This window comes from Streptomyces sp. WAC00040, from assembly GCF_056835925.1.
In genome coordinates this window covers 115,344-346,029 of the sequence record NZ_JAKQZE010000005.1, presented here as the reverse complement: position 1 = coordinate 346,029, position 230,686 = coordinate 115,344, and the positions used below count along the sequence as shown (strand labels likewise).

Here is a 230,686-nt window from a genome sequence, read left to right as displayed (position 1 = left end):
CATGTTCAGCGACACCCCTCAGTGGGTGATTGCCCTCGTCGCTCTCGCGGTCGTAGTGGCAGTGAACCTGATCTCGGTGAAGATTTTCGGTGAACTAGAGTTCTGGTTCGCGATCATCAAGGTCGGCTCGCTCGTAGTCTTCATGGGCATCGGCATCTTTCTGCTGGTGACCCGACACCCGGTCGCCGGTCATGTCCCCGGTCCGGATCTGATGATGGACAACGGCGGCATCTTCCCCGCTGGGATGTTCCCGATGCTGCTGGTCATCCAGGGTGTCGTCTTCGCCTACGCAGGAATCGAACTGGTCGGCGTCACCGCAGGCGAGACCAGCAACCCCGAAAAGATCGTCCCCAAGGCGATCAACTCCATCATGTGGCGCGTGGCGCTCTTCTATGTGGGGTCTGTGGTTCTGCTCGCGATGCTGCTGCCCTGGAACGCGTACTCGGCGGCGGAGAGCCCGTTTGTCACGGTGCTGTCCAAGATCGGCGTACCCGCGGCAGCCGGCGTCATGAACCTCGTCGTGCTGACCGCTGCGATGTCCAGTCTGAACTCGGGGCTCTACTCCACAGGCCGCATCCTGCGCTCGATGGCGATGTCCGGCTCTGCGCCGAAGTTCACCGGAGTCATGAGTAGGACCCACGTCCCGTACGGCGGGATCCTCCTCACATCCTCCATCTGCGTACTCGGAGTGGGGCTCAACTACCTGGTCCCGAGCCAGGCGTTCGAGATAGTCCTCAACTTCGCAGCCATCGGCATTCTCAGCACCTGGGCGATGATCATGATCTGCCACCTGCTCTTCTGGCGGAAGGCGCGAGCGGGCCTGATCGACCGCCCCAGTTACCGGCTGCCCGGATCGCCGTACACCGAGATCGTCACCCTGGGGTTCCTTGCTTTCGTTCTGATCCTCATGTGGGTCGACGAAGGGCCTGGCCGCATCACTGTCATGTCGCTGCCTCTGATCGTGATGGCACTGGTTGCCGGCTGGTTCGCCGTGCGAGGCCGAGTGAACGCCGTCCGGGATGCCGCTGAAGTGAGCGACTCCCAGTTGGCCGCCGAGAACCGACCCGCGTCCGAGCCGACCGGGAACTGACCCCCAACACCGGGAGCGACATCATGAGGAATCCACCTGTCGTCCGCGAGCCCGGCCACGTCGCGTTGGCTCATATAACGCGCGGAGGCGTCATCGAAGGTGTCCATTACGGCTCTGTCGTGGTACTGGCCGCTGACGGCAGTGTGGAATTCCAGGCTGGGGACATCGAGGCGGCCTTCTACCCTCGATCCGCGCTCAAACCGCTCCAGGCTGTAGGAATGCTCCGGGCCGGTCTCGACCTGGAGGGTGAGCTTCTCGCCCTCGGTGCGGCCAGTCACTCCGGTGAGGAACGGCACTTGGCCGGAGCGCTGCGGATCCTCGCCGCGGGAGGGCTAGGCGAAGTCGACTTGTGCAACTCGCCGGACCTGCCCTATGACCAACTGGTCCGGGAGGAGTGGCTCCGTTCAGGACGCAGCGCCTCCCGGATCGCCCAAAACTGCTCCGGTAAGCATGCGGCGATGCTGCTGACCACCCGCATACGAAACTGGCGGGCGGCCGACTACCTTGATCCTCTGCACCCCCTCCAGCAGTTGATCATGGAAACGGTGGAGGACCTGACCGGCCAGCCCATCGCCCGATTGACGCTCGACGGGTGCGGTGCACCGCTGGCCTCCGTGTCACTGCACGGGCTGACCCGGGCGCTGTCCCTGATCGGATTGGCCGCGCGGAACAGCCCAGGAGGCCGGGTAGCGGCGGCGATGCGCGAGCATCCGGAAATGGTTGCCGGCTCTCGGCGTGACGTCACCCGGCTCATGGGCCTCGTACCCGGGCTCGTCGCCAAGGACGGATTCGAAGCGGTGCAAGTGGCGGCTCTTCCCGACGGTAGAGCCGTAGGCGTGAAGATCGCTGACGGCTCGAACCGTGCCCGGATGCCTGTGACGGCAGCGGCGCTCGCAGTAGCCGGAGTGGATCCCGCGCTCCTCGCGGAGTTCGCCGACGCCCCCGTACGGGTCGGTGGCACGAAGATCGGAAGCTTGCAGGTCATCGGCGAACTCGCGGGCCGTGCGGCTGCCCAGGCGGCTTCGTGATGAGTCACGCCGATTCGGCGCAGCGAGAACCCACTCTTCAGCAGGACTCATGGAAGTAGCACACCGATGACTGAGACACACCGCCTCGAGCACGACTTGCTTGGCGACCGACAGGTCCCCGCCGACGCGTACTGGGGGATCCACACGCTCCGCGCGGTGGAGAACTTCCCCATCACCGGTACTCCGATTCAGACATACCCCCACCTCATCAAGGCTTTCGCGGCGGTCAAGGAGGCGGCTGCCTGTACAAACCAGGGCCTCGGGTTGATCACTGCTGAGAAAGCCGACGCGATAGCCCTTGCCTGCCGGGAGATTCGTAACGGTCACTTCCACGACCAGTTCGTGGTCGACGTCATCCAAGGCGGTGCCGGCACGTCGACGAACATGAACGCCAACGAGGTCATCGCGAACCGTGCGCTGGAGATCCTCGGTCATGCCAAGGGGGACCATGATCACCTGCATCCGAACGAGGATGTCAACCTCAGCCAGTCCACGAATGACGTCTACCCGACAGCCGTCAACGTAGCCACGATCATCGCGGTCGGCGAACTGCTCGACGCGATGTCGGTGTTGCGAGAGGCGTTCGCAGCGAAAGCGGTCGAGTTCCGCGGACTGCTCAAGATGGGGCGCACTCAACTCCAGGATGCGGTCCCCATGACCTTGGGCCAGGAGTTCGCTACGTACGCGGTGATGCTGGAGGAGGACCAGAGCCGCCTTGGTGAAGCCGTCCTGCTCGTCCACGAGATCAATCTCGGGGCGACCGCGATCGGCACCGGGCTCAATGCCCCGGCGGGCTACGCGGAGGCGGCGCGACAGCATCTCGTCTCCATCACCGGCTTGCCGCTGGTGACTGCCACCAATCTGGTCGAGGCCACTCAGGACTGCGGGGCCTTCGTGCACCTGTCCGGCGTGCTCAAACGCATCGCCGTCAAGCTGTCCAAGATCTGCAATGATCTTCGTCTGCTGTCCTCGGGCCCCCGAGCCGGCCTCGGAGAGATCAACTTGCCGCCGGTGCAGGCAGGGTCCAGCATCATGCCCGGCAAGATCAACCCGGTCATCCCTGAAGTCGTCAACCAGGTGGCCTTTGAGGTCATCGGCAACGACATGACCGTCACCATGGCCGCCGAAGCAGGTCAGCTCCAGCTCAACGCCTTCGAGCCGATCATTTATCACTCCCTGTCGAAGAGCATCACGCACCTGAGATCCGCCTGCATTGTTCTTGCCGAACGCTGCATATCGGGCATCACAGCCAACGAAGAGGACATGCGGGCAATGGTGCAGAACTCCATAGGTCTCGTGACTGCTCTCAACCCGCACATCGGCTACACGGCGGCCACCAGCATCGCCAAGGAGGCCCTGGCGACGGGGCGGGGGGTGGCCGACCTCGTGCTCGAGAGAAACCTGCTCCCCGCCGGGAGGCTCGCCGAGCTGCTCCGCCCGGAGGAAGTTGCGGGTGAGGCTGTGGTCACGTCGCCTCCGCGGGGCGCAACAACGGATCTCGGCTGAGATCAACGGATAGACCGTCGTGTGTGTGGTTCGTCGGCAGTGCTGAAGTACGAGGCCCCGGTACCCGTGTGGACAGACGGGTACCGGGGCGTCGCTGCCGCCCGGCTGGGGGGCAGGGGGCGGCAGCCGGGACTGGGTGCTCAACGGCACACCGTCATCGCAACAGTCCTATGGAACAGCCGCGAATCGGCCTCAGCAGGGCTTGCCGAGCCCGTCCCACGCCCCACGATGGCCTACGAGAGCAGTGCAGACATCCGCCAGGTGGCCGGGCCTGGGGCGCCCGGGGCAACCTCGTCGCTGCCGGCGAAGGATCGGCCACGCTTCCTCCGGCACCCTGTACCAGCTCGGTGTGCACGCAGGCGCGTGCACGCGGAGCGGCCACGGGCACCGATGCCACGCGGGCCCAGAGCCGCTGTCTCTCCTTATACGAGTCGAACCACCTTCGCAGGCTCCGGGCTAAGCGGAGGGGACGACGGAGCCTCTCATCGCGTTATGTCGCTACACATGGGTTGCCTCGCAGGCACGGAGGATGGCAGCGTGCCGCTGATGGGCGATTCCGCGCTACATGGCAGCATGGTGACCATGGCCGAACAGATTTCTGACACCGTGCCGCTGGTGCGGCGGCGAAAGCCTGTCCAGGCCAGGGCGCAGCGCACCATCAAGAAGATCTTGCTGGCCGCATCCGAGATTCTTGTGGAGTCCGGCCTACCCGCGCTCAACACCAACGCCGTAGCTTCCCGCGCGGGCGTGAACGTTGCCACGGTCTACTCCTACTTCCCCGACAAGATCGCCATCGTCCAGGAGTTGTTCGCGCACCTTGAAGAGGAGCGTGGCGACTTCTTCGCCGCTCAGATCGGGGAGCTGGCCACCGTCGAGGACTGGCAGGGGTACATCGACGGGATCATCAACGGATTCGTGCGCATGCGGAGCGAAGCGCCGGGTGGCGTGGCCCTGCGCACCGCGATGCAGGCGATTCCGGAGCTGCGCCGTCTGGACGACGAGTCCACCCAGCGCTCCGCCTCGTACCTCGGCGAAGCACTTTGCGCGCGCAACCCCGGGTTGAGCGCTGACCATGCCTTCGTGGTGGCCCTGGTGATTAGCGAAACCGTGACGCGGCTGCTCGACCTGGCCTTCCGAAACGGCCGGCCGTATGACGAGAACGTAATCGATGAAGCACGTGCGATTACCAAGCGTTACTTGGAGCCGTATTTCACCGGGGCCCACAGCGGGTCTGCCTGATCCTGGAGCTGCTTCGGCGGCTGAGGGCTCTGCAGTCGGATCACGCAAATCGGTGTATTCGGCACCCACTTTTCTGTCAGAGCTACCCTTTGCCGCACTCGAAACCATTGCATTTCGGGCATATCAAGATCAATATAGACAGAGTGAGGGTAGTGATTCCGGTTGACCGGCCGGTCTGGACCGGAGTAGCCTCCAAACATAAGTAATAACTTGGTTTACGCGAGGGATCACGTACCCGGGTGCTTGCCTTGCCGGTGTCGCGGCGACTTGCCTCCTCGTATTGCCCCTGCTCCTGGGCCGGAGACGCACCCGTCCGGTCGTTCCCGCTGATCCTTCCTGCAAGGAAGTGCCCTCTTGACTGCTCAGGATCCCGGCCGGTCCACGCTCTCCATACCCGCCTCCGGTACCGTCCCGGACGCAGGGCTGCGAGGCAACCTCTCCACCGGCAGGCTCGTTGTCCTTGTTTCAGCCGCCGCGGCGCCGCTTGTCGCGATGGCTGGCACCGTCCCCCTCTCGTTGGGCATCGGAAACGGCGCAGGAGTGCCGGGTGCCTATCTCGTCGCCACGCTGACGTTGCTCTGCTTCGCCGTCGGATATGCCGCGATCAGCCGCCGTATTACCTCGGGCGGAGGCTTCTACACCTACGTCGTCCGATCGCTGGGCCGCCCTTCCGGCGCGGCGGTCGGTGTATTCGCGCTGGTCGCCTACAACGCGCTGGCCATCGCACTCGCCGGCGGCGTCGGGTACTTCACCGACATTGTTGCGAAGGCGTTGCTCGGCGCCTCTGTCCCCTGGTGGATCTACAGCCTGGTGTTCATCGGGGTAATGGCCGTCCTCGGCTACCGGCGGATCGACATCTCCGCCCGGGTGCTGGCTGTCCTATTGGCCCTCGAAGTCCTCATGCTGGTTGTTCTCGACATAGCCATCATTGTCCAGAACGGCGCTGCCGCGTTCCCCACGGTTTCGTTCGAGCCCGGCACCGTCTTCTCCGGCGCGCCAGGCGTGGCGTTCATGTTCGCATTCGGCTCGTTCGTAGGCTTCGAGGCCGCCGCGATCTACGCCCGCGAGGCCAAGCATCCGGCACGGAGCATCCCTCGGGCCACGTACATCGCCGTCTCAATCATCGGCGTCTTCTACTGCCTCACCTCCTGGCTTGTCGTGGGAGCCCTTGGGCCCGGCAACGTCCGCGAAGCTGCGGGGGAGGAGGCAGGAGCCCTCTTCCTGGGGCTGACCCATCAGTTCCTGGGACAGGTCATGCTCTACGTCTTCGAACTGCTGGTCATCACCTCGGCGTTTGCCTGCCTGATGGCGGGTCATAACGTCGCGTCCCGGTACCTGTACACCATGGGCAGGGCGGGCCTCCTGCCCAGGTTCCTTGGCCGCGCGCATCCCCGCCATGGCTCTCCGCACCTGGCCAGCCTCACGCAGTCCGGCCTGATCGTCGCGGTCGTGTTGGCGTATGCCGCAGCCGGGCTTCACCCCTACCGCAACCTGACGACCACGATGAGCGGCCTCTCCACGCTGGCCATCGTGCTGCTCCAGGCCGTTGTCGCGATCGCGGTGGTCGTCTACTTCCGCAGTCACGAAGGCCGGCACTGGTGGCGAACGGTGATCGCTCCCTTGATCGGTTTCACCGGTCTGATCGCCACAACCATGCTGCTGATGCAGAACTTCGACACGCTCGCCGGTTCGGATTCACTCCTCATCAACAGCCTGCCGTGGCTGGTCGTCGCTGTGGCGCTGCTCGTGTCTTGGCGCGCCGTTTGGCTGCGCTCGCACCGTCCTGATGCCTACGAACTCCTAGACAGCGACCACGGCGTGCCCGGCTCCCGGGACTAGCTGTCAGCGAGCCCATCGCCACTGGCCCAGCCGCCCAGCAAACAGCGGGCCCCATGACGGGCGTGCTCGTCCAATCAATTATCCCGAGAGGATCGCCCCCATCATGGCACCTGCGCTCACGCTCCCCGCGCTGCGCGATTCGGTCGGCCAGGAACTGTTCGTCAGCGACTGGGTGCCCGTTACCCGCCAGTCCGAGCGAGCCTTCCAGCGCTCGGCCCTACTGCACGAGGACTACTTGGGCTTTGTGCCGGACAACGGCGACCCCTGGGGCGACGATCTAGTCTCCGGGTTTCTTCTGCTCTCGATGGTCGTGGCCTTCCACAAGAAGTATCTCGGCCTGGACCTCGGCAACGGGTACGGCCTCAACTACGGAGTCGACCGGGTCCGTTTTCTCCGGCCGGTGCTCGTCGGCCAGCGGGTACGCCTGCGCGCCGAGCTCCTGGAGCTCGTGGAGAAGGGACCTGGTCGGGTGCGCTGCCTGACCCGCAACACGCTGGAGGTGGAGGGGGAGAGCGGTCCCGCGATGGTCGCTGACTGGGTATCGCTGTTCGTGACGAGTGACGGCGGAAGCAGCACCGTCTTCGGACAGGCGGACGCTGGCCAGGTGTACGTCCCCGAGGTGACCCGTGCCGTAGATTTCCTGCATCACTGGGCGAGCCTTCGCCCGAAGGCGGAATTGGACGTACTCGACGGTCGTCGCAGGACGTACGCCGACGGAGAGCGCGATGTGCGACGATGCGCCGCAGCGTTGCTGCGTGCCGGCGTGCGGCGGGGAGACCGCGTCGCCGCCCTGACGACGCCGCGCCCCGAGTTCCTGACGCTGTTCCTTGCCCTGTCCGAGATCGGCGCCGTGTGGGTGGGACTCAACCCTCGGCATACCCTCCGTGAGCTTGAGCACGTGGTTGCGGACAGCGGGCCCGTCCTGCTTTTCGCCCTGAGTGGATTCGAGGGACACGACTATCGGGCGGACATGGACGAACTCGCCGACCGAGTGAGTAGTGTGCGACGGATCATCACCATCGGTGGTGCCTGGCGCAGTCACGAGGCCGTGTCGTTCGAGGCGTTCCTCGCCGAAGGCGACGCACTGCCCGACGAGGTGATCACCGACGCGGCAGCCGCGTGCGGCGGGGATGACACCGCCCTGATCGTGTACACCTCGGGAACCACGGGCCGGCCCAAGGGCGCGATGATCTCGGCAGCGGCGCTGAGCCACGCCTGTTGGCTGCAGAGCGCTTATCAGGGATATCCGTCCATGCGCACGCTGTCCTACCTCCCTGTGAACCACGTCGGCGGGGTGATGGACCTCGGTGTACTGCCTGTGTCGATGGGCGGCTGCCTCGTCTACCAGGAGCGGTTCGACCCCGATGAGGCACTCAGGCTGCTGCAAAGCGAGCGAATCACGCACTGGGGTGGGGTCCCCACGATGTTTTACCTCACCGTGGAGCGGCCCGGCTTCGACAGGGCCGATTTCAGCGCACTGAGGTACATCACCTGGGGCGGGGCCGCCATGCCGATCTCACTGATCAGAGCACTACGGCGGACGGGCGCCAGGCTGGGCTCCATCTACGGGCTCACCGAGTCCTGCGTCGCTGTCTCCTGCACTGGCGGCGACGAGGAGAGTGACGAAGTGCTCGCGCTGACCGTGGGCCACCCTGATCCACGGCTCAGCTTCCGCATCGTCGACGAGGATGGCCACCCCGTGGCGCCAGGAGAGCCGGGCGAGATCCAGGTCCGGAACACTTGCATGATGCAGGGGTACCACGGTCAGCCGGAGGCCACCGCCGCGGCGTTCACGGAGGACGGCTTCCTGCGCACGGGGGACCTGGGGGTGGAGCGCATCGACGGCCGGGTCAAGCTAGTCGGGCGAATCTCCGACATGTTCAAGTCGGGTGGCTACAACGTATACCCCCGTGAAGTAGAGATGGTGCTCGAACTCCATCCTGAAGTGTCACATGCGGCCGTGGTGGCGATACCTGATCCGGTCTACCAGGAGGCTGGGGTCGCGTACGTCTGCACAAAGGCGGACAGCGCAGTATCCACGGCCGATCTCCGGGACCTGTGCCGGCGCTGGTTGGCGAACTACAAGCGGCCCAAGCGCTTTGAGATCGTCTCCGAACTCCCGTTGCTGGCCAATGGGAAGATCGATCGGAGGTCGCTCGCGGAGCTGGCACACCCGGGCAGCGGCTTGGAGGGGCCGACGTGATCCCTGACGGTTTGGGGCCAGTCGAAACCGCCAAGCCTCCGGTAGGACGGGCCCGGGAACTGGCAACACTGAGCGATCTGGTTGCGCGTGCCGTGTCCGGCCACGGTACGACGGTCGTCATCGAGGGCGAGCACGGCATCGGTAAGACTGCGCTACTCAACGCCCTTGCCGCCGAATGCGCGCGCGCGGGGCTCCGCGTACTGCGCGGAACGGGCTCTGAGCTGGAAAGCAAGGCGCCGTTCGCGGCGATTCACTCCTGCCTGCGCACCCGTGAAGGCCCGCCGCCGACCGGATTGGACCGAGTCCTCGCCCTGTTGCGGGGTGAGTGCGTGCCTTCGGCCAGCGACCGGGAGTTCAGGGTTACCGAGGCCATTCTCGACGTGGTCAACGAATGGTGCGCTCTGGGACCCGGGGCGCTGCTGCTCGACGATCTGCACTGGGCCGACGCAGCCAGCCTGCAGGTTCTAGCTCGTCTTCAGCAGGCGCTCGCACACACCCCGCTCCTCGTGGCTGTGGCCGTGCGGCCGCTACCGCGCTCGGGGGACCTGCCAGGGTTGTTGCGGGTTTTGGAAGGAAGAGGGGCCGAGTGGCTGCGGATTGGCCCCATGGGTAGTCCGGAGGTTGCCGAGCTGGTCGAGCGCCTGGTAGGCGCGCGCCCGCACGGGACACTGCTCGATCTGGTGGCTCCAGCAGCCGGGAATCCCTTGTATGTGTCCGAGCTGGTGGCGGCTCACGAGAGGCACGGCAGCATCCGGATCGGCGGTGGATACGCCGAAGCCGCCACCGGCGTGGACGCCACGCCACTTCCTGGATCACTGGCGCAAATGGTCGTCAGGCGGCTCGACTTCCTTCCGCAACATACGCAGGACGTCTTGGAGGTGGCTGCGGTACTCGGCCCCAAGGTCGACCCCGGAGAACTGTCGACCGTGCTGGGAATTTCCGTCATCCAACTCTGGGGTGCGATCAGCGAGGCGCTCGCGTCGGGACTGATCGTTGACGCCAGAGAACATCTTGTCTTCCGGCACGAAATTATTCGAAAGGCACTGGCCGAAGGCATGCCTGCCGCCGTTCGATCCGCTCTGCAGCTGCAGGCCGGGCAGGCACTCGCGCAGGGGGGTGCCCCTGTGGAGCGCGTCGCAGAGTACCTCCTGCTCGCGGGCGTGCACCTGGACGTGCGCACAGTGGACTGGCTCATGGGTACGATCGACGTCCTCGTGATGCGTGCTCCCGCGACGGCTGCAGTCATGCTCGAGCGGGCTCTCGCCGTCGTCGGCCAAGACGACAGGCGCAGCGGGACGCTTCGTCATCAATTGGCGCGGGCGCTGCTTGGCGCTGGCAAACCCGCGGCGGCGGAACGAGTGGCCGCCCATGCCATGGCCGCTTTCCCCGAGCCTGGCACGGAAGCCGGGTATCGCCGGCTGGTGTCGCTAGCGCTCTTCCAACAGGGAAAACTAGAACGAGCCATTGAGGAGACCGCAGCAGCCCTGGAGTCCCCGGACACGGGACCTGCCGAGGCCGCGCTGCTTCAGGGGTTCGCCGCCCAGTGCCACGCCTTGTCGGGACGGCACGACAGAGCCGTGGACTGCGCAGAGCGCGCCGTGGCCGGCGGTCGCGCCTGCACAGATGCCCGCGCGATCGCACTAGGCCTTTATGTGCTTGCGATGACCAAGATGAACGCATCGCGCAGCAGCCACGCTCTCGAGCTGATCGACGAGTCGATAGCCATTCTCGGATCCCTTGATGTGCGGCCCGACGTTCCGATGGTCCCCCACTTCGTACGCGCCTTCATCCTTCTGGACCTGGACCGCCGTTCCGAGGCGCACGAGGAGTTCACTGAGGGGCTGCGAGATTGCGAACACGACGGCGCCATCTTTGCGGTCTGGTATCACCTCGGCATGGCCCGCCTAGGCATCGACTCGGGACGCTGGGACGACGCCCTTGCGGAGATCGCAGCCGGTCTGCAGATTCCCGACTGTCTTGGTCTCGGCCAGACGCTGCGCAGTCAGCGGACCGTCATTCGCATTCATCGGGGAGAGCGGCAGGAGGTCCCTGACCTCATTGCAGATCCCGAGACCGAGGACCAAACAGGTCTCTTCGCATTCGTGCGGCGAGAAGCCGGTGCGCTCGGTCGGGAGGCCGCCGGTGAGCCGGAGCAGGCGCTCAGCCTGTTGCTCGACCCTTGGCAACAGGGAGTCGACGACGAGATGGCGAACATCGGCGCGTACCGCCTCGTCCACGACATAGCGCGCCTGTGTTTCCAGCTGGACGACATGGCCCAGTTGCGATGGTTCGCCGACGCGCTGGAAGCGCTGGCGACGCGTGAGCCTACGGAGACTTTTCGAGCGGCAGCCGCGTACGGCAGGGGCCTCGCCGCCGGCGACGCTGCGGCGCTTCACGAAGCGGCACATGCGTACCGCCGTGCACGTCAGCCGCTGTTCGAGGCCTATGCCAGGGAGGGCGCGTCGGTAGTCCTCGCACGAGAGGGCCGCATGGACGAGGCCCGTCCGGAGCTTCATACGGCGCTGAAGCTTTACGAGGACCTCGGCGCGAGGGGGGACGCGCAACGCGCGGCGCGTCTTCTCGCTGCTGCGGGCGTGCGACGCGGAGGCCGAGCTCGTAGCGAGCCGAAGACTGGATGGGACGCTCTGACCAGCACTGAGCTCAAGATCGTGGCACTGGTTGCAGAGGGTCGCTCAAACCCGGACATCGGGGCGCTTATCTTCCTCTCGCCGCGCACGGTTCAGGCCCATCTGTCCAGCATCTTCGCCAAGTTGCGTCTCTCCTCACGCGTCGAGGTGGCCGTGGTAGCGCTTCAACACGGCCTCGGCCCTGAGCTGGCTAGCCGCCCGCCTGAGGGCACCACCTCCGGAGCGATTCTGCCCCGGACTTACGGCCGGGCTGGGGCGGGGTAGCGAGGGGGTGTACCCCCGATCCCCGCCCTTAATGCTGCCGGTGACATGCCGTCACAACGGGAGTGGGGGCCAAGCGGACGGGCGAGATGGCGGATGTCTCGGCGAGGGTGCGCTGACAGTGTTGGGCCCGCACCATTGGGCCCCTGACCTCGGGGTCAGGGGCCCAATGGCGGGCCCAAGGCCTACAGTGCCCGCGCACACCGGGCGTATGTGCCTGCAGGCGCCCCTGCCCAGGCAGCGCCGAGAAAGGTAACCCCGCGCATGCTTCAGATCGTGCTACCAGTGGACCTTCCACCCGTCCAGCTCTACGAGCCTGCCGCACCCACGCCGCTCCTTCTGACGGAGGCCACGGCCCCTGGTGTGGAGCAGTTGTTCGAGCGACTCGATGATCTATGCACCGAAGCGCAGCACACCCTGCTCCTGGTGCCCTTGTGGCTGGGTTGGGCAGCGCGGGCACGACTGCGTTCGGTACGCCGCATGCTAGATCCGGCGGCGATTACTCTCATGGACACCGGCCTCCCACCGCTCGCTTTGGCCGTGGTGGCCCATCAGCTGGCTTCAATCGCCCGGACAGTTCATGAGTCGTCCCAAGTGGTGTCCACCGTGACTCTGCTGGCGCGACAGCTGACGATCGGTGCGTGGACGCCGAGCGTGGCCCGGTTCGAGCACGCGCCCGTACGGCTGGGCGCCCACTTGAAGTCGTACATGCCCGGGACTGCGTTCGTTGTGCTCCTGGACGGGAGTGCAGCGGTCATCCCGGCCCGCAACTGGCACCCTCCACAGGATCCGGCGGCGCCCTCATGCAAGGTCGTGCTGTCCTCCCGCGGCGGTAACGCCGGACGGGCAGGGACATTCGTGGCCACGCGGCTGGACGCCGCAACAGTCCTGGAATTGCCTCAAGCGTCGCAGGCCGCCGCGTGGTGGGGGACGTCCCGAGCGGTGGAGTTCGTCGCCGCCCCCGCTCGCCTCGAGTACCCCGCCGGCACGGCGCTTGGCGCTCCTGCCGTCGCATGCCAGTTGTGTGGCGCCACGTCGCATCCGGGACGGACTTGCGCGGCCTCCTCCGCGACAGCCGCAGGACGCGTGACAACTCACCGTGAACCGTCCCGCGAGACCCCGCAACCCATGCCCGGCTTCTTCGAGGGAGGTGCTGAGTGAACCCCCGCCAGCGTTTCGGTCTACTCCTCGTCCTGCTCGCGACCGTCGGTGCCCTCGCTGTGTTCGTCGCCACTTCCCGGTTCATCGGAGAGGTCAAGAGCCAGGTCGGCCCCCTCGTACCCGTACTCGCGCTGAAGAAAAATGTTGCTGCTCAAGGGCCGCTTGGTCCCTCTCTTGTAGAGACTGTCCTCCTGCCGGAGCGCTGGGTCTCCCCGACGACGCTCAGCGACACCTCGGAACTCGAGGGCAAGGTTGCGGTCTCCGACCTGTCCGCCGGCTCGTATCTCCAGGGCGACATGGTCACTGACCCGCCCGAACTGCAGCCGGGCGAACGTGAGATCGCGATCCTCATCAACGCGGAGACCGGCGTTGCCGGCAAGATCAACTCGGGTTCGACCGTGGACATCTTCGCGACCTTTCCCGGCACGGAGCGGGAGCCCGCCAAGTCACGGATCATCGTGCCCGCCGCACGCGTGATCGACGTCGGGAGGATGACGACGATAGACGACGTCGCTCACGACGCGGCGTCCAGCCAGGTCGTCCCCATCACTTTTGCCCTGACGCCGTTGGATGCCCAGCGCGTCGCCTACGCGGAGAGCTTCGCGACGAAGGTGCGCCTCGCCATTGTCGCCCCCGGCTCCAACACCGTCATCAATCCGGACCACCGGACCTATGAACTGGAGCCTGACAGCACGGGGTCCGCCCAGGGAGGCAATCGATGACACACATCCTGCTCGGTATCAAGGACGTTGCACTGCTGCGGCTGGTCCGCACCCTACTTTCTGAGATCGGCGACTGCTCCGTCGACGAAAGCCTGAGTTCTTCCGAGGACCTGCTCGATGCGATGGCCACTCTGCACACGACTGTGGATGTGGTTCTGCTCCACGAGGACCTCGGACCGACGCCGGCCCTCCAACTCGTACGGGAGATCATCCTGCGTCACCCCGGTACCGGGGTGGTTCTCCTGGCGCGAGAGGGCACTCCCGAGATCCTGGGCGCGGCCATGGAGGCCGGCGCCCGCGGGGTACTGACGCTCCCGCTGTCGCTAGAGGCGCTGGACACGAGGCTGCACGCCACCGCCGGTTGGTCCCGGGCGGTACGGGGCCAGAGCTCCGCAGCCGGCACGGAACTCGACGGCGGCCGTGGCCAGGTCATCGCCGTAGCGGGCGCCAAAGGCGGCGTCGGCACGACGCTGCTCGCCGTGCACCTGGCGCTCGCCGCGAGCCGGTCACAGCAGGCGGTGTGCCTCGTGGACTTGGACTTGCAGACCGGCGACATCGGCGCCTATTTCGACGTGCAATTCCGCCGCTCGGTCGTCGACCTGGCCGAGGTCGCGGACGACATCACGGGCCGCGTGCTGCACGAGGCCGTGTACACCCATGAGTCGTCGCTGCGCCTGCTGCTCGCGCCGACCGAGGGAGAGCTGGGCGAGGGGGTATCTCCTCGGGCCGCACGCCAGCTTGTCAGTGCGTTGCGCACTCACTTCGATGTCGTCATCGCTGATGTCGGGGCATCCATGGACCAGGCCAATACCGCGGCGATCGAGGTTGCCGACCGCGTCCTCCTCGTGACCACGCCCGATGTGCTCGCTTTGCGGGCGGCCAAACGGTTGATCCAGTTCTGGCAACGCCTGCAGGTGCGCAAGGAGGACGAGATCCTGTTGGTCGTCAACCGGGCAAGCCGCCGCAGGGAGATCCAGCCGTCGTTGGTCGGCCGCGCGGTCGGTGCGCCGCTCGCCGCGACCTCGCTGCCCGCCCGTTTCCAGGACATCGAAATGTCCCTGAACACCGGTCGCCCGCACGAACTGACGTCGGGCCCGTATATCCAGGGCATCGCCTCGCTCGCTGCTGAGCTGGGCCTTACCGGCCCTGGACGAGGTGCTTCTACCGAAGGTCGAGGGGCCGTCAAGCGGCGCTCGGAGCGGCGCAGTCGTTCCGCACGGCACGGGAAGAACGTCGGGGGAGCCCAAGAGGACGAAGTGCATGGCGCGGCGCGCTCGCGCGACACGGGCCAGACCACCATCGAGTTCCTCGGCCTCTTTCCGGTGCTGTTCGCCGTCATCGTCGCGGCCTGGGAGGGCGTCTTGCTCGCTCTGACCCTGATGTTCGCCGGACATGCTGCGGCTGAGGGCGCGCGCGCCGCCGCACTTGGCCAGGACATAAACGCGGCCGTCCTGAGGGATCTGCCAGGTGGCTGGCATGGAGAAGCCCACGTGGAGGTCGAACGCCGCCCGCTCGGGGGCCACGTGGACTCCGTGCCGCACGCGGTGAGCGTGGACCTGTCGGTGCCGTTGATCTTCCCCGGCATCTGGCGGGTGCCACTGCACATCTCGGGGCGCGCAGAAGTCGTCGCTGAGGCGGGCTCGTGAACGGCCGGACCGTCTCCCGCGCACTCCTGGCACTGCGGGAGGGACAGCGTGGACAGGTGTCTCTTGAACTGCTCGGCCTGCTCCCGCTCCTGCTGCTCGTCGTCTCTGTCGTGCTCCAGCTCGGTGTCGCGGTCTACGTGGCCCAGCAGGCGGAAGGCGCCGCACGTGCCGCCGCGCGTGCCGACGTCCTCGGCGGCAACGGCTCCGCCGTCGGTGTGGACGCGCTCGACTCGTGGCTGCGGGCAAGCGCGACCGTCAATGTAGCCGACGGCCATGCCTCCGTATCGGTCCCCGTCCCAGGCGTTGTCAGCCTTTTCCGCCCCGTGCACATCACGCGCACCGCCGACATGCCGACAGAGAGGTGACCCGCCATGGGACTGCGTGAACGTATGGCCCCCGAGGCGGAGAACGAGGAGCCAGGAGGAACCTCCGCCCTTGTCGGCGTCTACGGGCGCAGGCTGCTGGAGGAGGTCGACCTCGCCGAGCTGTCCACGTTCGGCGAGGCCCAGCGCAGGGCCCGGCTGGAGCGCGTTCTGGGCCGGATGCTGTCGCGTGAGGGCCCGGTGCTCAGCACGTACGAGCGCTCCCAGCTGATCAGGCGCGTTGTCGACGAGGCGCTGGGCCTCGGAGTCCTGGAACCGCTGCTCGAAGACCCGTCAATCACCGAGATCATGGTCAACGGGCCGGATGCGATCTTCGTCGAGCGCGCCGGTCGCCTGGAGCGCGTCGACACCCGTTTCCCCAGTGCCGACCAGCTCTATCAGACCATCGACCGCATCGTGTCGGCAGTAAACCGCCGGGTGGACGAATCGAGTCCGATGGTCGATGCCCGGCTGCCGACCGGCGAGCGGGTCAATGTCATCGTTCCGCCCCTCTCACTGAACGGACCGGCGCTGACGATACGCCGCTTCCCGACCCCTTACACCGTCGGCGAGTTGGTGGCCATGGGCAGCCTCGACGGGGAGACCGCGGAACTGCTGGCCGCACTCGTCAGGGCCAGGCTCAACATCATCGTCTCCGGCGGCACCGGGAGCGGGAAGACGACCATGCTCAACGCACTGTCCGCGTTCATCCCTGAACGCGAACGCATTGTCACGATCGAGGACGCGGCCGAGCTGTCGCTTCAGCAGGAGCACGTGATCCGCCTGGAGAGCCGGCCACCCAACATCGAGGGCCGCGGTCAGGTCACCATTCGCGACCTGATGCGCAACAGCCTGCGGATGCGCCCCGACCGCATCATCGTCGGCGAGGTGCGCGGCGGCGAGACCCTGGACATGCTCCAGGCGATGAGTACGGGCCACGAGGGCTCGCTCGCCACTGTGCACGCCAACTCGGCCGTGGACGCGGTGATGCGTCTCGAGACCTTGGCGAGCATGAGCGAACTGTCCATCCCGTTCGAGGCGCTGCGCGATCAGATCAACAGCGCCGTCGACGTGATCCTTTTCCTGGCGCGGGGCGCCGACGGCCTGCGCCGGGTCACGGAGATCGCCGCGATCGCCTCCGAACGCCGGGAGGAGTTCCGGCTCGACACCATCGCCGACTTTCATCAGGAACCGGTGGGTCCCGAGCGGTTCGTGCGTGGCCGCTTCCGCCACCTGACACTGCCGCATGTGATCGGCAACCGGCTCATGCTCGCTGGCGAACGGGTCCCCAAGGGCTTCGCTGTGGCCCCTGCGTCCGGCCCGCCGGTCACTGGGGTTGGAGGGCAGGAGGTGTTTCTGCCGTGAACACTGTAGGGATCGCCATGTCCGCATCTGCCGTGTACCTGCTGGCATGCTGCGGTGCCCTCGTCAATTGGGGGGGACACCGTCGCAGAAGCAGGCTCCTGGACCGTGTGCGGCCACGCGAAGACGGCGCGCGCCTGCCACTCCTACGACAGTTGGACGCCTGGCTGCGGCGTACCCGTTTCGGTCGCCTGCTCGGCCGACGTATCGCGGGTGCCGGTCTGCACATCCCTGTGGCCACGTTCTGTCTGCTGGCGCTTGGCGGAGCCGCCCTCGCCAGCGTGGCCGTGGCCAGCCTGCTCGCTCCGTTCTTCGGCCCGCCTGCTGCCGGCACTGTCCTCTATACCGCCTATGTGGTCCTCGAGCGGCGCAGGAAACAGCGCGGCGAGCGGTTCGTCAATCAGTTGCCGGAGATCGCCCGGGTCCTGTCCAACGCGGCGTCGGCAGGTCTCGCCCTTCGCACCGCCATGACCATGGCGGCTGACGAAATGGACGACCCGGCTGGGGAGGAACTACGGCAGGTGTGCGAGGGCATGCGGCTCGGGCAACCGGTGACAGATGCCCTCGAGCTGCTCCATGCCCGCCTTCCCTCCCGTGAGTTGAACGTCCTCGTCACAACGCTTGTTCTGTCGGCGCGAGCGGGCGGTTCGCTCGTGACCGCCCTGCAGAACATCTCGGGGACGCTGGAGGCGCGCAAGGAACTGCGCCGTGAGGTCCGCACGCAGCTCGCCCAGGTCATCGCCACGACGTACATGGTTCCGGCGATGGGCGTGGGCAGCCTGCTCCTCATCAACGCCATTCAGCCCGGGTCGCTTCGGCTGATGACCAGTTCCCCCGTGGGGCAGGCCGTGCTCGTCGTCTCCGCCGCGCTCTACGTTGTCGGGACGGTCTTGATCCGCCGACTCACCCGGATCGAGAGCTGAGGAGGAGGGATGGAGCACATGTGGTTGGGCACGGCGGCAGCCGCCTGTTTCGTCGTCCTGTGCTGGGGCTACGGCCTGTTCCGCGCCGAAGTACGGCTGCCCGGCGACCTGGCCGCGGCCTCCGGACTGTCGCGCCGCAGGCCTCCCTCGACGCACCGGGTGCTGGAGATGATCGGCCGAAGGTTCGCCCAGCAGCTGCTCGGGGCCCTCGGACCGAAGCGTGTGACGCGTCTTCGGGCACGTCTGGACAGGGCGGGGAACCCCAATGGCCTGACCGTCGAGCGGTTCGCCGCAAGGCGCGCGGGCATGGTGATCGCCGGATCCCTGTTTGCCACGGTGCTCTTTGCCGACGGGATGCTCCTGGTGGCAGGGCTCATTCTCGCGTTGAGCTGGTTCTGGCCCGACATCTCGCTCAATTCGGCAATCCGTCGGCGCCAGGAGGAGATTGAGAGTGCTCTGCCCGACTTCCTCGACGTGCTCACGGTCACCGTAAGCGCGGGCCTCGGGTTCCGGCAGGCGCTCGAGCGCGTCGCCACTCACCAGGCGGGATCGTTCGGCGAGGAGATCACCACATCGCTACGCCAGATGGACCTCGGCATGAGCCGCCGCTCAGCCTTCGAGCAGTTGCGCGAGCGTAACCCCGGAGGGGAACTGGGGAAGTTCGTGACCGCTTTGCTCCAGGCCGAAGAGCTGGGCTCTCCACTCAGCGAGGCACTGATCATGATCGCTGGCGACATCCGCAGGGAAGCCGCCCAGAACGCGCGCCGCCGGGCAGCCCGAGCCGTGCCCAAGGTGAGCGCCATCGTGACGCTCGTGCTGCTGCCCGCGACCGTCCTTTTGCTCGGCGGGGCGCTGTTCATCGGCTCCGGAATCGACCTTTCCCAATTCATAGGAGGACCGGGATGACCGCGGAGCGCACCGCGCGGAGTGGTTCCGATCTGTGCCGGATGATCTTTGCCTTCCGGTTCGCAGTCACTGTGTTGACCATCGCATACGCGGGAGTCGCTGGTCTGTCGCTACTGCTTGTCGCGGCACTTGCCCTGTCCATGGTGGCGTCCTGCCTGCTCATGAGGTACTGGCCCAGGCTGGGCCCCACGTTGACCCGGTACCCCGCTCTCCTCGTGACCGACGTGATCGTCGCCACGTTCCTGCTCGCGGCTGCCGGGCTCGGTAGCCCCTTCGCGTATTTCGGGATGAGCACAGTCACCCTTGCCGGGATCCTGTACAGGAGCCGTGGCGCAGTCCTGTTCACCATCCTTGACCTGGGCACGTATATCTGCGTGGTGCTGCTGCTCGTCCGGATCCAGGCGGAGCCCGTGAGCTTTGGCACCGTTGCCACGGTGCCAGCACTGCACGTCATCGCTGCTGCCGTTGGTGTCTCCCTGCGCCACATCCTGGACCAGTTGACCTTGGTGGGCTGGCAGGTGACCGAGGAAGGCCGGCGCCTCGGTGCGGCGCGGGAACGTGCCCGACTCGCCCGCGACATGCACGACTCCCTCGGCAAGACGATCGAGGGCATCGTCCTTGCCGCCGAGGCGCTTCGACGGGGGGCTGGACGTGATCATCCCGGACTTGCTGCGGGCGCATCGAACGTATCGGGGGCCGGACGTCAGGCCGCACGCGAAGCCCGTGAGTTGATCCATGCACTCCGCCGGGACTCGCCGGACGAACCGCTGCGGGAATCCATTCAGGGGATTGTCGGTGCATGGGCCGAACGTGCGGCTGTCGCCTGGACGGTGCAGGTCGCTGACGACGCCGGCAGTGATCTCGATATCGAAGTTCGCTACCAGTTGCTCGCGATTCTTGACGAGGCCTTGGCCAACGTGGCCAGACATGCCGGTGCCACCTATGTCTCCGTGACAGTAAGCACTGACGGCGGCCTGCTCCGCCTGCGTGTCTGTGACGACGGACGCGGTCTCGGTGCCTCGGCTACCGACCTTGTGGCAGGCCGCCGTCGGGGCCACTACGGGTTGCTCGGCATGCATGAGCGCGCAGTGCAGGTCGGCGGTTCACTGAGCGTACGTGGCGGGCTACATGGGGGCACCGAAGTACACGCGCAGGTCCCGCGCAGAGGTCCCAACGACGGCGCCGCTTCCACTGGGATCCCGGGGCCTCGGGGACAGCCCCACGTACCTGTCCCCGTACCCGGTCAACGACTTCGCCACCGGACCGGCGCACGCAAGTAGCCCTATCCGGCCGAGTGTCAGCCTGCAGCGGTGTGCCCACGAATAGGAGTGACATATGAATGACACCCGCATAGCGAAACCTCTCCGCGTGCTTGTCGTGGATGACAACGCCGTGATCCGTGCAGGACTCCGGGCGCTGCTGGCGACGGACCCGCGCCTCGAGGTCATCGGCGAGGCCGACAATGGCCTGTCCGCCGTCGAACTCGCGAAGAGCCGGTGCCCCGATGTCGTTCTGCTCGACATCCGCATGCCGCACGCGAACGGCCTCAGCGTCTTGCCCGCGCTCGCAGGTAGGGCCCGAGTGCTCATACTGACCTACGCCCAGGACGTGGCAGCTATCGCTACCGCGATTCGGCTCGGTGCCTCGGGTTATCTCGTCTACGGAGACTTCACCCCGGACGAACTGCTGCGCGCTGTACAGCGGGATGGCCAGCAGTCCGCACATCTGTCTCCAATTGCCACTGCACTGATGATGCGTCAGGTGCGTGATGAAGGTAGGGGTGCCTCTCGGCCCCGTACCGCCAGGGTCGCAGGCCTCCTGTCGCGGCGGGAGAGCGAAATCATGGATCTCGTCGCCCGCGGACTCACCAATGGGGGAATAGCGGAGGAGCTCTTCCTGAGCGAGAAGACCGTGAAGAATCATGTCAACCACATCTTCAGCAAGCTCGATGTCCGCAACCGTGCGGAGGCCATGGCCCGCTGGCTCGGCACGTCGCAGAACGACAATTTCTCCGGGGATGGTTCTGGTGTGAGTCAATCTAACTGCGCGATGACCGTCGAAGGCACCGCCGAACGGACCCACGAGCGAGTACGGAAATAGGCCCTCAAGCCCTGTCGCCGATAATTCAATCCTTTCTATTCTCTCTGCTATCGACGGAGGTACGAGAGCGCAGGAAGGTATAACTATGATTGACAGGATTGTCGCCGCACTGCAAGTGTTCCTGTTCCAGGCCCAGGAAAGACTGGTGGAGGCGGCCCGGTCGAAGGATCGGGGCCAGACATCGCTCGAATACCTTGGCATCGCCGTCTTCGTTGTGGCAGTGATTGTTGCGCTGCTCAATACGAAGCTCGGCGACTCGATCGGATCCGCGCTCGGTGAGTTCGTCGACAAGCTGAAGGGCAAGGCAGGCTGAATCGTCGGCTGCAGCTTCGAGCAATCGCGAATGGCACCGCCGAGAAGCAGGACCCCGAATCAAAACCTCGCGACCAGGACCGAGGAAATCTGCGCCCATGAAGACACCATCCCAGTTCCGCGGTGAGGAGGGGCAGGTATCCCTGCTCCTCCTCGCTGCGTGTATCGCCCTTCTGGCGTTGGGCCTCGCCTTCTTCCAGGTCGGCTTCGCAAGCGAGCTGCACAGCCGGGCCAGGACAGCCGCAGACGCCGCCGCACTCGCTGGAGCCTCGGCTGTCGACCGGGCATGGTCGCGGCAGGTGCACGACGCGGCGGAAGCCGACGATTGGGCACGTGTCATACAGCTCGTGAGTGCCGCCGGCGTCGTACCGGAGAGCAGTGCGCTAGCGGCTGCAACTGCCTACGCCGGACGTAATGACGCCCTCCTGGTCTCCTTCTCCGCCGGGGCGAGCGAGGTGCGGGCGGGTGTACGCACCAGGGCCACCTTCGACGGAAGCATGGTCAAACGGGGCGAGGTCAGGGGCGAGGCCACGGCAAGCGCCCGTGTCACTCCGCGCTGTGCTGCCGTACGCGCCCCGGTCCCCGGCTGGGAACCACCAGCTCCGAGTAGGCCTGTTGAACTGCGCTGTCCCGGGGCAGCCGCCATTCGCCTCACTAAGGGAGCTCTGCCGCACCTGCGTGCCGTGGACCTGTTCAACGTGCGCCTGGTGAGTTGACGCCAGTGAGCCGGAAAACGTCTGACAATGAAAAGGCAACCATGCGCCCGATAATGACCGACGGCACCATCGCCTTTCTGTGTGTGGACGGTCGGCGCGTAGGAGTGGTCCGTGTGGCCACTTCCCTGCGCTCCCGGCTTCGAGGGTTGCTCGGCACGCAAACGGTGACCGGGGCGCTGCTGCTGGCCCCGGCGTCCTCGGTGCACGCTGTGGGCATGAGGTACGCCATCGACGTTGCTTACCTCAATCGAGACCTCTGCGTCCTCGAAACTTCCACGATGCGGCCCGGCAGCGTTGCGCTGCCGCGATCGGGTGCGCGGTGCGTGCTCGAGGCCCGGGCCGGCACCTGGGAGGCGTGGAGACTGGTCCCTGGCTCGGTCATCCGTCTCCTCCCGGCTTGACTTCCGCTCCCGGGGCTAAAGTCCGGGGATTCCTATCACGGTCGGCTGACCGTCTCGGTGGGTTCCTGCGTCACCGCGCTGGGCCGGTACGCGTACCGGTCTTACCTGCGCTCGACAGGCTGGCACCGCCAGTCCGGCGGCATTGGCGACGTTGACCGCCGCGTTGATGTCCCGGTCGAGGACGGCCCCGCAAGCCCCGCATTCCTACACGCGGATGTGCAGGGGCTTGGGACCGTCCTTGACGCCGCAGGCCGAGCAGACCTGGGAGGTCGGCTCGAACCGTCCGATGCGGTGGAAGCTGCGACCGAACTTCGCGGCCTTGCAACGGCGAGAACAACCACGTCCACCTGCTCGTAAACTTCCCGCCGAAAGTTGCCCTGTCCAAGCTGGTCAACAGCGTTAAGGGCGTCAGTTCCCGCAGGCTCCGCCGGGAGTATCCGGAACTGGTCCGGCACTACTGGCGGGCACGGCGGCTGTGGTCCGGCTCGTACTTCGCCGGGTCAGTCGTCTGGGCTCCTGTCGATCGTGAAGCAGTACATCGAGCAGCAGAACCGGCCCGTCTGAGCTGAGGTCGACAGTGCGGACCCGTGCGCACAGCGCGGGTCAGAGCACTTCTCAGAATCGCTTCACCACCGGGCTAAAGCCCGGTGCACTGCGATTAGACCAGGTAGCGGCGGAATCAGCGGTCCAACGACTGCCGGTTCCCGGTCAGGAGTGCCACCCAGCCACCGGCGGAGGCGGAGCCGACCCACAGCGGGAGATCGGTGTAGAGCGCTCTAATGGTGTGAGTGACACCCTCGGCGTCGGCAGCCAGTGGCAGCCCAGGGAACAGCAGCCAGCCCACTGCGGCTCCCAGCGAGGCCGTTCCCATGATGACGCGCCTTCGCTCGCCGTCCTGCAACAGCGGAACGGCGGCCACGTACCCGGCGGTCATGGCGATGAGAACGCCCAGCAGGACCACGATGACGGTGAAGGGCTTCAGCCCCACCATGTCGACCAGTGTGGTCGCTCGTGCCCGCAGGATCCAGGAGAGCAGCAGACTCGTGGGCGCCGACACGAGGGCGGCGCGGAGCACCGCACGCCGGAGGGGTTTCCGCATCGTTATGGACAGCTTCACGGTGACCTCCTGGAGGTCGGCTCGGGGGACGGCTTGGCAGTGGCGGGTGCCGTGATGCGCAGCGTGCGGACGAGGCGGTCGGCTGTCTCGCGCCGGAGATACGAGGCAGGACCGCCGAACCGGATGCCGTAGAGCGGGCCGCCCTTCGGTGTCTGCACGTAGATCTCGAACTGCCTGCTGGGCACGCCCCGTGGATGCTGTCCGTCCTTGTGCAGGAACGCGAACTCCAGGAGCAATGCGGCCTCGGCCCCCGGCACGTCCAGCCACTCGGCCGGCCTCACCGGTTCAACTCCCAGCTGCGCCTTGTAGTTCTGGACGAGCGTCATGGCCTGGACGCGCGCGTCCCCGTAGGAGTCCCTCTGCTCGAACACGAAGAGACCGGGCGAGACTGGGATCCTCTCGTTCACGGGACCTCCCAACTCCATCTCGGCGCCCGGCTGTGCCCGGTCTTCCGCCGACCTGGGCGTCAGTTCACCAGGGTGCGCGAAGGTGAGGCCTTCCACATGGCCGCGGGACCAGCCCTCAGGGACGTGGGCTGCATAGCTGGGGCTCACCGCAGGGATGGGCCTTGCGGAGCGCGTCGGGTGCCTGCCGTCAGGCAGGCTGCAGCCGGCGACTGCTGCCGCGACCGCTAGAAACGTCACCGCAATCCGCGGTATCCGCTGGTCCATGTTCGCCCTTCTCTCAGGCATTCGAGCGGTCGTGCATCACCAAATCTGGTTCCACTCTTCTTCGGTCGGCCCCTCGTCCTCTTTCCGCCCGGTTTCATCGGGGCATTTGCCGTGCTGTCGCTCGCAGTACTCGGGGTACTTCTGCTTGCCGCACTTGCCGGCGCTGCTCAGAGGTTTCCAAATGGCCTTCGCGCCGTCCTGGTGGTCGAGATACATGGTCTCGCTGCCTTCGAGCTGCGAGGTGCCCTCCGCACGCTGGCTCTGGATGCCGAAACTGAATATTCCGGCGCCGATGGTCCCGCCCCATTTTCCGGGGTCGTCCGGCTTGGCACCCACCTCGGCGCCGTCACCGTGACTGGTGTATTTTGACACGGTCTCGATGGCACTCTCCTCGATGCGCTCCCTCAGCTCGCCCATTGCGCCAATGTCGTTGCCTGGCAAGGCGAACCAGTCGGCTCTCGAGAACGCCCTGTCGAAGACGTCACGGTTCCTCGGATCACGCAGATCGAGAGTCCACTGGCGGTTCCACTTCGTGCCCTTGGAGGAGTTAATCTTGGCGCCGCCTGAAACTCCCTTGTGTGCGCCGGAAAAGCTGAGTCCGGCTCCGCCCTTGGCCTCGGCCTCCCCCTCGATGGTGAGGCGTACGGGTTCGCCTTTGGTGTTGTAGAAGACGGTGTACGCGATGTCGCCTGTGACCTGACCGTGCAGGCCGAGGACATCACTCTTCGCACCCAGGAGGCTCAAGCCGAGTGAGGCCTTCGCCGTCGCGGAGAGGTAGCCGGAATAGGCGGATCCGAGCGATCTGTACAGCTCGCGGTTGTCGAAGACTGTGTACTTGCCACCGGCCCCGACCTTGACCTCCGCCGACCCCGCCCCGTACGAGAGTCCCGCTCCCGCCTGGATCCCCACGTTGAAGGTGCGTGAGTCGGGAGGATGCGCGTGGTCGCCGTCGTGGAAGAACGCCTCGGCCTGGGACCATTCGTCGAACCTGCGGTTCTCCGTGTATGAGCCCGAAAGCGTGGCCTGGAAACCGGCGCCGAAGCCGACGGAACCGGCGGCCCCGCGACCACCGAAGACGATGTCTAGTCCGAATTCGCCCCCGCCCTTCTTATGCACCCACGCGCTGCCGTCCCCCCGGAGCAACAGCTTCTTCTCGACGCCCCCTCCGGCATGGATCCCGAAGAAGGTGAACCCGCCGCCGGCAGACTCGTAAACGGCACGGTCGACGCAGGCCTGAATTATGTCCAACCGGTTCTCCTGCGGGGTCGGCGGTTCGAACCTCGGGGGAGGAGAGGGCGGCCGGAAACGCAGAGGGGCGGGGGGCGTCCATCCAGGCTTCCCGGTCGATGAGGAACCGTTGGGCGGATGCTGCGGCGGCAAGGGGCCCTGCGGCGCGTTCGGAGACGTCTGCGGGGGCGGCAGCGGGTTCTGTGGTGTACCCGGAATGTCCGGAGGAGAGAAGGGTGTTTGTTCGTCGGCCCAGGAGGAGTCCCAGACGGATGCCGGGTCCTGCGACGACGGTGCACTGACCTGTCCCGAGTTGGACTCATCGCAGGTATCCGGCCCGTCAAGGCCAACCACCCGGGAGGCGGCCTGGGTGAGCTTGCAGAGAGACTGTTCAAGTCCCCCCGCTATCCCAAAGCCCGGGCCGTTGGCGGTCAGCAGGCTCAGCACCAGGACGATCACCAGTACGGCGACGCCCAGGTAATCCAGGCTCATCACACCGCGATCTTGCCGCGCCCGACTCCTCATGTATGGACGGTAGATTTGCCGGGCCTGTGCGCATCAGAGCCCTGGGTCCCATCTCTCGGTGACGGATACTCCTGGCTGGAAGCCATCCGGTCGACAGGGCGGTGGTCGGCGAATGGCGAACGGCGAATTCGTAAACACTCCTTGAACATCGATGCGGCCTACCCTGAAATGCTGCTGACCGGTGCACTTCGTAGCGCATGCTGCTGACCATGAGTGCCGCCAGAACCTCCTTGAGGGCATCCCGCCCCGTTTCCGTCGCTGCTTTGGGCTGCCGCCGGTGACCGCTTCGGCCCCGGCCGACGGGACACTGCAATCCGTGGGTCTTCCGGATCCCGGAGGTGACCCGGAAACCCTGCGGGCACATGCGGAGGCGCACTATCAGCTTGCTGTCCACCTGAAGGAGCAGGCGCTGCTGCTCGATGACCTGATGGCGCGATCGCAGCGGGCTTGGCATGGCCCGGCCTCCGACACCTTTCGCATTGATAGCGCAGCGGTGGCGCGCGGTCTGCTCGACACGGCGGCCGTCAGTTCGGCGATCGCCAGGGAACAGGAGCAGCACGCCGAGCAGCATTCGATCGCCCTGGAAATTCTCAGGGAGCTGGGGATCCAGATCGCGGCATCGCTCGCCTTCGCCGCTGCGGCGGCGCTGTTCCCGCCCTTCCTCGCCGCTGCCGAGGCGTATGTCGCAATGCTGGTCATGCAGGCCGGCCGGTTCATCCAGTGGCTGGCCAGGCTGCTGGCGTCCTTGGTGCGATTCTTCGTACAAGCCAGGACGTGGATTGCCCAGTTCTCCAAACTCGCCTGGCGTACCGAGGCGTTCAGCTTCGGTTACGGGCGGATGATCTTCGATGCCGTTCGCGACATGACGATCGACGTGCTAGCAAATCTGAGCTCGCGTGCGATCGCCGGGAAGGCGAACGACATTTCGATGCTCTGGAGCGCACTCGGAAGCGGACTATCTGCAGGCATCTTCGGAGGAATCGAGACGAGCGGTCTGAAGAAGTTGCGGACAAGTAGCGGTGAGATCAAACGCACGGCAGACGGGCTGCCGCAATTCGTTGCGTTCGCGGACCAGACCAAGGCGTGGGTGACATCCGTCGGCAAGTCCAAGGCGCCATCGCAGACCGTGTCGCCGCCAGCCGTAACGACCGCTGCTGCGTCAGCGCCGCCGAGCGGTGTCCGGCCGCAGGATTTCCTGGACAGCTCTCCCACCGTCCCCACCCGGGACGAGATCGCCCTGGCGCTCGGCGCTGACGCATCAGCCGCTCGGACCCCAGCCTCGGCTTCCCTGGCGGACTCGCCAGTGGCTGCGGTACTCGGCCCTACCAGCTCCGACCCGCTTGTCGCTTGGCGGGCAGCCCGGGCGGAGGCGCGCGACCACGGAGTGAGCGGCCTGCCTTCCGAGCATGCGTCGCTTGCGGGCGCGGCTGCGGAAGCCAGGCTCGTGCACGACGGCGCACGAGCCGTGCAGTCCGAGTCTCGAAATGCGGCCAGCTCCGCGCGTGAGGCGCTGCAGCGCGCCGAACGCGAAATCCACGCACACGCCGAGCGCCTGCAAGCGTCCGGGGCACGCATATGGCAGTCCGAGACACGGCACGAGCTGGCCCGTACGTCCGGAGACCGACAGTGGATCGCGGAGACGGCCAAGGAACTGCGCCAGCGGCGGGACCAGCACGCCCTAGCACATCAGGCATGGGAGCAGGCCTCGTCCGCCCGAGAGACGATAGCCCGAGACCTGCGCAAGGCCCAGCAGGTTGCGGACAGCTCCACGTCGGCAATGAAGGCCGCCGATCAACAGCTCGATGCCGCGCTCGGCAAGCTCTCGGCATGGGACAACCTCGCTAGCGTTGGCGAGTCCGTCCGCAACGAGGTCTCGGTCGGAAGGCAGCTCGCAGACGCTTGGCATCACAATCCCTGGAAGGAGGGGTATGTGACCCGCTACGAGCACGTTGTCCACGGAGTGGGCAGCTCACTCGAGACATCCCTCAAGCCCAAGGCATGGTTGGAGTCTGGTGGCGCCGGGCTGCCGTCGCAGCCGATGAAGGCCATCAGCGACGCCAAGAACTGGCGCGAGGTGATCCTCTACGATGCGCCCAAGGGGTTCCTCAAGAGTGTCACAGGCAGCACGCTTGCAACAGCCGTGGTCTACCGGCCCGGCGAGACCAACCCATTGGTTTGGGCCAGCGTCCCCATGGCGGGTGCGGGCGGCGCCGCCCGCGACCTGCTCAGGGGCTTCAACGTCAACCGCTTCTTCCCCGACCGGAGCATCGAGGACATACTCTTCCGGCTCGGATCCAGGGGCGTTGGCCTGCAGATTCACTGGGCGGTCATCCAACAGACCGTTCCTCCACAGGAACCCGCCCCCAGCAGGTGACGAGCACGGGCGTGGACATGAAGAGAACGGATCGTCGAGCAGGTCGAGGATCGTCGTCAGCTGCTCCTCGCACAAGGCGCCCACTTCAAGCATCTCCCTGGCCAAGGTAGATCATGCTGTTCCGGTAGGCGGCTGCATCCTACGAACAGCAACCGAGGTCCTTGATATTCGCGGAGGAGGGCTTGGGTGTGGGTTTTGCCGCGGGCTCGGCATCTGTCGTAGTAGACGCCTCACGGTGTCAAGCCATCACGCGGCAACGGCAAGTGGGGTGGGGAAGGCGGTTTGCTCGTCGAACAGCTTGCGATGCTGTAGGCAGTGGTAGAGCTGGCCGATCATGCGGTTAAAGCAATGCCACGAAGTTAGCGCCGCAGTCGCCACGTCAAGGGCTGCCGTCGGTGGGCGAAGCCTGAGGCGGTAGGCATTCGGGGGCGAGCTGGTAGGTCGCGTTCGCGATCTTTTTGAGGAGACCCTCGCGTGTCCAGCGGCCCAGTTGGACGCAGAAGCTGTCGTAATGGTTCAAGTTGAGGGCTGTGGCCAGCTCGCGCGCGTGCCAGGACCGATGAGGTGAGGTTCGCATGTGCTGGAGGACTTGGTTGCGTTGACCGCTGCGGCCGTGTGCTGCGGATGATGGGGTCTGGGCGTGGATCTCGATGGCGAGGCTGGTGACACTCTGGCTGGTCAGGGGATGCTCGCTGGTCGGGTTCGCCGGATAGCGCGATGTCGGGCACTTGACCTTGCGAGCGCTGGTGCGTGAGCGCCTGGGCGGCAATAGAGCGGACAGGACCGCAGTGGAAATGCCGTTGGCGGTGCAGTTCGACGGGAGCGGCAGGATATGGTCTGCGCGAATTACCTGGTCGCGGGCGGCTTGAAGGGCGACGGTGAAGCTTGCCTGGTCCGGGTCGGCTCCGGTGACGGACTCGATGGCCTCGGCCATTGCCATGCGCAGCGCCTGGTAGAGAGTGAGCAGAGCCCACACCTCCTGCTCGAGTCCGCGCGGGTCTTGGGAACGCAGGACCCGTCCGGTCAGCAAGGTGTGTCGCAGTGAGTAGAAGGCGGACTCGATCTCCCAGCGTTCGTGGTAGAGGCGGACCAGGACCTCGGCGGGGTCGCAGCGATGATCCGTGAGAGTGGTCGCGAGCCGGTAGCGGCCCGTGATGCGCTGTCCGCTGCTGGTGGTGAGGGTGATGTCGGCTTCGATGACACGGACGCGCAGACCATGGAAGCGCGTGAGTAGGAGCCGTCCGGGAGTACTGCCAGCACCGCGGGGCGCCGGTGGGCACACAGCCGCACCAGGAACTGAGAGCCGGTGCCGGCGACGGCGCGAAGGAAAACGTCGCCGTCGAAGGCCCGGTCTGCCAGCAGGAGCATCTGCGGTGTCAACCGCGGCAGCAGCCCGGCCGCCTGGACGGTCTCGCCGTTCTCGGACGGGCCGAAGACCGCGCCGAGCAGGCCCCGGGACCCGGTCTCGCATAGCACGGTCAGCCTCAAGGACGGATAGCCGGACATGCCCCAGTGGTGCCGGACTTTGCCCAGCAGGGCCCGGATGCGTGGCAGGTCAGGAGCTTTGAGGGAACTACAGCCGTCGAACGCCACGGTCCGCCAGCGCCGGTAGCAAACGCCAGGCGTCGAGGGCCGCGCCAGCGGCACCGCCAAAACGTCGAACAGAACTCTCAGCGGCTCCGGCCCCAGACGTCGGCGCAACTGCCGCAGGGCGGCTTCCGAGGGAGTGCACAACTCGATGCCCGACAAGCCGGCCACAAGCTTGTCCCACACACGTCGGTAGCCCAGGTTCGGAAACAGGCCCAGGGCCAGGACGAAGTAGATGCCGACCCGGGACGGGAGCGTACGCACGCGGTCCTGAACGATCCTGGTCTCTTCGAGGACATCATCGACGAGCTTGAACGGTATGTGCTGCGTCAGCCCGCCGAGGTGGCCCGGCGCGAAGGCGCCCGCGGCGACGGTGGTAGTGCGCGTCATGGTGCAGGTGGGAAGCTGGCTCGACAACGGATCCCCTGGTCAGGAACGTCTTGGTCGGCTTCCTCCTACCAGGCGATCCGCCCCGTCAGAGACCGAACCAGCAATTTGGGACCCACCCTTGACACCGTGGCCGCGGCGTAACTTCGTGGCATTGGCGGTTTAAGAGGTTGCGCTGTGCGGCGGCGTGCCAGTCGCCCTGCTCGCGTCGTCGCCGGTAGTGGTCGTTGGCTCCGCCGGATGCTCTGAGTGAGGCGAAGGCCCACAGGTATCCGGCATGGTTGAGCCGGTCGTTCTTGACCTAGCGCCGGGTGATGGACGATCTCTTGCCGGAGGCCCTGGTGATGGGCGAGGAGCCGGCGTATGCCTTGAGGCCGCGGGCGTCGGCGAAGCGGGTGTGGTCGTCCCCGATCTCAGCCAGGATCCGGGCGCCGAGTTGGATGCCGAGCCCGGGGAAGCTCAGCAGGATCTCAGCGTCCGGGTGCTGAGGGAACGCCTCTTCCACCGCCTCGGCCAGCTGGTCGGCGGCGATGCAGGCAGCTTCCAGATGGATCAGCAGGGCCAGCGTCTGCTTGCCGAGTGCGTCTTCGATGAGCGGAGCCTGGTGGGCCCAGCGGCGCGGAGGACGTCGCGCAGCCGGTCGGCCTCCACCTCGATGGAGCGCTTGCGGCCGGCCCGTCTGAGGGCGGCCTGGAGCTGGGTGCGCGACAAGCGCGCCGCCCGCGACGGAGTCGGTGCGGTGAGTCCCAGAACCCTGCAGATAGGAGGTCGCGATCACCGACAGCAGTGCTTGCTCGGCTTTGCCGCGCCGTTCGAGCAACCACAAGGGGAGGTCGCCGCGGTCAGGCGCGCTCAACTGGCAGCACTTGGCTCCGCATACCGCGGTGCCGGAGGCCTGCGCCCGTGCCAGTGCACGCGACAGCGTCCTGACCATGACTCGCAACGTCTCCGGGCTGGCCGAAGCGACATCATGCTCCACGAAGGCGGTCGGCGGTATGCCTTCGGACCTGGTCATCGTGGTGCTCCCTCTGCATTCCCCGAAAGCCCCCGGTGTCCCTTCCGTTCTAGTGGTCGTCGCAACACCCCAGCTCAGGGGGTGCGATGGACTTCGAGATCCGGAAGAACCGAGGACCGGAGGGCGGTAGTCGCCTGCTGCGTGAGCTGGAGATATCTCCAGCTCACGCAGCAGGGCTACAGCAATCGAGACGCCTGCCGGATCGTTGGCATCAACCCGCGGACCGGCAAGCGGTGGCGCAACGGCTGGCACTCTCCGCCGACGGGGAAGCCGAAGCGACCTATCACTGTGGAAGCTCCGCCGACAGAGCCGTCGCGGTACCTGCGCGAGGCCGACCGCGTCCACATCGCCGACCGTCTGCGGGAAGAGGCGTCCATCCGGCAGATAGCCGCCGAGCTGGGCCGCAGCCCTTCCACCATCAGCCGCGAGATACGGCGCAACGGAGCGTTGTGGCGGGGCAGGGACTGGACCTACCGGCCTCATGCCGCCCAACTGCGTGCCGAGCAACGCCGCCCGCGCCCGAAGCTGGGGAAGATCGGGCAGAACTCTGAGCTGCGGGACTTCATCCAGGACCGTCTCGAACGCCGCTGGAGCCCCGAACAGATCTGTCAGGCTCTACGGGCCCGCTTCCCCGACCGGCCGGAGATGCGCGTGGCCCACGAGACGATCTACCAGGTCCTCTACGTCCAGGGCCGCGGAGAACTCCGCCGCGAACTGACCAAGGCCCTACGGACCGGCCGCACGATGCGCCGGCCCCACCGCCAGTCCTACAAGCGCCAGCCCCGCATGGCGAAGGACATGGTGATGATCAGCGAGCGGCCCGCCGAGGTCGCCGACCGCGCGATCCCCGGCCACTGGGGAAGGCGACCTCATCATCGGCAAGGCCCACAAGTCCGCGATCGGCACGCTCGTCGAACGCACCAGCCGCTTCGTCGCCCTGGTCCATCTGCCCGCCAGCCGCCAGCCCGCCCAGGTCCGTGATGCCCTCGTCCAGACCGTCTCCGCCCTGCCTGCCCAGCTCAGACGCTCCCTCACCTGGGACCAGGGCTCCGAGATGGCGCTGCACAAGCAGTTCAGCACTGCCACCGACATGCCGGTCTTCTTCTGCGACCCCGGCAGCCCATGGCAGCGGGGCTCGAACGAGAACACCAACGGCCTGCTGCGGCAGTACTTCCCGAAGGGCACCGACCTGGCCTGCTACAACCGCGACGAGCTGGACGCCCTGGCCGCCGAGCTGAACAGCCGACCACGCAAAACGCTCGGCGGGGAAACCCCAGCCGAGCGTCTCGCTAAGCTCCTGGCCACAGCCAGTTGATCACTGTGTTGCTGCGACCCCTGGAATTCGCCTCCGGCCGGGGGCTTTCGGGGATGCTAGCGGCACATCCAGGCAGGCGGTTGGGCCCACAAGCCCAATTCTCGTACGGCCGGGTCGGTCACTCCGCAGGCTCTCGAGAAGGCGCCGGCTCCTCGACGTAGGCGGTCTGAACAAGCGATATCCCACGTCGTGTGACGAGCTGTGCCCGGCCTGGTGGCAGCTGCCGCGGTCGGGCATCCCCGAGGAACACGCCCTCCTCCTTGGCACAGGAGAGCAGCACTCCTGGACTTCCGAGGTCCCACAGTCGCCTGACGACCGGGTCCATCATCGCCCTTGCCGCTCCGGAACTGGACCGGGCAATGATCAGATGCAGGCCGATCTCGGCGCCTTGCGGGAGCAGGTCGAGCAGCGGCGCGAGCGGTCCCTGCATCCCGCCGCCCACCAATTCGTAGTCGTCGATCAAGATGAACAGCCGCGGACCTGTCCACCAATCGCGCAGCTTCAGACGCTCGGGGGTGATTTCCGGGCCCGGCAGCCGATTACGCATCGTCTCTGCCGTGCTCGCCATCAGCTCGGCGAGCGCGGAGCCCGAGACGGCGTAGCCGAGCCGGGTTGCTTCCGGAATCCATTCGAACAGGTCACGCCGATAGTCGGCGATCATGATGCGTGCCTCGGCGGGGTCGTGGCGCCGTACGACTGCGTGCGCGATCAGCCGAAGCAAGTTCGTCTTGCCGGTCTCCGAGTCGCCGAACACCAGGAGATGGGGATGCTGCTCAAAATCGTGGCTCACGGGCTGCAGATACCGCTCGTCCCAGCCAAGCGGTACCAGCAGGTCGCCGCCGGCCTCGGGCAGATCCTGCACCGATGCCTGAGCGGGGAGCATCCGTACGGATGGCGCGGGCTGTCCCTTCCAGGCCTTGGAAACCTCATCCACCAGGGAGCGGGTCGCCTCAGCCAGATGATCACCTGTGGCGCGGCCGTCGATACGGGGCACGGCCGACAGGAAGTGATGCCCGTCGGCGGTGAGGCCTCGGCCCGGCACCGCAGGGACCAGTGCGGCGATCTTGCTGCCGACCTCTGATTCAATGGCGTCACCGAGGTGTAGCTCGAATCGCGTGCCCAACAGGTCACGCATCCAGGGCCGGATCTCGGACCAGCGTGACGCCGTGATTACGACATGGATGCCGTAGGTCAGCCCCCGATTGGCGAGCTCGGTGACGGCGGGCTCCAGCGTCTCGAACTCCTGCCGCAACGTGAACCAGCCGTCGATGACGATGAACACATCACCGAACGGATCGTCCTCGAATTGCCCCTCCCGGCGCATCCGCCGGTATGCAGCCATGGACTCGATACCTCGTTCGCTGAAAATTCGCTCCCGCTGAATCAGCAGCTCGCTCGCCTCCGCCATGATCCGACCCGCGCGGTCGGGGTTCAACCGCGAGGCCACACCACCGACATGTGGGAGCCCGGCTATGGCCGCGAGCCCCCCGCCGCCGAAGTCCAAGCAGTAAAACTGCACTTCCAGAGGGGTGTGCGCCAGCGCGAGTGCCGCGATCAGCGTGCGCAAGAGTGTGCTTTTTCCGGACTGCGGTCCTCCCACAATGCCGACGTGGCCAGCGCCATGAGCGAGATCCGCGACAAGCAGTTCGCGTACGCCGTCGAACGGCCGGTCCACGAAGCCCACCGGCACGCTCAGTTCTCCGCGTGCCGCCCAGTCGGCGGGGGTGAGCCCCAGCTCCGGGTCGGGTGACAGCGGGGGGACCACCTGATCGAGGCTCGGCGGCGCGGCGAGCGGCGGTAGCCACACCTGCCGGGCAGGCGGCCCTGGCCGACGCAGTCGCTCCAGCAGTACGTCGAAAAGAGTCTCCCCGTTCTGGTCCTCATTCGGGCCCGGACCTTGCTCGTCCGGAGCGTTCAGCGGTGCCAGCGGGGCGAGGTAGCCGGAGGAGAACCCTACGACCTGCCGCTCCACTACTGCCTGCGGCCGCCTGCGCTCGCTGCCCTGGTAGGAGGCAGAGACGTAGGCCGCTTTGAAGCGGATCAGATTCATGTCCGATTTGATGTAGCCGTTACCCGGCGCGGAGGGCAGCTCGTGGGCGTCCGCCACCCCCAGCACACTGCGGCTCTCCGATGCGGAGAACGTCCGTAGGGCGATCCGGTACGACAGATGTGACTCCAACTGGTGCACGCGGCCCTCGTCGAGCCGTTGCGACGCCAGCAGTAGGTGCACGCCCAAGCTGCGGCCGAGCCTGCCGATCATGACAAAAAGGTCCATGAACTCGCGCTTGGTGCTCAGCAGTTCGCTGAACTCGTCCACCACCACCAGCAGAGTCGGCAAAGCATCCAGCACCGCCCCCTGCGACCTGGCCTTCTCATGGTCGTACAGGGAGCTGTACCCCGCCTTGCGCAGGTACTCCTGGCGCCGCATCAGTTCACCATGCAGCGCGTCCTGCATTCGGTCGACCAGCGGCAGTTCATCGGCGAGGTTGGTGATCACTGCTGAGGTGTGCGGCAGTTGCTCGAGCCCTGCGAACGTCGCCCCTCCCTTGAAGTCCACCAGGACGAAGTTCAGCTCTCCGGACGAGTGAGTCGCAGCCAGAGCCAGCACCAAGGTGCGCAGCAGCTCGCTCTTGCCGGATCCCGTGGCACCTATGAGCATGCCGTGCGGGCCCATTCCACCCTGCGCCGACTCCTTGATGTCCAGTTCGACAGGCGTTCCGTCCTCTGCGACTCCGATCGGTACGGACAGCCGCTCACGCGGCGAACGCGAGCCCCAGAACGACTCGGCGTCGAGCGACCGCGCATCCGTGATGCCCAGCAGGGTGGTGAGCTCCAGATCAGAGGTGAGCGGGTCCGAGGATTCGCTGGAGGTGCCCATGCGGAATGGGGCGACGATACGGGCAAGTGTGCTGCACCGCTGTACGCTCAGCGTGTCGGGACGTCCGGCCGGAGTGGTTGTCTCCTTGCCGGTACGGTCGGTCGCCACCGTCTCGATGGCGTCCGTCGTGACGCGCAGCCGCAACGTCACGCGGTCACCTCGCCAGCGCAGCGTGTCCGACACGTCCAGTACGGTCACATTCCGGAAGCCGGACTCATCGAGCCGCGCGCCCTGCGGCACCGCTGCCCCGTCGAGAACGATCACCACATATGGTTCGTTCTTCTGCGGCGAGGCGGTCGGATCGAACTTTGGCCGCTCGGTGAATTCCCCGCCCAGCAGGCGTTCCAGCTCCCCGTAGCTGTCGGCGATGAGCCGTGCCTGCCCAGCCGCGTCGTGTTCGACGGAGTGCAGTGCGTGCGGCAGCCACTTCACCCACTCCCAGTCGGACCTATGCTCGTCGTCGGTCAGGACCGCGATCCGCAGATTGTCAGGTGAGTGGAACGCCGCGAGTTGGGCGAGAACTGCCCGCACCATCCCGCGCCTCACTTCCTCATCGCCGCGCACCAGAACCCTGGCGAACGCCCGCAGGTAGATAGCCCTTGGAAGGTTGTGCACGAGGGCGTAAGCACGGATGAAGCGGCGCAGCGCCGATGCGCACAGCGGCTCCAGGTCCTCGATCGGCTTGGTCTGCGGCGCCTGGAGCCGAGTTGCCAGCTGCTGCTCGCCCGAGCCGATGCGCACCTCGCCGAAGTCGTCGTGAGTGATGCGCCGTTCCCACAGCCGGGAACTCATCGCGACTGACCACAGGCTCTGCGGGTTGGGATGCAGCCATGACAACGAGGCGTGCTGCTGCCTGGCCGCCTTTCGCGCCTGCCGGCGGGACTGCGTCAGGTAGCGCAGGTAGTCGCGGCGGGCGTCCTTGAGTCTGCGTTTGCGCTCTGAGGAGGCATTCGTCAGCTGACCGAGCAGCATGACGACCATCGACACCACCATGAGGCCCGAGGCCAGGTAGCTGATTACGCGGGCGCCCGGCTGCACGAACATCAAGACCATCGCGCCGGAAGAGGCCGCCATGGGTAGGTACATCAGCGCCATCGACATGCCGCCGCCCTGCTTCTCAGGCAGCGTCGGTGGCTCTTGAAGGGCTATCTCGGCCTCCGGCAGCTCCGGGCCCGTCCTGCGCAGTGGACGGCGGAACACCACTGTGGTCACCGCGTGTGCCTCCTTGAACCTTTCCTGTGGTGCCGGACGTACCAGGAAACAGGGGGCGCGTCGCCCCCGTGTGGACCGGTCACCTGTTCTTGGTACGTGCCAGAAGGCGCCAAAGGTTCGGAAGCGAGTCGAGCGAGCATGAGCGGGAACGCTGCGGAAGAGATGTGCAGGCTGGTGGTCGTCGCACCGTCAGGACAGGCGGAGGTGGCAATACCGGCCGGGGTCACCGTCTCTGATCTGTTGCCCACGCTGCTCAGACACGCGGGCAGCGAGCTGGCCGATGCGGGACTCGAGCATGGCGGCTGGGTGCTCCAGAGGCTTGGCGGGGCACCGCTCGATGAGGACCGCACCCCGCTGGCGCTCGGGCTCCGCGACGGCGACACCGTTACGCTGCGACCGCGGGACGATGTGCTGCCCGAGATGGACTTCGATGATCTCGTGGACGGCATCTCCAGCGGTATCCGTGGCCGGCCGGACCGCTGGCGCGACACGATGACCAGGCAGCTCCTGCTCGGTCTTATGGCCGTCGCGCTCGCGACCGGCCTTGCTGTGCTGCTGCCGGCAGGCGCCGAGAATCCGCGGGCCCTGGCCACGGGCATCGTCGCGGTAGTACTGCTGCTTGGTGGCGGCGCGGCCTCCCGTGCACTCGGTGACGCCGTTGCGGGCACGCTGCTCGGTGCTGCGGCCCTGCCGTACGCGGCCTTGTGCGGGCTTCTTGTCATCGCGGGTGAATCGTCGCTCCTCCCGCTGACTGAAGCCCATCTGCTTGCCGCGGGAGGCGCCGTCGTCACGGCGTCCGCCGTGTGCGTACCGCTGATTGCCGCGAACCAGCAGCTGTTCACGGCCGGTGCACTCGCCGGGGCCGCGCTTGTGGTCGGGGCCACGGTCGGCAGAGCGTCCGGGTTCGACGGGACTCAGACAGCGGCGGTTCTGGTGGTACTTGCTCTCGTCCTCGGTGCCGCTGTGCCCATATGGTCGTTCCGGCTCGCACGCATGCGCACAACAAGTCTCCCGACGGGGGCGGACGACCTTCAGGAGGACATCGATCCCGTGCCGGCGGCGCCGCTGCTGGACCAAGTGGTTGTTACCGACCGGTATATGACCGCGCTTTTCGCCGCGCTCGGTGGCGTTGCGGCCGGATGTCTCACTCTGATGGCGACGGCCGACAGCTGGGCAACGCTCTCTCTTGTCGTCGTGGTGTGTGCCCTGTTGCTGCTGCGTAGCCGGGTATTGATCGGCGGATGGCAGCGGCTGGCGGCGGTGGTCCCGGCCACCTGGGGACTTGGTCTGCTCGCGGCGAGTCTCGCTGGGGCGTTGCCCGTCGGCGTGCGACTCGCCGTGGAGCTGGGCGGCATTGTCGTCATCGCAGGTCTGCTGCTCGCCGGTGCGCGCAGGCTGCCCGGCCGTCGGCTCCTTCCCTACTGGGGCCGGGCCGCCGATATCGGTGAGACTCTGCTCGCGCTGAGCGTGATTCCGCTGTTGTTCCAAGTGCTCGGGCTTTACGGATATATGCGCGCACTCGGCGGCTGACGGAGGCATTGATGCAGACCAAGCAGGATCAGCTCCAAGCTCATCTGTTCGTCATCGGACGGCTTGTGTCGGCCCTGACCCGTGCGGAGCCCGACGCGCCAGAGACCCCTATGCGCCGCTTCACAGTGGGCAGCTTTTGGGGGGTGCTCGTCGCCGGACTCGCCCTGGCGGGCTTCTGGGTGTTCGGGTTGATGTTCCCCGGCGGCTCTACGGCTTGGCGCGCCCCTGGAACCGTGATCGTCGAGAAGGAGACCGGCAGCAGGTACCTGTACATCGACGGGACATTGCACCCAGTCCTCAACTATGCCTCTGCCCGCCTGGTCACCGGCGAGACCGGCAAGGTCACGTCGGTATCGGCCAAGTCGCTGGCTGGTGTGCCGCACGGCGCCCCCATCGGCATACCAGGCGCGCCGGACTCGCTGCCTGACCCGAAAAGTGCGGGGGGCCGTGTCTGGCTCGTCTGCTCCCCGATGCCGGCGGACGCAGCCGGGGCGAACGGTCCGGCGCGCACAACTTTGGAGGTGGACCCCGCCCGCAACCCCACGCTTGTGCCGAGCGACCAGGCTATGCTGGTCCGCGCCCCCGACCGCACTCTCTACCTGGCCTGGCAGAACCGTCGCCTGCGGTTGCAAGATGCGAATGTACTGGTCGCCCTCGGATACGGCAGCGTTCAGCCTTGGCCTGTGTCGGCACAGTGGCTAGACACCCTTACCGCCGGCAAGGACCTCGGCGCCCCCAAGGTGCCGGGCCGTGGCGATCCGGGGCCGCGGGTCGGTAGTACACGGTCCAGGGTCGGGCAAGTCTTCTCGGTGCATACGGTTGGTTCGACCGTGGACGCCTCGGCTGCGGCCGGCCAGGGAACGAACTACTTCTTGATGCTCAGAGACGGCCTCACGCCGCTCTCGCGCACGCACGCTGCGCTGCTGCTTGGCGACCCGGCGAGCGCGAGCGCCTACCCTGGCGGAGACGTCAGAGCCATCCCGGCGGCGGCGGCGGATGCGGCGTCCGCTCAGGTGTCGAAGACGAAGATGTATTCGGCCGGCCATCCTTCTTCCCCGCCCCTACTGGTTGAGGCCCCTATCGGTCGCACCGACGCCCCGTGCGTCCGAATCGGCCTTCACTCCGACGGTGAGTCCACGGTGCAACTCGCCCTAGACGCGCGACGGAACGGCACCAGCAGGTCCTCCGAGCCAGCGGTCGCCAAGGGCGCACAAGCTGAAGAGGTGACTGTGGCTCCTGGAAGCGGCCTTGTGGCCCGTGCCCAGCCGGCCCCCGGTGTTTCCGGTGGTACGTGGTACCTGGTGACCGATCTGGGAGTCAGGTTCCCGCTGGCTTCCGAAGACGTGGCCGCGGCCCTGGGCTATGGCGGGGCCCCTCCCATTGCTGTCCCAGCGAGGGTTCTGACGCTGTTGCCGACGGGCCCAGTACTCGCCGTTGAGGCTGCACTGTTCCGTCAGCCCGTGGCTTCAAGCGCACACCGTCCATGACTCTTTGGCCGATTGACGGAGAAGCCGATGTGTCGATCCCTTCGAATTGAGCCTGTGGGCCCTGGTTGTGGGTCTCGCTCCGGCCATAGCTTCGGCACTGAGACAAACGGGTGACTCGCGCTGCGCGGCCCCATGACCCGAGGCGGTATCTGTGTCGCAGAACAACAACGTCGTCCATTCCGCTGCAATGCGCAAGGGCGAGGCAGCTCTTGTGCAGACAGCGTCTGATCTGAGCCTCGTCAGGAACCGCGTCGACGGCCATGCCGGTGCGCTCTCCGCGAGCTGGACGGGAGACGCTGCGGCTCAATTTCAGAACGTGCTCCAGGAGTGGAACGGACAGTTCCTTCGCATCGTCCGCGCGCTGGACGGTATGGCGGAAACCCTCGGCGGCAACATCCTCCAGTACGAGGCCAACTCGGACGTCGTCCGCGACCAGGTCAAGTCGCTGTCCTCCGAGATGCTTTCGTCCGCGCTGAACCCCCAGCGGTAGGTCCGTCTCGCAGGCAAAACCGATAAGAAGGGCAGTCATGTCGACGCAATACAGCGTGAGGTTCAGCGAGGTCGCAGTGGTCATCCAGGGGCTGCGGCAGGCAACCGTGGAGATCCAGGGACACCTGGACACCATGAATGGGCAGATGCAGCAGCTGAAAGGCCAGTGGGAGGGATCGGCGCAGGAGCAGTACGGCATCAAGCGCGCCGAGTGGAATGGAGCATGCGAGGCAATGCGTGCACTGCTGACCAGGTCGGAAGCCACGCTGGAGAACATCGTAGGTGACTACATGTTCGTGGAGCGGCACAACGCCGCCATGTGGGGGAAGTAGCCCTCCCCGGGCGGTCGGCTTCTCGTCCCCTGTGTCATTGCTGACGCAGGGGACGAGGCAGTTGCGGACCAACAGAGACAGCGACCTTTTTTCGATGACGATTTGGGGGAGAGCCCATGGCGGAATCCGAGCAGTCCTTCCAGCACGAGAACAAGGACTCTGAGTCCGATAAGGAAGAGTCCGGCAAATCTGATCGCGACAAGCCTGAAACGGACCAGACCGATGGGCCGTTGCCGGGAGGCTGGTTCGCGCCGGCGGTAGGGAGCAAGAAGGGTGAGGACGCCGTCAAGGTATCCCCTGCCGACCTGCGGAAGCTCGCCGAACGCATGCGCATGGCGGTGCAGCCCCTGGAAAACGTCCAGGGCGAACTCGCGTCCGTTCCTCAGATCAGGGCCGGTCGCTTTCCGGACGGGGAAGATCTCAAGAAGCTCGTGGGCTCGGGCAGAGAGGGACGAGTCAGGGACGTACTCGAGCACACTGTGACGATCCGGAAGGAAATCCTCAAGGTTGCCGACAGGATCGATGACCTCGCCAAGGAATACAGCAGCGTGGAAGAACTCAACAAGCACATAGCCGGACGCCTTCAGAGCCTCTTCGCGCAGGCGGGGGCTGCGTTGAATCTCCAGCCCCCCGCAGGCGGCGGTGCGTAGGCCAAGCCCGAACGACAGGCAGGAAACACCGTGGGCGACCAGGACAACGAGTACACCGTCCCGAGCAACACCGACTACTCCACGTGGGACTTTCGAGCCATCTTGAATGTGTTCACGGGGCAGTCGGAGGCGTACGGGGGGACCGACCTCACTGCGGTGGACTCGACATCGCTGTTCCGGACCGCGGCCGCAATCGGCGACGCTGGGCAAGCGCTTGCCCAGACCCGCTACGCCATGGACAAGCTTGTCCATGAGGTGATGGTGGGGGAATGGTGGTCGGGAAGGGCAGCCGACGCCTTCTCCACGATGCTGCGTAGCGCCAATTCCACGTTGGGCGACCGGGCGGAGCTGCTCAACTCACACCGGTTGTCCTTGCAAAGCAGTGCGTTGGCCTTGGATGTAACGCGGGACAACATCCTGCGTATCTGGGACCACGCGTGCCGCCAGCTTGAAATCTGGTGGAACCAGCTCCACCCCGTGGAGCGGAATATCTGGACGTCGTCGCACGACGGTGCTCCGGCGGTGCAGGAAATGGGGGGCGGTGTAAAGGCGTATCGCGTCGGTTCCTTTCCTGACCTTCAGGGGCCGATGGAGAACCTGATGCGGCAGCAGCTGCAAAATCTAGCCTCGACATACCGCGTGCACCAGGCCAATATGCCGGCACCCGAGCCTGTGAAATTTGCTCCAAGTCAGTCCGCAACGGGGGGATCACTCAAACCACCCGGCGGCAACCTTGACAGTGACCTCACAAATGAGCTGAAGGATCTCTTCGGCAAGGGCGGGAACGAGGCTTTGAAGCGCCTTGGCGAGGGTGAGAGGGGCACGGGCAATCCGATGGAGTTCGGTGACTGGAAGCCGGACGGCGACAAGGACATCTCGGGCCCAAGTGGTTCACGTGGTGAGTCGAACTACAGCCTTCCGCCCCCGCCTTCATTGGGCGACCTCGGAGACCTAGGCGGTCCCGGCGGCACATCCGGTCCGGGCGGGTCCGGCGGAACCACGGACTACGATACTCCCGACTTCAGCGAGTTCGGCGGCACCGATGGGGCTGGTGGTGGCGAGTTCGGAGCGTTCGGCGGCGGTCCTGCCGGATCCGGTTCCGGGGGGGCCGGCGGCCCCTCCGTCGACTTCGGAGGGTTTGAAGGGGCTGACGAGGCTGTCGGTGCTGGCGGCGATGCTGCGGCGGCCCGCTCGGCGGCAGTGAACTTCGGAATGCCCGGCTTCGATTCCCATGGTGGCCTCGGCAGCCCAGCGTTCACAGACCCGTTCGCCTCGACGACGGCCGGTGGCTCAGGGGTCGGTGGCTCAGGTTCTCTGGGCAGGTACGACGGCGGTACCCCGGAGGGCGGGAGTCACGGCATGATCCCGCCGCTTCCGATGTTCGGCACCGGGCCGGGCGGAAACGCCACGCGGACGATGGCCGGCGCCAACCTTTCCGGTCCCTCCTTCTCCACCGCGAACCTTCCCAGGGCCGGGACCGGAACGGGCCGGGGGGTCGACGCGGGTGCCGTGCGGCTGCAGCCCCTCGGCCCGGAGTTCCGCTCCGTGGCTGGGACAAGTCCTCTCGCGTCCTCGGTGCGTCGTCCGGGGACCACCGGTGTCGACCGGCTGGCGCCCGAGTTCACCAACCTGGGGCGCTCGGGTGTCGCGGGCGTGGGACCGCACGCTTCAGCCGTTGAAGGAGGTAATAGGCCGGGTTTGCCAGGTGCCGTGCGTGGATCGGCAGGCGCCATGGGCACTCCGTCGTTCCGTGGCGCGGGGCTGGAGCCGGGTATGCCCGGCAGCCACGGCGCCGGAGGGGGATCCGGTGCGGCAATCGGTACGGGTGCAGGCTCGGGTGGCCGGCCAGGCGCGGCGGGCATGGGGCCCGGGGGCACAGGTCCGGGGGGAATGCCTTACGGAGGCATGCCCTATATGCCCCCTATGGGTGCTGGCGCCGGAACCGGTCAACGCCCCGGTGGCGGTGAACGCGAGCGCACCACCTGGCTCATGGAGGACGAGGACGTCTGGGGAGCCGATCAGGACGTGCAGGGTGGTGTCATCGGCCGCGACTCGCGCCGCTGACCGCGACAAGCAGAGGAGACAAGGACGTGGAGCGCTTTCCACACGTCGACCTGGACGAGATCCGGGCGCAGCATCAGAAGCAGATGGAGGAGTTCGCCTCCCTCCATGAGCGCATGCGTGCGGTGTCCGCCACCGCCATGTCGGCCAAGCGGATGCTGACCGTCACGGTCGGCGCGCAGGGCGAGGTGAGGCAGGTGAAGTTCAATTCGGACGAGTACCGCGACATGGCGCCGTCCGAGCTGGCATTCGCCGTACTGGACACGATCCAGCGTGCGCGCGAGGACAGTGTCCGACAGATGCAGGAGCTCCTTACTCCCATGGTGCCCGAGGGTATTCCTCTGGACGACCTCATGGGGGGTAACTTCGACGTGGCCGAGCTTGTCTCGGGCGACTTCCTTTTCGGAACCGCGAAGAGCCGGGACGCCGAGGAGGATGACGAGGGCTGAATCGGAATCACCCCTTGCCCCGCAGGCGATCCGCTCCCGCGCGTGACCAATGTCATGTGCCGGGGCGGAATTGGGCCCAAGGGCTCTATTGGCTGCCCGCGTGAAGGCCATTTAATGGCGTCTGGCGATCGTACCCTTCGTGAAAGGCGCGCCCGTGGGATCTGAGTACCTCGAGGTCGAGAGCGGCCAGATGAAGAACCACGCGCGGCATCTGGGCCAGAACGCCGAACTGGCGGAGTCTCTCTATCGGAAGCTGCAGAGCGAGCTGGCTGCGCAGGGCAGCCCCTGGGGCAATGGCGATCTGTATGCCGAGGGATTCGAGGAGTGGTATGGCCCCATGAGCGGAGACATCTTCCAGAAACTGCAGTCCATGGCCGGCCAGTTGCGAGGGGCGAGCAACGCTGTGAAGCACTCGGCGGCCAACTATGAGGCCTCCGAATCAAGGGCAATGGGGTAGTGCGTGTCGCTTCAACTGCCCGACTGGCTGCGGTCCGTGGCGAACTACACGGTCGGGGTCTGGCCGTCCGCCGACGAGGACGGGCTGCGGGGTCTTGCCGAGACGTACGAGCGGCTGGCGGCTGATGCGCGGGGGCTGGACGGTGTGGTGGAGCAGCAGTCCGTTCATGTTCCGGGCTGGCAGGGTTCCGCGTCCGAAGCGCATCGCGATGCGCTGCACAGGCTTCGAGGTGATCAGGGACTGGCGCAGCTCGCCGAGTCGGCCCTGCAGATCGCCGAGAACTGTCGCCGGACAGCAGGCGAGGTAGAGAAGGCCAAATACCAGGTCATCATGATCACGGCCTGGATGCTGTACGTGATCGCGAAGCTGATCTTCCTGGCACCGTTCACCGCAGGAACGTCCACGGCGGGCATCCCCTTGGTGCAGGCGGCGGCGAGAAAGGCACTGGAGCGGGTGCGGGACTGGCTGCTGGGGGCACTCAAGGCGTCGCTGATGGGCGCAGCGTTCGTCGGCGGTACGGACCTGGCTGCACAGCTTGTCGTCAAGGAGAAGGAGGGCGACGGCTACGACGTCAACCTCCAATCGACCTTTCAGGGAGCCGGTGTCGGAGCATTGGCGGGTTTCCTCGGGTATGTTGTAGTTGGTCGTGCTGCAGCTGCCGAGGTGAAACTGCGAGGGATTCTCGGTGCGGGCGAGGGCGGGGCGACGCAAGCTGTTGTCCTACGCGGCACGAGTGCCGCCGCAGCAGCCGCTGTCAAGGCGAAGCCGCCGATCCTTCCCACATGGACGCTGAGTCCGCTCGGCCAGGTCCCGATCCAGGCGGCAACGGGTACGGCAGCGGCCTACATCGCCAGTGTGGCGAGCGGGAGGCCGGTCTTCGACCTGGCGAACCTCATCTCGAACGGCTTTGGCGGGCTGGTCGGGCCCCGGGCGCCGAAGGTGCCGGACATGCCGACACTTCGCGACCTCCTCCCAGACATGGTCCACGGGCCGGAGTCGGTGCGGTTCGCGGAGCCTGTGCCGATGCCGGATTCGGGTGGTGGGTTCGATCTCCCGGCCGGCGGTGGCCGGGTCGAGATGATGGAGAACGGTACATGGTGGGTGCGTCCCCACGATGCTGGAGACTCTGCATTCGCCTCCGCAGTGCGGGATCTGGGCCAGGCGAGCGAAGGCAGCAGCGGGATCACGGTGGTGGTGGGCACGCCGGACGATGCCCCCGGCTCGGGAGTCGCTCAGATGACCTCGCTCTGGGAGGGCTACAGCTCTGTCCGTGAGGATCTGTCGGGGGAGGTGGTGACGCGGATCATTCTTGCGTCAGGCTTGGGTTCTGCCGACATCCCGATGCTACGCAAGTTCGTGGCAGACACGGGCGTAGAAGTGTGGGCGCATCCCGGCAGACTGGAAGTCGGCCCAGCCAATTCGTTGTTCGTGACGGGCGACGGCGATGGCATGGCTGCCGGCAACTTCGCTCAGATGATGCGATTCTCGCCGCCCGACACAGGTGAGAGGCACAGTTCCTTCTCGCCGTTCTCCGCGGCCTCGTCGGACACGCCGCGGCACGCGAGCACCGGCACGGCGGATACGACGGCGAGCGCCGCCGGACACTCCTTCGGGGAAGTACACTCCACCGACGGGCCACGCGGTTCGGGCGGCGTCCCCGCCCACGAAGGGCCCTCCACAGTCGCATCTGCCGCCGCTCCCATGCACATGCCTGACGTCTCCGGAACCGCGGGGCACGCCGAGTTGCTCCACATGGCGGCCCCCGAGACTTCTCGACCCGACTCCTTCCACACGGCCCCGGAGTCTTCTCGCCCGGAGTCGTTTTACACAGCCCCTAGCTTCGACGACACCCCGCGCACCAAGTCCATAAGCCCGGAGGACGTGGAGATCCGACCCCTCGGGGCCTCCATCAACGCGCCGGCATGGGAACAGGTGTTGAGCGCGGCTCCTCCCCTCCCGGACCGTGTCGGCCAGGTCCAGGTGCAGCGCATTCCGGCTGGCTACGTGCTCAGTTCCGCTCCCCTTCCGGAGGCGGCGATGTCGTCGATGCGGCTGATGGCTCCCGACCCGTCGCGCATCACGCTCGTGGTGACCGACGGAGGCGCGAGCCAGACACTGCGGACCGTGGTCCAGCTCGTTCCGGAGGCGGCCCGTACGAGCGTGCGTGTCATCGCACCCGAGGCGACGACGGGCCTCGCCATGCAGATGCTCGCTCTGAAGACCGGCACGGAGACAGTGAGTGGGCCACCGGGCTCGCAGGCCCGGTCGGTTCTGCTCCATGACGCCGATGTCGCACGCGTGCCCGGGCTGCGCGAGGTGGTGGCGACGACGAGCCCGGTGGTGATCTCCGAGTCCGGTTCGGCACATGCGCGTCCGCAGCGGGACAGCGTCCATCGCGCCGGAGAGTATTTGAGCCTCAGCCGTGAGTTCGAGGACACGGCCGCCGGCGCCCCCTCGGTGGAGATCGCTCCGATGGGCACGGTCTTCCCTCCCCGGCAATGGGACCAGGTGCTGACCGAGGCCTTCACCAAGGGGGCGCTGCCGGACATGGAGCGCGTGGCGCCCGGCGTTCTGCTCACCCCAGACGGTGTCGACCGGCCGTTCGTCGCCGAGGACCTGTTGCCCGGGGACCGCGTCACGGTGGTCGAGTACGGTGCAGTCGGCAGCCCCGAGGCACGGGCGCGGGTCGAGGATGCGATACGCAGGATCTCCCCGGCACCCGGCATGGATGTCATGCGGCTGGCTTGGAACCAGGCTGCGAGTGCCGAGCGGCTCGACCACGTACAGCAGCTCGCCAACAGCAATCGCGTCACCTTGGACGTTCCCACCGGTGATCTCATTGTGCTGCCGGACGGGACTACAAGGGTCGAGGGTGGCACCAACCTGCGAGTCTCACCCGACGCCGAACCACTGGACCTCGGCGCGGTGTACCCGCCCCCGTCGTGGCGGGCGGATGTGGACTCGGCAGCCCGGGTCGCAGACGACCCCGACAGCATGGTGGCCTTCAGCCCCACTTCTTCCGGAGTGAAGATCGGCTCTCGCGTCGATCAGGCCTTGAGCGCCGCCCTGCCATGGCTGCCTGACGGGCAGTCGGCCGACGCCGCACCACTCAGCGATAAGGCCCCACTCGCACTGCTCACCGCCGATCCCACAGGGATGGCCACTCATCAGGCCATTGACGCCTGGCTCGGGCACCTGTCTGGCAAAGTCGCCACCGTCGATGTCGTGATGGCGCACCCGGCGGCCAACGAACTCACCCGGCCTGCGTCCGACTCCCGTCCCAACCCCGCGGCCGACCGCTTCCAGCGTCTCGCCAACACCCATGACATACGCCTCCGGATAGCGGACGGCGCCTGGACGCCGAACCGGGACGGCAGCTTCCGGCCCAGCGAGCCGGCCACCCACACGGGCTCGCTCACCGACCTCACGTACACGGAGTACGTACCGCACCGCCCAATCCTGGAGAATCCCGACACCTCGCGCTCTTTCGAGACGGCTGACCCCGCCCGCGAGGGACTGCCGGTGGCTCCACCGATCCCCACTGTGGTGATCCATGAAGCCGATGTCGCACCGCCGGCCCTGGCTGCTGACCACCCGCTCCACAATGCAGTACCGTCCGCCAGCAGTGGGGAGCTCCAACCCCTTCCTTGGCGTAGCAGCTTCCCCGATCTGGGGGAGGACGCACAGTCCATACGAAGTGAAGGGATTCAGGGGCAGCCACTTCAGCCGGTGTTCCGCGACCTTGGTCCAGTGGATGCCTCCAGCTCCTCGGACTCCTCCTTGGCCATCTCAGGCCCTTTGAGCAACCTCGTCCGGCTCCGGCCGCCGATGTCATTCACGGACGGCTTCCAGTTTGGGCCTGGCGGCCGGATCGAGAACTTGCATGACATCAAAGAGACGATTTACGCGAAGATCCGTAAGGAGTTCCTCCCCGAAGACTTCACGCCAGAGGTTGCGGCCGCCTTCGAGAAGGCGATGATCCTCGATCAGGCATCGCTCGGTGAGCAGGAGTGGGGCCGCTGGCTGGTGCACGGCGGCGTCGAGTTCACGGTGCCGGTTCCGGACGGCCGCGAGTTTGCCGTGGGCGTCGCTCTGGAGCTCCAGGACAGCGGCGAGGCGCACCACATTCCCGCCAAGCCAGGCCACCGTGGGATGCAGGAGACGAACACACAGCCGTTTGACCCGGCCTCCAATTCTGAAGCCGGCTGGGTCACGAGTCGTTCTGCCGGCTGGGACGGAGCGATCACGCTCCAGACCTCGGCAGGCATGGGGCTCGAGACAGCGGCCGGGGTGTCGCTGGGCTCGACGTTCAGTGGTTCACGCAGGCATACCGAGACGGAGGCGGGGGTCTCTGTAACCCAGGTCCTGCGCTCGGTCGCGAGCGGTGATCAGGTCCATTTCCTCTTTCCCCACGGGCTCATCAGTGTGACCGTGCACGAGGTGGGGCGGCCCATGCCGGTTCTCCTTCACGAGCGCACCGCCGTCGAATTCAGCTTCCCGGCCGACGCAGTGCTCGTCGAAAGGCTCGGCCCGGACGACACCGTGCTGCCACGTGAGGTCGCAGACCGGCTGGGCCTGATCGGGACGGAGACGGCAGAGGAGCGGAGCAGGCTTCTGCCCCTGCTCCGTGATGCTTGGTGGTCCGGCAATACCGACCCGATGTCCATCGGAGGCCTCGAGGATCTCCAGGGGCCGGTTCTCGACGTGCTGTCCCAAGCATCCGCAGGCCTCACCCCCGGTGAACGCCGCGGGATCAGACTCTTCCTCACAGAACGCACCCATATGCGGGAGTTCTTCCAGCTCGTGGGCGGCGGCCACACCTCGGATCAATTCCGGGCGGGCGAGGGGCAGGTGTCCCTCGTCGCCCGTTTCGCCGCACATTCCTTCCAGAGACTCGGCCCTGCAGACCTCACCAAACTCTGGTTCGAGCTCCGTAACTACCTCTTCGAAGGCAACAAGAACGAAAGCGGCAACGCAGTAGGCCTCGGTGCCGGGCTCGGCTTCTCGCCACCCGCAGTCGGCAAGCCCAACGGAGCGCACAGCGTCAACCTCCACATCGGTGCCAAGGGAACGCTCGGCGTGAGCCACACGGACGGGCAGAGCAGCGAGGTCGCTCAAGGCCTAACCCGCTGGCAGAACCTGACCTACGAGGGCGATACCGATCTCTTCGTGGTGAAAGGCGAGCACTCGGCCGAGCTGCTGACAGACCTGAAGCTGGACCGCACCATGGTCTCCACAGACGGCACGGTATACGTGTGGGTGCCCACGGACAGCGCGGACCGCTTCGAACACCTCCTGAAGACTGTGACTGGCCAAGACATGCCAGCGCCCTCGCCGGTGACCGACGAGGAGAAGGCACACATCCCAGCAGTGATCCGGAAGAACCTCGGCGTGGGCGCGGGCCTCCTCCAATTGACCGGCGACGCCACGCCGGAGGTCGGCGAGCGCATCCTCAGACTTCTTGACGACGCGGTCGGCGGCTTCTCCAAGACCGACGAAGCGGAGGTCCGCCGCAGGCTCGTTCCCGATTTCTCCCCAAAGGGCCTCGGCTCGCACGCCGACCTCTTTCTCGACGGCCAAGGCCTTCACAAGAAGGTAAACCTGCCGAACGGATCAACAGCCCACATCACTGTGCTGCCGGAACGCGCCGCTGACCCTTCACGGGCGGGTTCCGACGACAACAGGCAGGCGAACCTTGTGTACGCCCAAATGCACGGGCTGGAGCACAAGGACATGTCTGGGTGGGCTTTCACCGCGGGCGTTGAAGGCTCCGCCAGCGTCGGGATAGGGAAGTCGTTCAGCCTCGGTCTGTCCGGAAGGTACGAGTACACCAACAGGGCGGAACTGACTCTGGTCGACGGTGAGTTCGTTTTCACGACCAACAACGGTGTGCTGCTTCCCAAGAGAATGCGCTGGTACGAGTACCGCGTCGAGTACCGGGTGCGTGTGGAGGTTGATTCACCGCCCAGAATCTTGGGACCGGTCGCGGAGGCCTACCATACGGTGATCAACAAGTTGACCAGCTTTCGGCCGGTCAAGGACAGCACCACCATCCCCCTGCCCTCCCAAGCCCTGCCGCCGATGGCCGGAGTGGAGAGCGCCTCCCAACATGCCTCGCCGCGCGAACTGCCGACGATCGACCATGATCCCACGCGCGTGGGCGCCGGCATCTCCGACCGAACCGCCTTGCCTGATGGCGGAGGTTCCACCGGGGACACCTCGTCCGACTTTGGATCCCTGACCCGGCAGGAAACCGTCGTCGCTCCGGTATTGGAGGAGACCAGGACGAGTCCCCGCTCTGTTGTCCGGGAAAGTGTTGTCGGCGGCGGCCGATGGAAGTACTGGGTGCCCGAAGAACTGACACAGCCCCACTTCGAGGACGAAGCAGCAAGGGCGAGTGCCGATCGAATCGGCGAGACCTCGGTGTTCACCGGCGAGCGCTGGTCACCGGAGTGGCGGCATTGGCGGGGCGAGGACGCCGTTCGGGAACCGGTGGGCCCCAACGACATGCTCATCAGTCTGATCACCCCCCGGGAGCTGGCACCCAGGCTCAGGGAAGCGCTGCGCAAGATCAGCTGGCTCACCGAGGAGGACATCAGGCTCATGGTCGCCAAAGCGGCCAACTCGCGAAAACTCCTCTCACTCTTCCTGCACGGGAGTGACACCGGCATCTCCCTGCCCATGCCGAGGCGCAAGAACGGGGCGCTCGTCGACCAGCTCATGACCGTCCGCATCACCGCGGAACTACTGAAGTCCGCCAGCGTCACCCCTGACACCGCGCGGGCCGGACGGCTGAGCCTCGCGGAGATCACGGACAAGGTGATCAGTGGAGTGTCGACCGGGTCGTCTCACAAGGTCGGGGGCTCTGTCGGCTTCGGAAAGCAATTGAACGCGGCGGACAACAGCAGCCTCCTTCACCGGATCACTCCCGGCGTCAGCGGCAATAGGCAGTGGGGGAAGGGGAACAGGGGAGCGGAACACCTGGACCGGGTCACCACCGGTGGGCTCCTGGTGGACGACCCCAGGCCCCATCAGCGCCGTTTCGCGCACGCCGCCATCACGATCGAGGTAGAGAGCTGGGCCGAAGGGCCCCGCAACCCCGGCAAGGTGGTCAGGGAGCCGATCCATTTCCTCGTGCACGACGGCGCTGAATTCCTGCGACGTATCGAGAATCTGCCTGAATACGGGCCCCTGCGGGTGCCGGACTCCTTCGACGCGCGTGATATGCCGATGTTCAGCCCTCCACAGCGGCTGGCCTTCCAGCCTTCCGCCTGGCCGGAGCCCACCCCGGGACGGAATCCGCTCATCGACCTCGTCATGGCCAGGTTGCCCCAGCACCTTCCCGAACTCGGGGAGGTGCTGGAGAAGACCGGAGAGAAGGGGCTGACCTGGGCGCGTGACGGCCATGTGTCCCAGCCCCTTGAGGTCATCCTCAGCGAGGAGTCACTGCGGGGCGCGTATGACCAACTGCGCAGCTCCGGCCTAATGCTGCGACTGCTGCGGCCCGGTACGGGGCTCTACCTGCTGATCGAGGCGCAACGGGTCGGGACGTTCACGCACGAGAAGCTCGATGCCGGACTACTCGTCGGCAAATATGCGAACCGCGACAACTGGTTGTCGATCGTGGACTCCAATCCCCGTGCACGTGGCATCGGTGCCGATGGGCCTTACCAGCAGAGTCCCTCTGGAGGCCGCGTTGCCAATGGCGAGGAGAGCGCGGGAGGCGGCAGGACCGTCAGCCACAATGACATCGTCATCCGCACGAAGAGGCGGAGCGAGCATGACGCGTTCAAGTTCAAGGGGGGCCACATCTATGTCGGGGACCTTCAACTCAAGGTCTCCTTCTACCGGATGCCAGGCCCCTTCCATCCGGCGGTCAACAGTCTGCTCGCCGGGCTCCCCGAGCGTGCACTTGCCAGCTACTACCGAGCAGACGACCCGCGTAGCGCCTCCCAGGACATCATCACCCTGACCGAGCACGCCGCCGTCCCAGACGCTCTCATCAGATCCGCGGGCGACTATGAGGGGCGCCGGGTCAGCGTCACACTCCTCGACCGGCCGAGCGACAAGCCGACGGTAGCAGTCACTCGACGCGATGTGCTCGACGGTGATGTCATGGTCATGGACTTCGACCACGACGCTGCCAGGGACCTGCACCATCAATTCATCACCGCGCTCGCTCAAGAGGACACTCGGCGCTGGCTGCGCCTCAGCGGCCCGGAGCTCTTGGCGGAACTTGGCACCGTATCCGAGGACGCGATACGCAGCATCGTCTCGTACTCGCAGCTCAAGGGCTTCCTCGACCGGGCGCTGATGGCCGGCGAATACAGATCCCCCTTGCTGTTCCGCAACGGTGTGACCGACGAGGTGCGCGGCTGGCTCACCATCAAGGCGCGGCTGGTCGACCCTGAGGTGAAGAGGTGGTCGGTCCAGCTGGAGGAGCACAACAAGGAGCGCAACACCCGCACCCAACAACGGACCATCACGACAGCCGGGACGTCCAACCGCGTAGGCATGGGTGGCGGAGCCGTTGCTCAGACCGGCGACCTGCGGACCAGACCGGGGGACCCCGCCGGGAGCCAGACGGCCGTGGCCCCGTCGCTGGGCTGGAGCTGGGGCCGGGACGAGGCGGGCTTCGCCGTCTCGCAGATGCTTCGAGGCTCAGGCGGAAGTTTCATTTCGCGGCCCCACCCCACATACGTATACACGGGCATGGGGATCGAGTACACGATCAGCCTGGAGCTGGCGAAGTCGTCCGACTCTGACTACTCCGCACCGGATGGAAAGGTGACAGGCAGCAGCAGGTCGAGGACGTTCCACTTTGCGGCTGATGACACCGTGGAACTGCTCATGGTGCCCGAGCGAGCTGTGGAACTCGGCCTGGGTGAGCCGAAGGCATCGACGCGTCGGAGAACGGCAGAGGATGCCCCACCGGTGGGAACGGAGACACCGCCGAACGTGGTGGCGGAGTCGGCACCGGAGCTGGCACGCGTACCCCACACGATGCCGACGCCTGAGAGCATGATGGCCGTCCCCGATGTCGTAGTCGCGATGCCCGATGACCTCAAAGACGCCGACGCCGGCCGGGCGGGCCCGGTAGGTCCGCGTGTGGGTGACATTGCGGACGCGTCGCCGGTTCTGGAACGACGTGTGCGGTGGGTGGACGAGGTCGAGGACGGCAACAGCGCCGCGGACGGCGCTGCCCAGGGTTCTGTGCGAGCGAAGCTGCCATCAGACACGGATGCGGTCGCCGCGACGCGACTCGCCGACGACGCAGCAGTCGTGCGGGCAAGCCGTGAGGGCGACAGCGGGGAGGCAGCAGCGGTCGGTGTGACTCCGAATCGGCCTGTCGGCGATAACGTCAGCGGCTCATCGTCGCCCGCACGGCGCCTCCACGTCGCCTTCGATCCGGATGGCGGGAAGGTTCCCGCACGGCGCGAGCTGCCGGTCTGGTTCACGCAGCGTACGCAATTCGGGCTCGACGCCGGGATTCACAACCTCGACCAGGTCGTGGAGCGCCTGCACGAAGTCGTACACCGCTCGGTGGACAGGTGGCACCTGCCGCCCGAGATCACGGACGCGCTGCGCGATTCCGTGGCGCGCCACCAGGCCGCGCTGGGCGGGCGCCAGGAGTGGGGTCGCGCACTGGTGCGCGACGGCGTCGACTTCACCGTGACCCTTCCGAACGGCCAAGCCTTCCTGGTATCCGCCAACCTGGATCTCAGGAAGGGCCGCGGTGTGCACCACCTGCCGCCGGTGCCCACCGCTGCTCAGCCGACAATCAGCGAGACGCCAGGGCAGTCCTGGGATCCGAAGGTCAACGCCTATTCCGTCGATGCCAAGGCCAAGGAACGAGGTGTGTCGGTCTCGGTGCCGCTCAAGTTCTCGTTGGGAACAGGCATAGGGCTCCTTGATCTGTCCCTCGGCCCCACCATTGGTGGCGGGCGCACTCGTACCACGGGCGAGTCCGCAGTGGTCATGTCGCAGAACGTCAGGTCCGGGCCCAACGGAGAGCACGTCTACTTCAACTCCCGCGCCAGCAGGCTGCGCGTGACCGTGCACCCGCTCGGTGAGCCGGCCCCCAAGGCGCTGGCTGCACACATGGACGTTGTGCTCGCATTCCCCAGCAGCGCGGCGCCGCTGACCGCCGTTGGCCCGGACGATCGCGTGGTCGTGACGGAGCACGGCCCGGAAATCGGTCTCACCAATATCCTGGCTAGTGACCGGCCGGGGGACCCACTCGTGGTCGCTCATGTGAACCGCGACGTGCTTGCGAAGCTGGACAACGCCTTGTTGTCCCATGAGATCCATCCGGTTTCCCTCGACGGCATGCAGGTGATCCAGCGCCGTGTGCTGGCCGACCTGCCACCCGATCTCGTCCCGCCTGGCTCGGAGGTGCGTGACTCGATCAAGGTCTTCCTCAGCGAGCAGACCCAGCTCTGGATGTTCTCCCACCTGATCGGCGGAGGCCACATATCGGAGTCGTTCCAATTGGGTGAGGGGGCGCTCTCGCTCCTCGCGCACAGCCACCTGCTGTCGATCGAGAACGTGGAACCCAGCAGACCCGCCACATTTTCCGACCAGCAGCGCACGTTCTGGATGCGGGGCGTCACTGCCGGCTCGTCCGACTCCGGCGCACTTGGCTTCAGCCTTTCCCTCGGAATGGTGCTCGGAGATGTGAACGCCTCTTACGGCGGCAACCACGGTCTCGGCATCACGCCCAAGGTCCAGGTCGGCGCCTCGGCCGGGCGGAGCATGGACGCGACCGGGGGTCTCAGCCGGTGGCAGACGTTCGCGTATGACGGCCCGGCTTTCACCTACCGGCTCAAGATGCGGCACGTCACCGAAGTCCTCTCCGACCTGCACGGAGTGAGCGGGGAAGTAGTAGTCGACGGCTATGCGTATGTCCGGGTGCCGCTGGAAAGTGCGGGCCAGTTCGAAGAGGACGTCCGGCAGGCGATCGGCTCCCACCCCACGGCGGAGCCCCGCGCTGTCACGGACGAGGAGAAGGCCCTCGTTCCGCCCGTAGTCAGAAAGGGGCTAGGGACGGGCTCCGCGTTCGTGCAGATGCCGGGTGACTCTGCAGCGCGCATACAGGGGAAGGCACTTGAGCTGATCAACGAGGCACGCCTGGATCACCAGCTGCCTGCTCTCTCTGCCGCCGACACGGCGGAAGTCCGCCGCAGGCTCGTCCCGCACCTGGGACCTGACGGGCTCCCCGCCAGCGCCGACCTGCTCTTCGGCGGCCGAGGTCTGCGGCAGGACATACCGCTGCCCGACGGGACCACAGCGACGGTGACGGTCAGGCCGGTGAACCGATCAACGGACCCGGTGTGGACCGGGCGCAGCGACAACCGCCAGATGAAGTTGGTGCGTGCAACCATGCATGAGCTCGCACACAAGGACACACTCGGCCGTTCGTTTTCCTTGGGCGTAGGCGGCGCGGCCGCCGTCGGACTGAGCAAGCTGACCGGCGGCCTGGTCGGAAAGCTCGGGCTGAGCTTGGGATACGGCTACTCGCGGAATTTCGGGCACAGTCTGCTCACTGAGGACTTCGTCTTCTCCGTGCCCTCGTTCATCACCTTGAGCGGTTCTGCGCGCGGGTTCGGCTACGGCGTCGACTACGCCGTTTCGGTGGAGCTCTCGCGGCAGCCGCGCCACAAGAGCGCGCTCATCATCGCGGCGACCGCAGCGAAGGACGCCTTCCGTCGTGGGACATCCCGGCCTCCTGACATCCCCCCGATGATCGGCAGGCCGGAAACGCCGGTCGGCCCCGACGTGCCGAGGCCCGCGCCACGCAGCCAGGAAAGTCCGGACAGCGAAGGCGACCGCTCCGTCATCAGCCGGACAGGGGCCCAAGTGACCCCCGGTTCTGCCGGCCCCCTACCGGAGCCCACCTCAGGCCAGCCCCCCCTGTCGCGAAACGCCACGGTCAAGAACGCGACGGTCGAGAGCGGCCATGTGCGGTACTGGTTCCTGGAGCAGATGCTCGCACCCGCCTCGATGGATGAGGCCGCGCGGGCGAGCGCGGACGCCGTGGGCCAGACGATGACGACCTACGGCGAACGCTGGGAGCCCTTGCCAGGCGACACCCCGCTGCCGCTGACGACTGCCGATGTGCCGGTGGGTGCCGTGAGCCCGCCGAAACTGGCCGACGCGCTGACGAGGATGCTGAGCAAGGCAGCGTGGCTCCCGGACCGTGACGTCGCCTCGATCGTCGATGAGCTGACGAATCCACGGCAGCTCATCGGGCTGTTCCTGCACGGTATGGAGACGGGCATCTCGATGCCCGTCGTTCGACGCCACGTCGGTGCCCTGATCGACCAGGTCGTCTCCGTGCGGCTGACCGCACATCTCGTGGAATCCACAACACTTCACCCCGATGCGGTCCAAGTGGCGCGGACGGACCTGGCGGAGGTCACACCCAAGGTGGAAAGCGGTGCTTCCCACGGCTCCTCGCACCGTGGCCACGTCAGTGCCGGCCTGGGAAGGCAAGTTGACTCGCCCACCCCAGGCGGGACCTCCAACCGCTTTCTGCCGGGCTTCGACGTGAACGCCTCGCACTCGCACACCACGGGCACCGCGACGATGCACAAATCGACCACGGGCGCAATGCGCAGCGACGACTCCACCGACTATGACCACAGGTACGCCCATGTCATCTACGAGCCGGTGGTGGTGACGTGGTCCGAAGGTAAACTGGGGCGGAGCAACAAGGTCCGCCAAGTCGCCCATGTCCGTGTACACGACGGCTTTGAATTTCTACGCCAAGTTGCCGCGCCGCCGCAGCCTCAGCCGGTGGGCGTCCCGGCGACGATCGCCGCCGGCAAGTTGCCCCTGACCAGCGTCACGTTCGACCTCGTCTTCCCGCGGCCGGGCGGTCCTGATGGCGAGCCGGGCCGCAACCACCTCGTAGACACGTTCATGAGCCTGCTCAGCTCGGAGGTACCCGATCTCATTGGGCGCTCGGACAAGGCGGAGGGCGCCGGGCTCCAGATGGCCGTCGACGGCGCTATGGCCATGCCGGTCGATGCGCTGCTTAGCCCGAAGATGATCCAGGCCCGGCTCCCGCAACTGCTCGACACCGGAGTCACGCTGCGTCCGGTAGGCCCACGCGGCGGGTACTACGTGAACATCCAGGCCAACCGCCTGGGTGAGTACGGGTATGTGAAGCCGCGGTCGACGACGACGATGGCCTCCTACCTCAACTCTTTCACTTGGAGCGGGCATAGCGAGACCCGCTCGGGCTCGGCAGGCGGAGGCCTCGACTTCACGGCCTCCCAGCATCCGTCGGGCGGGAGAGTGGCCAGCGGACAGGAGAGCGCCGGCGGCGCCTTGGGCGCTGGCCGCAGCAGCACTGCTGCCCACCAGGGCGGTAGGAGCGGATTTGACCTGGTTACCTTCAAGGGCGGGCACGAATACGAAGGACCCGTCGAACTCGTCATGGTGGTCAAACGAGTTGCCGCGCCCAACCCGCTGGTCGTCAACCGCCTGCTCGGAGGCCTGCCCGATCGGGCCATGGCAGGCTATTACCGCGCCGATGACCTTCATCACGACGCCGCACGCTACGCCGTCACAGTGACGGAGCGGCTGGGTATCCCATCGACGGTTCTCAAGTCCCGCACGCCCCTCGAGGCCCTGGACACCAACGTCACCTTTCTCGACTCCCCGCACACGCAGATGCCAGGGCTCTTCGAGCAGCCCGATGGGGCACCGGCCCGGATCCCACCAGGAGTCGAGACCATCACCCGATTCCCGCTCACCGGGGACGACTTGCGCGAGCGCCGCGCGGTAGTGGTGGGCTTCTCGCCCAAGGCGGCGCGTGATCTCCACGCGATGTTCCTCGAAAAGCTGATGGAGCCGGCCAACCGGCCGCGGCTGCGCTACAGCGGTCCCGAGCTCCTGGCCGAGGTCGGCACGATCGCCGAGGACGTCGTACGCAAGCTCGGCTCCCGGGCGTTCCTTGCCGGGTACCTGGACGAGGCGCTGGACCGATCCGGATACCAGGCGCCGCCGCTTGTGCGCGCCGGGGGCCCGCTCACCGATACCCACGGCTGGCTCAACATGCGAGTCAAGCTGTTCAACCCCAAGGTGCTCGACTGGATCGATGTCGCTGGGCACGACCTGGAGACGAACCGGCGCGAGCAGCGTAAGTCGGTCACCACTGTCACCACGTCCACCACAGTGACGGTCACCCCCGGCCTGGTCACCCAGACAGGCGACCCGAGTGCGGCAGCAGGTTCCCCAGACAGCCGCCAGATGCCCGTGGTGCCGTCGCTGAGCGTGACCCGCGCAGCGGAGGACAGCGGTGTCTCGATGTACCGGAAGCTGGCGGGCGGGACCTTCGTCTCTCGCGGTGCGGGAGAACAGTTGCACGTACGCGCGGGTGTCGCGCTCGTCGTTACTCTGGAGTCTGCGAGCATCCGCGGGCGCGACGCGCACCTGAAGGAGGTGGGCGACGCCGCGCCCGTCGAGGTGGCGTTCAGACTCGACGACGCGATCGAGTTCGCAATCCACCCGGACCACGTAGAGGCCCTCGGCTTCCAGGATCCGGACGGGTGGGGGGAGACGGCCGCCCGGCTCGGCATGACCGAGCAGGAGTATCGGCGGTCGAGGACCCTGGAGGCCAGCGCGATCGCGCAGACCGTGGGACTGACGCCGGGCAGCGGCAGCTGGCACGGCCAGATGGCCGAGATCGCGCGGACGCTACACCGTACCGGTGACATGGACGACGCCCGAGCGCTCGCCCGCAACCTCGCGGCAGCGGAGGAAACCGCGTCGGTTCAAGAGAAGGTCGTGCCAGCTCCGACAACCGTCGTGCCCGGCCCGGAGGCCGTTGTACCGGACACGGAGCGGGCAGTAACACCAGTCATCACGCCGAACATGACACCGGATGCCGAGCCAGCCGCGTCCCCTGTCCCCTCGCCTGCCCCGGTTCCCGGACCGGGTGAAGGGCCTCTGCGCCAGATCGAATCGCGGCTCCTGGCCCTCCCCGACGAGCGGTTCCTGTCGCTGACCCTCGACGCGAGTGCCATCCTTGCCGAACGCGGCATCCTGCGGCCCCCAGTGGTACTCGGAGATGGCGCCTACCGGTACGCGAGCGATGTCTACTGGGACCTGCAGCTCCGGATCGCCGATGTGCTGGAAGCGGAGGGCGACCGGGCCGCAGCGGTGGCGTTCGCTCAGCGCTACCCGGCCGATCCGGCCCCTGTCGCGGTCGAGAACCAGGAGCAGGGCCAAAGCCAAGGGCCTGGGAACCGGGCCACCCTGGATCCCGCGTCCGCCGGACCTCACGACATCACGGTCTTCATGATGCGTGCCGATCCGCACTCCTGGCCTGGGGAGGGGTCCACCAGCGGCTCCGGGAGCAGCAGGTCCCTCTCCGATGCCGGTTCCGACTCCATCCTCCGCGAGCTCCGGGAAGTCCTCGACCCCTCAGGTGCCAGCGCGGCCGGCCCCCGGCCGAACCAAGACGATGGCCAGGCCCTGAGCCTCGCCCACCTTGCCGCCGCGGTGTTCCAGCGCCCGATCGACACGGTCTCCAGCATGTCCCGGGACGAGCTCCTCGCCCTCGAACATGCCGCCACGCTCGCCTGGCACGAGCTGGCACCGGACAGTCCTGTACCCGACGCCGCGATGGCCGTGTACGCCATGGTCGAGTTCGCGGGAGGCATGGCGGGCGAGAGTGGGTTCGGCCTCACCGGCAAGCCTTTTTCCGAGAGCACCGAGGACGCGGTCACTCTGGTGGGCACGGTCGCCCTGGCCCGAGCGCTTGGGCACCGACGCCCCGACCCCATGGACCTGATCCTCGTCAACTGGATGGCCCGGGCCAGCCGCGGAGAGGATGCCGGGCCCGCCTTGGCGCCCGGTGAGGTGGTCACGGCGGAGCGGGTCGAACTCATCTCCCTGCGCGCGCTGGGGCGCAGAGCGGATGAGCTGGCACACGTCTTCCTGCGGGCTGACGAGTTGGGTCTCGAGCCGGACCGCATCACCACTGTCGACAGCATCCGCAGGGCCGCCGTGGCAAGCCTGCTGGACCTCCAAGTCACAGTCAGCCACCCCATCTGGGAAGGTGTCGGTCGCCTGGTCGCCGAGACCGTCGGCCCGAACGGGCATGCCCCCGACGACCTGTTTGCCTTCGACCTTGCCCTCTCACTCGGACGCACCGTGGAGCGGCTGACCTCTGAGCTGCGACCGCCAGGCGTAGACGACCTCAGCGGCCCGGAGCTTGAGACACTACTGACGGTGCTTGAGCTTCACCCGGTCGGGCTGGGGATTTCGGTCACTCCGCAGTCCATCGGTGCCGTCGTCGCCGACCTGGTCGGTCGGCACCAGCCAGAGCAGGCGGACCTGGAAGACCTGCTGTTCGTCGTTGACACGGCGCGTACGCAGGCAGGCGGCGCCATGCATCCGTTCACGCTGGATTCGTTTACGCGGGCTGCCGGAGCGCTGCTCCCGGGGCCGGACTTCGGGGCGACCGGCAGGACGAAGACGGGGCTGCCGAGCGATGTGGCCCAGGTGATTGCCACGGTGCGGCTCACCGATGGTCTACATATAGATCCCCTCCCCGAGAACATCCGCCTGGTGGACCGGATGGCCAAGGTGAGCCGCGGCGAGGGACCAGGTCCCACGCTGCCGTTCGGCGCCCTCGTCACGCCCGATCGGGTGTCCGCCGCAGCACTTCACATCCTCGGAAAGGACCGCGACCAGGACACACTTGCGCAAGTCCTCGCCGACGTCTCTGTGCTCGGTCTCGATCTGCAGCAGGTCACCAGCGGGCATGATGTCCAGCGGCTGGCGGTGGCCCGCGCGCTCCGCTTGACCAGTCCCCTCAGCGATGGGGAGTGGCGCAGCCTCGGCTTGCTGGTCGATGAGGTGACCGGGCCGTTCGGGCACTACACACCGGGCACCGAGTCCTTCGACACCGCTGCCGGCCGCACCATCACGAAGCTGGGTGTCGAGCTGCCGAAGGACCTGGACCCGGCGGCCTGGACACGGCTGCTGCCATCTCTGCTGGAGCTGCACGGCTCGGAGCACCCCGTCTCGGCCGAATCGATTCGTGACACGGTTGCCCGGCTTCTGGACTTCCCCGACGACCTCACCGCAGTCCCGGACGGGCTGGCGCGAGTGCTGGAAGCGGCCCGCGCCCACACGGGTCGCGGCCCGGGCCCGCTCACCGTCGAGCAGGTCCGCTCCTACAGTGCCTCGCTCTTCAACCGGCCTTTCGGGGACGAGCGGCCCATCGGAGCACCGGTTGGGTCCGCCGCGGGCTGGCATGTGCTGTACGACGTGGTCTTCGGTGCGGCTGGCCCGGCGCACACCGAACGCCTACGTGCACTCGTCCACGCCGCTGAGCTGGCAGGCACGTCCCGGGACGCGGCAGCCGTGGCCGACAATCTCTTGCGGCTTGCGCGTGCCGTACCGGCCTTCAATGATTTCGGTATCAGCGGCGAGCGGGTGATGAAGGCGTCGCAGGACATCGCCGAGGTGGTTGACACGGTCGCCGTCGCCCAACACATTTTCCGTTCCCCGACTCTCACCGATATCCGTGTCACCGACCGGCTTCTCGCGCTCAGCCGGGCGGATCTGGACGGGCTGACGGGGGCGGCCGACAAGGCGTTGGGTCCACTCGCTGCCCTGGCCAAGGGCGTGCGAGCAGATCTTGGGCGGCTCGAGGTCGTGTCGGACCTCCTCGGCATGAGCGGCCCTGCGGAGCTGGCGCGTACCTACACCCGGGTGCGATCGCTGGACCCGGGCCGGTTGACAGCCAAGAGGCTTGACGCTTTCGTCCATTTGGAAGCCGCGGCCCGTGAGCGGCTTGCCCGGCCCGCCCATCTGGCCGTGACCGATGCGGAACTGCACGAATTCGCGCGCAGCAGGCTTATCCCGCACGAGCGTCGCGCGCCGTCCCTGCCCGGGATCATGGGTTTCCTCGACTGGGCATATCCCGTCATGGCTCATGCGCTGTCCGGCGAGAACGCGCGGCCGCGCGTGGTCGACATCGAAAGCCTCACCGCGGAGGCGGATGTGCGCCGCGCCGGTGTGGCGAGGCACCTGCGCGTGCACGACAGGATCACCGACTCGCTGTGGCGGAGCCTCGGCATCCTTGTCGAAAAGGCGACCGGGCAGCCGGATGGACGCTTCGACGGTGATGCCCGGGATCTTCACGCTGTGGTGGACCGGACGGTGGACCGACTCACGCGGGGCCTTCTGCTGACGCGGCGCAGAGACCAAAGGAGCCTGCTGCTGAGCCTGCTGGAGATGCAAGCTCCCGGTGACCGGCTGACACCCGAGTTGCTGCGCGACCGTATGTCCAAGCTGCTCGACCTACCCCCAGGCCACCCGATTCCGAGTGTGAACTGGATCGGTGACGTCATCGACTCCACTCGCGCGTACTACGGCGGGACAGATGCGATCACCGAGCGGCAGGTGCGGGAGGTCAGCGCGCACCTGCTACAGGAGCGCGCCGGCCTCAACCAGGTGCGCCGTGTGACGGCTCTCCACGGGCTGTACCAGTGGACGTACGGCACCCCGGTGGCGGATGTCATCGCCTCCTCAGCACAGGGCCGCGATATCGGTGTGACCCGGTTGCAGGCCCTTGCTCTCGCTCTCCACCTGGTCGATGCACCGAGGACCGAGCAGCAGTGGATGGCACGTGGCGTGCTTGATGAGCAGACGATTGACCGGCTTGTCCGTCTTGCCGAGGTGATTCCCACAGCGCACGGCCCGCGAACGGAAGCTTTGGCGGCGCATGACGGGCCCGAGCATGTTCTGGAGCAGCTTGTCGTGGCGGACGTGGTCGACTCCCTGCGGCTGGCTTCGGTGCTCGGTCTCGCCCCTGACATGTTGCGGGATCTGCCCAGACTCTACGCACGGGCGCTTACTACCGACCCGGACCCGGAGTCCGGCTGGTCCATGGAGCGGCTGGCCGCCTTTGCGGAGGTCGAGGTTGCTGCCTCCGATCCGATGGCTACGCAGCCGCCGACGCCTGCCCAGGTGCGGGCGCACGCGGCTTCACTGCTCGGTGAACCGAACCACAGCCGGGCGCTGGCTCAGCTGCTGAACCTGATGGTGGCCGCCGGTACCGAGAATGTGGTAGAGGCATTCTCGCTGGCAGGATTCGGAAGTGTGGAGACCGCAGGAGACGTTGGCGGGGCGGACAGCGCTGTGACAGACGGGCTCGTCGGCCTCGCGTCAGCGCGTCATCTGGCCGACCAACTGGGCTTTGTTGTCCGGGACGTAGAACAACTGCGGGAGATCGCCCGGTTCTCCGGCCTTGCTGCCCCGCATGTCGTGACGCGGCTGGCGCAGGACGAACCACTTACCGCGGACCACCCCTTGCGTCTTCCGGACGGGACGTCGCTCGAGATGCGGGAGTTGTGGCCGACTTACCAGGCCCTGCGCGCGCTGGAACCGGACAGCGTGCCCGACGGCCGGCGGCTCATGGCCTTCCGAGTGCTCCCAGAGCTGGCCGCGGAGTTTCCGGGAGCCTCAGTGGAGTCGCTGGCCGCCGGGATGCTGACACAAGAGGAAACGCGTGATCGGCCTGCGCTGACAGTGCTGCTGGACGTGGTGAAGATGCTGCCGGCCACCGAGAGCTCCACGGCACTCTTGGACATGGTTTTCGGTACCCGGTACCCGACGCTCACCGACGAAGTCATGGCCCGTTACGCGGGCCGCTCGGTAACCGTCGCCCGGGCCCGTGCCTTCGCCGCCGAGGTGCTTGGCCGGCCTGCCGGGCCGGGACGATTGCGAGAGCTGGTCGAGGCGCGGGATCTCCACCGCGAGGTGTACGGGGCCCAGGCATGGCGGCAGCACTCGCCACCGGACAGGCCCGCCCGCGGACTCGACCGGGTCATCGCACCCGCCCACCGCGTCGTCCTACGTGACCTGGCCGACCTCGCAGATGTGGCGCGAGGCTACGGCAGCGACGGCCATGCTCCGGTCGCATTGGCAGATCTGGTCGCATTGGGGAAGCGGGTGAGGACCGGAGAGCGGTTCGAGGTCTCCGGCCGCGCTGCGAACGGCGGTCCCGAGGATGTCCGTGCCCTGCTCGAGATGCTGCCGCTTGCCCGTGAGGTGAAAGTGCCGCTGGACGCGTCACCGTCCGTTGTGGAAGGGCTGAGGGAGCTCGAGCGCGCGGCGGCCCTGACCCGCGATATCTACTCCCGCAGCCTGGCCGGCGGGAAGCCGGATCCGGCGTCGGTACTCGCGGTCCATGCCCTGGTGCGACTGGCGCGGGACGCGGACGGGGGTACGGGGCCGGACTCAAGGGATATGGCGCGGCTGAGCCGTCTGGCCAATGGCGTTGTCGGCAGCTATAAGCCCGGCCGCCTGGTGGACCTTTACCGGGGGTTGCGTGCGGCCCACCCGGGACTTGAGTCCGTGACGGCGGAGCGGCTGGGGGACTACCACCTGCTGTCGCGCATCGCGCGGATCCGGGCGGGGACGGGCGCGCAGGCACTGCGCGGTTTCGCTGCCGCAGTGCCCGGTCTGCCCGCTGGTCGCCACGGTGAGGTGGCGAGGCTGCTCGACGCGATGGCGGAGCAGGATCCCCGATACCGGGAGGCTCTCGTTAGCACCGCGGGGGAGCCGGCGATCAGCGAGGTGCGGGAACGGTTGCGGCAACTGCCGGAAACCGAGGCGGAAGAGTACAGGAGGCAGGCGCGCGCAATCGCCTACCTGCCCCCGCTGAATGGTGAACGCTCCCGTGTCCTCCATGCCGAACTGCTGGATCGTGTCGCGGATGCTGTGCGGGCTTGGGGGGCCCCATTCGCCGAGCACCTGGCCCGGCATTTGCGCCTGGTACGGCGGTCGGGTGTCGCGGGCGGGGCCCATGACGCCGCGGTGGTCGCCGACCATGCGGTTACGCCCAGCGCGGCCAGCAACTTCGGGGCGGTCGCCGAAGGCGATATGGCGTGGAACGACATCACGCTGAGTATTGACCTTGGACAGGAGCGATCTCAAAATTCCGCCGTGCAGACGGCGGACCAAAGCCGTGGCAGGCTCAGTTGGCTCGGTTCCCGAGGGCGCTCGCACGCCATAGTCGAAACCGTCAGCTGGTTGCGCGACATCGCGGGCCTCGTGCCCCGCCTCGACGCAACCGATGCCGTGCCCTCGGTCTCCCGCCTCACCGACGCTCGCCGACTCGCCCAGCTGCTGCAATGGGCCGTCGGTCACAGCGGTGAGCTGCGGCCCGAGCACCTGGATCCGGTGGTTCGAGAGGTGCTCCGCCTCAAGAGCGGCACTCCGATCGTGGACGGTATGCGCCGCCACCTTCTGGACCTCGTTCGGGGCGCCGATCCCCAGGGCCGGATCATCACGATCCACGGACTGCGGGGCGCCGCGGACTCGCACCGCTTCGCTGCCCAGGTGACCCAAGATCAGCGCCCGGCGTGGGAGCGCCACGGCGTCTGGACCACGGAGGGCCACTTCATACCCGATGACTTGCTGGATCTGCAGCCGATCGTGGACAGGCAGGGGACGTTCCGTGGCCGCGGCTCTTTCGCCGACTGGGAGCGACGCGAAAGGCTGGAAAGCTGGCTCGTGGACATCACCACCTTCGAGCGCCGCGAGCGCTTGGACATTCCCACGTCCCGGCCCCATCCGGTGCCATGGGACCCGGAGAACGCGTACTTCTTCTCCGCGCACTCCGGGGGCGGCGTCATGCGTCTCCAGATCAAGGGCCTTGCAGCGCCCGTGCACGTCGACGGTACGCAGGTGGGCCGCCTGCTCAAGCGCAGAAGGAGCCTCATCGCCCTCCAACAGGCAGCCGAGGCTGAGGGACGCCAACCGCCCTCGGTAGTGCTTCTTGCCTGTTACTCCGATCTGGTGGCGATGGGTGCAGTGAAGGAAATGCCCTTCGTGATACATGCCCCCAACGTGAAAGCGGCTGTCGTCGGAAGCGCTCCGGGGAAGATGTGGGACGCTTCGAGCCTTCCCTCGCTTGTCCTAGCCAAGGAGCGCGGAGGGCGGCGCAGCGATTTTCTTACCTTCGGCGGCGAGGCCGACGCCCGCGACCCGCACGTCGACCCTCTGACACAGCTTGCCCGTGACGCCGGGGTGCACCGACGGACCGGGCTCGAGAAGCTCCACCTCGGTACCTGGCCGGTCACCCCGGGCGAGTTGGCGCGCACGCGTGAGCTCCTCCGCCTGGTCGGCGAGCTGGGAGTCGACGAGATGCCGGCCGTCGCCGCGGTCCGCGGCGTCCGCAAGTTGGCCAGTCTTCTGGCACGGGAGTACGGCCACCTCGGTGAGCTGCACAGTCCCGGCCTGGACCCGCTGGTCAGGGATACGTTTGGTCTGCCGGAGGGCGCCGAGGTGGGGCACGAGTCACGTGCGGACCTGCTGCGCCTGGTGCCTCAGACAAAAGCCGACGGCAGACCACTCACGGTCAACGATCTCCGCCAGGCGCACGTCGGTCAACAGCACGTCCACGCTGCGGAAACCCCGTCAGTGAGCGATGGGGCAGCGCTGCCCCTGAGGGACGGGGAGGTCACCACGCCGGAGCGCGAGGCTCAGGCGCCCCAAGGGCAGCCGGTGGCACATGAAAGTAATGACGCTGAGGTTGGTGCGGGGCCGGACCGCGCTTCGGATGGTGCGCCGGTCGATGTGGGCGGCCTGGCGGCGAGTCTGGGTATCGCCGATCTCGACCACCGGACCACCGAGCGGGCCGCGCCCGACCTCCTTGCCGATGGGGACCACGAGTTCCCTGCCTGGCTGGATGGTCTTGCAGGTGTGTCGGCTGCCGACGGTGCTTCGAGGCCCGGGGAGCCTCTGTCGCCCCTCCATCATGAAGGTGACGGGGCTGTCGATGCCGCAGTAGGGAGGGCAGGGGACGCTCTGGCAGCTTTGCTCGGGTTGGACACGCACCATGACCAGCGTGATGACGAACCGTCCCTGAGATCCCACGCTGACGCGCGAGAGCTGTCACAGCGCGGCGCCCTCGCTCCGAGTTCGCCACCGCCACGCGAGGAGACACCCACGGGGGGTGGCGTGGTGCGGAGACAGCGCCGTGCCAACCGGACGCAGACTGCGAGATATCTGCAGACCAGGGCCCTTCCCCCCGATGTACGACGGGCTCTGCACAGTCGTGTCATGGAGCTTTCCGTCAGCCTCGGGAGTGAGGCGCCCTCGGCAACCATCGGCCGCTTGGCGGTGATGGAGCTCCGCGAAGAGGGACTCATTCCCCCTGACATGGCCGGCGCCATTGTTCACCACACGCTGATGCAGCGGTGGACCGGCGTCCCAGTCCGCTTGGAGGAGCTGCCGACAGGAGTGGTGGCCATGCTGCGGCAACGGGTGACCTCCCTCCACGCCGCTGGGAGGATGGCCGACTTGGCGGCCGTCGGCCGACAGGCCGTGGCTGAACTTCGGTCGGAGGGACACATTCCACCGACGGTCTCGGGCACAGTCCTCAACAGACGGACGATGCTGATATGGCGCGAGGCACCCGTGCTCCGCATGGGAAGCCTGCCCAAGGATGTCCGCGGCATGGTCAGGCACAAGCTGAGGTCCCTGGCCTCGGGGGTCGGGGACCTCAGTCATTCGGAACTAGGCAGACGGGCCGTGGCGGCACTGCGTGCGGAAGGAGTGATCCCTGCTGCGGTCCAGGGAGACCAGCTCCCGGCCAAGACCGTATCCCAGCTACTCGAAGAACGTCTCCGAGTGGAGGACCTACCCATAGGGGTCGAGAGGGTCACGGTCCGGGCAGTCGAACCGGCCGCAGAACCCGAATCGGAGTCTCCTCCAGCGCAAGTTACGGCCTCGGTGCCCGGCCACGTCAGAGCGCCGATTGTGCCGCCTTCCTGGTTCCTCACGGCGCAGGCCTTGGCCGCAGGAGCGTTGGACAACGAGCTGGTGGCTGCCGCACTGGTCAACGATCACGTATACGCCGTGCTTTCACTGCCTGCCTCCGCCGGACTTGCCGCGGCCGGGACCGGTAAGGCGGTCGATGACTGGATGGCCTCTCAGTCGCTGGTCTTCGGGCACGCTGTGCCGCCCGACTCTCTCGTGCCGGGGCAGATTGTCGTGATGTTCCCGCCCGGCGCCGGGTACGACCTCGGACTGCTGGAGAGCGGTTCGGCGAACGGGGCGCTGGGCGTGCCCTGGCTCAGCAGTTTCCAGGTGGCAAGCGTGCTCAGCGACTTCCCTGAGCCCGGCGTCTCGTATGTCGTACTCGCTCTGCGTGACGACGGCCGGTTCGAGGAGTCTCAATGACGCAGTCAAGCCGCTCGCGCGACCGGCAGCTCGGGGGTAAAAACCGGATTGTCGCGCAGGAGAGCCCACAGGGCGCTGGCCCGACGCCGTGCCAGAGCGATGACAGCTTGAACGTGTTTGCAGCCGTCACCTCGCGTCTTGAGGTAGAAGTCCCGGTTCGGCCCCTCACGCATCATGCTGGTCTGGGCCGACATGTAGAACACCCTGCGCAGGCAGCGGCTATAACGCTTGGGCCGGTTCAGGTTGGCGGTACGGCTGCCGGAATCGCGCGGGATGGGCACCAGGCCGGCCGCCGAGGCCAGGTGACCGGCGTCGGCGGAGGCCGTGAGGTCGCCGGCGGCAACGACGAACTCGGCACCGAGTATCGGGCCCATGCCGGGCAGGGACTCGATGATCTCGGCCTGCGGATGGCTGCGGAACGTCTCGCGGATCTGCTTGTCGATCCGCTTCAGCAGGTCGTCCAAGGCCAGGATCTGCACGGCCAGGTCAGCCACGATCTGGGCAGCGATATCCTCACCGGGCAGCGCTGTCTGCTGGGCCTGGGCGGCCTCCGGCGCCGCCGCGGCGACGCTGTCGGCACAACGAACACCGCGATTGGCCAGCCAGGCTCGCTCGTTCACTCGCCCCTCCTCGCCCCGAACAGCATGCCGTCGGCCCGAGGAGCACCCCGCTGTCATCTCCGTGCAAAGCGACTGAAACGCACATCTCAATCAGCAGCCAGGGCGCCCCGGAGAGCCGGGCGGCCACTCCTCGCAAGCACTGAAGGCAGAGAACCATAAGCCACACCCAGCGCTCCCGGGCCGCCTGACAACTTACGGAGAACCATGGCTGACCAAACACAGCCCGAACACTCGACGCATACGCCGCCCGCTCCCGACCACGGGCGTCCCACATGGGCAGCTGAATGCCACGATCTGCTGCTACGGATCGCCGGGGCCGCACCCGACGACGCGGTCACGCGGGCCAGGGCAGCGCTGGCGGACGGTAAGGGGAGTACGGTCGCGCGAGAGGTGACGCATGCCCTGCTCCAGGCCGGAACGTCATTGGCCGAGCCCGACGCCGACTTGTTGGCGGAGCTGTTGGAGACAGCGGGACACGATTCGTCCCCGCTCGACGACGTACCGATCGCGACGCCGGGCGAGCCCGGGAGGCTGCCGTTGTACACGTTTACACCCGAGCCTCCCCACACACCCGCTCGCAGCACTTCGTCTGCCGGTGCCGGTGCCAGTACCGGACAGGACAACGGCTGGGGCAAGGACGAGGCGGCTGTCAGTGCCGTCGCCGAAGTACCAGGCGCGGTCGGTCTGTGGCGCGCCTGGCGCTCGCCGGGACTCCGCAGGGTTTACGTGGCCGAGGCGGAGCCCGGCTGTGACCTGCCAGCTCTCACCGGCCTGCTTCAGCGGAGCCTCCAGAATGCGGGTGAGCCGGAGCCGCAAGTGGAGGCGTACTCGACCGGCGCGCGGCTGCCCACGTATCAGTGGTTGGCGCGCTCCTACGGCACACTGCTGTGGGCTGCGGCCGAGGAGCGGCGGATCGAGCTCGCTGGCACTTTCGACGACGTGGATCCCATTACCGGTTGTGTCGGCTTCCGAAGGGACCACCCCCGGGTGCTGGACGAGCAGGAGCTGCTGCTCATCGCCACGTATTTGCGTTCAGGCGCGCTGCTGCTCGCAACGCCCGAGCGTGCCGACGACATTCTGGACCCTGCACGCACAGGAGTGGTCCCCGTAGACATTCGTACCGACGGGGAGTGGATCTGGTCCGACGCAGTCACCTACTACCTGGAAGAGCACCGCCTGGAGCCTTCCGAGGGTCTGATCGCCCATATCCGCGCTGCCAGGTACCAGGACCCTGCCTTGGACGGCGTTGCTCTGCACCGAGCCATGGCGGTGCTGATGGATCCTCTACCCGATCGGCAGGACGGGCCGCAGGGTGAGCCAATGCCGGTTCTCTGAGCCACGTCCCACCCCAAACCCCAGCGCACGCCCCGCACCGGCAAGACGGCCGGAGCACCCAAGTTGGAGCACCAGTGAAGACATCCGCAGAAACCGTAGTCCGTCCAGCGAGCGCGAGGGAGGCCGGCTGATGAACCGCCGTGTTCTCAACGTCTCCCGGGACGAGCCCGGTTGCTACTCGACGATCACAGCCGCGCTGGCCGATGCCGGCTCCGGAGCGATCATCAATGTCCTTCCGGGCGAGTACTGCGAGAGCGTCGTCGTCAGTATCCCTGTCAGCATCACGGCTGAGGACGGCCGAGGCAGCGTCACGATCGATGCGGCCGAGGGCAGCGCCATCGTGCTCGCTACTGAGGCTGTGACGTTGCGGGGATTGGTGCTCCGCAACCGGCACTCCGAACTGCCCGCCGTCGACGCCGCGATGGGCAGACTCATCCTGGAGGACTGCACCGTCTCCGCCGACTCCTCGGCGGGAGTCGTCGCACGGGGCCGTGCCTCGCTGCGCATGCGTGACTGCCTCGTCCGCAACCCCGGCGGGTCCGGAGTGGTGGGCATGGAGGACGCCGAAGGCCTCGTGGAGCGCTGCGTCATCGAGCAGATCGGCTACTCCGGGATCGTTATCGCTGCGGGCGGTGACCTGGTCGTGCGCGAGTGCACCATCCGCGACGTGACGGGTAACGCCGTCTGCGGGACCGGTCGAGCCCGGGGCAGGATAGAGAATTGTGACATATCGCAGATCCGCGGACCGGCGCTCGGCCTGGAGAAGGAGTGCGCCACCGTCGTCTCGCGCACCCGCATCCACGACACCGCCGATGTGGCAGTTCACATCACCGACAACGCTCGCCCGACCCTGGAAGACTGCGAGATCGTGAACTCTGCTGGCCACGGCATCTCAGTCATGGGAGGCGCCGATCCGACCGTGCGCCGCTGCCGTGTCATGCGGCCAGGGGGCCATGGCATCCACGTTGCGGACCGTTCGCGCGGCACGTTCGAAGAGTGCGAGGTCGTCGATGCCCCCCACACTGCGGCCTGGGTAACCGGTGAGAGTGACCCGGTCTTCTCCTCATGCCGGGTCCAGGACAGCGGTGACGTGGCCGTCGTGGTCAGGAAAGAGTCGGCGGGCACCTTCACAGCTCTGCACATACGCGGCGCCAGGTCTCACGGGGTGGGAATCAGCACAGGCGCCAACCCGCTCTTCCGTAAGGCCACACTCATCGACTGCGAGGGACATGGTGTACTCGTCGCCGAGAACGGGCGCGGGCGTATCGAGGACTCGGAGATCGTCGGCACCCGCCTTGCGGGCCTCGCCGCCTCTGGCGGCGGAAATCCCCACGTGACCGGAACGCAGTTCCGCGGCAGTGCTGACGCCGGGGTGCTTGTCGGCGCCGGGGGCCGCGCTGTTCTACGCGACTGCGAGATATCGGGGGCTGCGGCCCAAGGCGTCATCGCCGAGGCTGACGGCCATGTGTCCCTGGTTCGCTCCCGCGTACACGATTGCCAGCAGGGAGGTATCCGGTTCGCCGAATCGGCAGGCGGGTCGGTCACGTCGTGCGAAATGTTCGACAACGGCGGAGACGGCCTGCTGGTTGCTGCTGATGAGCCGATCACGGTCAGGGACTGCGAGGTCCGGGACAACGAGGGCGCGGGCCTGCGCCAGATCGGGCCCGAAGCCCACGTGACTGTCTCCGGCCTGCTGAGCCGAGGCAACCGTTTGCCTGACGCATACGGGACACTCACCGCGAGCCACGTTGCGGAGACAGGGGCAGTAGTGCCGGCGAAAGAGGCCGCCGACGCCCCGGCCGCAGTCGCCGACCGACTGTCCGCCGCCCTTGAAGAACTGGACGCCTTGGTCGGCCTCGCCGCTGTCAAACGTGAGGTCAGCACGCTGGTCAGCCTCAACCAACTGGCCCAGCGCAGGCAGCAGGCGGGGCTGCCTGCTCCGCCCATGAGCCGTCACCTTGTCTTCGCGGGCCCTCCAGGCACCGGGAAGACCACCGTAGCCCGCCTGTACGCGCGGATACTCGCCGCCCTCGGCACGCTTCGCAAGGGCCACCTTGTGGAGGTGTCACGCCTCGACCTCGTCGCCCAGATCGTCGGCGGAACGGCAATCAAGACCGCGGAGAAGTTCAAAGAGGCCGAGGGCGGTGTCCTGTTCATCGACGAGGCGTACACGTTGGTGTCAGGCGATGGAGGTAGCGGACCCGACTTCGGTCGCGAAGCCATTGACACGCTCGTCAAACTCATGGAGGACCACCGTGACGATGTGGTGGTCGTGGCCGCGGGCTACCCCCATGAGATGCGGAAGCTCCTCGTTTCGAACCCCGGCCTTTCGTCGCGTTTCACACGAACCGTCGAGTTCGACGATTACGACACAGGCGAGTTGGTGACAATCGTTGAGCAGATGTGCTCGGCGCACCGGTACGTACTGGAATACGACGCGCGGCACACGCTCACGGAGTACTTCGAGAGAGTCCCTCGGGACGACACGTTCGGCAACGGGCGGACCGCGCGCAAGGTTTTCGAGGTCATGGTCGACAGGCAGGCGCAGCGGTTGGCCGCGATGCCAGCGGCAACGCCGAGAGAGCTCACTCAACTGCTGCCTGAGGACGTTGGTGCCACATTGAATCTGCCGGGCATGGGCCGGGGCGGCGATGAGGCCGACCTCTCCGCGCTTCTTGACCAGTTGCATGGCATGGTCGGCCTCGCCCAGGTCAAACACGAAGTGACCAACATGGTCAATCTACTGACCTCGGTACAGAGGCGTCGCGAAGCGGGACTGCCTGAGCCCTCCCTCAGCCGCCATCTTGTCTTCTCCGGCGCCCCGGGGACGGGTAAGACAACGGTCGCGCGGCTTTACGGCAAGGTGTTGAACGCACTTGGCATGCTCGTCCAGGGGCAGGTTGTGGAGGTCTCGAGAGCCGACCTGGTGGGAGAGTGGGTCGGGCACACCGCTCAGCGCACCCGCGAGGCGTTCGAGCGGGCGCGTGGTGGAGTGCTCTTTATCGACGAGGCGTACACCCTTGCCCCGAAGGGGAGTTCGGGTGCCGACTTCGGCCGCGAGGCCATCGACACTCTGGTGAAACTGATGGAGGACCACCGTGACGACGTCGTCGTCATCGCGGCGGGCTACTCGGCGGAGATGGAAGACTTCATCGCGTCCAATCCGGGGCTTGCCTCACGTTTCTCACTTCGCGTGGAGTTCGAGAATTACAGTCCGGCCGAGTTGGTGACCATTACCGAGCACCATGCTGCTGAGGCCGGATACCTGTGCTCGGCACCGGTACGGGCAGCCCTGCTCCGGCACTTCGAGGCCGTACAGCGCGGCCGCGCTTTCGGAAACGGGCGCTATGCGCGGCAGATGCTCGATGCCATGGTGACCCGTCAGGCGGGGAGACTCAGCAGTATCCTCCGGCCCACGCCTGACGACCTGCGAACCCTTCTCGCGGAGGATGTCCTCGCCCCGCCCGGAAGCGGTTCCACGACTTCCGCCCCGGACCCGGAAGGCGTGGCATTGTGAGGCGCCAAAGGATCAGGCTGTCAGCCGGCCCCTTGAGCGCTGTCCTGTGCCTCACGGCTATGGGAGGCGCTTCCCCGGCTGCAGCCGCGGACAGTGAGTGTGTCGACCCTCCAACATCGGTTGCGCGAGAGGTGTCATGGGCGCAGGAGCGGCTCTCGCCGTACCGGGCATGGGAGCTCACGCTCGGCGAGGGGGTGACCGTAGCCGTCCTCGATTCAGGTGTGGACGGATCGGTGCCGCAACTCGCCGGGCGTGTCCTGCCGGGTGTGAGCGCCGTGGGCGGTGGCCGAGCAGACACGGACTGCACAGGTCAGGGCACGTTTGTCGCCGGTGTGATAGCCGCCAGTAGGGCCAAGGACGTGGGCTTCGCAGGCATGGCGCCAGCGGCCCGTGTGCTGCCCGTACGCGTTGCCATGCCTGGTTCGGAGCCGACGGCCGCAGGCCTCGCTCGTGGCATCAGGTCTGCAGTGGCCGGCGGCGCCCAGGTCATCGCCGTACCCACCGCCGTTCAAGGTGGCAGCGCTACGCTGCGCCAGGCTGTTGCCTATGCGGTGCAGCGGGACGTACTTGTCGTCGCTGCAGCAGTCACCTTCCTCGACGACGGTGCCCTCGGCTATCCGGCGGCATACCCCGGGGTCATCGCGGTTGCTGCCGTCGGCCCTGATGGGCGCGTTAGTGACGGCTCGGAGCGTGGCGGCGTCGTCGACCTGCTGGCCCCTGGGGAGGGTGTCATCAGTCTCGGCGCGGGCGGCCACGGTCACGTCGTCGGTCGCGGCCCGCGGGCTGCCGTGCCCTTTGTGGCTGGCACGGCCGCACTCGTCCGCTCGTACCGCCCGGAGTTGACATCCTCCCAGGTCAAGCGGCGCATGGAGCTGACAGCCGATCACCCGGCCGCTGCACTGCCCGATCCGAAACATGGATGGGGAGTGGTCAACCCGTATGCGGCTGTGGCCACCGTCACGCTCGCAAGCGTCTCCTCGTTGCCCGGGAGCAAGCTCGACGGGCCGGTGCATGCCCCCGCAGAGAGCGGGCGGCCCTGGCAGGTCGCACTTGCCTTCGCCGGAGGACTGTTGGCGCTCGCAGGCACGGCCGCCTTCATGGCGACGGTCCTCGCCAGAGGGCGCTTGCGCCGCTGGCGGCCGGGACACGCTGGGTGAGCCGGCAGGCCCCCGTACAGCGTTCACGGGGGCCTGCCTCGCCTGAGAGTCGCTCCGGTCAACTGCTCTGGAGACGAGCAGTCTGCTGGATGTTGGCATCCTCGGCGCGACGGTAGTTCCCGGCCGCAGACAGCAGGCCCGCCGCACAGGTATCGAGCTTCGCTCTCAGCTGTTCGAGCTGAGAGACCATGTCCCTTGTGATCGCCACTTGCTGCGCGGCCGCTTCCTGGCCCTCGGGCAGCGAACCGTATTCGTCTTGGACGAGCCCGCAGCGCTGCGCGTAGCGCTCAATGTGGCGCTCCAGCTCACGGCTTGCGCCGGCATACTCGCGCGCCAGGTGGTCAATGAGGGCGGAATCCACTCTCGTGACATCCACTACGTCATCTCCGATATTTGCATTGTGGTGCATCACCCTCTGTAGGCAAGCTGGACGTCCTGATACTCGCCAGTATTTTTCAGGGATCTGCACGCAGGCCAGTTGCCAACTTAGGACCGGCGGTCACGGCGATGAAGGCCTAAACGGGGCCCACGTCTTTGGGCCCCTGGCTTCAACCGTTCTTCACTCTGTCGTATATGCCCTGATAGGTCGCTTGACAATGGAACTCAGCTGACACGAGAGTTCGGTGCCGGTAGCGCCGGCGGAACTGGGAATCGAAGGAGCGGCAGCCGATTTGCCTGCGCCCGGCCTTTCTCTGTTCCGGCTGATGTCCGGTCGAGTCCTCCGAGTGAAATCGGTGTGCCGGCCTGATCGGAGGCCCTCACCCGTTGCTCGCATGCCAGAGGAAAGAAAGTTCCGTTGGGAGACTTGAGAGCTCTTGATATGAAGGCGGATGGTTCGGATCCCCCCGTCCGGGCCTTGGTCGTCGACGACGATCTGGTGGTCCGACTCGGCCTAGTCACCCTTCTGCAGTCCAGTGGCCGAGTCATCGTTGCGGGGGAGGCTCGGGACGGTTCGCATGCTCTGGAGCTCGCTCAGCGGCTTCGCCCCGATGTGGTGCTGCTCGATCTGGACATGCCGCTCTGCGACAGCTTGTCCGCCCTGCCGATGCTCTCCAGGATCTGCAAGGTCCTCATGCTGACCAGCATCGACGAGGCCGGCCTGGTCGAACAGGCGCTGCGCGTGGGTGCCACAGGCTATTTGGTGCACCGCCAGTTCAACGCCAGGGAACTGGTCGCCGCAGTCACCTCCACCGCCCAAGGGCGTGCCCATCTCTCGCCCGGTGCGATCACGGCGCTGGCCGAGAATCTGCGGTCGAGGCGGTCGGTGCACGTAGGTCACGCCGCGGCTGGTAGGGGCGGGCAACTGTCGAAGCGTGAGCTCGAGATCATGGACCACATCGCCCGCGGGCGGAGTAATCCGGACATTGCGCGACTACTCTTCCTCAGCGAGAAGACGGTCAAAAATCATGTTAACCGCATCTACGCCAAGCTGAAGGTCCGCAGTCGCGCCGAGGCCGTGTCCCTGTGGCTGGGGGCGCGAGTCGGCGCGGACTGAGCAAGGGCTTCCCTAGTAAAAGTGAAGAGCATTCTTGGCGGACCGGTCGAATAGGAGTGACGTACTTCTCTATCGTTGATCGGAATTGGGCTTACGGTCTCATTTTCTCGCAAGAAATTAGAGATTCGCCGCCTCGTGGCCGACAATCGATGCGCGATGGCCGGAACGCTGATAGCGCCCGAACGGGCATGGGTCTAGGGGCCCACTGCTTTTCCGGACCGCCCGCCCAAGACCGTCACACCAGCTGCCGCGGCATGCCCCGCGGCGTTCCAGTCCCCCAGCCCACAAGGAGTGCATTGCGATGGGTAGCCAGTGAACGGAACCCCAATTCACCATGAGGGTGAGAGCAGAGGTGAGCACATTCCGGTCACTCCGGAGAAACTGCGCTCCATGAGCTTCGCCCGGGCGCCTCTCACACGGCGTGGTTTCGATGAAGTAGAGGTGCGCCAGGCGCTCCAGGAGGCCGCCGACGAGATATCCCGCCTCACCGTCGAAAACGCCGGGCTTCAGGCGGAGGTCCAGCGCCACAAGGACTGGTTGCGCGCGCGCAACATCGCGATGGCTGACATGGTCCCGACGGGCGTTCCCGGAGTAGACGCCATCGTGAACTGCTCGCGTACGCAGGAGGTGGCTGATCGGACGATCACGGACGCCATCTATGAGGCATTGAGCGACTTGGAAGGCGCTCACGCACACGCCAAGATGATCCTCGTCGAGGGCCGCGTGCGGGCTGCAGTTGCCTCCGAGGAGGCAGCTCGCACGTACCGGGGCCAAGTCTCCCGGTACGACCCGCAACTGGAAGAACTCGAGAGGCTCAAGGCGTACCTGCACACCATGGCCGACATGCTGATCGTTGCCGCCGCCTCGTTCGAGGCGGGATGGCCTACATCGGCGTCGGGGCCGCTGGCCGAGTGACCTGAGTCGGAGATTCGTCGTTGAGTGGGTATGAGTCGTCCGGGTCGGAAGATTCCCCCGTTGTCGGTCACTGATGCCCAGCTGGCCGTGCTGGAGGGCTGGGTGCGTCGTCGCTCGACGGCCCAGTCTCTGGCTCAGCGTTCAAGGATCGTTCTGAGAGGGAATTTTGAGCTGGTATGACGGTCTCGTGGTCGCCTGATCGTGTGGGTTTGGGCGGTTCGGGCCGGTCGGCCTGCTTGGTCCTGTTGGGCTGTCTGGGTGAGCGACCGCAAGCCTTACAAGAGCGACTTATCCGATGAGCGGTGGGCGCTGATCGAGCCGGTGATCTCGGCATGGAAGGCCGACCATCCGTCCCCGACGAGACATCAGGGCCGATACGAGATGCGGGAGATCGTCAACGCGATCCTGTACCAGGGCAGGACGGGCTGCCAGTGGGACTACCTACCCCATGACCTGCCGCCGAAGTCGGCCGTCTACTACTACTTCGCGGCCTGGCGCGACGACGGCACGGACGTGAAGGTCAACGACCTGCTGCGCTGGCAGGTCCGGGAGAAGGCCGGGCGGCCGGAGGATCCGAGCCTGGTCGTGATCGACACGCAGAGCGTCCACGCCGCGGTGAACGTCCCTGCGGCCACGACCGGGAAGGACGTGGCCAAGAAGGTGCCCGGACGCAAGCGCGGGCTGGCGGTCGACGTCCTCGGCCTGGTCATCGCCGTCACCGTGCTGGCCGCAAGCGCCCACGACAACGCGTTCGGCATCGCGCTGCTCGGCCAGGTCGCCCCCATCGGCACCATCAAGAAGGCTCTGGTCGACCAGGGTTTCAAGAAGACGGTCGTCGAGCACGGCGCAAGGGCCGGCATCGACGTCGAGATCGTCGAACGCAACCCTGCGGACAAGGGCGCTGGCTTCGTCCCGCAGGCCAAGAGGTGGATCGTGGAGCAGACGCTCGGCATCCTCATGCTGTTCCGGCGGCTCGTGCGGGACTACGAGAGCAGGCCGAAGTCCTCGGAGTCCAGGGTGCGCTGGGCCATGATCGACGTGATAACACGCCGGCTCACCGGCCAGACCACGCCCACCTGGCGCGGGTGACCGCATGGATGACCAGGTCACGCCGCTTCTGGAGCGGATCGACGCACGCGAACGCGAGCTCGTCGGCGATGCAGCGCAGATCCGTGCGCAGATGGACGAGCTCACCGCGCGCCTGCGTGAACTCGATGAGGAGATCGAGAGCCTGGCGGTGACCCGTAAGACGCTCCTCGCCCTCCCGCCAGCGACTCCGGAGCCAGCCGAGGAGCCACCTGTCCTGCCGGCCCACCCGGCCTACCAGCAGATCCTCGACGTCTTCGCCGACGCTGCTGGACCGATGCGTGCCCGCGACCTGTGCCAGGCCCTGGACCTCCCGCTAAAGCCGAAGAACATCGAGAGTACCCGGCACAAGCTCAAGCGCCTGGTCAGCCTGGGCGTCCTCGCCGAGACCGAACCGGGCCTGTTCATCCAGCGCCGCCCGTAGCAGCTCTCCGTTTCATGCCACCCGTCCGTCACGGCTGCCGCACTCGCCATCCGGCTCACGACGCGATCGCTAGTGACCCGTCATGCGGAGCCACTGCATCGTTGTGACGAGCTCTTCGCCGAAGTCCTCGCAGAGCGCGAGCAACTCGCGACCCGTGGACGAGTCGGGCAGCCCTGCGGAATCGGGGAGAACCCCGAGAGCACCGTGGCAGGCGGTCTCGACAGCGAAGTGGCGCGACGCGAAATAGCCCTCGCTCGCCCGGTCCGCCAGGTCGGCGAGGTACTGGTGGTGGGCTTCCTCCGAGGGGTGGGAGTAGAAGGAGCCCTCGACGAGACCGTCGAGGTAGTTCGCCAGACCGGCCGAGGCTTCGACCACTCGCTCGACTTCGTCCACGCCAGGCTTGTCCAGCAGTTCGCCGAAGGTCAGCAGGTTGCTGATGGTCTCCAACTGGAAGAGCTGGACCGTGTCCGGGTCGACTTCAGACGTGAAGAGCGGGGCCGTGCACAGCTCGGCGATTGCTCGCCGGTATGCGCGATCCGACTGTTCACCAGGGGGTGATGCTGCCAGTCGGAACAGCGACTCCAGCACGGACTGGTCGACGCCCCACTCTGCATCCAATTCGAACGCAAGTATCGGCGCGCGCCACCGCCACAGGGCCAGGACGGCCGCCTGACGCTGGTGAACGGGCTTCAGGTCCGCCAATCGCTCGATCCGCACCACGTTCTTGAGTCAGCCCTTCTGATCTATCGTCCCCGCCCGCCCCCTTTACCTCGGGACACTGTAGAAGCCGCCGAAGGACCACGTGACCGCCAGGACAGCGCCTGGCACAAGCCAACTACGGGAATCGGTCATACCGGTTCAGAATGCCCTCTGAAGTGCGCGGGGGACACTCAATCATGAGGTGTCACACCGGCTCGGTGTCACTGCGGACACGGTCCGCACCTGGCGGCGGCGATTCCTCGAACGGGGCCTGGACGGCCCCTCCGACGAGCGGCAGTCGGGCGGCCCGCGAAAGATCACCGACGCGGACCTGAGCTTGTCATCGTCAAGACGCTCGAGGAGCAGCCGAAGAACGCCACCCAGTGGTCGACCAGGTCGACGGCGGCAGCCACAGGCATGTCGCAGCCCGCCATCTCCAGGATATGGCGGGCGTTCGCGCTGGCCCCCACCGGTCACAGACCTTCAAGTTGTCCGCGGATCCGCTGTTCATCGACAAGGCCGCGAGAGGGTGGGGCTCTACTGGACCCGCCGGAGAAGGCCCTGGTCCTCTGCGTGGACGAGAAGTCGCAGATCCAGGCAGAGGACCGGTCCCAGCCGGTGCTGCCGAAGATGCCGGGGCGCCCGAGCGCCGCAGCCACGACTACGTCCGGGCCGGCACCACCACCACCCTGTTCGCCGCCCTGGAGGTTGCCACGGGAAAGGTCATCGGCTCCCTCCACCGGCGCACCGGTGTCGAGTTCAAAAAGTGCCTCACTGAACAAGGAGGTGCCCCCGGCCTCGACGTGCACCTCATGCTCGACAGCTACGTCCCCAACAAGACGCCCGCCATGAAGAAGTGGCTGCTGGCCCACCCACGCTTCCCCCTGCACTTCACACCCACGAGTTCGTCCTGGCTGAACCTGGTGGAGCGGTGGATCGCCGAACGCAGAAAAACGCAAGCGTGGCCTCCACCGCTCCGTCCAGGCCCTCGAGGCGACATCCGTGGCTGGCTCACCGACTGGAACGAGCACCCGAGACCCCCTCGCCTGGACAAAGACCGCCGACAAAGTCCTCGACAAACTCGCCAGCTACTGCCGACGAATCTCCGACTCAGGTCACGAGCCTGGATCGGGCGCCGGCCCACCGTAGGCGCCCCGGCGCCTTGTGCATGACGCATGGTCGGTCCTGTCGCACACCCGCAGGTGTGCGACAGGACCGACCACTTTCGCATGATCCGTCAGATGGCGCCCGCCGCCGTTGACTCGATCAACCGCTGTCGGATGGCGAGGTCCTGCTCGTCCAATGCCCCGTCCGCTGTAGCGCCGGAGGCCTGTTGGCGCTCCGTCACTTCGCTGAGCATGATCCGGATTTGGCCTATGCCCTCCGGCTGGTCCACCGACAGCACCTTGAATCTCGTATTGCCGGGGAAGACGACCGCTTCAGTCGGGCCGCCCGCGGTCAGCGTGCCGGTACGCCGCCCAGTCACGGACCAAATGACGAAAAGGACGTCTCCCGCGGGAGACGCGGCGGAAGCTACTGCAGTCTTGAGGACGGTCGGCTCCTGGATGATCTGGCCGGGGAGGTACGCCTTGGCATGTGCCTTCGTAGCGGCGCACGCCAGCAGCACGGCTCCGCGGTACGAGGGCAGACGACGCAGACCAGAGGCAAGGCAGGCAGCCCATGCTTCTGCCACGTCCGTGGCTGGACCCGACCCGTCCGGACGAGGCTCGGGCCAGTCATCGCAGACAAAGGCCCGCACGGCGACTAGGTCGCATACGGTGTCTTCCTCGGCGCCGTCACGGGTGGTTGAACGCAGGCCTGGATGAGAGGCCAGAGTCCGCACGACCGCCCGTGCGTGGGCGTCGTAACGGCGTTGGAAGGCTGCACGGAGCCTGGCGCGCTCCTTCGGGGTGCTCCTATGCCCAGGCAGCAACGATGCTGTCGCGGTCAGCTTGCGCCGGTTGTTTTTTCCATGAGTACTTCCGCGGTACGCCGCCGAATTCATGGTCTCCTGCTTTTCTCCTGTAGTGCTCGTGGAGTCACCCTGTGCAGACGACGGAGCCTCGCCTCCAGCAGTCGCCCGTGCCTTGGTGGCGGCGCTCTGCGACTTCGAGCCGGACGGCGAATTCGGCTGCCCGGAGACGCTTCCCTCGGCTTCGCTCACACCGCCGTGGGCTAGCGGCAGAGCCCCAGCAGGGGATGCTCCAGGAGCCACTGCTGTGTTCTTATCTGCGCTATTCGCGGCGCTCGAGCGCGGCGAAGATTCGGTGTCGCCGGTGGGAGACGTTGTTCGCCGTGCAGCGACCTGGGTCGTGCCCAGTGCAGAAGCGGGCCCTGCTTCGCTGCCCGGTACCTCGGCCAGGTCCACGCCGAGGACAGCGGTCTGCAGGTAACTGCCCAACAATTTGAGCTGCAACTCGTGGTCAGCAGCAGGAGGATTCGCGAGAACGACCAGCGTCTTGTCCTTGTCCTGCCAGCGCGACCGCTCGGTCCAGAACACCTGGGCCAGGTCCCAGGCAGTACACGAAGTGTTGCCCACCCGGTACGGTGCGCCGGGCTGCCGGGTATCGGGCTGCACGGCCGCGCCGAACAATCCCGGTCGTCGGGGAGTCGACCGCCATGCGGTGAAGGCGCTGAGAAGGCTGTCGGCTTGGGGCTGGTCGCGTTCGATCAGCGCGAATCCGTGCTCGTCGAGGTCGACCGGCGTGAAGGAACCAGTGGACGGCCGCGTGGCAGAGGGCTGCGGGGCTTGACGAAGCTGTTCCTTTTTCGCGCGGCTGAATGGGTACGAAGAGCCGATGTCCATGACCGGAGCCGGACCGCGGTCGGCCCGCCTGGGCGGGAGCGCCAGCCATCTGCCCTCAGCACCCCGGATCGCTACGGTTACCTGGAGATAGTCGGCTATCAGCTGAACGATCCATCCGCTGGCGTTGCCGGCCGTGACCAGCAGCACGGGCCGCCCCTGCCACGCAGGGTGAAGGCGGATGGATTCGCTGAGCTGGAGTGCGTCGAACGCGCAGGGACCCGACCGGAAGCCCGCGCTTGCCGCGTCATGCCGGGCGAAGACGGTGAACAGTTGCGCATCCGGCTTCCACCAGGGCGCAAATTCTGCGGGCTCGAGCGGGCTGTGTGGCGAATCGAAGACAACCCCGCCTTCGATGGTACGGCTGTCGTCATGCGCAGCGGGTGCACGCGTGGGCAGCGCAGCGCACTCGGCCGCGCCGCTGCCCCAGAGTCGGCCCAGATCCAGATCCAGATTTCCGAGCCGCGCGAAGAGCCTGGGGTATCGCTGAGCCCACCGACCGGACTCATCGGTACTTGGCGGCGCGGTCCCTTCAGTGCTGGCCGGGTTTCCGAGGTCACTTGCCGACTCGAGGTCGCCCCGGGCCGGTGGGCCAGTCGCCGGGACTCTCCCGGACACAGGCGGTTCCACGGGGGGTGCCGCTTCTACCCTGGGTCGCTGCCGACGACGCCGACCAGTACCTCTGAGCACCGCAGCGCTCCTTGGCGCGCTGGCGGTGGAGCGCGGAGTGTCCTGTGGCGGGCCGGAAACTGCAGCCACGCGTAGTCGTAGCGAGGCGCCGAACTTCGGAAACAGCGACGTCAACCGCCAAAGGATGATGAAGAACGCAACAGCGAGCAGCACTGAAGTCAGAGGCAGGTACTGCGCCGCCGGCCGCGTTCCCAGAGTTGTTGGGGGAGCTGTTGCAGTAGGTGATGCTTTGGCTGCTGGGGCTGCGACAGCCTGGGACGGGGGAGCGGAGAGCTGCGGTGACGGTGCTCGGGAAGGCGACGCCTCTTGGGGCGTGCCCGGCGTTGCGGCCGGCGCCGGGCGGCGTACCGGCTCGCGTGCCGGCACCGGCACCGGCGTCTTGCGCTGCTCCGGCGAAGGAGCCGCTACGACGGGCGTGCGCAAAGATGCCGGAACTGTGCCGGCATTGCCGTCGCAGTCCCACAGCTGGATGCGGGTACCGTTCTCCGTGCTGGAGTTAGTGTCGTCCAGGCACTTGCCTGGGCTGTCCACGCTCTGGAGCTGGCCTTCTTGACCGATGATCCACTTCTGGGCTCTGCCGCCAGTGCAGTCGAAGAATCCGACAATTGTGCCGTTGTAATGCTGACCCGTCTTGGAATCCAGACAGTAGCGATTGCCCGAGCCGGTCTCCACCACGGAGTACGTCCAGGTGAGATCCCCGTTGCCTTGCTGGGTGAAGGTTTGTACGGAGTGGCCGTCACAGTCCCAGAGGATCGCAGGCGTCCCCTGCTTGGCGGGCAGGCCCATCCCTAGGCACTTACCGGCCCCTGCAGTGACCACATGGATGCGGAGGCGGGCGCCGTCTCCGCCGCTCGTTCCGCCCAGAAAGCGTCCCGAGTCGTTCACCCACTGCTGGCTTGCGTTCGGTTCGCCCGCCGACGCTTGGCTGGCGTCGACCGATGCACAGAGAAGGGCGAGACCGATTACCGACAGCAGGGCTGGCCAATGTCTGAGCCTTCTCAACTGAAGCCTTCCTTCTGGGGACTATGTGGCGAGCCACCCGGACACCGGCCGACTCAAAGCGCGCGGCGCACTGTTCTCAGCTCATTAAGCCGCCGACCCTCCCCTTCCGGAAGGGTCCTATGGTTCAAAGCAGGTTTGGGCCCCGCCCTCGTGCATGTTCCGAAGAAGGCGGGGCCACTCTGTGTGCAGGTTGACCGTGCTGGATGTCAGCTGGGCTTCAACTGGTTGAGCGGGATGGCCGCGAGCGCGCTCGCCACTGTGAATGAGAAATCGACGCCGCGGTTCCACTGCGCCCGGTCGACTTCGGTTTCGACAACATCACCTCGGTCGAACTGGACCAGTCGATGTGGCGAGGAGATCGTCTGAATAGTCGGCACGCCGGCCCTGTGCAGCAAGGTGCCTTCCCCGTACAGCTCTCCCTCTTCCCCGGGGAGCATGACCATGGTCCGTCGGAAGTCGGCGCTGCGAGACGCGCTCGAGCACAGTTCCTGGAGTGCGGGCGTGGGTGTCGCGATGTGGAAATGCGGATCCGTCAGGCCAGTGCTGACGTAGGAGTTCCCTTGCTCCACCCATTGGCGGGGGCCGATGTTCTCGACGGCGAAAGCGGCCACAGCGCGCGAGACGAGGTCCGGCCTTGTCCGTACGAAGAGCGCTGTACTCTCCAGGCCGGCCTCGCCGAGCATGAAGTGTCCGGTCGTGAAGACCAGCGCGAATGTGCGACCGCGCTGGGCGATCGGGACCTTGGTCAGGGCGCGGGCGATTTCCCGCATGATGACTCCACCCGACTCCTGGAGTGCGTTGGGCCCGTCCGTGTGTGTGTTGAGGATGACGACCTCATCGCTCGGCCCCGGCACTACGGACACGAGCATGTCCGTCGTCTCCTGCATGAGTTGGGCGGTGAGGGTAAGGGTGGCAAGTGTGTTCCCCGCGAGAGCGGCGGCCCGCACCGGTGCTCCAGCGAGGCGGTCGAGGATGAGTGTCGGGGTGTTCTGCCGCTTGCGGCTGTCCGGGATCCACTGGTTTGCTACGAAGTCGGGCCCAGAGTCCACGAGCATGACCGCGCCGACTGCTCCTGCCTCCTTGACGCCGTCCAGCATGGGGAAGGGCGTTGCCCATGCGAAGCTGATCGGCTCGGTCGGCTGCAGAGTTCCACCGGGGTCGTACGTACTGACCACCTGTGGCAGGAAGGCCGCGAGAGGGTATACGGAGAGCGGCCCTACATCGAACACCGCGATGTTGCCGCGGAGTTCCACGGCGGCGATCTCCTGCGGACTGCCACTGCCCACGTGGACGAGCTTTCCTGCGACGCCCCCCCTAGATGTCTGCCCGGAGTAGGGGTAGAAGGCCCCAACTTTGACCGGCCCAGCCATGGCGCCGGAGTCGATGTTCAGGGACGTCCCGGTCGGCTGCCAGCGGGTGAACGATTGTGTGGTGCGTTCGACCTGCAGCCCGAGGGACTGCAGATCCGATGCGAGCCAGTCGATGTACGCGTGGTGGGCTGGCGTACCGGTCATACGGGGACCGAGTTCTACAAGCTTGTGGAGGTCGGCCCAGAGGTCCGGGCGGCGGACGCCGGCGAGAGGGCCGCCCGGCAGTGTTGTGGTGACGGCACGAACATTGGCCCGGGCGGAGCTACTGCCGTCGAAGCCGAGTGCTGCGGTCGAGCCGACTGCACCCGCGGCCAGCAACGAGCGGCGTGAGAGTGTCATGGTGGCCTTTCTGAAATCATCAGAGGTTTCTCCGGATAACGGCGGGAGGATAAAGGGAATGATATAGGGGTGTCGGATCAAGTGAAAGGAGCAGCGAAGAAATAAGGGCCCATTCCTATGGGTCCTTTTGTGTTTTTCTGCATTCGAATCTTGGGCATGCCTTTCGGGGGCAATTGGACTTTAGGTGGCGTCACCTTCTGTCGGTTCAACGAGGCGGTGGCGGAATGCGGATCCAGATGGTCTTACCGCCGTCCGGGAGGCGCTGGCTGGTGAGGCAGCCGCGCAGTTCCAGCAGGATGCTTCGGACCAGGGCGAGACCTCTGCCGTGGGTGGCATCCGGGGACGCCTGTTCGAAGTGTGGACGGTCCGGGTGGTGGTCCGTGACGCCGATGGCCAGGTGTCCACCCCTGTCCGTGCGGACGGCGATGGCAATCTCTGGAGTCATGTCGGCCGTGTGCTGAATGGCATTGGTGACGAGCTCCGAGACGGCCAGCCGAATGCCGTCGGCGAGATCGCTGTCGGTGGGCATCCCCCAGGACACGAGAGTGTTGAGGACGGTGCGTCGGGCCATGGAAACCGACGATGGTTCGGTAGGGACGGTGAAGTGAAAATCCCTTGCGCCTGTACGGGTCGGCGGCCGGCCCGGTGTCAGTGCCGCGGAGAGTCTGGGGGGCACGTACGTGAGGTCGGCGACCCCTGTGGCGGCGGAGGTGGCAACGGGGTTCATGTACATGATGCGTCCAGTCCAATCAATGCGGCGGCTGCCGGTTCGACGGGATTCGCAAGAGGGGGTGAGAGGGGGGATTGCATCCCCGTTGCCGCTGAGGCCGTGTCCCGGAGGGAGGGGGCGGAAGCAGCCCGTTCCAATACGTAAGTATTTACTTGGTTTCCACTCTAGCACCTGCCCCCGCAGGGTCAACCCTCCACCGGGGAGCAGGGAGCCAAGAGCTGGCCTGGGCGGGCTCGATACAGCGCAATTGGGCCCGCCCAATTGCTAGTTGGGGGCCCTCTCCCCTGCTGATCAGGGCATACAGTGATCCATGTCGGCCCGTGGCGGCTCAGTCCCCCCGGCGCGCCACGGGCCGCGCTTCGCGTTCGCAGCAGCCACGAAGGGCAGCGGATGCCTCTGGGGTCGACTCCTCCGGCCCCGGTCCGCGACTCGAACGATCAGTGAGCTGGCTGCGGCCCCTCGATCGCCCTGCGCAATTGCCTCAGGGCGTAGTGATTGCGGGACTTCACCGTGCCGACGGGTACACCTATGGCTTGAGCCGTGTCCCCGATGCTGTGGTCGAGGCAGTGCAGGCGCACCACCACCTCGCGGTGCGCCGGCGAAAGGCGGGCCAACGTGCTGGTGAGGTCGTGGGTCGCGAGAATGTCCTCCAAAGGATCCGAGCCCGTCAGTACCTCGGGAACGGACTGCTCGCTCTCCAGTGGCCTCGAGTTGCGCGCGCGCATCGTGTCGATAGTGATGTTCCGGGCGACAGTGAACAGCCAGGGACGCATACTCCTGACCGGAGAGTTCAGGTTCCGGGCGTGTCGCCAGGCGCGCAGGAAGGTCTCCTGGACGATGTCCTCGGCGCAGCCCCGGTCCAGGCCCGATATCCTCATCACGTAATGCAGGAGCGGTGCGGTATGGCAAGCGTAGAGCTCGCTCATGTAGGAATCGTCGTCCACTGAAGAATTGCCTGATCCGCCGCGGTCCGATGGGGCTGGCGGTCACCTTTGCGATACGCGTGACCGCGTTTGGGGAGGCCCGCCGGATGGATGGAATATCGGACCCTTCGGAGTGTCAAGGCGGAATGGGGCCGCGCCTCGTATCCCCGGCAGAAAATGAATCCGAGGACCCAGGAAACCATAGGCCCCTCGTGGGGGAGGCGCGCTTGCGGACGGGGAGGGGTGACCTGCGCGAGGGACGGTGTCGTTGTGCTCGGAATGGGCCTGGTTCTGCCGCAGCCACGTGGCAGCGGTATGGCGGATGTCTCGCCGCCATGGGCGCTGCAGTGTGGTGCCCCCTTCAGAACTGCACCTCCTGCCGGAAGTGATCGCCATGCCTCAGCCCGCCGACTCTGCATACGCCACGCCTGCGCCTCTGGGCAGCAAGGACTACTTGCTCACCGTCCCCGCAACGGCTGCCGCGGTTCCTGTCGCGCGCCACACCATTGCCGACATACTCACCGTTTGGGGCCTGCCGCCCGGTACTCAGGTGGCTGAAGCTCTTTATCAGGTCGTGTCCGAACTGGTCACAAACGCTGTGGCCCACGCCAGCCTCGTCACTCCCTACATCGCTGTGAGAGTACGGGCGGACAGACATGTCCTTAGGATCGGCGTCACCGACCAGCATGGTGACCGCCCCCGCATTAGGCAGGCGCCGCTCTGGGCTTCTCACGGTCGAGGCCTCGCTCTGGTCCGTACCCTGCTGCTGGAAATGCGAGGCTGCATCACCACCCAGCGCCATCCCAATGGCGCCAAGACGGTTTGGATCCAGGTCCCCGCAGCCCTCGGCTGAGCGCTGGCGGAGCCAGCTGGGCAGGCGGCAGCTCTGTGCCGCAGCCTCACGGCCCTCGGGGCAGTGGTTCGGTCCGCCGCTCATTAGGCTTCAGGCATGGGACAGTACGGTCTGCCCGACGCCTTCGTAGGCCGCGCCGCGGAGGTCCACCGGTTGCGCGAGCTGGTGCGGAACGTGGCTACGGGCCGGGGGCGGGCGGTCTGGGTGGAAGGCGAGCCAGGGATCGGCAAGACCTCATTGGTAGCCGCTGGACTTGCCGATGCCGCCTCGCTCGGCTGCGAGACAGCGTGGGCGGCGGCGGACGAACTGAGCCAGCGCTCGCCCCTAAATGTCGTGCTCGACTGTCTTCGGATCCACCCCCGCGCTTCGTCCGAGGGCCGCAAGGGCCGCATCGCCAGGCTGCTGCGCAGCGGCTCGGAGGCGGCGATGATGGGCGTCACCGACCCACTATGGCCTGCCATGGAAGAGCTTCTGGCGCTGGTGGACGAACTGTGCGCCGGTGCACCTTTGATCATGGTCGTCGACGACATGCAGTGGGCCGACGAAGCGAGCCTTCTCGTCTGGCATCGGCTGGCCCGGACGGTAGAGCAGCTGCCCCTGTTGTTGATTGCCCTATGCCGTCCGGTGCCGCAGCGAGAGCAGGTGGACCAGCTCAGGCGCAGCGTCCTCACCGGGGACGCCCTTCTGGTGTCCCTGGGACCGTTGGCCGATGCGGAGGTGTCCGAGCTAGTCAGCAGCCTCGTGGGAGACTGGCCGGTGGCACGGGTGCGAGATCTCGCTAGCCAAGCGGCAGGGAACCCGTTGTATGTACGCGAGATGGTCGACGTCGTCATGCACGAGCGGGAGGCTGGCGCCGTCCGTACCAAGTGGCCGGCACCGTTCCCCGACCGAGCGCCAGCCTCCCTCGCCGCAGTCATCACCCGTCGCCTCGAGTTCCTGCCTCCGGACGTACTGGAGATGCTGCAGCGGGCGACGCTTCTAGGCCACGAGTTCACCGTCGCCGACCTGTCCGTCGTGCTCGGGGGGCCTCCGTCTTCCCTGCTTGCTGGCCTGCGATATGCCAGGGCCGCTGGCGTGCTGACCGACGTCGGGTCGCTCCTGCGGTTCCGGCACCCCCTCATCCAGCAGGCGCTGAGTGACGGCATGCCGTCCTCGTTGCGGGCGGCGCTGCACCGGCAGGCTGCAGAGGCGCTTGCCTCCAACGGTGCTCCCACCGAGCGTGTCGCCGAGCAGTTGCTCGCTGCATCCGCCACGGTCGACCGATGGGTTCTCGAGTGGGTCACCCAACATGCGGTGGCGCTGACGCGCCGGGCCCCGGAGACTGCCGTGCAGTTGCTGCGGCGCATTCTTGAACACCAAGCGGGTGCTAGCCCCGATCAGTTGGATGTCATCGCTGCAGCGCTGGTGAAAGCTCTGTTCGGACTCGGTCGTGACGTAGAGGCCGAAGGCGAGGCACGGCGGATGCTTGCCCACGCCAGGAGCCCGGGGCTGGCGGCAGAGGTGCGCTGGATCCTTGCCCGCGCACTTTTCGGCGCTGGCAGCAGGGCGCAGGCGCTGGCAATCACCGAGCAGGCACTTCGGGCGGAGCCGCCGACCGTGTGGCGGGCGAGACTGCAGTCACTGCTGGCCATGTTCATGTGGGCCGACACGGGCAACGTCGAGGCCGCAGTGGCGCTGGCGGACACAGCCCTCGCACTCGCCGAATCGGGGAGGGACCGGTTCGGCACCGGCTATGCGCTGTGTGTGCTGTCTGTCATGGATTCGGTGCGGCGCGCTCACACCAAAGCACTGGAGCGTGTGGACCTGGCTTTGGAGATCATGGGTGGCGATGCTGACCACAGGGACCTACGGGCATGGGCCTTGGACCGCCGAATCTTCATCCTGCACAACCTCGACAGACTCGCCGACGCCGAAGCCACCCTGCATGACGCCGCCACCGAGCCCGAACACGGTGCGCAACCTTCGCCGCCGATGCTGTATGTATCCACGGCGGTCCACTTCTTCTGGGTCGGCCGTTGGGACGACGCCCTCGCCGCATTCGACGCACTCGTCGACGGGCCGGAGTTGGCCCGACACGGCCTTCGGGAGTACGGCTCGCTCCTGCTCGGTCGTGGTGTCGCCGCGTTGATCGCCGGACACCGTGACGACCGAGATGTGGCACGCGGCCACCTCGAGGCGGGCCTGGCAAGAGCCGCGGTCACACTGGCTGACCGGGACAATCGTGACTTCCTCACCGCAGCCCTGGCTCTGGAAGCCGAGCGTGATGGCGACACGCGACGAGCCTTCGACCTGCTCGTACCTCTCCTGGTTGACAGCCATGGTCGGCAGACGCTCATCCACCAGTGGATGCCCGACCTGGTCCGTCTCGCCGTCGGGCTAGGGGACGACACGACTGCGCAAGCCGCCGTGCGGGCCTGCGAGACCGAGGCCGCCCACGAGGCCGTTCCAGGTGCCGCGGCAGCGGCAAATCGCTGCCGCGGCATGATCGCATGGGATCCAGATCCACTTCTGGAGGCCGCTGACCACTACCAGGCCGTGGGCAGGCCCTTCGAGCGTGCGCAAAGTCTTGAGGACGCCGCCTGTCTCCTCGCGTTCCAGAGAAGGACACATGAAGCACGTGTCGCCCTCAATGCGGCCGCAGAGCTCTACACGGTGCTCGGCTGCGGCTGGGACCTTCGCCGCGCCGACACCAGGCTGCGCCCGTACGGCATCCGCCGGGGCGTACGTGGCTCGCGCAAGCGGCCAACTTTCGGCTGGGAAGCGTTGTCCCCGACGGAGTTGCAGGTCGCACGGATGGTCGCCGCGGGGAAGTCGAACCCGGACATTGCCCTGGATCTGTTTCTCTCCCGGCGGACAGTCCAGACGCACGTTTCCCACATCCTGCGCAAACTCGGTGTGCGCTCTCGTGTGGAGATCGCCACCAAGGCGCTCAGCGAGGATGGTGAGCCGGGGGCAGGGGCATCCGGTCCAAGCCCGATGCCGCATACCTGACATAGAGGCGGCCCGGCCCTACGGCGTACAACATCCGGACGACGTCCTCACAACGCTGCCGCAGTGCTGTCGTGCATACGTTCGATAGACGGTTGACACCCGTGAGGGTGAGTGCTAAACACGAAGAGTCAAGTAATTACTTACATATGGCCTCGGGAAGCGTGACCGGAGTACATCGCAGCTGGCCGGGCTGCTAATAGCCCGCATGAGGCCACCAACACACGCAACCTCGCCGGAAAGCGGTGTGATCTCCATGTCGTCACCATCAATTGCCGCTCGTGGGACCGACGCTGAGCCGCTCCCAGTCGCACTTGATCAGATGATCGAGCGCTATCACCGTGCGGCCGCGGAAACGCTCGCCGCCCATAAGTCGGCCGAAACCGACTGCATCCGCTGCGGCGAGCCTTGGCCCTGCGCGGCCACCCGCGCCGCCGCCTTCGTCCTGGACCTTTGACCCCTTCTGGCGCAAGTAACGCCCACCCACTCCTCGGATCTGCGGCCCCTAAGCCGGCAGCTCCCCTTCTTGCAGGGCCTGATCATGCCCATCGCCACCACTGCGCAATCCGACGCCGCGCCGGTCACCGGTACCCGATCGATATCCGCCCCGTCAACAGCGGCGCAGTCCGCAGTAGCCGTCCAGGGAGCCGGGGCCAAGGAGACGAGGGAGCACCGTTTCACCATGCCCTCCGCGGCTAAAGCCGTCCCCTCCGCTCGTCGCGCCGTGCTTGAGGTCCTGTGCACATGGGGCTCTCGCCCGCCAGGGACCTTGCATTCACGGTCCCGGTGGTGGCCTCAGGACTCATCACCAACGCCGTTCACCACGCCAGTCAATCGACCCACAGCATCGGCGTTATGGTTCAGAGCGACCCCAGTGGCCTGCTGAAAGTCGGAATTCGAGACAACGACCCAGACTGCCCCCATGCCCCGAGCGCGCCGCCCGACGCCACGCATGGCCGCGGGATGGCCATCGTCCGGAGCCTGCTGCTCGAAGTAGGCGGGCGGACAACGACCGAACGCCGAGCAGATGGCACGAAGGCCGTCTGGGCGCACCTACCTGCAGCGCTCACGAAGCGCACGCTTTGGCCGGTCACCGCAGAGCCGGGCCGACGAAGCCCGGAGCTCCGCAACAGTTTGAACCCTGGGACAGGCACCGTTCGTCATAACCAGTGAAGGGCCTCTGCCGGCCGGAGGCCCGGGCGCGTGCTCCGCCGCATGCGTGGCGCATGTCATGCCCTGAGGACTCTTACCCATTCCTACTTCGAGGACCTGATGGCGCAATATCTTCCTTCGTTGGTCTCCTGGTGCCTGGTCCTTTGCACATTGGCCACAGCCGTTCTGGCGGTTCGATTCCGGCGCAGAGCCAACTCCGAGTTTGCACGGAGGTCAGCGCTTCAGCGAGAACTCGCCACGCACTCCGAGGCTCTGTGGCACCTGGCTGCTGTGCGACTCCCCGCGCAGGCACGGTCCGTCTACGACCCGGCGGTTCAGGTGCCGGGATTCGTCGACGATCGGCTGTCGGCGTCGGACCTAGCCAAGTGCCATGTCATGGTGATGTCAGAGTTTGCAAATTCCCTGGACACGGCGCGGGCCCGTGCCGAACAGGCAGCACGAGCTTCGTTGATGGCCACCGTGAAGAGCCTCCAAGGGCTGGCCAGTGAGCAGCAGTTGGCGATCTCAGCGATGCAGGACCAGCATCACGCCCCCGAAGTGCTTGCCGGGCTGCTGCGGATCGACCATACAAACGCGCAGTTCGGTCGTCGAGCGCAAGTGATTGCCGTCTTGTGCGGGTCGTGGCCGGGACGGCAGCGGGACGCCTCTCCCGTCCTGCAGGTGGTGCGCGGAGCGACGTCCCGGATCCGCGACTACGGGCGCATCCGGGTCAATTGCCGGACCGATGTCGCCGTGGCTAGCGAGGCCGTCGAGCCGGTGGTTTTGGCGGTCGCCGAACTCATGGACAACGCGGCGCGCCACTCACAACCAGGCACCGAGGTGGAAGTGGAAATCCGCCCCGCCCACCAGGGCGTTTCGATTGTCATCGATGATGCCGGGATCGGCATGCACGAAGAAGAGATCCGTTCGGCGACCCAACTACTCATGGGGCGACGGCGTCTGGACGTTACGTGCCTGGGCGACCCTCCGCAGTTCGGTTTCGCGGCGGTCGGAGTGTTGGCCGCGCGATACGGATTCCGCGTGGATGTGGGCCAACACTCACCGTATGGAGGTGTGAGGGCAGTGGTGCATCTTCCAGCCGCTCTGCTCGGCCGACCGGACGATCAGGCCGGCATCCCCGTCGCTCCTGCCGGGGAGCAGGATATGGCTGTACGCCAATTCCTTCCGCCGCAGTCTCCGCACCAGCCGGCACAGCCGCCGGCCTCGACGACGCTGCCTCAGCGCCAACGCCGGCAGCCGACTGCCGACCTTCCTTCCACCCCAGATGCCCCGTCGTCCGCACCGCGCAGGTCTGAGCACGACGCGGCCGCCGACCTGGGTGCGTTCCAGCGTGGGAGCCGGACAGGTCGGGACTCCGCTCCGCCCCACCCCGAAGGGAAGTCCCAGCCATGACCTTGACGATGTACTACGACGGCTCGCTCGACTGGATGTTGGACGAGGCGCTGCAGATGCCAGGGGCTCTTCACGCCGTCCTGCTCAGCCGGGATGGGTTTCTCCGGGCCCGCTCCGCGGGAATCGGCAGGGATCAGGCAGAACGACAGGCAGCCGCATTGTCCGCAGTGGTGGCGATCAGCCGGAGCACGGCCGGGTTCTACGGCCGCGACGAGGGCGATCCGGCCCTGCCGTGGCGGCAAACACTGATCGAGTTCGATGACGCATACGTTCTCGTCATCACTGCTGCCGAGGGCTCCTACCTGGCGGTCTCGGCCACTGATACGACGGACCTGGAACTGCTTGCTGGACGCATGCACAAGTTGGTCGACCGCCTCGGGCGCACGATGACCAGTCCGGTAAGACGTGATCTGGGCAGCCGGACATGACTGGGCGCGCACGGGATGGCCTGGTGCGCCCGTATGTAGTGACCGGGGGGCGCGCCTTTCCCAGCCGCAACACCCTGGACCTTGTCACGCTGGTGCGTGCCACCGTGGAGCAGTCGTTGGGCATGCTCGCTCCAGAACAGCGTGACGTGGTGGTTCTCTGCCGTGGTGGTGCGCTGACGGTCGCAGACATCGCTGTGTACGTGGGGTTGCCGGTCAGTGTTGCCAAGGTAGTGATCGCCGATCTGGTCGATACAGGTCATCTGACGACCCGTGCCCCGATCCCCAAGGCCGAGGCTCCCGACATCAACATTCTGCAGGAGGTGCTCAGTGGGCTCCGCGCGCTTCGACGGTGAGGCCGTCTATCTGCCCGACAGTGTGCAGCAGGTTGTCAAGATTGTTGTTGCAGGCCCGTTCGGAGTCGGCAAGACCACCATGGTGGGCACTCTTTCCGAGATCAAGCCACTGCGCACCGAGGCGGTCATGACCCAGGCAGGCGTCGCGGTCGACGACCTCGCCGGCATGGGGGACAAAACCACCACAACCGTTGCCATGGACTTTGGCCGTCTCACGCTGAGCGAGCACCTGGCGATGTACCTGTTCGGGGCGCCGGGGCAGGAACGCTTCCAGAACCTGTGGCGTGACCTCACTTACGGCGCCCTCGGCGCGATAGTTCTGGCCGACACCCGTCGTCTGGAGCAGTCCTTCGACGTGATGGGGCGTCTGGAGGAAGCCGCGGTTCCCTACGCTGTCGCAGTCAACTGCTTCCCCGACTCGACCGTCGTCGACGATGCGGCGCTACGCAAGGCATTAGACCTTCTCCCAGGAACCCCCATGGTCCGCTGCGACGCACGGGACAAGCAGTCCTCTCTCGAAGCCCTGATAGCCCTTGTCGAACACCTCCAAATCCCCCAAGAGGAGCCTGCGTGACCGCCCTTCCTCCCGGCCGTGTGCCTCCACCGGGCTGCCCAGTACGTCCCGCCGGCGTTCCGCTGCACGGACCGGACTTCGCCGCCAATCCCGGCAGGATCTACACCCAGCTCCGCCGCTTCGGTCACGGGGCACCTGTCGAGCTTGCTCCGTCCGTTCACGCCACCCTGATCACCAGTTACAACGCCGCTCTGAATGTGCTGCGCAACCCGCAACTGTTCGCCAAGGACGCGCGGCGCTGGAGGGCACTGGCCAACGGAGAAGTACCTTCGGACAGCCCTGTGGTGCCAATGCTGCGATGGAAGCCCAACAGCCTCTCCTCCGACGGCGCGGAGCACAGGCGGCTCCGCGGTGCGGTGGGCGACAGCCTGGGCCGTGTGGATTCCTATGAGTTGCGTGCCTACACCCAGCGATCCGCCGACATACTCATCGATGGTTTCGCCGACTCCGGATATTCCGATCTGATCGCTGATTACGCCCGCCCGCTGCCCCTGCTCGTCCTGAATCACCTCTTCGGTTGCCCCGCAGAGGTGGGTGGCCGACTGGTCGTCGGAATGTCGGCGCTGTTCGACGGCAGGGAAGTCGACGAGGCCTACGGGGAAGTCGTCCAGTGCATGAGCGAGCTGATCAGCTTGCGGCGCAGCCAACCCGGTCAGGACGTCCCGTCCTGGCTCATGGCCCACCCAGCGGGTCTGACTGATGAGGAGCTGTTGCACGAGCTCGTCGTCGTCATGGGAGCGGGTACCGAGCCGCAGACGAATCTCATTGCCAACGCCCTGCGACTCCTGCTGATCGACGACCGATTTGCCGGCGATCTTGGGGGCGGCAGCCTGCCCGTCCACGATGCCTTGGACGAGGTTCTGTGGACCGAGGACACGCCCCTCGCCAACTACGCTCCCGTGTATCCCGTCCACGACGTCGACCTCGAAGGGACACTGCTGAGGGAAGGAGAGCCGGTACTCATCTCTTTCGCCGCCGCCAACACCGATCCGGCCCTGGCGTCATTCGGCCAGCGCGGAGGCAACCGGGCGCACCTGGCCTGGGGAGCCGGCCCTCACGCATGCCCCGCTCGGTCGCTGGCGCGGATGATCGCGGAGGCTGCTATCGAACGCCTTCTTGACCGCCTGCCGAATGCGCGGCTGGCTGTACCGGGCGACGAACTCGAGTGGCGGCCAGGCCCTTTCCACCGGGCGCTGACCGCATTGCCCGTCGGCTTTCCGCCCCCTGCGCGCCTTCGGCCCGAGGCGACGTGAGCGTGTACCTGCTCCTCGCGGCCGTATTGCCCTGCGCGGGCCTGATCGCTGATGTGCTGCCCCGGGCCGCGTATCGGCTCTCCGTGGAGCCAGAACATCCATGGCGCAGTGCATGTCCTCGCGGGCACCCGCTGCGACGAGGAGTGTTGGGCTGGCTCGGGCCCGGTCGCTGCCGCGTCTGCAGGACACCGTACGGACCAGGACCTCGCGTCGTCCGAACGGCGACCGTCGTCTCCAGCGCCCTCCTCGTCTTCGCAGTAGGCCCGCGGCCCGAACTGGCGGTGTGGCTCTTGCTCGTTCCATGCGGAGTGCTGATGGCAGCAACGGATTTGGCGGTGCGGCGGCTGCCGGATGTGGTGACCCTTCCGACGCTGGTCGGGGCGGCGGTGCTCCTCGGCCTGGCCGGCCTGTTGCCTAACAGCGGAGGTTCGTGGGCCGGTGCGCTTCTCGGCGCGGGCGGCCTGGGTGCGTTCTACTTCATGATGTTTCTACTCAATCCGACCGGGATGGGCTTCGGTGACGTGAAGCTCGCGGCAACGCTCGGGCTTGCTCTGGGCTGGTACGGATGGGACGTGCTGTTTCTTGGTGCGTTCGCAGGGTTTCTACTGGGGGCGGTGGCGGGCTTGGCTCTGGTTGCCCTGGGCAGGGTTGAGCGCCGCACCACCTTGGCCTTCGGCCCCTTCATGTTGCTGGGCGCGCTGTTGGGAGTATCCATCGGCGCCCTGTGAGCGCCGGCGCCAGATACTTGCCACAGGCACTCATGGCGCATGGTAGCGAGCGCTGCCCACAGCCGTAATGCAGGTCTTGATCTCTGACCGCGGCGAGGCGGAGTCCGTTGCTTGGGGCATCTGTCCGCAATTCTTGAGAAGGCAGGTCACCGACTCGGTTTCTCGGAGCGAAACTGGCGTTGCCGGGAGACGCCCATGACCGCTTCGAAGACGGTGGAGTCGTTGACGTTGCCGGGCGTGACGACGACAACCAGGGGCAGGCCCCGGCCGTCGCAGGCGAGATGGACCTGCTGGTCAGCCCGCCCCGGGACGACTCGAGCGCCTGGCCAGCCGTCGTGCGTACCGGACCTTCCAGTTCGTCCCCCGTCGCCGCCCCTTTTGCGGGCGCCGACGGCGTGCTGGTGGGCGCGGTTGATCGTGGAGTCGACCGACACCGTCCACTCCACCGCCCCAACGGAGTCGTCCCGAACCTGGATCTGCTCCAGCAGGCGGACCCAGGTCCCGGCCGCCTCCCAGCGAGCGAACCGCTCATAGACCGTCTGCCACGGCCCGTAGCGTTCCGGCAGGCCACGCCACGGAGCACCGGTCCGCAACCGCCACGCACCTCGTTGATGACCTCCCGGTGATCCCGCCACGGCCGACCCCGCCCATCAGCACCCGGCAGCAGAGGCGCTATCCGCTTCCATGCGCATCAATCAGCTCACCACGACCCACCACAAGATCAATTATCAGACAGATTGACTAACGAGCTCGTGCATGGTTGGCGGTGAGACGTCGAGCCTGGATGGTTGATCATGGTCAGGTGGTGGGGAACGCGACGCGTGCGGTGATCATCAGCAATCGGCGGATCACGGGTCTGACTGCCAAAGTGATTGCTGAACTCGTCGAGGAAATCGGCCCGTTGTGGCAGGAGCGTCACCAAGCGAGGCTTGCCGCTCGCCCGCGGAAGCGGGCCGTGGGCGCGGGCGCGAAGCACCGGCTGGTGTTCATCGACCGTCTCTTGGCCACCCTCGTCCATCTCCGCCACGGGGTCACCCATGACGTGCTGGCCTGCTGGTTCGGCGTGGACCGATCCACCATCACCCGTGCCGTCGGTGAGGTGCGGCCCCTGCTCGCCGAGCGAGGGTGCACCGTCAGCCCCGACGTGCGGCTGCGGACCCTGGCCGAGGTCGTCGACCATCTCGGCTCGAGCGGGACGACCGGCATCGTCGACGGCACCGAGATCCGGGTTCGCCGCCCGGCCGCCGGACACAAGGACCGCGACAAGTTCATCTCCGGCAAGAACAAGCAGAACGCCGTCAAGTCCATGGTGGTCACGGACGGCGAAGGCCGCGTGCTGTGGTGCAGCCCAGCACGGCCCGCGAGCTGCGCAGACATCACCCAAGCCCGCCAGTTAGGGCTGGTCAGGCTCCTGGCCGACGGGCCGGCGGTGGAGATCCTCGCCGACGCCGGATACCAGGGGCTGGGCGCTCAGACCGGCGGACGGGTGGTGACACCACCGCACCGCAAGTTCAAGAAGAACGCCCCGGACTGGTACGAGGAGATGCACGAACACCAGCGCAAGGCACACTCCTCACGCCGTATCCGTGTCGAGCACGGCATCGCCCATCTGAAGAACTGGCGGGCCCTGGCCCGCCACCTCGGCCGCCGCGAGCATATGAGCGACACCATCCAAGCAATCGCCAGCCTGCTGTCCCACCAGCAGACCGTGGACCTGAAGCCGACACGGCAGACGTGAACCCAGGCCACGCCGAAGTTCGCGACGTCTCACCGCCTACCGTGCACGAGCTCGTTAGCTAGTAGGACTCCGTTAGGTTGCTCTGGCTCTTGGGTTCGGGCTGGTGGGGGATGTTCTGGGCAGGGGGCGGTGGCAGGTGGTGCAGGTTCCGGTCCAGCAGTTCAGCAGGTCCTGGATGGTGTCGAGGATCTGGTAGAGGGTGAGTCCGCTGTATCGGCTTTTGGGGCCAGGCGCTGTTCGGTGAGGAACGCGTGGGCGGCGGTGACCAGGGTGACGTGGTGGTGCCATCCCGTCCAGGAACGTCCTTCGAAGTGGTCCAGGCCGAGGCCGTGCTTGAGTTCGCGGTAGTCGTGCTCGATGCGCCAGCGGATCTTGGCCAGACGGACCAGTTCGGCCACCGGGGTGCCGGCGAGCAGGTTCGACAGCCAGTAGTCGGTGGGTGCTTCGGCGCCTTCGGGCCATTCGGCCAGCAGCGTCACTTCGGGCAGGACACCGTCCCACAAGGCCTCCTGCTTGGTGGCGGCGGCCTGGGCCGGATCTTGGCCAGACGGACCAGGTCGACGACCGGGGTGTCGGCCGGCAGGTTGGAAAGCCAGTAGTCGGTGGGAGCCTGGGCCTCTTCTGGCCACTCGGCCAGCAGCCAGCAGCCAGCAGCCAGCAGCCAGCAGCCAGCAGTCGGGCAGGATGCCGTCCCACCAGCCCTGCTCGGCTGAGGCGGCGGCCCGGATCGGCCGCTCGACGGACCTTGCATTCCTGCTTCCGACGAACGGGCTGCCTTTCCAGGGCACCGGCCGACGCCCCAATCCGCCGCATGCACGGCTGGCTGTGGCAGCGCCCCCCAGCAGCCAAGCGGGTCCGGCCCTCGAGGCCGCACTCGACTGTGGCCGTCCGACAGCCCGGTGCCCACGAACCACTGCATCGGACGTACCCTGCATAACAACAACCACACCATTCAGCAACAGCCCCACCCCACAGGGAGCGAACCATGACCAGCAACCACAGCATCGCCGCCACCACAGCCATGCTCCAGGCCGAACTCCCTCAACTGGAAGAGCACCAACAGGCGCTGCAGAAGGAACTGGAGCAGGTGACCGAGCGGCTGGAGTCAGTGCGCGGTGCCCTGACCGCGCTCAATGCCTTGGCCGGCACCATGCTCCCCCAGCCGCGAACCGAAGTCCCGGCGCCCACAGAAGCAGATGTGGAAGAAGCACCCACCGAACCGGCCGACGACCCGACACCTGACCAGGTGCCAGCACTGGCCGCCGAAGCTCTGCAGCCGAACAACACTGCTGTGCCTGCACAGAAGAAGGCAGCGAGCCCGCGCCGCTCCCCGCGCAAGGCTGCCACAACTCCGCACAGGAAGGCCGCGCCCAAGGTGGCCGACGAGCCGGCGTCCAAGCGCCGCCGGACGAACAGGGCCGCCAGCGGCGAGGCGCCCCAGGCCGCGACGGCTCAGCGGACGGCTGCCGCCGGAGCCGTGGCCCAGGACGCCGGCGGGCTCACCGATCAGGTCATCGCCGTGCTGGCCGGCCGACCCGACACCCCGCTGCGTGCCCGCGACGTCGCGCAAGCCCTCGGTCGTGACAACACCACGGGCAGCATCAACACCGTACGCAGCACACTCGACCGCCTCGTCGCCACCTCCCGCGCCCACCGCGCCGGCCGCGGCCTCTACCAAGCCCCCGCCAACTGACGGAGAAGGTTAAGAGAGCACCTGATCCATATTCAGACCGCTAAGCATGGAGCATCGAATTCTCCGGTCAGCTCGCGGGACATCTGTTAGCCATCGCAGTCGATCATCCTCCGGGATCTCTGAGGTAGGGCTTCGTAGTCCCGCCCCAGGCGGCGGTGCTGCATCAGCCCGCCGAAGGTCAGCTATGCGGGTCCATTCCGCAGGACGGGAGAACAGGAGCGCCACCATCCGGCCGGAGAACGAGCAGTGCCCTTGATCCGGACCGGCAGAGCTCCGGTGCGACAAACCACAGACAAGCGAGAGCCCCCGAGGCCCAACGTCACCTCGGGGCTCTCACTCAGCAACTCCAACGAGGCGCTCGGAGTTAACCCAGCCACTGTCCCATTCCCCTCGCGCCGTCGGCCGGCCGCCACGGCACAAGTCACCTGGACGGACCGGTACACAGGTACACGCGTACACAGAGGGCGGTTCCACCAGGGACGACGAGGGCAGCGGTACACACCTACCCACCCGCGCGGTTGGTCTTCCATGGCAAACACGGGGCGCAGGACCCTCAGTCGAGGACGGCGAGGTGGTCGCATCCCCGCGCCATTCGATCAGGAGGAGGGTCGCGTCGTCGCTCGTGCGCCCGCCGCGTTCCTCCTTCAACGTGTCGGAGAGTCGGGCGCACAGCTGCCCGCGCCCCTTCGCGCATCAGCCGCACACGAATGACTCACTCGACAAGACAGTCCTCGCCGAACACTCGCCCGTGCTCGTCGCGCTCCGGTTCAATACAGCATCCGGTCGCCGGGCTGGAGCATGTGTTCGTTGGCCCGGGGGCGTTCACCGCCGAAGCCGACCGGCAGGGTGGACGGGCTGTGCAGTGGCTGCTCGACCCGGGCATCACGGATCAGCAGGGGTTCGGGGTGGCCGACGTTGACCCACGCCAGGGGGCCGGTGGCGATGTTGAGGTGCATGAGCTGTGCGTGACGAAGTGGTCCGGCCTAAACTCCGGGCGACGGCCCGGTCCATGAACGTGGACTTCTCCGACAGAGCCACCTCGCCGCGACGGCGTGGCGGTAGGCGCCGACGGCGACGGTGGCCGTCTTCGCGGCGTCAAGGGTCGTGGCTCATCGCATCGATCACGGCCACGCGCAGGAAGTTGCCGTTCTGGGCGTAGTCGAAGCTGTCCCGGGACACGCTGTAAGCGGGCTGCAGCCCAGCGATCTGTACCTGCGGCACGGTCATCGTCAGCGGTGGCAGGACGGACCACTGCATCTCCGCGGCCACGCTCATCGGTTCACGGCGCCGGGCCTGGATGAACTGGTCGGTGTAGGCATGCTTGGCAACCACCATGTCGGCGACCAGGCTGGACAGCTTGCGCAGGCGGCACCGGTCGTTGTCATCGACATGTCCAGAGTCAGCGCCTTTCGCCCACCTGGTCACGGCCGTCCAGCAGTGGCAGGTACATCCGCGTGCCGTCGGCAATTGGCGTTTCAACGGGCGCCGCCGTCAGAAAGGCACATCCTGTAGGTATTCACCGACGAGTTCGGGGTCGTCGACGATGAGTTTCTGCCCGGAAGCGGCACCAGCAGGTCCTGCGCATAGACCTGCAGCATGATGAAGACATCGCGGCCGCCGATCCAGGTCACCTCCTCCGCGATCAGCGGAGCGAAGAGCTGCGGCGGCATCTGCTGAGCCGGTCCAGTGCAAGCCCAGCAGCCGTTCACCAAAGCTTTCCGACCGGTCAACGGCGCCCTCTGCCATGGCTCCCCTTCGCTCCCGCCGGCTTACCGGGCCACGGTGCAAGCCTGGCAACGATCAACGGGACAAGGGGCCGCAGCCCACCAGCCGGAGGACTCATTACGCCGGTCGCGTCATGCCACCTCTGGGCTCGGCTGTACGGCGATCCGTTCGGGGCAAATGACAGAGCTCGTCCGCCCTGCCCGGGAGGGGGTCCAGCACCACACCGTCTACCGCGCTGGGAACGCGCCAGATGGCGGATGTCCTCACTCGCGAAGAAGCGCAGGTTGGGAAGTGGGCGGACCCTTCCCAAGGGCTCGCCGTCCCAACCCGGTCGGCCCTTCCAAGGTAGGTGACACCATGACCGACATCCGACACACGGCGGGCCTCCTGCACAGCCTCCAACACAATGCCAACTCGGCCGAGACGGCGGAGCGGACCACACCTCTCCGAACCGATGAGATTGACAGGCAGACCGTCTGCCAACGCCGTCACCTCTGGTACGGCGACCTCAAGCCTTCGCTCGCGGGCGTCCAGGTCCACGACTGGTGTGTCTGCTGCGGACGTCCTCGCGGCGCCTAGGCGGTGATGGTCGTCCCGCAGCACATTTGCGGGTGTCTCGGGAAGGATTGATTGACCCTGTGGCACTAGCGCCGATCCAAGACCGGCTCGCTGCGAAGCTCGGCGACATTCCGGCGCAAGTACGCAGCGAGGCCGAGCACGTCCCCAAGCAGCTGACTCCCCCAGCCGCACGGCCGTTCACGACAGGATCAGCGGTAGACATCCGTGCCGCTGGGTGTGCCGGCTGGGACGGGCGGCGGTGAGGTAATGCAGGAGGGCGCCGTAGGTTCGGAGGTGGGACTTGTAGCAGGAGCCGTTGTCGGTCAGCACGCGCTCGACGGTGATTCCGCAGCTGATGAAGGTCGACGGGATCTTGCACCGGGTGCGGACCGGTGTGCAGTGGCGGGATCGCCGGAGCGGTTCGGGCCGTGAAAGACGGTCTATGAACGCCACCGCCTGTGGTCGGCCGACGGCACATGGGAGCGTCTGCTGCAGCAGGTCCAGGCCGCTGCCGACGCCACGGGCGAGATCAACTGGGACATCTCGGTGGACTCCACCATCGTGCGGGCGCATCAGCATGCAGCAGGTGCCGGGACCGACCCACCGCCGGCCAGGGCCTCAAAGGGGGCGAACCAGCAGAACACCAGGGCGAAATGCCATGGCAGATCCTGCTCACCCGCCTGATGGAGGTGGTGCTGGAAGTGAGGGCCTGGGCCGCTCGCGGGGCGGGTTCACCAGCAAGCTCCACCTGAGTGCTGACGGCCGCTGCCGCCCACTGTCCCTCGTCATCACCGGCGGGCAGCGGGCGGACTGCACCCCGTTCCAGGCGGTAGTGGCCAAGATCCGCGTCCCGCGGCGCGGTCCAGGCAGGCCGCGCACAAACCCGGCCTCGCAGCCGACAAGGCCTACCAGGGCACCGGGCACCGGCCGGGTGGGCGAGCGCTGGTCGAGGCGGTCCTGTAGGTCTTGATCACCCAGGAAGATTCATCGACGGGGGACCCGCACCCGCGTGATCCAGCAAGCCGAGAAACTCGTCGCCGAATGGCATGGGAAAGGCGCGGTCACGCTGCCGTCGCGGGCAACGTACTTCCGGCTGCTCAAGTCGCTTTCCGAAGGGCGCCACAGCTTCGGTGCGGCTACGACCCGGCGCTCTCTGGCCGGGCGGCCGGAGGCACCGTTTACCGCGACGCTGGCCGCCTGGGCCGGCGAGGTGGTGCAGATCGACACCACTCCGCTGGACGTGCTGGCCGGCATGGACGACGGCGTCATGGGACGCGTCGAGCTGACCATTGCGGTGGATGTCGCCTCCCGCATCATCTGCACAGCGATCCTGCGGCCGGCCGGAACGAAGGCCGTGGCTGCCGCGCTGCTGCTGGCTCGGATGCTGGTGCCCGAACCGATGCGGGCCGGATGGTCGGACGCCGTACGGATGTCGGCCTTGCTGCTTTCTGCTGTTTGGCGCTCTGCGACCGGTGCGGGGCCAGGGCGAACGCCCGCCAGATCCTGGAGATCGCCGACTGCGACATGCCGGTGGCCGCGGCCATCGACCGGGTCGACCAGTGGGAGGCGTTCTTCGGCTTCTCCTCGAGCGTCTTCACGATGACGCGCTCGACGTCCGCGTCGGTGATCTTCCGCGGGACACCGGGCCGCGGCTCATCGGACAAGCCGTCCAGGCCCCGTTCGAGGAAACGCCGCCGCCAAGTGCGGACCGTGTCCGCAGTGACACCCAGCCGACGAGACACCTCCATGATCGAGTGCCCCTCCACGAACTCAAGCACGATCCTGGAGCGCAGGGCCAGAGCCTGGGCCGTCGTGCGGCGACGCACCCAACCCTCCAGCACAGCACGCTGGGCATCAGTGACCGACAACGGCGGAATCTTCGGACCCGGACGACTCATACCGAACCAACGACGAATCTCCGGCCCAGGTCACTAGATGATCCGCAGCCTCGCAAGACGTGCCGGGGCAATATCGCGAGGCATGCAAGTAGCGAACCGCTTACACGGCGTCTCCGTCAAGCACGTGCTACTCGACACTATTGACGCTCCCCGCTATGCCACCTGGCGCTGACACGGGCCTTAAAAGGCTCCTGGAGGGGAACGAGCCGAATTTATTATCCGACTAATGGGTCCCCGTGCTCATGCGTGCCAAATGACCTGGCGCTTTACTTCGAGTACCTACTCGCCCGTCACGGGTGAAAGTGCCAGCACATCGGTAAATGCTCTCCGGAACAAGCCTCTACGGCAAGCCTCCGCTTCGACGAGTCTTCCGGTTCCTGCACGCATTGACACCTCTCTCGGGACTTCCTGGCACCGTCATCAAAGGATGGCGAACAGACCAATCCCTCCGCCTCCTTCGGGAGAAGCACATGCACATCCTCACCATCCGAAGAAGGATCACAGTCGTCCTTCTCACCATCGGAACCCTTCTCCTGATGCCGCTTGCCCAGGCGACTCCCGAGCCCAGCCCACCTTCGCAGGCGTCCAGGCCTGCCGAGCCCAAGATCGCCCCGGCTCCCCAACCTGAAAAGGCACACCAGAAACAGATCTGCCGCGCCCCATCAAAGAACATGCCGACGTGTGACGTCCGGGGACGCACAGACGCCAGCGGGAGGCTACTGGCGACACCGTCCTTCGAGGGGAGCGGGCTTACGCCGCTCCAACTCCGTAGCGCCTATAGGCTCCCGTACAACGCCGGAAGCGGCCAGACGGTCCACATCATCACGTGGGGCCACGTGCCAGATGCTGAGTCCGATCTCGCGGTCTACCGCAAGCAATTCGGGCTCCCGCCCTGCACCACGGCCAACGGCTGCTTCAAGAGGGTCAACAAGTTCTACGACAGCAGCGCGCTGCCCGCGCCGACCGCTAGCATCGGAACAGCCATCGAAGTGGCCCTCGATACTCAGGCCGTCTCCGCGGCCTGCGCACAATGCAAGATCGTGCTCGTCGAGGCAGACATTGAGGTCTCGGATGTAGGGTCGCTCTTCGACGCCAATTACCACGCGATCCAACATGGCGCTAAGTACGTCAGCAACAGCTGGGGTATGTGTGAGGTCGACGGAGAGTGGAACGCCGACCCGGCGTTTCACAACCCTGGAGGTGTGGTGACCGCAGGCACCGGCGACTGGGGGTACGCGAACCACCCCAACTGCGGGGCTCCCGGACCGCTCTACCCTGCCGCCTCGGCCGAGGTCGTCGCCGTAGGCTCGACCAGCCTTTTCCCGGCGGACAACAAACGCGGCTGGACCGAGACAGCTGCGTGGAACGGAGGCAGCGGCTGCTCCCGCTTCTTGGCGGCCCCGGCCTGGCAGCAAACCCAGTCCCTGGCTGCCGGCTGCAACGGCAAGCGTGTGACAGCGGACATCGCGGTGGTTGGCGACCCCAACCATGGCGGTCTGGCCGTCTACTCCACCTCACCCCTGCTGAGTACTCCTGGGTGGTATGTAGTTGGAGGCACCAGCCTCGGTGCACCTGTTGTCGCCTCAATGTTTGCAATGGGAGGCGCCCCGGACCCTGCGGGAGCCGCCAAGCGCCTCTATGAGCGGCCATGGGCGGTCAACGACCTCACTACCGGCAGCAACGGCACCTGCACCCCCGCCATCCTCTGCAACGCAGGACCTGGGTGGGACGGCCCTAGCGGTGTTGGCTCACCCACGAGCCTCGCTCTGTTCAATGAGGACCGATCCTGACTGCAGGCTCACGCCCATCGCCGTCCCCAGCCTGTCGGAGACGGCGATGCTGCGCTTCCCGCCATCGAACTGATGGCGCATGCCACAGTTCGATTGACGCAAATTGAGGCCTTCCAGATCTGGATGGCTGGGCAGGTCGGGTTTCCCACCGCGGGAGACACTTGCACATCGGGGCGTCGTCGTCGACGAGTTAGGGCTCGCAGAGAATCAATGTGTTGCTTCCCGCGATGCGGCTCGTTGTTGTGATATGAGCGTCTCCGACGAGGTTCGCGGTCAACTCGCTGTGCGGTTTCAGGTGTTGTTCCCACACCTCGACGAACGGCAGCGGCGGCTTATGATGGGGGCCGAAGCCCGGATCACGGGTCGCGGCGGTATCCGGGCGGTCGCGCGGGTGGCACGCCCACGTCAGCGAGACGACGGTCCGCAAGGGCGCGGACGAGCTGGAGGCCGGCGAGGAACCCCTGGGCCGGAGGCGATGGTTGTCTGTCGTACGTCGTCCACGGGCGCGGAGCCTACAGGTCCGCGCCCGGCCCGCCAGGGCGTGACCCTCTACCAGGCCTAGGGTCTCCTCCAACACCTGCTGGCCGCCTTAACTGGTACCTGACCTACCTGCCGACACCCCACCCCATGGCAGCCCTACGACACCACCTAACAGAGCCCTGCTAAGACCGTGTCCTACATGGTCAGTTGGCCGTTGTGCTGGGCATGGGGAGTGGACGGTGGGGTTGGATTGTTCCGGAGGGTCTGTGGGAGATCGCCAGGCCGTTGTTGCCGCCGGCTCGCGTGCGGCCGCAGGGCGGCGGGGTCGCCAACATCGATGATGAGGCGGTCTTCGCCGCGATCATCTACGTGCTGGTCAGCGGCTGCGCCTGGCGGGCGTTGCCCCCGTGCTTCGGGGCATCGAAGTCGACCGTGCACCGCCGCTTCGTCATCTGGTCCCGTGCGGGGGTCTGGGGCCGGGCTGCATCAGAGGGTTCTCCAACTTCTGGACGAACAGGGCCTGGTCGACCTTTCCCGCGCGGTCCTCGACTGGGCCCATGTCCGCGCTAAAAAGGGGGCGAACTTGCAGGTCCGAGCCCCGTGGACCGGGGTAAGCCCGGTTCCAAGATGTGTGTCCTGTCCGACGCGGACGGACTGCCCCTACGCGTCGGACTCTCCGCAGCCAACACCCACGACAGTCAGGCGCTGAAGCCGATGGTGTCCCATTTCCACATGGGACACGAATCCCACGCCACTGATTCCAAGCCTCAACGCCTGCATGCGGACAAGGCATACGTCCCTCACCTGCGGAAATGGCTGTGGGGCAAGCGCATCGGCGTCCGGATCGCCCGCAAGGGCATCGAGTCCAGCGAACGGCTCGGTCGCCGCAGGTGGGTCATCGAGCGGACGATGTCGTGGCTGACCGGCTACCGCCGCCTCAACCACCGCTACGAACGACACCCGGGCAACTACCTGGCCTTTCTCGGGCTCGCCGCTGCCATCTGCTGCTACGAACGCTTCCGCAATCTCACCATGTAGGACACGGTCTACTGATCTTTTCGTGAGTTCGGTGGGGTTGGTGGGTGGAGGGTGAGGCCGGTGTGGGTGAGAAAGGACCAGGGCAGTTGCAGGTTGTGGTTGATGCGGTGGATGCCTTGTTCGGTGGCGTCGGCGACATCGGCGAGGTGATCGCCGGCGAGGTTGGCGAGTTCACGCTTCTTCAGCGAGGACCACAGCAGTTCTACCGGGTTCAGCTCGGGCGCGTAGGCGGGTAATCGTTCCAGGGTCAGCCAGTCCTGTTCGGCGACCCAAGCTCGCATGGCCCGGCTCCAGTGGGCGGACAGCCCGTCCCAGACCAGGATCACCCGCTCTCCGCGGTAGAACAGCTTCACCTGCTCCAGGACCTTGATGAGTGCGGCGGTGTCGTAGCTGCCGGGCTTGAGGTGGAAGCACAACCTTGGTCCACGCTCGGGGTCGGTGGCGTGGTAGCCGAGAGCCGCGGCCATCGAGGCACGTTTCCAGTTCAGACGGTGCCGCAGGAGCGGAGTGCGGCCGCGGGGCGAGTAGGTGCGGCGGATCTGAGGGAGCAGGGAGACGCCTGATTCGTCGAGGAAGACGATCCAGGCACGTGTGTTCACGGCCCCTCTTTGATGCGCGGCCACTCGTGCGCGATCCAACGGGCGATCTCCGACTCGTCCCGCTCAACCGCCCGCCGCTCGGGCCGCTGCAGACTCCATCCGAGCCTACCGGTCAGCAGCCGCCACACAGACGCCCTCGACAACACCACCCCTGTCACCCTGGCAACGACCTCGCCGACTCGCTCCAGGGTCCACGGATCGGCTTCGAAGCCATGGGCTTGAGCGCCTTGCTCCAGAGCGGCCCGGACCATCTCGACCTGGGCGTCGTCGAGCTTGGGCGGGCGACCGGTGGCCGCACGCCGCCGCAGGGCCGAAGCACCCCCTTCCTCCCACACCCGACGCCAACTGTCGGCGTACATGTGAACGTGGCCCTGGCAAGATTTCCGTGATCCTGGGGTGTGCCACCGTGCGCCGGTGACGCTCCGTCACTGGTAGCGGCGTCGGAGCAGGGCCATGAGGATGACACGGTGGCGGAGCAGCGGGACACCTGCGCGGCCGGCCATGATGCGTTTCTGGAGTTTCAAATCGGTGATGCGGCCCTCGTTGACGCCGGAGTTGAACGGGGTGGTGATGCCCTGCACGACTGCGGGCTGGTCCTCGCGGATGGCGTTGGCGAGGCTGGCCAGGGCCGGGAGGTGGGCGCCGGATAGTTGCTCGAGCCAGTGCGCCAGCGGGCGGGCGTCGCGGGTGTCGAGCATGGCGGCGAACTGACGCACCAGGTCGTGGGTTCGTGCCAGTTCCGGGCAGTGGTCGAGCAGTCGTAGGAGGGCCTCGGTGGTGTGGAGATCGCGTCGGGATGGTGCGGTGGTGATCCAGCGGGTGACCTGGCGGGGTGAGGGCGGTCGCTCGCGTGGGGTGTCGATCGGAAGGCCGCGGCGTAATGATGCGATGGCCATCTTGACCCGTTGGTAGTGGCCGCGGTAGCCCTTGGCGGAGATCTCCTGGTGCAGCACCGTCGCGGTGTGCTCGCCCTCCTCCCAGCGCTGCCTCAGGTACTCCAAGTACGGATCAAGACTGGTAGGCCGACGAGGTGGGATCCGGCGTACGCATTCCTGCCAGGTGGCTGCCCGGGCGTACTTGCTCACGGTGCGGCGGTTCAGGCCCAACTCGCGGGCTGCCGAGTTGAGCGAGCGGCCAGTGTCGGTCACCGCGTGCACCGCCTCGAACAGCCGCTTCGCGTGGCGGCGGGCGGGGGTGTCGGCCTCGTCGGACGGTGCCGCTGGGCTCGCCTGCGGCGATGCCGTTTCGGGCTCGGGGATCGCAGCGGACAAGCATCCTCGGTGGGCCGCGGCAACATCGCCGACCCGCTTCGACAGTCCCTGCCACAGGTGGAAGCGGTCGCTGACCTGCACCGCGTCCGGGGCGCCGTCGGCGATCCCTTGGCGGTGGACCAGCGAGCCGTCCCGGCAGACCACGTCAACACCGGAGTGTGTCCGCAGCCAGGTGGCCAATTGCTCGGCGTCGCGGCCGGCCCACAGGTCGATCGGCAGCCGGGTCTCGGCATCCACCAGCAGGGTGCCGTAGACGTCCGAGTACAGCGCGAAGTCGTCCACGCCCAATACCCGCGGGGTCGCTGGTGACGGAAGGGGCAAGCGCATCAAGTGGAACAGCACGCTGGTCCGCGACAGCGGTACCTGCAGGATCTGCAGAAGCCGGGCGCCGCCACGGCCGGCGAGGAGCACTCCGGCCATCTCCACCAGGTGCTGCAGCAGCGGGCTGCGGCGCTGGTAGCGCACCGTCAGCCCCTCGACCTGCTCGGCGAACGTCCGCCGACCGCAGCTCAGGCCGTCACAGAACAACCGTCGCACCGACAGCTCGATCACCACCGGTCGGCCACCCACAGCGACATCGGCCAGCGCGCGGCCGTAGCGGCTGTTCACCCGCGCGGAAACGCGACCGCAGTCCGGACACGCCACCGTCAACTCGCGGGTGCGGGCCGCGATGCGAACTACGCCTCCCGCCACCCATACTCGTTCCACCCGCACCACATCAAGGTGCGGACACATGATCCATATGAGGTCATCACACTCGCCGACAGTGCCGCTACCAGTGACGGAGCGTCACCGGCGCACGGTGGCACACCCCAGGATCACGGAAATCTTGCCAGGGCCGTGAACGTGCCCAGTCACGTACGGATGAACGTGCCCACTTCCTGCCGTACTGAGGATTGTTGATGGGCAGCCTGCTGCCGGCCTGTGAAGGGTGGCGGAGGGCGGCTGACCGTGGTCTTGGACCCGCAACGATGGATGGAGCTTCGACGTTTCCGCAGGCTGTTCGAGTCCGGGGCTATGAGCCTGTCTGAGATCGCGAAGGACACGGGGCTCAACCGCCGCACGGTCCGCAAGTACCTGTCCTCTGAGGCCCCCATCGCCCCGCTCCGTCGGGCCGCGCCCGGACATGGCCGCCGGCGGAAAGTCGATGAGGTCGCGCCGCTGATCGACGCGATGCTGCGGTCCGAGATCCTGATCAAAGGTGCCGTGGTGCACGAGCGGCTGGTGGCTGAGTACGGCTTCACCGGCACCTACCAGCGGGTGAAGCTCTACTTGCAGGAGGCCCGGCCCCGCATCGCCGAGGAACTTGGCATCAGCCCAGGCGAGTTGACCGGCCTGCACCACCGGTTCGAAGTCGTGCCTGGAGCACAGGCCCAGGTCGACTGGGGAGACGAAGGTCAGATCCTCGCCCACGTCGGGATCCCGAAGGTCTACTCGTTCCACATGACCTTGTCCTATTCACGAGACCCGTTCTGCTGCTTCACCACCAGCCAGGACCTGGCAACCTTCTTCGACTGCCACCGACAGGCTTTCGCCCACTTCGGCGGTTATGTGGGTGACAACTCTTCCGCGATCTCATGTTGCCGGTCAGGATGGTCGCTCCCGTCGAGGAGCTCGGATGGCCTGGCAGCCGCAGTTGGTACGACGCGTCGATGCCGCGGGGAACCCCGCGGCATCGCTCGGACATGCCCTGGTTGACGACTATCTGGAGTTCGTGGCGGCCCGCTGCCGGCCGAACACTTTGCTGGCCACCGCCTACGACCTGAAGGTCTTCTTCTCGGTGGTGCCCAAGGAGCCGGCCGACGTCGTCACCGCGGACGTCTTCGCTTTCATCACCGCACAGAAGAAGCCGCGGCGAGGATCGAAGGTCGTCCGGCTCGAAGACGGTGAAGCAGGGCTCTCGGCCCGCACCATCAAGCGCCGGCTCGCCAGTATCTCGGGCTGTTCGGCTACCTGATGACTCGCGACGACCTCGCCATCGACCGCAACCCGGTGCCGACGGGGCTGGCCAACCGCCGCCGCAGCGGCAACCGCGGAACCCCTCTCCTGCGCACACCCCGCACTCTCCCGTGGGTCCTCTGCCCGGGTGAGGTCGAGGCGGTGCTCGGTGCGGTGAACACCGCACGGGACCGGGCCATGGTCCTTGCGATGCTGCTGGGCGGACTGCGTCGCTGCGAGGTCCTCGGCCTGAAGCTGGGGGACCTCTCACCGGGCGAGCGTCGGGTCTTCATCAGCGAGGGCAAGGGCGGGCACCAGCGCCTGATACCGGTCTCCGCCCAGTTCTTCGCCGCGGTCGGCGAGTATCTGGACCGTGAGCGTCCACCGGTCGACCACGGCCAGCTGTTCGTCGTCCTGCGTGGGCCGACCCGCGGTCGGCCGCTCTCGGCCGACGGCCTGGACGAGATCCTCGACGGTGTCCGGAAGCGGACCGGCCTGCCGAAGTTGACCTGCCATCAGCTCCGGCACACCTGCCTGACCCGGCTGCGCGAAGCGGGCATGGCCCTGGAAGCGGTACAGGCCCAGGCCGGACACCGCTCCATCGAATCCACCCGCATCTACATCCACCTGGCGAACAGCTGGCTCGTCGAGCAGTACCTGCAGGCGAGTGCCGCCATCGACGCTGACCAGGCGGGCAGCTGATGCGCCGGGCCCGCGCTGCGGCGCTGCGGCGCTGCCGATCGTGCGCCTGGACCTCGTCGAGTCCTACCTCGCCCACCGGGCCGCGCAGGGCATGAACACCGACCACAAGGTCCGCTGGGGCGCCCGGGCTCTGCTTGCCACTGTGCCCGACCTCAGCGATTTCTGCCGCCTGCCGCTGGAGCGGCAGCTCGCCTTCAACCACGAGACCCACCGGTTCATCAGCTGGCTCTCGGTGACCGGTCGTATGCAGCCGGGTGCGGATTACCTGGTTGCTCGCCGTCCGCGGCTGGGCATCGTGCTGGCGCGAACGGAGCCGGAACTGCATCTGCGGTTCATGGAGACCGCCCGCACGCTCGGCTTTCGCGACGCGGTGGCGATGACCCAGTTCAACCTGCTGGGCCACTTTGTCGCGCTGTTCGGTAAACGGCCGGACCAGCTGCAGCAGAGCGACTGGGACGAGGGACGCCGCCTGCTGCTGGAGGCGGCCCGCCGCATCCCCAACCGCGGCGTCAAGGCCCTGTCCACCGCGCTGTTCAACCTGGAAGCGACGCTGTTCCACTGTGAGTTGACGGACCAGCTTCCCCGTCGCCGTTCCCCGGACCGGGCCGACGTCCGGGCCCGGGAGTGGGCCCGGGTCCCGGTGGGGATGGCGGAGACGATGCAGCACTACTTGCGGCAGATTGCCGGCACCCTGCGGCCGGGCACCGTGAAGAACGCCGAGCTGACGCTGCGGGAGTTCGCTCTGCTGGTCGCTACCGAAGACACCGCCGTGACCTGCGTCGCCCAGCTCAAGCGGCGGCACGTCGAACGCTACCGACAATGGCTGCTCGAGCGGCCGGCCGCCCGCGGCGGACCACTGCACCGGCACACCGTCCGCGACCGCCTCAGTAAACTCCGTGGCTTCTTCCGCCGGCTGGATGAGTGGGATGCCGCCGACCGGCAGCCCCGCCAGCTGGTGTTCGACAGCGACTTCCCGATCGCGGACGAGCCGCTGCCTCGCTTCCTCGACGACGCCGCGGCGGCCAAACTGCTGGCCGCCGCCCGCAAGGATCCCGATCCGTTCGCCCGCCTGGCCATCGAGATCCTCGCCCGCACCGGCATGCGCCGCAGCGAGATGCTCGGCCTCACCGTCGACGCGGTCGTGCAGATCGGCTCCGCCTACTGGCTCCGCGTCCCGGTCGGCAAGATGCACACCGACCGCTACGTTCCCCTGCACCCGCAGCTGAAGACGCTGCTGGACGACTGGCTGCTGCACCGGCCCGAGGGACTGCGCTCCAACCTGCTGTTCACCGACCACGGCCGCCCGGTCAACGCCTCCCGCATCGAGGCCGCGGTCCACAAAGCCGCCGAGCAGGCCGGCCTGGGCAGGGTCACCCCGCACCAGCTCAGACACACTCTGGCCACCCAGGCCATCAACCGGGGCATGTCCCTGGAGGCCATCGCCGCACTCCTCGGCCACCGGTCGTTGTCCATGACACGTGTTTACGCGCGGATAGCCGACCGAACCGTCGCCGACGAGTACTTTGCCGTCTCGGAGAAGGCGAAGGCCCTCTACGACGCCCCGCGCCAGCTGCCGGCGGACGCCGAGGGCTCGGAGATGGCCAAGCTCCGCCGGGAGATGCACCGCCGGATGCTCGGCAACGGCTACTGCGCTCGCCCCGTCGAGATGGACTGCCACTTCGAGTCGATCTGCGAGTCCTGCACGTTCTTCGTCACCACGATCGAGTTCCGGCCCACGCTCGAACGCCAGCGGGACGACGCGGCCGCCAAGGGCCAGGTGGCTCGCGAGCAGATCTTCGACGGACTACTCAGCCGCCTCGACGGAGAAGCATCCTGACGTCGGCTTCCCGGCGATGGGGCCAGGTCATCGGCTCTGTGACCAGGGCAGAAGTTGAACCAGACCGACCGAGGTTTCCTCGTTCGCCGAGGTGTGGACGGCGCGGACTGTCCAGCGGCCGGGCGGTATCGGGACGGGCGCCTGCTCCGGCAGTCCGCCGCCGTTGGGGTACTCGACGCCCAGTTCGTTCCCGTCGGTGACAGAGTCCATGAGCATCGCTGGACCGTCCGTCTCCCAGACACCGCATTCCTCCCACTCGGTCGTGGGGTCGGTGAGCACAGCCTTGGCTGCGGCGATCAAATCGGTCTCCGAGTTGGCTCCGAGCCAACGGACGAAGACCTGGTGTTCCGGCAGATAGCAGGTGGTGGCGGGTTCGTCCGCCAGGACAAGTCCTTGCGGTCCGTCGTCACCGACAGCAATCGCTCCCGCCAGACCGTCCACCTCGCAGGCGCGGTCGTAGTCGTCCGGGACGTCCCCGTCGCCGATGACCAGCCCCGACTCCGTGCAACCACGCCATCCGTCCAATACGGAAACCGGTATGGCGATCAGCGGGCCGCCCATCGACTCGACCCAGGTGAAGGAAGGCTCGGATGAACTGGCTGCGGTGGATGAGGAAGTCTCCATGGCGCCAGTGTCTCCCTGGCCACTGACAACGCTTCGTCAGGCTGCGAAGCAACGTCCCTGATGCCTCGCCGCGGGCCAGCTCAACACTGATCGCATCGGAGCGGACCGCGTGAGACGGGCCCGGGCCCCGGGCTCAACACGACCATTGGCTTGACATCGAGACCCGCATATCAGAGGGGTGCCGATGTCGATCGTCTACGACCGAACCAAGACCGTCGTCCGGCGCCACGTCGCCCCAGGCGAGGCGGTGCCACTGTATCCGGAGGCGGTCGGGTTCGCCGGGCACTACGACTTCGACATCGACGTGCTGGCCGCCTACCGCCCCACAGGGAAAGGCCGGGTCGAACGTCAGGTCCTCATCGTCCGCGACCACGTCCTTGCCGGACGCTCCTTCTCCTCCATCGAGGAACTGGACTCCGCCTTCAACGCCTGGGTGCCCTTGCGCCGGGCGAAGTCCCACGGCACCCACGGCGAGGTGATCGGGCATCGCGCGATCCGCGACCACATGGCCCTGCGGCCGTTGCCGGCGACACCCTACGTCGTCACACAGCGGCACCTCCGCTACGTAGGCAAGGACTGCCTGGTCGCCTTCGACGCGAACCTCTACTCGGTGCCGGCCCGCAAGGTCCGCCCGCGTCAGCTGGTGGAAGTCAGGGCCACAAAGTCCCAGATCACCCTGCATTCCACCGTCCCAGACGCCAACGGCGACACCCTGCTGGCCATCCACCGCAGGGCTGTCGGCCGCGGAGCCTGCATCGTCGACGAGAAGCACTGGGACGGACTTCCCGACGGCCGGAACCGGCGGACCACCACAGGCGACGTCCCGCAGCGGCCCCGTCATCAAGACGCCCTCGGCGAGGAGACAGCCGGCGCGTTGATGGGTCTCCTGAACCGGGCCGCGGCCGTCCGCGTCGAAGTCGGCCGCAGACCGCTGTCGGTCTATGACGAACTGACCGGGACCCGTCCCTTCACCACCCACCCCACGCAGGAGGAGCCCAGTTGAGCGAGCTGGTCAGCACCCGAATCCGCACCACAGCCGCCAAGCTCGGCCTGCCCCACCTGGCCGAGAGCCTGAACCAGTACGCCAGCCGGGCGGACGAGGCCAAAATGGGCTACCTCGACTTCCTCGACCTGGTCCTGGCCGAGGAACTCGCCATTCGTGACGACCGGCGCTTCCGGCAGGGCCTGCGGCTGTCCAAGCTGCCACACCACAAGACACTCGACGAATACGATTTCGCCTTCCAGCCTGAACTCGACCCCCGCAAGATCAAGGACCTCGCCACCCTCGCCTTCGTCGAGGCCAAGGCCAACGCGGCTCTGCTGGGCCCGCCCGGGGTCGGCAAGACACACATCGCGGTCGCTCTCTCGGTCGCCGCCTGCCGGGCCGGCTTCTCCGTCTACTTCACGACCCTCGACGACATGGTCCGCCAACTCAAGGTCGCCGAAGCAGCCGGACGCCTCAACAGCAAGCTCCGCACCTACCTCCGCCCCGGCGTCCTCGTAGTTGACGAGGTCGGCTACCAGCCGCTGGAACGAGCCGAGGCGAACCTGGTGTTCCAGGTGATCTCGAAGCGCTACGAGAAGGGCTCGATCATCCTGACTTCGAACAAGACCTTCAGCGAATGGGGGCAGGTGTTCGGAGATGAGGTCCTCGCCACGGCCATCCTCGACCGGCTCTTGCACCACTGCGACGTCGTCTCGATCAACGGTCCGAGCTACCGGCTGAAGAATCGGCTCGCCGCCATCGAACGCGACACAAGCGCCGCTTGATCAACCTCACCGACGTGGAGGTCAGGCCACTGCCCACGGCTCAGCACGCCAGCCGGGCAGTTCCTTGTCCAGCCATTCCTCGACGGTCCGCCGCCAGGGGTCGGTGGAGTCGCTCTCGTTGACGTCGGCCCAGGTGTCGGCCGCCAGGTCCGGGTCGACGACGAGCATGTCGAGGTAGGTGTCGAAGTCGTCAGCGACTTTGGTGAAGACCCCCGTCGACAAGTATCCGGGGTGAGGGATGCCCTGGACGAAGGCGTGGAGCTGTCCATGGGTGGCCGGGTTCAGGTCCAGGAACAAAGTGTCGCTGCCGCCGTTGCGGGCAATCGGGAGAAGGCCAGCCAGCGAGACCTCTTCAGCAAGCTGCCCATCACGGTTTCGGCGGTACTCGCCGAGCAAGGTGACCCAGTCGTATTCGCCGTTGTCGTCAGGGCCGAGCCGATAGAGGTCGTCAAAACTCTGGAACGGCTCCGGTTCACAAGCCAGCAGACGGACTGAGTACGGGAAGCTCGCCCCGCCCGCTGCCTCGAGGAAAGAGCGGTACGAGGCTGGCAGAGGCAGCCCGACCTCCCGTTCGAGACATTCAAGCTCACTGGTCTCGAACGGGCTGAACGGCCCCGCGACCAGGCGGCCCCGATACCAGCGCGACAACTCCTCAGACACGGCCAGATTGTCGCACCCTGCGGTGACCCGAGACTCTCCAGGCCCTCATTTTTCTGGACGTCGGGCTGAGCACGTTCATCCGTACCTGGCTGAGCACTTCAATGAGTACGCGGACACCAACGCCGCACACTCTCCGCACACACACCCACCACCCGCGCGATCTCCGCATTCGAGACACCCTCCTCGAACAACTCGACCGCACGAACACGCCGAGCCTCCGCCAACTGAGGCCGTGACAACGGAGGAAGCGAGGAACCAGCCACAGAGGCAGAAGGTCGATAAGCCACCCCGACAGCCTCCCACTCACACGGCCACCACACCCACCGAACTTACGAAAAGATCAGTACAAGACCTGTCCCGTAACTGCTGGTGGTGGACGTGAACTGGCTATGCGGGTGGCCTCGTGAACTTCGCTCACCGACCGCCAGCGTTGTCAGTGGCTCGGGATACGGTGCGGAGTGATAGGCCGGACGGAGATCGTGAGGGACTCGCGGCCATGGGGGGGTGGGTAGGAAGGTCCCCGGCATCCAGCCCGGGATTGGATTGGTATCCGTGTCCCCACCCCCCAGCTCCGCCCGCCAGAGTCTGGACTGTGCGGTGAGCGGTGCAGTTGACCAACCGTGCCATCTGAAGCGCCGACATGGGCGGGATGATCTTGGTGGCTGGTGTGATCACGGCGTCGGAGCCATCCTGAATAGCCCCGTTCACCGGGTTGAGCCCGCGGCAGTTCGGGAAGCTGGTGACGGTTCTGCGGCGCGAGGGCGCGGATGCGGTCCGCAAGGGCCGGCCGTGGAGCCTTCCGCTGAAGGACTGGGCCCTGCTGGTCGCGGCGTACTGGCGCACGAACCTCACGATGCGGCAGCTCGCCCCACTGTTCGGGGTGTCCAAGTCGGCGGCAGACCGGATCATCGACCACCTCGGGCCGATGCTCGCGCTCCAGCCCCGCAAGCGTTTCGCGAAGGACGCCGTCCTGATCGTCGACGGCACCCGGGTGCGCACCCGCGACCACACCATCGCCGAGCGGTCGAAGAACTATCGATAATCCACCAACCACCAACCACCAAGTCGTCATCGACGCCGACACGCGGCTGGTCGTCGTGGTCGGCCGGCCACTGCCCGGCAACGGCAACGACTGCAAGGCGTGGGAAGAGTCCGGAGCGAAAGCCGCCGTCAGCACAACCATGACCATCGCCGACGGCGGTTATCCGGACACCGGACTCGTGATGCCCCACCGGCAACGCAAAGACGAGGAACTGCCCGACTGGAAACTGGCCCACAATAAATCCCACAAGCAGGTCCGCGCCCGCGTCGAGCACGTCTTCGCCGGTGTGGCATACGCCCGACTGCCCGCTTTCAGTTGCCGGTTGCCGCCGCGAGGTGCGTGTTTCGCCGTGGATCTCGGTCCCCGACGACTTGGTCGCCGGGACCAGGCCGGCGTAGGAGGCCAGGTGGGCAGCGGTGGGGAAGCTGGTGCCGTCGCCAACGGTGACCAGCAGCGTGGCGGCGGTCCTGACCGCGACCCCTGGGATCGAGGTCAGGACCGCGGAAAGAGGGTGAGCCTCCAGCAGCTGTCCGATCTGCGCTTCTAGGGCTCGTCGCTGTTCGTGGACGGCCGCGAGCGAACGGGCCAGGGACGGGATCACGAGGTCGAGGGTGCCGGTGCCCGGGACCACGACGGTCTGCTCGTCGAGCGGTCGAACACCTCGTCGATCAGCCGCTGGGCCATGCGCGGAGCCTTGGGCCGGATCACCTCAACCAGCTTGCGGTGTCCGGCTTTCCGCAGGGCGGCTGGGGATCCGTAGCGTTCCAGCAGCCAGGTCACGGCGGGGTGGTCCAGGCGCGGGCCGAGGACGCGTTCCAGGCTGGGGTACCCGCACGGCACCACGACCCGCACGCTCGCCGAATCCTAGATCGCCCAGCGCTACCGTGACCGTTTCCAGGCCGCCTCCGACGACGTCGACCGCCTGCACCAGGTCGCCCACGCAGGCTTCGGCTACCTGTCGGCCTACCTGACCGGCATCGCGCACGGCGGCAGCCCCACGCTGGCCTACCTCCCGGGCTGGGTCAGCTTGGTCGCAGTTCCGGCCGCGCCACCTATCCCTGACTACTCATGCTGACCGGGAGCGGCGTTCGACCGCTTTGCCAAGCTCGCCACCGAGGGAGTTACCACCCGCGCATGCGAGGGAAGTCGACCGCGCGGGAGTGGTCGACGGGAAATCGCGGAGCGCCACTGCCCGTGGCGGCGATGCATGACGGGGTGGTCCTCACATAGCGGGGTAGGCGAGGGTGAGGCGGTCTCGACGGTCTTGGAGAAGCCCAGGTACCGGCGCTTGTGGTGCCGCGTGTCTGTGGTCTTGATGACGGTCAGGCCGGTGTTTCCAGTGCTAGAGGACCTTGGTGGTGAACGCGGCGTCGGCGCCTTCCCACGCCGTGTGCTCCCGGCTCTGGACGAGGGCCTCGTGTCAGTAGCGCTCGACCACCGGGGCACCGCCGTACTTTGAGCCGGAAAGGCCCAGCGTCGCCGCGAACGCCTTCTGGTGGTCGCCGTTCTCGTCGTGCGCCTTGAGCGCGTCCGCCACCGCTTTACGCAGGGCATTGTCGTTCTTGTTCATGCCGATGCCGTAGGGCTCTTCGGTGAACGGGTTGCCGACGACCTTGAGCTTGTCCGGGCGCTGAGCGGCGTAACTCATCAGGATGGCGTCGTCTGTGGTGACGGCGTCGACCTTCTTGTCGAGCAGTCTCTGGACGCACTCCGCATCCTTGGTCGTCACGACCGTCGTGGTGTTGTACTCGGGCTTCTGGATCTCCCGGAGGGCGGTCGATCCCTTGACCGCGCACACCTTCTTGCCCTCCAGGGAGTACGGGCCCCCGATCGTGCTGTCGTTGTTGCGGACCAAGAGGTCGGCGCCGGCCATGTAGTACGGGCCGGTGAAGCCAACCTTCTTCTTGCGCTCGTTGTTAATCGTGTACGTGCCGACGTACAGGTCGACCTCGCCGCTGGAGATGGCGGCCTCACGGTTCTTCGTGTCGACCGTCCTGAACTCGATCTTGTCGGGCGAGAACCCGAGATCCGCCGCGACCATCTTGGCGATCTCGATGTCGAAACCGGACCGCCTGCCGTCCTTGTCCTCGAAGCCGAGAAACGGCTGGTCGTTATGGGCGCCGATGACTAGCTTGCCTGCCTTACGGGCCTTGCGCAGGGTTGGGGAGTCGATCTTGACGTCCTTGGCGACCGGGTACGTGGGTAGCCGCGGGTGGTTTCCGTTCGAGTTGCTGGTGGGCTCGTCTCCGGAGGCATTGCCGGACTCTCCCCTGCAGCCGGTGGCGGTGAGGGCGATCGCTAGCACAGTGATCGTCGTGAAGGCGGCGGACTTGGAAAGTTTCATAATGCAACGTCCTTTATCTTTTTCCTACACGTTGAGCAGCCTGCGTCCCGGGACCCATCCCGCCGCGCAGGGCCCGCGCCGCGGTTCTGCCCCGATTGGTGCCTGACAGTTAGGTCACGAGCTCCTTGTCGGCAAGCCGGACGGGCCTTCTTAATGGAAAGTTGAGTCCAGGGGTTCATGTGTTGCCCCTCTTGGTGTCGTTCTTGGTGCTCTAGCGCCCCTTCCCTTCACCTGGTACCACTGGTACCATGGAAACCATGGCTGAACCCAGAGCGATGAATCTGCGCTTCCCCGACCCTGAGCAGCGCGCTGCGATCGCGGCCGCCGCACAGCAGGAGGGGGTCAGCATGCAGGAGTACATCCTTTCCGCTGCCTACGCCCGTGCCACCGCCGTCGAGCAGCGGTTCCTGGAGGGCTTCAAGGCATCCGTGGCTCGCAGCGGCGCCGCGTTCGCCGCTGAGTCCAGCATTGATGCGGGGCACCGGGCGGCCGAGCAGCAGGCCCGGGCCGAGCTGGAGGATCTGGAGCCACGTCAGGGGCAGGGGCACGCGGCGTGACGCAGTCCGAACCGCTGCATCCGATCGAGGTCGCCTTTCTTCTCCATGCTGCGGAACTGCTCGAGGGCGATCCGCAGGTGGACGACCTGGGTCCTCTCTACTCTGCCGTTGCCCGGGTCAATGCACGGGCCATGGAACGCGACGTGTACGGCTCCCTCCACCTCAAGGCCGCAGCGCTGCTGCAGACGCTGGCGAAACTCCCTTGCCTCGAGCACTCGAATGAAGCCTTCGCCTGGCACGCCACCGAGGCGTACCTCGCCCTGAATGGTCAGCGGCTTGACTACCCGCCCAAGGCAGCCGTCGTGCTGGTCCGCGACGCCGTGGTCGGCGAAGTCGGTGTCGCTCGCATTGCCCGCCAGATCCGCAGTTGGTCAACCCCGTAGTGCGTTTGGGCTGTCGGATAGGTTCCGGCTGCAGTTGTTCACCGCGGCCGGGGCAATTCCGGTCGCGGTTGCGACGCAGAAGATGTGGTCTCGCTACCGCAAGCTGTGGACGCTCATCCACCAGGACACCCAGACCTTGATCCGGCACTTGAGCAATACCCGCACCGACGAGGGCGGCCGTTCAAAGCATGGGGACGTGGGGGAGGGGAGTGTGAGCACCCGACGGACGCGGGCTTCGCGTTCTGCGTGCGGCTGGCCCCGAGAACTTGTCCGCCGCGTTCGCCGACGCCCTCGACACGATCGTCCGCGCCCTGCCGGGCGCCCAGAAGGCACGAGCACGGGCACTGATCGACCTCGAGCCGTCCGCGACGTGTGTGCCGCGCGCATCGATGTCACCGCCTGACACCCGCGAGGCATACCGCCAGGCGTCGCCGTCCGGGGTCGTGATCGCGGAGCTCTTCCGCCGCCCTCCGTGCCGTGCACGTTCGCGCCCGGGGTTCGCCCTGTGGTCGTCCCTCGGTCGCATTCCGGCTGCTCCTGGGCTTCCGGCCGCTCGCCGGTTGCGGAAGGGCTGGCTGGTTGTGGTTGTTTGGGGTGCTGGGCTGTGCGGGTGGTCAGGGTGGAGACGGCGCGTGAACACCGGCCCCGTACCGGGCTGGCAGGCGTGGGCATCGTGCCATGTCTGGAGGAGGGGACTGTGGAGATGTTCGGGCTGTGCTGTCCATCGTCTGACCGTGATGGTCGGAGCCTGGTGCGCGCGAATGGGCTGGTAGCCGCATGAGCGGCGCCGTGTGGATCGGTGCCGTCGCGGGGATCGCCGGAACGGCGACGGGTGGTGCGCTGTCCATGTGGTCTGCGCGCCTGACTCAGCGGGCCCAGGAACGCACCGCGCACGCAGTGCAGCAGCATGCGCGCGCTGCTGCAGCTGCGGAGGCGGCTCTGACCGAGTTGCTGGAGATCCGGCGCGACTTCCGCAGGGCCCGGACGGCGGATGCGGACGAGTGGCAGCTGCGTCTTCGCGCGCTGCACGACCGCATCGCGAAGGTCCAGGTGCTGCTCCACAGCATCCCGGACATCGGGCTGCGCACCAGGGTCAGGGAGGACACCCTCTCATGCCTCTGCCGCCGCCTGATGACCGGCGGTCGGGAAGCGAGCGACGGGTCGCCGTCATCGAGCTGTGCGCCGACGCCATTGACTGCCTTGGCGCCTATCTCCGGGACGAACAACGGCCCGCACGCAGTGTCAGAGTCGAAGCCACGCGCAACCTCTGGCCTGTGGAAGCACGAGGACGACAGTCACTTCTACATGTGGGAACTTGACGACGAAGACACCTTCAACTGAAACGCACGCGCTGGTTCCGACACCTACGCCCTGCTCCGGTGGCCGGCCGGGCCCGACGGCACTCCAGCAGGCCCTGTCGGCTCGTGGGCGGGTGTCGACCATGTCCGGTTGTGGTGGTTCGCGGGTGCGGGGCTGCGGGGCCGGGCAGGGTGGAGTGCGGTGCGCGATCCTGGCCGGCGCCCCGGCCGGGTGGGCAACGTGCCGGCGAGGTGGGGGAGGGACGGCGGGCGGCATGGAGGTTCTCCCAGAGGGCTTGGTAGGCCTGCGGGCTACGGCCTGAACGGCACTGCTCCTGACGTCATTCTTGGCTTCTGGAGGAGCGTTCGTCCTACGGGACCGGACTGAGCGCGGCTGCTTCTTCGAGTCCGCTCTCGTGGCTGCCCCGGCCACGGTGACTGAGCCCAGGAGGGGTTCGGCCCGAACTCGGCACGCAACAGCGCAAGTCGGGTCATCATGGGTGCGTCAACGGATCGAGGCGTGTGTGGGCGTGGGCCGGAGCTGCTCTCGGGATTTCTGTCGCTGTGGCGCTGGTGCTGGTCGCCGTTCTCCTGGATCTCGACACCGGTGACCGGGTGGCGAGCGTCGTGGGGGCAGTGGCGGGCCTCGTCGGATGCGCGGTGGCCCTGGTCGCGCTCCTCCGGGACTTCCCGGCCGCACCGGCGCCCGGCGTCGGCGCGTCGGGTGAACGGGCCATCGGCGTCGGTGGCGGGGTGCGGGGAGCCCTGTCCACTGGGGACGGCGCCGCGCTGCGGGCTCCGGCTGCCGGCCCGCCGGCCGGCACCCCGAGAGCGGGTTTACCGGGCCGGTCACCGCGGCCGGCAACCAGCGGGATCGCGATCGGGTGTGACCTGGACGGCATCGCATCGACAGGTGACGACGCCACGACGCCCCCATGAGCGAGGCCCCGCTGCCCGTACCGGAGTGCGACAAAGCCCCAGACGCCGAAGCCCGCCGTCCCACGCCCGCCGCAGCGACGACGGCGTCACGGCCCCTGGCTTCGTAACTGACGGGCGACACCGCTTATCACCGAGTTTGGACAGCACTTGGTGATCACAGGGCAAGAAACTGTCGATGAGAACTGACACCGGTCATGGGCGCACTGCGGCGCGACGCTGAGGAGGATCTCCGAAACCTCGCCGCAGCTCGGTTGATCCACCAGACTTGCTCCTGTTTCCCAACGGAGAAGGGACGGCAGGCATGGCGAACAGCGCATTTTTGGTGATGGACGTCCAACGGGACGTCGTGGCCATCGCCGATGACGGTTCCGGATATCTGCCGCGCTTGCGCAGGGCGATAGACGGTGCCCGGGCTGCCGGTATCACCGTGATCTACGTGGTGCTCGGGTTACGGCCGGGCGATCCAGAAGTCAGCCCCCGCAACAGGGTGGTGACAAACGCCGTGCGGGCCGGATCGTTCACCGAGGGGGCCCCTGGCACCGAGATCCATCACGACGTCGCGCCCCAGCAGGGCGACGTCGTGGTTACCAAGAGGCGGGGGAGCGCGTTCTCGGGCAGCGACCTCGACTTGGTGCTCAGGGCTCGCGATATCGACAGCCTTGTTCTCAGCGGCATCGCCACCAGCGCCGTGGTGCTGTCCACCCTGTGGCACGCCATTGACCTGGACTTCGGCCTCACCGTCCTGGCGGATGCCTGCCTCGACACCGACCCCGAGGTGCACCGGATGCTCACCGAAAAACTGTTCCTGCAGTGGGCAGATGTCGTCGCCGTCGAGGACTGGCTCAAGGCCATCGCACCGCAATAGCGGGAGGCCGTCCCTCACCTGCGGGGCAAAACGGCATCGCCTCCCGTAGGCGGGGCGAGATCAGCCGGCGGAGTTCTGTGCTGCTGCCCGGGCCTGGGTGAGGGCCAGGCAGTAGGAGTCGGTGCCGGTCTGGATCAGATTGCTGCCGAAGGTCAGCCGGTCCACGATGGCCGGGCAAAGCCGGGGATCGGTGAAGGTCTTGGTCCAGCCGCTGAAACTCTCGTTCGAGGCGATGGCGACACTGTTCTTCTCCTCACGCTCCGTCAAAACCTGGAACAGCAGCTCAGCGCCCCGCCGGTCCAGCTCCATATAGCCCAGCTCATCGATGCACAAAAGATCGACTCGGCCGTAGCGGGCGATGGTCTTGGTCAGCACCTTCTCGTCGGCGGCCTCGACCAGTTCGTTGACGAGTTTGGTGGCGAGCGTGTAGCGGACCCGGTACCCGGCCATGGCGGCCTCGGTGCCCAGTGCGATCAGCGGGTGCGACTTGCCGGTGCCCGAGTCGCCGATCAGGCAGACCCTGCTTGACCCACTCGCAGGTCGCCAGCGTATGGATGACCGCCGGGTCCACGCTGGGGTTCGCGTCGAAATCGAAGGCCCGCAGTGACTTCTCGCGAGGGAAGGCGGCGGCCTTGATGCGTCGTTCCGAACGGCGGCGAGCCCTGTCGTTGCACTCGGCCATCAGCAGCTCGGCGAGGAACCCGCGGAGGAGATCAGCGAGCTGGACGACACCAGCATCCGGCTCGTAGCCGATGGCCTGGAGGTCCACGTCTCCCCTCTTCCAGGCGCGGGTGCGGTAGCAGTTGGAGCCGCCGGCGTCCGCGGTGATCAGCAGACGGGTGGCGGCCGGGTAGTCGTGCCGGCCCCGAGCCTGCCACCAGCGGCGGATGGATTCCACGGCGAAGGCAGCGGTGTCGTGATCGGTGCCGACGCTGACCCAGCCGGTGTTTGCGGCCATGGCGTAGTGCTGAGTCGGAGCCGGTCGACCGCGTAGGCTCTGGCATTGCGTTCGCGGGTGGTGTTGGAGTGCGCCGAGGGGCACTCGACTATGGAGGTGTCACGGCGGCTGCGGATCGCCCCGGACACCGTCCGCACCTGGCGAAGGCGCTTCCTCGACCGCGGTCTGGACGGTTTGTGCGACGAGCCGAGGCCGGGTGTCCCGCGGAAGATCACCCATGCCGATGTCGAGCGGGTGATCGTCAAGACACTGGAAGATCGTCCGGCGCGCAACGCACTGGTCGACCATGTCGATGGTCCAGGCCACCGGGATGTCACAGTCGGCGATCTCGCGAATCTGGCGGGCATTCGCCCTGGCCCTGCACCATTCGCAGACGTTCAAGCTGTCGACCGACCCGTTCTTCATCGACAAGGTCCGTGACGTCATTGGGTTGTATCTCGACCCGCCGGAGAAGGCTCTGGTGTTGTGCGTGGATGAGAAGTCACAGATCCAGGCCCTGGACCGGTCACAACCCGTGCTGCCGATGATGCCCGGGGTGCCCGGACGCCGCAGCCACGACTACATCCGCGCCGGCACCACCACGCTCTTCGCCGCACCGCCACCGGCAGGTCAACGGCTCGCTGCACCGGCGACACCGGGCTGCCGAGTTCAAGAAGTTTGCTGGTCAAGGTCGACAAGGAGGTTCCATCGGAGCTGGAGGTGCATCTGATCCTGGACAACTACGCCACCCACAAAACACCAGCGATCAAGCAATGGCTCCTGGCCCACCCTCGCTTCTCGCGGTCCTCTCGAAGCGGGTCGCATCACATGGTGGTCGGCGTCGGTCATGGAGAACGTCGCTGTTCCAGTCCACGCGCCGAAGCCCACGAGGCTTCCCCACCGAGCTTTGCCGCCGGCCTGTTCAGCCGGTTCGGCCCGGAGATCAGCGAGTTGCGGCGCTACCTGTCGCCCGAACCCAGCGAGTCAGGGGGACGTCGCGCCCCAGGGCGCTGATGACGTCACGGGGGCGAGGAAACCCCGGCGCACCATGAAACACCGCTGCGGCCGTTAGGAGTGAGGCACTCTGGTTGCCGACTCTCCGCCACATGGCGGATGTTTGCAGGTGCTGCAGGGTGCCACCGTGACGTGGCGGGAGAAGGATCAGCAAGTCCGCGTGAGACCGATTCGCACTGTTTGACCACCCAGTGGCGATGACGGTGGGCCGCGGCAAGCACTCCGCCCCGCTGCACCGCCCCCGCTCCCCCGAGGGTGGTGCAGGCCCCGGTACCCGAGCTGCCCCCGCACGGGTACCGGGGCACCGCAGCACCTCCGCGATCCAGAGGGCTGCACTGCTGCTTGGACACGAGCCACTGAAACGCACATGGGAGCGCCTTCAGCGTCGGCTGGTACTTGCGCATCGAGTTCCGCACAGCCCTTCGACTCAGGGATAGCCCCGCACAGGCCCACGTCGTGAAGGTCCTCGGGTTCCTCAACGAGGAGCGCCGCAGCCTTGACCACGTCGAGCCGTGTCTTCCAACGCTGTCCGTTGGTGCCCAGCCCGGACACGAGGGCAATGTCGCTGTCGGAGACGGCGGCGACGCAGGCTGGTGCACCATTGCTAGTCGTCGTCCCAGAGCCTTTGATCCGACTGCAGGGGTCGCCAGCTCGCCCCCTACTCGACATCGAGGCCACCGTCGGCTTCCCCTTGCATCACCGTGGACGGGGCAAGGGCGGTCAGGGTTTCGGCGGCCACCCGGCCGCTGGCCGATGCGGAGACGACCGGGTGACGAAATGGGCGATGCGCGTGGCGCTCAAGCGGGAGCTACCGGAGGAGTGATGGAGGGTGGCAACAGAACCTGCCGTGCGGTAGGGGTGCGCGGCGCAACGTCCTGCCACCTGGAGCAGCCTCCGACTGCGTGCCGCCGGCGAGCGAGTCAACCCCGCTCTCAATTGCTGATGGGGCGAATATTGGAACGGGTCGGATTCCTAATCTTGGGTTCCAGGGCCCACCATGAAATTTGGGCCTGCCTAGCGACTGGACAGCTTGCTATATTTCGGCATACGGGTGAGAAAGCGCCATGGTAAGGCAGGTCCTGGCACCTCGGATGGTGCACCGCCCCCAGGTCTAGGGGGTGCCTGATGACTGTGCTTGTGGCTTTGCTTGTTGGGATACTGCTGGGTTACCTGGTAGGTGGGCGGCTGGGCAATCTGGGCGAGGCTGACTTCGGACACCTCTGGCTGTTGGGTGCAGCAGGAGCCGTGAACGCGCTGAACGGCTACGTGCCAAATGCCAGCGACTGGGCTCAGTCGCGAGGCATCCCGCTGCTGGTTGTCTCGTATGTGAGTATTGCGGTGTGGGCGGCACGCAATATCGGCTCCGGCTCGTGGCGGATCCGCATGCCGCTCGCCCTGGGATTTACAGGGACCGTGTGCAACGCCGCCGTGGTCACCGCCAATGGGCTGATGCCTGTACTTCTGCCGTCACAGTGGGCCCCTCCTGTCGGCGCCAGTGGGGTCCTGGATGCCAAGCACGAGGTCATGACGCCCGATACAGTACTGCCCTGGCTCGGTGATATCTTTTCCTTCTTGAACGGGCGAGTGATGTTCAGCTTCGGTGACGTCTTGCTCGCCATCGGTTTCGCCGAACTGATCGCCGTGTTGATGACTGGTAACCGGCCCGGACGTCACGCCGCTCCAGCCGAACGTCTCTGAGGGTGAGAGCGGGTCAGGAAACGGTCAGAGAGCGGACACTGCGTCGGCAACGGCGGTTTGAGGGAGCGCACGATTGCACTGGTGCCGTCCAATCAAACAACGACGCGCCACTGCCACCCCGGTCTTCCAGTCATCGCACCACCTCCGACGCTGCAGGCAGTACGCGCTGTCGCTGAATGGTTCCTGGGCTGACGCTCTTGTGCCTGGCGTTGAGGCCGGAACACGTTTCCCTCCTGCACGTCGACGGCACAGCTCACGAGTTCGCCGGCACGACCACATGTCCTCGTTACCCTTCTGGACGAAGCTCGCCATGACGGTCAGAAGATCGTTCGGCACCTGGAGCGCCTCGGCCCGACGTACCTGCATGACGTCGGGCCGCCAGGACAGGCTCGAGACGTACACGATTCAGACGCGTTATCGGCTCGCCGAGCCTCGCAGTCTCATCCCGTCCAACCACCTGCCCAGCACCGCGGTGGGGCATGACGCGTGAGAGGCGCCCCGAGAAATGAGCGGCGCGACGGCGAGCATTCCGACTCCAGTGACCGACAGATCACGCTCGGCAGGTACTGATACGGCACGAAGAGCACCGCACCCTGATCGAGGACTCGCAAGCAAGGTTGTCGGCGACGACCATACTCGGTCGGCATACTCAAGTACGGCGCCAGCGGCCTGGCCATCGCAGCGACGGAGACCCAACACCCGAAAGTTGGCAAGGGTGCGTGACACCGGGTTGACCACCCAGCCACAGCGTTGCGGCCACTAGCTGACATCCGCTCGCGGGCCCCGCTCTGGAAGTCAAACAGCCACTTGATGTAATCCCGGGCGAAAGCTCCCTCCCTGCCCACCTCCGAGGAGGGGTAGCGGGCGGAGCCCGCCTGGACGCAGCCTCGGCAGCCTCATCGGCCTCCGCCCGCAGGTACTCGAGCAAGTCTTGCACCGTACCTACAAGGTGCAGCTCAGCTCACACCTCAACTGGGGTGGTGGGCAAGTGCCGTCCTCAACGCTGGCTCGTCGTTCGGCCTTTCGCCAACAGGCTCCACGGCCCTCTTGGGCATCCCCCGTGATCATCGCAGGGCCATTACTGATCGTTTCAGAATGAGGTTCGGAGTCGTCTCAAGCAGATGATGCTGCAGGCGAGTTGGAGCAGTGCGAGGTGGAGGTCGGCGCGTATCTCGTAGCGGATATCGGAGGCGCTTGAACTGGTGGAGCCAGGCGGTTGGGTCGGCCGCGCGGCGAGGTGCCTGCCGTGGCAGGTCCTGTTCCGCGCGGCCTCCCGCCGAACCGGACATGACGGTTTCCCGGTCATCCGGCTCTCCAGTGATTACTGCGTGAGTGGTCTGGCTGGCCGTTCTGAGTGGATACGGTCGTGGCAGGTGTCGCAGGCCACGACGGTTTTGCGTCGTCGGTGGAGCATGACGCGTGCCCAGTCGGAAGGCTGCCATCCGGCATGCGCGAGGTCGGCGAGAGCGCGGACGTGGTGCACTTGCACGTTGCCCTTGCTTCCGCAGATCTCGCAGGTGTCCGCCAGGAGTCTCGCGATGAGTTCCTTTTGCGGATAGTCCACCCGGACCGGCTCATGGTCGGCGAGTTCCGCCGCCCGCTGCCGTTGGAGGGGAATTCCACCGAACCGTGCCACCAGCGGTTTCCTGTTCTTCCGCTCGATACGGGCCTCGAAGCACACCCGGGGCCCATTGGGCGTGTCGATTCTGGCCTTGTGCTTGGCAGCCATCTTCGAAACTGACGAGCGGTGCTTGGCCGCAAGAGTCTTGAGCAAGGAAGTTTCCATGACCCATTGCAGCCGGTGCAGCCGGAAGACATCCCCGGCAAGCAGGTAGTACTGGACGACGCCCCGATAAACGGTCCCGAACGTCGCCACGATCGCATGATCGCTGCTATTGGTCAGGGCCGTCCTCTTCGCGGGTTCTCCGCGGGCGAGATAGGGGGCGCACTTGGCTTTGATCACGTCCCGCGGGACACGGAGAGCGATCTGACCGTTGACCCGACGGTAACGGCCGGTCTTCTTCGTGTCGTTGTGCTGGGTCGTGATCTCATATCCGAGAAACCTCGCTGCCCCGGTGCGGGCATGAGTGATCAGCGTCTTGTCTTGGGACAGTTCCAGCTTGAGTTCGTCACGCAGGAACTGCGCCAGGCGCTGCTTGATCTGCTCGGCCTCAGCCTTCGGTCCGGTGAAACCGAGGAGGTGATCATCCGCATAACGTATGTAGCGCAGCCTGCGATATCCCGGATCGTTCGGATCCGCGCTCGGCAGACTGACCATCCGCTGACGCAGCGCACGGGCCTGGACCCGGTCACCGCGCCGGCGGGCTTTCGCCAGCAGATTCTGCAACTCCAGATAGGCCGGGTTGCGGGCCCGGCGCTTCCCTCGGGTGTACTCCGGAATCAGAACTGTCGCGACGAACTCGTCCAGTTTGTGCAGGTAGATGTTGGACAGGACCGGGGAGGCCACTCCGCCCTGTGGCGCTCCGGAGAGCGTGGCACCCCACTTCCAGTCCTCCAGGTATCCGGCTGTCAGCATGTTGCGCACCAGCCGCAGAAACCGCTGGTCATGGATCTTCTCGCCGAGGATCGACAGCAGGACCTCGTGGTCCAGGCTGCCGAAGCAGTCGGCGATGTCCCCTTCGATGAACCAGGACGTCCCGGTCCACGTGTGGTCCACCTCCCGCAAAGCGGTATGGCAGCCCCGGCGGGGACGGAACCCATGAGAGCGGTCGGAGAACGTCGGCTCGTAATACGCCTCCAATAACAGGCGGACCACTTCACCGACGAGCTTGTCCGACCAGGCCGGCAGCCCCAGTGGACGCGTCTTCCCGTTCTTCTTCGGGATATGGAAACGCCGGACCGGACGGAAGCGGTAACGCTCGTGGCGCATCGCCTCGATGATCCGGTCGATCTTCCGCTGTGACATGCCGTCCACGGTTTCCGATGTGACCCCAGGCGTCATCGCACCATGGTTGGCGTAGATGCGACCGTAGGCCAGCAGATACAACTGCGGGTTGAACAGCTGCCGATACAGTTCATCACACGGCAGACCGCGTCTGCCGCGTTCACGCAGGACACCCAGCACCGTTTTGGCGCTCTGCATTACGCATACCTCCCGGGTTTGAGTGTCCGAATCACCTGGCCCCCTTCGCCCGATGCGGACGGCTTTCCCGTCCTCGCCGCGGTCGGCGAACAGCCGGTCCGGCCGGTGCCTCGGGCGCCCGCGGACCCCACGGATGCGCGGTATCGCGTCCAGCAATGGCATCAGCTGAGTGACGTCATGACGGTTTCCGCTGGTCAGCGAGACGGCGAGCGGTATGCCGTGGCGGTCGGTGATCAGGTGGTGCTTGCTGCCCGGACGTGCCCGGTCGACCGGCGAAGGTCCGGTGTGAGCCCCCCTAATCCGATATGTAGGCGGTTCGAACTCGCTCGTGCAAGAGGCTCGAGTCGCTTCATGCCGGTGACGGATGTCTTGAGTCCCCCTGGCCCGCGAGGCCTCCTCAAAGAGCGGCACCGTCAGCGGCGAGTTTCGCGGGGTGACGCGGACCCCGGGCTGACGCCTCCCTTTCCCTGGCCGTTGAGGCCTCTGTCAAGAGCGGCACGGCCCGGGGTCTCCGTGACCACCGCGAAACTTGCGAGCCGCAGCCGAGCGTTGATCGTCACGGCGCGAGCCCGCCCCAGGGTCGACCTCTTGTTACACCCGCGAGCCTTCGAGCTCTGCAGAAAGATCGAGCCCCTGGGGTGCGCTGGTGTCGCGAACGGCTTCTGAGATGGCGGACCACGAGTCCTGGGATTAGGGCGCCGCGTGACCCGCATGTGCTCGTGACCTGCATAAATGAACTGATCTGGGAGGACAGCTTGACTATCTTCTGCGGGATCGACTGGGCGGAGCGGCATCACGACGTCGCCTTTGTCGACGACACTGGCTCCCTGCTCGCCAAGGCCCGCATCACCGACGACGCGGCCGGCTACAACAAGCTCTTGGAACTCCTGGCCGAACACGGCGACGGCCCCGACACGCCTATACCTGTCGCCGTCGAGACCAGCCATGGTCTGCTCGTGGCAACCTTGCGCTCTGGCAACCGCAAGGTCTTCGCGATCAACCCACTCGCGGCTTCCCGCTACCGCGACCGCCACGGTGTCAGCCGCAAGAAGTCCGACCCCGGCGACGCTCTGGTCCTGGCGAACATCCTCTGCACCGACATGGCCATGCACCGCCCTCTGCCGGCCGACTCCGAACTCGCTCAGGCCATCACCGTGCTGGCCCGCGCGCAGCAAGACGCGGTCTGGAGCCGGCAGCAGATCGCCAACCAGGTCCGCTCGCTGCTGCGCGAGTACTATCCCGCTGCTCTTCTCGCCTTCCAGAGCAAGAAGGGTGGCCTGACCCGGGCCGATGCCCGGGTCGTTCTTGCCCTGGCACCCACCCCGGCCAAGGCCGCCCGGCTCACCCTCGCCCAGTTGCGGGCCGCCCTCAAACGCAGCGGTCGCACGCGCTCCTTCGACGCGGAAGCCGAGCGCCTGCAGGCCGTTTTCCGCGCCGAGTACGCTCGCCAGATTCCAGCGGTCGAAGACGCCTTCGGCCAGCAGCTGCAGGCCCTCCTCATGCAACTGGCCGCGGCCTGCCAGGCCGCGGACGACCTCGCCGCCGCCGCTGAAGAGTGCTTCCACCAGCACGCGGACAGCGAGATCCTGCTCAGCTTCCCTGGCCTCGGCTCCCTGCTTGGTGCCAGGGTGCTCGCCGAGATCGGCGATGACCGGGCTCGTTTCACCGACGCGAGAGCCCTCAAGTCCTATGCCGGCTCCGCACCGATCACGCGTGCTTCCGGCAAGAAGCGCTTCGTCGGACGCCGCTTCGTCAAGAACAACCGGCTCATGAACGCTGGTTTCCTCTGGGCTTTCGCTGCCCTCCAGGCCTCACCGGGGGCCGACGCCCACTACCGGCGCCGGCGTGAACACGGAGACTGGCACAACGCCGCTCAACGCAACCTGCTCAACCGCTTCCTCGGCCAGCTCCACCACTGCCTCCAGACCCGGAAGCGCTACGACGAACAACACGCCTTCAGCCCACTACTCGCGCACTCCGCCAGGCAGCCAGCTTGACTTCTTGGCTCCCTGAGATGTCTTTGAGCGCCCGGACATGAGAGCCGTCGATGGCCGCGTCGTCCATGTCCAGCAGGCCCGCGGCCCGCAGCTCGGCCAACAGCACCTCGTGCAGCTGCGGCCAGACACCAGCCTCGGTCCAGTCCCGCAGACGTCTCCAGGCCGTCACACCACTGCAGCCAACCTGTTCAGCCGGAACATCCCGCCAGCTCACGCTCTTGCACAGCACGTAAACGATGCCCCGCAGCGCGGCCCGGTCATCCGCCGGCAACCGCCCGGGATACCGGTGCCGCCGAGGCGGACGGGCAGGCAACAGCGGGGCCACACGTTCCCACAGGTCATCAGGCACGAGATCAGCAGACACCCAACAGATCCTGCCGACACAACACCCAACCGCCAAGCCCCACAACGAACTTCATTCTGAAACGATCAGTTACTGATCTTTTCGTTAGTTCCGTGGGTGCGATGGTCTTGTTGGTGGGATCCTGATGCGGTGTCTTTCAAGCCTTCGTGTGTTGTTCCTCCTTTGACGCGGCCGCAGTTGGCCGAGGCGCGGCGTGTGCGGGCGGCTGAGTTGTTCGGTCAGGGACGTTCGGGTTCCGAGATCGCGCGGATGCTGGGAGTCAGCGAGGAGAGTGTGCGGCGGTGGAAACGGGTGTGGGAGGAGGGCGGCGCCGATGCTTTGCGCCGGCGTCCGGCTACCGGTCGTCCGCCCAAGCTCGACGACGCCCAGGTCGAGATGGTCCGGGCCGCTCTGGAGCAAGGCGCTCAAGCCCATGACTTCGAGGCCGATCTGTGGACCCTGGAACGAGTCGGCCTGGTGGTAGAGCGGGTGACCGGAGTGGTCTTGTCGCGGGCGTCGGTGTGGCGGTTGCTGACCGGCCGGCTCGGATGGAGTCTGCAGCGGCCCGAGCGGCGGGCGGTTGAGCGGGACGAGTCGGAGATCGCCCGTTGGATCGCGCACGAGTGGCCGCGCATCAAAAAGGGGCCGTGAACACACGTGCCTGGATCGTCTTCCTCGACGAATCAGGCGTCTCCCTGCTCCCTCAGATCCGCCGCACCTACTCGCCCCGCGGCCGCACTCCGCTCCTGCGGCACCGTCTGAACTGGAAACGTGCCTCGATGGCCGCGGCTCTCGGCTACCACGCCACCGACCCCGAGCGTGGACCAAGGTTGTGCTTCCACCTCAAGCCCGGCAGCTACGACACCGCCGCACTCATCAAGGTCCTGGAGCAGGTGAAGCTGTTCTACCGCGGAGAGCGGGTGATCCTGGTCTGGGACGGGCTGTCCGCCCACTGGAGCCGGGCCATGCGAGCTTGGGTCGCCGAACAGGACTGGCTGACCCTGGAACGATTACCCGCCTACGCGCCCGAGCTGAACCCGGTAGAACTGCTGTGGTCCTCGCTGAAGAAGCGTGAACTCGCCAACCTCGCCGGCGATCACCTCGCCGATGTCGCCGACGCCACCGAACAAGGCATCCACCGCATCAACCACAACCCGCAACTGCCCTGGTCCTTTCTCACCCACACCGGCCTCACCCTCCACCCACCAACCCCACCGAACTAACGAAAAGATCAGTAGTACTGGCGCATCGGGTCGACCGATGAGGACGTCACGTCTGTCTGCCATGCGACGGGAGAGGACCTCGCCCCTGAGGTGAGGTATCAGTCCGAGGAGAGCGCGTGGAGAAAGGCCCCCGCAGCACCCTTGACGCACGGTCGAGAGGGTGGTAAACCGGAACCCGAAAGCAAGTAATTGCTTAGTTTTGATCTCGACCGAGGAGCGGTTGGCCAGAGCTGGAGACCGCACCAACGTCCCCGGCAGGCTCCGCGGCCAAGCGCTCCGGAGGGGAGCATCCGATGCTCTCCGTGTTCACCGGTTCCCAGTCCAGCGATCCCCCTGTCCCCGACAGCGCCCCCACCGGCTGTGCCATCGGCTTCCCGGCCCCATATCGGGAGTGCGCCATGCAGCAGACCAGGATCAAGGTCGGCGCCCCCAGGCGCCCGACTTCCTCCACCCCGCCGCTAGACCTGCGCACCCCCTCAGGCCGGCGCCTCCCTTACTGATCGCGACTGGACACCCCATGTTCCTCGCAACCGACAACCCCTGGACCTCATCCTCGTCCGAAGCCGAAGTCTTCACGCTTCTGCCACGAGCCAGGGCCGACCGCGCCGGATGCGCCGGTGGCCACGCCGTGTGTCAGCACACTCTCACCGTGACACCCACCGAAGCCGCCGCCCCCACCGCCCGTCACGACATCACCCAGACCCTGCGGGTATGGGGCCTGGCCCTGGACGGCGACCTCATCTACGTCGTGGAGCTGATCGTCACCGAACTGGTCACCAACTCCGTCCAACACGCCGGCCGTGTGACACCGCAGATCGCGGTGACCCTGCAGGCCGACGCCGACGGCACCCTTAACCTCGGCGTCGAAGACAACAGCCCCGACACCCCGACCCGCCACGAAGCCGCAACCGATGCCACCGACGGCCGCGGCATCTCCATCATCCACATCCTCCTGGCGGAGTACGGCGGCACCATCGACACCGAACACCACACCGCCGGCGGCAAGACGATCTGGGCACACCTCCCCACACACCCCCAAGAAGCACACGCCGCATAACCCACGCGACTGCCTCTCAGCCCCGGGCACTGGCCGCAGCCCACTGCCACCACGGGGCAAGGCCATGCCCTCGGTTGCGTTCCGTCAGCTTTGGGAGTGTAAGACAGTTTTTTGGTCACCTAGCGAGCTCGTGCATGGTTGGGTGGCACGTCGAGGGCCGCGAACTGGCCAGAGTTCACGCTCGTGCACCGGGAGCGAAGGCGCCCGCTTGTTGGTGAGAGAGCAGTGCGGCGACGGCCTGGATGGTGTCACTCACGTGCTCACGTCAACCGTGGCGGTGGGCGAGGGCTCTCCAATTCTTCAGGTAGGCAATGCCGTGCTCGACACAGATGCGGCGTGAGGACGTTTCGCGATGCGGACGAGGTTTCGGGCGGGGATGTTGGCGGGCAGGTTGGATATCCAGTACTTGACCGGCTCGTCCTGGCCTTCGGGCCACTGGTCTATGAGCCAGGTCAGCGGGATCGTGCCGTCGCTGGCGGGTTGGGCCGCCGCCCCGCGAGACGGACCCGTAGCAGGACGAAGTGCGAGCTCATCGCGGCTTTGGAGCCCTTGCGCCAGGTCAGGGTTCGTCCCTGGCGTCGTCCGGCGGCCAGCACGTGATTCCGCAGGGACGGGCCTTGACCCCGGATCTTGGACACTCGAGACACTTGGATCTTGAGTCCAGGAGAACGGATGTCCCGTGGTCATGAAGCACTATCCGCCGGAGTTCAAGGCGGACGCGGTCGCGTTGTACGAGTCGCGGCCTGGAGCGACGATCAGGTCGGTCGCCGCTGATCTGGGGGTCACCCCGGAGACGCTGCGGAACTGGGTCCGGGCGGCCGGGGCGAGCCGGCCACGGGGACGCCGGGCGGAGGTGCCGGCCGAGCCGCCCACAGCGCTGGAGGCGGAGAACGCCGCTCTGCGCAAGAAGGTCCGCGAACTGGAGGAGGAACGCGAGATCCTGCGGAAGACGGCCAAGTATTTCGCCGGGGAGACGCGCTGGTGAACCGCTTCCAGTTCGTCGCCGACCACCAGCGCCGCCACGGCGTGAAGCGGCTGTGCACCATCCTCGGCATCGCCCGCTCGAGCTTCTACTACTGGCGCCGAACCGCTGCGGACCGGGCCGCACGGCAGGCGGCCGACGCCCGGCTCACTGTCCGGATACAGGCGGTACACCGGGAATCCGACGGGACCTACGGTGTCCCGAGGATCACCGCCGAGCTCCGCGATGAGGGCGAGCGGGTCAACCACAAGCGGGTCGCCCGCGTGATGCGCCAGGCCAGCCTGGCGGGTCTGCGCCTGCGCCGCAGGCACCGCACCACGGTGGCGGACCCGACCGCGGCCCGGATGTGGGCCATGTCGAGAAGTGGCAACTGGCTCTGGACATGATCGACGAGACCCGGTCCTGGGGCGTCGATGTCCCCCTGGCAGTGGCCGACGGCGGCTACGGAGACACCGCAGCTTTCCGGCTCGGCCTGGAGACACGCGGGCTGCACTACGTGGTGGGCAGTTCGATCACCGTGACGGCCCACCCGCACGACGCGAGACCGCACACCCCGCCCCACAGCGGCCGCGGGCGCCCGCCCCAGCCGGCTTATCCAGCGGCGCCGAGGAGCGTGAAGGAGTTGGTCATCGCTGCGGGGAGGCGGGAGGCCCGGCCGGTGCAATGGCGGGAGGGTTCCCGCCCGGGCAGCGGCCGCAGCGGGTTCAAACGCATGTACTCGCGGTTCGTGGGGCTGCGGATCCGGCCTGCGGGACGCGAGATCCGCAAGGCCGTCGAGGGGGTGGAGCTGCCCGCGTGCTGGCTGCTGGCGGAGTGGCCCGCCACCGAGCCGGAGCCGGTGCAGTTCTGGCTCTCCAACCTGCCCGAGGACACTCCGCTCACCACGCTGGTGCGGCTGGCCAAGCTCCGCTGGCGGATCGAGCACGACTACCGCGAGATGAAACAGGCCCTGGGCCTGGCCCACTTCGAGGGCCGCACCTGGAACGGGTGGCACCACCATGTCACCCTCGTCTCCGCCGCCCACGCCTTCTGCACGCTCCAGCGACTGGCCCGGAATCCCAAAGAGACGGCGCTAGCCTGAGCCTCTACCAGGTCGTCCGCGAGATGCAGCTCCTCCTCGCGGTCTGGACCGGCGCCTGCCCCACCTGTCACCGCGACATACCCACGGCGATACCAACCTGACCAAGCCCTACTAGCTATGGGTGGGGAAAAGCCAGGGTTCGCTGGAGCAGGGGTAGGGGTCGCTCCAGTACCAGACTATGGGGCCCTCCGAGTATCCGCAGTGCCACAGTGCGTACTCCGGTGAGTTCCAACCCCAGTCGGCGGCTCCGGCGCCAACTGCCAGTGCGAGTCCGGCCACAGCGACGGCGGCGCGGATGCGCTTCCGCTTGGCGGGTGTCTGGGTGTTCTTCTCGGTCATCTGTGGTCCTTGTTTTGTGCTCGCTCTGGGCGAGGCAAGAGGTGCCTGAGGAGAGAGCCTCCTACAACGGGCTGAAATCTAGCCCAGCCTGTCCGCTCGTCTACATGCCTAGCGCACAGCTCTGGGCCCTCGTCCTGCGCTGCGGACGCCAACCCGGCCCTGGCTTCTGGCCTTGATGACCAGGACCGCAGACATTGCTGCACAAAAATGTACGCACCCCGGCGGTGACGCAGGACGACACAGAGAAATGAGCCTGCTGACTCAACCTGTCGGGCCCAGCCGCCAGCTAAGACCGTGTCCTACATGGTCAGTTGGCCGTTGTGCTGGGCATGGGGAGTGGACGGTGGGGTTGGATTGTTCCGGAGGGTCTGTGGGAGATCGCCAGGCCGTTGTTGCCGCCGGCTCGCGTGCGGCCGCAGGGCGGCGGGGTCGCCAACATCGATGATGAGGCGGTCTTCGCCGCGATCATCTACGTGCTGGTCAGCGGCTGCGCCTGGCGGGCGTTGCCCCCGTGCTTCGGGGCATCGAAGTCGACCGTGCACCGCCGCTTCGTCATCTGGTCCCGTGCGGGGGTCTGGGGCCGGCTGCACCAGAGGGTTCTCCAACTTCTGGACGAACAGGGCCTGGTCGACCTTTCCCGCGCGGTCCTCGACTCGGCCCATGTCCGCGCCAAAAAGGGGGCGAACTTGCAGGTCCGAGCCCGGTGGACCGGGGTAAGCCCGGTTCCAAGATGCATGTCCTGTCCGACGCGGACGGACTGCCCCTACGCGTCGGACTCTCCGCGGCCAACACCCACGACAGTCAGGCGCTGAAGCCGATGGTGTCCCATTTCCACATGGGACACGAATCCCACGCCACTGATTCCAAGCCTCAACGCCTGCATGCGGACAAGGCATACGACGTTCCTCACCTGCGGAAGTGGCTGTGGGGCAAGCGCATCGGCGTCCGGATCGCCCGCAAGGGCATCGAGTCCAGCGAACGACTCGGCCGCCACAGATGGGTCATCGAGCGGACGATGTCGTGGCTGACCGGCTACCGCCGCCTCAACCACCGCTACGAACGACACCCGGGCAACTACCTGGCCTTTCTCGGGCTCGCCGCTGCCATCTGCTGCTACAAACGCTTCCGCAATCTCACCATGTAGGACACGGTCTAAATGGGCGTTTTCAGCGGAGCCGCTCCAGGGTGAGGACGGCTGCGGCGATTGACGACATTTGATTCGGGCTGCATCGTGCCCTGCGGAAGATCCGCCAGTACTTCAGTCGTGCGACGCCGCGCTCGACCGGCGCCCGGGCTGCGGACAGCGCGCGGTTGACGGTTTGCTGGGTGGGCGTGAGGCCGCGGCCGGGCGGGCGTTTGAGGGGCGTCGTCACCCACGGGCCGGCTCCCATGTAGGCGCGGTCGGCGAGGACCGGGATGCCCTGGCGTTCGCAGATCCGGATGATCCGGTGGGTGCGGGGCGCGGTCAAGTCGTGCGCGCGGCCGGGCAGTGCGGGTGAGATCCACAGCAGCCGGCCCCACGGATCGGTTCCAGCGGCGGCAACCCGGCGGCCTCGCTCGCATGCCACATCACCTCAACCATGATCCCTGCCGCCTCGTACCACTCCTCATCTCCATGGAACGGGACGGCTGCCGCAGCGGCCATCGCACGGGCGGCCCCCCTGCGCCCCGCACCCGCGCTGCCGGGCAGGTCCATGCAGTGGGCTGGGTAGTTGTGTCGCCCCCGCTCCGGAGCGCCACCGGTTGGGCGCGAGAAAGCATTGTGGCGTGCGGCGGCCGATCAGTTACGGCCGGAGACAGTTTGTCTTCCGCCGAAACTTCGGCGTCTTCCTACACGGCCATGCGCGCGACGGCCACGAGTTCTCGGACGCCCGTGACGCGGGCGTGGTTGGAGCGCAGGTCGGCGACGATCTTCCGGATCGCTGGGCGGTCGCGGACCTCGCTCGGGGATACGCGTGCGGCGCTCAGGAGCTCGGCCGCAGCTTGCTCGGGTTTGCCCCACTGCCACCAGGCACGGCCAAGGTCGGTGTGCATTCGCCCCTTTCGCTCGGCCGTCTTGAACTGGCTCGCGTGGAGCCTGCGGCCGGCCTCGAGCGCTGAGCCGGCGTCGCCGAGCGCCCAGTGGACCCCCACCGCGTACAGGTCGACTGCGGCAGGCGTGATGGGGAAGAGGCGTCCTTCGGGTGCCTCGGGGGGCAGGTCGCGGGCTGCGCGCGTCGCTTCGCGAATCATGGCCAGGGCGTCGTCGCGATGGCCGGCCCTCGCAGCTGTGTAAGAAGTGGTGCACAGCATCTGTGCGTAGGCCGATGCCTGGGCGTCGGTCTGCAGTCCGGTCCCCTCGACCTTGGCGACCGCTTCAAGGATGTGGCGTTGGGCTGCGACGGGCTGGTCCTGGTGCCGCAGCACGATGCTCAGTTCGCGTGCGGCCGTTGCTGCGGCGAGCGGGGAGCCGGACCACTCGGCGTAGAGCGTCGCCCTGTCAGCTGTCAGTCGCGACTGCTCGTAGCGGCCGATCTTCGTCAGCACCTTTGAGGCGAGGCTGTAGGTGGCCGAGAGTCGGGCGAGCGCGATGTCTTGTCGCCCACGGGCCGCCTCATGGCCATCGGCCAGGAGGCCGGGTAGAGCTCGGAGAAGGGAGGCGTTCTTTCCGGCGTCGAAGTAACCGCGGGCTGCAGTGAGGCGGGCGTCCAGTGCCACAGGTGATCCGGTGGGAGCAGGCATGCTGGCGAGTGCATCGCCTACTGAGGTTTTCAGGGTGGGGTCGGTGGGTTGATAGCCAGACCTGTGGCGGCGAGGCAGCCGTCGATCAGACGGGGCCGGAGTTGGATTCTGCGTAACTCACGGCGGAGTGTGTGGTCGAGGTCGTCGGGTGTGTCGAAGGCGGTGTTGGCCATCGCTCCGCGCACGAGCGACCAGACGGCCTCGACGGGGTTCAGGTCGGGTGCGTATGCCGGGAGGCGGATGGTGGTGAGCGCCCACCTGCGGGCCGGCCTCGAAGAGCGGGGGATTGACTATGTGCTGGCCATCCGTGGCGACGTGAGTGCCCATCCGTTCGACGTGAAGCCGGTGGCTCCGGAGCGCAAGGGCCCGGTCGGCTGCTGGCCACAGCCCCCGCTGCCGCCACCGGGCGCCCTCGGTTGCGGCCCTGGCGGCCGGGCTCGGGCAGGAGGCGTTCGCCTCCCTCACCTGGCGGCAGAGCTCGCGAGGAGAGTTACGTTCCCGTTTCGCTGCCGTGCGCGTCCGCCCGGCCGGCAAGGCCGTCGAGCGGCCGATCCGGGCTGCCGCCTCGGCCGAACAGGGCTGGTGGGACGGGGTGCTGCCCGACCGCTGGCTGCTGATCGAGTGGCCCGAGGACGCCGAGGCGCCCACCGACTACTGGCTGTCCAGCCTGCCGGCCGACACCCCGATCGCCCACCTGGTCCGCCTGGCCAAGGTCCGCTGGCGCATCGAGCACGACTACCGCGAACTCAAACACGGCCTGGGCCTGGACCACTTCGAAGGCCGCTCCTGGCCCGGCTGGCACCACCACGTCACCCTCGTGACCGCCGCCCACGCATTTCTCACCGAACAACGGCTGGCCCCAAAAGCAGCCACACCGGACTCACTCTCTACCAGACCCTCGACGCCCTCCAAGACGTTCTGAGGTGCTGGACTGGCATCTGCACCACCTGCCAACAACCCCTGCCCAGTGGAATATGCCGAACATCAAGATCCAGAAAGACCTAACGAATCCTACTAGGGGGCCTTTGGCCGGCGGCCGGGGGCCTCTGGCGTATACGCAGGGGGGTTGTTCATGCAGGCGACTTCGTGTTCAGCCCCGCACGCAGGGCGGGCACCGCTGCGTCCGGCTGCGCGGCGGCGAGCGCCTGGTCGACGAAGGCTTGTACGAGCGCCGCGGTCTCAGGCACCGTGACGTCTTTCGACCACGTCTCGCTGTGCCACCAGCACTCCAGCTCAAAGCGGTGCACGCCGTGGGTCAGTTGCACGTGGCGGACCGACGTCTGGCGTCGGCAGCGGCGGCCGCGGTGACGCAGCGGTCTGCCGTACAGCCGTCCGAAGACACGCCGCCTGCGAGCTTGTCCGCTTGTCCGCCATGCCCGGGAGGCGGACCCAGCGATGCTGGCTCGCTCCCGTGCCACGACCCAGTAGCGCGATGGCTTGCCCGCCATGCTCGGGCTCTCTGGGTCCTGCACCCTACGTTTGCCCAGGAAGACCCAGTCCGCGCCGCACAGGGTCGTGACCTGTGCTCGGCTGTCCTGGTCGTCCCTGGTCGAAGCGGCCACTTGGGTACGTGTGGTGTCTGTGTACCGGTCCGTCCGGGTGACTTGTGTCGTGGCGGCCGGTCGGCGGTGCGAGGGGCAGTGGGACAGTGGCTGCGTTAACTCCAAGCGCCTCTTTGGGTTGCTGGGCGGAAGCCCCCGTAGTGGCCATCACATCCCGCCTCGGGGGCTTGCGCTTGTCTGCGGTGTTGTGCAGCGGAGCTCTGCCGGCCCGGCGCGTGGGCACCGGCTGTGCGTCGGCCAGGTGGGCGCCTGGTGTGCGGCTGCGGGGCGGCCGTCGCTCCTGGCCGTGCTACTCGCTGGTGATGTGCAGAGAGATGTCGTTCGGTGGGTGCCGGTAGGTGGTGGCCGTCGTAGCGGTGTTCGTGGTCCTGGTGGTGGTCGTCGGGTTGCAGCAGGGTGGTGTCGCGGGTGCACAGGTCGGCCCCGGCCCGGCGGTTGCATAACATCGGCAGATCTGTGATGTTCCGGCGAGAACTATGTGCACGGCTGCTGCATAAAGCGTCGTAGGTCAGAGCCTGCTGACCTACGACGCTGTCCGTAGCGCTGCTGCCACGCGGGCGCCGGACCTTCGCAGTTGTTCAAGCTCAGTTGACAGATTTGTACACGCTGGCGTGGCGCTTTGGTGTCGACGCCGAGATACAAACGACGACGGCGCCGTCCCGGTCGGGAGGCGCCGTGGTGGTGGGGCAATGGTTCAGCCGGCTAGCCGGAGGGTGGGCGGGGCCTCGGGGGCTGGGGTGTCTTCGCCGCCGTCCAGGATGCCCTTGTCCTTGAGCTGGCCGATCGCTCGGGAGACCGCCGCCTGGCTGATGTCGAGGCGCTTGGCGAGGTCCCCCTGCCGGATGCGCACGAGGCCGCCGGCCTCCTGGCGGGCCGTGAGGACGTCGAACACGTCGCGGGCCGTGGGGGGACAAACGCGCGTTCGGCAGCGCTTCCCAGATCTCCGGGTTGTGGAAGCCTGGGACGTGGCTCATCGCGATGCCTCATTCCTGACCTTCGGGATGACGATCTCGTACTTGGTAAGTGTCTCTTGCCGAGCTGCAGAAGCAGCCGACGCTGCTTCACGCCGCCCCACCGGTTTCGAGTAGAACATGCGCCCGGTTTTGCTGTCTCGTCGCGGCGGCAGAGGTGGTGAGCTGCGATGCCCGGCGTTACCTGCTGGGGCCGATCCACACCTGCGCCCCGGTGCTGAAGGTCACGTGGATCCCGCGCAGGTGCTCGGCCCCGCGGTCCCAGGGTGCGGCGGCCTGCACGTCGGGGCCTGCGCTAGGGCGTCGAGGGCGAACCTGTGGAACGTGTCGAGTCGCATTTGTGATCATTCCTTCCGTGGCGGCCGAGCCAGTCTAGGCGGGGTAGCGCCCGCTCCGGTCCGCCGATGGGAACCCGCCCTAGCCACAGTCCTGCCGGGGTCTCAGACCAGGGCGGGAGCTGGGTCACGCCGGTGGGATCATGCACCGCTGCGGCCGGCCTTCATGAGTGCGGCCGGAGCGGGTCAGTGGGCTTTGGGCGGGCAGCGATCCTGGTGTATGTGCAGGGAAGCGCCGGCGGCGGAGGCGGAGAACTTGTCGAGTTCCTCGTATGCCTCGTCGGGGCGGATGGCCTGGTGACAGCGGGCGCAAATCACTGCCCCTCCTGCGCGTATGGGTTGCCAGGGGAGGGGGTGGTGCGCCAGAAGCTGGTGGTGGTGGCGCGGAAGCTGCGGTGCCCAGGCTGCTCGCCTGTGTGTTTCAGCGACCACAGCTCGGCCGGGAGGCGCTGGCCCTCAGTCGCACCCGAGCTGGCGCCGCACGTGGTGCAGTGGGCCTCGTGCAACAACTGCTGCGGTGCGCCTTCTTCGATATCCAGTCCCAGGTTCCATTCGGCAGCCACGATGATCGTGCGCCTCATGACGTCCTGACTGTTCCGGTAGCTGGGTTCAAAGCGTCCTCGATGGCAGCCCGCAGGGCATCGGCGGAAGTGTTCCATGAGCCGTCGCCGGGGCAGATGAGCCAGTGCGGGCCAGGCCCCTGGATGCGGCGGGGTGGGGGAATGACGACGTACGATCCGCGGCCCAAAGCCGTGGTGTTGGTGACGTCCCAGCTTTCCGCTGTACCCAGGGCGACGAACCAGTACAAGCGAGACCCGTGGGGTCTTCAGCGACGGCGCCCGAGCGAGGGTCGAGGATGCTTAGCGTCGTGAGCCCGACACCCCTCGGGACGCGTACGGCGTCCCAAGCTCGGCCTGCCGCCACGGGCGCGGAGGTCGTACGTAACTCGGCTGGGTGATTTTGAGGCATCGCTATGGCTCCTCGTCGGCCGTCAGATCGGCTGGAGGGACCAAGAGTGTTCCCACAAGAGACGCATAGCGAGGACTTGCAGAGGACTTATCAAGGCGTGAAAGCGGACCTTTTGGCGGCCAGGAGTGTGAATACTGGCCGTGGGCGGGACTTCCTGTGAGTCTGTCAGTAGCCCCAACAAGCAAGGAGGTTGACGTGGAACGGCCGGCAGGCAACACCCGTCTCAAGGCAGCCCGCTTGGCGGCCGGCTACCACTCTCAGCAGGCCCTCGCCACGGCGCTGAGCGAGCGCGGGCTCGCCGTCGGTGTCCGGCAGGTTAGGCGCTGGGAGTCGCCCAACCCGCCGTGGCCGCATCCCGACTGCCAGCAGGCTCTCACGCAGATACTCGGCCAGGACATCGAAGCGCTTGGCTTCACCCCACCGGGCGGCCGGGACGCCCACCAGCCCCCGGGACGGCGCAGCATCATGTTCCCCCCGACATCCCCTGTGACCCTCGGTACTGTGCCGAGCCAGGCGCCAAGGAACTTGCAGCCAGCGACCGTTGCCCGCGACTTCGCCGCCGTCACCAGAGCGCACCGCCGCCTCTACTGGACCGTGGCGCCAGCCACGCTGCATCCGGCAGCGAGCGCCCATGCAGCACTTGGATGCGCGCTCCTCAGCGAGGCCGCAGGCGCAACCCGGCAGACCCTGGCCGCCGCACTGGCCGAGACCTACCTCCTGTGCGGACGGATAGAGTTCTTCGACCTCCGGCAGCCTGACACCGCTGGCGACATGCTGCTCCGCGCTCTTCAAGCGGCCGGAGAGGCGGACGACACGTTGCTCGGTGCCGCGATCCTCGCCCACGCGGCGTTCATCCCCGGCTGGGCCGGGCGGCGCGACGATGCCGCCGAGCGCATGATCGCGGCCCGTACGTACGCGCGCCGAGGAGCGGCCTCGGCAGAGCTCTGGGCGTGGCTCGACGCTGTCGAGGCAGAGTGCGAGACACGGTGCGGCAACACCCGCACAGCCCTGCACCTGATCGGTCACGCCGAGGACGTCCTGGCTGCCGGCAGCGACCAGCCCAACCCGGAGTGGCTTGACTGGTTCAGCCCCGTCCGGCTCGCAGCGTTCAAGGGAAACACCCAGCTCAAGGCGGGCCACCTGCCCCAGGCCTTCGCCACGCTGCAGACCGTCCTCGAGGAGCTGCCCGCCGACCATTGCAAGCAGCGCACCGTGATCCTCGGAGACCTGGCCGCGGTGGAAGCGTCGGCAGGACGGCCGGAGGGGGCGTGTGCCTACGCGATCCAGGCCCTCGAGCAACTGGCCACAACCTGGTACGCGACCGGGATGGAGCGAGTTCGGGAGGTGCGGCGCATGCTCGTGCCGTGGCAGCACGAGCGGTGCGTCCGAGACCTCGATGAGCAGCTGTACGCGTGGGGAACGACGCTTAGTGCGCTGACTGGTTGAAGTCCCGGATCCGAGAGGGCAGCTCCAAGAGGCTCTCTACCCGGAACGTCGGAAGCTTCTTGGCTTCCTCGGTCTCCCACTGGATCGCGGCCCAGGGCCCCCGGCGGATCAACGCCGTTTGCATGCCGGCGGCTGCGCCCGGTCGGAGGTCATTGTCGACGCGGTCGCCCACGTACAGGATCGCGCCGGGCTCGAAGGGCACCACCTCAGCGACCCTGTGGAAGAACTCGGGGTCCGGCTTGGCCGCGCCCCAGTCGTCCGAGGTGCCGATGAGGTCCACGTCGTCGGTGAAGAGCTGCCGCAGGATGCCACCGGCCCGGACGGTCTGGTTGCCCGCAATGCCGAGCCAGAGTCCGTCCGTGCGCAGCTGGGCGAGCGCGGGTCGGACGTCGGCGTAGAGGTCTTCCTCGTCGAAGTGCTCCGGCTGACCCGCGGCCGCGCGGGCCTCGCGCTGCTCGTACAGATCGAAGCCGGGCTGGAACTCTTGGAAAGTCTCGCGGTAGTCCCGGCCCTGGGCGATTACGGCACCGAACATGGCTGCGAACGTGTGCCGTGGCACCCGCAACCAGTCTGCCCAGGTTCCGTACTCCCGGGTTTCGTCTACGAGGCACTCACCGACGTCGAACACCACAGCGCGAATCATGAGCTGATCGTAGGACCGAGAGTCGAACGCAAGAAAGAGCCCCCTCCCGCCCGAGGTGAGAGGGGGCTTCGTCTATCCGAGGTCCGGCTCAGTCTTCGACGCGCAGACGTAGGAAGGCGCGCAGCTGGTCGGTGTACGGCATGACGCCTCGCCTGGTCTCGATGAGGAGTTGCCACTTAATCAGCGCGTTGACGTCACGCGGAACGGTACGCGCCCCCTTGCCCGCGTAGTCCCGAGCGAGCCGGGGGGCAATATGGGGATCTTCGATGTGGGTGTGAAAACTCCCCATGGCAGGTCCAGGACGAGACGACGCTGCCGCAGGCACGCGGGGGTTTCCGCACCTTCGAACTCTGCGTGGACGAAGTTCTCCCAGGTGACGACCATCTGCGCTGCTTGCGGATCTCTTCGATCTGTTCCCGCAACCCGTCGACGAAGCCTTGCATCCCGTAGCGGATGAAGGCAGAGATGTCGTACGGGTGCCGACTCGTCATTGCCAGCTGGCGGTAGTACTCGCTCCGCGTCCGGTTGTAGTGGTCCGACAGAACGTGCGCTGCAACAGTCGGGGCCTTGGCCGCCATGTGGACGGCGTGATGGTGGGGGTATGGCGTTGACCGTGGTGGACAAGCCGTCGGAGACGGGCGGCCGGGGGGTGAGTGTGATGTGCCGGGGCGTGGAGGAGAGTGCCTGGGCATGGCGTTCTCGGATCACGATGTGATCGTGTTTCTTCAGGCGGCGGGGCTGAGCGATCCGGATGAGATGCTGGACGACCCGCGCTGGGTCCAGTGGCGTGGCGGCCGCGCCTGGAATCTGTCCCGCGACGGCGGCTGAGGATGGGGGGCCGGGGGCGGGGGCTCTGGCCGGGGCGTGGTTCCAGAGCCCCCGCACGGGGCCGCGTCTCTGCGTGTGACAGGGGTGCATTTCACGCGTCCACAACTCTCAACGAGCAGCACTGTTCGGCGTCACGGCCGTAGTCGCATCCCCGTCGGACAGCTGTGCTGTGGGCTGTTTGCACCAATTCCGTCACCCGTGCTTGCCCGGGAGCATGGTGCCTGTGACCTGTACTTTCACCTATTCCGGAGGCCCGGATAGGGGGTGGGTGGGTGGGCCGTTGTCCGGGGTTGTGCTGAGGGTGGTGTACGGGAGGCGCGATCCCGAAACCCGCGCTTGCCGGGTGCGTGTCTTCCATGGGAGGAGTGTCATGCGCAGGTTGTCACGGGCCCGGATCGTCCTGGCCGGAGTCGCTGTGGGGCTGCTGTGGTCGCCGTCGGCAGCGTGGGCGGATGGCACGCCGGCAGCGGGTGCGGGGCCCTCGAATGTGAGCGTGAGCCCCTCGCAGGTCCATCAGGGCGGGATGCTGCAGGTCACCGCCTCGGGCTGCACCAGCGGCGGCACGGTCACCTCCGCGGCGTTCCCCACCGTGCAATTGCCCGCCGGGGCGACCACGAGTGCCACCGCACGGGTGATCAACACCGCCACGCCCGGCTCCCACAGTCTGACGGTGCGGTGCGGCAGCCGGAGGGAGAACGCCTCGTTCACCGTGCTGGCCGGCGCCGCGGCCCGGGGCGGTCTCGGCGGCAGTCAGACCCCCGGCACGGCCGCGATCGCCGCGGGCGTTGCCTTGGCGGCACTGGGTGCCTGCACCGGAGCGTTCCTGATCACCCGGCGCCATCGTGTCCAGCGCAGCCGGTGACGCACACCAGGCGAGGCCCCGCAGGAACCGGAAGCGGCCGACCGGCCAAGGGCGCATGCCACCCCATCCCTATTGAGGTGTGGTTCCGGGCCGGCGAGGCGAGCACCGGCCCGGAACCACACCCTCCGATCCGGGGTGTGAGGTGGGGCCCTGGCCGGGCAAACGGCAGGGCCCCGGCGTGCATTCTTCAGGGGAGTGAGCACGCGTCGTGCGGCACAACGTGCCGCACACCGAACCGGTCACGCTGCTTAGCCCGGTCCGTGACTGGCCGAGTCGTGCCAGGGCCGGCCTGGCCACGGCGGGTGATGAGGAAGGATCCGCAGCAGCCGGGCCGCACGTTCCTCGCGCCAGGACATGGAGCAGGCGGTGCCGCCTCGAGTCCGATGGCGGCATGGGCGGTCTCCAGCCCCGCTGCCACCGTTCCCTCTCCGCCGTTGTACGGTCCCGGGCATCGTTCGGGTGACTTCCGCTGCCCGCACGGGCCGATCTGGTGGCGCTTCGGCCGCTCCGAGTGGCAGCCCCTGACCGACGCACTGACCAACCCCCGCACCAAGGCGGAGTACGACGCCCGCGACGAGCAGCGCCGGGCGGAAGGGGAGCGGGTGCGGGTCCTCGAGGACCGGCAGCGCCGGGACGAGCTGGAGCTCCGTGAGCACCAGGTCGAGGCCAAGCGGGGGATCATCAAGGTGGCGGCATGGTCGGCACGGGTCCAGGCTCCGGCCCGTGGTGTGCGGGCAACAGTCGTCTCCGCGACGGGTCCAGGCAAGACGTTCACCGCCGCGTCGGCGGCGCTCGATCTGTACCGGCACGGCCGGATCCTGGTGATGCTGCCAGACGCACGGCGTCCGATCCGCAGGTGCTGCGGCGGCGTATTGTCAGCTGGGCGAGGTGCTGCCGAAGGGCGGGCAGGTCCTGAGCTGGCGACAGGGAGACGACGCCGTACGCCCGCATCTTGACCGCAAGAGCCGCGGCCGCCTGCGCCCAGTTTCCGCAGACCGATCCGGCCGCGAACCTCGGACACACCTGCGGCCAGGCGGTGCTCCGCCTGGGCGCCCGGCGAGACCGGCCTGGCACACGTCCAGTCAGTGAGCCTGCTCGTCAGGGCTCTCCACCGGGCGCTCGACCGCGCCCTGAAGCCCCGTGTGAGGTCGGCACCTCCCGCTGGCCGGCACGGCTCGGGTCCTACACCACCCAAGTCGTGCATGGCCCATCGCCCCAGCGCCCGCACGCAGGGCGTTCTGGCACGGCTGCGGAGGTTCCCGGCCGTGCAAACACAGGAGGAACACCTCATGGTCCCAAAGCCCAGCGCCCCACAGCAGGAGGGGGCGGCCTGGCCCGCGCCCCCCGACAGCCCAGGGCTGCCAGTGCACAAGGGAGACCCACGCTGCCCCGGCCGGCAAGAAACGATCACGGACATCGGTTCGTGGGTCACCTTGACGCAGGGGATAATCGCTGTCATGTCTGTCACCGACCCCGGCCCCGATGATGCGGCGCTGTACCGAGTGAAGTTTGCCCAGCGGTTGCCGGCCGACCTGGGCGAGCTCACCGGGCCAGAACACGGCCTGGTCGAGCTGCCGCTGCATGTGGCCTGGTCCGGTCTGCGCGTCTTCGACCTGGACCGTCCACGCCAGCGCATGGGCCTGTACCGGACCGTACTCGCCGAGGGCATGACTGAGGACCTGCGCCGCTTCCTCAACGGCAACCTGCTCGTGGACCTGTGGCCAGTGCTGCGTACCCTCGTCGGCCGCACCGTGAGGGACGTCTGGGAGGATGCCTTCCCCCAGCTGCGGGAAGCCAGGGCCGCAGCGTGAGGATGCCCGAGCTGCACGCACGGCTGCTCGCCGACGTGCTCGCCCTCGGCTCGTCCTTCCCACTCGTCCTGACCGGCGGCTACGCCGTCCAAGCCCACCGGCTTGTTGAACGAGTCAGCCAGGACCTGGACCTCGCCACCGAAGCCGCCGCACCGATGAGCGAGATCACCCAGTCGCTGCGCACCGGCCTCGAGGAACGGGGCTGGCAGGTGTCAGTGATCGAAGTAGCGCCGCTCTCGGCGCGTTTCCAGGTCACCGATCCGCAAACCGGCGACGTATGCGAAGTAGACGTCCTCAAAGAAGTCTTCTGGCGCCCGGTTGCCCACAGCGACTACGGCCCTGTCCTCGGTGAGGAGGACGTGATCGGCACCAAGGTCAGGGCCCTCGCAGACCGCGGCGCAGCCCGCGACCTGATCGACGTCTTCGCCGCTTCCCGCCGCTGGAACACCGCCGACCTGGAAGAGTTCGGCCGACGTCACGCCCGCGGCCGGTTCAGCCCCGAAGACCTCCAAGCGCGTCTGGCCGGCGCCGACTGGATCGACGACGCCGAGTTCGCCGCCTACGGCCTGGACGAAAATGCCATGGGCGCCCTGCGGAAATGGGCCCAGTTCTGGGCCGACGATCTTGCACGCCGCCTGCACCGTCCTGAGATCGACGACTGAGGGCGCCGCCTGTCGCCTGCATGCGCGTGGCGAACGCCTTCAGGCCTTTGCGCGCTCAGCAGGAGGTTCTCCAGCCTCCGCCCCACGCCGGGCCTGGCCAAGCTCGAGGGTGTGCAGGAGATGGCCTGGGCGGTCGATCTGATGGAGCAGGGCCTGAACCCGGCCCGCCACCTCAAGGGCGGCGACGCCGTCCTCGAGGACGGAGAGTAGACCGGTGGGGGACATCGACGACGCCCTGCAGCGCGCGGACCAGGAAGCCTTCACCCGCGAACCGCCCAAGGGTCTGCGGGCCCGGATCAACTTCCTCATGGGCAAGCTGAAAACGACCCGGGCCGTTGCGGCGGAGCTCGGGGTCAGCCAGCGCTCCGTGGAGCGCTACCGCACCGGCGCACGGAAGAAGCCGCCCAAGGACATCACGGACCGGATCGACGCCGCCGTGCGCGCCCGCTGGCAGCCCCAGGTCCGGGGGCGCCGCCGCCGGCAGGCCGCCGCCACCACCGGCATCACCGTGGAAACCCGCGCCCGGTTCGGCTACACCGCACCGATCGGCACCACCGACGACGGCCGCATGCGCCGCCTCACCGTCCACCTGCCCCCCGACTACGCCAACCGCCTCTTCGACGCCCAACAACGAGGCGCAACCGACCAGCAGCTGCGCGACATCGTCGCCGAAGGACTCCAGGAAATCTATTTCAAGGACGGCGGCCGCCGCGCCGACAACCTCGAAGTCGAATTCACGGACATCGACTACTTCGACGTTTCCTTTTAGCTAGTGCGGTACTTCGCCTTCGAACCGTGCAGGTGGTCGCGCAGAGCGTCCTCGATGTGCCGCACCATGTCCCATGTGGCGCGGGCCCAGGCATACTCGCGCTCGTAGACCTCTGCGACTCCCGGGAAGCGCTGCTGTTGGCGCGCCGCGCACAGCTCTGTCTGCATCGCCGATAGGTCTGCCTCGATGAGCAACCGGACCATGCGGGCAAGCTCCAGTGGGCAGCGATGCAGCACGTCCTCGAACCGCCAGCGCGCCGGGGCCAAATCAAACAGCCATGCCTTCGCGGAGTCCTTGAAGCCCTGCTCCTCGGGACTCGGCACGGCCCCAGGCCATCGCGAGGCCTCCGGGCGCTTCCGTCGGCCGGCGGAGCGCCCGGACCGCCGAACCATCGGGCCCGCCATGTACGGGACAGAAAAAGGTGCTGTCACGGGGTGCCTCCTTAGCCGCGCGGGGCGCCTGCCGCGCGGGGCGGTCTCGAGCATTCGCTTGGCGTCGAGCGTCCGTTCTTATTGGCGGGCGCGTCAAGAGTCCCAGATTCGGCTTGGGGCCAGGGGCCCATTGTGGACGTTGCCGGGAGTGCCGGCCCCACATCGATCCTGATCTAGGCCACTCGCTAGGCCGTCGGTGCGCTGCGAAACGCGCAGGCGCAGTTTGCTGGCCACATACCCGACGCGACGGGGTCCCTCGGAAGGCGAGCAGGCTCACTCGACCTCAACTACTTCGTTATAGAGGTGTGAAATGAGCCATACCAGTCCGGAGCCCAAAGCCAGTTGGCCAGCGCGACGGTACAGTGGCTGCTTGTGACGGACGCCCAGGGTGCGCCTCATGAAGTGTGAGAATGGGGCCTTGGGCGAACCCGTTTGGACGGCTCGGTACTCCGCGACGGCGAAATAGGCCACCCACGTTACCCAGACGGCCCGCCACGCTTCTTCCTCGTTCATTGCGCCTTCTTCTTCAGCTGCAGGCCCAAACTCTTTCGGCCCTGGTAGGACCTGGTGTTTCCGCCCGTTGGCCTTTGCGCGCATGCCCGGGCTATTGCTCACCTGGCAATTGCACAGCTGATGGTGAGTGGGGGCTGCTTCTCGTGGCGGTGCGGGGCGTCCATACGCTACGAATTCTGCTGCCTGGCCGAACAGAGCACTGGGACCCAGTTCGGCCGGGCGGCCTCCCCACTCGCATCCCCATGACTTGTCAACTAAGCTTCAAGTCATGAGCGTGATGGAGCTGAACCTGTCGGAGCTGCTGAACAAGCCCAAGGCCACCCTGGCGGCCCTTCGTGGCGCCCGGCGGATCCGGCTGCGGCGGCGCGATGACGAGGACCTGGTGCTCACCACGGCCGCCCGGGCCGAGCAGGACAGCGCGGTCACGGGCGCCACCAGCCGCATGCTCGTGGAGATGATGCGCACCCACGAGGGCCGCACCTTGGTGCGGGACGTCCTCCCCGCGACCTTCCCCTGGGTGCGCTACCTGCCCGCGCACGACATGCGCGAGTTCTCCGTGGAGCTCGTCGACGCGCTGGGCGCCGCCGCCGAACTGGACAACACCGCGGCCGTCGCCCAGCTCATCACCGAGTGGCGGCACACCGCCGAAGTCCACGCCGACCCCGAGCTGCACGCCGCCCTCACCACCGACTCCGGCGAGGACTACGGCCCCGTGCCCGAGCCCGGTACCGCGGCGTGAGCCCCGAGCGCGGAGACCGCGCCGCACCCCCACCAGGCCAGCAGGAGTGGGATGTGCGCTTCGCCAACGGCGAGGCCGCCAAAGGGTGGGAGCAACTGAGCACGCAGGCAGCGGCCAACACTCGCGCCGCCTGGCACGTCATACGGACCGAACCGGCGCCGGCCACCCGCACCGAACGCCACCACCGGCTCAAAGGCGAACTCGCCCACGGCACCCACCGCGGCGAAACGATGGACCGCTGGCAGATCGAGGTCACCGCCGGCGGCCGCATCTGGTACCTCCTCGACACCGGCCGCCGCACCGTCTGGATCGACCGCGCCTCCACCGCACACCCCAAAGCCACCGACCGCTGAACCCTTCAGCATGGCGCGGCCTGGCCTCCGCAGTGTCCCCGTACCTGTGTACCGGGTCCGGGTTCACCGGCTATCGGCTCGCTCAGATAGCCGGTCGGCGGCGCGGGCCACGCCCGTACCCGTGGTGCCTCGATGCCGAGCTCGGCCATCAGCCGCTCGACGGTGCAGCGGGCCACCTCGTGGCCCTTGCGTCGAAGGGCGCGGGTGATCCGGCGGGCGCCATAGGTGCCGCCCGACTCGGCGTGGACCTGCTCGATCAGCGGTATCAGCTGCTCGTCGCGGATCCGGCGGGCCGACTTCGGCCGCTTCTTGCGGGCGATGTACGTCGACGGCGACAGGTCCAGCACCCGGCAGACGGGATCGACCCCGAGACCTTTGTCACGCAGGTGGTCTATCACCTGCTCGGCCTCGTCCGGGGACGGTCGATCTCCTGGGCAAAAAACACGCTGGCGGCTTTGAGGATCTCGTTCGCCCGCCTCAACTCCGCTACTCTTTGCGGAGTTGTTTGAGCTCGTCCTGTTCGGCGGCGGTCAGCCGGTCGTTGCGCTCGCCGCGGTCGGCCTCGGCCTGGCGGACTCAGCCGCGCAGGGCCTCCTTGTGGATGCCCAGGTCCTTCGCGACGTGGGCGATCGGTCGGCCGGTGGCGCGGACCTCTCGGATCGCGCGCTTGCGGAGCTCATCGGGGTATTTACGGGGTGCTGCCATGGTGCTGGTGGTTCTCCTTCGCCAGGACGGTAACCCTGGCATAAGGAACTCCACAGATCTCGGTACAGCTCAACGCGGGATCGAACACGGCGGCCGACCACATCACCGCCGCCCAACTGGCCCTGGCCCAGCTGCCCAAGACGTACCGGCGCGGGCGCCGGACCCTGATCCGCATCGACTCCGCGGGCGGCACCCACGACTTCGTCGCCTGGCACGCCCGGCGGGGACGGTGGCTGTCCTACTCGGTCGGCATGGTGATCACCGAGCAGGTCCACCAGCATGTGCTGAAGGTTCCGGCATCGGCCTGGACGGCGGCCGTCGAGGCGGACGGCGAGATCCGCGACGGCGCCTGGGTCGCCGAACTCACCGGCGATGTCCTTACCGGCTGGCCCAAGGGCATGCGGCTGATCGTCAGGAAGGAACGACCGCACCCCGGGGCGCAGTTGCGGCTCACGGATGCGGACGGCATGCGCCCGACCTGCTTCGCCACCAACACCTTGGGCCGGCCGATCACCGAGCTCGAGCTCCGTCACCGGCTGCGGGCCCGGGCCGAGGACCGAATCCGCGCCGCCCGGGCCACCGGCCTGCGCAACCTGCCCCTGCACCGCACGGCCCAGAACCGGATCTGGCTGGAGGTCGTGCAGATCGCGCTGGACCTGCTGGCCTGGATGCCGATGCTCGCCCTGACCGGCAAGGCCAGGTTCTGGGAGCCCCGCGGCCTGCGACTCCGCCTGTTCACCGCGGCCGGACAGCTCGTGACCACGGGCCGTCGACGAATCCTCCGCCTGGCCCGGCACTGGCCCTGGACCGGTCACATCACCGCAGCCCTCGGCCGGCTCACCCAACTGCCCGACCCTGGCTGATCAGCGGATTCCCCGTCCCTTCGACAGCACCTCAACACCCGGAGCAGTGGAATCCGGCGCCATCCCGAGGCGACACTCGGCTCTTCGGCCTGCACAGCCTCAGCCCACGGCACGAAAACGGCCCACCGAACTCCGTCGGCGGACCGTCACGAAACTTCGAGGCTAGCATGGCCAGTTGCAGTGCGCCGGTCACCGGTCATCAATGCAGCGATCAGCTCGGCAAAGCCGATGGCGAGCAGCATGTCACCGAAGCTGATCATCACTTCGCTGCTTGGCAACGGGATGACATCGCCCAGCCATGGAAGCGGTCGCGGAGGTCATCACCTCATGCTTGGCCGACAGTGTCGCGTCCGATACTGTGCCTGCCCACCTACTTGGAAGTAGTACGGGCATCCGCCCGTTGGCAAAGATCACAGCGGCATTGCACGCAACCCCCATGCTCCCAATGAGCATCGGCACGCGGGTGCGAGGGGCCGATTCGGCACTGAGATTGCGAGCCACCCATACTGCTATTGCACATGTACGAAATGACCAGCAGCAGGACACCCTGCGTTTCGGCCTGGGCGCGGGCGACGTGTGAGAACGCGTTCAGCGCGTTCACCGCACCAGCAGCCCAAAGCAGCCACGTCTGCTGCAGGACCGTCCTGTCCAGGTTCTGCAGCCGCCCACCCGCCAGATACCCCAGCAGCACCCCGACGACAATTGTCGCTAGAACCGTCATGTGGCAGTCCCACCGAGGCGCTGCCCGACCACCGGTCATGGTCGTGCCCTGTCCCGGAATAGACGAGTTGACTCAGGTTGGGCTGCTCCGGTCGTGTCCGCGGCCACCACCCGGAGCCTGCTGATACGCAATCAGCGACAGCCATCGGTCAAGGTGGCTCCGTACCGTCGCCACGCTCGCGAGGTTTCAGAATCTGTCTTGCCACCCACCATCCTCATCAAATGCATCCCGGGGTGCCATGTGGTCGCACCACACTAGGTGTTTGCCCAACACGTCGGTCTGCTCCCAACAGGTAGTAGGTGGAGCTTCCCCTTGCATGGGGGCAGGAAGGTTCGGATGACCCAAGTGCTCGTAATCCTGATCCGTGTTCTCAACGAGCACTGGCTCGGAGGGGTGCGCCCAGCCCCAGTCAGCGGCGCCGGCCCCGATCGCGACAGCGATACCCGCGACGGCTAGAGCGGCACGGAAGCGCCGCCGCGAGGAGGGTGTCTTTATTTTTTCAGTCATGTCCCTTGCCTTCATCATTCGTTAGGGGCTGCGGCACTGTGCGCAGTCGCAACCCGCTACGGGTTCGCTTGCCACGCAGAAGGTATCCCAGCCTGTCTGCTTGTCGGACAGCCCAGACTTCGGGGACCCAGGACACTCCTGCTGAGGGCAGATACGCCCCGCTGCCGTCACCAAGTCATGGAAACCATCGGTGACCAGGTAAGAGAAAAGCAGCCCGCACAAGATGGCCAGGCCCCAATACAACAGCGATCACAGTCCACCTCAAAAAAACTTAGACCCGCTGTCCCATGTCTTTTGGGCACTCGGGCCCATACATCAGTACGCAGTGCGGTGTGACCCGCATGTTCTGCGCCACGTCGCCGCGACGATGCGCAGAACGTGCGGGAGCGCAGAACCGACCCTTGGCACGCCTGAACTGCCCAGGCACCATCGTCTACGACCCAGCGAGATCCACGCCGACCGGCTGGCCGACCTGTGTCCCGCGTGGACGCCGATGATCTGCAGTACCTCGATGACATGGCAGTTTGCGGCGTGGAGTTCGGCGGGCTCGGCGACCGTCCAGGCAAACAGCGGCCCTGCTGGGACTTCTACACAAGACCGATCCAGAGCCTTGATGGCGGGCGGAAGTCACCCCGCCCCCACCGTGACGACGAGACCGGTTACCCGTGCTCGACGGCCAACAGATCGCGCTCCGGGTCGCCGACCTGCTCGATTAGGGACGGTAAGCGCCAGCGGTCGGGAGCCCCCAGTCCCGCTCGGTGACCAGCGCGCCGATCGCGGTGCCGAGGCCCGTCGACGTCCTGCGGGCGCTCCTGCGTAACGGACACCGATACCGCCCCATACCGAAGTTGCTCTCCCAGCAGTCCCAGCACTCGAACTCCCCCATCCGCCCAGCATGACCGTCGCGGACCCCGCCCTCCCTCAAGGCGACGGTGAAGGGCGGCATCGGCAAGCTCCGCGAACGCCCCCAAGGGCGGCACTACCGCGACGGCGAACGCTGGCCCGCATTGGAGCGGCCGACCTGGCGGCCGGACATCCGCGCCGCAGTCATCTCCAAGGCCCGGGTGAACATGCACCGCAAGATGAACGGCAAGCCGACCGCTCAGACAGTGAGGGCGACCGCATGCAGGTGCGGGCGAAAGGCTGGCACTGGAACGCCATGCGCAACCGGGACGTCTGTGGCCCGTGCTGGATAGGCGGCCGCCGATGACCAAACTCGCCGACCGCCGCGCCGGCACCCCTGTACGGCGCGGCACTCGTCCTGATCCCCGTGGCGCTCCGCCTGGCCAGGACGTCGCGTAGCCGGCCCGCCCCGGCCGAGGACGAGACGCCGCACGTCAAGCAGCAACTGCTCACCGCCCGCCAGGAGCTCGACGCCGCGTGCTGCGTGTGCGCCTGGGTCAGCCGCGGCACCCGCCACGACACAACCTGCCGGAAAGGCCACTGCCGATGACCCACTACCCCTCACCTGCTCATGGGCGTGGCGGCAGGCAGCTGCGCGTACGACGTCTGTGAACGCGGCGCGATCCTCGTCGGTGAAGGCGCCGGCACCGCGTACGAGGACGGTGTGGCCGTCGACCTCGAGGAGCGTGCACTCCTCGGGGCTCGCCGCGTCGAACGCGACGACGCGGGACCAGGTGGCGCCGCTGGCCTCCTTGTGGATGGGCCCGTCGTGCTGGTGGCGCAGGACGCAGGGTCCGAGGGGCGCAGCGATGCCGCCGGTCATCGACGCGTCGCAGGTGCCCTTGGCGAGCTCCGCCGGGAAACGGTTGATCTCGTTTTGCTGCTCGAGCAGCTTCTGGGCGATGCGCGGGTGATCAGGGTTGACATGCGACTGCTGCTGACCAAGAAGGTCCGGATCGTCCTGCGCCACCTGCTGGCCGTCAACCCCGCCCACCCGGCCTGGGGACTGTCCATCTGCCGCCGTCACAGGGCTGAGCACCGGCAGCACCTACCAAATCCTCGACAGGCTGCTGAAGGCAGCCTGGGTCGAGTCCCGCACCAAGACCCACCTGCCCGCGGGCCGGCCGCCGCGCACCTTCTACAAGCTCACTGAGCTCGGCGCCGCCCGGGCCCGCTCCGTCCTCGAGAGCAGCCGTGGGTAGCCAGCCTTCCATCCTCGCGCGCGCATGCGTTCGCACGCGCGCGATCGCAGGCGCGCGAGGGACACACTCACCGACGCCCCCGGAGGAGCACATGAACCGATGACAGACCTGCCACCGGGCCCTCGCCGACGGCCAGCTGCGCCAGCGAGCACACCGTCGCCCAACAGGGCCTGGCCTATGCAATCTAGGCCCAGCACCTCAACTCCCACCAGGTAGCGTCACAGGAGCATCACAGTCCGAACGCATTCCGTCCGCATCCGACAACCTGACCGGATGCGCCCCACAGACGATGCGACCGCCGAGCGGAACCGCAGCCTCAACAAGAAGATCCTCACGTTCGGCTGCCTGCCGCTGACGGCGATCTTCGTCCTCGTCATCCTCGCCGAAGTTGTCGGCAGCAGCGACGAACGCTCCGTCGACGCACCGCCGTACAAGATCACCAAGCAGGACGTCACCGGCAACAGGCGCGACATCACCATTGTGGTCGACAGCAGCAGGGACCTACGTGCCGTGTTCGACGACGCCATCGGCAAGCTCGATGAAGAAGCTGGCTACCACGTGGTAATCAATTGCTCCACCGGCGGCACCAAGTCAGTAGACAACCGCCTCGCCAACGGCCGGCACGCCATCGGCCTCAAGGGAACCGTCACCACCGGGCTCAAAGACGGCTGGGGCGAATTCACCCTGAACAAGGACCGCCAGTGCCCGGTGGACCAGGCGAAGCAGGACGCCGCCCGCGACAGTGCTCGCCGGGCAGCCGGCCTCCCGCCCCAGCCCGACGCCGCCACCACCGAGGCGTATATCCACGACCTGAACATCATCGACCCGCGCATCGTCAAGCCAGGCAAGGACGACCAGGTCGTCAGTCGGGGCCTTAGCCAGTGCCTCTCCATCAAGGACACCCCCAACGACAGGGAGAAGCTGGTGCAGTCGACCCTCGAGAGGTTCACCATCACCACGCGCCTCCCCGAGATCAGCACCCCTGAGACCGGCCGCAAGATCCTCGACGCGGTACACAAGCACCTCTGCCCCGACTTCTGACCCATACAGCACCCGAGCCCGGCCCACACCACGCAGGCCGGGCTCACGCATGCCCAGGAGAGGAACCGCGGCCGACAGTCAGCCCATCGACGTGCGACTGCCCGCGATCCCGGACCACATCCCAAGCAACACCATCCAGGCCTTCTGCCAGGCGCTGGGCTACTCAAGGTGTGCGAACTCCGCATCCCTGCACATAGCGACGGCCACGAGATCCGTTACGGCACAGCCGCAGCCAAGGTCACCGTCACCATCCCCATCAAGTAGCCACACGCCTCCAGGAGTCTCAATGACGAAGTCAAGCCGCTTGCGCGACCGGCGGGGCGGCGGTGAACAGTCGGTGATCGCGTAGGAGTGCCCATAGGACCCTGGCCCGTCGGCGGGCCAGGGCGACGACGGCTGGACGTGCTTGCAGCCCTCGCCGCGCTTCTCGAGGTAGAAGTCCCGGGTTCGGTCCTTCGCGGATGATGCTGGTCTGCACGGACATGTAGAACGCTCGTCGCAGGCGGCGGCTGTATCGCTTGGGCCGGTGCAGGTTGCCGGTGCGCCGCCCGGAGTCCCGGGGAACGGGGATGAGGCCGGCTGCGGAGGCGAGGTGGCCCGCGTCCGCATTGGCGGTCAGATCGCCCGCGGCAACGACGAACTCCGCCCCGAGTATCGGTCCCATGCCGGGCAGGGACTCGATGATCTCGGCCTGCGGATGACTGCGAAACGTCTCGCGAATCTGCCGGTCGATCCGCTTGAGACGGTCGTCCAGCGCCAGGATCTGCGTGGCCAGGTCGGCGACGATCTGTGCGGCGGTGTCCTCGCCGGGCAGCGAGGTCTGCTGGTCCTGGGCGGCTTCCAGGCCGGTGGCCGCGACCGCATCAGCGCCGCGCGTCAATTTGCGGGGCTTGCCCCGGTCCCGGTCAACGTGCCTGAACGCGGCCGCCACCCCCCGTGCCGCTGTTCACCGGCCGAACACCGCTTTGAGAGGACCGACCGTCATGTTTCCACAGCAGCCCAGCTCCGCCAGACCCGGGAAGCGATCGGGCGCCTGACCAGGCACCTTGCCGACCACGGCGTACAGCCGCAGCAATCCAGGCCCTCGTCGAAGCGCCGCGTCTACCCCCCCACCGCCACCTATCCGTACGGCGGCAACCGGAACCACATCACCTCGTTCCTCGGCTCCGACGCCACCGACGAGGACAGGCAGCGCCGGTACGGCCACCCCGCGATCGAGACCGCCACCCGAAAGATCACCGGCCCCTGCCGCCTGCTGCTCGCCTCGGACGCGCGTACGAGCCCCACGAGGACGCCCGGCACTGCCTGTTCACCGAGTGCGACGGCGACGACCTGATTCCCACCGTCCGGGACCTGGTGAACCTGGCCGTCGACACCGCCGTCAAGACCAGCCGCTCCCTCGACCCGAACCAGGTCTACGCGGACAACGCGACTGCCCTCCTGGCCGACCTGACCCCCTGACCCACGCGGCCGACCCAGACCGCATACCCGACGGCCCGCCCCGCCGTACTCCCCATGATGGCGCTTCCTGAAATCGGCCACCCCCTGCTCGGAGGTGACCCCAGACCTGCTCGATGGATCTCCCCACCCAGACGGCACCTGACCTGCGGACGGGCGTCCTGCCCAACGCCGCGACTGGCAACAACGGCCCCGGCTCGACGTTCACGTGCGCGGTGACGGTGAAGGCGCTGCGCGGGTCGGTGGCCACCTGGTGGGTGGCTGGTTCCTCGCTTCCTCCGTTGTCACGGCCTGCGTCGATGAAGACTTGCGGCGGCTGGTAACCACGGGTGGTGACGTAATGGGTGATCAGGAACGGAGCGGCATAGGCGATGCCGGGCCTGTCCGGGATCCGCATCTCCCCGTTCCCTTCCGGAGCATCTGCATTAGGGCACAGGTCGCACTCGTGCACCCCGAGGCAGACGTTCATCCACTGGATCTCCTGAACAGCCTTCAGCTTCTCCACGAACGCCGGGGGTACCGATCCTGTCGAGTACGGCTTGCCAGATTCCAGCCACCCGATGCTCAGGCGGATGTACGCGGGGCGATACCAGAGCGCGTAGAAGCCGGACTCCCTGTCCGTGAACGCATCCTCGTCCTGGTAGTCGTACTCGCTGAGATCTTCGTAGAACACCCGCACATCATCGCCACATCGCGGCGGTGACGCCCAAACGATGCCACGCCCCGTCGGACACGACCTAGGATTCTCACCCGGGCCGCTCCATCCCGGCGTCCTCGTCCGCCATCCCAATGCGGCGGCGTGAGGCGCGCCCTTCGGCGCGAGCGGCTGTCACCCGGGGGCGCCGGCGAACCACCCGATGGGACACCAGCGCATCTGCCGGACGCACCCTGTGGGACCGCCGTCCGCGCCGGCGAAACGTGCTGTCCAAGAGGACAGCGCGTAGCACATAGTTGACCGAAACCACCGAGCAACCACGATCGGACGGCCGTGACGACCGCGAACAGCGAATCCTCCACCGAGCGGATCCCCGGACGGGCCTGGACGGTCCGCATCACCGCCCACGGCGCCAGGCTCGCCCAGGTCACCTGCAGCACCGCGGCGTGCCGCATGCCGCCCCGCTCCGCCGACCTCGCCGCACTGCGCACCTTCGCAGCCCAGCACGCCGCCGCGCACGCGAAAGTGGCCACCATCCGCCCCAACGCCTGGTGCCACTGCGGCTCCCAGCGGTGCGGCGCCCACCCCGACGCCAAGGCGCACTGCGCGGGCGCCGTGGTGATGATCCTGCGGCACGACCCGATCGTGCGCCGCGTCTGGAGCGTCGAGGAGGTCTGCGAAATATGCGCCCCGCTGATCCCGAACACCACCATCCTGGCCCGCGCCGCACGGCCGAACCGCACCACCGAGCGGCCCGCCGTCCCTGCCGGGCAGACGCCGGGCCCCGCCCGGCCGAGCGTCGCGTCCGGCTTCTCCTCGGCCGCCACGACCTCCGCCGACAGCGACCCCACCCCCCAACGGCGCTCACGCCGCACACCCCAGCGACCCCGCCGTCGACCTTCCGGACCAGGACACTGAGCACAAACCCATGCGGCACACGGAAGGCCGGGTCTGCTCACGCGGGACCCGACAGCAGATGCCGCGCGCTTGCGACAGCGTCCCGGGCGCCCTTCGTGCCCGATGGCGGACAGGCCCGAGTTCCGAGTCCGGCCACCTTCCGGTGGTGGCCGGATCCACCGAGTCAGGAAGCCTGTCGGGCCTCCTTGGCGGATGAGGTGCGGGCGAACCAGGCCTGCGCCTCGTCGTCGGGCAGGACGCGGGTCAGCTCGGCCGTACCCGGAAGGTGGGGAAAGAACCGGTCGGCGTTCCAGCTGCGCTGGTACAGCGGTTCGTCGAGAACGAGCAGGCGGTGTCCCTCCACCACGGGGATGTCGTCGGGCAGCCCCTCGTTCCAGATCCGCTCGCCGTCAGGGGCGAGGAGTTCGAAGGCTCCGGTCGCGACGGCGTCGGTGCGTTCTCGGGCGGGTTCGGTGTCCGTGGCCAGGCGGACGCTCTCGGCCGAAGGGTCGGTGCCGGGCACGTGGCCGCCACCGACGAGGACGTGGGCGAGCAGGGTGTGCAACTGGAAGTTGTCCCCGATGCCGCCGATGCGCACCTCGAACCCGGTCCCGGTGGGCCGGTGCAGCACTATCAGGGGCTCGTCGTCCAGGACCGCCAGCGCGTAGGCCAGGCACTGGAGGTCATGCCGCTCCAGGGCTGCCAGCTCGCGGCAGGCGGGCAGGAGCGTAGATGCGTGCCGACGGCGGACCTCTGCGCTGCGGCACAGTACAGCCAGCGCGGGCGGCTGCCATTCCTCGACCGAGCACCAGGCCAGCGCCAACCGCGTGGCGTCGTACGCGTCGCCGCCCAGGCGGGCCAGCAGCGCGTCATCGATGATCTTCCCGTCCGGCTCCGGCAGTTCGTCCTCGGCTGGGCCGGCAGCGGTCCAGCGGCGGGCGAACTCCAGGGCGTCGAGCAGGTCTCGGTGGACACCGTCGAGGACTGGCTCCGCGCAGGCCACCGGATCAGCGCCGCTCTCGACGCAGAAGCCGGCCGCCGACGCCAAGAGCGGGCGCGGGCCGGTGGGAGGAAAGGCGGGGAGCAGCGCGGCCAGACGTGGCCCCGCCAGGACGCGTTCGGCCTCCGGGGCCTCCTGCAGGCCTTTCAGCGCGGCGGTGAAGGCGCGTTCGGTGCGGGCACCGTCGCGAGCGTCCACCGCTTGCTCCAGCTCGGATATGACGGTGCCGAGGTCCGAGGCCTTCTGCTTCCTCTTGAAGATCACCGGCACACCTTAGGCGCGAGGACCGGCAGGAGTCACCGGTCGAACCTTCCGGACCGCTCTGTGCTGTCGACGTTATGCACATGCGCTGTCGGTTCTCACAGGGGCACAGCCAGACGGCCGCGACGCACAGGAGCACGAATCCCGGAACTGTGGTGAGGGCGCCCGGGCCGTGGCACGCGCCCGCGGCGCGTTCGCGGACGGGTCCCTTCGCACCGCTCGTCCCGCCCCACGGGACGCTTCTGCTGATGGTTGCCTGCCTGCTCCCGAGTGAAGGAACCGGCCCGCCGGGCAGGCCGACGGGCATTACGGCACAGGCGAAGTTGCCGCCAGCCGCCGTCCTCGAGCCGCGCGGCGTCCCGCCGCCGAGCAGAAAGTCCTTCGATGAGCGAGCAGCACACTCCCCTCCCCGACGACTTTCGCACCTGGATTGCACCGGGGCCTGCGCGAGCACACACCCGGCGAGCTCGCGGCCCACCTCATGCGCACCCCGGACAGCGACGAAACGAAGCTCACCGGCCTGCTGGCCAGCTGGATCCACCGACGCAATGCTGAAGCGCCGCAGGGCCTCGAGCTCGGGTGGATCGCCGCGGCCGCCGCGTGGACCTGCCACATGCGCGCCTTCACCGGCTACCCGCCGCTCTCCGTGCTCGCCCGCAGCCTTCAAAGCACGGGCGAAGAGGACCAGGACACCGCAGAGCTGGTGGTCAGCACCGCACTGAGAACGGGCGAGCCTCTTGACCGGCTGGAGCGCGACTTCCGCCCGCGCGCCGAGCTGATCGAGGACTGGTATGCCGTGCAATCACTGGCCGCCGACGTCCCAGCGCTCACGGAGACGGCCGACTGGCTGCTCGACCAGATCGCGCTGCGTGACGCGCACGCCCAGCAGTTGCGGGCCGTCCTCGAGCCGGACATCACCGACCACCTGCGTGACCGGCGGGCCCCGGGTCACCTCTGCGGCATGGCCGTCCCCGTACTCGACGACCAGCGCACCGCGCACCTGGTCCACGCCCGCGAAACCGTCCGGGCCTACACCGCCGCCGCGCACTCGGGACGCGAACAGGAGGCACAGCAACTCCTGGACACTTTTCCCACCCCGGCCCGCGTCCTTAAGGCCAGCGGCCCCGCCACCGCCTGGCGCAGCACCTCAGTCACCGCGCAGGACGCCGTCGAGGCCTGGCCGCTCAGCGCGCCGCGACCATCGCCGAGGAGAACAACCCCTTCGCCGACCCGGAACTGCTCCACGCCCAGACCGCCTACCTGGCCGCACGCGAGGGCCAACTGCACCTCATGCACGATGCGCTCGGACGCCTGGCCGACCCTGCCCCGGTGCCCCGGGACCTGCCCGAGGAGCTCGCCCCGGTCGCAGCCGGGCAGACTCAGCGCCGGCTGATCGAGGCGTTCGGCAGCACCGACCGCGCGGCTCAGGTGCTGGACGGCCAGATCAGCCACCTGCGGCAGCAGCCGGTGCCGGCCCACCGGCGCGCCATCACCGGCGCCGAGGCCGACCTGCTGACAACAGTCCGTGACGCGCTCAAGCAGGCCGCGGCCGCCGGTGGGCCCCTCGACGAGGAGCGCATTCGCGCCCGCCTTCAGCAGGCCATGGCCCGCCCCGCCGCCCCGGCCGACCCCACTCCCACGGCCTCCACAGCCCACGACAACGCCCACACCCAAACCCTGGCCGCCGGACACACCACTCCCGCAGTGCACCGGTGAAGGCGGCTACCTGCCTTCGCAACCCGCACAACATCGGGCCGGCGAGTATCGCCCGCCCCCAGTAACGGGGGCGCCCCATCAACGCGCCGGCGCCTTTCCCGCTTCTGACGTCAAGGAGTCTCATGCCGATACGTGTCCCTCCTGAAGCACCGCCCTACCGGCAAGCCGCCGGCATCCTCCGGGCAGAGATCACCGAGGGCCGGTTCAAACCCGGGCAACGCCTGCCGGCCTGCCGGGAGCTGGAGACACGCTTCGGCATCGCCAACATGACCGCCCGCAGTGCGATCGCGGTTCTGCGGAGCGAGGGACTCGTGCACACCGTCCAGGGCCGCGGCACATTCGTCCGCGCGGCAAGCCCTTCCCCGCAGCCATCCCTGTCAGCCGCAGACGCCGACCTGCGCGACCTTGTCCTTGGCATGGCATGGCACGGCAGATCGAACACCTCCCCCAACGCGTCGCCGACCTGGAATCCGAGCTCCGCTGCGCGACAGGCCCACCATCGACCCACTGAACACCGCATCCGTTCACTCCGATCCGCGGCACGAAGCACCGGCTGCTGCCCGGGTATCTGCGGTGCTCGGCCCACCAGGCCGCCGCCGACGCCCGGGCGGGCCGCAGCGAACGTCAGACCTCCGCCCTTGACGGCGTTCTGCTTGTTCTTGCCGGAGATGAACTTGTCGCGGTCCTTGTGTCCGGCGGCCGGGCGGCGAACCCGGATCTCGGTGCCGTCGACGATGCCGGTCGTCCCGCTCGAGCCGAGATGGTCGACGACCTCGGCCAGGGTCCGCAGCCGCACGTCGGGGCTGACGGTGCACCCTCGCTCGGCGAGCAGGGGCCGCACCTCACCGACGGCACGGGTGATGGTGGATCGGTCCACGCCGAACCAGCAGGCCAGCACGTCATGGGTGACCCCGTGGCGGAGATGGACGAGGGTGGCCAAGAGACGGTCGATGAACACCAGCCGGTGCTTCGCGCCCGCGCCCACGGCCCGCTTCCGCGGGCGAGCGGCAAGCCTCGCTTGGTGACGCTCCTGCCACAACGGGCCGGTTTCCTCCACGAGTTCAGCAATCACTTTGGCAGTCAGACCCGTGATCCGCCGATTGCTGATGATCACCGCACGCGTCGCGTTCCCCACCACCTGACCATGATCAACCATCCAGGCTCGACGTCTCACCGCCAACCATGCACGAGCTCGTTAGGCAGGAACAGCCGCCACTGCAACGGGCAGGAGGCGGTGTCACTGGCGGCGAGGACGCTGACCGCGACCTGACAGTTAGCGCGTTTGCCCAGGGCCCCGCAGTACTGCGGGGCCACCCCGGCCGACATTCTTCCGTCCTTGGGCACCAACACGTCGCCAATCACCCAGGCCGCCGGGGCGATGAGCGGCAGCATGCGTTCGCAGATCCGCCGCTGCACGGCACCGGGGCGGCTGGTGTTGGTGTAAAGGCCAGTCCCGCCGCCGCAGCGGTGATCATCTTGCTCACGTGGCGCGACGTCTACCGCGACAGATACCGCAGCCCCTGGGGTGCGTGTTTCCAAAGCTCGATGCGTCTTGATCTTGATACTTCGTTGCCCGCGAGGTGCTTGGCGGCAAATGTGACCGAAGTGCTGCTGGCCTGCGTACACCTCCCCATGCCACGTTCAAAGCCGCAGAGAACCGGCTACGGGGGGTGGGAATGCTTGTGAAGGAGTTCAGCACGGACGTCGTGGAAGCGCCGGAGCGCTTCGCACTGTGGGAAGAAGCCACCGCACAGTCGCACATGCGCAATCTGATGCGCAGCAACGACCATGACGACTTCCGGGCCAAGATGCGCAACCTGGACCTGGGGGAGGTGCACGTGTCTGCACTGGCCTTCCCGCATCTGGAGATCGTACGGACAGCGAAGCTGGTAAGGCAGTCCGACCCAGAGGTGTACCTGATCAACTACGTCCTCGGCGGGGAAGGTGGCGTCTCCCTGGACCGGGGTGACGCGGTGTTGCATACGGGCGACCTCGTGGTGCTCGACAGCAGCCGTCTTTGCACCGGCTACCGCTTCGCTCATCCGGATAGCTGGTCGCAACTGACCGTGCAGATTCCTCGCAGGCTGTTGCCGCTGCCGGAGAAGACGGTGCAAGGCTTGCTCGCTGTCCCGATCAGCGGGCGCAGCGGCATGGGCGGGGTGTTTGCCCGCTGGCTGGCCGACCTCAGCGCACGCGCCGGCGAGTTCACCCGAGCCGACATCCCCACTCTCACCTCTGTCACCCTGGACCTTGCGGCGTCCGTCATCGCCCGTTGCCTGGAGGCTGAGGAGTCACTGACCCCGGAGGCCCGCAGGAGCGCCCTACGGGCACAGATCAACGCGTTCGTCGAGCAGCACCTGGCCGACCCGGCCATGACTCCCCAGACGATCGCGGACGCCTATCACATCTCCCTGCGCCATCTCCAGCAGCTGCTCGCCGAGGACGGCACGTCGCCGGCCGCGTGGATACGCCGCCGCCGTCTGGAACGCTGCCGCCTGGACCTGGCCAACCCCCGCCTGAACGCTCGCCCCATCCAGGCCATCGCCGAACGCTGGGGCTTCACCAACCCGGCCCACTTCAGCCGCCTGTTCCGGGCTACCTACGGGATACCGCCGCAGGACTACAGGAACCTGCCGCCCATGGCGTGCGCGAATCGGCAACAGCCCTGCGCGGAATGACAAGGCCGGGTGCGATCGCCCTCGGCATCCTGGAGGTTCTCGGCAGCAGCCCGGGAGGAGGGGGACATCGCTTTGTTGCTCAGATTCAGACGGGGGCCGCTCGCCCTCACAGTGCTGGCGTTAGTTTCCGCCCTGTTCATCACGGGGCCAGTGAGCACCGCGTCCGCGTCCGAGGCGCCGACGCAAGGCGTGCGGCACGAAACCGGCATGACTCCGGAAACCGGGAGTCGGCCGGACGGCACCGCGTTCATACCGACCGCGGTCAAGAAGTCGGGCGCGGGGTCCTCAGCGACAGACGGGCGGAAGCGCGCCATCGCGGCAGGGGTCAAGGGAGACTTCGACGCGGCCACGGCTGCGGAGGAAGAGTCCGGGGCTCTGGCGGGACGGCCCGCGCCGCGCAAGCCCAAGGACGCGTTCGTCAAGAACTGCGACAAGAACTACGGGCCGAACACGCCCCATGGATACATCGAGGCCCGGTTCGCCTGGTGCACCAAGTGGATCGCCTGGAAAAAGACCTTCGACAGACGCGGCCGTGTCATCGCCTACCACGCGGTGCACCACTACCTGATCGGCTACGGTCGGGACGACGGACAACGCTCCGTACGCATCTACCTGAAGCCGACCAAGGTCGTCGCGAGGGGTCGTGCGGCATCTCTCAGTACGCCGTTCGGATTCGAGCCACTGTGCCTCCAGATGTCCTCTACTCCAGGCTGCGCCGTTGACAAGCCCATGGTCACCAAGTCACTGGCACAGTGGAAGGCCCAGGGCCTGGCCAACAAGTGGACCACTTGGTCCATCAGCTCGGACGAGAATCAGTCGTCCGCCACGGAGAAGGTTTCCTTCCACCGCTTCACACTCCAGTTCTCCACTGGAGTGCAGACGACCCCCCAATCCGACGGCTACATGCTGCGCTGCGACTCCGCGCAGATCGGTACACGGACGAAGGCATGCCTGTTCCACGACATCGTGCCGAACCTGAAGTACGCCCTCTACAAAGCCAACGGAAGCCGTACGGCGGTCCACGAGGTCGCCCAGCACATCAAGGATGCCTTCCAGCACCCTGATGCGGCCAACATGTATCCGAAGGAAGGTCACCCCAAGAGGATTCCCGGACGCTACGCAGGGTCGGTCGACCCCGACACACCGGACTGGCTGGAGCGCGTCCCGTACAATGGGGCCGACTACAGGGCCAACTCAAACACCAAGAATCACGCCTGCCGCCGCACCGGCCCCTACAGGCTCACCGGACTGCCGAGCCCGCCCGGCAGCGGGCAGCAGTGCGACGAGTATCCCTTTGCCTCCACCAAGCAGGGTGCGGCCAACCCGACGTGGGACTTCTCCGTCCGGGCAGTCTCGAAGGATGACAACCACGCCGCAGGCCAGGCGCTGAAGAAGTTCTACCGGCAGTGGCGAATCCTGTACTTCGACAACGACTTCTTCTACGTCGACGTCGTCGACAAGATGCCCAGGTAGCAGCCCACCAACGGCTGGCCTCCCCAAAGCGGTTCGTACCTGTCCAAGGTGCGGGCCGGCGCCAGCGGCTCCTGCCACGGTACTCGGCCGCCTCCACCTGGCCTACTGGTGAAGGCAAGGTAGGCCCATTGGCAGCCGGTCCGCCCCTGGTAGAGGATCGCGTTGACGATCTCCGGCATCGCGTAGGCCCTGGTTGCCGTTGACCGAGCGGTGCCGGTCCTTCCAGGCGGTGATCACCGGCTCGATCAGAGCCCACTGCTCGTCCGATAAGGGTTCGGCTTGCGTTCGCTTACATCATCACACCAGCAGAAGAGCGGCTGCGGGCCGGGCGGATTCCGCGCAAATCTGGAGAGCGCGAACCCGACCGGCGCGTACCCGGACGACGCAAACCTGTTCGGAGCGGACCTGACCCACGCAATCCTGAACGACGCGACCTTGTCAGTGGGCCGGCGTGCTCGCTCCCAGCCCAGTTGGAGGTCCTCGTCAGCGTCGGCCTGGGCCATCAGCGCGGTGAACACTCGCTCCCACGTGCCGTCGGCGGCCCACATCCGCAGCCTGTTGTAGACCCCTCGCCAGTTGCCGCATTTCTCCGGCAGTTGGCCCCACTGGGTTCCGGTCTGAAACTTGAAGGCGATCGCGTCGATCACCTCACGGTGGTCACGCCACCGACCACCCCGCATCGGCGTTCGGTCCGGGAGCAACGGCTCGATCCGCGCCCACTGCGCGTCAGTCAACGGTCAGGCGATCGGAAGGGAGCGGTTATGGGCTGGCCACGTCACCAGCCGGGCCAGCCGACTTCCACCAGTCGGCCACGCGGACGGCCATTGCGTCCGGCCGCATGCCCAGAGGGTCGAGACCGAAGTGATCTTCCAGCTCGTGGCGCAGGAACTCACCGACCTGGGTCCGGCCGGCACCGGAACGGAGCCGCTGGAGCAGGGGAGCAAGCATGCAGTCGTACTCGTCCTGCACATCGTCAGCGACGCCGATGGGATCCCACTCATTGAGCAGAAGCCGCAGGCCATCCTCGGTGTATGTGTTCCAGGGTCTCATCACCCCAGACTGCCAACCACGAAGGACCGGTTCAGCACCCGACCCCCTGATCCGAACGAAACGGCCTAGTAGGACTCCGTTAGGTCTTTCTGGATCTTGATGTTCGGCATATTCCACTGGGCAGGGGTTGTTGGCAGGTGGTGCAGATGCCGGTCCAGCACCTCAGAACGTCTTGGAGGGCGTCGAGGGTCTGGTAGAGAGTGAGCCCGACGCGGGTGCTTTTTGGGCCAGGCGTTGTTCGGTGAGGAAGGCGTGGGCGGCAGTCACGAGGGTGACGTGGTGGTGCCAGCCGGGCCAGGACCGGCCTTCGAAGTGGTCCAGGCCCAGGCCGTGTTTGAGTTCGCGGTAGTCGTGCTCGATACGCCAGCGGATCTTGGCCAGACGGACCAGGTCGACGACCGGGGTGTCGGCCGGCAGGTTGGAAAGCCAGTAGTCGGTGGGAGCCTGGGCCTCTTCTGGCCACTCGGCCAGCAGCCAGCAGCCAGCAGCCAGCAGTCGGGCAGGATGCCGTCCCACCTGCCCTGCTCGGCTGAGGCGGCGGCACGGATCGGCCGCTCGACGGCGTTACCGGCAGGACGGACGCGCACGGCAGCGAAGCGGGAACGCAACTCGCCGCGTGAGCCGTGCCGCCAGGTGAGGGAGGTGAACGCTTCCTGTCCAAGATCGGTGGCAAGGGCTCCCACCGAGGGTGCGGGTTGGCGGTAGCGGGGCTGGGGCCAGCAGCCGACGAAGCCCTTGCGATCCGGGGCTACCGGTTGGGCGTCGAATGGCTGGGCGGTCACATCCGCGCGGATGGCCAGCATGTAGTCGATTCCGCGCTCTGCCAGGTCGGCCCGCAGGTGGGCGTTGGCGCCGTAGGCGGCGTCGGCCACGGGGTCATGTCCCCTGTAGTGGTGTAACCGCGTCGGATTGATCCTCTGTCTGGGGGTAGAGCGAGTCCATGCCGCCTTTGGGGAGGTAGCTGCGGGGGAAGGCGATCCATTCGTCGTGCATTTCGACGAGGACGGCGGTGGTGAGGCGTTCGAGGGCGGGCGGGTTGGGGAAGATCTGGACGACGTCGACGCGGCGCTTGATCTCACGGTTGACCCGTTCCAGGGGGTTGGTCGACTGGATCTTCTTCCAATGTCGTTCAGGGAAGTCCGCGAACGCGGTCAGGTCGGTCTTGGCCTCCAGGAGCATGTCCCTGACTTTGGGGAACTGCCGTCCGAGCATGTCGGCGACGGTGTCGAGCTGGGATCGGACCAGGCCGGCGGTGGGCTGGGCGAAGATCGTGCGGATCGTCGCGGCGACCATCTCCCCGGAGTCCTTGCTGATCACGGAGAAGACGTTCCGCAGGAAGTGAACGCGGCACCTTTGGTAGGCGGCACCGAGCATGACCTTGCGGACGGCCGCGACCAGGCCCAGGTGGTGGTCGCCGATGACCAGGCGGACCCCGTTCAGGCCGCGGGACCTGAGGGAGCGCAGGAACTCGCTCCAGAACACTTCGCTCTCGCTGTCGCCGACCATGAGGCCGAGGACCTCGCGGCCGCCGTCCTCGGTGATGCCGGTCGCGATGACCACGGCCTGGGAGACGATCTGGTGCTCGACCCGGGCCTTGCAGTAGGTGGCGTCGAGGTAGACGTAGGGGAAGCGGGTGTGGTCCAGGGGCCGGGTGCGGAAGGCGGACAGTTCGGCGTCCAGGGCGCCGCAGATCCTGGAGACCTCGGACTTGGAGATGCCGCTGTCGCCGCCCAGGGCCTTGACCAGGTCGTCCACGCTGCGGGTGGACACGCCGTGTACGTACGCCTCCATGATCACGGCGTAGAGAGCCTGGTCGATCCGGCGCCGGCGCTCCAGCAGCGAGGGGAAGAACGATCCGGTGCGAACCTTGGGGATCGCCAGGTCCAGGTCGCCGGCCTGTGTGGTTAGCACCTTCTCTCGGTGCCCGTTGCGCATCGTGGTGCGGGTCTCGGTGTGCTCACCCGGCGCGGCACCGATGTGAGCGGTGGCCTCGGCCTCGATGAGTTCCTGCAGGATCCGCTGGGCCAGAACCCGGACCAACTCGATTCCGTCCGCCGAACGCAGTGACTCCATCAGCCGGAGTAAGTCATGCTGGGACAAGGCCATCGTGTCACCTCTCTCAACGAGCTTCGCTACTCGGAGAGTTGCGCGATGGCCGCCTCATGACCAGGGGGTATGCGGAGATCGCTGTTACACCACTCGACGGGACACCATCCGGCCACGACGGCAGGCGGCCTCATGTCCCAGTCGGCCAGCGTGTCGAGCATGTCCAAAGCCAGCCGCCACTTCTCGCGGTGTGTCACCTCGGGCGGGATGCATCCCCTTACACGTCCGATGAACTGGGAAAACGCCGACCAAGTTCGAGTCTCGTTCGACGCCCGGTGTTAAACGTCTAGCTCAGACCGTCTGAGCGCTGACAGTCGAGGGGCTATTCATGCACTTGCGGTCGAGCCTGCCGCCGCGATGATCGAGACCCGGTCCGTCCGGAAGAACGAGGAACTCCTGGGCGTTGCCCGTTGACCACCACACGGCGGATCCGGGAGCAGTTCCGGATCCGCTCTCACCCGTTGTGGCGCAACCAGTTCTTCCGCGTCGAATCAGGCGACTGACTGACTCATGGCGTGCTGACTATTCGGACTCGGACAAGGTGAGTTTTGGTTCTGTGGCCATCACGACCTGGCTGATGGTGAACCCGTCGAGTGTGCTGATTTCCACCCGGTACAGCCCTGGCGTGGACACCACTACCTGAGTGCCGATGGTGCCGTCCATCCAGCCGAGGACGGGGCTCTGTGCGTCGGTGGCGTCGTCGAGGTTGCGGATGTGGCATACGAGGCCCACGAGGGAGTCCACCTCGGTCACCTGAAGGCTCCAGGGGACGCCGGCTTCCACCAAGTCGGGGAGGAGGAGACCGCAGCCGAACTCGCCCTGTGGCGGGCCCATGTGCGTATCGCGCCGAATGATTTCCTCCACGGCGTCGAGCGCGCCCTCCTCCTTGGCGAGGCTCCCGTGTTGAAACGGAAGGGGGGTGACCAGCTCGGTGATCTCGGCAGATTCCTGGTAGACGGTGCCGTCCCCGTGCACTGCGAAGTAACGCAGCTTGTCGTGCCTGTCCCGGATGAAGGACCCGTCGGTGTTCTGCCTGCCTCCGTCGAAGTGAGCGGTGACGGTGCCGCTGTCCATGCTGAGGTTCTGCCAGGTGGGATGGCTGATACCGACGACCGATCGGTGGTCGGGCAGGTCGGTGTGGCGCTGGCTTCTATGGAACTCGAGTGCGTTCCGTGCCAGTTCGGCGTTCCCGCCGAGTGCGCTGACGTCGCCGGGGGTCAGGTGCCGGATGTCGTCGCCGTCGCGGACGCACCTGTACTGGGGCAGGAGGTCGTGCAGTCCCGGCATGGTGGCGCACAGGGAGCGGAGTTTGTGACGCGGAAGGGGTACGGGAGCTCCACGGCCGGTGTTGAGGATGACTGCGGCCTTCACGGCCCCATGGAATGGAGTGCCGAGTGTGATGACACCGCGGGTGTCGTCCGCGAGATTGGTATCGAAGGGGCCGTTCAGAGCACCTCGGGTGACAAGGCCTCCCATGGAATGAGCGACGAAGACGAGGCGGGCGGGGCGCTGGTCGACCCGGTGGGCACATGCCTTGATGTGCTCGGGGTGGTCGCGCCAGGCGGTGAGGTGGCGGCGCGCGGCGTCGGCGAGTAGCCGGGCGTTGGTGGCTACGGGAAGTCGCCAGTCGTAGGCGAAGGCCAGGATGGCGGCCTTGTGGGCAACACATTTTTCGATGCGGGCTATGAGGTCGGTGTAGGGCTCGGCTCCACGCAAGTGGGGTGTCCAGGCCGTCGATGTGAGCAACCCCGCGGCTCGGATACGCCCGGTCTTTCCTTCGAGTTCGTCATCGGTCAGGTGCAGAGCCTTCAGGCCCTGGGGGTGTGTCCAGGCCTTGACGTACCAGGAGGAAGTGGCGAGTCCCCAGAGATGCTTGCCGGTGGCGGCGTCTCTCAGCTCGCTGCCCATGATGCCGGGGACCACCACCACTGCGTCCTGCGTAGTCCGGTCGGATAAGGGCTTCTCGGCTGGCTTGCGCAATGTGCGCGACTGGGGCTTCTTGCGGTCCATGAAGCTGAACAATAGGGACCATGGCGGGGGAGCAGGTTGAGATCGACGATTCCGGTCGTGAGGCAGCACTGGCTGCTGCGCGCTCGCAGGTGCGGGACCAGCCGGCGGGTCTGCTGGTCATCCTTGCGGCGGAGGACGGTAAGCCGGCCTTCCACGAGGCGATTGACGAGCAGCTGGAAGCGGTCAAGGCGTGGTGGGGTGCTTCCGGGCGGGGCTTCGAGGTGGTGGAGACACGTGAGCCGACGTCCCGTCACGACGTCGAACGCTTTCTGGAGCAGGCGGGAATCCGAGAGACGGAGCCGGACGTGCCTCTGGTGGTGTTCCTCACCGGCCACGGAATGGCCGGCTCGCGGCACTACCTGCTGCTGAGCGAGACAGACAGACAGCGGCCGCTCGCGACAGCGTTACCTTCGGCAGACGTGGTACTGGCAGCTCTGGACTCCCTCTCCACAGACGTTCTTGTGATCGTCAACATGTGCGAAGCGGCCAGTGTCGGCGGCGAGATCCACAAGGCCAGGAGGGATCTCGCAGCGACGAGGAGCCCGGCACGACTGAATGTCCTCGCGACCACCGGAGACCGCACCGCAGTCCTGGGGAAGGAGTTCGCGCTCGTCCTCAGGGAGGCGTACACGTGGCTGTGCCGCGCCGGCGGCATCACCACCCCGTACCTGTCCATGGCGGACTTCCTCGATGCTCTGGAACATGGGGTCGCTGCCGTCAACAAAGAGTACGGACGGCAGATCCCATGCCCTGAGGCCCTGCTGTCACCAAGTCGCAACAAGCCAACGACCGCCCTGCCGAACCCTGCCTACCCTCCCTCATCGACTGCCGGACAAGGGAGCGCGGAGCCGTTCTCAACACTGTGTCCCGAGCAGAGCCACTGGATGGAGAAAGCCAGCGGTCGCCCTCACCCGCAGGATCCCGGCTGGTACTTCTCCGGCCGGACCGCGGCCAACACCGCTGTGACCGCCTTTCTGCATGGACCTCCCGGCGTACTGATCGTCACGGGCATGGCCGCGACAGGGAAAACGGCGGTGCTTGGCCGAGTCGTGACACTGAGCGACCCGGCGTTCCGCACGTCGCCCCACTACGCCCGGGCCGCAGGTACGGCTACAGATGTCGTGCCTCCGGAGGTGGTCACCGTCGCAGTGAACGCCCGAAACCACAGCTCCTTGAGTCTCCTCAAGCAACTGTGCCAAGGGGTCGGCGTGATGCCGCCCCCATCGGCGGACGATGTCCGGCAGTGGCGTGACGCGCTCCGTACACGCATCACATCTCATTCCTCTGTCACCATTGTGGTCGACGCCCTGGATGAAGCCCTGAGCCCCGCGCGGTGCGTGAGCGATGTTCTGGCGCCGTTGGCAGGACTGGCGCAACCGGCGGACCCGTACCCAGCGGTGCCGCCTCAGGGCAGTCCTGGTGCCAGGCGAGCCCAGCGTCCCGGTCTGCGGCTGCTGCTGGGGGTGCGCAGTGCGCGGCCGACGGGACACCATGCAGCGAGGGGACGTGAGCAAGGGCTGCTTGCAGCCCTCCATGCCGCCTTCATCGGTGCCGTAGAGGTGCGCACTGACGAAGAGGGGGTGGAGAACGACATCGCTCTCTACGTCCAGGCACTGTTGGACGGCGTGGATGGCTGGGATCCGCAAACCGCGGCCGCCGCCTCCCTAAATGTGGCGAGGAAGGTCCAGCCGTCATTCCTCGATGCGCAGCGCGCTGCCACACAGCTGCGCGCAGAAGGACCACGACTGCTGGGGGACCTGAGCTGGTGGGATCAACTCACCACCGGTACGGCCGGCCTGCTGCGCGCAGACCTCGATGCTGCCACGGCAACCGGGCAGTTCGCCCCAGGAGAGGCGCTCGCGCTGCTCCGGGCGACTGCGTTCGCCTGCGGGCGAGGCCTGGCATGGGGCGAGGTGTGGCCAGCAGTCGCCGCCGCGGTGCACGGGGCCACGCTCGAGAGTGCCGATCTGAAGATCGACGCGCTTCTGCATGGCAGATTGTCGGGCTACCTCAGTCACGACGTCGAGGACGACCGCATCGTCTACCGACCTGCTCACGACGTCCTGAGGCGTGTCCTGTGCTGCTGGCCGTCCGAGAACGACTTACCCGGAGGCCACCCCTCGGAGAGAGGCCGGCGCACTCCCGGAGAGATCCCCCACGAAGAGCAGACCGTCCACGCCACGATCACTGCGGCACTGTCAGCCGTCGTTCGCCCCTCACCAGGCCACCCGCCGCCACCCTATGTGCGGCGTCATCTGGCCGACCATGCCGCGCTGGGCGGAGTTCTCGACGACGCCCACGTGCCCGCACAGGTCCTAGCCTGGGAATCAAGCGGCGGCATCCGACGGCTTCTTGCCACCTCCACTCCGTCAGGTTCCCGCGCCTGGCTCAACGCATGGGCTGCGGTCGAGCCCTACCTGCAGGGCGCAGAACCGGAGGCCCGGCTCACCAGCCTCCACCTCGCATACACCGCGATGCACCACCCAGGCGTGCCCCTGGGACGCCTGCCCAGAACGTCTGCGCTTCCGGGATCGATACTCACCATCATCTGGTCGCGGTGGCGACCACCTGCTCCCATCCTCGCGACCGTCGACCATCAAGTTGCAGCCATGACAGTCCTCGACGACCCCGACGTCGGCCCGCTCGTTGCACTGGGGGACGAGCAGGGCGGCATCGAACTCGTCGAGGTGGTCACGGGCAGGGCGACAGGAGAGCGGATCCACGCCCATGAGGGAGGAAGCGTCACGGGTCTAACCAGCGTCCCCGCGCCCGACGGCTCCTTGCTCGTATCGGGAAGCACGGACGGCACGGTACGCATATGGGACGCGCGCACCGGTCTGCTCACGGACCAGCTCGGCAGCCCGGGAACCATTTGGGTGGACGACATCACGCTCGTCCCTACCCCAGGCACGTACGGGGTGCTGGTGGTCAAGGGCGACGGGACGGTCACTCACTGGTCCCAGGCAGCGGGCTCTGCTGCACTGCCCTCGGTCGAACCTCATGACGGCCGGGCCTGCGTCACGACCTGCATCACTCAGGCCGGGACCCGGCTGATGGTGACAGCCGCCGAAGTTCTCAGCGTGTGCGACATGGACAACAACCGGATTCTGCACCGCTGGCAGCTCCCCGCCTCCGACGTACGCGTTCTGATAGCAGCGCGCATGCCCGGAAAAGTCGTCACCGGTCACTCCGACGGCAGCGTGATCCTATGGGACGTGACAACAGGGGAGCAGACGTGCTTCATGGAACGCGGCCCTGCTGTCCGCGCTCTTGCGGCCCTCGCCGTCGACGGGCGACATGTCCTGGCGGCCTCACGAGGCGACGTGATCCTGCTGTGGGACGTCTCCCAGGCGGCGGCGCAGCCGCCCCGGCGGCTGACCGGACACTCCGGCGCGGTCACCGCTCTGACGTGCCTGACCACAGCCGACCAAGACACGCTGCTCTCGTCCGCGCGCGACCGCACGGTTCGGACGTGGGACCAGACCGCTCTGCGCGACGCCCTGGCGCGCCCTGGCGATGTCTCGCATGCCGTGACACACGCCGCTGCGGACATGAGCGATGCCGACAAGCCGTTGCTCGCAGTCGCCGATGTGAAGCGAGTGGCTCTGTGGGACACCGCGCAGGGTCGGGTGGTGCGGGAGTGGAACAGGGACGGTGTGAAGGCCATGACCTGGGTTTCGACTCGCTCCGGCCGCATGCTGCTGTGGGCCGCATCCGACGGAAGCATTTGCGGCTGGCGCCCCTCCGCAGTAGCAGGGCCGGCATTCAGACTCAAGGGGCACAGCCAGCCTGTGGTCAGCCTGGCCTCGTGTCTCACCAGCGACGGGCGACGCATTCTCGTCAGCGGCGGTCGTGACCACCGTGTCGTCTTGTGGGACCTGGACGGCCCGCGACACCTCCGCGCATGGCGCCACCATGGGCTACCTGTGCAGGCTGTCGCGGCTGCGTCGGATCAGCACCATGACTGGATCGCTTCCGGAGGATCGGACGGCGTCGTGCGCCTGTGGGCGATGGACAGCAACAAGCCAGAAGCCGAGCTTTACTGCGACCAGCGTGTCGTAAGGGCCATCGCCGTCAACGCTCAGCCGGAGGGCGGGCTGCCGCCGCACCTGGTGAGCGCCGGCGACGACGGAACCGTCCGGCTGTGGGACCTGCTGACAGGCCGGCCCCTTCAAGGACCACTGGCAGGGCACTCCGCATCCGTCACAGCAGTCGCAGCATGGTCCACCGACGGACTCGGATCGTTCGTCGCCAGTGCTTCAAACGACGGGACACTGCGCATCTGGGACGCTGACGGAGGCCGCTGCCTGCTGCAACTTGCCACCGCCAGCTCGGTCCACACCTTGTCGGCCCATTCGGTCTCCGATGGGCACGTCGCCCTCGTCGTGGCCGGAACCCCAGGTGTGATCGTCTCCAAGCTCGACCTACGGACCCTTTGAGGCCGATGTTCTGTACCTGTGCGCCCCCTCAAAGCCCTCGTGCGCCCCCAGATCCGTAATCGAGACGGTCGCAGTCGAATGAACGAGATACAAGAATGATCGTCTGGACCCACCTGTGCCAGCGGGCAGTGCAGCTATGGCCCCCCTGCCAGCGGGAGCTGCGGGCCAGTCCAAGTGCCTACGCCGAGCCAGTCCCGCAGGGACTCAAACAGCTTCCCGGCCCCCCGCCGGTCAGATCTCGTGTGACGGTCGGCGAGCACCCTCGCATCGATAGGAGCAGTGCGTGACGCCGACCGACTCTTCGAAAGTCCGACTCATACAGGCCCCCGCACAAGGTGTGTGGCGGCTCGGCAAGAGGGTTCCAGTCAGTTACGAGCAGATACGCCGCGAGGATGCCGACAGCTCGGCCGGTAATGCCTGGAGCCTGGTCGGCTACGGAACCCTGTACTGCGCCTCCGAACAGGAGGGGTGCTTCGCAGAAGCACTGGCTCCTCTTCGTCCCGACCCCGATTGGCTGCCCACAGCGCAGGAGGACTGGGGCAGCGAGAGCAAGGACGCACCGGGCCGCCTGCCGCCCAAGTGGACGTCCCGTCACATGCTTGTCCGCTTAGAACTGCCCAAGGATGCCCAGTTCCTGGATGTGGACGACGAGCAGACTCTCAAAGCGCTCTCCATGGAACCCCAGCTCCGCAGCGTGCTGGACGACAACGCCGTCGAGCAGCTGGCGCGCGAGCACATCCAGGGCTTCAACCGCAAGATCACTCGAGCCATCTCCGCCTGGGCGATCTCCCAGCGGGACGAGCAGGGCGGTCGCCTCATCCATGGCATCGCCTACCGATCACGCTTCGGTTTGCACCAGTGCTGGGCCGTGTACAACGACGTGGCGATGACCATCCTCTCGTCGACCCTGGTGTTCCCTGACGACGAAGCACTGCTCCGGGTGGCCGACGACTACCACCTGCAGGTGGACTGAGCACCACGACGACGTGACACCACAGTCGAGTCGACCCGAAAATCACTCGAAAAACCACTCGAAACGGTACCTCCAAGGAGGGGTGAAGCCACCTCGCCTCACACGGGTTGGCCCGCCGAAACGAGTGCCGGGGACGACCGTCATCGCTGGTGGGCCTCCGATGTACCTACCGGCGCCGGAGCTTGACGGTTAGTCAGACAAGTGAAAAGGCAGCCAAAGAAGTAGAGTTGTGCGCTGTTAATGGGTAGGCTTTATGTATCGAGAGAAGAGGGGTCATGATCATAATCGGGGAGATCAACGCATTACCCGGGGCGCTGTACGTCGTCGCAGCAGAGCCAGCCCTTCCAGCGGCACGGCTTCGACCCTCAAGAGGCACCTGCGCCTCAGCGGCACAGCGGCAGTCCACGCACACCGGATCAGGACCGACCGGCAAGCGCTGGGACTAACTGCTGTACCACCTCACCCGTCGTGGTAACGCTTCCCCGCGGGTGCAGTACAAGAGAAGTGTTCTGCGCGCGTGGAACAAGCGTCGCATCGTGATGCTGCCTCTGCAGCCCCGCGGCGTCTCCCGCGCATCACCTCCAATCACCCGTCGTCTGGCGCGCGACAGCACCTTCATGCGCGCAGCCGAGGCCACGAGGGAGACTCCTATGACCAGGACCATGGACCGGCAGAGCAAGGACCTCGCCGAAAACACGGATGTTGCGGCCATCGCCCGCAGGTTGCAGCAGCACCTGGAACGACGCGACGGCGCCCAGTTGTCCCGCAGCAATGACCTGGCCGAGATCGCGCACGTCACCACCACACGCATGCGCGTCCAGGACATCGCTCGCTTCCTGCAAGAGCATCTGGGGCAGCGCATCACCGCACGTATTGCGAGGATCAGTGATCCCCGGCAGGTGGGAAAGTGGGCAGCCGGCGAGGCTCAGCCGCGTCAAGACGCAGAAGAACGCCTCCGCGCTGCCCTGCAGACGTTTCAGCTCATCCAACACGCGGAGGACATCTACACGGCGCGCGCCTGGATGATCGGAATGAATCCGCAGTTGAAAGACGAGACGCCAGCGCAGTGCATCGCGGACGGATGCTTCAAGGACGTGATGGTTGCAGCTCGCGCCTACGTCGATGGCAGTTGAGGCCTCCGGTCTAGCTCGCGGTGATGCACCTTTCCATGTTTGCGAGCGCCGGGTTTGAGCTGTGAGTTCGACGTCCTTATCCGAGTGATCTGTCCGATGCCCTCTGGGAGTTGATTGAGCAGGCCCTTGCCGCCTGGCGCTTCGAGCACCGTGGCCGGACCCTGGACTTCGGCCGACCGCCCGAGCACACCTGTGCGAGCCTGTCTCCACCCGGGGGTGCGGAGGGGCTGCGGGGCTGGACGGTGGCGGGCAGGAGGGCAGCGCCTGCGCTGTCCAGGAAGCGCGCGGTCGTCCGCCCGAGCGGGCGGGTCGCGCGGCAGTTTCGCAGCTGGAACAGCTCCCGGATCCGGGAGCCCGCAAGACTCACGGGCATGGGCGGGCAGGGAAAGTTGCTCGTGAACAGGTTGACCAGACGCTGGTGGAACATGGCCCGCACCAATCAACGGCTGGGTGAGCCTTCCCATGGGCTGGTAAGGAGGCAGCTGTTTGCGTGACGCAGTGTCAGTCGCGACTGGAGGCCGACCCATCCACCCCGACGATCACCGGATCACTCACTGCTCACTCTCCCATCCCTGACAACCAGCACGCGCCCCTCTGTCAGCTTCCAGCCTCGGCGCAGCCGTCCACCCAGGCCAGGGGTCATGAGGAGTCGCTCGGCCCGCCCTGTATCCCTGACCCGGCCGGGCGGGGCGGCCGGGCCGCTGATCCCCCACCGGGCAGCAGTCCGCCGCGGACGGCGTCGGTGACGCACGTCCAGCCTCCACCGGCAGGCAACGCCCTGCATGTGGGGAGGCGCGAGGAACAGTGGCCGGGGATGGGGGAAGTCGTGGCGTGGCGGCGCTCGACGGCTGGGGTCACGCTGGGAGGACAGAGAACGGACGGCGGCGTGGAGACCTCTTGGGGGTGCCATGACTGGTGCGGACGGGCGTCGGCCGATCGTGGTGGGCGTCGACCCCGATCCCTCGAGGCGGCTGGCGCTCGCCTGGGCCGCCGACGAAGCGGATCGGCGTGCCCTGCCGCTGAGGCTTGTCCATGCCCAGGGCGTGCCGACCCGCGGATACCGGTCGGGGGAGGTACGGCCGTCCTGGGAGGAGTGGAACCGGGCGCTGCACGGCCTGGGTGACCAGGTGCTCAAGGAGGCGGTCGCCTTCGTCGAGTCCCGGCGTCCGGCGGTGGAGGTGTCGACACTGCTGGCGGAAGGGGAGCCGGCCTGGGTACTGCGTGAGGAGGCGCGGAGCGCCGCACTGGTCGTGGTGGGCTCCTGGCACCTGAGCAGACGGCGCGAGATGTTCACTTCCGCCTCTGTGGCGCTCCCGCTCTCCGCCCACGCTCCCTGCCCGGTGGTGGTCGTACCGGAGCCGGAGCACATCACCGAGGAGCCCCCGTACCTCGTTGTCGGCGTCGACGGCAGCCCGCACTCGGCTGCGGCCGTGGATGTGGCCTTCGAGGAGGCGGCCCTGCGCGGAGCGCTCCTGCGGGCCCTGTACGTGTGGCATCCGCCGCTCCTCGGTGTCCTCGATGAGGAAGCCGCGGTGCGGGAGTGCCGCCGGGTGCTCTGGGAGGCGGTCGCGGGCCGCACCGCGTCGCATCCGGACGTGGAGCTGCACCACGAGGTCGTCCGCGGACACCCGGTGCGGGTCCTGTCGGAAGCCTCGGAACACGCCCTCGGCCTGGTCGTGGGAACCCGGGGGCACGGAGGATTCATGGGCATGCTGCTGGGCTCGGTGAGCCAGGGCGTGCTGCACCAGGCCCACTGCCCGGTCATCACGGTCCCGGTGTGAGGCGACGAATGGCCTGGGCGCCTCTGCCCCGGACGACCCTCGTGCCGTCGGCCGGCCCGTCGCGCCATGAGAAGGCGCCGCCGGTCGAGGGCGGCGAACCGGCGAAACGTCCGCCGAGCTCCCTGGAGTCCGCGATGGCAGCCTCATCCACTGCTCTTCGTTCAATCCGGCCGATTCCACCGGCGACGAGGACTTCGTCACTGTATGGGATCGGATGATGCGCACCGGTACGGACCCGCTGGTACCGGACGGAGGGAGGGACGATGCGGTCGGTGCCGCGTCCGGTTCCGGTGCGCGTCCCCCGGTACGGGAAGTCGCTGCCGATGAGGTTTTTGCCGTGCTGGGCACGTCACGGCGCGGCCTGTCGGCGGCGCAGGCACGGACCAGGCTGGAGGGGTACGGGGCCAACGAACTGCCGCGGGCGGGGCGCCGCGCCGTGTGGCGGCAGCTGGGGGCGCAGTTCACGGATCTGTTCGCCGTGGTGCTGATCGTCGCGTCGGGGATCACCTTCCTGGCGTATTCGCTGGAGCAGCCGCGGGACGTGGGGACCCTGCAGCTGGCGGTGGCGATCCTGGGGGTCGTGGTGCTGAACGCCGCCATCGGCTTCGCCCAGGAGTACTCGGCGGAGCGGACGGCCCAGGCGCTGGAGGCGATGGTGCCCCACACCTGCCGGGTACTGCGCGGCGGTGAACGGTTGGAGCTGCCGGCGCGGGAGCTGGTGCCGGGCGACGTGGTGGTGCTGGAGGCCGGCGACGCGGTGTCGGCGGACTGTCGGGTCGTCGAGGCGCACGAACTCGCGGTGAACAACGCGCCGTTGACCGGGGAGAGCAACGCCGCGGGCCGCGTCTCGGGCAGGCCGGCGTCCTCGCCGTCGAACAGTCCGCAGAGCGAGCCTTCGGTATACCGGGACAGCGCCATCGCGGCGGCCTCGCCCCACTCAGCGAGCCGGTCGGCCGGCCACCTGCCGGGTTCTGGACTGACCAGGGCATCCACCAGGCCGTTGAGCGCCGTTGCCTTGGGATGGTTCAGGGCGTGCTGCAGCGCGTGGGTGGACTGGGTGGTGAGGGCGTCGGGTTCGACCGCCAGGATCAGGGAGCGGACCAGTTGCTCCCGCACCGCTGGGGAGAACAGCTCGGAGCAGGGGTTGAGACGAAAGTCGCCGGCCTGGATGGTCCTGCCCCTCAGTGCCTTGACGACGGGCCGCCATTCGCCGGTCGCGCCGTCTTCACCGAAGGAGTCGATGACGACGGCCTGGTGGCCGTGTTCACGGAGCTCCCGGTGGATCCGGATCTTCGCGGTGGTGCTCTTGCCTGAGCCGAGCCCTCCCAGCGCGAGCGTGTTCGTGGACGGGAGAATCGCGGCGGAAGCAAGCACCGGGGAGAGGTGGAAGGCGCGGCCGTCCAGCAGGGAGCGGCCGATCGGGATGCCCGGAAATTCTGTGTTGGAGGTGACGAGGGGCGCGGTGATCGCGGCGTGGCTGGAGGGCAGGCGGATCACAGGATCGCCCCTTTCTGGGTGGAGGCCCCGTGCGGGGTGGTCATGATGTGGGCGCGGTGCTGCTGGCCGGTGAGCCCTCGGCGCTCAAGGGACCGAAGGGATCGAAAGTCCCTGTTCCAGTTGCATGGGCGCACGCAGGACTGGCCTGTACATACCCTGGTCCGCTGATAACTAGGAAGTTGGGGTCCCTTCAGTCCCTCCACTGGCAGGCACAGCTGCTTTGACCTGGTGAAACATGGCAGGGCCGGGCGGGGACTCGCCGGCGAGCTGGTGCAGGACGGCGCCGCACCCGCCCCACGCAACGAACGCATCCGGCTCATGGACATTGCTGGGATGCGGAAACGACACCTTCAGCACGGCGCTCTCCTCAGACCGCCGCCCGTACCGGAACGATGACGCCACACCCTGGTGCTCCCCACGATCCCTGACTCGGCGAGCCAGTGCGTCGCTTCGGTCGCTGCCGATCGCTGAATGACAGCAGCGACCGAAACTGAGCGCCTGGGTCAGGGTTCAGTCGCTGTACGGGTTCTACCTACCAGCTGGTCAGCGATGTGCCTGTGCGTGGATAGCGACTGAAGCGACTCAAGGGCGAGATATATGAGGCCACTACTTGTATGCGCGTGTGGGTTATACATAGGGGACTTCAGTCGCTTCAGTCGCTTTCTGCCTCGTGTCAGGTCGCTGACCTGCTCTGATGGGTCTCTCTTGTAAGCAGCTACCGAAGCACCTGGGTCGCTCCCATCGCCACCGGAACGTCCTTTTCGTCGGGGCGGAGTGGGCGGGTGTTTCCTGGGGGTACGCGCTGCACGCTAGTCTGTGCCCGTTCTTGAGTCGCTTGAGTCGCTGATAGGGGAACTGCATGTCTGCTGAGCTGCGGCTTTCACGCAGCGACTCGCAGCAGTCCCCGCTGCAGGCTTCAGTCGCTGAGCCTTCGATGCTCGCCGTTGCAAGGTGGTGCTCCCGTCGGGGATGGCCGGTCCATCCGCTTGCTCCCGGGCGGAAGACGCCCCCAGCGAACTGTGAGGCCTGCCGACAGCCCGGTCACAGCCGCCACAGCTGTGCGTGCCGTACCGCCGGGCGCTGGTGTCACGGTTTCCACGCGGCCACTCTTGATCCCACTCGCATCGCGCAATGGTGGAATCGGACCCCTGAGTTCGGCGTTGGCGTCGCCTGCGGTCCTGCAGGCCTCGTTGTTATCGATATTGACTCTCATCCGCAGCCGGTGCCGCCGCGAGACCAGCTTCTACCAGGCATTCCGATTGGCGACCAGATTGACCTCACCGGGCTGGCAACTGGCTACCACACGCTAGGAATTTTGGCGGCGCTGAGAGGCGCTGTCAGTCCTGCAGACGACGAATCGACCATGCGTGTACGAACACCGTCTGGGGGCCTTCATGTCTGGTATCGGGCCACCGACGAGCGGCGCTGGCAGTGCTCCACCGGATCCGGCCGCGGCCGCGGCCTTGCCTGGCAGGTCGATGTTCGAGCACACGGCGGCTACATCATCGCTCCCGGAACATCCACCAGCGCGGGCACTTACACCCCCTTTGGAGAGGTGCGAGAGCCAGCCTCGCTGCCCGGTTGGTTGGCCCAGGAGCTTGAGCGCACCGGTCACCTCCCCGTACCGAACATTCCCGCGCCACGCCCGGTACCGGCCCGTGCCCGGCTGGCCGTGGTCGCCGCGGGTGGTGGCCGCGACCAGGCCAGCCGCACCCTCGCCACAGTCCTTGCAGAGGTCGCCGCCTGCGCCGCCATGCCCGAGGGCGCAGGCTTCTCGGGCAAACTCAACCGCGCAGCCTTCACCGTGGGTGGACTCGTCGCAGCAGGCCACCTCACCGAACAGGCTGCTGAGCACGCCCTGCGCGATGTTGCCGAGATGGCCCGGCCTGGCCAGGAGCGCCGCGCCAGGCAGATTATTCGCAGCGGCCTTGCCGCTGGCTTGCGACTTCCACTCCACCCCGGGAGCCGCTCGTGACCTTTCCAGGCAGCAACGGTTCCCTCTTCGATGTGCACGCCGTGGCCACGCAGATCCTCGCTCAGGGGGCAACGTCCGTGCCTTTTCAGGGAAGTGAAGGCCCTCTATCAGGAGCTGCACACGTCCCGGCCACGGCTGCTGGGCTGCTGCCGGACACCCTCTCTGACCGAGGTAACGCAAAACTCTTCGTGAAGCTCTATGCCAACGACTATCGATACGTGCCTGGCTTGGGATGGTTCCGCTGGGATGCGACCCGCTGGCAAATCGACGAAGACGACACTGTTCTGTGGGCGGTTGGGGACCTCGCGGAGAATCTCGCGGTACACGACCCTCGCGGCGTTTTCACTTCTTCCGCTCTCCACAAGCACAGGCGGCGGGCATTGAGCACCGCAGGCATGAGCGCTTTGCTCACGCAGGCCAAGTCTGCCCCCGGTATGGTTCTCAACGCCTCCCTCCTGGACGCAGACCCCTACGCCCTGTGTACCCCTGCGGGCGTGGTTGATCTACGGTCCGGACTGCTGCGTAGTCCGGATCCGAACAAGGACTTCCACTCACGGTCCACCTCCACCAGCCCCGACCAGGGCTCCACACCGCGGTGGGACTGCTTCCTTCGTGACACCTTCGGCGATGACGCGGAAGGAGCAGAGATGATCGGTTTCCTGCACCTGCTGCTGGGCTACTCGATCACTGGCGACGTGGGTGGTCAGGTGATGCCGTTCCTGTTCGGCAAGGGAAAGAACGGCAAAAGTGTCCTGCTAGACGTGCTCATGAAACTGCTGGGCGACTACGCTGACGCTGCCCCTCCCGGCTTCCTCATGGCCCGGCCCTACGAGGGCCACCCCACCGATCTTGCCGAGCTTCATGGCCGGCGCGTCATCGTCTGCTCTGAGGTCAAGCCAGGAGACAAGTTCGATGAAGCACGCGTCAAACTCCTGACCGGCGGCGACCGCATCAAGGCCCGCCGCATGAGGCAGGACTTCTTCAGCTTCGCTCCCACTCACAAACTCTGGCTGCTGGGCAACCATCGTCCCGAAGTTGGCACCGGAGGCTTCGCGTTCTGGCGCCGTATCCGCCTGATTCCCTTTGAACGTGTCATCTCCGATGATCGCAAAATCGACAATCTTGCGGACGTCCTGGTCGCCGAAGAGGGCCCTGGCATCCTTAACTGGCTGATCGAAGGCGCCCGCCGCTACCTGGCCGGCGACAAAGACCTCACAGGCCCCCACAGGGTCCGCATCGCCACCACCGCCTACGCGGAGACTGAGGACCACACCGGACGCTTCCTCGAGGAGTGCTGCGCCCTGAATGCTGACCACCGGGCGGAGCAGGCCAGCTTCTATGCTGCCTACCGGGACTGGTGCCAAAATGAAGGTGCACCAGCAGTCTCGTCCCGAGCCTTCGCTACCCGGGTGCGTGAACTGGTCGGACTCGCATCGCCGAAGGACATGATCTTGTCCAACCAACGCAAGTACTACCCGGGCATTGGACTACTCGCCGACGAGGAGACAACGTGAGCTCCCTCATCACCGACGACGAGATCAGCCACGAGACTGACCTGGTCTGGCTCGAGGACACCACCGATCTCGACTACGTGCGGCAGAGCCTGGACCGCCTTCCCACCCGCCGCGGAAAGCCCGCATACCACCGCGACGGACGAATGGTCGGCTACGCCCAACTCGGTCCCAAGGCGAAGGCCTCCCGCTCTTCGGGAACCTTCCGACGCCGCGTTTTCTGGCTCGTTCCCCACGACCGTGACAGCGAGCCCGATGGTGTCTACGCCACCGGCGCTCCGGCCGAGGCTATCGACCCCCGAACCCTCACCCCCGCTAGCAAGGGACGCAAGACCGAGCGTTCCGAAGGCGGCCCGCCCTCCAGCGCGATGCAGGAACTCGGGATTACGCTCCCCCTTTGAGGTTCTCATCGACGGTGCCGTCTCCATCTCAAGAACGCCAGGCTCAGGGCTATTTTCGGGCCGCCGCAGTATCCGGGCAGGTGTCCCCGCTGCAGCGTCTGACCACCCCCTGCAGTCAGCCGAAGCCTCCTTCAGCTCGTCGGGGCGGCGGACTGCACACACGTCGTCGACGGAGGCTCGCTCTGATCGTCGGATTGGCCGTCGCAGCACTCGCCCTATTCGCAGAGGCGCAGTGGCCGTCCTGCAAGATGACGGGAAGGATTGGCTTGAGCCCGCAGACAGGCCGATGAAAAGCTGGCGAAGTCGCTTCACCTTCTCCAAGATGAAATGCTCCGACGCCGCAAGCAGGAAACGGTCCTTGTCGGAGCCCTTCTGGGAAACTGCGGATCAAAGAACTGCTGGTCCGCGATCGAGTGCATCGTCGCCAGCCCTCCACCGTCCGCCTTCTCCATAACGCCGGCAGGGGGTCGCAGCGCACGCCGGTGCCGTCGGCGATGCCGAACTCGGACTCCGCCACGCCTGGCGAGCGCAGCCGACGTGTCGCCGTCATCGGCGTGTATGGCTCGCAACGGGCAGCCGTGGCCCGCGAGGAGGTTATTACAGTTGCCCGGGTTTCAATTGGTCAGATAAGGCGCTTGAGTACGTCTTCGACGGCGTCGACGAGGGGATTGCCCTCGGTGCCGGGTCGTCGGACCAGCCCGAGTTCGACGTCGGGGAGTTGGGGGAGGCCTCGTGCGGCGGTGCCCGGTTCGGTGGTGGCTGGGAGCAGGGCGGCGGCACCGAGGCCGGCGCGTACGGCTGCCCGGACGCCGGCCAGGCTGGTGCTTTCGAAGGCGGTACGCCAGCCGCGTCCGGCGGTTTCGAGGGCATCGAGCAGGGGTTGGCGCCAGCGGCACGGCTGGGAAAAGAGGACCAGAGGGAGAGGGTCGAGGGTGGTGTCGACGCCGGGGGCGGCGGCCCAAGTGAGGGGGAGGCGTGAGGTCCAGCGGGGTGGCTCGGGCAGGTAGGACGGGTCGCACAGGGCCAGTTGGATTCGTCCTTGCTCGTATGCCTCGCGGAGCACGGGGCCGGGGCCGCTGATGAGTTCCAGGGTCGCTCGGGGGTTCATGCGGGTGAAGTCGGCCAGGGCCTGGGGGAGTGGCGCGGCGGTGAGGTCCTCGAGCAGGCCCACGCCGCAGTGGCCCTGGACGACGGGCGCGGCGGCGGTGAGTGCCTGGGCGGACAGGGCGAGGATGCGTTCGGCGTAGGGCAGCAGTGCCTCGCCGGCCTTGGTGAGGGTGACGCCGGTGGCGGCTCGGTGCAGCAGGGGCTGTCCGACGGCGCGTTCCAGCCTGCGCAATTGCTGGCTCAGAGCTGGCTGGCTGTGTCCGAGCGCGACGGCGGCGCGGCTGATGCTACCGGAGCGGGTGCAGGTGACGAAGACCCGCAGTTGTGCCGTGTCGAGTTCCGAAGCCATAACCAGATATTATGTAGACCCGCCCTGATTGGCCAGTTCCTTCTGGCCCGGTGGGTCCGTAGGGTCGGTGGCATGCTCTATTTCCACGTTGATGTCTTCACCGGCCTGCCTTACAGCGGCAACAGTCTCGCCGTGTTCCCGGACCGCACCGAACTCAGCGGTGCCCAGATGCTGCGGATCACCCAGGAACTGCGCCACTTCGAGTCGATCTTCCTGGCCCCGGACGAGGCGCCGGGAGGCTCCGCCTGGCAGGCGCGGGTCTTCGACCTCTTTGAGGAACTGGACTTCGCCGGACACCCGGTCATCGGGGCAGCCTGCGTCCTGCATGCCCTGCACGGCACCGGCGAGCGCGAGACATGGACGCTGCGGCTGAAGGACCGCACGGTGGAGGTGACCACGCGACGACACGGGCCCGGGCGGTACGCGAGCGTGCTGGACCAGGGCCCGGCGTCGTTCCTCGGCTGCCCAGACCCCGCGCATGCGAAGGACCTGGCGGCCTTGTTCGGCCTAGACGCGGACGACCTCGATCCGGACCTCCCCCCGGAAGTCGTTTCGACGGGACTGCGCTACCTGGTGCTTCCGGTCCGAGAGGGTGCCCTGGCCCGCGCCCACATCGGCACGGACATCACCGGGTCACTGGCCGCTCTCGGCGCCCAGTTTGCATACCTACTCGACGCCACCGCCCTGGAAGCGCGGCACTGGAACAACGACGGAGTGACCGAGGACGTGGCCACCGGCAGTGGAGCCGGATGCGCGGCCGCGTACCTGCGCCGTCACGGCCGTATCGGCGATGGCGAAACCGCGACGCTGCGGCAGGGCCGGTTCACCGGCCGCCCCAGCGAGATGACTATCAGCGCCGCCGGCCACGGGGAGGAGATTCACTCCGTGCAGGTAGGTGGCGAGGTCGCCTTCGTCGGCGAGGGACGTCTTGAGGTGCTGCCCCAGTGAACACGACGACCCACCCGACCGCGACGCCCCTGCAGGCTTTTCCGGCGCACGTCGGCCCGGACACTATCCGCGCGATCGTGGGGTACGAGGACATCATCGAACCGGTGGCGGCCGCATTCGCAGACTACAGCCGTGGACTGGGCGACTCCCCGGTGGCGGTGTTCGCACCAGCAGGCCGGGACGGCGACGTGCATGTGAAGTCGGCCTGGCTGCCAGGCCGACCGATCTTCACGGTGAAGGTGGCCAGCTGGTTCCTGGAACGCGCCCGGCAAAGCGGAACGCCGGGATCCGGTGTCGTCGCCGTGTTCGACGCCCGGACCGGGGACCTGCGGGCCCTGCTGGAGGACGAGCACCACCTGTCCGATGTCCGCACCGCAGCCGCCGGCGCCCTGGCTGCTCGCACTCTGGCCCGTCCCGACTCCGCGGTACTGGGCGTGCTGGGCACGGGGGTTCAGGCGTACTTGCAGGTGCTGGCCGCCGCAGACGCACTGCCGATCCGGGAGGTACGGATCTGGGGGCGCCGAGAGAGCCGAGTACAGCGCCTGGCCACCGCCTTGGCCACCCGCCGCCCCGACCTGCACGTGACCGAGGCGGGCAACACCCGACAGGCGTGCGAAGGCGTCGACGTCCTGTTGACGGCCACCGCCAGCACCGAACCGCTGGTCGACGAGTCCTGGTTGGCTCCCGGCCTGCACATTACCGCCGTAGGAGCCGACGACCCGACCAAAGCCGAATTGTCCCCCGCCTGTCTCCAGCGCGCCGACCGGATCGTGGTCGACAGCCGCGCCCTCACCACCGTCCACGGTGACCTCGCCCGGGCCGAAATTGCCTTCCAGGACCTCACGGAACTCGGCGAGATCCTCGCCGGCTCGGCGCCGGGACGTGAACGTGATGACGAGATCACCGTCTGCAAACTCGTCGGCCTGGGCGTGCAGGACCTCGCGGCGGCGCAGGTCACGCTGGACTGCCTCCAGGGCGCCGAACCGCACCGTAGGCGACCACCTGCCTCTGCTGCAGACCTATACCGGGACACCGGACCGGCCTGCCCGACAGCGAGGAGCTGACAACCGCCATGTAGCCCCGCCCAGTTCGTGGGCGGGTGGCGACGTCCGCCGACGTCGATGCCATCGTCGATACTCTGACCACTGCGTTCTTCCACGACCCGCTGTGGGGGCCCCGTTCCCTGACACCGAACACCGCGCCGTGCAGGCGGCGCATGTGGCGCCTTTAGCAACGTCGGCATTGCGGCATGCGTGGCTGCTGGTAACGAAGAATGTTGAAGCCGCGGCCGTATGGATTCCGCCAGGCGCGGATGAGCTGACCCCGCAGGAGGTAGCTGGCCTGAAGGCCCTTCTGGAGCGGGCGGCAGACCCCGACGTGGCCCGTTCGGTCCTGGCAATCGCCGACCAGTTTGCGGGGCCCCGCCCAGCAGACCTGCCCTTCTACCTCACCCTCCTAGTCTTCCGAGTCAGGAATCCTGCTCAGGTGTGTAGGCTAGCGCCCGGCCATCGGCTGCATCGATTTGCGCTGGCCGCCCAGCAGTAGCCCCCGCAGATACAAGGCGCCCTTCTCACGCTGATCACGCCGCACCAGCGGCGCGAACACCTCCCTGTCGGCGTACTCGCGAAAGTGGTCCCTGCAAGGCTGAAGCTGCTGGTGGTCCACCCCCAGGATCTTCGTGAAGCGGGAGTGTGCCACCGTGCGCCGCTGACGCTCCGTCACGAGTAGCGGCAGTGTCATCCGGTGTGATGACCTCTTACGGATCATGTCGCCGCAGCTGGATGCGGTGCGGATGGAGCGGGTGCGGGGTCGGCAGGCGGCGTGGTTCGCAGGGTCTCCTGCCAGCCCTATCCGTGCGGCCTCGCAACCTCCTTCGAGTGGGTCCGGTCCGCACGTGAGGTCCCAGCGCACTACGTCGGGAAACGCTGTCGACGACAGCGGGCGGAAGACCGGGCACCTCGGATCCATTGGTTTTGCTCACCAATTCGATGCGTAAAGATTAACTGGACCTGATGGGTTGTCCTCGGTGACCATGGCAGCACGGTGTGCCACACAGATAAGGCTGTCTCCATGTCCGAACGTGGGTTCCTGCTCCTCCATGGCTGGCAGAATCGCCGCCCCGTCGCTCACTGGCAGCACTGGCTGGCTGACCGCCTCAGCCACGACGGCGCACTGGTCTCATATCCCCAGCTCCCCGACCCTGACCACCCGTCACTCGATCGCTGGCTCCAGGAACTTGACATCCAGCTCACTGCGCTCGACACCGAGCAGCGCATCGTCATCTGTCACAGTCTCGCGTGCCTGCTCTGGCTACATGCTGCTGCCCGGGGTGCTATTACCGTCCCCGTCGACCGCGTCCTCCTGGTCGCCCCCCCATCGCCGAGTGTGGTTACGCGATACGAGGAGATGGCCGTTTTCTCCCCGCCATCCACACTGACGGCCGACCATCTGGCAATCGCTGCTGCGGACACCCGGATCGTCGCCTCGGACAATGACCCATATTGCCCGGAGGGCGCCGCGGCCATCTACGCTCAGCCTTTCGATCTGCCCATAGACATCCTTCCCAGCGCCGGCCACCTGGATCTGAACGCGGGATACGGACCCTGGCCGTCACTCCTCAGGTGGTGCCGTGCCATGAAACTGCGGAAGATCATCCCAGGTCCGGGAACATGGATCCCAGCGAACTAATCCGCTTGATGCAGTGTCGATGCGGGCCGCTCGGTGGCCGGACGCCGCCCGGCGGGGCGAAAGACACTTCCCCATGCGCTCGTCCTTACTCGGCCCTTTCCGTGGGAATTGACCGTAGTCAGTGGGGATATAGCCGCGCAGATCATTGGCCGGATTACATACTGTGCCGAAACCCGCCATTGTTCCAGCGAATGTTTTCGACTAGATCTTCACCGCCTCCGTCTTCTGAGGGAGCTCAAGCATCGCGGCATCCTCGCTGCGGTCGCGCACGCGTTGTCATACAGCCCTTCCTCGATCTCCCAACAGCTCTCGCTGCTGGAGTCGGAGGTTGGTGTCCCGCTTCTCGAGCCCGTGGGCAGACGCGTGCGTCTGACTCCTCAGGCCGAGATTCTGGTCGCTCACACAGAAGCCGTACTGGAGAGGCTGGAACAAGCCGAAGCCGACATCATCAGTTCGCTGAGCGAACTCTCCGGCACCCTGCGGATCGCGTCCTTTCAAACCGCGGCGCTGGCTCTCGTCCCGACGGCACTGACGCTGCTGCGTGACGCCCATCCTCGCCTGCGCGTCCAGCTCACCCAGTTGGAGCGCGAGGGCGCACTGTCGGCTCTGCTGGCCCACGATGTCGACCTGGTCATAGATGTGGAATACCCGGGTGACCCCAGCCCGCGCCACGCCGAACTCGAGCAGCAGGTCCTCGGCCGCGACTTCCTGCACGTGGTCCACCCGGGCATCGCGGACGGGGCTGAGCCACAGGAGGTGCTGCGCATGCTGGCTGATCACCCATGGGTCATGGAGCCTGAGGGAACGGCCGCCCGCACCTGGGCGATGGCCGTGTGCCGTGACGCCGGATTCGAACCCGACGTGCGCTATGAGTCCGCCGACCTTCTTCTCCACCTCCGGCTCGCGGAACAGGGGCATGCTGCCGCACTGCTCCCGGACCTCGTATGGCTGGGCCGTCGCCCGACTGTCGACCTGCAGCCCGTTCCCTTCCCTCGATCTGGGGTCTCGTGCATCCGTGCAGTGGTTGGCCTCGCACGCGACGGGCGGGACGTGGAGTTTGGTCGGATTATCTAATGATAAACGGTAGGAAACATTTGCTAGACCCGATGCATAGCTTCCTGGATTGTGGTTTGTGGTTCCACTCCACACGCCCCGGAAGCCGAGGCCGCCGTGATTCCCTATCCGCTGAAGGCAGCCGCATCACCCATATCACACCGCTCCGCGATGGTCCCGGCCCTCACTGGTCCCGCAGCCCGGCACTTCGCGCTCAGTGTGCCCGCAAGCACCGAATCAGTTGGGCGCATCCGGCATCGGCTGGGGGCCTACATGGCTGCATGGGGACTGTCTCACGGACTGCAGGAAGAGGTGCTAATGATCATGTCTGAGCTGGTCACCAACGCGATCCTCCACGCCCTGCCACCCACCGCGCTGCGTGTCTGCTGCACGGCGCCGTCGAACACCGTTCGCATCGAAGTGTCGGACGGCGGTTGCCGGCCCGTCCTCCCAGAGCGCCGTGGGGAGGATGAACATGGCCGTGGACTGTGCATTGTCTCTGCTCTGGCAACCCGGCACGGCACCATCGTTCACGGCAGTGGAGCAATGCGTTGGGCCGAGCTTGGCCCAGAGCCCTGGGCAGGGGGCGAGGATGTTGGTGCAAGACGTGTGCCCGGTTGTTGAGCATTCCGTCGAGCTTGCGTTGCGTGAGAGCCGTGTCTGGCAGTGAAGCGCCGTGCGGGCTTCGGGAGGGGAACCGGGCCGGTCGTCCCCCGGGTATTCCACAGCGCCCTCGTTCCGCACCGACACCGGCCCTGCTGCCCGGGGACGGGATCCGTCAGGGTGACCCGCCGCCGATGCCCGTGGACGCTTGCCCCGAAAAACAGGAATGGCCTCGAGGGTTTCAGCAGTTCCAGTAGGGCGCCGGACGCCGCGAAGGTGGGCCGTCCTCACGAGACCGGCCAACGTCCATGGCCCCGACGCCCGCCGCCTGTGTCAACCCGCTTGCCTGCAGGCGCCACGAACTGCCCGGGGCCGGCAGGGCCGAGGCGGAGAGCCTCTGCCCGGGCTCGTGCTGCTCGACCCACATCCGACGTGCCACTCGCGGACGATGAACGAGCGCAGATCGCTCTCCTTGCACGAATTTGAGCCGATCGAATGCATTGCGATCGCCATCTCACACTTCACCAGCAATGGATCCGGTCGTAACGAACGACTGGAACGCCAGGGGCACATCGCCGGCTACACGATCGTCCGCGCCGGTGACGACATGGGGGACGTAGTCTCGGCGCTCGTGCTCGTCTACCGCCAGGACCGCATGCGCGGCGGCGAGGTCCTAGCCGCGCTCAAACGCGTCCCCGAGGTCGTCATCTGTGAGATCCTCAGCGGCGACTTCGACATCATGGTGCGCCTGGAAGCTGCCTCGCTGGAACGCGTACGGAGTATCTGGGAGGACATCGCCCAGATACCCGGCGTACAGAACACGGTCACCGCGCTCTCACTATCAGCGTGGTCCAATGCACTAGAGGCGGGCGGAGTTCAACGGCACCGGGGTAAACAGCGCCATCACCTCTTCCCGATCCAGCAATCCGCCCTGTCCCGCGAGGCACACCACGGCTGCCCCGTCACCAGGGCCTCGTCTGCGATCCAGGCGGCCGCCGCGTAGCTGATGCGGGGGCGGCGGTCACCGATCCCACTGACCGGGCGGCCGTGCGGGCCCAAGCGCTCCTCGTGCGCGGTGATCCCCACAACTCAGCGCGTGCGCAGGCTGGAGCAGCCGCGTGTGAGCCACTGGATCGAAGTGAGCAGCAGGTTCGGCTGCTCGAAGGCGTTGAGCTGGAGTTGCCCGTTCTCCTTGACCACCGTGATCGTGACATCCGCGTAGCAGATCTGGTTGACCTTCTCTGGGATCACCGGGTGGTCTTTGCCCAGCAGATCGACGACCCGGCTTGGCGGGGCGGCAGCTCGATCTCGGCCAGTCCGCTCTGCGGTCCGCTGGATAGCAGGCGCAGGTTGTTTGCAGATCTTCGTCAACTTCACGGCCAGCCGCTTCCAGCAGGCCCGACAACCAGCAGGAAGACATCGGTGTCAGAGTCGCCTCGACGTCGGCGGCTGGTTTCGGCTGGAGCCTGGTGAGAGCTTCAAGGTGCCGGATTGCTGCCTCGGTGTATCCCGGCTCGTTGGTGATGCCCGTTCCGATGACGGTGGCGCCGAGGCTGATCTCGTGCAGCAGGGGCAGCGTCTCGTGCAGGCGGGCCGTGTCCTCGGCCAGCGTCCCGCCGAAGGCGGTGAACTCCTGGCCGAGAGTCATGGGCACGGCGTCCTGCAGTTCGACGCCTCCGCCGGCCATGCCGGCGAAACTCAGCTCTGCGGGTTCAGTGGCCAGCAGCGGGGCCAGGTCGATGCCATTGGGGTCGACCAGGGAACCCGCTCGCAAGTCGGTGATCGCCACGACGCGCAGGGCGAAGCCCAGCTTTTCGGCAAGGTGGTCCCCGCTCTGGGATATGAGCTCGGCGAGCGCGCGGTTGACGCCGCCGAATCCGATGAGGGCGAGATCGTATCGGTCCATGTGAACGCTCCTTCGCATCCACCGTCACCTTCACGGTGCGGCTGCTCAGAGCCTCGCGCCGCAGCCCGGCACCTGCTCCATGCCACAACGACCGCATAACGTGCCGATCTGCACCACCAGGTGTCAATCCGGCGCCTCCTGTCGGGTGGTGCACCTCGGGGATCCAGTCCAGCGGCTGGCACAGTTCGCTGTGGCGACCTGGGCGTCCTCGCGGAAGGCGAGCGCGGTGTGGCAGTGCGGAGATCTGGTACCTCTTCGACGCCGCCGGCCGTCCGGTCATGGAGCGGTGCGCCATGAAGCCCGAGGGCTCGACCACCTGGACCGAGTCCACCCGCCGGATCTACGGCTACGACAGCCTCGGCCAGCTCACCAACGACCGGATCGCCACTCCGGACGGGGCGACCGCGATCGCCGCCACCACTTACGACTACGACCTCGCTGGCCGGCTGACCAAAACGACAACCACCGGCACGGCCGGGGCGGGCGATCTTCGGTGTGAGGCCGCGGGCCCGCAGGAGGCGGCGGTACTTGTCGTAGTCGTAGCAGCGGTCCGCGAACAGCCGGCCCGGCCGGTGCCTCGGGCGCCCGCGGACCGCGCGGATGCGCGGTATTGCGTCCAGCAGGGGCATCAGCTGAGTGACGCCATGACGGTTTCCGCTGGTCAGCGAGACGGCGAGCGGTATGCCGTGGCGGTCGGTGATCAGGTGGTGCTTGCTGCCCGGACGCGCCCGGTCGACCGGCTAGTGCTGGTCAGCGGATGCGCCTGACGCGCGTTGCCGCCCTGCTTCGGGATATCGAAGTCGACGGCTCACCGCAGGTTCGTGATCTGGTCGCGTGCCGGCGTGCGGGGCCGGCTGTACGAGGCGATCCTGCACCGACTCGACTACGCACGGCTCCTCGACCTCTCCCGGGCCCTCCTCGACTCCGCCCAGGTCAGGGCAAACCAAGCGGCTGCACGCCGACAAGGCATACGACGTCCCCCACCTGCCGAAATAGTTACGCGGCAAGCGTATTGGAGTCCGGACCGCCCGCAAAGGAATCGGGCGCCGTCCTGTCTCCTCCTCCAGCTCCCGCGCGGTGGCGTCCACCGCGCTCTCACCGTCCTCCACCAGGCCCATGGGCCGCTCCCAGGCCTCGTCCTGCTTCCGGTTCAGCACCGCGCCCCCGGGTGCCCGGAGTCTGCTCTCCTCCCACCAATTGCTGCACGCGGCATCGAACATGGACCCAGCTAAAGGGAATCGTCGCTTTCTCTGACGAGTGTCACTCGGAAACATTCACTGGAGCAATGGCACGAGAGTCGGCACAGTGTCGGTGGGACCTGTCTGGCGGTCAGACAGGTTGCCACGCTCGCGCCTTCTGGACCACAGCACCTCCCCGTGCGGTTCGGAAGGTTGAGTAGTGCCCCTGCCTCAGCAGCGCCCAACCGTTGAGACTCCAGAGCAACAACGTCGCCCGTGAGCAAGGGGAGGCCGCAGAGGGACCGTTGCCGCCGCTACGTGTCAACTCATGGTGCCTGCCATCGCCTGCGGAACCTGGAGGGTGGTGTGATTGCTACCTCGTCGTGCACCGGACCGAGCATCTGACCAAGACGCTACTTCTCCTAACACCGTCCGCATATCGGTTACAGATCCTCCTGCTGGGCCACCCCGACAGGGCACCCTCAACGCACCTCATTGGCCCTGAACCAGAACGGAATACCACGATGCCCTCTTCCTCTCATCCGGCCTTCTCACGACGGCGCGTCTTGGGCGCGGGAGCCGCCTTAACTGTCGCTGCCTCTTTGGGCTTCGCAAGTTCGAGCCCGGCTCAGGCGCAGGTCGCGTCAGCCGACCGGTCCGGTTATATGGATCGCGAGGAGCAACTCGCCCTCACCGCCACGGAGGCGGTCGCGGCCATCGCGGCGGGAAGGCTGAGCGCCGTCGCCTACGTCAGGACGCTGTTGGCCCGGGCGGAGGCGCTGGAAGACCTCCACCTGATCATCACCTTGAACCGCGAGGGCGCGCTGGCCGCCGCTGAGGAGATCGACGCCGCGCGTCGTGCCGGTCGGCAACTCGGCCCTCTGGCGGGCCTTCCCCTGCTGGTCAAGGACAACATCAACACCCGTGACCTGCTTACCACGGGTGGCACGCCGGCGCTGGGTGGCTTCTGTCCCGGCGACGACGCCCTGGTCCTGCAGCGGCTACTCACCGCGGGGGCGATCGTCCTGGGCAAGGCCAATCTGCACGAGCTCGCGCTGGGAATCACCAGCACCAACTTCAGTCCCTTCGCTGGCTTCGCCAAGAACCCCTATGGCCTCGACCGGATACCCGGTGGTTCATCAGGCGGAACTGCAGCCGCCATCGCCGCGCGTATCGTCCCTGCAGGTCTTGGGACTGACACGGGTGGCTCAGTCCGTCTGCCCGCGGCCTTCAACGGCATCGTCGGTCTGCGTCCCTCGGTCGGCAACGGAGGGCCCGAGCGCCGTTACAGCGACCACGGCCTACTGCCGTTGAGCCACACGCTGGACACTGTCGGCCCCATGGGCCGGACCGTGGCCGACGTCGCCCTGCTGGACGCCGTCGTCACCGATGTACAGAGCGTACAGCCGGCGCGTCTGGACGGCCTCCGGATCGGCGTGCCGCCCGTGCTGTGGAACGGCTTGCAGACGGCCGTGGGCGATGTGGGCCGGGCTGCGAAGCGGCGGCTGTCCGAGGCCGGTGTCGAGCTGATCGAGGTAGACATGCCCGATCTCCTCGACCTCGCGAACCGGATCATCTTCCCCGTCGCCCTGCACGAGCCGAACATCGACATGCCCCGCTACCTGCAGGAGAACGGCCTAGAGCTGACGATGCGAGACATCGCGGCGGAGGTCGCGAGTCCGGATGTCCGCAATCTCTTCCAGAGCGTGATCGACGACGTCAGCGCGGGAGCCTACCCCGACGCCATGAACGTCTACAGGCCGCAGATCCAGCAGATGATGGGAAGCTACTTCCTTGAACGGGGGGTCGACGCTCTGCTCTTCCCCACCGCCCCGGTCCTGCCCGCGCCGATCGACGCGGTCAACGGGTCGGGCACCATGTCCTTCGACGACGGTCCGCCGGTCGACACATTCACCACGAGCGTCCGCAACACGGTGCCGGGCAGCTGCGTCGGCATGCCCGGACTGGTTTTCCCGGGCGGCATGTCGAGCGCTGGACTACCGGTCGGGCTCAGCCTGGAAGGACCAGTCGGCAGCGATCGGAGGCTGCTCGCGATCGGTATGGCGATGGAGGAAGTCCTGGGCAGGGTTCCCGCACCGCGGATCTGACCACCCGAACTGTCCGGTGGACGGCTCCTTCACTGCGCGGTGCTGTCCACCGGGCGAGTCTACTGACCCTCGGGGTCGGCTTCCTTCCCGGAGTCGACTAGGAGCACGGCGGGCTCATTCGGCACGGCGCCAAGCTGCTGTACGCGACTTGCAACGCCACCGTGTCGCGGATCTAGCTGATCCTTCGGAAGGCGCACGGAGGTGCCTACATCGTCATTGACAGCCAGTCCATCGGCGCCGACCTCGCCTGCGCCTGGCCGACCAACGAGATCGCGGTGATGGGCGCCGAGGGTGCGGCCGACGTCGTTTTCCGCCGACAGATCGCGGAGGCCGCAGACCCCGATGCCATGCGCACCCGCATGGTCAAGGAGTACAAGGCCGAGCTGATGCACCCCTATTACGCGGTCGAGCGCGGCGTGGTGGACGACGTCATCGACCCCGCCGCCCCCGCGAGATCCTCATCCGCTCCCTGGCAATGCTGCGCACCAAGGACGTCGACCTGCCGTCCCGCAAGCACGGCAACCCCGCAATAGCACGGTCCCCCGCAGTAACGGAGCACCTTGATGGTCAAACAGGAACGTGCGTTGCGTACGCGCGAGGCGCTGATCAAGTCGGCCGGCGTGGTCTTCGACCGTGAGGGCTTCGGTACGGCGTCACTCACCGCGATCAGCAGCCGCGCCGGTGTGAGCAATGGGGCGCTGCACTTCCACTTCGCCAGCAAAGCCGCACTTGCCCAAGCCGTCGAGGAGGCCGCCGCGCACCGGCTGGCCGGTATCACGCTGCACGGCGAGCAGCAGACCACGGCCCTGCAGTCCCTGGTGGACGCCACGCACGCCCTGGCGCGCACGCTCCTCGACGACGCCGTCCTGCGAGCCGGATTCGCCCTCGGCGCCGAACAGCTCTACGCAGGCGAACGGGACGTGCGTATCCAGTGGAGCCAGTGGGTCGAGGCAACGCTCAACCGCGCCGAGGATGCGGGGGAGCTGGCCGAAACGGTGGCGCCGCAGAACGTGGTGGTCGCCGTCGTCGCGGCGACTGTGGGCTTCAAGATGCTGGGAGCACAGCACCCACAATGGCTCTCACACGGCACACTCACCCAGTTCTGGCAGCTGCTGCTGCCACGGCTGACCATGCCGTCCTGCCTGGGACATCCCCGGGCGCAGGGCAGCGCGACACCCGCACACCACACCAGGGCCGCGAACGGCGACGCCGGCCTCCCCAAGGCGCGCTCAGGGCGGCCCTGACGCCGCGCACGCCCCGCGGTCGCGCGGAATCACGCCGCCCCACCTCGCCCTACACCGGCCACAGTCGGCGCACCTGGTTCAGGCAGCGCCGCCATCTAGCAACAACCGTCCATGCCCGCAGGCCAACAGGATCGTGCCGGGCTCGCCCAGCCAAGCCCAGCCCAACACATCACAGAACCAGGACACGTATTTCATGGCAGAACACTCCCGGCGATCAGTCCTCGGCATAGCGGGCTTCACCACAGCCGCCATCGCCGTCGGCGGCGCCGCGCTCGTCAACAGCAGCAGCGCGACGGCACAGAAGGTGGCCGCCGAGACCCTGGACGGGGTCAGCAAGCCGACCCACACGCGCCTGACCCCCTTCAAGGACCGGCTGCGTATCCCTCCGACGCTGCGTCCCCGCTCCAACGAAATCCTGGACATCGACCTGGTCGACACGTTCCAGCGCCTGCACTCGCAGATGCCGGCGACCCGACTGTGGACCTATGACGGCCACTTCCCCGGCCCGACCATCGAAGTGCGCAGCAAGCACAAGGCACGCGTCTCCTGGAACAACAAGCTGAGCGGCACTACTCCCGTCAAGGCGGTGTGGGTGCACCCCGAGGGACCCGGACCTGGCCTTCTCCCGTACAACCGCCCCGGGTCCGAGGGCGGCATCCCCAGACCCGAGATCGACAGCCTGACCGCCTGGACATCGGTCCACGTACACGGCGGCCACCAGAACGCCCTCAACGACGGCGCAGCGGAGTACGGAGTGACTCCCGGCAACTCCCAGTTGGGTGAACTCGCCAACGACCAGGCAGCAGCGCACCTCTTCTACCACGATCACGCCATGGCAGTGACGGCTCTGAACGTGGCTGCCGGACTGATCGGCAACTACCTGGTCCGCGACGAGGAAGAGGCCCGGCTGGGTCTTCCTCGAGGGGAGTACGAGGTCCCCCTCATGATCCAGGACGTCAACTTCGAGACGGACGAGAGCGGGCGACTCACCGGACAGATCCTGGCCAAGCGCATCATCCCCGGCGAGGGAGCGCCCCAACCGGACACCATTCCTCCGGCGCTGGCGAGCTTCAACCCCTTCACCATGGTCAACGGAGTGGTGTGGCCCTACCTCGATGTAGAGGCACGCGCGTACCGACTGCGCGTGGTGAACGTCTCCGGGGCCCGTGCCTACCGTCTCGCCGTCGTCGACGAGGAGACCGGTAAGATCGTCAAGGGCGCCATGAAGCTTGTCGGAACGGATCTGGGCCTGCTCGGCAAGCCGCAGACCATCGACGAGGCGCTGTCGCTCTCCCCGGCGGAACGCGCCGACATCGTCATCGACTTCGCAGCTCTCTCCGGAAAGCGGTTGAAGCTCGTCAACACGATCCCTGGTCAGACTCCGGGCGAACCCTTGCCCGACTTCGCCATACCCTTCCCGGAAGTCATGCAGTTCCGTGTGGAGACGCGGCGCCGCGCCGCGTACTCGCTGCCCGCTACTCTGTCGCCCTCCTTCCGCAAGATCACCGCCGGTGATGTTCCGGACAACGCCACCGAACGCTTCGTCGTCCTCGGCTTCGACAAGACCGGTATGCCTCAGATGTGGGAGATGGAGGAAGTCGACCCTGATGTGGGGACGCGTGAGGGGATCGTCCAGATCGAGATGCCGGGCGGAACGAGAACGCTGCGCCGAACCGGCGTCCTGTTTGAAGACACCACCACCTTCTTCGCCACGGCCAGCACCTGGGAACGCTGGCACTTCATCAGCGCCGCCCCGGCAGGAGTGCCGATCTACCACCCCATGCACGTCCACCTCATGGACCTGCAGGTCATCGACCGGCGCGCCATAAACGGCTCCGGTTTGGACTTCGCGCAGGGCTACACCAAGAAGCCCATCACCCTTGGGGCCGCGGTCCCGGTCGCGCCTGAGGAATCCGGCTGGAAGGACACCGTCACCGTCCACGCCAACACGCTGGTCACTGTGGCCGGACGGCTCGCCAAGCAGACGGGCAAGGTGGTGTACCACTGCCACATCTTCGACCACGAAGACGAAGGCATGATGCGCCCGTTCGTCATCATGCCCGCCTCCATCCACAAGGTTCACCATATGATCATGGAGATGAACGGCGCCATGGGTGGCGGACACCCGGGGCACCACCAGGGGTGACGTCGTAGTTTCAGTCCGACCTGGGTCGCACACTGGGGCGGCGCGGAACGAGGGCGGGCCCGGCCGACGCGGGCCCCGTTCGGGCGCGGCGCAGCGTCGTGAGCGTGCCGGACGTCGCCGTCCACCTGTCCGCAGGCGGCGGCCCCGTCTTCTTCGAGCGGGACGACATCGACCTCGCGATCCGCCGAGACGACTTCCCGTTCCCCAAACAGGCGACGAGCCAGACCCGCCTGTTCGCACAGCGGATCGGACCTGTCTGCCAGCCGGATCTCGCGGCCCGCCTGACCGGCGCCGGTGTGTCGCAGGTAGTCCTTCTGCACACCGACACACGACCGCAGTCGTTGGACGACTGGCGGCGCATCACCGGCATGAAGGCAGAGCCCGCCGCACAGCAGGTCCTGGAGCACTTCTACCTGACCCTCCAGGCCGCCGCGGCCGGCGTCGGGGTCGCGATCGCCCCGTATGCCGTCGTCCGCGACGGCCTGGAGCGGGGACAACTCGTCGCACCCTTCGGTTTCGTTCCCGACGGCACCGGCTACCACCTCCTCAGCCGCCGATCACCCGAGCCGGACGGACGCGTCCGCGGGCTGATGGCATGGCTGCGGGCCAAGACGAGCGATTCCTAGGGCATCCCAGGGAACGTTCCGGCGTAGTGGGGACAGGCGTATTCAGAACGCCGTGTAGCCACCGTCCACGAAGTGCGGCGCCGATGACGTATGACGACTCGGGGCAGGCGAGGAAGGGGACCGCATCGGCGACCCCTTCGGGTGTGGCGAGCCGGGCGGAGCGGGATGGAGTCCTCCCTCACGCGCCGGCAGGCAGCGGGATCCGGACGTCGCTGGAACGAAGCTGCGATGATCGGCGTTTCGCGGTCAGACAGTTGGGCGCTACTGAGGCAGGGGACAACTGCTCAAGTCCTTGCTCAGGCGCATCCCACCGATCACGGTTGTTGCGATTCCTCAGGCGGTCAGCGGTCAGCGGTGGCCAGGCCAGCAGATGCGGCGTGCGCCCAGCACAAGCCAGCGCAGCTGCTTGTCGAAGCAGCGTCCGCGAAGGCGGACGTAGTCTCGGGCTTCTCGGCGAAGTGCTCCCAGGAGTCGTTGCGGATCGGGACGACACCGTGCGCATCGAGGGGTCGGGTCAATGCCAAGCCTCCCGCTTCGTGGAGAGTCGCGTATCACTGCCCGCCTCGAAGGATCAGACCCCCTGAGCCAGGACCTTCTCGAGCGCTCCCAGCGCCCCCTCCAGCTCCTCGCTGGTGATCGTGAGCGGCGGTGCCAGCCGGATCGTCGAGCCGTGGGTGTCCTTGACGAGGACGCCCTCCCGCATGAGGCGAGCGCTCACGCCGCGGCCTGTTCCCACGGCGGGGTCGATGTCGACGCCCGCCCACAGCCCGCGCGCCCGGAAGCCGACGACGCCCTTACCCACGAGGTCCGCGAGCCCGCCGCGCAGAAGCACGCCCAACTCGGCCGCGTGAAGCTGGAATTCACCGGCTTCCAGCAAATCGACCACGGCCGTGCCAACCGCGGCGGCGAGAGGGTTGCCGCCGAACGTCGACCCGTGCCCACCCGGCCGCAGCACCCCGAGCACATCCCGGCTGCCGACCACTGCGGACACGGGGACGATGCCGCCGCCCAGCGCCTTGCCTAGCAGTAGCAGGTCGGGGACGACCGACTCGTGCTCGACGGCGAGGGTGCGCCCGGTGCGGCCGAGCCCCGACTGGATCTCGTCCGCGATGAACAGGCACCCCTTGCGGCGCGTCAGCTCTCGTACGCCGGTCAGATAGCCCTCGTCCGGAATGATGACGCCCGCTTCGCCCTGGATGGGCTCGAGCAGCACGGCCGCCGTTGTCTCGTCGACCGCCGCCTCCAGCGCGGCCAGGTCGTTGTACGGGACGATCCGGAAGCCCGGAGTGAAGGGGCCGAAGCCGGTCCGGGCCGTCTCGTCCGTGGAGAAGCTGACGATCGTCGTCGTACGACCGTGGAAGTTCTCCGCCGCGACCACGACGGTCGCCCGGTCGGTCGGGACGACCTTGATCTCGTACGCCCATTTGCGGGCCACCTTGATGCCGCTCTCGACCGCCTCGGCGCCGGTGTTCATCGGCAGCACCATGTCCAGGCCCGTCAACCTGGACAGCCGCTCGGCGAACTCGGCGAGCCGGTCGTTGTGGAAGGCGCGCGAGGTGAGCGTCAGCCGGTCGAGCTGCTGGTGGGCCGTCTCGATCAGGGCCGGGTGGCGGTGGCCGAAGTTCAGGGCCGAGTAGCCTGCCAGCATGTCGAGGTAGCGGCGGCCCTCGACGTCCTCCACCCAGGTGCCCTCGGCGCGGGCAACGACCACCGGCAGCGGGTGGTAGTTGTGCGCCAGGACCGGTTCCTCGGCGCGGATCAGTTCAGCGGAGGAACGCCTGGTGACGGGAGCGGTCATGAACGGATCTCCTGAGTGCAGCACTTGATGCCGCCGCCTGCCTTCCGGAACTCGGATAGGTCGACGGGGACAGGGACGTAGCCATGGTCGTCGAGACGGGCGGCGAGTGCCTCCGCCTGCGGCGCGATGAAGACGTGGCGGCCGTCGGACACGGAGTTGAGGCCGAGCGCTGTCGCGTCCCCACGGGTGGCGGGCACCGCGTCCGGATAAAGGCGCTTGAGCACCTCACGGCTGCCAGGCGAGAAGGCCTCCGGGTAGTACGCGATGTTGTCGTCGTCCAGGACGAACAGGGCGGTGTCGAGGTGGTAGAAGTACGGGTCCACCAGGGTCAGGCTGATCACCGGATGGCCGAAGAAATCCTGCACCTCACGGTGGGCCTCACGCGTGGTCCGGAATCCGGTGCCCGCCAGGACGTACCGGCCCGTCCAGACCAGGTCGCCCTCGCCCTCGCACACGGCCTTGGGCCGGTACACGTCGAAGCCGGCCTCCTTGAACCACGTCTCGTAGTGCGTGGACTCGGGGCGGCGCTCGGGCGCATGGAAGAGGGAGCCGAAGACGCGGCCGCCGACGACGACCGCCGAGTTGGCGGCGAAGACCATGTCCGGGAGGCCGGCGACCGGCTCCACGGCGTCGACGGTGTGACCGTGGGCGCGGTAGGCGCGGATCAGCGTTTGCCACTGCTCCTGGGCCAGATCGACGTCGACATGGGCGTCGGGATGCATCCAGGGGTTGATCGCGTACTGCACGGAGAAGTGTCTGGGTTCGCAGACCAGGAAGCGCCGCCGGCGCGGCACACGGCTGTCGGGCACAGAGGGGTTCCTCCGCCTTCTGGGGTGTCGACTTGTGGGTTGGCACCAACGTAGAAGGCGACCGGGACGCCCGACGAGGAAAATGAGCTGCGCGTTTGCGCAGGAATGCTGCGCTCTCAGGCCACTCAGCGCATGTCTGGTGCGTCGAGCGGAGCGTCCTCCGGCGCGGCATGGACGGCACCCGCCTCGGGGCTCTCTGGGATGAGGTGGGACAGCACCATCACGCTGATCGTCTTCGGATGAACGGCTCCGCCCGGATCCGCTCCAGCACCTCCTCGAAGTGCTCCACGTCCCGCGCTCGCAGATGCAGCAGCGCGTCCGCGCCCCCCGTCACCGTCATTGCCGCCGTGATCTCCGGATGGTTGCGCTCCACCTCCGCGAGACGCCGCGGCGGGGCCGCGCCCTCGCAGTAGACCTCGACGTACGCCTCCGTCCGCCAGCCGAGCGCCGACGGCTGGACCGTGGCTGTGAATCCGGTGATCAGCTTCGTCTCGCGGAGCCGGTCCACGCGCCGCTTGACCGCCGTCGAGGACAGGCCGATCGCCGCCCCGATCTCGGCGAAGCTGGTTCGGGCGTTCGCCATCAGGGCGGTGATGATCCGAGTTCGTCGAACGGCGTTGGCCTGCTGTTCATGTCGGCACTGTAATCAGCGACGAACGTGCACGTCCCGTCCACCGGAGACGTCCGCACCGGCACATGTCCAGAGGTGGTGCGGGTTGCTCCTCTGCGCGACCTCGCCGTCGACGACTAATGCCTTCGCTCGAGGAAGTGCTCTACCTGACCCGCTGGAATCGGGTGCGGGCGGGCCGGAGGCGATCGACGTCGTCTTCCTCGACATCCACATGCCGGCCTCGACTGGCTGGACCTGGCCCGGCTGCTGTCCGGCTTCGCCAAATCGCCTCTCGTCGTCTTCGTCACCACCCACTGGGACTTCGCCGTGCAGGCCTTCGACCTCAAGGCCGTCGACTACGTGCTCAACCGGCGCGAGGAACGGCTCGCGGAGGCCGTCCGCCGGGCCGCCGAGCGCAGCGAAGCCGCGCCCCGGTCCCCGTACCCGAGGCTCGACCCCGGACCACATACCCGCCGAATGGGGGGAGTGACCCGCTTCGTCGCCGTCGACGACATCACGCACCTCGAGGCCTGCGGCGACTACGCCCGCCAGCACGCCCCCAAGGGCAGCAACCTCGTACGCATACCCCCGTCCGCCCCGGGATGAGCGCAGGCGCTCCCGCGGCTTCGTGCACGTCCACCGCCGCCGCCTCGTCGCCCTGCGCCACGTAGGCGCACCGACTGGACGCCGTCCCGTGAGCTTGCTGGTCGGCGCCGAGGAGCTCCAGGTAGCCCACTCGGCCTCACCACCGACACAGGAACCTGACCGCCATCTGCGAGTTTCAGCTTTTTCGCATGCGGTGTCGGCACTGTAGCCGCGGCCAGCCGGTCCCGCTTGTTGTCGCCCTCCGCGTCCGGCACTCTCACGGCCGCCACAGCAACAGTGCCCGGCCCGCATGCTCTCGAGGGCCAGGCCGCAGCGGCTCCCGCCTGATCGGTGGTGCGGCAAGTGTGCAGCTCTATGGAGCTGCGGGGAAGCCCGGAGTGCTCTTGATCGTTTTCATGGTGAACTGTGAATTGGTTCGCGCCACACCGGGAAGGTCGGTGAGCTTAGCCATGTACAAGCGCTCGTAGGCGTCGAGGTCTGCCACCGCGATCCACAGCACGTAGTCGGGCTGGCCAAACATGCGTCGGCAGTGCACCACATCGTCGAGCAGTCGCACCTCCGCCTCGAACGCCTCGATCGTGGCTCGGTCCTGAACCGCCATCTCGACATGCAGCAGCACGTGGAAGCCGCGGCCGATGGCGGCCGATGCCACAGCAGCGTGGTAGCCGGTGATCACGCCACTGCTCTCAAGCTGCCGGACGCGGCGCAGACACGGGGACGGCGACAGGCCTACGCGGTCCGCGAGCTCCGTGTTGGCCAGCCGCCCGTCCTCCATTAGCTGCGCAATTATTGCTCTATCTGTCCTATCCATGGCACGCAATGCTATGCGACCCCCTTCAGGCAGGCAATTTTGGCATCGCATGCGTCAGCAACATGGCTAATGTGCGCACATCCTTGTTGACCACCGAATGTGTAGAAGGTTGCGATGCTCGACGAACCGACGCTGAGTCTGGATGAAGACGCCCGTGAGCTGGCCGGCCGACTGCTGACCGCGTTTCTCGACGACTACGAGCGCTCCATCCCCGAACGCCCTCTCGTCCCCGAGGTGGATCGTGAGGTTCTCGCGAGTCTGCTGCCGATTCCGTTCCCGGACAAGGGCATCGGGGTCGAGGGGCTGTTCCGCGAGATCAACGAAAAGATCCTGCCGAACTCGACGACAGTCGCCCATCCACGCTTCCTCGCATATGTGTTCGGCCCGCCTAACGGCATCGCGCCCTACGCCGAGGCGATAGCTGCCGCCATCAACCAGAACTGCAACTTCTGGCAACTCTCACCAGCCGCCAGCGTGATCGAGCGCGCCGTCATCACGTGGCTGGCCGGGCTATTCGGCTACGGCGAACAGGCTGGCGGGATCCTGACCGGAGGCGGTTCGATTGCCACCCTCAACGCCCTGACCACGGCCCTGCACGCCCGTCGCCCTGACTTCCGCCAGCGCGGCCTTCAGACGACCGACCGCCAGCTCATGGTGTACACCTCCACCGAGGCGCATCGATGCGTGGACAAGGCCGCCGCCATTCTCGGCATCGGACTGGACAACGTCCGCCACATCCCCACCGACGACCAATACCGCATGCGCGTCGACGCCCTGGAAGAAGCCATCCGAGCCGACCGCAAGGCCGGACTGGAACCGTTCTGCGTCGTGGCCACCGCAGGGACCGTCACCACCGGATCCATCGATCCAATCGCCCCGATAGCCGATGTGTGCCAACGTGAGGACCTTTGGCTGCACGTCGACGGCGCCTACGGCGCGCTGTTCGTCCTGTCCAACCAAACACGCGAAGCCTTCGATGCCTGCGTCAGAGCTGACTCCCTCGCCCTGGACCCCCACAAGCTGCTCTTCGCCCCCCTGGAAGCGGGCTGCCTACTGGTACGCGACCGGACCAAACTCGCGAACGCCTATGCGTTCTCCTCCTCATACCTCACAGTTGAGGAGGACCCGCTGATGGTCGACTACATGGATTACGGCCCCCAACTGTCTCGCAGCTTCAAGGCGCTCAAGGTCTGGAGCGCACTGCAAACCTTCGGCATCGAAGCCTTCCGATCCGCCATCGACCGCACCCTCGACCTCGCCCACTACATGGCCGACCGCATCCAGGCAGAGCCCGGTCTGGAACTCATGGCACCCGTGCCACTCACCGCGGTCTGCTTCCAGATCAAGGACGCCACCGAAGCCGACCACACCGCCGTACTCGCCACCCTCATAAAAGAAGGCACCGCACTGCTCGGCCCAGCGCAACTGGGCAAGCAGCAGGGCATCCGTGCCTGCGTCACCAACTACCGCACCACCCGCGCCGATATCGACCTGATCGTGGACCGTCTGGGGGAAATCGCCCGCAGTCTTCAGCTTGTACCGGCCGACTGACACGCCGACGGTCAGCAGCCCCTGGACGCCGACACCGCATACTCCGCCTGCTCAGTGGTGTCGACGAACGGCGGGGTTTTGGGCGGCAACGTGCCGGGCGACCGCATCCACGCCCGGGCGGGCGTATCGCTCCAGCTCCATGCGCAGTCGGGCGGCACGTTTGGCGCTCGCCGGAGCCCCGCGCTTCGGCGCAAGGGCCACGAGGTGGCCGCTGCACCGTCGAGCGGCTGATGGCCGAGCTGGGCCTGGAGGGCGTCATCCGTCGCTGGAGGCACCGCACCCCGGTCCCGGAGCCGTCGGCGCACCGGCCGCCGGACCTTGAGTGCGGTTGAATTGCGTGCCGCCCCCGCGTCCGGCCCCCCAGGACGAGCCAGTACCCCGGTCACCAGCTGGCCGCCCGGCCGGGTCCCGACCAGAACCCCAGGCTGGAGCCGGTGCGCCAGGCCTGGGCAGTCGCGAGTTTGGACCGGCCGCCGCCGATCACGGCGACGTCGGTGTGCTCCATCAACCGCCACGGCGCGACCGCACTCCAACTCCGCGACCGACAGCCGTGATGATCCGTCCTGTCCTCAGCGGCGACCTGGCGGGCCCATGGCCGCCATCGTCGTGTTCGAGGTCGGCAACACAACGGGCAGTAACGGGTACTCTCGACGACGTCTCCACGAACTATGTAGGTATGTGGCGCATGACGCGGGCTCAGTGATTGCGGTTGCCGTTCGCCGCCCGGTCGGGCCGGTGTTTCCCGTAGGCCGAGTTACCGCCCGGGCCTCGCTCTCGGTGCCGGCCTTGTCCGTGGGTCCGCGAAGCGGCCGCTCTTGTCGGCCGTACGGTCCGCTGGATGCTCGACTCCGTCGAAGGTCCCGCGCCTTCCGAACCGCACGGGGAGGCGCTGTGGTCCAGAAGGCGCGAGCGTGGCAACCTGTCTGACCGCCAGACAGCTCCCACCGACACTGTGCCGACTCTCCTGCCATTGCTCCAGTGAATGTTTCCGAGTGACACTCGTCAGAGAAAGCGACGATTCCCCTTGGCCGGGTCCATGTTCGATCTTCACCGCCTCCGTCTTCTGAGGGAGCTCAAGCACCGCGGCACCCTCGCTGCGGTCGCACACGCGTTGTCATACAGCCCTTCCTCGATCTCCCAACAGCTCTCGCTGCTGGAGTCGGAGGTTGGTGTCCCGCTTCTCGAGCCCGTGGGCAGACGCGTGCGTCTGACTCCTCAGGCCGAGATTCTGGTCGCTCACACAGAAGCCGTACTGGAGAGGCTGGAACAAGCCGAAGCCGACATCATCAGTTCGCTGAGCGAACTCTCCGGCACCCTGCGGATCGCGTCCTTTCAAACCGCGGCGCTGGCTCTCGTCCCGACGGCACTGACGCTGCTGCGTGACGCCCATCCTCGCCTGCGCGTCCAGCTCACCCAGTTGGAGCGCGAGGGCGCACTGTCGGCTCTGCTGGCCCACGATGTCGACCTGGTCATAGATGTGGAATACCCGGGTGACCCCAGCCCGCGCCACGCCGAACTCGAGCAGCAGGTCCTCGGCCGCGACTTCCTGCACGTGGTCCACCCGGGCATCGCGGACGGGGCTGAGCCACAGGAGGTGCTGCGCATGCTGGCTGATCACCCATGGGTCATGGAGCCTGAGGGAACGGCCGCCCGCACCTGGGCGATGGCCGTGTGCCGTGACGCCGGATTCGAACCCGACGTGCGCTATGAGTCCGCCGACCTTCTTCTCCACCTCCGGCTCGCGGAACAGGGGCATGCTGCCGCACTGCTCCCGGACCTCGTATGGCTGGGCCGTCGCCCGACTGTCGACCTGCAGCCCGTTCCCTTCCCTCACCAGGAGCGCACGCTGGTCACCGCCGTACGCCGCGGCAGCGGCCGGCACCCCGCCATTCTGGCCGGCCGGCAAGCTCTCGCAACAGCGTCGGGCATCCACTTCGGCCGTCAGCAAGAAGGCACTGCCTCGTCCTTTCCCTGGCCTGAAGACCCTGACGCTGCTGATGACTGATTCCGACGAGCGGCGCTCAGGCGTCAGTGCAACCCCGCTCACGCCGCGGGCCTCGCCGTCGGCGCCCTGACAAGCTTCACGTGGACAAGGGTTACGACTACAACCACGTGCGAAAGTGCCTTCCGCAAGGCCCGCGAGTTGCCCCAGTCGACGCCTGCACCGCCGCTACGAGCAGGAGCCGGAACACTTCCTGCCTTCGTCGGTATAGCCCCAGCCCTCATCTGCCACCGCCGACTCACCAACTGAAACGGCGTCTTGTGGCTGACTCGGGCCCAGGCCGCTACGGCACCCGGCCGATCAGCTTCGCAAGCACGTTTTCGCAGGCCGCCAGCGGGCGGTGTCCGTCACCTGGCGCACGGGCTCCAAAGCTGCCTTCCCGTTTGCGTGCTCCCGCGTGCATCCGACTCGCAGGACGAATACCCAAATTTGCCGGGAGAAGCGGGTGAACTTCAAATGAACGGCCATGATCAGTTCGTTTTCTCGATGAATATCGATCGAAAGGGTTCACTGGAAGACCCGTGCGTCCGTTGACACAGTAGGTGCGACAGATCCGACCAACTCGGTGAGCGGCTGATCTACGTTCGTTCGGTAAGGAAGCTCGCGATCATCTTCGGAGGGATTGAAGCGTGACCTCGTCCCGTGAAAAGAACAGGGTTATCCCTGTGACCTCACCCGCAGAACGTGTGAAGCACGAGCCAGTGCCCACCGCTATCGAGGTGCGCCTGTTGCGACTGGACGATATAGAGCCCCTCATGATTTTGGAGCACAAGAAATGGACCGACGACCAGGCGGCCCGGCGTGAGGACATGGCGCGTCGGATCGAGGCGTATCCGGATTTGTGCTTCGGAGCTTTCGCGAGAGACACAGGCGAGGCACTTGCTTCAATGTTCGCGAAACCGATCACGATCGGGCAGGTGCGCGCTGCGGACACGTGGGCTGACTGCGCGAACGTCGATCTTCCCACTCCGGAACGGACCCGGAGCCTGTTCGGGATCAGTCTGACCAGTACCGAGCAGGAAGCCGTGGATGCCATTCTCGGGTTCTTCTGGCCGATTGCCCTGAAGGACGGCCGCCGTGAGATCTACCTGGGGTCTCCGCTGCCGGGTCTGCGTGCCTGGAAGATCCGGAATCCTGATGAGCCGGTGGAAGCCTACGTCCACGCGAAACGCAAGAACCACCTGCCGCTCGATCCGCAGCTGTTCTACTACTACGAGAAGGGGTTCAAGCGGATCGAGGCCTGCAAGCCCGACTACTTCCCGCATGAGCGGTCGCTCGACTACGGCGCTGTGATCCGCGCAAGGATCCCGCTGTCGGCAGGTGCTCCACTGTGGCGGATAGTGCCGCTCTCCTGGTTGCGGCGGATGACACGCTTCCTACATTCCGTGGGCCAGTCCTGACGCCATGAGTTCATCAGTCACATCAGCGGTACGTCCACGAACTCGTAAAGGAGACGAGGTGTTTCACCGAATACCACCGTCGGACATCGTGGAGGTCGTCCAGCAGCAGTCGGCCGGCCCCGACCGCGATGCGTACTCCTTCATGGGCAACACGAGGAGCGGCATCGTCGACGATTCTCTGGGCTGTCGCGAACTCGACCTGGAAGCTCGCCGGATCGCCGTCTGGCTGACCGACCACAAGGTGGTGGCCGGTGACCGGGTTCTGCTGCTCTTTCCTGCGGGGCTGGGCTTCCTCAAGGCCTTCATGGGGTGCCTGTACGCGGGGGCGGTAGCAGTACCCGCCCCGCTGCCGGACCGCTTCACGACGGCGATCGACCGAACAGCCGGCATCCTGCACGACGCCGAGGTGTCCGCAGTCCTCAGCGACGGCGGAAACGTTCCGTTCGTGACCGAGTGGTTGTCGGAACGAGGCTGCCAGGCCCCCTGCGGCGCAGTGGACGACATGCCCGGCGATCCCGGGGACTGGCGCCGGCCACACCTGTCCAGAAACGTCCTGGCATTCCTGCAGTACACCTCGGGCTCGACCAGCGACCCCAAGGGTGTGAAGGTCTCCCACGGGAATCTCCTGGACAATCTGGCATCGATAAGCCGCTGCGTCGGCATCGAGGACGGCTTCCGGCAGGTCGGATGGCTGCCGCCGGTCCATGACATGGGCCTTATCTCACAGTTGCTCATGACCGCCTATCTGGGGGGCCGACTGCTGCTGCTGCCGCCCAGCGAGTTCCTGAGGCGTCCACACCGATGGCTTGAGCTCATCGACGAGTTCGGCGCGAATTACGCGGGCGGGCCGAACTTTGCCTATGACCTGTGTGTCCAGAGGGTCAAGGAGGAACAGGTCGCCGGCCTGGACCTCTCCCGTTGGAAGGTCGCGTTCAACGGCGCCGAACCCGTCCGTGAAAAAACACTTGCGGCTTTCGCCGAACTTTTCGCCCCCTCGGGATTCCGGGCATCGGCGTTCGCGCCCTGCTACGGCCTGGCCGAAGCGACTGTCCTGGTCACGGGAACCGGACACCGCACGCCGGTGACGCTCGAGGCCGACACCGATGCCCTCGCGCACGGACAGCTCCGCGAAGCCGAAAAGAGCGCCCAGTCTCGCTCCTTGGTCAGCAGCGGCCGCGGGGAAGGCTGCCAGGTCGTCATCGCGGACCCGGCCACAGCGCGTCCGCTGGGTGAAGGCCAGATCGGGGAGATCTGGGTACGGGGCAGTTCGGTCTCGCAAGGCTACTGGCGGCGCGACGACCTCACCGCGGAAACTTTTGGTGCCACGACGAGCACAGGCGACACCGGCTTTCTGCGCACGGGTGATCTGGGCGCACTGCGGGACGGGGAGCTGTACGTGACCGGACGCCTCAAGGACATGATCGTCGTACGCGGCCGGAACCTGTACCCACAGGACCTGGAAATGGCGGCGCGGAACGTCGACGCAAACAATTTCAGCGGGGCATCGGCGGTCTTCCGGCTGTCCGACACCTGCGAGAACATCGTCGTCGTCCAGGAGATGAGGCCGACGGCACTGCATTTTGCCGATGCCGCCCAGGAATTCACCCGAAAGATCCGAAGCGCACTCGTGGAGGAGTTCGGAATCCAGCCGCCAAGCGTCGTGCTGGCGAAACCCGGCGCCGTACGGAAGACCACCAGCGGAAAGATCCGCCGTTCGCTCGTGCGCCAACTGTTCCTCGATGCCGAACTCGAGACGTTCCACGAGGACCTGGCCACTACCGCACAGGCGCTGCAGCGCCCGGCATGGAGATAAGAAATGACTGGCAACATGAATACACTGCAGGACTTCGATCTGACCGACTGGCTGGTCGAACGGGTGGCCTTCTATCTGGAGCGGCCGCCCGAGGCAATCCATCCCGACGTCCGACTCGCGGAGTACGGCATGGACTCGCTGTACTCCCTGAGCGTCATCAGCGACATCGAGGACCGGCTGAACGTCGACATCGACGCGACAGCCATGCGCGTGTACACCACGATCAACGCTCTGGCCGGCCACCTCGAAGAACTGCTCGGCCGGGTCCCTGCCGGGACGGCACCGCAAGCCGGGGGTGGGTCGTGACGGCCCCCGGCAATCCCCTGGACGCGCCGGCCGCGATGCCGCTCACGGCAGCAGAGACCACGGCTGCCGACCTGGACCGGTTCCTGGGAGATCCGCTCCGACCCGGCACACCGTTCTCGTATCGGGACATCGTCGAGAGCGAGGAGCGAGGCGAAGTGCCGCCCGGAGCGGTCGAAGCCCTGCGGCAGTGGGGCCTGCCCAAACATCTCGTCCCCACCGAACTCGGTGGCAGCCTGCGCACCTTCGAAGAGCTCTTCCTCGCCACTCGCGCCCTCGCCCGGCGCAACCTGACCCTCGCTGTGATGTACGGCTCCACCCTCCTCGGCGCACTGCCGGTGTGGCTGTGGGGCAGCAGGCAGCAGAAGGAGGAGCTTGCCAAGGAGATCCTCGGCGGCGGCCTCGCGTCGTTCGCCACGTCGGAGGCCGATCACGGCAGCGACATCGGCGCCAATGAGATGGCCGTCCGGCCCGAGGGCGACCACCTGGTGCTCACCGGAGCCAAGTGGCCGGCCGGCAACGCCACCCGGGCACGCTTTGTTACGACATTCGCTCGCACGGGACGCGCGAGCAAATTCTCCCTTCTTCTGGTCGACAAGGAGCAGTTGGGCCCCGGCAACTGGTCCAACCTGCCGTTCGTCAAGACCGTGGGGTTGCGCGGCCACGACCTGAGCGGCATAACCTTCGACAACTGCCGCCTGCCCGCCTCCGCCGTCGTCGGACGTCACGGGGCGGGACTCGTACAGACCCTGAAGCTGCTGCAGATCACCCGCACCGCTGTCGCTGCCCTCTCCCTGGGCACCATGGATGCCGCCGTACGCATCGCCCTGCGCTACGCTCACCAGCGACACCTGTACGGCGGACCCATCTACTCCTTGCCGGCTATCAGGGACCAGTTGCTCAAAGCCCACATCGACGTACTCATCAGCGAATGCCTCGCCTTGCCAGTTGCACGAACCCCTGCGGTCGCCCCAGGACGTCTGAGCCTGTGGTCCTCGATCGCGAAGTACTTCACCCCGGTCATCGCCGAGGAGGTGCTCTCCAGCATGGCCGGTGTGCTCGGTGCCCAGAGTTATCTGGCGGAAGGAGTCGCTGACGGCATCTTCCAGAAACTCCGGCGCGACCACGCCATCGCCAGCATCTTCGAGGGCACCACACACGTCAACCTCCACGCCGTGGCTCACCAACTCCCGTTCGTCCTGGCAGACCACGGCGACCGCACCGGCAACTCGGACGGGAACGATTTGCTGGCCGCCCTGTTCTCCCGCACCGAAGACGCACCTGAATGGCAGCCCGACGGGCCCAGCCTGCAGCTGACCAACGAGGGCCGGGACGAGATCACTCACAGTTGGGAACAGATCAAGCGGCACATGGCGGACCTGGCAGCCGATCCGGAATGTCCATCGGCCCATCGCGATGTGAGCCAACTCGTGGCGGAGATTGACTCAATGCGGGAGCGCTGCTATGCCGGCATCGCCAAGGACGGCACCTGGGACAGCAACTCCACAGGCGCCCTGGCCGCAGCCAACGAGCACTGCGTGTTCCACGCTGCGGCATCGTGCCTTCTCACCTGGCTGTTCAACCGCAACGAACTCGGCGGGGAATTCACCGATGCGCACTGGCTCGCCCTCTGCCTCCAACGGCTCATCCAACGACTCCGTCCGGACCGGCAGTTTCCCGACACCTGCGTTGCGGCCCTCGAAGACCGCGTGCTGCGCAGCCTCCGCGAGGACACGCCGTTTTCCCTGGCGGAACTCGCCAGGCCCTGACGTGCTCCCCGGCCTGCCCTCCGGGGTCGGCGGTTCGGTTGGAGGGCATCTTCCCGGTTTGGGTTCCGCCCGCAGGCGTGATCACGGTGGTGAAGGCCTGCTACGCGGTCCGCTCCGCGGCGGAGGGCACCATCAACGAGTCCGCCCACGGACACGGCATGCGCCACTGCCGCTACCGAGGACAGCCGAAAGCCAACCTGCAACACGTACTTGCGGCCATCGCCGTGACCATCGAACGACTCAGCGGTCGAACAGCAGCCGAGGAAACTCCCTCCCTCGCCCGCCGACCGCCTTCCAGACCTTCCTGGACCAGCATCAGATCCCCCGCTCGAAGTCCTGGCGAACCCTCGGGAGCTGACCTCGACCACCCCAAGATCCCCGACAGTCAAGGTGAGGGACGGCTTCCCTGCCATTGCAGGGCTATGATCACGGCAGCGGCGTCGTGGGGTCGCTGTACATCGAGGCTGGTGTATCTCTTGAACGCGTGCAGCCGGTTCAGCACAGTGTTGCGGTGGATGCGCAGCACCCGAGCAGTGGCGCCTGCGCTGCCGGTGTCCAGATAAGTGCTGATGGTCTCGAGGATCTTCCGCCGTTCCAGGTCCGTGCATCTTTCCAGGTACGGAAAGACGATTTGCCCCAGGTCACAGCCGACCCCGGCGAGTAGATGCTGGGTCACTGAGCACCAGCGATCGGCCAGCGTGGCGACGCCTGTGCTGTCCATCGGCAGATCGATCATGATCTCCCTCGCGGCTGCGGCAGCGTCACGTACCCGTGCCAGCCCGCGGGCCACCGGCGCGACAGCGACTGCCACGTCAGCGAAGAGGTCCTTCACTCCTTTCGGCAGCCGGCGCAGCGCAGGATCCGCCGTTGGCCAGAGGAACAGGGTGTGATGACCCAGGTCATAGTCGAAGAAGATCTTGCTGTATCGCGCGGAGCTTCGGATCCTTCTGCGCACCGCTACTCCGTCGTCCCGAGAGACTGCGGCGACGCAAAAATCGTCCGATAGGGAGACTCGCAGCGCCCCCGCGATGCGGTCAAGGGCGGAATCGGTCGGTCTCGTGGTGCCGAAGAGTTGCGAAAGATACTGCCGCTGAAGATCGGCGTTGGCCTGTTCAATGACTACCTGTTCTGCGAGGTAGTGCTCCTGCACGAACGCCGCGAACTCGTCCACCGTGGCCCACACCCGCCCGGCCTTGCGCACCAGCAACGCCGGGTCCACCCCGGAGGTCGGGTCCGCCAGATGATTCCACAGCACGTTGAAATCGAGGCGGATGGCGCGGAGCAGGCTGTCCAACGGCACTCCCTGCCGGGCGCGCCGCGCACCCAGCAGCCGTGCGATAGCCGTCAGGACGCTTGTGGTTCCATCCGAGCGCAGGCTGTCCAACATCGCAGTGAACGACTCGACGCTCGATCGCCGCAAATCCTCCGCCGTAAGTGCGGAGTCGGCGTAAGAAGTGTCCGCCATGGTGCGTGCCAGGAACTGTTCCACCATCGCATCCAAACGATCGCGTGTCCGCTCGATGAGATCGTCCCAGAGCTGCTCTTCCTGCTCAGACACGCCTAGCTCCTCGTCTGCTGCTGTGTGCTCGGAGTTCCTACGGCCGCGGAAAACATGTCATCGCGCCGTTACGCAAACACGATAGCCACCCGGTTGGGCATCTGCTCAATTTTTCATTCCCAGTGCAGTGCAACTTTTCATTGCTGGCCCGCACGGCCGCTGGCACTGTTCCGCATGCGCACTCTCCCGTGCTTGAAAAAAGGAGCTGCTCATGGCGGTGTCAACACGCGTGGACGCCACACGCCCGGGCGCTTCCGACGACGGTGACTCGGGCTACCTTAAAAGCCTCTCTCACCCTCAGTTCCAGATGATCGGTATCGGCGGCGAAATTGCCACTGGGCTCTTTCTAGGCACGGGTGGGGGGATTGCCTCGGCTGGCCCGTCTTTTTCTGGCAATCGCTTACGCCTTTCTGTGGTGTCTTTGCTTTCTTTATTCTGCGGGCACTCGGCGAACTACCGCCCTGGCCATCCTCAATACGTGGGCGACCATCGTTCTCTGTCAGCTGAGACTTACCGCTGGTCGCGGAAGGGCTGGGTGGGCCGGCCCGCGTTCCGCCTGTTCGGCGATTCCTTGACGTCGTACCTGACGCTCGTTTTCTTCGGGGTTCTCGTCCTCATGCTCTTCGACTACCCCGTCGGGACCTACACCCTTGGCACGCCGGTCTTCATCGTCCCGGCCCTCATCATCGGCTGGTTTTGCGTGCGCCGCCGGGTCCTCGCCCCAGCCGCCGACCGTGCCCCATCCACGCCGGCTCACTCCCGTAACCACTGATTAAACTCTCCTAGGAAAAGACTGACATGTCTATCGAACCGACCACTGCAGGCTGCGCCGACCTGTTCCTGCGGGACTTCCGCTCGCTGAGCCGGATCGGCGAGACACCTGGCGGAGGTGTCGACCGGCAGGCCGCAACTGTCGCGGACGCCCAGTCACGATCCTGGTTCACAGCTCTGCTGAGCCAGTACGGGTTCACCGTCGAAGTCGACTCGGTCGGCAACATCTTCGGGTTGCTGAATTGGAACCCGGGAGCGCCGTACGTGTTGGTCGGCTCCCACCTCGACAGCCAGCCCCTGGCCGGCAAATTCGACGGTGCGTACGGTGTCGCGGCCGCCCTGCACGCAGCCCGTCGGCTGGCTGCCAGCCACGACCCCTCACACAGGCCGAAGTACAACCTGGCGGTGGTGGACTGGTTCAACGAGGAAGGATCCCGCTTCGCCCCGTCCATGATGGGCAGCTCCGTCTTCACCGGGAAGATGACGGCGGCGGACGCCCTGGCCACCCGGGACGCGGACGGTATGACGGTCGCAGAGGCCCTCTCCGCCATCGGGCACACCGGTTCGGGGATTGGGCCGGTACCCGCCGCATGCGCCGAAATCCACATCGAGCAGGGGCGGTCCCTTGATGAGTCCGGGACAACGATCGGACTCGTCCACTCCTGCTGGGCGGCAGAAAAGTTCACCGTCACCGTGCATGGGGCGCAGGCGCACACTGGATCCACCATCATCGCCGACCGCCGCGATGCACTTCTGGGCGCGTCCCGGCTGGTGGTCTTGCTGCGCGAGCTTGCCGACCGCCACCCGGCCGGAGTCCTGCACACCTCCGTCGGACAACTCACAGTACTGCCCAACTCCCCTGTCGTAGTGGCCCGTCAGGTCGACCTGACAATGGATCTCCGCTCTGCCGACGAGGAAATCCTCGCCGAGGCCAAGCAGTTGTTGAAGCAGGGCATCAATCTGATCGAGGACGAGGTGAAGGTCCGGATCGAGGTCAGCGGTACCCATGCCTGGGGTGTCCGTCCGTACTCGGCGGCCGGCGTGGACCTGGCCCGCGAGTGCACGGACTCCCTCGGCCTGACGAGTCGACCGGTGTACACGCTGGCCGGACACGACTCCATCAACATGAACGATGTGGTACCCACGGTGATGCTGTTCGTCCCCAGCATCGAGGGTGTCAGCCACAACGAGGCCGAGTGCACCGAAGACGCCGACCTGTGCGCGGGAGTCGACGTGCTGACCGAGGTGGTTCGGCGACTGTGCGAGGGCGCGCTCGATGGCTGACTCAGGGCGTCTGAGGGTTGCCATCCTGCAGGCTAAGAGTGTGGTCGGTGACGCCGCCCACAACCTCACAACCGTCGAGGAGTTCGCACAGCAGGCCAGAGTAAGTGGTGCGCAGCTACTGGTGACGCCAGAGCTTTTCGTCAGCGGCTACGACCCGATAGTCGTCGCCGATGACGATGGAAGGGGACATCGTGAACGACTCGCCGCCATCGCACGGTCCACAGGCGTGTCGCTGGTGGCCTCGACCGTCGACCACCAGGACGGTGAACGCTTCATTGGTGCCTCGCTCTTCAACTGGCGCGGGGACGAACTGACCAGGTATCACAAGACACATCTCTTCGGCGGGGCAGAGACGAGGCTGTTCACGCCCGGCCGTCAGCGTCCTCAGATCGTCCCCCTTCATGGCGTCCCTGTGGCGCTCGGCATCTGCTTCGACGTCGAGTTCCCCGAGTTCACTCGCGCCGTCGCGCTGTCCGGCGCCGAGCTGCTGTGCGTGCCCACCGCGGTGCCGTTGCGCCCGGCGGTCGACGGGGAGCCCGCGCCGTTCGACACCCGTCTCATCCCGGGCATGGTCGTCCCCACCCGGGCGCTTGAGAGCCAGATCTTCATCGCGTACGCAAACCACGCCGGCCCCGGTTTCTCCGGACTGAGTTGTCTAAGCGATCCATACGGTCGGCGGACTGCGGCTGGCGAGACGGGCGACGAACTGGTGGTGGCCGAGGTGAGCCGCCGAATCCTGCTTACGGCGCGCCGCGATACGGATTATCTGAGCCTGCACGGCTGAGGTGCCCGTCTCAAAGCGATGTCTTCTTTCCGCGCAACCGATCCTGCCGCCGTGGCCTACCCGTATCGAGCCCCTTGAGGACATTTCGTGAGCACGTCCCCGCAGAGCGAATTCAGCATGCTGGTCCCGGATTTCCCTTTCCCGTACGACGAGTACTTGGCCCATCCGGACGGGCTAGGCTCGATTCCACCCGAGCACTACGGTACGGAAGTCGCCATCGTCGGCGCCGGCCTATCTGGCCTGGTGGTTGCGTACGAACTGATGAAGCTGGGGCTGAAGCCAGTCGTGTATGAGTCCGCCCAGCTCGGCGGCCGACTGCGCGGTGCCTGTCAGCCTGGCCTTGATCACCCGGTGGCCGATCTCGGCGGCATGCGATTCCCGCTCTCCTCCCGGGCTCTCTTCCACTACATCGACCTCTTGGGCCTCGAGACCAGGCCGTTTCCCAACCCCCTAACGCGGGCTTCCGACAGCACCGTGATCGCGATCGGCGGACGGAAATACTACGCCGAGACTCCAGCTGACTTGCCGGCGATGTTCCATGAGGTGGCTGCGGCCTGGCAGGACTGCCTTGAAGAGCGGGCCTGCTTCGGTGCCATGCAGCGGGCGATTGCGGATCGCGACTACGCCACGATCAAAAAGCTCTGGAACGAGCTGGTTCCCCTCCTAGACGACACATCTTTCTCCAACTACCTCGCCACGTCCAAGGCCTTCTCCTCTCTACCCTTCGAGTACCGCGAGGTGTTTGGCCTTGTCGGCTTCGGCACGGGGGGCTGGGACACCAACTTCCCCGACTCCATGTTGGAAATTCTGCGGGTGGTCTACGTGGGCGCGGAGGACAATCAGCAGCGCATCCTCGGCGGCGCCCAGCGCCTTCCTCAACTTCTGTGGCGGCACGCTCCCGAGCAGCTCGCACACTGGCCCGCTGGAACTAGCCTCGCCTCCCTGCATGGCGGTTCGCCCCGCGCTGCAGTGCAGCGGATTTGGAGGGAGACCGGGTCAGGCGACCGCATCGAAGTGACGGACCGTTGGGCCAGGACGTCGCACTACACCGCGGTCGTGGCCACGTGTCAGTCTTGGCTGCTGTCCGCCCGGATCGACACCGATGAGTCACTGTTCAGCCACCCATTGTGGACGGCGCTCGAGCGGACGCACTACATGCAGTCGTCCAAGACGTTCGTCGTGGTCGACCGGCCCTTCTGGAAGGACGTAGACCCTGAGACGGGGCAGCATGTGCTCAGCACCACCCTTACAGATCGGCTCACGCGTGGCACGTACCTGCTGGACGACGGCCCCAACAAGCCGGCGCTGATCTGCCTGTCGTACACCTGGAACGACGATGCGCTGAAGTGGCTGCCGCTTGAAGTCGACGAACGTGTACGGCTGATGCTGCACTCCTTGAAGCAGATCTACCCCCATGTCGACATCGCCTCGCACATCATTGGCGTCCCCATCACCATCTCCTGGGAGGACGAGCCGGATTTCATGGGTGCCTTCAGCGATAACCTGCCCGGCCACTACCGCTATCAGGAACGTCTTTACACCCACTTCATGCAGGACCGCTTCGACCCGGCCCACCAGGGCATCTTCCTCGCGGGCGACGACGTGTCATGGACCGGCGGCTGGGCCGAGGGCGCGGTGACGACCGGCCTGAACGCCGTGTGGGGCGTCATGACCCAACTGGGTGGCAAGACCAGCCCGGCGAACCCGGGTCCTGGAGATCGCTTCGAGGAACTAAGGCCGCTCAGGTTGAAGTAGCCTCGCCCGGCTCTTCGTTGGGCCAGCGAGAGTCCAACGGCGAAGGTGCCTGGCGAAGATCGCGCTGAGGTGGTCCACGATTTGACCCGTCTATCAGGGGACGTGGCGAACTGATGGCCATTAAGCCGCTACCTCGACGCCGTACCTTCCCTTGCACCCACCCTATGCTCTGATCCGGGCAAAGGCTGGGGTGGCCCGCCTGGCCGTGCGGGCCACCGGCCGTTCGGGCTGCTGCGCGGCGGTCGCGGACCGGTGGTCGTCGACGCCGGCCCGCCGGCACCGGTCGCGGTGGTCGGTCCATGATGTGGGCGCTAGAGACGCCGGTCTATGAGGGTGCGGACGCGGCCGGTGGGGCCTGTATCGATAGACGTCCACATAGGCATTCATCTATCTTGGAGTGGGTCGTGGAACACGTGGAAGCCGTCGTCATCGGGGGCGGGCAGTCGGGGCTGGCCACAGCGCAGGCGCTGGTCAGGGCAGGACTGAAGCCGGTGGTACTGGAGGCATCGGACCAGGCGGCGGGGTCATGGCCGCACTACTACGACAGCCTCACCCTGTTCTCTCCCGCCCGGTTCAGCGCGCTGCCCGGCATGCCGTTCGGTGGGGATCCGGACCGCTACCCGCACCGGGACGAGGTCGTCGCCTATCTGATCGCCTACGCCGCCCGCCTGCAGGTCGACATCCGCACCCGCCAGCACGTGACGGGGGTCCGGGTCGACGGTGCCGGGTTCACGGTCGAGCTGGAGAATGGCGGGCGGCTGTGGGCGCGAGCGTTGGTCGCCGCCTCGGGCAGCTTCGGCCGCCCGCACCGACCTGCCCTGCCGGGCCTGGAGACGTTCGCCGGCCGGGTCATGCACGCGGCCGACTACCGCAGCCCGACCGCGTTCGCCGGGCAGCGTGTGGTGGTGGTCGGGGCGGGGAACTCCGCGGTGCAGATTGCCGCCGAGCTCGCCCGCGAAAGCCGCACGAGCCTGGCCACGCGGGCGCCGGTGAAGTTCGCCCGTCAGCACCTGCTGGGCAAGGACCTGCACTTCTGGCTCACCCGCACCGGCCTGGATACCGTCCCGCTGGGTCGGCTGCTGAGGACTCCGCCCGCCCCGCCGGTCCTGGACGACGGCCGCTACCGCGCTGCCCTCACCGCCGGTGCCCCCGACCGGCGCCCGATGTTCAGCCGCCTCGCCGACGACCAGGTCGTGTGGGCCGACGGCGCCACCGAGCGGCTGGACGCGCTGATCCTCGCCACCGGCTACCGGCCCCACCTGCCCTACCTTGCCGGACTCGACGGTGCCCTCGACCCGGCCGGCCACCCGCACCACCGCGGCGGCGCCTCTCCCGCGCATCCGGGCCTGGCGTTCGTCGGGCTGCAGTGGCAGCGCAGCCTGTCCTCGAACACGCTGCGCGGGGTCGGCCGGAATGCCGCCTGGGCGGCCCGCCGTCTGGCCGCCCACCTGACCCGCGCCTGACCCCCTGCCTCTTTGGTTCAACAGCAAAGTCTCAAAATCTGGCGCCATAACCAGAGGTTATGGCCCCTCTCGGTATTCAGCCAGTTCCTTCTGGTCTGATCAATCCGTAACTTCGACGCCATGCGCTACGTCCATGTCGATGCTTTCAGTGGCAGTCCCTGCAGCGGCAACAGCGCGTTAGACCTGACGCGCCGCTTGCCAGGCTCGGCACCCAGTTCGCTCTCGAAGCTGCCGACCTGCAGGGGCGGCACTGGAACAACCATGGGGTCCTCGCGGACGTGGCCACCGGTAGCGGCGCCGGATGCGCCGTTGGCAAGTCGTCGGGGAGCGCACCAACTCCGCGTCTGAATGGGAATGTCAAGTCAAAGCACCATGAACCAGTCGGCCGTCGGCGCTCCCCATCGCGGCCTCTCTGCGTCGTATTTGCCCATGCACTGCTCGGCTCCACCTCTAGGCACTGTCTGCGCCGCACGCGCCAGCACTTGGCTGGGCTGTCCCCTACCTGCCCCGGCAGTCTGGCTACAACAAGCGGCTGCGCGCCACGACAACGCCGCATCCTCGTGATCCTTCGCTTCAAACATTACGCGCGTGCAGGCACTTGACAGCTTTTTGGAGAAACTCAAGCATGAACCGTAGGTTTTTTGTGGTACTGACCGTCGCTGGTTTGCTCACCGTCGTCCTCGCTGTCTACGCCGGCAGTGGGGAGAAGAGCGGTGATGCCATCATCGTTGGTACCACCGACCAGGTCACCATCTCCAGCGACGCTCCCGCACCGGTCGACCCGGCGTACGCATACGACGTGGGTACTTGGAACGTCCTGCGACAGACCGTGCAGACTCTGATGGTCCTGCCCCGCGGCAGCATTGCGCCCCAGCCCGAGGCCGCCGAGAGTTGCGGCTTCACCGACGCGCGGAACGAGCGCTATGTGTGCATGCTGCGCAAGGGGCTGAGGTTCTCCAACGGCGACCCGGTGACCGCGGCCGATGTGCAGTTCTCCATCAACCGTGCCCGCGCCATCAAGGCAGACAGTGGTGTCTTCGCGCTGCTGTCGACCATTGACATCATTGAGACGCAGGGTGACGACAAGGTCATCTTTCACCTTAAGACGACGGATGCCGCCTTCCCGTTCAAGCTGACAACGCCAGTCACGGGCATCGTCAACCCGAAGAACTACGCAAAGGAAAAGCTCCGCAACGGTTTCGCGGTCGACGGCTCCGGGCCGTACACGCTGCAAGCGGAGGTGAAGGACAAGGTGTTGGTGAAGGCGACCTTCACCAAGAACCCCAACTACCAGGGGCTGCTGACGCCGAAAAACGGCAAGGTGGTGCTGGAGTCCTTTAAGAATGCCGACGCCATGGGCGTCGCGTTCGACAAGGGCGACATCGACGTGATGACCCGCACCATGTCGCCAGAACAGATCCGCAGGCTCCAGAACGACAGCGGGGGCGCCGTGACCCTGGTGGAGACGCAGAGCCTCGAGATCCGTTACCTCGGCTTCAACACCACCGCCCCGTCGGTGAAGAGTAAGGCCGTCCGTCAGGCCATGGCTCAGGTCATCGACCGCGGCGAGTTGCTCTCCCAGGCGTACGACTCCAATGCGCAGCTCTTGTACTCGCTGGTCCCGGCCACCATCAACGGTCACACCAACTCATTCTTCCACAAGTACGGCGACCCGAGTGTGCCCAAGGCCCGGACACTGCTGGCCAATGCGAACATCATCACCCCGGTAAAGCTGACGCTGCACTACACGACAGACCGCTACGGCCCGGCCACCGCCAAGGAGTTCGAGCTGCTGAAGAAGCAGCTCAACGACAGCGGATTGTTCGAAGCCAACATCGAGGGCCATCCCTGGGAGAAGTTCGTCCCCGGCGAACTTAGGGGCGACTACGACGTCTACGGGATGGGTTGGTTCCCGGACTTCCCGGACGCCGACAATTACATCGCGCCGTTCCTCGACAAGGACAACTTCCTCAACTCGCCCTACACCAACAGCGAGATCCGCAACACCCTGATCCCGGCATACCGGCGTGAGACGGACCCGCTCAACACGTCGAAGAGTCTCACCGACATCCAGGACATCGTTGCCAACGATGTGCCGATCCTCCCGCTGTGGCAGGGCAAGCAGTACCTCGCCGCCCGCGGCGTAGGCGGCGGCGAGTCCGCCATGAACTCGTCCTCCATGCTGCAACTGTGGGAACTCATCGGAATGTGAGCGGCTGACCGCCCTTTTCCAGCAGTCTCCGGGCATCGCAGCGAAATTCTGAACTCCCAAGGATCCCGAGACTGCCGTCCCACCAGACATCCCCCAGAACCTTCAAGATTCATTTTCGTAGAGTGCACTCCAAAGGGAGCAGCATCGAGGTTCGGAGCAGACCCGTCCTACCCAACCGATGCTTGCGACGCCACTATGTTTACCGCCTTCGAGGAATCCACCTGTAGGTGAAATCTGGCCAGCAACTACTCACGTTCCTGAGGCGGCTACACGACTACGACGAAGCACGGATTCACACATACACGTCAGGCCTTTCGTCATTTCTGAACGAGAGCGTGATCGCCAAGTGGACAGATCGATGAGGGGACCAGTGGGGATGTATCGATCAACCAGGCCACTTTCGTTCTCCACTTGTTCGACGCAACGGCAGCCACCATCCAGAATCCGGTGACGCCCTGGCGCCGGGGGATCACGGTCATCGCCGTGGTCTGGATCAACCCAGACAGGCTTCACTCAAAGGAAAGCTATGCAGATGTTGAGATCCCGAGCGGTTCGAGCGATCACGGCGGCGGTGGCCGTCGGCCTGATCGCCACCGGCTGCGCCAGCGAGCGGGGCAAGGACGGTGACAAGGGCGGCGACAAGGACACGTTCGTGTTCGCCGGCGCCGGTGACCCCGGCTCCCTCGACCCTGCGCTCGCGAGCGACGGTGAGACCTTCCGGGTCACCCGTCAGGCCTTCGAGGCCCTGCTCGAGCACGAGTCCGGCGGCAGCAAGCTCGTCGGCGGTCTCGCCGAGAAGTGGTCGAGCGACCCGGCCGGCAAGGTGTGGACGTTCAACCTGCGCAAGGGTGTGAAGTTCCACGACGGAGAGGCGTTCAACGCCGCCGCGGTCTGCGCGAACTACGACCACTGGTTCAACTGGAAGGGCACCTACCAGTCGAGCGCGGTCTCCTACTACTGGCAGACCATCATGGGCGGCTTCGCCAAGAACGAGGACAAGGAAGCCCCCAAGCCGAACTACAAGTCCTGCACGGTGAAGGACGAGAGCACGGCGGTCATCGAGGTCAATGAGCCCTCGGCGAACCTGCCGGGCGGCTTCTCCCTCCAGGCGCTGGCGATCCACTCGCCGAAGGCCATCAAGGAGTACGCGAAGCAGGACGCGACCGCCAAGGGCGACGCGATCACGTACCCCAAGTACAGCCAGGAGGCCGGCACGGTCGCCGGCACCGGCCCGTACAAGATCACGAAGTGGAACAAGGGCAACAAGGAAGTCACCCTTGAGCGCTTCGACGACTACTGGGGCGAGAAGGCCAAGGTCAAGAACCTGGTCTTCCGCACGATCGACACCGAGGCCGGCCGCCGTCAGGCGCTGCAGGCCGGTGACATCGACGGTTACGACCTGGTCGCTCCGGCCGATGTGAAGACGCTGGAGAAGGAGGGTTACGAGGTTCCGACCCGTGACGTCTTCAACATCTTCTATGTCGGTATGACGCAGTCGAAGAACCCCGCCCTGAAGAAGCTCGAGGTCCGGCAGGCCATTTCGCACGCCATCGACCGCGAAGGCATCGTCAAGACGCAGCTGCCCGACGGCGGCAAGGCCGCGACCCAGTTCATGCCCGACACGGTCGCCGGTTTCTCGGACAAGGTGAAGACCTACCCGTTCGACACCAACAAGGCCAAGGAGCTCCTCAAGAAGGCCGGTGAGGAGAAGCTCAAGATCGAGTTCTGCTACCCGACCGAGGTCACGCGCCCCTACATGCCGGCGCCGCAGGACATGTTCGAGCGCATGAAGGCGGACCTGGAGAAGGCCGGCATCACGGTCACCCCGAAGGCGATGAAGTGGGCCCCGGACTACCTGGACGCCACCGAGGCCGGCTCCTGCGCCCTGCACATGCTGGGCTGGACCGGTGACTTCAACGACGGCTACAACTTCATCGGCACCTGGTTCGCCGGTCCCGACAAGGAGTGGGGCTTCAACGACAAGAAGGTCTTCGACGCGGTGAACGCCGCCTCGAAGGTCACCGACCCCGCAGGTCGCGTCGAGGCTTACAAGAAGGCCAACGAGACGATCATGGAGTACGTC

General features: G+C 66.8%; 163 protein-coding genes and 46 pseudogenes (2 of these 209 only partly in view). 133 read left to right on the top strand and 76 right to left on the bottom strand.

Going from position 1 to position 230,686, the window contains the following annotated elements; genetic code table 11:
• The 18 genes from MDN94_RS36525 to MDN94_RS36440 all read left to right on the top strand — a co-directional run.
• Positions 1-1,090 carry the 3' portion of an amino acid permease gene (locus tag MDN94_RS36525; RefSeq protein WP_482730089.1) on the top strand. 407 nt of this gene lie to the left of the window's left edge, so only the last 1,090 of its 1,497 coding nucleotides appear in the window; its start codon lies beyond the left edge, outside the window; it ends in the stop codon at positions 1,088-1,090.
• A gap of 23 nt (positions 1,091-1,113) precedes the next feature.
• Positions 1,114-2,118, top strand: coding sequence for an asparaginase (locus MDN94_RS36520; protein ID WP_482730088.1), 1,005 nt, complete (start codon positions 1,114-1,116; stop codon positions 2,116-2,118).
• 66 nt (positions 2,119-2,184) lie between these two features.
• Positions 2,185-3,624: an aspartate ammonia-lyase gene (aspA, locus tag MDN94_RS36515; RefSeq protein WP_482730087.1), complete on the top strand. Its 1,440-nt coding sequence runs from the start codon at positions 2,185-2,187 to the stop codon at positions 3,622-3,624.
• A gap of 546 nt (positions 3,625-4,170) precedes the next feature.
• A complete protein-coding gene (locus tag MDN94_RS36510) occupies positions 4,171-4,863 on the top strand; it encodes a TetR/AcrR family transcriptional regulator (RefSeq protein ID WP_482730231.1) in 693 nt (230 codons plus the stop codon).
• Between the two features lie 354 nt (positions 4,864-5,217).
• Positions 5,218-6,702, top strand: coding sequence for an APC family permease (locus tag MDN94_RS36505; protein ID WP_482730086.1), 1,485 nt, complete (start codon positions 5,218-5,220; stop codon positions 6,700-6,702).
• Positions 6,703-6,805: 103 nt separating this feature from the next.
• On the top strand, positions 6,806-8,905 hold the full coding sequence (locus tag MDN94_RS36500) for an AMP-binding protein (RefSeq protein WP_482730085.1): 2,100 nt from the start codon (positions 6,806-6,808) through the stop codon (positions 8,903-8,905).
• Entirely contained in the window at positions 8,902-11,817 is a 2,916-nt protein-coding gene (locus MDN94_RS36495) for a helix-turn-helix transcriptional regulator (RefSeq protein ID WP_482730084.1), read from the top strand. Before MDN94_RS36500 ends, MDN94_RS36495 begins: the two co-directional genes overlap by 4 nt.
• 1,154 nt (positions 11,818-12,971) lie before the next feature.
• The gene (gene cpaB, locus MDN94_RS36490; RefSeq protein WP_482730083.1) at positions 12,972-13,697 is read left to right on the top strand and encodes a Flp pilus assembly protein CpaB; all 726 of its coding nucleotides are present in this window, start codon (positions 12,972-12,974) and stop codon (positions 13,695-13,697) included.
• Entirely contained in the window at positions 13,694-15,343 is a 1,650-nt protein-coding gene (locus MDN94_RS36485) for a CpaE/TadZ family protein (protein ID WP_482730082.1), read from the top strand. The genes cpaB and MDN94_RS36485 overlap by 4 nt, the downstream gene beginning before the upstream one ends.
• Entirely contained in the window at positions 15,340-15,708 is a 369-nt protein-coding gene (locus MDN94_RS36480) for a TadE/TadG family type IV pilus assembly protein (protein ID WP_482730081.1), read from the top strand. The genes MDN94_RS36485 and MDN94_RS36480 overlap by 4 nt, the downstream gene beginning before the upstream one ends.
• A 6-nt stretch (positions 15,709-15,714) precedes the next feature.
• Complete coding sequence (locus MDN94_RS36475; RefSeq protein ID WP_482730080.1) at positions 15,715-17,070, top strand: TadA family conjugal transfer-associated ATPase; 1,356 nt, start codon at positions 15,715-15,717, stop codon at positions 17,068-17,070.
• A gap of 107 nt (positions 17,071-17,177) precedes the next feature.
• The gene (locus MDN94_RS36470) at positions 17,178-17,990 is read left to right on the top strand and encodes a type II secretion system F family protein (protein WP_482730079.1); all 813 of its coding nucleotides are present in this window, start codon (positions 17,178-17,180) and stop codon (positions 17,988-17,990) included.
• Positions 17,991-17,999: 9 nt separating this feature from the next.
• Positions 18,000-18,896 (top strand): DUF5936 domain-containing protein, encoded by an 897-nt coding sequence (locus tag MDN94_RS36465; protein ID WP_482730078.1) that lies wholly within the window; start codon positions 18,000-18,002, stop codon positions 18,894-18,896.
• Complete coding sequence (locus MDN94_RS36460; RefSeq protein ID WP_482730077.1) at positions 18,893-20,176, top strand: sensor histidine kinase; 1,284 nt, start codon at positions 18,893-18,895, stop codon at positions 20,174-20,176. Before MDN94_RS36465 ends, MDN94_RS36460 begins: the two co-directional genes overlap by 4 nt.
• 55 nt (positions 20,177-20,231) lie before the next feature.
• The gene (locus MDN94_RS36455) at positions 20,232-20,996 is read left to right on the top strand and encodes a response regulator (RefSeq protein WP_482730076.1); all 765 of its coding nucleotides are present in this window, start codon (positions 20,232-20,234) and stop codon (positions 20,994-20,996) included.
• An 85-nt stretch (positions 20,997-21,081) separates the two neighbouring features.
• Positions 21,082-21,309, top strand: coding sequence for a hypothetical protein (locus MDN94_RS36450; protein WP_482730075.1), 228 nt, complete (start codon positions 21,082-21,084; stop codon positions 21,307-21,309).
• A 97-nt stretch (positions 21,310-21,406) separates the two neighbouring features.
• On the top strand, positions 21,407-22,024 hold the full coding sequence (locus MDN94_RS36445) for a pilus assembly protein TadG-related protein (RefSeq protein ID WP_482730074.1): 618 nt from the start codon (positions 21,407-21,409) through the stop codon (positions 22,022-22,024).
• Between the two features lie 41 nt (positions 22,025-22,065).
• Positions 22,066-22,425, top strand: a complete 360-nt coding sequence (locus MDN94_RS36440) for a DUF192 domain-containing protein (RefSeq protein WP_482730073.1) — start codon at positions 22,066-22,068, stop codon at positions 22,423-22,425.
• Between the two features lie 15 nt (positions 22,426-22,440).
• On the opposite strand, the pseudogene MDN94_RS36435 reads toward MDN94_RS36440, so the two are convergent.
• A pseudogene (locus MDN94_RS36435) lies at positions 22,441-22,746 on the bottom strand (zinc ribbon domain-containing protein); the annotation flags it as partial.
• A gap of 2 nt (positions 22,747-22,748) precedes the next feature.
• Between MDN94_RS36435 and tnpA the strand changes: the two are divergent.
• Positions 22,749-22,989, top strand: a pseudogene (tnpA, locus tag MDN94_RS36430) (IS200/IS605 family transposase); the annotation flags it as partial.
• 115 nt (positions 22,990-23,104) lie between these two features.
• Here tnpA and MDN94_RS36425 read toward each other — a convergent pair.
• The 3 genes from MDN94_RS36425 to MDN94_RS36415 all read right to left on the bottom strand — a co-directional run bounded on the left by MDN94_RS36425 (position 23,105) and on the right by MDN94_RS36415 (position 25,461).
• A complete protein-coding gene (locus MDN94_RS36425; RefSeq protein WP_482730072.1) occupies positions 23,105-23,542 on the bottom strand; it encodes a hypothetical protein in 438 nt (145 codons plus the stop codon).
• Positions 23,539-23,949 (bottom strand): hypothetical protein, encoded by a 411-nt coding sequence (locus MDN94_RS36420; RefSeq protein ID WP_482730071.1) that lies wholly within the window; start codon positions 23,947-23,949, stop codon positions 23,539-23,541. The genes MDN94_RS36425 and MDN94_RS36420 overlap by 4 nt, the downstream gene beginning before the upstream one ends.
• A 300-nt stretch (positions 23,950-24,249) precedes the next feature.
• Positions 24,250-25,461, bottom strand: coding sequence for a hypothetical protein (locus MDN94_RS36415; protein ID WP_482730070.1), 1,212 nt, complete (start codon positions 25,459-25,461; stop codon positions 24,250-24,252).
• An 820-nt stretch (positions 25,462-26,281) separates the two neighbouring features.
• Between MDN94_RS36415 and MDN94_RS36410 the strand changes: the two genes are divergently transcribed.
• A complete protein-coding gene (locus MDN94_RS36410) occupies positions 26,282-28,339 on the top strand; it encodes a hypothetical protein (protein ID WP_482730069.1) in 2,058 nt (685 codons plus the stop codon).
• A gap of 379 nt (positions 28,340-28,718) precedes the next feature.
• Here the strand turns inward: MDN94_RS36410 and MDN94_RS36405 are convergent, their stop codons facing one another.
• The 3 genes and pseudogenes from MDN94_RS36405 to MDN94_RS36395 form a co-directional block, all read right to left on the bottom strand.
• Positions 28,719-29,810 carry a transposase gene (locus tag MDN94_RS36405; protein WP_482730068.1) on the bottom strand — a complete coding sequence of 364 codons (1,092 nt, stop codon included), beginning with the start codon at positions 29,808-29,810 and terminating at the stop codon, positions 28,719-28,721.
• A 245-nt stretch (positions 29,811-30,055) separates the two neighbouring features.
• Positions 30,056-30,316 (bottom strand): annotated as a pseudogene (locus tag MDN94_RS36400) (transposase domain-containing protein); the annotation flags it as partial.
• A 154-nt stretch (positions 30,317-30,470) separates the two neighbouring features.
• Positions 30,471-31,078 (bottom strand): annotated as a pseudogene (locus MDN94_RS36395) (transposase); the annotation flags it as partial.
• A gap of 391 nt (positions 31,079-31,469) precedes the next feature.
• On the opposite strand from MDN94_RS36395, the pseudogene MDN94_RS36390 reads away from it, so the two are divergent.
• Positions 31,470-32,643: pseudogene (locus MDN94_RS36390) on the top strand (IS30 family transposase).
• Positions 32,644-32,761: 118 nt separating this feature from the next.
• Here the strand turns inward: MDN94_RS36390 and eccCa are convergent.
• On the bottom strand, positions 32,762-36,733 hold the full coding sequence (eccCa, locus tag MDN94_RS36385) for a type VII secretion protein EccCa (RefSeq protein ID WP_482730067.1): 3,972 nt from the start codon (positions 36,731-36,733) through the stop codon (positions 32,762-32,764).
• Between the two features lie 96 nt (positions 36,734-36,829).
• Between eccCa and eccD the strand changes: the two genes are divergently transcribed.
• The 9 genes from eccD to MDN94_RS36340 all read left to right on the top strand — a co-directional run bounded on the left by eccD (position 36,830) and on the right by MDN94_RS36340 (position 68,407).
• On the top strand, positions 36,830-38,263 hold the full coding sequence (gene eccD / locus MDN94_RS36380; protein WP_482730066.1) for a type VII secretion integral membrane protein EccD: 1,434 nt from the start codon (positions 36,830-36,832) through the stop codon (positions 38,261-38,263).
• 11 nt (positions 38,264-38,274) lie between these two features.
• Complete coding sequence (gene eccB / locus MDN94_RS36375; RefSeq protein ID WP_482730065.1) at positions 38,275-39,750, top strand: type VII secretion protein EccB; 1,476 nt, start codon at positions 38,275-38,277, stop codon at positions 39,748-39,750.
• A 151-nt stretch (positions 39,751-39,901) separates the two neighbouring features.
• A complete protein-coding gene (locus tag MDN94_RS36370; RefSeq protein ID WP_482730064.1) occupies positions 39,902-40,240 on the top strand; it encodes a WXG100 family type VII secretion target in 339 nt (112 codons plus the stop codon).
• Between the two features lie 37 nt (positions 40,241-40,277).
• A complete protein-coding gene (locus tag MDN94_RS36365) occupies positions 40,278-40,571 on the top strand; it encodes a WXG100 family type VII secretion target (RefSeq protein WP_482730063.1) in 294 nt (97 codons plus the stop codon).
• A 116-nt stretch (positions 40,572-40,687) separates the two neighbouring features.
• On the top strand, positions 40,688-41,221 hold the full coding sequence (locus MDN94_RS36360) for a hypothetical protein (RefSeq protein WP_482730062.1): 534 nt from the start codon (positions 40,688-40,690) through the stop codon (positions 41,219-41,221).
• 30 nt (positions 41,222-41,251) lie between these two features.
• Complete coding sequence (locus MDN94_RS36355; protein ID WP_482730061.1) at positions 41,252-43,285, top strand: WXG100 family type VII secretion target; 2,034 nt, start codon at positions 41,252-41,254, stop codon at positions 43,283-43,285.
• A 26-nt stretch (positions 43,286-43,311) separates the two neighbouring features.
• Positions 43,312-43,731 carry a YbaB/EbfC family nucleoid-associated protein gene (locus MDN94_RS36350; RefSeq protein ID WP_482730060.1) on the top strand — a complete coding sequence of 140 codons (420 nt, stop codon included), beginning with the start codon at positions 43,312-43,314 and terminating at the stop codon, positions 43,729-43,731.
• Positions 43,732-43,870: 139 nt separating this feature from the next.
• On the top strand, positions 43,871-44,188 hold the full coding sequence (locus tag MDN94_RS36345) for a WXG100 family type VII secretion target (protein ID WP_482730059.1): 318 nt from the start codon (positions 43,871-43,873) through the stop codon (positions 44,186-44,188).
• A 3-nt stretch (positions 44,189-44,191) separates the two neighbouring features.
• The gene (locus tag MDN94_RS36340; RefSeq protein WP_482730058.1) at positions 44,192-68,407 is read left to right on the top strand and encodes a WXG100-like domain-containing protein; all 24,216 of its coding nucleotides are present in this window, start codon (positions 44,192-44,194) and stop codon (positions 68,405-68,407) included.
• 5 nt (positions 68,408-68,412) lie between these two features.
• Here the strand turns inward: MDN94_RS36340 and MDN94_RS36335 are convergent.
• A pseudogene (locus MDN94_RS36335) lies at positions 68,413-69,033 on the bottom strand (transposase); the annotation flags it as partial.
• A gap of 384 nt (positions 69,034-69,417) precedes the next feature.
• On the opposite strand from MDN94_RS36335, the gene MDN94_RS36330 reads away from it, so the two are divergent.
• From MDN94_RS36330 to MDN94_RS36320, 3 genes are all read left to right on the top strand, one after another.
• Positions 69,418-70,362, top strand: a complete 945-nt coding sequence (locus MDN94_RS36330; RefSeq protein ID WP_482730057.1) for a hypothetical protein — start codon at positions 69,418-69,420, stop codon at positions 70,360-70,362.
• Between the two features lie 130 nt (positions 70,363-70,492).
• Positions 70,493-73,879 (top strand): right-handed parallel beta-helix repeat-containing protein, encoded by a 3,387-nt coding sequence (locus tag MDN94_RS36325; RefSeq protein WP_482730056.1) that lies wholly within the window; start codon positions 70,493-70,495, stop codon positions 73,877-73,879.
• Between the two features lie 131 nt (positions 73,880-74,010).
• Positions 74,011-75,036 (top strand): S8 family serine peptidase, encoded by a 1,026-nt coding sequence (locus MDN94_RS36320; protein ID WP_482730055.1) that lies wholly within the window; start codon positions 74,011-74,013, stop codon positions 75,034-75,036.
• A 58-nt stretch (positions 75,037-75,094) separates the two neighbouring features.
• Here MDN94_RS36320 and MDN94_RS36315 read toward each other — a convergent pair whose 3' ends face one another.
• Entirely contained in the window at positions 75,095-75,448 is a 354-nt protein-coding gene (locus MDN94_RS36315; RefSeq protein ID WP_482730054.1) for a hypothetical protein, read from the bottom strand.
• A 444-nt stretch (positions 75,449-75,892) separates the two neighbouring features.
• Here MDN94_RS36315 and MDN94_RS36310 point away from each other — a divergent pair, with 444 nt between their 5' ends.
• The 4 genes from MDN94_RS36310 (at position 75,893) to MDN94_RS36295 (ending at position 78,956) form a co-directional block, all read left to right on the top strand.
• Positions 75,893-76,531: a LuxR C-terminal-related transcriptional regulator gene (locus tag MDN94_RS36310; protein WP_482730053.1), complete on the top strand. Its 639-nt coding sequence runs from the start codon at positions 75,893-75,895 to the stop codon at positions 76,529-76,531.
• 390 nt (positions 76,532-76,921) lie between these two features.
• Positions 76,922-77,446, top strand: coding sequence for a hypothetical protein (locus MDN94_RS36305; protein WP_482730052.1), 525 nt, complete (start codon positions 76,922-76,924; stop codon positions 77,444-77,446).
• 258 nt (positions 77,447-77,704) lie between these two features.
• The gene (locus tag MDN94_RS36300; protein ID WP_482729902.1) at positions 77,705-78,535 is read left to right on the top strand and encodes an IS5 family transposase; all 831 of its coding nucleotides are present in this window, start codon (positions 77,705-77,707) and stop codon (positions 78,533-78,535) included.
• 4 nt (positions 78,536-78,539) lie between these two features.
• On the top strand, positions 78,540-78,956 hold the full coding sequence (locus MDN94_RS36295) for a hypothetical protein (protein ID WP_482729340.1): 417 nt from the start codon (positions 78,540-78,542) through the stop codon (positions 78,954-78,956).
• A gap of 69 nt (positions 78,957-79,025) precedes the next feature.
• Here the strand turns inward: MDN94_RS36295 and MDN94_RS36290 are convergent, their stop codons facing one another.
• A complete protein-coding gene (locus tag MDN94_RS36290) occupies positions 79,026-79,676 on the bottom strand; it encodes a hypothetical protein (RefSeq protein WP_482729339.1) in 651 nt (216 codons plus the stop codon).
• Between the two features lie 181 nt (positions 79,677-79,857).
• On the opposite strand from MDN94_RS36290, the gene MDN94_RS36285 reads away from it, so the two are divergent.
• The gene (locus MDN94_RS36285) at positions 79,858-80,433 is read left to right on the top strand and encodes a hypothetical protein (RefSeq protein ID WP_482730051.1); all 576 of its coding nucleotides are present in this window, start codon (positions 79,858-79,860) and stop codon (positions 80,431-80,433) included.
• Positions 80,434-80,892: 459 nt separating this feature from the next.
• On the opposite strand, the gene MDN94_RS36280 is transcribed toward MDN94_RS36285, so the two are convergent.
• From MDN94_RS36280 to MDN94_RS36260, 5 genes and pseudogenes are all read right to left on the bottom strand, one after another.
• The gene (locus MDN94_RS36280; RefSeq protein WP_482730241.1) at positions 80,893-82,608 is read right to left on the bottom strand and encodes a hypothetical protein; all 1,716 of its coding nucleotides are present in this window, start codon (positions 82,606-82,608) and stop codon (positions 80,893-80,895) included.
• Positions 82,609-83,604: 996 nt separating this feature from the next.
• A pseudogene (locus tag MDN94_RS36275) lies at positions 83,605-83,967 on the bottom strand (ricin-type beta-trefoil lectin domain protein); the annotation flags it as partial.
• A gap of 389 nt (positions 83,968-84,356) precedes the next feature.
• Entirely contained in the window at positions 84,357-85,940 is a 1,584-nt protein-coding gene (locus tag MDN94_RS36270; protein WP_482730050.1) for a zinc-binding metallopeptidase family protein, read from the bottom strand.
• Positions 85,941-86,064: 124 nt separating this feature from the next.
• A complete protein-coding gene (locus tag MDN94_RS36265) occupies positions 86,065-86,586 on the bottom strand; it encodes an ATP-binding protein (protein ID WP_482730049.1) in 522 nt (173 codons plus the stop codon).
• 440 nt (positions 86,587-87,026) lie between these two features.
• Positions 87,027-87,515: a sigma-70 family RNA polymerase sigma factor gene (locus MDN94_RS36260; RefSeq protein WP_482730048.1), complete on the bottom strand. Its 489-nt coding sequence runs from the start codon at positions 87,513-87,515 to the stop codon at positions 87,027-87,029.
• A 391-nt stretch (positions 87,516-87,906) separates the two neighbouring features.
• Between MDN94_RS36260 and MDN94_RS36255 the strand changes: the two genes are divergently transcribed.
• The 10 genes from MDN94_RS36255 (at position 87,907) to MDN94_RS36210 (ending at position 97,254) form a co-directional block, all read left to right on the top strand.
• Positions 87,907-88,365 carry an ATP-binding protein gene (locus MDN94_RS36255; protein ID WP_482730230.1) on the top strand — a complete coding sequence of 153 codons (459 nt, stop codon included), beginning with the start codon at positions 87,907-87,909 and terminating at the stop codon, positions 88,363-88,365.
• A 96-nt stretch (positions 88,366-88,461) separates the two neighbouring features.
• Complete coding sequence (locus MDN94_RS36250; RefSeq protein WP_482730047.1) at positions 88,462-91,356, top strand: helix-turn-helix transcriptional regulator; 2,895 nt, start codon at positions 88,462-88,464, stop codon at positions 91,354-91,356.
• 319 nt (positions 91,357-91,675) lie between these two features.
• On the top strand, positions 91,676-91,810 hold the full coding sequence (locus tag MDN94_RS36245; RefSeq protein ID WP_482730046.1) for a hypothetical protein: 135 nt from the start codon (positions 91,676-91,678) through the stop codon (positions 91,808-91,810).
• A gap of 287 nt (positions 91,811-92,097) precedes the next feature.
• On the top strand, positions 92,098-92,526 hold the full coding sequence (locus MDN94_RS36240; protein WP_482730045.1) for an ATP-binding protein: 429 nt from the start codon (positions 92,098-92,100) through the stop codon (positions 92,524-92,526).
• A gap of 270 nt (positions 92,527-92,796) precedes the next feature.
• Positions 92,797-93,918 (top strand): ATP-binding protein, encoded by a 1,122-nt coding sequence (locus MDN94_RS36235; RefSeq protein WP_482730044.1) that lies wholly within the window; start codon positions 92,797-92,799, stop codon positions 93,916-93,918.
• On the top strand, positions 93,915-94,346 hold the full coding sequence (locus MDN94_RS36230; RefSeq protein WP_482730043.1) for a roadblock/LC7 domain-containing protein: 432 nt from the start codon (positions 93,915-93,917) through the stop codon (positions 94,344-94,346). Before MDN94_RS36235 ends, MDN94_RS36230 begins: the two co-directional genes overlap by 4 nt.
• Positions 94,343-94,699: a DUF742 domain-containing protein gene (locus MDN94_RS36225; protein ID WP_482730042.1), complete on the top strand. Its 357-nt coding sequence runs from the start codon at positions 94,343-94,345 to the stop codon at positions 94,697-94,699. Before MDN94_RS36230 ends, MDN94_RS36225 begins: the two co-directional genes overlap by 4 nt.
• Positions 94,674-95,273 carry a GTP-binding protein gene (locus MDN94_RS36220; protein WP_482730041.1) on the top strand — a complete coding sequence of 200 codons (600 nt, stop codon included), beginning with the start codon at positions 94,674-94,676 and terminating at the stop codon, positions 95,271-95,273. Before MDN94_RS36225 ends, MDN94_RS36220 begins: the two co-directional genes overlap by 26 nt.
• Positions 95,270-96,526: a cytochrome P450 gene (locus MDN94_RS36215; RefSeq protein ID WP_482730040.1), complete on the top strand. Its 1,257-nt coding sequence runs from the start codon at positions 95,270-95,272 to the stop codon at positions 96,524-96,526. The genes MDN94_RS36220 and MDN94_RS36215 overlap by 4 nt, the downstream gene beginning before the upstream one ends.
• Positions 96,439-97,254 carry a prepilin peptidase gene (locus tag MDN94_RS36210; protein WP_482730039.1) on the top strand — a complete coding sequence of 272 codons (816 nt, stop codon included), beginning with the start codon at positions 96,439-96,441 and terminating at the stop codon, positions 97,252-97,254. Before MDN94_RS36215 ends, MDN94_RS36210 begins: the two co-directional genes overlap by 88 nt.
• 146 nt (positions 97,255-97,400) lie before the next feature.
• Here the strand turns inward: MDN94_RS36210 and MDN94_RS36205 are convergent, their stop codons facing one another.
• Positions 97,401-97,847: an IS5 family transposase gene (locus tag MDN94_RS36205; protein ID WP_482730038.1), complete on the bottom strand. Its 447-nt coding sequence runs from the start codon at positions 97,845-97,847 to the stop codon at positions 97,401-97,403.
• A 212-nt stretch (positions 97,848-98,059) separates the two neighbouring features.
• Here MDN94_RS36205 and MDN94_RS36200 point away from each other — a divergent pair, with 212 nt between their 5' ends.
• Positions 98,060-98,992, top strand: a complete 933-nt coding sequence (locus tag MDN94_RS36200) for a transposase (protein WP_482730037.1) — start codon at positions 98,060-98,062, stop codon at positions 98,990-98,992.
• A gap of 161 nt (positions 98,993-99,153) precedes the next feature.
• Here MDN94_RS36200 and MDN94_RS36195 read toward each other — a convergent pair.
• Positions 99,154-99,528, bottom strand: a pseudogene (locus MDN94_RS36195) (transposase); the annotation flags it as partial.
• A gap of 449 nt (positions 99,529-99,977) precedes the next feature.
• On the opposite strand from MDN94_RS36195, the gene MDN94_RS36190 reads away from it, so the two are divergent.
• Entirely contained in the window at positions 99,978-100,685 is a 708-nt protein-coding gene (locus MDN94_RS36190) for a hypothetical protein (protein ID WP_482730036.1), read from the top strand.
• A 767-nt stretch (positions 100,686-101,452) separates the two neighbouring features.
• Here the strand turns inward: MDN94_RS36190 and MDN94_RS36185 are convergent.
• The 4 genes from MDN94_RS36185 to MDN94_RS36170 form a co-directional block, all read right to left on the bottom strand.
• Complete coding sequence (locus MDN94_RS36185) at positions 101,453-101,641, bottom strand: SpoIIE family protein phosphatase (RefSeq protein ID WP_482730035.1); 189 nt, start codon at positions 101,639-101,641, stop codon at positions 101,453-101,455.
• A 139-nt stretch (positions 101,642-101,780) separates the two neighbouring features.
• On the bottom strand, positions 101,781-102,110 hold the full coding sequence (locus MDN94_RS36180) for a hypothetical protein (RefSeq protein WP_482730034.1): 330 nt from the start codon (positions 102,108-102,110) through the stop codon (positions 101,781-101,783).
• 50 nt (positions 102,111-102,160) lie between these two features.
• Complete coding sequence (locus MDN94_RS36175) at positions 102,161-102,355, bottom strand: hypothetical protein (protein WP_482730033.1); 195 nt, start codon at positions 102,353-102,355, stop codon at positions 102,161-102,163.
• Positions 102,356-103,166: 811 nt separating this feature from the next.
• Complete coding sequence (locus tag MDN94_RS36170) at positions 103,167-103,298, bottom strand: hypothetical protein (RefSeq protein WP_482730032.1); 132 nt, start codon at positions 103,296-103,298, stop codon at positions 103,167-103,169.
• A 31-nt stretch (positions 103,299-103,329) separates the two neighbouring features.
• Here MDN94_RS36170 and MDN94_RS36165 point away from each other — a divergent pair.
• Positions 103,330-103,591: pseudogene (locus tag MDN94_RS36165) on the top strand (transposase); the annotation flags it as partial.
• A gap of 690 nt (positions 103,592-104,281) precedes the next feature.
• Here the strand turns inward: MDN94_RS36165 and MDN94_RS36160 are convergent.
• A complete protein-coding gene (locus MDN94_RS36160; protein ID WP_482730031.1) occupies positions 104,282-104,866 on the bottom strand; it encodes a helix-turn-helix domain-containing protein in 585 nt (194 codons plus the stop codon).
• A gap of 320 nt (positions 104,867-105,186) precedes the next feature.
• Between MDN94_RS36160 and MDN94_RS36155 the strand changes: the two genes are divergently transcribed.
• The 3 genes and pseudogenes from MDN94_RS36155 to MDN94_RS36145 all read left to right on the top strand — a co-directional run bounded on the left by MDN94_RS36155 (position 105,187) and on the right by MDN94_RS36145 (position 108,174).
• Positions 105,187-106,656, top strand: a complete 1,470-nt coding sequence (locus tag MDN94_RS36155; protein WP_482730030.1) for a S53 family peptidase — start codon at positions 105,187-105,189, stop codon at positions 106,654-106,656.
• A 247-nt stretch (positions 106,657-106,903) separates the two neighbouring features.
• Positions 106,904-107,192 (top strand): annotated as a pseudogene (locus tag MDN94_RS36150) (ISAzo13 family transposase); the annotation flags it as partial.
• Positions 107,193-107,361: 169 nt separating this feature from the next.
• Positions 107,362-108,174 (top strand): annotated as a pseudogene (locus tag MDN94_RS36145) (IS5 family transposase).
• Positions 108,175-108,182: 8 nt separating this feature from the next.
• Here MDN94_RS36145 and MDN94_RS36140 read toward each other — a convergent pair.
• The 3 genes from MDN94_RS36140 to MDN94_RS36130 all read right to left on the bottom strand — a co-directional run bounded on the left by MDN94_RS36140 (position 108,183) and on the right by MDN94_RS36130 (position 110,737).
• Positions 108,183-108,773, bottom strand: coding sequence for an IS630 family transposase (locus MDN94_RS36140; protein ID WP_482730029.1), 591 nt, complete (start codon positions 108,771-108,773; stop codon positions 108,183-108,185).
• A complete protein-coding gene (locus tag MDN94_RS36135) occupies positions 108,770-109,132 on the bottom strand; it encodes a winged helix-turn-helix domain-containing protein (RefSeq protein WP_482730028.1) in 363 nt (120 codons plus the stop codon). Before MDN94_RS36135 ends, MDN94_RS36140 begins: the two co-directional genes overlap by 4 nt.
• Positions 109,133-109,198: 66 nt before the next feature.
• Complete coding sequence (locus tag MDN94_RS36130; RefSeq protein ID WP_482730027.1) at positions 109,199-110,737, bottom strand: ISL3 family transposase; 1,539 nt, start codon at positions 110,735-110,737, stop codon at positions 109,199-109,201.
• 324 nt (positions 110,738-111,061) lie between these two features.
• On the opposite strand from MDN94_RS36130, the gene MDN94_RS36125 reads away from it, so the two are divergent.
• From MDN94_RS36125 to MDN94_RS36110, 4 genes are read left to right on the top strand one after another with little or no spacing between them, the layout of a single operon-like run.
• On the top strand, positions 111,062-111,742 hold the full coding sequence (locus tag MDN94_RS36125) for a transposase (RefSeq protein WP_482730026.1): 681 nt from the start codon (positions 111,062-111,064) through the stop codon (positions 111,740-111,742).
• A gap of 16 nt (positions 111,743-111,758) precedes the next feature.
• Positions 111,759-112,001 (top strand): hypothetical protein, encoded by a 243-nt coding sequence (locus tag MDN94_RS36120; RefSeq protein WP_482730025.1) that lies wholly within the window; start codon positions 111,759-111,761, stop codon positions 111,999-112,001.
• Positions 112,001-112,684, top strand: coding sequence for a tyrosine-type recombinase/integrase (locus MDN94_RS36115; RefSeq protein ID WP_482730024.1), 684 nt, complete (start codon positions 112,001-112,003; stop codon positions 112,682-112,684). The genes MDN94_RS36120 and MDN94_RS36115 overlap by 1 nt, the downstream gene beginning before the upstream one ends.
• A 40-nt stretch (positions 112,685-112,724) precedes the next feature.
• Positions 112,725-114,521 carry a tyrosine-type recombinase/integrase gene (locus tag MDN94_RS36110; RefSeq protein WP_482730023.1) on the top strand — a complete coding sequence of 599 codons (1,797 nt, stop codon included), beginning with the start codon at positions 112,725-112,727 and terminating at the stop codon, positions 114,519-114,521.
• Positions 114,522-114,548: 27 nt separating this feature from the next.
• Here MDN94_RS36110 and MDN94_RS36105 read toward each other — a convergent pair whose 3' ends face one another.
• Positions 114,549-115,145: an immunity 21 family protein gene (locus MDN94_RS36105; RefSeq protein WP_482730022.1), complete on the bottom strand. Its 597-nt coding sequence runs from the start codon at positions 115,143-115,145 to the stop codon at positions 114,549-114,551.
• A 184-nt stretch (positions 115,146-115,329) separates the two neighbouring features.
• Between MDN94_RS36105 and MDN94_RS36100 the strand changes: the two genes are divergently transcribed.
• On the top strand, positions 115,330-116,148 hold the full coding sequence (locus MDN94_RS36100; protein ID WP_482730021.1) for a Mu transposase domain-containing protein: 819 nt from the start codon (positions 115,330-115,332) through the stop codon (positions 116,146-116,148).
• Positions 116,145-116,915 (top strand): IS21-like element helper ATPase IstB, encoded by a 771-nt coding sequence (gene istB / locus MDN94_RS36095; protein ID WP_482730020.1) that lies wholly within the window; start codon positions 116,145-116,147, stop codon positions 116,913-116,915. Before MDN94_RS36100 ends, istB (MDN94_RS36095) begins: the two co-directional genes overlap by 4 nt.
• A 21-nt stretch (positions 116,916-116,936) precedes the next feature.
• On the opposite strand, the gene MDN94_RS36090 is transcribed toward istB (MDN94_RS36095), so the two are convergent.
• Both MDN94_RS36090 and MDN94_RS36085 read right to left on the bottom strand, forming a co-directional pair.
• The gene (locus MDN94_RS36090) at positions 116,937-117,575 is read right to left on the bottom strand and encodes an SMI1/KNR4 family protein (RefSeq protein ID WP_482730019.1); all 639 of its coding nucleotides are present in this window, start codon (positions 117,573-117,575) and stop codon (positions 116,937-116,939) included.
• Positions 117,576-117,673: 98 nt separating this feature from the next.
• Positions 117,674-117,838, bottom strand: a complete 165-nt coding sequence (locus MDN94_RS36085; RefSeq protein WP_482730229.1) for a helix-turn-helix domain-containing protein — start codon at positions 117,836-117,838, stop codon at positions 117,674-117,676.
• A 431-nt stretch (positions 117,839-118,269) separates the two neighbouring features.
• On the opposite strand from MDN94_RS36085, the pseudogene MDN94_RS36080 reads away from it, so the two are divergent.
• Positions 118,270-118,904: pseudogene (locus MDN94_RS36080) on the top strand (transposase family protein); the annotation flags it as partial.
• A gap of 22 nt (positions 118,905-118,926) precedes the next feature.
• On the opposite strand, the pseudogene MDN94_RS36075 reads toward MDN94_RS36080, so the two are convergent.
• Together MDN94_RS36075 and MDN94_RS36070 are read right to left on the bottom strand one after the other, a co-directional pair.
• Positions 118,927-119,445: pseudogene (locus MDN94_RS36075) on the bottom strand (transposase); the annotation flags it as partial.
• 592 nt (positions 119,446-120,037) lie between these two features.
• Positions 120,038-120,961, bottom strand: coding sequence for a glutamate ABC transporter substrate-binding protein (locus tag MDN94_RS36070; RefSeq protein ID WP_482730018.1), 924 nt, complete (start codon positions 120,959-120,961; stop codon positions 120,038-120,040).
• 248 nt (positions 120,962-121,209) lie between these two features.
• Between MDN94_RS36070 and MDN94_RS36065 the strand changes: the two genes are divergently transcribed.
• From MDN94_RS36065 to MDN94_RS36045, 5 genes are all read left to right on the top strand, one after another.
• Positions 121,210-121,518 carry a type II toxin -antitoxin system TacA 1-like antitoxin gene (locus tag MDN94_RS36065; protein WP_482730017.1) on the top strand — a complete coding sequence of 103 codons (309 nt, stop codon included), beginning with the start codon at positions 121,210-121,212 and terminating at the stop codon, positions 121,516-121,518.
• Positions 121,515-121,901, top strand: a complete 387-nt coding sequence (locus MDN94_RS36060) for a type II toxin-antitoxin system death-on-curing family toxin (protein ID WP_482730016.1) — start codon at positions 121,515-121,517, stop codon at positions 121,899-121,901. The genes MDN94_RS36065 and MDN94_RS36060 overlap by 4 nt, the downstream gene beginning before the upstream one ends.
• A gap of 777 nt (positions 121,902-122,678) precedes the next feature.
• Positions 122,679-123,242 (top strand): hypothetical protein, encoded by a 564-nt coding sequence (locus MDN94_RS36055; RefSeq protein ID WP_482730015.1) that lies wholly within the window; start codon positions 122,679-122,681, stop codon positions 123,240-123,242.
• Between the two features lie 521 nt (positions 123,243-123,763).
• A complete protein-coding gene (locus MDN94_RS36050) occupies positions 123,764-124,138 on the top strand; it encodes a hypothetical protein (protein WP_482730014.1) in 375 nt (124 codons plus the stop codon).
• Positions 124,139-124,439: 301 nt separating this feature from the next.
• On the top strand, positions 124,440-125,003 hold the full coding sequence (locus MDN94_RS36045) for a cysteine hydrolase family protein (RefSeq protein WP_482730013.1): 564 nt from the start codon (positions 124,440-124,442) through the stop codon (positions 125,001-125,003).
• 60 nt (positions 125,004-125,063) lie between these two features.
• On the opposite strand, the pseudogene istB (MDN94_RS36040) reads toward MDN94_RS36045, so the two are convergent.
• Together istB (MDN94_RS36040) and MDN94_RS36035 are read right to left on the bottom strand one after the other, a co-directional pair.
• Positions 125,064-125,709, bottom strand: a pseudogene (istB, locus tag MDN94_RS36040) (IS21-like element helper ATPase IstB); the annotation flags it as partial.
• Between the two features lie 72 nt (positions 125,710-125,781).
• Positions 125,782-125,991 (bottom strand): annotated as a pseudogene (locus tag MDN94_RS36035) (ISAzo13-like element transposase-related protein); the annotation flags it as partial.
• 6 nt (positions 125,992-125,997) lie between these two features.
• Here MDN94_RS36035 and MDN94_RS36030 point away from each other — a divergent pair.
• Together MDN94_RS36030 and MDN94_RS36025 are read left to right on the top strand one after the other, a co-directional pair.
• A pseudogene (locus MDN94_RS36030) lies at positions 125,998-126,738 on the top strand (IS630 family transposase); the annotation flags it as partial.
• A 1,341-nt stretch (positions 126,739-128,079) separates the two neighbouring features.
• Positions 128,080-128,652: a DUF5317 family protein gene (locus MDN94_RS36025; RefSeq protein WP_482730012.1), complete on the top strand. Its 573-nt coding sequence runs from the start codon at positions 128,080-128,082 to the stop codon at positions 128,650-128,652.
• Positions 128,653-129,742: 1,090 nt separating this feature from the next.
• On the opposite strand, the pseudogene MDN94_RS36020 reads toward MDN94_RS36025, so the two are convergent.
• The 3 genes and pseudogenes from MDN94_RS36020 to MDN94_RS36010 form a co-directional block, all read right to left on the bottom strand.
• A pseudogene (locus MDN94_RS36020) lies at positions 129,743-129,866 on the bottom strand (IS5/IS1182 family transposase); the annotation flags it as partial.
• A 107-nt stretch (positions 129,867-129,973) separates the two neighbouring features.
• Complete coding sequence (locus MDN94_RS36015) at positions 129,974-131,755, bottom strand: reverse transcriptase/maturase family protein (RefSeq protein ID WP_482730228.1); 1,782 nt, start codon at positions 131,753-131,755, stop codon at positions 129,974-129,976.
• A gap of 39 nt (positions 131,756-131,794) precedes the next feature.
• A pseudogene (locus MDN94_RS36010) lies at positions 131,795-132,052 on the bottom strand (transposase); the annotation flags it as partial.
• Between the two features lie 443 nt (positions 132,053-132,495).
• Here MDN94_RS36010 and MDN94_RS36005 point away from each other — a divergent pair.
• On the top strand, positions 132,496-133,752 hold the full coding sequence (locus tag MDN94_RS36005; protein WP_482730227.1) for an IS110 family RNA-guided transposase: 1,257 nt from the start codon (positions 132,496-132,498) through the stop codon (positions 133,750-133,752).
• Positions 133,753-133,774: 22 nt separating this feature from the next.
• Here MDN94_RS36005 and MDN94_RS36000 read toward each other — a convergent pair.
• A pseudogene (locus tag MDN94_RS36000) lies at positions 133,775-134,116 on the bottom strand (transposase); the annotation flags it as partial.
• Between the two features lie 162 nt (positions 134,117-134,278).
• Between MDN94_RS36000 and MDN94_RS35995 the strand changes: the two are divergent.
• From MDN94_RS35995 to MDN94_RS35970, 6 genes and pseudogenes are all read left to right on the top strand, one after another.
• Positions 134,279-134,746 carry a winged helix-turn-helix domain-containing protein gene (locus tag MDN94_RS35995; RefSeq protein ID WP_482730011.1) on the top strand — a complete coding sequence of 156 codons (468 nt, stop codon included), beginning with the start codon at positions 134,279-134,281 and terminating at the stop codon, positions 134,744-134,746.
• On the top strand, positions 134,743-135,318 hold the full coding sequence (locus MDN94_RS35990) for an IS630 family transposase (protein ID WP_482730010.1): 576 nt from the start codon (positions 134,743-134,745) through the stop codon (positions 135,316-135,318). The genes MDN94_RS35995 and MDN94_RS35990 overlap by 4 nt, the downstream gene beginning before the upstream one ends.
• Before the next feature lie 649 nt (positions 135,319-135,967).
• On the top strand, positions 135,968-136,375 hold the full coding sequence (locus tag MDN94_RS35985) for an ATP-binding protein (protein WP_482730009.1): 408 nt from the start codon (positions 135,968-135,970) through the stop codon (positions 136,373-136,375).
• Positions 136,376-137,060: 685 nt separating this feature from the next.
• Positions 137,061-137,360, top strand: coding sequence for a transposase (locus tag MDN94_RS35980; RefSeq protein ID WP_482730008.1), 300 nt, complete (start codon positions 137,061-137,063; stop codon positions 137,358-137,360).
• The gene (locus MDN94_RS35975; RefSeq protein ID WP_482730007.1) at positions 137,357-137,743 is read left to right on the top strand and encodes an IS3 family transposase; all 387 of its coding nucleotides are present in this window, start codon (positions 137,357-137,359) and stop codon (positions 137,741-137,743) included. The genes MDN94_RS35980 and MDN94_RS35975 overlap by 4 nt, the downstream gene beginning before the upstream one ends.
• Positions 137,701-138,438, top strand: a pseudogene (locus tag MDN94_RS35970) (IS701 family transposase); the annotation flags it as partial. The gene MDN94_RS35975 and the pseudogene MDN94_RS35970, both read left to right, overlap by 43 nt.
• Before the next feature lie 111 nt (positions 138,439-138,549).
• On the opposite strand, the gene MDN94_RS35965 reads toward MDN94_RS35970, so the two are convergent.
• Positions 138,550-138,777: a hypothetical protein gene (locus MDN94_RS35965; RefSeq protein ID WP_482730006.1), complete on the bottom strand. Its 228-nt coding sequence runs from the start codon at positions 138,775-138,777 to the stop codon at positions 138,550-138,552.
• Positions 138,778-139,106: 329 nt separating this feature from the next.
• Here MDN94_RS35965 and MDN94_RS35960 point away from each other — a divergent pair.
• A protein-coding gene (locus MDN94_RS35960; RefSeq protein WP_482730005.1) for an IS5 family transposase occupies positions 139,107-139,921 on the top strand; the annotation gives its coding sequence in 2 pieces (ribosomal slippage) (positions 139,107-139,449 and positions 139,449-139,921; 816 coding nt in all).
• A 22-nt stretch (positions 139,922-139,943) separates the two neighbouring features.
• Here the strand turns inward: MDN94_RS35960 and MDN94_RS35955 are convergent.
• The 3 genes and pseudogenes from MDN94_RS35955 to MDN94_RS35945 all read right to left on the bottom strand — a co-directional run.
• Positions 139,944-140,306 (bottom strand): annotated as a pseudogene (locus MDN94_RS35955) (transposase family protein); the annotation flags it as partial.
• Between the two features lie 301 nt (positions 140,307-140,607).
• On the bottom strand, positions 140,608-141,498 hold the full coding sequence (locus MDN94_RS35950) for a transcriptional regulator (RefSeq protein WP_482730004.1): 891 nt from the start codon (positions 141,496-141,498) through the stop codon (positions 140,608-140,610).
• 29 nt (positions 141,499-141,527) lie between these two features.
• Positions 141,528-141,761, bottom strand: a pseudogene (locus tag MDN94_RS35945) (transposase); the annotation flags it as partial.
• Here MDN94_RS35945 and MDN94_RS35940 point away from each other — a divergent pair.
• A pseudogene (locus tag MDN94_RS35940) lies at positions 141,748-142,420 on the top strand (IS701 family transposase); the annotation flags it as partial. The pseudogenes MDN94_RS35945 and MDN94_RS35940 sit on opposite strands and share 14 nt — an antisense overlap.
• Before the next feature lie 148 nt (positions 142,421-142,568).
• Here the strand turns inward: MDN94_RS35940 and MDN94_RS35935 are convergent.
• The 3 genes from MDN94_RS35935 to MDN94_RS35925 all read right to left on the bottom strand — a co-directional run bounded on the left by MDN94_RS35935 (position 142,569) and on the right by MDN94_RS35925 (position 144,947).
• Positions 142,569-142,763: a hypothetical protein gene (locus MDN94_RS35935; RefSeq protein WP_482730003.1), complete on the bottom strand. Its 195-nt coding sequence runs from the start codon at positions 142,761-142,763 to the stop codon at positions 142,569-142,571.
• 991 nt (positions 142,764-143,754) lie between these two features.
• Positions 143,755-143,952, bottom strand: coding sequence for a MarR family transcriptional regulator (locus tag MDN94_RS35930; RefSeq protein ID WP_482730002.1), 198 nt, complete (start codon positions 143,950-143,952; stop codon positions 143,755-143,757).
• 728 nt (positions 143,953-144,680) lie between these two features.
• A complete protein-coding gene (locus MDN94_RS35925; RefSeq protein WP_482730001.1) occupies positions 144,681-144,947 on the bottom strand; it encodes a DUF7848 domain-containing protein in 267 nt (88 codons plus the stop codon).
• 583 nt (positions 144,948-145,530) lie between these two features.
• Here MDN94_RS35925 and MDN94_RS35920 point away from each other — a divergent pair.
• Entirely contained in the window at positions 145,531-146,781 is a 1,251-nt protein-coding gene (locus MDN94_RS35920; RefSeq protein ID WP_482730000.1) for an NsdA family TPR-like regulatory protein, read from the top strand.
• Here the strand turns inward: MDN94_RS35920 and MDN94_RS35915 are convergent.
• Positions 146,762-147,424 (bottom strand): HAD family hydrolase, encoded by a 663-nt coding sequence (locus MDN94_RS35915; RefSeq protein WP_482729999.1) that lies wholly within the window; start codon positions 147,422-147,424, stop codon positions 146,762-146,764. The two genes, MDN94_RS35920 and MDN94_RS35915, sit on opposite strands and share 20 nt — an antisense overlap.
• An 88-nt stretch (positions 147,425-147,512) precedes the next feature.
• The gene (locus MDN94_RS35910) at positions 147,513-147,713 is read right to left on the bottom strand and encodes a hypothetical protein (protein WP_482729998.1); all 201 of its coding nucleotides are present in this window, start codon (positions 147,711-147,713) and stop codon (positions 147,513-147,515) included.
• Between the two features lie 401 nt (positions 147,714-148,114).
• Here MDN94_RS35910 and MDN94_RS35905 point away from each other — a divergent pair, with 401 nt between their 5' ends.
• From MDN94_RS35905 to tpg, 6 genes are all read left to right on the top strand, one after another.
• The gene (locus MDN94_RS35905; RefSeq protein ID WP_482729997.1) at positions 148,115-148,252 is read left to right on the top strand and encodes a hypothetical protein; all 138 of its coding nucleotides are present in this window, start codon (positions 148,115-148,117) and stop codon (positions 148,250-148,252) included.
• A 493-nt stretch (positions 148,253-148,745) separates the two neighbouring features.
• On the top strand, positions 148,746-149,114 hold the full coding sequence (locus MDN94_RS35900; RefSeq protein ID WP_482729996.1) for a hypothetical protein: 369 nt from the start codon (positions 148,746-148,748) through the stop codon (positions 149,112-149,114).
• A 305-nt stretch (positions 149,115-149,419) separates the two neighbouring features.
• A complete protein-coding gene (locus MDN94_RS35895; RefSeq protein WP_482729995.1) occupies positions 149,420-150,070 on the top strand; it encodes a DEAD/DEAH box helicase family protein in 651 nt (216 codons plus the stop codon).
• Positions 150,071-150,571: 501 nt separating this feature from the next.
• Positions 150,572-150,925 (top strand): hypothetical protein, encoded by a 354-nt coding sequence (locus MDN94_RS35890; protein ID WP_482729994.1) that lies wholly within the window; start codon positions 150,572-150,574, stop codon positions 150,923-150,925.
• Positions 150,922-151,587: a nucleotidyl transferase AbiEii/AbiGii toxin family protein gene (locus MDN94_RS35885; protein WP_482729993.1), complete on the top strand. Its 666-nt coding sequence runs from the start codon at positions 150,922-150,924 to the stop codon at positions 151,585-151,587. Before MDN94_RS35890 ends, MDN94_RS35885 begins: the two co-directional genes overlap by 4 nt.
• 214 nt (positions 151,588-151,801) lie before the next feature.
• Positions 151,802-152,356 (top strand): telomere-protecting terminal protein Tpg, encoded by a 555-nt coding sequence (gene tpg / locus MDN94_RS35880; RefSeq protein ID WP_482729992.1) that lies wholly within the window; start codon positions 151,802-151,804, stop codon positions 152,354-152,356.
• On the opposite strand, the gene MDN94_RS35875 is transcribed toward tpg, so the two are convergent.
• Positions 152,353-152,679, bottom strand: a complete 327-nt coding sequence (locus MDN94_RS35875) for a hypothetical protein (protein ID WP_482729991.1) — start codon at positions 152,677-152,679, stop codon at positions 152,353-152,355. The two genes, tpg and MDN94_RS35875, sit on opposite strands and share 4 nt — an antisense overlap.
• Positions 152,680-153,568: 889 nt before the next feature.
• Here MDN94_RS35875 and MDN94_RS35870 point away from each other — a divergent pair.
• Positions 153,569-154,039 (top strand): DUF6247 family protein, encoded by a 471-nt coding sequence (locus tag MDN94_RS35870; RefSeq protein ID WP_482729990.1) that lies wholly within the window; start codon positions 153,569-153,571, stop codon positions 154,037-154,039.
• Between the two features lie 53 nt (positions 154,040-154,092).
• Complete coding sequence (locus MDN94_RS35865; protein ID WP_482729989.1) at positions 154,093-154,392, top strand: hypothetical protein; 300 nt, start codon at positions 154,093-154,095, stop codon at positions 154,390-154,392.
• Positions 154,393-154,397: 5 nt separating this feature from the next.
• Here the strand turns inward: MDN94_RS35865 and MDN94_RS35860 are convergent, their stop codons facing one another.
• Together MDN94_RS35860 and MDN94_RS35855 are read right to left on the bottom strand one after the other, a co-directional pair.
• Positions 154,398-154,790, bottom strand: a complete 393-nt coding sequence (locus MDN94_RS35860) for an IS3 family transposase (protein WP_482729988.1) — start codon at positions 154,788-154,790, stop codon at positions 154,398-154,400.
• 178 nt (positions 154,791-154,968) lie between these two features.
• Positions 154,969-155,097: a transposase gene (locus MDN94_RS35855; protein WP_482729987.1), complete on the bottom strand. Its 129-nt coding sequence runs from the start codon at positions 155,095-155,097 to the stop codon at positions 154,969-154,971.
• A gap of 71 nt (positions 155,098-155,168) precedes the next feature.
• Between MDN94_RS35855 and MDN94_RS35850 the strand changes: the two are divergent.
• Positions 155,169-155,960 (top strand): annotated as a pseudogene (locus MDN94_RS35850) (transposase); the annotation flags it as partial.
• A 2,330-nt stretch (positions 155,961-158,290) separates the two neighbouring features.
• Here MDN94_RS35850 and MDN94_RS35845 read toward each other — a convergent pair.
• Positions 158,291-159,139 carry a hypothetical protein gene (locus MDN94_RS35845; protein ID WP_482729986.1) on the bottom strand — a complete coding sequence of 283 codons (849 nt, stop codon included), beginning with the start codon at positions 159,137-159,139 and terminating at the stop codon, positions 158,291-158,293.
• Between MDN94_RS35845 and MDN94_RS35840 the strand changes: the two genes are divergently transcribed.
• Both MDN94_RS35840 and MDN94_RS35835 read left to right on the top strand, forming a co-directional pair.
• The gene (locus MDN94_RS35840) at positions 159,123-159,293 is read left to right on the top strand and encodes a PadR family transcriptional regulator (protein WP_482730226.1); all 171 of its coding nucleotides are present in this window, start codon (positions 159,123-159,125) and stop codon (positions 159,291-159,293) included. The genes MDN94_RS35845 and MDN94_RS35840 overlap by 17 nt on opposite strands.
• Before the next feature lie 273 nt (positions 159,294-159,566).
• Positions 159,567-160,334, top strand: coding sequence for a hypothetical protein (locus MDN94_RS35835; protein ID WP_482729985.1), 768 nt, complete (start codon positions 159,567-159,569; stop codon positions 160,332-160,334).
• A gap of 295 nt (positions 160,335-160,629) precedes the next feature.
• Here the strand turns inward: MDN94_RS35835 and MDN94_RS35830 are convergent.
• Positions 160,630-161,211 (bottom strand): annotated as a pseudogene (locus tag MDN94_RS35830) (transposase); the annotation flags it as partial.
• Positions 161,212-161,244: 33 nt separating this feature from the next.
• On the opposite strand from MDN94_RS35830, the gene MDN94_RS35825 reads away from it, so the two are divergent.
• Positions 161,245-161,670 (top strand): hypothetical protein, encoded by a 426-nt coding sequence (locus MDN94_RS35825; RefSeq protein WP_482729984.1) that lies wholly within the window; start codon positions 161,245-161,247, stop codon positions 161,668-161,670.
• A 426-nt stretch (positions 161,671-162,096) separates the two neighbouring features.
• Here MDN94_RS35825 and MDN94_RS35820 read toward each other — a convergent pair.
• Positions 162,097-162,465: pseudogene (locus tag MDN94_RS35820) on the bottom strand (DUF7919 family protein); the annotation flags it as partial.
• Between the two features lie 315 nt (positions 162,466-162,780).
• Between MDN94_RS35820 and MDN94_RS35815 the strand changes: the two are divergent.
• Entirely contained in the window at positions 162,781-163,365 is a 585-nt protein-coding gene (locus tag MDN94_RS35815) for a hypothetical protein (RefSeq protein WP_482729983.1), read from the top strand.
• Positions 163,366-163,528: 163 nt separating this feature from the next.
• Here the strand turns inward: MDN94_RS35815 and MDN94_RS35810 are convergent, their stop codons facing one another.
• Positions 163,529-164,608, bottom strand: coding sequence for a hypothetical protein (locus tag MDN94_RS35810; RefSeq protein ID WP_482729982.1), 1,080 nt, complete (start codon positions 164,606-164,608; stop codon positions 163,529-163,531).
• A 427-nt stretch (positions 164,609-165,035) separates the two neighbouring features.
• Here MDN94_RS35810 and MDN94_RS35805 point away from each other — a divergent pair, with 427 nt between their 5' ends.
• From MDN94_RS35805 to MDN94_RS35795, 3 genes and pseudogenes are all read left to right on the top strand, one after another.
• Complete coding sequence (locus MDN94_RS35805; RefSeq protein ID WP_482729981.1) at positions 165,036-165,998, top strand: hypothetical protein; 963 nt, start codon at positions 165,036-165,038, stop codon at positions 165,996-165,998.
• Complete coding sequence (locus MDN94_RS35800; RefSeq protein ID WP_482729980.1) at positions 165,935-166,321, top strand: hypothetical protein; 387 nt, start codon at positions 165,935-165,937, stop codon at positions 166,319-166,321. Before MDN94_RS35805 ends, MDN94_RS35800 begins: the two co-directional genes overlap by 64 nt.
• A gap of 122 nt (positions 166,322-166,443) precedes the next feature.
• Positions 166,444-166,605: pseudogene (locus MDN94_RS35795) on the top strand (GntR family transcriptional regulator); the annotation flags it as partial.
• 539 nt (positions 166,606-167,144) lie between these two features.
• Here the strand turns inward: MDN94_RS35795 and MDN94_RS35790 are convergent.
• Both MDN94_RS35790 and MDN94_RS35785 read right to left on the bottom strand, forming a co-directional pair.
• A pseudogene (locus MDN94_RS35790) lies at positions 167,145-167,477 on the bottom strand (helix-turn-helix domain-containing protein); the annotation flags it as partial.
• Between the two features lie 26 nt (positions 167,478-167,503).
• A pseudogene (locus tag MDN94_RS35785) lies at positions 167,504-167,740 on the bottom strand (transposase); the annotation flags it as partial.
• Positions 167,741-167,997: 257 nt separating this feature from the next.
• On the opposite strand from MDN94_RS35785, the gene MDN94_RS35780 reads away from it, so the two are divergent.
• Complete coding sequence (locus MDN94_RS35780) at positions 167,998-168,999, top strand: AraC family transcriptional regulator (protein ID WP_482729979.1); 1,002 nt, start codon at positions 167,998-168,000, stop codon at positions 168,997-168,999.
• A gap of 207 nt (positions 169,000-169,206) precedes the next feature.
• Positions 169,207-170,472, top strand: coding sequence for a NucA/NucB deoxyribonuclease domain-containing protein (locus MDN94_RS35775; RefSeq protein WP_482729978.1), 1,266 nt, complete (start codon positions 169,207-169,209; stop codon positions 170,470-170,472).
• A 116-nt stretch (positions 170,473-170,588) separates the two neighbouring features.
• Here the strand turns inward: MDN94_RS35775 and MDN94_RS35770 are convergent.
• The 7 genes and pseudogenes from MDN94_RS35770 to MDN94_RS35740 form a co-directional block, all read right to left on the bottom strand.
• Positions 170,589-170,742: pseudogene (locus tag MDN94_RS35770) on the bottom strand (transposase); the annotation flags it as partial.
• On the bottom strand, positions 170,718-171,206 hold the full coding sequence (locus MDN94_RS35765; protein WP_482729977.1) for a transposase: 489 nt from the start codon (positions 171,204-171,206) through the stop codon (positions 170,718-170,720). The pseudogene MDN94_RS35770 and the gene MDN94_RS35765, both read right to left, overlap by 25 nt.
• Positions 171,207-171,231: 25 nt before the next feature.
• Complete coding sequence (locus MDN94_RS35760) at positions 171,232-171,522, bottom strand: hypothetical protein (RefSeq protein ID WP_482729976.1); 291 nt, start codon at positions 171,520-171,522, stop codon at positions 171,232-171,234.
• Between the two features lie 162 nt (positions 171,523-171,684).
• Positions 171,685-172,394, bottom strand: a pseudogene (locus tag MDN94_RS35755) (IS701 family transposase); the annotation flags it as partial.
• Between the two features lie 4 nt (positions 172,395-172,398).
• Positions 172,399-173,628, bottom strand: a complete 1,230-nt coding sequence (locus MDN94_RS35750) for an IS256 family transposase (protein WP_482729975.1) — start codon at positions 173,626-173,628, stop codon at positions 172,399-172,401.
• 110 nt (positions 173,629-173,738) lie between these two features.
• A pseudogene (locus MDN94_RS35745) lies at positions 173,739-173,846 on the bottom strand (transposase); the annotation flags it as partial.
• A gap of 304 nt (positions 173,847-174,150) precedes the next feature.
• On the bottom strand, positions 174,151-175,638 hold the full coding sequence (locus MDN94_RS35740; RefSeq protein ID WP_482729974.1) for an esterase/lipase family protein: 1,488 nt from the start codon (positions 175,636-175,638) through the stop codon (positions 174,151-174,153).
• A 20-nt stretch (positions 175,639-175,658) separates the two neighbouring features.
• On the opposite strand from MDN94_RS35740, the gene MDN94_RS35735 reads away from it, so the two are divergent.
• The 6 genes and pseudogenes from MDN94_RS35735 to MDN94_RS35710 all read left to right on the top strand — a co-directional run bounded on the left by MDN94_RS35735 (position 175,659) and on the right by MDN94_RS35710 (position 185,507).
• Complete coding sequence (locus MDN94_RS35735; protein WP_482729973.1) at positions 175,659-180,077, top strand: hypothetical protein; 4,419 nt, start codon at positions 175,659-175,661, stop codon at positions 180,075-180,077.
• Between the two features lie 283 nt (positions 180,078-180,360).
• A complete protein-coding gene (locus tag MDN94_RS35730) occupies positions 180,361-181,050 on the top strand; it encodes an RES domain-containing protein (protein ID WP_482729972.1) in 690 nt (229 codons plus the stop codon).
• A 650-nt stretch (positions 181,051-181,700) separates the two neighbouring features.
• Positions 181,701-182,183 carry an XRE family transcriptional regulator gene (locus MDN94_RS35725; RefSeq protein ID WP_482729971.1) on the top strand — a complete coding sequence of 161 codons (483 nt, stop codon included), beginning with the start codon at positions 181,701-181,703 and terminating at the stop codon, positions 182,181-182,183.
• An 89-nt stretch (positions 182,184-182,272) separates the two neighbouring features.
• Positions 182,273-182,371: pseudogene (locus MDN94_RS35720) on the top strand (IS5 family transposase); the annotation flags it as partial.
• Positions 182,372-183,091: 720 nt separating this feature from the next.
• A complete protein-coding gene (locus MDN94_RS35715; protein WP_482729541.1) occupies positions 183,092-183,964 on the top strand; it encodes a universal stress protein in 873 nt (290 codons plus the stop codon).
• Positions 183,965-184,301: 337 nt separating this feature from the next.
• Positions 184,302-185,507, top strand: a complete 1,206-nt coding sequence (locus MDN94_RS35710) for a P-type ATPase actuator domain-containing protein (RefSeq protein ID WP_482729970.1) — start codon at positions 184,302-184,304, stop codon at positions 185,505-185,507.
• Between the two features lie 227 nt (positions 185,508-185,734).
• Here MDN94_RS35710 and MDN94_RS35705 read toward each other — a convergent pair.
• Positions 185,735-185,867, bottom strand: a pseudogene (locus MDN94_RS35705) (aminoglycoside phosphotransferase family protein); the annotation flags it as partial.
• 453 nt (positions 185,868-186,320) lie between these two features.
• On the opposite strand from MDN94_RS35705, the gene MDN94_RS35700 reads away from it, so the two are divergent.
• Genes MDN94_RS35700 through MDN94_RS35690 form a run of 3 tightly spaced genes read left to right on the top strand, consistent with a single transcriptional unit; the run spans position 186,321 to position 189,348 of the window.
• Positions 186,321-187,436 (top strand): bifunctional DNA primase/polymerase, encoded by a 1,116-nt coding sequence (locus tag MDN94_RS35700; protein ID WP_482729969.1) that lies wholly within the window; start codon positions 186,321-186,323, stop codon positions 187,434-187,436.
• Positions 187,433-188,950, top strand: a complete 1,518-nt coding sequence (locus tag MDN94_RS35695) for a DNA primase family protein (protein WP_482729968.1) — start codon at positions 187,433-187,435, stop codon at positions 188,948-188,950. The genes MDN94_RS35700 and MDN94_RS35695 overlap by 4 nt, the downstream gene beginning before the upstream one ends.
• The gene (locus tag MDN94_RS35690) at positions 188,947-189,348 is read left to right on the top strand and encodes a DUF6009 family protein (protein ID WP_467664929.1); all 402 of its coding nucleotides are present in this window, start codon (positions 188,947-188,949) and stop codon (positions 189,346-189,348) included. The genes MDN94_RS35695 and MDN94_RS35690 overlap by 4 nt, the downstream gene beginning before the upstream one ends.
• Positions 189,349-189,970: 622 nt before the next feature.
• Here the strand turns inward: MDN94_RS35690 and MDN94_RS35685 are convergent.
• A complete protein-coding gene (locus tag MDN94_RS35685) occupies positions 189,971-190,804 on the bottom strand; it encodes a LysR substrate-binding domain-containing protein (RefSeq protein ID WP_482729967.1) in 834 nt (277 codons plus the stop codon).
• Positions 190,805-190,876: 72 nt separating this feature from the next.
• On the opposite strand from MDN94_RS35685, the gene MDN94_RS35680 reads away from it, so the two are divergent.
• Entirely contained in the window at positions 190,877-191,752 is an 876-nt protein-coding gene (locus MDN94_RS35680) for a PhzF family phenazine biosynthesis protein (RefSeq protein ID WP_482729966.1), read from the top strand.
• Complete coding sequence (locus MDN94_RS35675; protein ID WP_482729965.1) at positions 191,749-192,816, top strand: ornithine cyclodeaminase family protein; 1,068 nt, start codon at positions 191,749-191,751, stop codon at positions 192,814-192,816. The genes MDN94_RS35680 and MDN94_RS35675 overlap by 4 nt, the downstream gene beginning before the upstream one ends.
• 433 nt (positions 192,817-193,249) lie before the next feature.
• Here the strand turns inward: MDN94_RS35675 and MDN94_RS35670 are convergent.
• Positions 193,250-193,417, bottom strand: a pseudogene (locus tag MDN94_RS35670) (transposase); the annotation flags it as partial.
• A 405-nt stretch (positions 193,418-193,822) separates the two neighbouring features.
• On the opposite strand from MDN94_RS35670, the gene MDN94_RS35665 reads away from it, so the two are divergent.
• The 4 genes from MDN94_RS35665 to MDN94_RS35650 all read left to right on the top strand — a co-directional run bounded on the left by MDN94_RS35665 (position 193,823) and on the right by MDN94_RS35650 (position 197,099).
• On the top strand, positions 193,823-194,440 hold the full coding sequence (locus tag MDN94_RS35665) for an RBBP9/YdeN family alpha/beta hydrolase (protein ID WP_482729964.1): 618 nt from the start codon (positions 193,823-193,825) through the stop codon (positions 194,438-194,440).
• A gap of 153 nt (positions 194,441-194,593) precedes the next feature.
• Positions 194,594-195,514, top strand: coding sequence for a LysR substrate-binding domain-containing protein (locus MDN94_RS35660; protein ID WP_482730225.1), 921 nt, complete (start codon positions 194,594-194,596; stop codon positions 195,512-195,514).
• Between the two features lie 150 nt (positions 195,515-195,664).
• Positions 195,665-196,117: an ATP-binding protein gene (locus MDN94_RS35655; RefSeq protein ID WP_482730224.1), complete on the top strand. Its 453-nt coding sequence runs from the start codon at positions 195,665-195,667 to the stop codon at positions 196,115-196,117.
• Positions 196,118-196,544: 427 nt separating this feature from the next.
• Positions 196,545-197,099 carry an Lrp/AsnC family transcriptional regulator gene (locus tag MDN94_RS35650; RefSeq protein ID WP_482729963.1) on the top strand — a complete coding sequence of 185 codons (555 nt, stop codon included), beginning with the start codon at positions 196,545-196,547 and terminating at the stop codon, positions 197,097-197,099.
• A gap of 86 nt (positions 197,100-197,185) precedes the next feature.
• Here MDN94_RS35650 and MDN94_RS35645 read toward each other — a convergent pair whose 3' ends face one another.
• From MDN94_RS35645 to MDN94_RS35635, 3 genes and pseudogenes are all read right to left on the bottom strand, one after another.
• Positions 197,186-197,347 (bottom strand): hypothetical protein, encoded by a 162-nt coding sequence (locus MDN94_RS35645; RefSeq protein ID WP_482730240.1) that lies wholly within the window; start codon positions 197,345-197,347, stop codon positions 197,186-197,188.
• Positions 197,348-197,588: 241 nt separating this feature from the next.
• Positions 197,589-197,744: pseudogene (gene aspA / locus MDN94_RS35640) on the bottom strand (aspartate ammonia-lyase); the annotation flags it as partial.
• A 704-nt stretch (positions 197,745-198,448) separates the two neighbouring features.
• Positions 198,449-198,742 (bottom strand): annotated as a pseudogene (locus tag MDN94_RS35635) (transposase); the annotation flags it as partial.
• A gap of 3 nt (positions 198,743-198,745) precedes the next feature.
• On the opposite strand from MDN94_RS35635, the pseudogene MDN94_RS35630 reads away from it, so the two are divergent.
• Positions 198,746-198,949 (top strand): annotated as a pseudogene (locus MDN94_RS35630) (IS5/IS1182 family transposase); the annotation flags it as partial.
• Between the two features lie 3 nt (positions 198,950-198,952).
• Here MDN94_RS35630 and MDN94_RS35625 read toward each other — a convergent pair.
• A pseudogene (locus tag MDN94_RS35625) lies at positions 198,953-199,120 on the bottom strand (NUDIX domain-containing protein); the annotation flags it as partial.
• 584 nt (positions 199,121-199,704) lie between these two features.
• Here MDN94_RS35625 and iaaH point away from each other — a divergent pair.
• From iaaH to MDN94_RS35600, 5 genes and pseudogenes are all read left to right on the top strand, one after another.
• Positions 199,705-201,288, top strand: a complete 1,584-nt coding sequence (gene iaaH / locus MDN94_RS35620; RefSeq protein WP_482729962.1) for an indoleacetamide hydrolase — start codon at positions 199,705-199,707, stop codon at positions 201,286-201,288.
• 77 nt (positions 201,289-201,365) lie between these two features.
• Positions 201,366-201,814: pseudogene (locus MDN94_RS35615) on the top strand (carboxyl transferase domain-containing protein); the annotation flags it as partial.
• Between the two features lie 37 nt (positions 201,815-201,851).
• Positions 201,852-202,532, top strand: coding sequence for a ScbR family autoregulator-binding transcription factor (locus MDN94_RS35610; protein ID WP_482729961.1), 681 nt, complete (start codon positions 201,852-201,854; stop codon positions 202,530-202,532).
• Positions 202,533-202,725: 193 nt separating this feature from the next.
• Positions 202,726-204,678 carry a multicopper oxidase family protein gene (locus tag MDN94_RS35605; protein WP_482729960.1) on the top strand — a complete coding sequence of 651 codons (1,953 nt, stop codon included), beginning with the start codon at positions 202,726-202,728 and terminating at the stop codon, positions 204,676-204,678.
• Positions 204,679-204,782: 104 nt separating this feature from the next.
• The gene (locus tag MDN94_RS35600; protein WP_482729959.1) at positions 204,783-205,304 is read left to right on the top strand and encodes a LysR substrate-binding domain-containing protein; all 522 of its coding nucleotides are present in this window, start codon (positions 204,783-204,785) and stop codon (positions 205,302-205,304) included.
• 571 nt (positions 205,305-205,875) lie between these two features.
• Here the strand turns inward: MDN94_RS35600 and rocD are convergent.
• The 3 genes and pseudogenes from rocD to MDN94_RS35585 form a co-directional block, all read right to left on the bottom strand.
• Positions 205,876-207,102 (bottom strand): ornithine--oxo-acid transaminase, encoded by a 1,227-nt coding sequence (gene rocD, locus MDN94_RS35595; protein WP_482729958.1) that lies wholly within the window; start codon positions 207,100-207,102, stop codon positions 205,876-205,878.
• Entirely contained in the window at positions 207,099-207,911 is an 813-nt protein-coding gene (gene ddaH, locus MDN94_RS35590; RefSeq protein WP_482729957.1) for a dimethylargininase, read from the bottom strand. Before ddaH ends, rocD begins: the two co-directional genes overlap by 4 nt.
• A gap of 125 nt (positions 207,912-208,036) precedes the next feature.
• Positions 208,037-208,544 (bottom strand): annotated as a pseudogene (locus MDN94_RS35585) (Lrp/AsnC family transcriptional regulator).
• Positions 208,545-208,696: 152 nt separating this feature from the next.
• On the opposite strand from MDN94_RS35585, the pseudogene MDN94_RS35580 reads away from it, so the two are divergent.
• Positions 208,697-209,335: pseudogene (locus tag MDN94_RS35580) on the top strand (LytR/AlgR family response regulator transcription factor); the annotation flags it as partial.
• 144 nt (positions 209,336-209,479) lie between these two features.
• On the opposite strand, the gene MDN94_RS35575 reads toward MDN94_RS35580, so the two are convergent.
• Positions 209,480-209,803 carry an Lrp/AsnC family transcriptional regulator gene (locus MDN94_RS35575; RefSeq protein ID WP_482730223.1) on the bottom strand — a complete coding sequence of 108 codons (324 nt, stop codon included), beginning with the start codon at positions 209,801-209,803 and terminating at the stop codon, positions 209,480-209,482.
• A gap of 3 nt (positions 209,804-209,806) precedes the next feature.
• A pseudogene (locus MDN94_RS35570) lies at positions 209,807-209,938 on the bottom strand (AsnC family transcriptional regulator); the annotation flags it as partial.
• Between the two features lie 114 nt (positions 209,939-210,052).
• Here MDN94_RS35570 and MDN94_RS35565 point away from each other — a divergent pair.
• The gene (locus MDN94_RS35565) at positions 210,053-211,489 is read left to right on the top strand and encodes a pyridoxal phosphate-dependent decarboxylase family protein (protein ID WP_482729956.1); all 1,437 of its coding nucleotides are present in this window, start codon (positions 210,053-210,055) and stop codon (positions 211,487-211,489) included.
• Positions 211,490-211,871: 382 nt separating this feature from the next.
• Here the strand turns inward: MDN94_RS35565 and MDN94_RS35560 are convergent, their stop codons facing one another.
• Complete coding sequence (locus MDN94_RS35560) at positions 211,872-211,994, bottom strand: hypothetical protein (protein WP_482729955.1); 123 nt, start codon at positions 211,992-211,994, stop codon at positions 211,872-211,874.
• Positions 211,995-212,525: 531 nt separating this feature from the next.
• Here MDN94_RS35560 and MDN94_RS35555 point away from each other — a divergent pair.
• The 7 genes and pseudogenes from MDN94_RS35555 to MDN94_RS35525 all read left to right on the top strand — a co-directional run.
• On the top strand, positions 212,526-213,494 hold the full coding sequence (locus MDN94_RS35555; protein WP_482729954.1) for a LysR substrate-binding domain-containing protein: 969 nt from the start codon (positions 212,526-212,528) through the stop codon (positions 213,492-213,494).
• Between the two features lie 41 nt (positions 213,495-213,535).
• Positions 213,536-213,637: pseudogene (locus MDN94_RS35550) on the top strand (IS5/IS1182 family transposase); the annotation flags it as partial.
• A 483-nt stretch (positions 213,638-214,120) separates the two neighbouring features.
• A complete protein-coding gene (locus MDN94_RS35545) occupies positions 214,121-214,891 on the top strand; it encodes a hypothetical protein (protein ID WP_482729953.1) in 771 nt (256 codons plus the stop codon).
• Positions 214,892-214,979: 88 nt separating this feature from the next.
• On the top strand, positions 214,980-216,704 hold the full coding sequence (locus MDN94_RS35540; protein ID WP_482729952.1) for a fatty acyl-AMP ligase: 1,725 nt from the start codon (positions 214,980-214,982) through the stop codon (positions 216,702-216,704).
• Positions 216,705-216,719: 15 nt separating this feature from the next.
• Positions 216,720-217,010: an acyl carrier protein gene (locus MDN94_RS35535; RefSeq protein ID WP_482729951.1), complete on the top strand. Its 291-nt coding sequence runs from the start codon at positions 216,720-216,722 to the stop codon at positions 217,008-217,010.
• On the top strand, positions 217,007-218,776 hold the full coding sequence (locus tag MDN94_RS35530) for an acyl-CoA dehydrogenase family protein (protein ID WP_482729950.1): 1,770 nt from the start codon (positions 217,007-217,009) through the stop codon (positions 218,774-218,776). The genes MDN94_RS35535 and MDN94_RS35530 overlap by 4 nt, the downstream gene beginning before the upstream one ends.
• A gap of 77 nt (positions 218,777-218,853) precedes the next feature.
• Positions 218,854-218,958 (top strand): annotated as a pseudogene (locus MDN94_RS35525) (hypothetical protein); the annotation flags it as partial.
• Positions 218,959-219,161: 203 nt separating this feature from the next.
• On the opposite strand, the gene MDN94_RS35520 reads toward MDN94_RS35525, so the two are convergent.
• Positions 219,162-220,334 (bottom strand): helix-turn-helix domain-containing protein, encoded by a 1,173-nt coding sequence (locus MDN94_RS35520; protein WP_482729949.1) that lies wholly within the window; start codon positions 220,332-220,334, stop codon positions 219,162-219,164.
• 211 nt (positions 220,335-220,545) lie between these two features.
• On the opposite strand from MDN94_RS35520, the gene MDN94_RS35515 reads away from it, so the two are divergent.
• From MDN94_RS35515 to MDN94_RS35485, 7 genes and pseudogenes are all read left to right on the top strand, one after another.
• The gene (locus MDN94_RS35515; RefSeq protein ID WP_482729948.1) at positions 220,546-221,106 is read left to right on the top strand and encodes a hypothetical protein; all 561 of its coding nucleotides are present in this window, start codon (positions 220,546-220,548) and stop codon (positions 221,104-221,106) included.
• A gap of 26 nt (positions 221,107-221,132) precedes the next feature.
• Positions 221,133-222,389, top strand: coding sequence for a M20 family metallo-hydrolase (locus tag MDN94_RS35510; RefSeq protein ID WP_482729947.1), 1,257 nt, complete (start codon positions 221,133-221,135; stop codon positions 222,387-222,389).
• The gene (locus MDN94_RS35505) at positions 222,382-223,173 is read left to right on the top strand and encodes a nitrilase-related carbon-nitrogen hydrolase (protein ID WP_482729946.1); all 792 of its coding nucleotides are present in this window, start codon (positions 222,382-222,384) and stop codon (positions 223,171-223,173) included. Before MDN94_RS35510 ends, MDN94_RS35505 begins: the two co-directional genes overlap by 8 nt.
• A gap of 117 nt (positions 223,174-223,290) precedes the next feature.
• A complete protein-coding gene (locus MDN94_RS35500; protein ID WP_482730222.1) occupies positions 223,291-224,928 on the top strand; it encodes a flavin monoamine oxidase family protein in 1,638 nt (545 codons plus the stop codon).
• A 404-nt stretch (positions 224,929-225,332) separates the two neighbouring features.
• On the top strand, positions 225,333-226,391 hold the full coding sequence (locus tag MDN94_RS35495) for a flavin-containing monooxygenase (RefSeq protein WP_482729945.1): 1,059 nt from the start codon (positions 225,333-225,335) through the stop codon (positions 226,389-226,391).
• Positions 226,392-227,016: 625 nt separating this feature from the next.
• Positions 227,017-228,611 (top strand): annotated as a pseudogene (locus MDN94_RS35490) (ABC transporter substrate-binding protein).
• Between the two features lie 518 nt (positions 228,612-229,129).
• Positions 229,130-230,686, top strand: the 5' portion of a protein-coding gene (locus tag MDN94_RS35485) for an ABC transporter substrate-binding protein (RefSeq protein WP_482729944.1). The gene runs 114 nt beyond the window's last position; only the first 1,557 of its 1,671 coding nucleotides appear in the window; its start codon is at positions 229,130-229,132; the stop codon falls past the right edge of the window.

What these genes read in the sequence shown, in the direction of transcription:
- MDN94_RS35925 (WP_482730001.1), bottom strand. Translation starts at nt 144,947, where the DNA reads ATGAGGCGCACGATCATCGTGGCTGCCGAATGGAACCTGGGACTGGAT.
- MDN94_RS35725 (WP_482729971.1), top strand. Translation starts at nt 181,701, where the DNA reads ATGACCAGGACCATGGACCGGCAGAGCAAGGACCTCGCCGAAAACACG.
- MDN94_RS35655 (WP_482730224.1), top strand. Translation starts at nt 195,665, where the DNA reads ATGGTCCCGGCCCTCACTGGTCCCGCAGCCCGGCACTTCGCGCTCAGT.
- MDN94_RS36015 (WP_482730228.1), bottom strand. Translation starts at nt 131,755, where the DNA reads ATGCAGAGCGCCAAAACGGTGCTGGGTGTCCTGCGTGAACGCGGCAGA.
- MDN94_RS35560 (WP_482729955.1), bottom strand. Translation starts at nt 211,994, where the DNA reads ATGGAGCACACCGACGTCGCCGTGATCGGCGGCGGCCGGTCCAAACTC.
- MDN94_RS35665 (WP_482729964.1), top strand. Translation starts at nt 193,823, where the DNA reads ATGTCCGAACGTGGGTTCCTGCTCCTCCATGGCTGGCAGAATCGCCGC.
- MDN94_RS35855 (WP_482729987.1), bottom strand. Translation starts at nt 155,097, where the DNA reads ATGGCAGCACCCCGTAAATACCCCGATGAGCTCCGCAAGCGCGCGATC.
- MDN94_RS36185 (WP_482730035.1), bottom strand. Translation starts at nt 101,641, where the DNA reads ATGCACCTCAACATCGCCACCGGCCCCCTGGCGTGGGTCAACGTCGGC.
- MDN94_RS36455 (WP_482730076.1), top strand. Translation starts at nt 20,232, where the DNA reads ATGAATGACACCCGCATAGCGAAACCTCTCCGCGTGCTTGTCGTGGAT.
- MDN94_RS36365 (WP_482730063.1), top strand. Translation starts at nt 40,278, where the DNA reads ATGTCGACGCAATACAGCGTGAGGTTCAGCGAGGTCGCAGTGGTCATC.
- MDN94_RS36325 (WP_482730056.1), top strand. Translation starts at nt 70,493, where the DNA reads ATGAACCGCCGTGTTCTCAACGTCTCCCGGGACGAGCCCGGTTGCTAC.
- MDN94_RS36360 (WP_482730062.1), top strand. Translation starts at nt 40,688, where the DNA reads ATGGCGGAATCCGAGCAGTCCTTCCAGCACGAGAACAAGGACTCTGAG.
- MDN94_RS36520 (WP_482730088.1), top strand. Translation starts at nt 1,114, where the DNA reads ATGAGGAATCCACCTGTCGTCCGCGAGCCCGGCCACGTCGCGTTGGCT.
- MDN94_RS36295 (WP_482729340.1), top strand. Translation starts at nt 78,540, where the DNA reads ATGGATGACCAGGTCACGCCGCTTCTGGAGCGGATCGACGCACGCGAA.
- MDN94_RS35905 (WP_482729997.1), top strand. Translation starts at nt 148,115, where the DNA reads ATGGCGTTCTCGGATCACGATGTGATCGTGTTTCTTCAGGCGGCGGGG.
- MDN94_RS36225 (WP_482730042.1), top strand. Translation starts at nt 94,343, where the DNA reads ATGACTGGGCGCGCACGGGATGGCCTGGTGCGCCCGTATGTAGTGACC.
- MDN94_RS35610 (WP_482729961.1), top strand. Translation starts at nt 201,852, where the DNA reads ATGGTCAAACAGGAACGTGCGTTGCGTACGCGCGAGGCGCTGATCAAG.
- MDN94_RS36265 (WP_482730049.1), bottom strand. Translation starts at nt 86,586, where the DNA reads ATGAACCCCGTTGCCACCTCCGCCGCCACAGGGGTCGCCGACCTCACG.
- MDN94_RS35650 (WP_482729963.1), top strand. Translation starts at nt 196,545, where the DNA reads ATGAACGAGCGCAGATCGCTCTCCTTGCACGAATTTGAGCCGATCGAA.
- MDN94_RS35535 (WP_482729951.1), top strand. Translation starts at nt 216,720, where the DNA reads ATGAATACACTGCAGGACTTCGATCTGACCGACTGGCTGGTCGAACGG.
- MDN94_RS35750 (WP_482729975.1), bottom strand. Translation starts at nt 173,628, where the DNA reads ATGGCCTTGTCCCAGCATGACTTACTCCGGCTGATGGAGTCACTGCGT.
- MDN94_RS36450 (WP_482730075.1), top strand. Translation starts at nt 21,082, where the DNA reads ATGATTGACAGGATTGTCGCCGCACTGCAAGTGTTCCTGTTCCAGGCC.
- MDN94_RS36155 (WP_482730030.1), top strand. Translation starts at nt 105,187, where the DNA reads ATGCTCTCCGGAACAAGCCTCTACGGCAAGCCTCCGCTTCGACGAGTC.
- MDN94_RS35760 (WP_482729976.1), bottom strand. Translation starts at nt 171,522, where the DNA reads ATGAGACCCTGGAACACATACACCGAGGATGGCCTGCGGCTTCTGCTC.
- MDN94_RS36070 (WP_482730018.1), bottom strand. Translation starts at nt 120,961, where the DNA reads ATGAAACTTTCCAAGTCCGCCGCCTTCACGACGATCACTGTGCTAGCG.
- MDN94_RS36260 (WP_482730048.1), bottom strand. Translation starts at nt 87,515, where the DNA reads ATGAGCGAGCTCTACGCTTGCCATACCGCACCGCTCCTGCATTACGTG.
- MDN94_RS36115 (WP_482730024.1), top strand. Translation starts at nt 112,001, where the DNA reads ATGACTCGCGACGACCTCGCCATCGACCGCAACCCGGTGCCGACGGGG.
- rocD (WP_482729958.1), bottom strand. Translation starts at nt 207,102, where the DNA reads ATGACCGCTCCCGTCACCAGGCGTTCCTCCGCTGAACTGATCCGCGCC.
- MDN94_RS35510 (WP_482729947.1), top strand. Translation starts at nt 221,133, where the DNA reads ATGTCTATCGAACCGACCACTGCAGGCTGCGCCGACCTGTTCCTGCGG.
- MDN94_RS36250 (WP_482730047.1), top strand. Translation starts at nt 88,462, where the DNA reads ATGGGACAGTACGGTCTGCCCGACGCCTTCGTAGGCCGCGCCGCGGAG.
- iaaH (WP_482729962.1), top strand. Translation starts at nt 199,705, where the DNA reads ATGCCCTCTTCCTCTCATCCGGCCTTCTCACGACGGCGCGTCTTGGGC.
- MDN94_RS35890 (WP_482729994.1), top strand. Translation starts at nt 150,572, where the DNA reads ATGTCTGTCACCGACCCCGGCCCCGATGATGCGGCGCTGTACCGAGTG.
- MDN94_RS35775 (WP_482729978.1), top strand. Translation starts at nt 169,207, where the DNA reads ATGACTCCGGAAACCGGGAGTCGGCCGGACGGCACCGCGTTCATACCG.
- MDN94_RS36440 (WP_482730073.1), top strand. Translation starts at nt 22,066, where the DNA reads ATGCGCCCGATAATGACCGACGGCACCATCGCCTTTCTGTGTGTGGAC.
- MDN94_RS36230 (WP_482730043.1), top strand. Translation starts at nt 93,915, where the DNA reads ATGACCTTGACGATGTACTACGACGGCTCGCTCGACTGGATGTTGGAC.
- MDN94_RS35965 (WP_482730006.1), bottom strand. Translation starts at nt 138,777, where the DNA reads ATGACCGAGAAGAACACCCAGACACCCGCCAAGCGGAAGCGCATCCGC.
- MDN94_RS36485 (WP_482730082.1), top strand. Translation starts at nt 13,694, where the DNA reads ATGACACACATCCTGCTCGGTATCAAGGACGTTGCACTGCTGCGGCTG.
- eccB (WP_482730065.1), top strand. Translation starts at nt 38,275, where the DNA reads ATGCAGACCAAGCAGGATCAGCTCCAAGCTCATCTGTTCGTCATCGGA.
- MDN94_RS36175 (WP_482730033.1), bottom strand. Translation starts at nt 102,355, where the DNA reads ATGCCGCCGCAGCTCTTCGCTCCGCTGATCGCGGAGGAGGTGACCTGG.
- MDN94_RS36190 (WP_482730036.1), top strand. Translation starts at nt 99,978, where the DNA reads ATGACCAGCAACCACAGCATCGCCGCCACCACAGCCATGCTCCAGGCC.
- MDN94_RS35780 (WP_482729979.1), top strand. Translation starts at nt 167,998, where the DNA reads ATGCTTGTGAAGGAGTTCAGCACGGACGTCGTGGAAGCGCCGGAGCGC.
- MDN94_RS35685 (WP_482729967.1), bottom strand. Translation starts at nt 190,804, where the DNA reads ATGGCTTCGGAACTCGACACGGCACAACTGCGGGTCTTCGTCACCTGC.
- MDN94_RS35700 (WP_482729969.1), top strand. Translation starts at nt 186,321, where the DNA reads ATGTCTGCTGAGCTGCGGCTTTCACGCAGCGACTCGCAGCAGTCCCCG.
- MDN94_RS35555 (WP_482729954.1), top strand. Translation starts at nt 212,526, where the DNA reads ATGTTCGATCTTCACCGCCTCCGTCTTCTGAGGGAGCTCAAGCACCGC.
- MDN94_RS35735 (WP_482729973.1), top strand. Translation starts at nt 175,659, where the DNA reads ATGGCGGGGGAGCAGGTTGAGATCGACGATTCCGGTCGTGAGGCAGCA.
- MDN94_RS35515 (WP_482729948.1), top strand. Translation starts at nt 220,546, where the DNA reads ATGGCGGTGTCAACACGCGTGGACGCCACACGCCCGGGCGCTTCCGAC.
- MDN94_RS35915 (WP_482729999.1), bottom strand. Translation starts at nt 147,424, where the DNA reads ATGATTCGCGCTGTGGTGTTCGACGTCGGTGAGTGCCTCGTAGACGAA.
- aspA (WP_482730087.1), top strand. Translation starts at nt 2,185, where the DNA reads ATGACTGAGACACACCGCCTCGAGCACGACTTGCTTGGCGACCGACAG.
- MDN94_RS36255 (WP_482730230.1), top strand. Translation starts at nt 87,907, where the DNA reads ATGCCTCAGCCCGCCGACTCTGCATACGCCACGCCTGCGCCTCTGGGC.
- MDN94_RS36105 (WP_482730022.1), bottom strand. Translation starts at nt 115,145, where the DNA reads ATGGAGACTTCCTCATCCACCGCAGCCAGTTCATCCGAGCCTTCCTTC.
- MDN94_RS35870 (WP_482729990.1), top strand. Translation starts at nt 153,569, where the DNA reads ATGAGCGTGATGGAGCTGAACCTGTCGGAGCTGCTGAACAAGCCCAAG.
- MDN94_RS36125 (WP_482730026.1), top strand. Translation starts at nt 111,062, where the DNA reads ATGAGCCTGTCTGAGATCGCGAAGGACACGGGGCTCAACCGCCGCACG.
- MDN94_RS35950 (WP_482730004.1), bottom strand. Translation starts at nt 141,498, where the DNA reads ATGCCTGCTCCCACCGGATCACCTGTGGCACTGGACGCCCGCCTCACT.
- MDN94_RS36460 (WP_482730077.1), top strand. Translation starts at nt 18,893, where the DNA reads ATGACCGCGGAGCGCACCGCGCGGAGTGGTTCCGATCTGTGCCGGATG.
- MDN94_RS36305 (WP_482730052.1), top strand. Translation starts at nt 76,922, where the DNA reads ATGAGCTTCGCCCGGGCGCCTCTCACACGGCGTGGTTTCGATGAAGTA.
- MDN94_RS36500 (WP_482730085.1), top strand. Translation starts at nt 6,806, where the DNA reads ATGGCACCTGCGCTCACGCTCCCCGCGCTGCGCGATTCGGTCGGCCAG.
- MDN94_RS36465 (WP_482730078.1), top strand. Translation starts at nt 18,000, where the DNA reads ATGGAGCACATGTGGTTGGGCACGGCGGCAGCCGCCTGTTTCGTCGTC.
- MDN94_RS35505 (WP_482729946.1), top strand. Translation starts at nt 222,382, where the DNA reads ATGGCTGACTCAGGGCGTCTGAGGGTTGCCATCCTGCAGGCTAAGAGT.
- MDN94_RS35910 (WP_482729998.1), bottom strand. Translation starts at nt 147,713, where the DNA reads ATGGGGAGTTTTCACACCCACATCGAAGATCCCCATATTGCCCCCCGG.
- MDN94_RS35895 (WP_482729995.1), top strand. Translation starts at nt 149,420, where the DNA reads ATGAGGAAGGATCCGCAGCAGCCGGGCCGCACGTTCCTCGCGCCAGGA.
- MDN94_RS36065 (WP_482730017.1), top strand. Translation starts at nt 121,210, where the DNA reads ATGGAAACCATGGCTGAACCCAGAGCGATGAATCTGCGCTTCCCCGAC.
- MDN94_RS36100 (WP_482730021.1), top strand. Translation starts at nt 115,330, where the DNA reads ATGTCGATCGTCTACGACCGAACCAAGACCGTCGTCCGGCGCCACGTC.
- MDN94_RS36475 (WP_482730080.1), top strand. Translation starts at nt 15,715, where the DNA reads ATGGGACTGCGTGAACGTATGGCCCCCGAGGCGGAGAACGAGGAGCCA.
- MDN94_RS35680 (WP_482729966.1), top strand. Translation starts at nt 190,877, where the DNA reads ATGCTCTATTTCCACGTTGATGTCTTCACCGGCCTGCCTTACAGCGGC.
- MDN94_RS36045 (WP_482730013.1), top strand. Translation starts at nt 124,440, where the DNA reads ATGGCGAACAGCGCATTTTTGGTGATGGACGTCCAACGGGACGTCGTG.
- MDN94_RS36025 (WP_482730012.1), top strand. Translation starts at nt 128,080, where the DNA reads ATGACTGTGCTTGTGGCTTTGCTTGTTGGGATACTGCTGGGTTACCTG.
- MDN94_RS36160 (WP_482730031.1), bottom strand. Translation starts at nt 104,866, where the DNA reads ATGAGTCGTCCGGGTCCGAAGATTCCGCCGTTGTCGGTCACTGATGCC.
- MDN94_RS36445 (WP_482730074.1), top strand. Translation starts at nt 21,407, where the DNA reads ATGAAGACACCATCCCAGTTCCGCGGTGAGGAGGGGCAGGTATCCCTG.
- MDN94_RS36135 (WP_482730028.1), bottom strand. Translation starts at nt 109,132, where the DNA reads ATGTACGCCGACAGTTGGCGTCGGGTGTGGGAGGAAGGGGGTGCTTCG.
- MDN94_RS35835 (WP_482729985.1), top strand. Translation starts at nt 159,567, where the DNA reads ATGCGCCCCACAGACGATGCGACCGCCGAGCGGAACCGCAGCCTCAAC.
- MDN94_RS35980 (WP_482730008.1), top strand. Translation starts at nt 137,061, where the DNA reads ATGAAGCACTATCCGCCGGAGTTCAAGGCGGACGCGGTCGCGTTGTAC.
- MDN94_RS35565 (WP_482729956.1), top strand. Translation starts at nt 210,053, where the DNA reads ATGCTCGACGAACCGACGCTGAGTCTGGATGAAGACGCCCGTGAGCTG.
- MDN94_RS36055 (WP_482730015.1), top strand. Translation starts at nt 122,679, where the DNA reads ATGAGCGGCGCCGTGTGGATCGGTGCCGTCGCGGGGATCGCCGGAACG.
- MDN94_RS35740 (WP_482729974.1), bottom strand. Translation starts at nt 175,638, where the DNA reads ATGGACCGCAAGAAGCCCCAGTCGCGCACATTGCGCAAGCCAGCCGAG.
- MDN94_RS36245 (WP_482730046.1), top strand. Translation starts at nt 91,676, where the DNA reads ATGATCGAGCGCTATCACCGTGCGGCCGCGGAAACGCTCGCCGCCCAT.
- MDN94_RS36405 (WP_482730068.1), bottom strand. Translation starts at nt 29,810, where the DNA reads ATGCGAGACCGGGTCCCGGGGCCTGCTCGGCGCGGTCTTCGGCCCGTC.
- MDN94_RS36240 (WP_482730045.1), top strand. Translation starts at nt 92,098, where the DNA reads ATGGGGCTCTCGCCCGCCAGGGACCTTGCATTCACGGTCCCGGTGGTG.
- MDN94_RS36510 (WP_482730231.1), top strand. Translation starts at nt 4,171, where the DNA reads ATGGGCGATTCCGCGCTACATGGCAGCATGGTGACCATGGCCGAACAG.
- MDN94_RS35500 (WP_482730222.1), top strand. Translation starts at nt 223,291, where the DNA reads ATGCTGGTCCCGGATTTCCCTTTCCCGTACGACGAGTACTTGGCCCAT.
- MDN94_RS35605 (WP_482729960.1), top strand. Translation starts at nt 202,726, where the DNA reads ATGGCAGAACACTCCCGGCGATCAGTCCTCGGCATAGCGGGCTTCACC.
- MDN94_RS35715 (WP_482729541.1), top strand. Translation starts at nt 183,092, where the DNA reads ATGACTGGTGCGGACGGGCGTCGGCCGATCGTGGTGGGCGTCGACCCC.